The organism is Pseudomonas indica NBRC 103045 (assembly GCF_002091635.1).
Taxonomy (GTDB): Bacteria; Pseudomonadota; Gammaproteobacteria; order Pseudomonadales; family Pseudomonadaceae; genus Pseudomonas_M; species Pseudomonas_M indica.
Map to the genome: position 1 here is coordinate 1 of NZ_BDAC01000002.1, position 230686 is coordinate 230686.

Sequence of the window (230686 nt, forward strand, 5' to 3'; positions counted from 1 at the left end):
TTCGCGCTGGATCAGCTCCACCAGATAACCGCTGTCCTGATGCCCGCCGGGGCGAGCCAGCACCAGGCAGGCGCCGGTGATCAGCGGCCAGAAGAATTCCCATACCGACACGTCGAAGCCGTAGGGGGTCTTTTGCAGCACACGGTCGCCAGCACCGATGGGGAAAGCCGCCTGCATCCAGTGCAGACGGTTCATCAGTGCACCGTGCTCGTTCAATACACCTTTGGGTTGGCCGGTGGAACCGGAGGTGTAGAGCACGTAGAGCAGGTCGCCGGGCTGGTTAGCCACAAGACGAACCTCGCCGAGCGTATCGGGCAACGGCTGGTCCAAACACCAGCTCGGCCGCGTCTCGGGCAGGCGCTCGCGCCATTGGCTATGGGTCAGTACCAGCGGGCAGGCGGCATCTTCCAGCAGGAAGGCCAGGCGCGCCGGCGGCAGGTGCGGATCGAGCGGCAGATAAGCGGCACCGGCCTTGACGATGCCCAGCAGGGCCACCACCAGCTCGACGCTGCGCTCCAGGCACACCGCGACCACCTGTTCGCGGCCAATGCCCTGGGCAGCCAGGGCCTGCGCCAGGCGGTCGGCGCGCCGATGCAGGTCGGCGTAGCTGAGGGTTTCGTTCTCGAACACCAGCGCCGGCGCTTCGGGGCTGTGCTGCGCCTGGAGGGCCAGGGCCTCGCCCAGGGTCGCCGGGCCGGGGTAATGCCGCTCGGTGGCGTTCCACTCCTGCACGGTGCGCTGCCACTCCTGCGCGTCGAGCAGGCGGTGCTCGCTCAGCGGTCGCTCGGGCGCGTCCAACATGGCCTCGAACAGTTGCACGAAACGCTGCAGCCAGCGCTCGGCGGTGGCCTGCTCGAACAGGTCGTGGGCGTACATCAGGTTGAGTTCGATGGGCCCCTGCGGCGGCGTGACGATATGGCATTCCAGATCGTATTGCGAATGGCTCAGCGGCGTGTCCAGCACCTCGAAGTCGAGGCCCGGGAAGCGCACGCGGCGCTCCATCGGTAGTTGCTGCGCGACCATCACCTGGAACAGTGGCGCGTGGCTGAGGCGGCGCGGCAGCGCCAGGTGGTCGACCAGTCGCTCGAAGGGCAGGTCCTGGTGGCGCTGGGCGTCGAGCAGCGTGTTGCTGACCTGGCGGGCCAGCTCGGCGAAGCTCGGCTGGCCGTGTAAACGCACGCGCACCGGCAGGTTGTTGAGCAGGATGCCGAGCAGCGCCTGGGTTTCCGCACGGTCGCGATTGGACACCGGGGTGCCGAGGATCAGATCGTCCTGGCCGCTCATGCGTTGCAGGAAACCGGCGAAGGCGGCGAACGCCAAGCTATAGGTGGACTGCTGCAGACTCGCTGCGAGGCTGCGGGCGCGCTCGCTGGCCTGCGGCGAAAGATGCGCGGCGAGCATGCCGGCGCGGTTCGACTGGGTGGCCGGGCGCGGGCGGTCGGTGGGCAGTTCCAGCAGGTAGTCGCTGTCGTCGCGGGCCAATTGCGTCTGCCAGTAGTCCAGATGCGGTTGCAACGCTGCCGGTTGCAGGCGCTGCTGCTGCCACAGGCTGTAGTCGGCGTACTGGATCGGCAGCGGCGCCAACTGCGGGGTCTGGCCAGCGTGCAGGGCGGCATAGAGCTGGGTCAGCTCGCGCAGGGCGAGGGTGGCCGACCAGGCATCGGAGACCAGATGATGCAGGGTGATGGCCAGCACATGCTGACGCGCGTCCAGGCGTAGCAGGCGCGCCCGCAGCAGCGGCGGGGTGGTCAGGTCGAAGGGGTGGGCGAACCAGTCTTGCAGCTCGGCCTGTACGGCATCGTCGCCGGTATCTTCGAGGTCGGTCAGCGGCAGCTCGAAGCTCAGCGCTTCGACGATGCACTGGTAGGGCTGGCCATGGTCGCTGGGGAAGGCGGTGCGCAGTACCTCGTGGCGCTCGAGCAGCCACTGGAAGCTGGCGCGCAGGGCCTCGACGTCCAGGTCGCCGCTCAGGCGCAGGGCGAAGGGGATGTTGAAATGGGCGCTGCCGGGGTTCAGCTGTTCGACGAACCACAGACGCTGCTGGGCGAACGACAGCGGCAGGCGCTCGGGGCGCGGCGGCGCGACGATGCGTTCGGCCTGCGCCTGTTCGCTGCCGGGGGCACTCAGCTGCCGGTCGATGGCCTGGGCCAACTGACGCACGCTGGGGCACTCGAACAGGGTCTTGAGCGGCAGCTCAACGGCGAAGGCGGCGCGAATGCGCGACAGCATCTGGGTGGCCAGCAGCGAATGGCCGCCGAGGGCGAAGAAGCTGTCGGTGACGCCGAAGCGCTCCAGCGCCAGGATGTCCTGCCAGATGCCATGCAGGGTTTGTTCGGTTTCGCTGGCCGGCGCAACGACCTCGCCGGCCGCCACGCTCCAGTCCAGTTCACGCTGGGCCAGGCGCTTGCGGTCGACCTTGCCGTTGGCGTTGAGCGGCAGGGCGTCGAGTTCGATCAGGTGCTGCGGCACCATGTAGGCCGGCAGTTGGCCGCCCAGGGCCAGCTTCAGTGCCGCCGCGTCGCTGGCGGCGGCCTCGCGGGCGACCCAGTAGCCCACCAGTTGCGCGTCGCCGCGGATGTCCCGATGCACCACCACCGCGGCGGCTTTCACGGCCGGGTGTTGCTGCAGCCTGGCCTCGATCTCGCCGAGTTCGATGCGGTGGCCGCGAATCTTCACCTGCTGGTCGCGGCGGCCAAGGAATTCGATCACCCCATCGGCGCGGTAACGGCCCAGGTCGCCGGTGCGGTAGAAACGCGCGCCGGGACGCAGGGGATGCTCGACGAAAGCCGCGCGAGTGCGTTCGGCGTCGTGCAAATAGCCGCGGCCGACGCCGACGCCGGCCACGCAGATTTCGCCGGGCACGCCCACCGGCAGCGGACGCAGGGCGTCGTCGAGCACGTACAGCTCGGTATTCGGCGTCGGCCGGCCGATGGGCATGGCCTGCGCCTGTTCGTCGGATGGCGCGGCGATGGCATGGAAGGCCACGTCATCGGCGCATTCCGCCGGGCCGTAGGCGTTCATCAGCGGTACGTGGGCGAAACGGGTGAACCAGTCGCGGCACAGGGCCGGCGGCAGCGCCTCGCCGGTCGGCAGCAGCCAGCGCAGGGCGCCGAGGTCGGTGGCCGGCGTACTGGCGGCCAGCACACCGCGGATCATCGCCGGCACCGCTTCCCACAGCGTCAGCCGCTCGTCCTGCAGAGCCTGCAGCAGGCGCTCGGGGTCCTGGCTGACGGTATCCGGCAGGATGTGCACGGTGGCGCCGACCAGCGGCGCGGCGAGCAACTGCCAGACCGAGATATCGAAGGCCACCGAAGCGGTCTGGGCGATGCGGTCGTGCTCGCCGAGGCCGAGGGTCGGCACCTTGCCGAAGATGTTGTTGAGCATGCCGCGCTGTTCCACCAGGGCGCCCTTGGGCGTGCCGGTGGAGCCGGAGGTGAAGATCACGTAGGCCAGGTCGTCGGCCGAGCCGCGCGGCGCGATGGCCGGCGCCGCGCCGTGCAGCCAGAGCGGTTCGATACCGACGCGTTGCGGCGCTGCGGCGCCGAGGCGGGCGCACAGCTCGCCGGCCAGCGCGCACTGGCTGTCGCCGATCAGCATCAGCGGCGCCTGGCTCAGTTCGAGGATTTCCGCCAGGCGCTGCGCCGGGTGCTTGACCTCCAGCGGCAGGTAGCAGGCGCCGGCCTTGAAGATGGCGATCAACGCGGTGAGGTGGGCCAGGCCGCGCTCGGCGAGCAGGGCCACGGTGCGGTCGGGCCCGGCGCCGGCTTCGATCAGCGTGGCGGCGAGGCGGCTGGCGCGGGCGTCCAGTTCGGCATAGCTGAGCGTCTCGCCCGCGCAGACCACGGCGGCCTTGTCAGGCTGGCGCGCCACCTGTTCGGCGAACAGGCTGGCGTAGGTGCGATCCAGAGGGAAGGGTTGCTGCGTGCGGTTCCAGTCCACCAGCAGCAGTTGGCGTTCCTGCTCGCTCAGCATCTGCAGCGAGGCGAGGCTGGCGTCGGGCTCGGCGAGGATGCCGACGACGATCTGGCGCAGGTGGCCGAGCAGGCGCTCGATGCTGTCGCGGGCGAAGCGCCGGCGGTCGTAGGAGATGCGCACGGCCAGGCGCTCGCCCGGCATGACCACCACGGTGAGGCCGTAGTGGGTGTGCACGCTGTGTTCCATGTCGTCGAGGTTGAAGCTCAGCTCGCCGCTGAACAGTTTGTCGTCGATGGGCGCGTTCTCGTAGACCAGGATGCTGTCGAACAGCTCCTCGCCGCGCGGGAAATCGCTCCAGCCCTGGATGTCCACCAGGGCGCTGTGCTCGAACTCACGCAGCGCCAGGTTGTGGCGCTGCAGCGCCTGCAGCCAGGACGTGCGGTCTTGCTGCTCGTCGATGCGCACGCGCAGCGGCAGGGTGTTGATGAACAGTCCGATCATCTCCTCGACGCCGGCCAGTTGCGGCGGGCGACCGGACACGGTGACGCCGAAGAGCACGTCGCGCAGGCCGCTGTAACGCGACAGCAGCAGGGCCCAGGCACCCTGGAACAGCGTATTGGGAGTGATCCGCCGGGTCTGGCAGAAGGCGGTCAGCTCGCGGGTCTGGCGCGCGTCGAAACGGATCTGGCTGTCGTCGACCAGCACCGCTTCGCGGTACTGGCTCTGCCGGGTGTGGCGCTCGATCACCAGTGGCGTCGGTGCGTCCAAGCCCTGCAGTTGCTCCTGCCAGAACGCCTGCGCCTCGGGCAGGCTTTGCTGCTGCAGCCAGGCGATGTAGTCGCGGTAGGGGCGCGGCTTGCGCATGCTCGGCGTACGGCCCTGGCGCAGGGCGGCGTAGGCGTCGATGAAGTCCACCATGATCAGCGAGATGCACCAGGCGTCCATCAGGATGTGGTGGAAGCTGCGGATCATCTCGTGCCGCCCTGCGCCCAGGCGCACCAGGCGCACGCGGATCAGCGGCGGCTTGGCCAGGTTGAAGCCGTTGCGTTGCTCCTGTTCCAGCAGCGCCTGGATATGCGCTTCCTGCTGCTCGGGAGCGAGGCCTTCCAGGTCGATGAATTCGACCGGATCGCCGACTTCACGATGCACCACTTGCAACGGCTGTTTCTGGGTCTTCCAGAGGAAACTGGTGCGCAGCGCCGGGTGGGCGGCGATCACCTGCCGCCAGGCCTCGAGGAACGCCTTCACCGACAGGTCGCCGCCGATGCGGTAGCGATCCTGCATCAGGTAGACCCCGGATTCCTGGTGCAGCAGGCTCTGGAACAGCATGCCCTGCTGCAACGGGGAAAGGGGGTAGACGTCTTCGAGGTGGTGTGCGGTCTTGTTCGTCATCCGGGTGACCTTTTTTATGAATGGGTGAGGGGGCGGCAAGGCAGGGCCCCGGTTCAGTCGGTCGCGTTGAGCTCCGCCAGCAGGTCGCCGAAGGCTTCGTCGTCGAGCGCGGCCAGGGGGAAGTCCGCAGCCGTGCGAGCCGTCCTGGCGTCCTCGGGGGCGGCGGCGCAGACCGCAGGCGCTTCGCTCGCGGGCACGCCACGGGTGGCGACCTGGGCCATGCGCTCGATGGTTTCGCTCTCGAAGATCTGCTTGGCGCTGAGGCGGATGCCTTGCTGGTTGGCGCGCGAGACGATCTGCAGGCTGAGGATCGAGTCGCCGCCGATCTGGAAGAAGTTGTCCTGCACACCGATGCGCTCGCGCTTGAGCACCTGCTGGCAGATGTCCGCCAGGGCTGCCTCCAGTTCGTTGCGCGGCGCGACGTAGGCGGCGCTGGCGGCGACCAGCCGATCCGGGTCGGGTAGGGCGTTGAGGTCGAGCTTGCCGTTGGGCGTGTGCGGCAGGGCCGCGAGGTGGACGAAGGCCGCCGGCACCATGTAGCTCGGTAGGCGGTCGTGGAGGAAGCTGCTCAACGCCTGGGCCTCGGGCACGTAGCCGTGGCGATCGGTGAAGTAGGCGATCAGGCGCGCGCTGCCTTCGTGCTGCTGGGCGACCACCACCGCCTCACGCACTTCGGAATGGCTCTGCAGCACGCGTTCGATCTCGCCGCGCTCGACGCGGTGACCACGGATCTTGATCTGCTGGTCGCGGCGGCCGAGGAAGTCCAGGCGGCCGTCGACGCGGCGCCGGGCGAGGTCGCCGGTGCGGTACAGGCGCTGGCCTTGAGCGATGTGCGGGTAATGCACGAAGGCGCTGGCGGTCTGCTCGGGCAGGTCCAGGTAGCCGCTGGCCAGGGTCGGCCCGCCGAGGTGGATCTCGCCGGGTTCGCCGATGGCGGCCGGCTGGCCGTGTTCGTTCAGTAGCCACAGGCCCATGCCGGGAATCGGCCGGCCGATGCTGATCGCGCGTTCGTCGGGCGCCGCGTCGCTGAGCACCTCGGCGGTAGCCCAGACGGTGGCTTCGGTCGGCCCGTATTCGTTGACCAATTGCGCCTGCGCTGCCTTGCCGCGGTGCTTGTCCAGCACGCGTGGCGTGCAGGGTTCGCCGGCCACGATCCAGGTGCGCAGGTGGGCCAGGGTGGCAGGGGGAGAGTAGTCCAGCAGCGTCTCGTACAGCGACGGCAGCGACAGGCCGTGACTGACCCGATGGCGCTCGATCAGGCCGCCCAGCACCTCCAGGTCGAGCTCTTCGCCGCTGGCCGGCAGCACCAGCAGGCCGCCCTGGCACAGCGTCCAGTAGATGCCGGCCACCGAGCTGTCGAAGGACAGCGACGAGAGCAGCAGGTAGGCCCGCACCGGCTCGCGGTAGAAGGCCATGCGTACCTGGGTCGAGCGGCTCAGGGCGGCGTGGCTGATCGGCACGCCCTTGGGCTGGCCGGAGGAGCCGGAGGTGTAGATCAGGTAGGCGGTCTGTTCGCCGGCCACGCTCGGCAGCGCCATGTTGGCGTCCGCGACTTCGCCAACGGCGTCCAGCAGCAGGGTCGGCACGTTGCTGGCGACGCTGTCTTGCAGCTCGGAGGTGCTGAGCAGCAGGCGCGCCGCGCTGTTGGCGAGCATGTAGCTCAGGCGTTCGTCCGGATAGGCCGGGTCGAGGGGTAGGTAAGCCGCGCCCACTTTCAATGCGGCCAGCATGGCGACGATGGCCTGGCGCTCGCGACGCATGAGGATGCCGACCACATCGCCGGCCTGTACGCCCTCGACGCGCAGGCGCCGGGCCAGGGCATCGACCTGTGCGAGCAGTTCGCCGTAGCCGGTCACGCCGCTGCCGTCGGCCAGCGCCGGGGCATCGGGATTGGCCAGGGCACGCTCCTCGATCAGCGCGAGCACGCCGACGTCGCGCACTTCTACCGGGGCGATGCCGGCCCGCAACTCCTGTTCCTGGCGCGGGCCGAGCAGGGGCAGAGCGCCGAGCGCCTGGCCGTCCGCGCACAGGCCCTGCAGCAACAGCGTCCATTGCTCCTCGAGGCAGGCGATGGCATTGGCATCGAAGCGCGCTTGGTCGTAGGCCAGGCGCAGTTCCAGCGTCGCGTCAATGATCGTGCGGCATTCCAGGCCGAGGGCGAACGGCGCGTTGAAGCCGCTGGCGGCGACCGCGGTGCCCAATTGCGCGGGCAGATCGAGTTCGCGCCAAGCGAAATAGAGGGCACAGGCTTGTGCACTGTCGTAGTGATCGCGCCAGCCCCTGGCCTGGCGCAGGGGGCCGAGGAGCGCCGTGGCCTGGGGCGCCAGCGGCGCCTGCAGGTCGACCTCGGCCTGTACCGGCAGAAATTGTTCGAACAACCCCAGGGCCTGTTCCAGCCCTTCGCCACGGCCGCTGTCGTGCCAGCCAAGCTGGATGCGCTGTTGGCCGCTGAGCCGCGCCAGCAGCACGCACCAGGCGGCGAACAGCAATTCGTCCAGCCTCAGCCCGGCCTGCGTGGCCACCCGTTGCAGTTCGGAGCGTGGCGGTACGCCACCCAGCTCGCGCAGGGCGGGCTGGCAATTCGCGGCGCTGGCCGCCTGCAGCCCGTGCAGCTCGAGGGGGGCGTTTTCCGTGCGCGCCTGCTGCCAGAAACGCACGGCCTGGCTGTCGGCTTCGTCTTCCAGCAAGCCGTTCTTCCACTCCGCGTAATCGACGTATTGCAGGCGCTCCTCGACAGGCGCGCCAAGCAGCTCGGCGGCAATCAACGCCAGGCTGGCGAGGTCCAGGGCGTTGGCCGCGCCCTCCAGGCACAGCAGCCAGCGCTCCTCGGCGATCCGGACGTCGCGTACCGAGAGCACGCTGCCCGGCGCCAATGTGGCTTCGGCCAGACGAGCATCGCGCTGAGCCACATCGAAGCCGCGCCAGTCTTCGGCGGCGAAGGTAACGCGCGGCTGGTCCTCGATCACCTGGATCGGCAGGGCCATGCCGGGCACGGCGTGTAGCGCGGTGCGCAGGATTTCCTCGCGCTGGGCCAGGTCGCTCAGGCGCGCCTCGATCTCGGCGGTCGAGGGGGCCCGGGCTACATCGATGACCAGCCGGCTGCCGGCGTGGCTTGGCGCCCCGTGTTGGGCGTCGCGCCAGGCCCGGGCCTGTTGTGGAGAGATGCGAAATCCTGTCAGAGCCGACATGGCGTTTCCTCGTGAACGAAGGTGAAAAGGAAGAGGCGTATCAGAGCTGTACGTCGCTGCCGGCGGTGGCTTCGGCCATGCCGGTGTAGATCTTGCGCGGGCCGCCGTAGGGCTCGCGGCCATGCACCGCGAGCATGTTGTCGAGCAGCAGCACATCGCCGCGTTGCCAGCGGAACTTCACCAGAGAATCCAGGTAGGCGGCACGCAGCGTTTCCAGGACGTCCTGCTCGATGGGGCTACCGTCGCCGTAGAAGGTGTTGGTCGGCAGGTCCATTGGCGAGAAACCGGCGCCGAGCGAGTCGCGGATGGCGGCGGGCAGGGTGCTGACGTGGAAGAAGGTGCCGTGGTTGAACCAGACCTCCTCGCCGGTACGCGGATGGCGGGCCAGTGCGGCGCCGACCTGGCGGGTGCGCAGGCGGTTGTCGTCCTTCCACTCCACCTCGATCCCCACGGAGGCGCAGTAGGCCGCCACCTCGGCGCGGTCGTCGGTCTGGAACACCGACGGCCAGGGCAGGCCGAAGCCGTCGCCGTAGTTGCGCACGTAGAGAATTTTCTTGCGCCGAAAGGTCTCGACGATCTCCGCCGGAATCAGCGACTTGACCCGGCGCACCGAGCCGATGGGCGTCTCGCCGCCGGTTTCCGACGGCTGATGGCAATAGAAGAACAGCCGCAGCGGGAAGCGCGGCGAGTAGGAGTGCTCGTTGTGCGGGAAGATCACCTGGTCGGCCGGATAATCCGTCGAGGTATAGATGTTGCCGCCCACCCGGGTACGCGGCGAGGCGCGGAACATGTACTCCAGCGCACCAGACGACAGCGAACCGATGACGGCGTTGAAATGCTCGACCGATCGCACGTCGAAGCCACGGAACAGAATGGCGCCATGCTGCAGCAGCTTCTGCTCCAGCGCGTCGCGGTTCTGCGCGGCCCATTGCACCAGATCGACGCCGGCCAGGTTCGGTTCGACCAGCCAGGGCAGGTCCCAGGCCGAGTCCAGCAGGCGCTCGCTGACGATGCTCTGCTGCGAGAGCACGATGGGTTTGCGGCGGGCTGCGCCGGCGACGGGGCGGTTGCCGGACGGAGGAATGGCGGTCATGCGGGCTCCTTGTCGCTACAGGCTGACGGCACGGCGCGGGGTGGTACCCAGGCGTGCGCGTCCTTGATCGTTGAGGGCGTGCTGTTGCCGCTGCAGGTGGGTCTGGTCCCAGCTCTGCAGCCGCTCGCGCAGGGTGCTGAGCGGCAGATCGAGCAGATCGTCGAGCTGGCGCAGCAGGTCCTGCCAGAGACTGGCGAAGCGCGCGATCTCATCGGGGCTGAACAGCCGGCGGTCGTATTCCAGGGTGGCTTCGATGCTGGCGTGGCGGTGCATCAGGTCGAGCACCAGGTCGAAGCCGGCCAGGTCCTGGATCACTTGGGTGCTGACGAGGCGGGCCGCGCCGAGCGCATCGATGCTGAAGCGGTCGCGCTGGTAGTTGAACTTGGCCTGGAACAGCGGCGAGCGGTCGGCCTTGCGCTGTGGCGCCAACTGGGACACCAGCAGGTCGAAGGGCAACTGGCGGTGGGCATGAGCCAGGCGGATGGCCTGGCGGGTGCGCGCCAGCAGTTCGCCAAGGCTCAGGTCGTCCTCCAGCTCGCACTTGAGGGTGAGCTGGTTGACGAAGAAGCCGAAGATGTCCTGCAGTTCCGGCAGGTCGCGGCCGTGCACATCGGTACCGATGAGGAAGCGGCGCTGCCCGCTGAGATAGTGCAGCCACAACTGGAACAGCCCGGTCAGCGTCACGAACAGCGGCAGACGCAGGCGTCGCGACGCCCGCTTGAGGTGCTCGACCTGCTGCTCGGGGATGATGAAATGATGCCGGCCGCCCTGCGCCGGCCCCTCGCGGCGCACCCGCCGGGCGAACTCCAGTTGCAGCGGCATACCGGCCAGGTGGTCGCGCCAGAACGCGGTCTCGCTCTCGATCAACTCGGCGGTCACGTAGCCGGGCTCCCAGGCCGCGAAGTCGGCGTACTGCAGGCGGCCGGGCAGCGGGGCGCCGGGTTCCTGGGTGGCGTAGTAGTGAGCGAGGTCTTGCAGGAGGATTTCGCCTGAACGGCCGTCGAAGGCGATGTGGTGGAGGGTGACGACCAGTTCTTGTTCGCTGCCGCCGAGGTCGAGCAGGGCGGCGCGCATCACCGGGCCGGCCTCCAGATCGAACGGGGTGATCTGTTCGTCGTGCAGCAGGCGGTCGCGGGCGCGGCGGCGCTCATCCGCAGGCAGGCCGCGCAGGTCCAGGGGCTTCACCTCGATGGATTGCCGCTCGGCGAGCCATTGCTCGGGGCCTGTCGCCGTGGTGCGGTAGCAGGCACGCAGGACCGAATGGCGCAGGCATAGCGCATCCAGCGCGTGCTTGAGCCGATCCGCCTGCACGCGGGGCCCTTCGAGCGCCATGCAGATCAGGATGTTGTGCTGGGCGCGCCCGGGCTCCAACTGGTGGAGGAACCACAGGCGGCTCTGGGCGAAGGACTGGCGAACGCGGCGGGCGGCCGCCTCGCCCAACGGCAGCAGGGGCGAAAAAGGCTTTTCCATGTCCGCTCCTAGGCCATCGCCACGATGACCTTGCGGTCGCCGCTGAACGGGTTGCGGCCATGGGCGACCAGCAGGTTGTCGAGCATCAGCACGTCGCCGGCCTGCCAGGGGAAAGCCACGCAGGTGTCGGCGTAGACCGCGCGAATGGCATCCAGCGTGGCATCCGGGATCGGCGTGCCGTCGCCGAAGTAGACATTGCGCGGCAGCTGCGCCTCGCCGACCGCTGCGAGCAGGGCCTGGCGCAGGTCCTGCGCCATGGCGGAGATATGGAACAGGTGCGCCTGGTTGAACCACACCCATTCCTGAGTGGCCGGATGCCGGACGGCCGCCTGGCATAGCTGGCGGGTGCTCAGCTCGCCATCGACGGACCAGCTCCAGTCGATGCCCTGGGCCCGGCAGTACTGCTCGACCTTGCTCCGCTCGTCGGTGTTGAACACCTGCTGCCAGGGCACGTCGAGCGCGCTGCTGTAGTTGCGCACGTAGAGCAACCCCTTGGCGATGAATTCCTCGCGAATGGCCGGATCGATCGCCCGATACACCAGGCGGCTGTCGGCGATGGGGGTTTCTCCGCCGGTCTGACTCGCCGTCATGCAGTGGAACCAGATGCGCGACGGCCATTGGCGCGTGTAGGACTGTTCGTTGTGCAGGGGGATGCTCTGGTGCGCGGGGTATTCGGTGGAACTGTAGACGCCGGCGAACACCTTGCTGCGCGGTGTCGAGCCGAACTCGTAGGTGCCCAGCGGCATGCCGAAGCTAGCGGCGAAGCGCTTGAAGTCCAGCGGCGTCGGCACTTTGAAATTGCGGAACAGGACGCCGCCGGTCGTACCCAGCGCATCCAGGGCAATCGCCCGGACCTCGTCGCTCAGCGTATGAATCGACTGCCGCTGCTGGCTATCGATGAGGAGGGGGAGAGGCTGGCCGTCCAGCAAGGGGGCGATAACGCAGCCGTCTTGCTCTACGGGCAAAAGGCGGGTGGCAGCCGTGCTCACTTCGGCAGCTTGATTCATGTTCGGGGTTTCCTTGCGACGGAGCGGGGTGGGGCGATCGGCCGGGAATGCAGGGGAAGGGGAGTGGAAACGCAGGAGGGTGTAGCTGTGCTTGTCCGGTTTTGAACAACCACAGCAGTGCGTTCGGCGACCCGAGCCGTAGTTGTCGTGCGTCCGTAAAAACGTTGAGCCATGGCCATTCCCTCCAGCCAAGAGATCTGCATCAGACGTCATGCCTGCTGGCTAATTGCCGCAGGCAAGACCGCTCTGCATGAGCTGAAACCAAATGATAATCACTCTCGGAAAGATTGCAAATTATCTTGTAATCAATAATATTTCGCAGCTGTGAGCTTCTGGTCTCTTTGCCGAAGCTCGGGGGAGGGCGTGAGCGATCGATTCGTTCCGAGTGAAGACAAATGGCGTAGGAGCCGAGGGGTAGATGAATAATTTCAAGAAGAACACGCTGGCGTTGGCAGTTGCGTCCGGCCTGATGGCCGCGACTGCCGCGCTGGCAGCCGAGGAAGCCAAGAAAGAGGAAGCGCTGCAGCTCAAAGAGGCGGTCGTCACGGGCGAGAAGATTCAGCGCAGTGAAGATAGAACGCTGTCCAGCGTCGCAGTGGTAACCAGCGAGGACATCCGCATTCACGGCGACCAGGACCTGCAGGGCGTGCTGGATCGCACTCCCGGCGTATACGCCCAGTCGGGTAACGAGAACTGGGGTATCCGCGGCATTCCGGTAAGTGGCTTCGACGACCAAGGGCCCGCTGCCATGAACGGCGCCGTATCCGTCTATGTAGACGATGCGTTGCAGGTCAACCGTCTACTGACCCTCAATCCGCTGCCGCTCTGGGATATGGAGCAGGTGGAAATCTACCGCGGTGCCCAATCGACCACTCAGGGGCGTAACTCCCTGGCCGGCGCCATCATCATGCGCACCAAGAATCCGACTTTCGATCCGGAATTCTCCGTCCGCAGCAATGTCGGCAAGTATGGCGAGCGGGGCGCGTCGGCGGTGGCCAACGGCTCGCTGGTCGACGGCGTGATGGCCGCCAGGCTGGCCGTCGATTACCAGACCGCCGATGGCTACATCGAGAACGAGACGCTGGACATGGACGCCAACCAGCTGCGTTCGTCCAACGTCCGCGGCAAGCTCCTCATCCTGCCGTCCGACGACCTGGATGTTCTGCTCACCTTCGCCCGCACCAAGCAACGCAGCGGGGTCAACGCCGTGGCCGCGACCAACGGCAGACCGGACTACTACAGCGTCTTCGAGAACACCGAGACCCACAATACCCTGGACCAGGACACGGCGACCGCCAAGCTGGACTATCGCCTGGACGATTTCTGGACGCTGACCAGCGTGACCTCTGGAACCTGGTCCGAATATCACTCGATCCTCGATTTCGACCGCCTTCCAAATAGAACCCAGACTGCTCCCCGCCACCATGAGCAGACCCTGGCCAGCCAGGAGCTGCGCCTGGGATATTCGTCTGATCGGGTAACCGGCGTCATGGGTGTTTACCTGGGGCATTTCACCGGCGATATCGACGATCAACTGGTCAACAATGGCACCGTGCTGTTGGATCAGCAGGGAGATACCGAGATCAATAGCCAGGCGGTGTTTGGTGAGCTCAATTGGGAGTTCGTTGATGGCTGGCAACTGATCACGGGCTTGCGCTGGGATCATGAGAAGAACACCACCAAGATCGAGTACCCCACCGACGTGCTGGGCATCGCTACCGATCCTTCGGCGGACGAAGACATCAGCTCCAGCGTACTGCTGCCGAAGATCGGTATCAGCTATGACCTGACCGATAATCAGGTGCTTGGCCTGACCTGGCAGCGTGGCTATCGCAGTGGTGGGGTAAACGTCCGGACTCGCGCACGACACGAGACCTATGATCCGGAATTCACCAGCACCTACGAGCTGGCTTGGCGCGGCAATTGGCTGGACAAGCGCCTGCGGACCAGCGCCAACCTGTACCACACCACTTGGAAAGACCAGCAGGTGTCCTTCCTCAATCTCAGCGACAACACCGTGCAGGTGGCCAATGCCGCCGAAAGCCGCATGATCGGCCTGGAGTTCTCAGCCGAGTACCTGGTGACCTCGCAGCTGCTGGTGAACGCCGGCTTCGCCTACAACGACACCAAGTACGAAGACTTCGTGCGTGATGGTGTCGACCTCAGCGGCCGCGAGTTCGTTTTCGCGCCGAAGAAAATGGCCAATGTCGGCGTCAACTACACCTTCGATAGCGGCTTGATGATTGGTGGCGACGTTGTTTACCAAGGCAACAGCATCTCCAACTTCGACACGAACTCCGCACGTGAGGTGACCGGCGAGCGGCGCAACGACAGCGTCACGCTGGTGAACCTGAATGCCGAGTACCCCATCGGCAACCTGACCCTCAGCGGCTACGTGCGCAACCTGTTCGACGAGGAATACATCACCAACAACCAGAGCGACAGCCTGGTGGACGTCGGCGCGCCGATGACCCTTGGCGTGGCCGCTCGCTACGACTTCTGAGGAAGACTGGCGGCGGCATGGCGATGCTGCCGCCAGGAATTGAACACGGTTCGTTGTCTTGTCCCGCCGGTCCTGGGCGGGTGCTGTCAGAGAACGCGCTATTGGGTAATGCGAGGATGCAATCATGAGTGTGATCAACCCGACAACGAACACCAAAATCGATTTTCAGCGCCGACATACGGGACTCAGCGAGAGTTACTGCCTGGACACCACGCCCGTTCTTCAGCGCCAGATGGCGCAAGAGTCGAATGCCCGCAGTTACCCACGGCGCATTCCCTTGGAGCTCAAGCGTGCCCGGGGAGTCTACGTCGAAGACTCGCGAGGGCAGGTGTACATAGACTGCCTGGCGGGAGCCGGCACCTTGGCGCTGGGGCACAACCACCCGGTGGTAATAGAAGCGATCCAACGAGCCCTTAGCTCGGAGGTTCCTCTACATACGCTCGATTTGAGTACACCGATCAAGGACGCCTTCGTCCAAACGCTATTCGATTTGTTGCCAGGCGACTTCGCCAGAAATGCCCGGATCCAATTCTGCGGACCCAGTGGCGCGGACGCGGTCGAGGCGGCAATCAAATTATCCCGCACGGCGACGGGCCAGCAGACCGTCCTGGCGTTTCATGGTGCCTACCATGGGATGACCCTCGGCACGCTCTCGCTCAGCGGCAACCTCGGTCCGAAGAAATCGCTGGGCGGGTTACTGGCGGGTGTCCAATTCCTGCCTTATCCGTATGGCTACCGTTGCCCCTTTGGCCTGTCCGGGGAACAGTCGATCGACGCCAGCCTCCATTACATCCGCCATATGCTGAGCGATCCCGAAAGCGGCATCACCCAGCCTGCGGCCATGATTCTCGAAACGGTCCAGGGGGAGGGTGGGGTGATTCCTGCCCCAGACCGTTGGCTACAGGGTCTCCGCAGCATCACGAAGGAACATGGCATTCCCCTGATCCTCGATGAGATTCAATGTGGCATCGGCCGTACGGGGGATATCTTCGCGTTTGAAAGCAGTGGGATCACACCCGATGTCCTGACGCTGTCCAAGGCTATCGGCGGTGGTTTGCCGCTTTCCGTGGTGGTCTACCAAGGAGAGCTGGATCAGTGGCAGCCCGGCGCGCATGCCGGCACGTTCCGAGGCAACCAATTGGCTATGGCGGCAGGGAACGCCACGCTACGGTTCATCCAGCAGGAGCAGTTGACGAACCATGTGCGCAGCGTAGGCAGCCAACTGCATCGCTCGCTGCTGGGGCTGCAGGCCGAGTTCGACTGGATCGGTGATGTCCGTGGTCGGGGCTTGATGCTGGGTATGGAAATCGTGAACCCGACGAGTTTCGATTCCCTGGGGCGTCCTGCAGCAGACGGCGACAGAGCACGCAAGCTCCAACGTGCCTGCCTGGAACGCGGGCTGATTGTGGAGCTGGGAGGACGACATGGCGCAACCGTGAGATTCCTGCCACCACTGATCATCAGTGAAGCGGAAGTCGAGCATGTCGGGCAGATTCTTTATGAAGCAGCTCAAGCTGTTAATGGGCTCTCCAACTGATGACGAGAGCGGATGCGCTCTGACTCAGTTGCAGTGATTTGCATATGGTTGCAGCAGGTTGGGCTGCCACCTGGTTCGAGCACTGCAGATTCTAAAGGGGACATGCGACTCCGATTGGAATCTGCAGTGCTCGTTTGAATCTCTGGTTCAGATCACTGACTGCTCAGGTGGGGAGGACTATGGGGTATATCATGGGATATGCAATTTAACATAATATACATTATGCGAACCTTAATGGGTTGAGACGGTGACAGTCAACCGGCACTTCAAACCCAGCATCTTTAAGCTGCTTCGGTTGTTTCGGCTTCAATGCCAGCCGCCGTACCGCTCTCGTAGGAGCCAGCTCTGCTGGCGAAGCTCTGTTTCATGTGGGCGAATAAATTCGCCCCTACATGCATAGTTCGAGAAAACGTCTTTCCTTCCCCACCAATTTCCTTCCACAAAGCAAATCGCCCCTGTGCAGCAACAGATTGCTGACACAGAGGCGATTTATCGCGGGCTATTGGCGATTGCAGATCAGCCGCGGCAATCCTTGATCAGCGCCTTGACCAGCCCAATCATGAGCAACAGCATCAAGCCCATGAACGGTAGGCCCATGGCGATGGTCCCCGCCTGGATACCCTTGAGCGCGGTATCACCGCCAACCACGAAAAGCGTGATCGTTACCAGGCCGATCATCACCAGCCAGAGCACGCGCTGAGGGGGCAAGGTTTCGGTATCGCCGCCGGCGGACAGGTTGTCGACTACCAGGGCACCGGAATCCACTGACGTGACCATGAAGATCACCAGCAGTACCACGACCAGCAGCGAGGCAATGCCGCCCATCGGCAATACATCGAGGAATTGGAAGATGGCCATGCTGACATCGGTCAAACCTGCCGCCAGCGGGCTGCTCCCTCCTGTGATCTGGGCAATGGCGCCGCCACCGAATGCGGCAAACCAGAGCACGGTGACGATGGTCGGCGCCAGCATCACCATCAGGACCATCTGCCGCAGGGTACGCCCGCGCGATACACGCGCCACGAATATCCCTACCAGCGGCCCCCAGGTGCACCACCAGGCCCAATAGAACACCGTCCAGCCCTGAAGCCAGTCCTGGTCCGGACGATCGATCCAGTTGCTCAGCGGCAGGAAGAATTGCACGTAGTCGGACGCTGCATTGAAAGCGCCGAAGAAGAACTGCAGCAGGCCAATACCGACGACGACCAGCAGGAACAAGCCCAAGGCCAAGGCCATATTGATGTTGCTCAGCAACTTGACCCCGGCATCCAGGCCCCGCCACAAGGAGAACGCCGCTATTCCGGTCACTGCGACAATGAACAGCAACTGGAAGGCAAAGGTGTTCGGAATACCCAGGACATGACTGATGCCGGCGGTCGCCTGCATGGCACCGAGACCGAGGGATGCGGACAGGCCGAAGACGGTCAGGACCACGGTGAACACATCGACCAATTGTCCGGGCAGACCTTTATGAGCATCGCCGATCAAGGGTTTCAGACCGGAACTCAGGGAAAGCGGCAGGCCTTTATTGTAGGAAAAGTAACCGACGACCAAGGCACTGGTCAGATAGATTGCCCAAGGGTGAAAGCCCCAGTGGAAGACGGTTGCTCCCAGCGCCATATCCGCGGCTTGCGGTGTATTGGGTAATACGGCAAGGGGTGTTTTCCACCAGCCGGTATATTGCGCGACGGGCTCGGCGACGCCCCAATACAGGAGCCCTACTCCCATACCGGCCGCAAACATCATGGAAAACCAGGAAAGCGTGCTGAATTCGGGTTTGGCATTCTCTCCGCCTAAACGAATCTTGCCCAGTGGCGAAAAAGCCACCCCTGCGCAGAACAGAACGGCCATGTTCCCCATGATCATGATGAACCAGTCGAAGTTCGTCAGGACCCAGCCTTTCACACCTTCCAGCGCCTGGCCGAAAAAGGCCGGATTACTCAGTGCCAATAGAACCAGGGCAAAGATGGAGAAGAACGAAACCGGAAATATGACGCGATGAAAATTCAAACCCATTATTCGGATATTGAATTCCTGGCCGATAGAGCTTTCTGCGGCTACAGGCTTCATGCAGGGCACCTCGTTTTTTTTGTAATGTATTTAAATCCACAGATCTTTGACGCGCCGGATGGCTGAAAACATCCGGCTTTAAAAATTGCGGACATCCCGATAGTCCAATTGGGTCCTTTTCCCGGAGAACCCTTTGGTTTCAGGATTCATGACTTTTTCGTCTTTTCTAGACATGACTGATAAAGCCCCTCCTCCACTTGAATAATGAGGTCATGGTCATACGGTTCTTTCGCACCCCTCCGAGATCGATGGATCGTGCGGGAATGGCGGCGAGCAGGACGGCGCGGTAGCCGTTGGCTCGATTACCGTCGCCAGATTGGCGCAGGCCAGACCGTTGGGTGTGGCTTGGTGATGCAGCGGCGCACCCGGTTGGTTATGCGCTCCGCTGACACACTTTTGGCTGACTGACGCCGCCAGCACGGCGGCGATGGCTGCAAAGAAGTAGTACAGGCTGGCGGCACCGAACCACTCCATCAAGGCACCGGCCAGCAGCGGGCCGATACAGGCACCGACACCGAAGGTCGCCAGCAACAGGCCCGCCAGCGATACCCGCAGTTGCGCTTCGATATTGTCGTTGGCCAGGGCCACGCCGAGGGGATACAGGCAGAACTGCAGGAAACCTATGCAGGCGCTGAACAGCAACAAGGCATCGAACGGCAATCCCTGAAAGATACCCAGTGGCAGGCTGGCCAGGACAAGCAGCACGGCCATCCCGCGAATCAGGCTGGCACGGGGCAAACGGTCGGAGAGCCAGCCCAGGGGGAGCTGGGCGAGCAGGCCCGCGGCGATGGCCAGGGCCATGAACTGCCCTACTTCGCGTGTACCCAGTCCTTGCCGGCTGGCATAGATCGAGGCCAGCCCATAGAAGCAGCCGGTGGTCATTCCCGATACCAGCACGGTCATCAGCGACTGCGGAATCCGCCGCACGAACAACCGGATATCGATCGGCTCAGGGCGCAACGCAGCAGGATGTGCGCTGCGTGTGAGTGCTACGGGCACCTGGCTCAGGGCGAAGGCAATGGCTACGCCGAGCAACGCATGGATACCGAGATCGGCGTCGATGCTCAGGGCCAACTGGCCCAACGTCATGCCGATATAGACAGCGACCATGTAGATACCCAACACCCTCCCCCGTTGATCGCTCTGCGCTCGATCGTTGAGCCAGCTCTCCACCACCATCATCTGACACATCATCGCCAACCCCACCAGCGCCCGCAGCAACAGCCAGAGCGGCAGCGCGTCGCTGAAGGCATGGAGCAACACAGCCGCACAGATCATCCCGGAGCTGGCGACGTAGGTACGGATATGCCCGACTCGCTCGATCAGCAACTGACCGATCCTGCCGCCCAGCACCATGCCCGAGGCATGGGCCGCCATCAGTGCGCCGGCCCAGAATTCGGCGACGCCATTGGCCGTCAGGCGCAATGCGAGATAGGTCATCAACAAGGTCGAGCCAAGCTGTGTCAGCAGGCTGGCCATGTAGAGAGCGCCAAAGGCACGGGTCAATCCGAACAACGGACCACCTCCCGGCCACCCACCGCGCCCGCTTGCAGAGCGGCAATCACGCTCATGCGACCACGCCAGGCCATGCCGTTGCCTCCGGTCACCTGGGTGGCCACTGTTCCGGTTCTCCGTTGGCCTGCACGTCGAAGCAGCCCTGGATGACGAAGCTCACCTCGTCGTAAAGCAGCGTCCAAGACACTTCGGCGCCCTCCCAACGGGCGAATCCAATACCGATGCTCGGCGATGCCCATCACTGTCGCCCGAGCCACGAAGGCAGTTCCGGAGGGCTGCCGCGAGGTGTGAAATCCAGGTCATGGTGATTGATCAGCAACGCCGGTCCTTTGCTGGAAACGACCTGGGTCATATCTCACTCCGACTGTTCCAGGTCGCCCAGGCGAATCTGCGACACACGCCAGATGGAGAAAAGGATCGGTGTCCACTGCCAGCCGCCGTTGTCGCCGGAAGGCACGACGCATAGATCAGAGGGAGGTGCTTTTCCCGTATGCCGCTTTCGCGGGTCACGAACCTGCCGTGACCGTTTCGCGCTGGCGTTGTGTTCAGCCGGGGGCGTGCGAACGGAATTGCCGGGGAGTGATACCGAACAGGCTGCGGAAGCGTCGGTAAAAGTGGGACGCCGTGACGAATCCGCTCGCGACGGACACCTCGGCGATAGGCTTGTTGGTGTGTTGCAGCAACTGGCGCGCGTAGGTCAGGCGCAGCTCCAGGTAGTATCGCGTCGGTGTCGCGTTCACGTGATGGCAGAACTGGCGTTCGAGCTGCCGGCGGGAAATACCCACGTACCGGGCAATCTCGCTCACCTCGATGGGCTCTTCGATATTGCTGTGCATGAGTTCCAGCGCCGCCTTGAGCGTCGACGGCAGGGTTGGGTCGAGATCGATGGACACGACGGAAACATCGACGATGTCGCGCATCTTGTCGCAGTTCAGGACCTCTTCCACCGCATTGACCAACTCCTGACCTGCAATCGCACGAACCACTTCCAGCATCATGCCCAGCGAACTGTTCGCCCCCGCACAACTGATGCGGGTACGGTCGAGCACATAAGAACGACGCGTAATATTCACGCCCGGGAACAGCTCGGACATCATCGCCCGCCCATCCGGGTGGAACGCGCAGTCATAGCCATCCAGCAGCCCCGCCTCGGCGAGGAAGTAGCTTCCGTTCCAGAGGCCGCCGAGAATGGCTCCCGCCGCATCCGCCGAGCGCAACTTCGAGCGCAGCACCGGATCGCCTTCGAGACGCACGCGAAAGCCGCCGCACACCACGATGATGTCCTGCTCCTTTTCCTTGAGTTCGGCGAGGGAACAGTCGGTGGAAATGGCGATACCCAGGTCGCTGACAACCAGATTATCCCTGCCCCCGACGACCCGAATCTCGAATAGCGGAGCGGAGCTCATGAGATTGGCCGTGACGAGCGCATCCACCGCCCCCGTGAAGGCCATCATCGAGAAGTTTTCCCGCAGGACGAACGCAACCCGGCGCACCGACACCGTGAGACCGGCTCGCCGGGCTTTTTCCAGATGAGCCAGGTTCTTCAGCTTCAACACACTTTCGAAAGACGATTCCATCTCGTTGCTCATTGGTCAGCGTGGTCCCTTCAGCATGGCAGAGGCGGTTCGGCGGTGCGTCCCCCTCGACGACCCGGCAGCCTCATCAACTGCCAAGCATGCCGCTGCTCTCGATAGCCAGCGGTATGCGGGAGCAGCGAATCGCAGCGTACCCCATAACAGGCCAAGCCCACCCGCCAATACGTAAGCGGAGTCGATCAGCACGCAAAAAACAGCCGGAACAGCGGCTCGCAACTGCGAGTACCGGGCAGTTCGGCGATCGCTTGCTCGATGGCAAGCTTCCCGCCCGCCAGCATGCGATCGATACCGCTCGGCGGATCGACTGGCTGCGACTACCTTCCTGACTCAAGCTGAATTTCTACGCGCCGATACTGTGGTTTAGAGGCGGCGCCCCCTCGATATCCCCCAAAACGCAACACCGCCCTCCTGTGGAGAGCTCATGAACATAAAACAAAAACTGACCTGGGCCTTTGCGACAATCGCCTGTATTCCCGTGATCCTGGTTTCGGCCATCGTCATATACAGCCTGCGAACGCAGGCCGAAGAGCAGTTCCTGGATGGCAGCGGGCGGGAAATCCGCCAGATCGAAAACGCCATGCGGATGTTCTTCGACGCCATCAGCGAGAACGTCGAGTACCTGTCCAAACTCCCGGAAATCGTGGCGGCTCCCGCCCTGAAGAACTACACGTCCGCCGACGCGGCGGCGACACCGCTTCCCGAGAGCAACCAGGCGATGCTGGCCCTCTTCACCCGGTATGCCAGTGCGCACCCCACGACGGCCTACCTTTCCTATGGCCGGGTGGATGGCGGCTACGCCATCTGGCCGGACGACCCGAAGCTGAACAGCTATGACCCCCGCGTTCGCCCCTGGTACAAGACGGCCATTGCCGCGCCTGGCCAGACGGTTCGCAGCGGCGCTTATTACTGGCCGGCGGACGATGCCGTACTGATCGGCACCGTCCGCACCGTGAACGATGTCCAAGGCAACCTGGCCGGAGTCGTCGGCGTCGACGTCTCGCTCAAGCAACTGACCGACCTGATCAAGCAGATCAAACTGGGCGAGAGTGGCTACATCATGCTGGTGGAAAATGGCGGCAACGTGCTCGTGGACCCCAGCAACACGGAGCACAACTTCAAGTCCATCGCGGATCTCGGCCCCGGCTACGACCGGCTGGCAAACGCGGAAGGACGGGTGGACGTCGAACTGGACGGCAAGCGCTACATGGCCAACGTCTGGCCATCGGCAGCCCTGGGGTGGCGCTTCATCGGACTCATCGAGCGCGACGAAGTCATGGCCAAGGCGAACGGCCTGACCTGGCAGATCGGCCTCGTCACCCTGCTGCTCGCAATCTGCTTCGCGGCGGTCGGTGCGGTCTTCGCCCGCATCATCGTCGGGCCGATCCGCAGCGTGGCGAACGGACTGGAAAATGTCGCGCAGGGCGAAGGCGATCTGACCCGCAGCCTGGAGGTGCGCGGCAACGATGAAACCTCCCTGCTCGCCAAATGGTTCAACCAGTTCCAGGGCGCCATCCGCCAACTGGTGCAACGCATCGTCGAGGCATCGGCCGCGCTACGGCAGACCTCGGATACCACCGCCCGCGTCGCCGAAGACATGAGCGGCACGGCGGAACGCCAGCGGGAAGCCGTCGAGATGGTCTCGACCGCCTTCAACGAGATGGTCGCCACCGCCAACGAAGTGGCCCGCTCCTGCAGCGAAGCCGCCGCATCGGCGGATGCGGGCCAGCGTCAGGCACACACCGGCCAGACCCAGATCGAAGAGGCTACCGGCAGCGTCTCCCGGCTCAGCGAAAACCTCTTGCAGTCCACCCAGGCCATGCAAGTGCTGGAACAGGACAGCCAGAACATCAACGCCATCCTCGACACCATTCGTTCGATTGCCGAGCAGACGAACCTGCTGGCGCTGAACGCTGCGATCGAGGCAGCCCGCGCCGGCGAACAGGGCCGCGGGTTCGCGGTGGTGGCCGATGAAGTACGGGCCCTGGCCAAACGCACCGCCGACTCGACGGGCGAGATCGACGGCCTGTTGGGTGGGCTCGCGAGACGCACCCAGGACGTGACCCGGCAAATGCAAAACAGCCTGGAAATGTCGCAGGCGTGTGTGGACCGGATTCGCATGGCGAGCGAGAGCTTCGAACAGATTCGCCTGTCGGTCGACCACATCCGCGACCAGAACACGCAGATCGCCGCCGCGGCGGAGGAACAGCACCAGGTCGCCGAGGACATCAACCGGCATATCGCGCAGATCCAGGACAACGCGCTGCTGGTCGAACAGCTCGCCCAATCGGCGCACCGCGACTCCCAGCACCTCTCCAGCCTTTCCAGCGAACTGCACGGTCTGGTCGGACGCTTCCGGACCTGACCCAGAAGCGCTCAGCGTACACCGCCGCAGGTCATGAGCCGCGGCGGTGTCTGTTCAGGCATACGCTCCACGATTGGCTGGACGCCGAGACGCAAGAGACCGGCTAAGAGCGCGAGCCCCGCTTGGGCATAGGTGGCGCGACGTTGGATTCGATGCCACCGCTGAACGACTCCGACGCATCGCCCAGCGGTTGTTGCCGCTCGGCCTGCAATTGCTCACGAGCCTGCGCCCAGAAGCGTTCGGCCGAACCCTCGGGGCGGCCCTGTTTTTCCCAAAGTGCATAGGCACGTTGGCGGATTTCGCTGTCATCGACCATGGTGCTCCTCCTCGGAAATTTGACCTGCAGGTTCTAAGACGACCACTCGCCTCCGCGGTAGTTGAGCCATCCCGCCCCTGCTTCGACGAAAGGCGTGCAGGGCTTTCACCGGCAAACCTCACCCCTGCCCCGCAGCCGCCTCTGCTACGGAAAGCTGCTACCCTTTCGACCCGGGAAGGCTGAGGACAATGCCGATGACGCAAGGAACGACTCCATCGCAGCGCCTGGGCGAACTGGTCAGGTTGCGCCGCGCGCGGGATCGCATCGACCGCGACTACGCCCAGCCGCTCGACGTCGAAGCGCTGGCCCGCGGCGCGCACATGTCCGCCGGGCATTTCAGCCGCCAGTTCCGCCTGGCCTATGGCGAATCGCCCTACTCCTACCTGATGACCCGCCGAATCGAGCGTGCCATGACGCTGCTGCGCCGGGGCGACCTCAGCGTGACCGACGTATGTTTCGAAGTGGGCTGCTCGTCGCTGGGCACCTTCAGCACCCGTTTCACGGAGTTGGTGGGTGTGTCGCCGAGCGTCTACCGCAGCCAGTCCGCACTCGCCACCGAAGGCATGCCGCCTTGCGTGGCCAGGCAAGTCACCAGACCGATCAGGAATCGAGAAGCGCCGGCACACAAACGCAGCCAAGCTGTCGCCTCCCCCTAACCGCTCAAGGACTCTGGCTATGAACCTCTCCATCCACTCGACCTTCCTTCCCCACGACGACCCGGAAGCGTCGCTGGCGTTCTACCGCGACCTCCTCGGCTTCGAGGTGCGTAACGATGTGGCCTATGGCCCGATGCGCTGGATCACGCTTGGCCCTGCCGGCCAACCCGGCACCTCCCTCGTCCTGGCTCCGCCAGCCGCCACGCCGGGCATCACCGACGAAGAGCGCCGCACCATCGCGGAAATGATGGCCAAGGGCACCTACGCCATGATCATCTTCGCCACCCCGGACCTGGATGGCACCTTCGACCGCCTGCAGGCCCGCGATGTCGATATCGTCCAGGAGCCGATGGACCAGCCTTACGGCGTTCGCGACTGCGCAGTGCGCGACCCGGCCGGCAACCTGATACGGATTCAGCAAGTGCGCTGACGCCGAATCCAAAGCACGTGCCCCGCCACCGGGGCACGCTCCCGACCACCAACCGACTCCACGCCATGAAAGCCCACGAACGAGACGAACTGCTCACCCTGTTGAAAGCCCGCTTCGAACAGAACATGCAGCGCCACCCAGGCATCGCCTGGGCCGACGTCCAGGCCCGACTCGAAAACAATCCCGGCGCCCTGAAATCGCTCCAGGCCATGGAAGCCACCGGCGGCGAACCGGACGTGATCGGCCACGACACGGAAACCGGACGATTCACCTTCTGCGATTGCGCCCCGGAAAGCCCGACAGGCCGCCGAAGCCTCTGCTACGACAACGCCGCCCTGGAAGCACGAAAGGAACACAAACCACAAAACAGCGCCGTCGGCATGGCCAACGAAATGGGTATCGAACTGCTGACCGAAGACCAATACCGCACGCTACAAACCCTGGGCGAGTTCGACCAGAAGACCTCCACCTGGCTCGACACCCCATCCGACGTCCGCTCCCTCGGCGGCGCCCTCTTCGGCGACCGTCGCTATGGGCGGGTGTTCGTGTACCACAACGGGGTGCAGTCGTATTACGCGGCGAGAGGGTTTCGGGGAGTGGTTGGGGTGTGAGTGTTGATACGGCATGAGCGTTTCTGCTGAGCGTAACTGCCGGCAAAAATCGTCCACTTGCGGCCACTCAATGGGCCACTCAGGGCCTGAAATCCCGAGGCCGATCAGAGACCGGCATGCTCTCGAAGCCTCCCTAATTCCACCGGCTCCCCGCTCAGCAACTCTCCGAGTTGAGTTGCCTGGCCTCATGGGGCGACCTTCCGCTCCACTCCTTGAAGGCGCGAGTGAAGGCGCTGTGCTCCGAATAGCCCAGCAGCATGGCGATATCCACGATTTGCAGGCGTGGATCACGCAGGTACGACAGCGCCAGTTCGTGGCGGACCAGGTTCAGCTCATGGCGAAAGCTGGTGCCGGCCTCTTTCAGACGGCGCTGTAGCGTGCGTGACGAGATGCGCAGCTGGGGGCTTATCCGCTCGATGCTCGGCTCACCTTCGTGCAAGGCATGGCTGATGGCCTTGCGTAGCTGTTCCACGAACTCATCCTGCTGTGGCAACTGGGCCAGCAGGCGATCCGCATGTTGTTCCAACAGGGAGACCAGCGCCGGGTCGGGGCTCTTGAGGGGCAGTTCGAGCAGTTGCGCGGAGAAACGCAGGACCGCCTCGGCCTGGCCGAAGCGTACCGGACAGCCGAAGAAGGCTTCGTACGGGCTGGTGTCGAGGGGGCCGGAATGATTGAAATCGACCCGCAACGGGTTGGCCGTGCCGCGCACGAGGGCGCGGCAGAACTGCACTATGGCAACCATACCGGTTTCGTTCACCAATGGCCCTGGCTGGTACTGGCTGACATCCCAGACCAGTTCGAACCAGCCGTCGCCGTCGCGGCGAGTCATGGGGATGACGTCGTACACCAGGCGAATGTAGCGCTCCAGGCGTTGCAGAGCCGTACCGAGATTGCCACAGGCCAGCAGCACCGAGCCGAGCACACCGATATGCCGGGCGCTGATGGTTTGACCGACGTGTAGGCCCAGCAGCGGATCGTCCAGTGCCTGCGCCGCTGTCACCAGCAGGCGATCCCAGCACTCCACGTCAACGCCGCCGATCCCCTCCTGGGCAGGTGTGGGCCAGGGCTGGCCAAGCACCGACTCGGGCTCATGGCCATGCGCCTCCAGGTACTCATAGAGCAGTTGCACGTAGGTCTCGGGCACCACGCGCCTATACAAGGGCTGGCTCATCGGGCCTCTTTGGGTGGGTTGGCCTTTTGTTGTTTGGCGCAAAGTGTCAAGCGGGGCGTCGGATACCGTCAAGCCTTCCCTACCGGCAGCGGCCGAGAATGACGGCACTCCAGCCATTCCAGCGGATGCCGTTCATGAACACGTTCACCGACCATCTGGCACCAGCGACAATCCAGTTCGTCTCCAACGGCTCGCGTTGCGTTGCCGACTTTTACCGCCCACTGGGCGCCGGACCTTTCCCGGTGGTGGTGATGGCGCATGGGCTTGGCGGGACGCGCAAGATGCGCTTGCCGGCCTTCGCCGAGCGCTTCGCCGACGCCGGCTACGCCTGCCTGGTGTTCGACTACCGCCACTTCGGCGACAGCGAGGGCGAGCCGCGCCAACTGCTGGATATCGACCGCCAGCTCGACGACTGGAAAGCCGCGATAGCTCACGCCCGCAGCCTCGCGGATGTGGACCCGCAGCGGGTGGTTATCTGGGGCACCTCGTTCGGTGGCGGCCATGTGCTGGCCACCGCCGCCGACGATGCCGAGGTGGCCGCCGTCATCTCCCAATGTCCCTTCACCGACGGCCTGAGCTCCATTCTGGCCACCGAACCCCTGGTGTCACTTCGCCTCACCGTGCTGGCCCTGGCCGACCGTATCGGCTCATGGTTCGGCGCCAAACCCATTCTGGTACCGCTCGCCGGTCAACCTGGCGATACGGCATTCATGACTTCGCCGGACGCCTGGAGTGGCTATAACGGGCTGATCCCGTCAGGTGCGCATATCCGCAAAGAGGCCGCTGCGCGCTTTGCCCTGGACATCATTCGCTACTACCCCGGGCGCAGTACACCTCGTATCCAGGCCCCGGTGCTGTTTTGCGTGTGCGATCCCGACAGCGTGGCACCGGCGAAGCAGACGCTGCGTCACGCCCGGCGCACGCCACGTCATGAGATCAAGCGCTATGCCCATGGGCACTTCGATATCTATGTGGGCGAAGCCTTCGAGCAGGTGGTGGATGATCAACTCGACTTCCTCCAGCGCAACGTGCCAAGCATCCCAACGAAGAGATAAGAATATGTACGACCTTCAAGGCAAAGTGGTGCTGATCACCGGTGCGGCTGGCGGTATCGGCGCCGCCAGTGCCCGCGAACTCTATGCGCAGGGCGCCAGCCTGGTGCTGACCGATACCTCGCAGGAGGCGGTGGACACGCTGGCCCAGGAGTTCAACAGCCAACGCGTGTTGCCGCTGGCGTTCGACGTCACCGACGCCGAGGCGGCGAAGGCGGTGGTGCGGCAGGCGGTCGAGCGCTTCGGCCGTCTCGATGTGGCCTTCGCCAATGCCGGCATCTCCTGGCGGGGCGTACCGGCGACCCTACGCACCTGCGACGAAGCGGAGTTCCGCCGCATCATCGAGGTGGATCTGTTTGGGGTGTGGCATACCATGCGCGCCGCACTGCCGGAGGTCGTACGCAACCGGGGCCAGGTGCTGGTCACGTCGTCTGCCTATGCCTACTTGAACGGCATGGCCAACGCGCCCTATGCCGCGAGCAAGGCGGCGGTGGAGTCGCTGACCCGTTCGCTGCGCGCCGAGTTGAGTGCGACCGGGGCCAGCGCCAGCGTGCTCTATCCCGGCTGGACGGCGACCGCCATCGCCAAGGTCGCCTTCGGTGGCAACGCCATCGCCACCCAGATGAACGAGACCCTGTTGCCGGCCTTCCTGCACCGAGCGATTGCGCCGGAACAGGTGGCACGTGGCGTGGCGCGCGGGCTGCAAAAGCGCCAGCCGCGCATCGTTGTACCGGCTCGCTGGGCGCCCATCTCCCTGATGCGCGGCCTGTTCAACGTTCTCACCGACTGGCATCTGGCACGCCATGCCCGCCTGCACCGGCTACTCCACCAGTTGGAAGAAGAAACCGTTCGCAGCCAGACCCCAGGTTGATGCCCACTTGCTTAAGGTTCACCCATGAAAAGCTACTCGCTGAACGACCGCGTCATCGCCATCACCGGGGCCACCGGGGGCCTCGGCAGGGCCGCCGCGCAGGCTCTGCGCGACAAAGGCGCGAAGCTGGTCTTGCTGGACCTCGATCTGGATAGCCTGAGCGCCATGGCAGCCACCCTGGGCGGGCCTGATGTCGCTGCCGGTTGGGTGGCCAACGTGCGTTCGATTGAGAGTCTGGAAACGGCGCTGAGGGAGGCCGCGCAGCACTTCGGCGGAATCGATGTGGTGGTCGCCGGTGCTGGCGTCAGCTCGGTGGTCGCCCTGGAGTACATCGACCCCGCCACGTTCGACCGGGTCATCGATATCAACCTCAACGGCGTGGCGCGCACCTTCCGCGCCGCGCTGCCCCACGTGAAGGCGCGCCGGGGCTATCTTCTGGCCATCTCGTCCATGGCGGCTTTCGTCCATTCGCCATTGAACACGGCCTACACCGCCAGCAAGGCCGGAGTCTGGGCCCTGTGTAACAGCTTGCGGCTGGAGCTTCGTCAGCACGGCGTGGGCGTCGGCTCGTTGCACCCGACCTTCTTCCAGACGCCGATGATGGAGGCGGTCATCGATGGACCGTCTTCCACCCTGGTCTGGAACAACCATCAGGGGATCTGGCAGTTCGTCGCGCTGGAGCAGGTGGTGGTCGCCCTGGTGGACTGCATCGAGCAGCGGCATGACCTGGTGACCGTGCCACGCAGCCAAGGGCTGGTGGCGCAAGCGCCAGGCTTGCTGCGCCGGCTTATCGAGTGGATCGGTTTCGACGCTGGAAAAGTCGCCGAAGCGGTAAGGCTCAGCGGTGAAGGCAAGTCGGGGTGACAGCCTGAGCGAATGACGCCTCTGGCCGATTGCTGCCGGTTCCCACCGGCAGCTTCGGGTCGTGTGTATGGCTACGTTGCTTCTGCTGAGCCCCTGCCCTACACCACCCTCTCCAACCCATCCATCGCCTGATTCAGCTTGTCCTGAAACGGTTGCAGCAGACAGTGCAGCAGGCAGCCTCGAAACTTGTGGTCGTCTGAGCAGAACAGGAGTTCGAGCAGTACGCTCAGAGCGCCGCCGAGGTCGTTGAGGATTTGTTGGGTGTCTTGGAGTTTTTGGATTTCGCCGATGAGGGCGGCGAGTTCGTTGAGGTGGGTGTCGAAGTGGTTGGCTTTGAGGAGTGCGCTGTCGGCGCCGCGAAGTGTATTGAGGGAGGTATGCAGGGATTCGAGGCGTGAAAGGAAAGTGCGTTGCATGGCGTTGTCCTGATGCTCAAGCTCCGTCGCCACGGTCCCATCACAGGGGCAACCACGGCACGGCATAAAAAACCGCTCCGAAGCGCGGTTTCGTTTGCCTGTACATCGAGACGCCAATCCCGAACTGCCGATTTTGCGACAGCCCGGCAAGCCTATCTCCATCTGCCGTACCAGGCAACCTGGAGTTCGGTGCCTGTGATGCAGTGGGGGTTCATCGCGAGCAGAGCTCGCTCCTACGTAGAGCAGAAGCCGGACCTCGGGGTGGGAGCGAATTCATTCGCGATGACGAAGCTGAGTGTGTACCGGTTCGCGAATGAATTCGCTCCCACGGGTTCGGTGGCATGTTCACCCGCTTTTGTAGGAGCCAGCTCTGCTGGCGAAGCACCCTCAGCACTCCCTTTTCATAACATGCGATTCGGACGGCGCGAACGATTTGATCTAGCGGAAGCGAGTTTCAGTCAGAGGGTTCGAATTCAGGCAGGCAAGTAAAGAAAAAATGAGCACACTCGCTGAATCTAAAGATTTTCCTTGGCGAGTGAAAAAATCTTACCCATCAGGGGCAGGTACCCGAGTCGGCAAGTGCTCGAAGCCCAGCGAGCCGAAGCGAAGTGATTAGGGCAACACCCCCAACAACGCCCACACTCTGCGCGATTCCGAATCCGCGGTGATCAGTTCGCCGAGCAGTTCGCTGAGGGGTTTGTTGCCCCACTCCACGGCGCGTTTGATCAGGTAGGGCACGGGGCTGTGGGGCTCGGTCTTGGCCAGGTAGTCGGCGATCAGCATCAACTGGCGATAGGCGTCTTCGCGGCTGCTGGGGGTGGCCAGGACCATCGGGGCGGCGGGTATTACCACCCCGCTTTGCTGCGTACCGGCTTCCGTGTTTTCCGGTTGTTCGGTGACGACGGGCAGGATCGACGGTTGCGGGTGCATGGCGATGAACTCCTCCATGAGCGCGGTCAACTGGACGATGACGTCGCGCAAGGGGCTGCAGGTGGGCGAGCTGTCGCCCAGATGGGTGTCGCTCCACGCTTCGAGACGTTGCAGCGAGTGGGTGGCGGACTCCAGGTTGGCCCGGCAGCGCTGGAAGTACGCCAACGGAGCAGCGCGCACCCGTTCGTCGAGTTTCTGCTGGGCGTGCCGGGCGGCTTCGGCGTCAGCCTTGGCGGCCTTGTTGTCGCCGCTGAGGACCTGCCGGTGCTGGAGCTGTTGCCAGTCGTTGAGGGTGTAGCTGCCGAATTCGTCGCTGGTGATCTCGAACAGTCGCAGGCGCGTATGGAGGATTTCCGCATAGCGGCGGTACAGCCAGTCGAGCGGCGTGGCCCGCCACGATTGGTCGCCCTCCTCCGCCTGGGGATGCAGGTCGTCCGGGTACCGCTCACACAGCCCGACCAGCAGCAGCAGCGCCTGCTCCAACCCTTCCAGCCCGCGTCGGTGCAGCCAGGCTTCGCCCAGCCAGGCGGCGATCATCAGGTCCTTGCTGCGCTTGAGCAGGAGGTCGCTGGCCAGTTGCTCCACCAGCGGCCAGTCTCCGCGCTTGATTTCCGCTTGCCAGACGCCGGTCGGCAGGCTGGCGTCGTCTTCGCGGCGGGCTTCGCGCAGGCGGTCGTAGTCCGCGTCATAGCGCGGGTTGGTGCCGCAGGGTGCGGCGTCCGACAGCGGTTGCAGCAGGTCGTCGAGCGACGGCTGCGGCGGGTGCATGGGCAGACTCATGGCATCACCTCGGAACGGGCCAATGGGGCCGACAGGGTGGAGTCGACGAAGGGCGAACGCGGCGCACGCACCGGTAGCGGCTGCACGGAGAGCGGCGCCTTGCCGCCCTGGGCCATCAGCGAGACGCGCATGAACATCTGCGCATAGGTGTCGGTGCTGTACGGGGCGTAGACCGGCAATTGCAGGGTCAGGGGGAAGTCGGTGTAGTCGACGCTCGGCTGGCGCTGTACCGAGATGTGCGACCGCACCAGCCGCAACAGCGCCCAGTGGCCGGTGTATTCCCAGCCGGCCTCCAGATCGGCAACCGCCAGGTTCGGTTGCAGCGGGTCGTTCGCCGGGCGCTGCGAGCCATTCTTCGCCCAGCGCAGGACCAGCTTGACTGGCTCGCCGATGGCCCAGCGCAGGCGCTGGTTGTCGTCGCGCGGGTAGACGATGGCCTGGCTGCCGGATTGCAGCTCCCAGGCGATCACCTGGTCGGCGCCCCGCTCTTCGGCACGGTCGGTGCGCCAGCGGGCTTCCATGTCGAAGCCGAGCATGCCTTCCTGATCGCGCATCAGCAGCGGCGCCAGCCAGTCGCGGGCTTGTTTCAGGCGGGCGAGAAAGTCCTGCGCCGCCAGCACGTCCATCGACTGGCTGAGGCGCAACCCCTCCTCCGCCGGGGTCAAATTTTCGTCGATCAGCCGCAGCAGGTAGCGCACCCGCTCGGGGTCGGCGTCGGCCGCTTCGGTGCTGTAGGAGAACGGGAAGCGCCCGGCCAGGTACTGGTCGAAATAGTCCGCCAGCCGGTTCCAGGCCAGGGCCGCGCGTTGGCGCTGAAGAATTCCGCAGCGCTGCATGGCCTGTCCATGGAGGTCCTGGCCGAGCCGGGACAGGTCGTCGACGCCGGGGATCAGGTTGGCCCCCCGGAGCACGGTGGCGCAGGAGCCGGCATCCATCTCGACCAGATCGCGGCTGGCCAGTTGCTCCAGGGCCGCGGGTGAGCTGGCCGGGTTCTGTGCCTTGTACTTGACCATTTCCTCGCTGAGGGCGACGAGCCGGGAGACCACCTCGTAGTCCGCCAGGGATAACGACTGCCGCTGCATTTTCAGCCAGTCCAGCGCGGCCGCGTGGTCCTGGGTGGTCTTCTGCATGACGGCGAACTGTTGCGCCAGGCTCTGTTTGAGGTCCTGCGGATCACTGGCGCGGAACAGTTGCAGGCCGAGGTTCTTCGTGCCGTCCCAGGCGCTCAGGTCGAAGCGCTGGCGCAGGACCGGCTGCGCCTCGATTTCGTTCTGGGCACGACGCAGGTCGGCCAGGGCGCGCTGGTTGAGGTTGCGCAGCAGCGCATCCGACAGGTCCGGGCGCCGCAGTTCGGCGAACGCCTTCTGCAGTTGCAGCGCCTTGTCTGCCGGGACGTCGAAGGTCTGCTCGTAGCCGGAGCGGGCGACCGTCGGCGTGGCGGGTTCGAGGCGGCTCCACATGGCTATGGCTGCAGCATTCTTGGCGGCGTCGAGCAAGGCGTTGCGGTAGTCCGGCGGTATCTGCGGCAGCTCCTGGTCGACATAGTCCTTGTAGCTGTCGAAATAGCGCAGCGCGGCGCCCATGCCGTCGCCATCGATGGTCAAACCGTAGCGCGCACCTTCCTCACGCTCCTTGCGCAGCGCGCTGGCCACGAAGTCGCGGCGGAACAGCCCTTCGATGGCCTTGTCCAGCCCCTTGATCCCGTCTTCCAGGTCCACCGTGCCGTTGCCTTGCTGGACCAGCAGGTTGTCGTCCATGCCGGCCTGGGCGACCCATTGGTCGCGGAAGCTCTTTTGCAGGTGGGCGGCTTCCTGGTTGATCGCCTGTTCCACCTGCGGACCGAGCAGGACGCTCTGCCGGACACTGTCCAGCATCGCCCGGTAGCCGGGCACCAGATCGCCCCCGGAGCCCCGGCTCCAGGTCGAGTTGGTCACGGCGATCAGGCTGTGCAGGTTGTCGATCAGGCTGTTGATCTCTTCCAGCTCTTCCAGCGAATTGCCGGAGCCGGCTTGCAGGTTGCGGGTGTACTGGCGCAGGTAGCCGGCCGGACGGCTGAAGTTGTCGGCGACGAAGTAGCGGGTCAGCCAGAGCCGCATGAGCTGCTCGAAATGCTCGGTGATGTCGCCGCGCTTGGCCTGGAGGTTCAGCGGCGTCATGCCGGCGGGAGGCGCTTCGCTCAGCAGGCGGTTGTAGAAGGCTTCCTTCGGCAGCGTACGGGCATCGAGGTCCAGGCTCAGGGCGCTGTTGGACAGTTGGGCGAGGTCGTCCAGCGGGTTCTTGCGGTTGCCCAAGGCCAGGGCGAGCCATTTGTTCTGCTGCTCGATCTGCAAGGCGCCTTGCAGCAGGGCGTTGGCCTTGACGTAGGTTTCCCAGCTCTCGGGATCGTCGCCGTCGATGTTGGAGCGTCGTCCGCTGTTGCGGATCTGCACCAACGCGCGCAGATCGGCGACCAGCACATCGCGCAACGGCTGGTAGAGATGATGGCGGGCGGCACTTTTCAGCACGTCGTCCAGGCGCCCGTCCAGGCCGGAGAACCAGGAGGTGGGATAGGCCAGCGAGCGGTAGTGCCAGCGTGGCGCCCGTTGCAGGAGGTTCCAGAAGGTCTGGACGTTGTGCCGGGTCATGGCCTCGCGGTTGGCATCGCCTTCGATGGCCAGGTAGCCGTTCTGCGTCTGCTCCAGCAGATCGGCCAGGGCGTCGGCATCCCGCGAGGCGTCGTGCCAGACCCAGAGCATGGCAACCAGCCAGAGCACTCCGAACAGCGCCGCACTGGCGCCCGCGACGCGGTGCCAGCGCTGCCGCAGCCGGAGAATCCGCGGGACGGCCTGGGCCAATCCCTGTTCGGCGAGAATCCGATGGCGCCAGAGCGGCCGGGCGAAGCGGGCCTGCCCCGGATGGACAACCGTATCGGGGCCAATCGGTGCCGCTGGATCGTCGTCGGCCGGCGACAGGCTGGCTGTGAAATACAGACCGCGCAGACGCGGCGATTCGCCCAGGGCGTTGCCCTGGAACACCGGGTCGAGCAGTGCCTGGAGGTTCCCGCGCATCGCCTCGAACTGCTGCGGCAGGTCATACAGGTCTTCGCTCACCTGCCCGGACAACGCGCCAATCTCGATCACCGCCTCGGACAGCGAGCGGCTCACCGCATCCACCGCCATGTCGCTCCAGTGCGATTGCCAGACGGCGTCCAGGGCGAAGGGCGACGACCAGCCGAGCATCCGTTCCGCCGCATCCTTGGGCAGGGCCGCGAGCAGCTCCTGGAAACCGGCGACCTCTTCCATATCGGTCACCACTACGTAGACCGGCAGGCTCAGCCCGAGCCGCTGCAACAGGTCGATGAACTTGCGCCGGGCCACCAGCCCCTGGGCCGATGCTTGCTCACCGCTGTGCAACAGCGTGGCGGGAACGCACCAGATCACCCCATCCAGCGGACGCCGCGCACGCAGTCGCAGCAACAGGCCGAGCAGGCGCCACCAAGCTGTCGCCTGCCCCGCCAGCCCTTCGCCGGGCATGAACAACGCATCCGGCACCACTAGCACGGAGCCGTCGCTGTCCGCCCACCAGCGGCCGAACCAGCCGGCCTTGCCGGTCGGGCTCAGGTGCCAGCCGGCGCACAGCTCCGCGCCTTGGCGCTCGTCGCCGAGCATCAGCAGCCAGGGATTCTGGTAACGGTCATGCAGGCCCTGATCGTGCTCCATGCTACGTACCGCACTGTAGAAGCTGCGAGTAGCGGAGCCCGCCTGAGTACGCAACCACCAGACCAGCGCGCCCAGTGCGATCAGCAGCAGGAGCACGCCGACCACCAGCATGACGATCGCCGGCAGGCTCATGCGCTTTTCTCCGCCATCAGGGTGTCGGCCAGATGCAGCACGGGTTCCAGTTCGCCGGCGATGTCACGCCAGAACAAATGGCCGACCAGGGTCAGCACCACCACCAGCCCCAGGATGCCGAGCCCCAGGCGAAAGCCGTCCGGCAATGAGCGGCGCACCGGCAGGCGTTTCGGCTCCACCGCCACTGGCCGTTCCAGCAGGTCGGAGACATCGGCGAAAGCCGGGTCGCGCTGCCAGGCGAAGGCGAACAGCGCATGCCGCCATTTCTCGTGCAGCGCCTGGCCGCGCTCGCCACGCAAGCGGCCATGGAAACCGAGGATCAGGCATTGCAGGTAAACGTTGGCGAGATCGCGGGTGGCCGGTGCGCGCTCGTCGAGGATCTTCTTGATGGCGACCGGCAGCCGCTCGCCGGCGTTACGGCTGCGGTACAGGCGCGCTTCCAGCGGCTTTTCCTGCCAACCCGCCTGCCCGGCCCAGGGGGTGAAGACCAGCGTTTCATCGAGCAGCGCAACGAACGCGTAGACCATCGCTTTCACCTGCTCGCCCGCGGAGTCGCCCACCTTAGCAAAGGCGCTGCGCCACAGACGACGGGTCGCCCGGGTCGCCTGCTCGGCGGTGCGTGCTACCAATTGCCCGTCGCTGTCGTCGTCCTTCTCCAGCTCGTGCCAGACCTCGCGCCACTCGCGCCAGGCCTGCCTGAAGGCCGCACTCAACGAGGACTCATCGAGCCCCCCCATGCTCTGGCCAATCTTCCCTCCCGTCATACTGCATCCTTTTCTCTAGACGGTATCGTCCGCCGCCATGAACAGCACCACCTGCCAAGGCCCGATGCCCCCGCCGCTGCCCGGTTGGACGATGCGCAGTTTCTGCTGCGGATCGAACCACTCCCCTGCCGCCTGCACGACGAACAGCCGGGTGTCTTCGCCGACGCTGTAGGCCACTTGCTCCTGACGGCTCATGGCCTGTTGCGGCAGGCCGCTCATGCGCTGCCGCGCGAGGGTGGCGATATGCGCTTCGGAAGCGATGATCGCCCGCCCCAGCCATTCCGCGGCGACATGGTCGCTGGCTCCCGCCGGCATCCTCAGGCCGATCACCAAGCGCTGGCGCGGCTGGTCTCGGTCCGGCAGTTGGAGGTGGAAGCCCTGGCCGTCCTGTTCGAACGGGATGCTGCGATAACCGGCCCGGACCCGTTCCAGCGTCCCCCCGAGCCAGTTCAGGACCTCCGTGTAGCCGCGCTGCAACTCCAGGAAGTCCAGCGGGGCGAATGCGGGCACCCCGGCAATCGGATCGAGCGCAGACCAGGAACCGGCCATGCCGGCCAGCAGCGCATGCAGGCTAGCCGGTGTGGCGACCCGGCTGTTCAGTGCCGCCTCCACTTCGGGCAGGCGCGCCCAGAGCGCGGCCAGTTGGTGGCGGATTTCGTCGGCATCGTCGCGGTTGCCGGCTTGCTGCGCATTCCGTAGGCGGCCGGAGAGGAACAGGCATTTTTCCCGTGCGCGCCCGCACAGCGCGGCGACCTGCTGGCCGAGCGGGGACTCAGGCAGGATGCGCGGGGTCGGCGGAACGTAGGAAAGCTGCACGTAACCGCCGCCCTGCTTGCCGACCTTGAGCAGCGGCAGGCAGATCGAATCGGCCTTGTTGGCATCGGTGGTCAGGCGCGCATTCGGGCGCCAGACGACGATCGGTTCGGGGTGTTCGCCGCTGGCCAGGTCGGGCACCGCATCGCCCACCGCCGAGGTGAGGCGCCCGTTCAGCGGAAGCAATTGCCCGCCCCGCCACAACGGGCTGACGGATAGATACACGGTGACCGAGGGTTGGCCGGAGGCGGCGATCGCGTCGGCCACATCCAGCTCCAGCGCACCGTCGCTGGCGAGGTTCAGGCGGACCGGCAAACCATCGGGCAAGATCGCATCGACGGCGGTCACCCGGACCTTGCCGGCGCAGAGCGCGGAGGGATCGATCTCGAACTGCTCGACACCCCAGAACCAGGGGTTGCAGGCCTTGGCGAAGTGAGCTGCGAGCGCCTCGGCGCGCAGTCCTTGCAACTGGAAGTGCTGGGGCAGCAACTGCATGCCTTCGTGCCAACACACCACGTCCGGTAACGCGCTCATACGACTCCCTTCACATCACGACGGCGACGCCGTGGAGACCTGCAGCCGCTCTGTGTCAGCGTTCTTCGCCGCTCAGCAGCCGCATGTCCCTGCTCTCGAACTTCAACCAGACCATGCGCTGGTCATCCAGACGCAGTCGGTGGACCCCGGGTGTGTTATAGCCGGCAAAGACCAAAAGTCCAGCCGATGGTTCGCCGGCCAGCGGAAAGTCGTTGGATTCCATGAATTGGCCCGGCACCAGCTCCAGGCTCCAGACCGAGAGCTGCGTGCGGTAATCGCGCCGGAACTGTTCGCGCTCGGCGAACCACTGCCGGGCGGGGATGCCGGACAGCTGCTTGAGCAGCTCGGCATCGCGCACCGCGATGAAGTCCACGGCGATCGGCGTGTTGTCGTTGGCACGCGCCGCCACGTCCAGCCGCAGCGTGTCCAACTCCACCTTGGGGTCGAACAGAGAACAGCCGGACAGTGCCAGAAACGCAGCCAGAACCGGAAGAACACATACGAAAAACGAACTTCCCTGCCTCATTCGGACTTCCATCGAAAAAATTCAACTTGCGTTTTTATAGACCTGTCCTAGCGTCTTGGATAGTTCGTCGTGCGACGAATCGGAGGGATCGCCAGCGACAGCGACGGGAAAGCCCCACCCTGTCGAGTCTGTGGTCCAGCAAGGGAGTGCGATGGCCAAGGGAAACCGATGCGTTGCGCTCTCGCTCATTGCATTGGAGACAAGCCGCCATGGCCGAAAGTACTCAGCACAAGCTCGACAGGGTCCGCCCGCCCCGCGTGCAAATCACCTACGACGTCGAGATCGGTGATGCCATCGAGAAGAAGGAGCTGCCGCTGGTGGTCGGTATCCTCGCCGACCTCTCCGGCAAGCCGGAGGTGCCGCTGCCCAAGCTCGGCGAGCGCCGCTTCGTCGAGATCGATCGCGACAACTTCAACCAGGTCCTCGCCTCGGTCGCGCCCCGCGCCGCCATCCAGGTCGACAACACCCTCAGCAACGACGGCAGCAAGCTGAACGTCGCGCTGCAGTTCGACCACATCGACGCCTTCGACCCGGTCAACATCGTCAAGCAGGTCACCCCGCTGCGCCGCCTGTTCGAGGCCCGCCAGCGCCTGCGCGACCTGCTGACCAAGCTGGACGGCAACGACGACCTCGACAAGCTGCTCCAAGAAGTCGTGGCCAATACCGAAGGGCTTCAGGAAATCAAATCGGCCCGTCCGGATGCCGAGCCCGCGGCCACCGACGCCGCGCCGGCCGACGGCGAAGCACCCGCCGAACCCCAAGCCTGATCGCCAGCCCTATTCCACGGAGGAGTCGCCATGGCCACCGCCAGCGAACAAACCAGCGAGAGCACGACCCAGACGTTATCCCTGCTCGACCGAATCATCGCCGAGGGCCGTATGGCTCACGATGACAGCCAGCAGGACTATGCCCGCGATATGCTCGCGGAATTCGCCACCCAGGTCCTCGACGAAGGCATGGCCATCGACAAGGACACCGTGGCCATGATCAACGATCGCATCGGCCAGATCGACGAACTGATCAGTGCCCAGCTCAACCAAATCCTGCATCACCCCGACATGCAGAAGCTGGAAGCCACCTGGCGCGGGCTGCACATGCTGGTGCAAAACACCGAGACCAGTACCCGTCTCAAGCTGCGCCTGCTCAACGTGACGCAGAAGGAGCTGCAGACCGACCTGGAAAAGGCCGTCGAATTCGACCAGAGCGCGCTGTTCAAGAAAATCTACGAGGAAGAATACGGCACCTTCGGCGGCCATCCCTTCAGCCTGCTGGTGGGTGACTATGCCTTCGGCCGGCACCCGCAGGACATTGGCCTGCTGGAGAAGCTCTCCAACGTCGCCGCTGCCGCCCATGCCCCCTTCATTGCCGCCGCCAGTCCGCGCCTGTTCGACATGGACAGCTTCACCGAACTGGCCGTGCCGCGTGACTTGGCGAAGATTTTCGAGAGCCTGGAGCTGATCAAGTGGCGCTCGTTCCGCGAGAGCGAGGATTCGCGCTACGTCTCCCTGGTGCTGCCGCGCTTTCTGCTGCGCCTGCCCTACGGACCGGATACCTGTCCGGTGGAAGGCATGAACTACGTCGAGGACGTCACCGGCACCGACCACAGCAAGTACCTCTGGGGCAACGCCGCCTGGGCGCTCGCCCAGCGCATCACCGAAGCCTTCGCCCGCTACGGCTGGTGTGCCGCGATCCGCGGCGCGGAAGGCGGCGGCGCGGTGGAGGGGCTGCCGGCGCATACGTTCCGTACCAGTTCCGGCGACCTGTCGCTGAAGTGCCCGACGGAAGTGGCGATCACCGACCGCCGCGAGAAAGAGCTGAACGACCTGGGCTTCATCTCCCTGTGCCACAAGAAGAACACCGACATGGCCGTGTTCTTCGGCGGGCAGACCGCCAACAAGGCCAAGGTCTACAACACCAACGAGGCGAACGCCAACGCGCGGATTTCGGCGATGCTGCCCTACGTGCTCGCGGCGTCGCGCTTCGCGCACTACCTCAAGGTGATCATGCGCGACAAGATCGGCAGCTTCATGACCCGCGACAATGTGCAGAGTTACCTGAACAACTGGATCGCCGACTACGTGCTGATCAACGACAACGCCCCGCAGGAGATCAAGGCGCAGTACCCGCTGCGCGAGGCGCGGGTCGACGTCACTGAGGTGGCCGGCAAGCCGGGCTGCTACCGCGCCACGGTGTTCCTGCGCCCGCACTTCCAACTGGAGGAGCTGACGGCGTCGATCCGCCTGGTCGCCACCCTGCCGCCGCCGGTCGCGGCCTGACCGATTCTCCGCCGGCACGTCCGGCGGGGATGTTTTCTCTCATAGCGCGCCCACAATTCGGAGTTTCAAGCGATGGATGCAATCATTCTCGACCTCGGCGGCGACATCAAAGGCGACTGTCTGCTGGAAGGCTACCAGGACAAGATCGAGCTGATGTCCTACAGCCACAACGTGGCCATGCAGGTCACCAACGATGTCAGCAACTCGGAACGGACCTCGGGCAAGCCGCATATCGGCGAGTTCACCGTCACCAAGTTCGTCGACAGTTCCACCCCTTCCCTCAACGAATACTGCTGCGCCGGCAAACCCCTGCCGGAGGTGAAAATCCTCGTCGGGCGCAATGCCGCCGAGGGCGACGGCAAGGTGCTGCCGTTCATCATCTACACGCTCAACAACGTGGTGTTCTCCAACGTCAGCGTCAGTGGCGGCGCGGGCGGCAAGCCGGTGGAAACGCTCTCCATGAACTTCACCAAGATCAAGTGGGAGCTGACCGCACAGAAAGACGACGGCACCAAGGAAGGCACCGCCGCCTCCACCTGGGACTTGGCCGCCAACAAGCTCGTCAAGTAAGCCGACAACACCATGGCCGTATACGGGGCAGGAAGTCAGCCGCCGCTGTTCGAGCGGCTGGCCTCGGAAGACGAAGAGGACCACGCGTCGCCGGTCTATGACCGGCACGCGCTGGCGGAATCGGTGCGCAACGAGTTGCAGCGCCTGCTCAACACCCGTCGCGCCAGCCGGCGGCGTCTGCCGCAGTTGAGCATCATCGACTACGGCATTCCCGACTGGAGCGCCCTGCATGGCGAGCGCGGCGACGACCGCCGTCTGCTCGCCCGCGAGATACGCGACGCCATCGCTCGCTTCGAGCCGCGCCTGTCGCTCGACACGGTGGAGGCGATCCCCCTGCCCAACCAGCTCCAGACGCTGAGCATCAAACTGACCGGCAGCCTGCGCGAAGGCGATCGGCGCTGGCCGGTGGCCTTCGTGATCGATACGGCGACGGATGGGCTCGAGGTACGCCATGAGCGACTCGATTGACCAGGAGCTGCTGGACTATTACCAGCGCGAGCTGACCTGGCTGCGGCATGCCGGCGCCCGTTTCGCCGAGCGCTACCCCAAGGTCGCCCGGCGCCTGGAGCTGGCCCCCGGCGAATGCCCGGATCCGCATGTGGAGCGGCTGCTGGAAGGCTTTTCGCTGCTCGCCGCACGCCTGCAACGTCGCCTCGACGATGACTACGCCGAGTTCAGCGACGCCCTGCTGGAACAGCTTTACCCACTGGCCCTGCGGCCGCTGCCGTCCGCTGCCATCGTCCAGTTCGAGCCGGACCCGACCAAGGGCAACCTCGCCGAAGGCTATGCGCTGCCACGGGATACGCCGCTGTTCATCACCACCCGCAGCGGCGAGAGCATCCATTTCCGCACCACCGCCGACGTTACCCTCTGGCCGCTGGAAATCAGCGACGCCGTGCTGCTCTGCGCGGAAGAAGCCCAGGCCCTGACTGGCGTGCCACAGGCCCGCTCGGCGCTGCGCCTGACCCTGCGCAGCCTCGGCGAAACGCCTTGTGCCGAACTGCCCATCCGGCAGCTGCGGCTGCACCTGGCCGCCTCGCCAGTGGTCAACGCGACACTGTACGACCTGATCGGCGCCCACACCGTGCAGCTTCTTCGCGGCCCTGCCGGGACACCGCCGAAGCGTCAGGCAGGTTCGCCCGCACCGGTCGGATTCGCTGCCGACGAGGCCCTGTTGCCCGACGAGGATGGCCTGCATCCCGGATTGCGCCTGCTGGCGGAATACTTCGCCTACCCGGACAAGTTCGTCTTCTTCGACGTGCCCCTGGACATGCCGGAGGATGCGAACGAGGCGCTGGACCTCTATCTGGTTTTCGACCGTGCCCCGGCGGCGCGCCTCAATCTGCAACGCACCGACCTCGCCCTCGGCTGCGCCCCGGCGATCAACCTGTTTCCCCGTACCTCCGAGCCGCTGCGCCCGGATGGCACCCGCAGCGAGTACCGGCTGGTCGCCGACAGCCACCGGGAAAACTCGGTGGAGATCCACAGCATCCGAGCCCTGCGCGCCAGCTCGACGCGCGGCGTACAGAAGGTGCCGGCCTATTACGGCTACCAGCACGGCATGGGCGACAGCCCGCTGTATTGGCATGCGCGGCGCATCAACGGGCTGACGCCCAACCGGCTCGGCTCCGACCTGCTGCTGAGCCTGGTGGACACCGCCTTCGACCCGCTCCGCGACGCCCCCGAATACAGCCTGACCGCCGAGTTGCTGTGCACCAACCGGCATCTGGCGGAAAGCCTCGGCGCGGGCACCCGGCTGGCTTTCGAACGCCCCGGCCCGGTAGCGCGCGCCAGCCTGCGCAACATGCCCAGCCCACAGAGCCTGCCCCGCCTGGGCGGCGAATCGCGCTGGAAGCTGGTCTCGCAGTTGACGCTCAATCACCTCTCCCTGGTGGAGGGCGAGCAGGCCCTGGGCGCGCTCAAGGAAATGCTCCACCTGCACAACCTGCGCGAGGAGAGCAGCGCCCGCAGGCAGATCGACGGACTGGTCCGGCTCGACTGCGAACGGGTTGTCGCCCGTGTCGGCACCGATGCCTGGCGCGGTTGGCGCAACGGGTTGGAAGTGCGTATCGCGGTCGATCCGCAGCATTTCGTCGGCACCAGTGCCGTGCTGTTTTCCGGGGTGATGGCGCAGTTCTTCTCGCTCTACGCCAACGCCAACCGCTTCGTCCGCACGGTGCTGGTCCAGGCCGACAAGGAGATCAAGACGTGGGAGCCACAGGCCGGAATGCCCCTCTCGCTCTGAGCGCGCGCCTGCGCCGCCAGCCGCAGGCGTTCGAACTGATGCAGGCGTTGCTGCTGCTCGAACGCGAGCGACCGGATGCAATGCCACTGGGCAGCAGTACCGTCCCGAGCGGCGAGGCCGTGCGCCTGCGCGGCCCGTTGACGCCGCTGTTCGCCTCCAGCCAGGTGGAGCGACTGGTGGAAGATGGTGAGCCCGTGCCGGTGCTGACCACGCCGGTGTTCGGCCTCGGCGGCCCGGACGGCCCCCTGCCCTACGCCTATCAGGAATGGCTGCAACAACGCGCCCGCCGCAAGGACCACGCTCCGGCGGAATTCCTCGACCTGTTCCAGCACCGCCTGCTCAGCCTGCTCTACCGCGTGCTGCGCAAGCACCGTGTCGCCCTGGGCTTCACCGCACCGGCGGACAGCCCCGTGCAGGCGCAATTGCGCGCCCTGACCGGGCTGCTGCCGCGTCACGTGCGCCAGCGCCAGGCGGTACCCGACGAAGCCTTCCTGGCGCGCGCCGCACTGTTCGCCGGGCAGCGCCGTTCGCTGGCCGGGTTCGCCAGCATCGTCCGCTGCCACTTCGGCGTGGCGGCCCGCCTGTCCGCCTACGAAGGCGCCTGGCGCAGCATTCCGTCCGCCTCGCGCAGCCGTTTGGGCCGCTCGGGGCGCAACCTGCAACTGGGTCGCAACGCCGTGGTCGGTACCCACGTCTGGGACGAGCATGCCGGCATCCGCTTGACCCTTGGCCCGTTGTCGCCTCGGCAGGCATCGTCATTCCTGCCCAACGGTGCCCATCACCGGCAACTCGCCAGCCTGGCCGCGATGTACTTCGGTCCCGATCTCGACGTGTCGCTCACCCTCTTGGTGGATAGCGCCGGGCCCATGGTCCTGGATCGTCAGTCGCCGCCGCTGCTGGGCTGGAACGGTGGCCTGCAACGCCAGGCCAACCCCGCGCAGCAGCGCATCGATATCCGCTTGCAGCAGCCGGAGGTGGCCTGACATGGAACTCGGCACCCTGATCGGCCGGCTCAACGCCGATTGCCGCCGCGCCCTGGAACGGGCCGCCCAGCGCTGTATGCAGCGCACCCACCACTACGTCGAAATCGAACATCTGCTGCTGGAACTGCTGGACATCGAAGGCGGGGACTTCGCCTGCCTGCTGCCACGCTTCGGCCTGGAGCGCGACGCGGTGGAGACGGAGATCAACCAGGCGCTCGAGCTGTTCAAGGCCGGCAGCACGCGCACACCGGCCCTCTCCACCCAGACCATCGGACTGCTGGAAGACGCCGTGGTCCAGGCCAGCGTGCTCGGCCAGGGCAGCATCCGTTCCGGCTTGCTGCTGCTCGCCCTGCTCGACCGCGAGGAACGCCGCACCCTGCTGCTGAATAGCGCCTCCTCGCTGCTGCGGATATCCCGAGAAGCGCTGCGCGCCAACCTGCTGGAATGGACCGAGCCCTCCCGCGAAGCACCGGCCGGGGCGCGCAAAGTGCCGGCGGGCAAACGCACGGAGGCGCCGGCCGAAGACTCGGTGCTCGACCAGTACACCCAGGACCTCACCGAAGACGCCCGCAATGGCCGCATCGATCCCATCGTCGGCCGCGACAACGAGATTCGCCAGACCATCGACATTCTCCTGCGGCGCCGACAGAACAACCCGATCCTGGTGGGCGCCCCCGGCGTGGGCAAGACCGCGGTAGTCGAGGGCCTGGCCCTGCGCATCGCCGCCGGCGACGTGCCGCCGCCGTTGAAGGAGGTCAGCGTGCGGGTGCTCGACCTCGGCCTGCTGCAAGCCGGCGCCGGGGTGAAAGGCGAATTCGAACAGCGGCTGAAAGGTGTGATCGATGCGGTACGCAACGCGGAAAAACCCATCATCCTGTTCATCGACGAAGCCCACACCCTGATCGGCGCCGGCGCCGCCGAGGGCCAGAGCGACGCCGCCAACCTGCTCAAACCCGCTCTGGCACGGGGCGAGCTGCGCACCATCGCCGCCACCACCTGGCTGGAATACAAGAAGTATTTCGAGAAGGACCCGGCCCTGGCCCGGCGCTTCCAACTGGTGCAGGTGGAGGAGCCGGACGAAGCCACGGCGGTGGAGATGCTGCGCGGCGTCGCCGCCAAGCTGGAACAGCACCACGGCGTGCAGGTGCTGGACGCAGCCATCCATGACGCAGTGAAGCTGTCGCACCGCTACATCTCCGGGCGGCAACTGCCGGACAAGGCCATCAGCGTGCTGGACACCGCCTGCGCACGGGTCTCCCTCGGCCAGCACGACGTCCCGCCACCGCTGGAAAGCCTGCGCCACCGCCAGCAAGCCCTGAAGGAAGAACTGGAGCGCCTGCGCCGCGAGCAGACCACCGGCCAGGACCACCGCGAACGCATCACCGCGCTGGAAACCGAGTCAGCCGGCAACCTCACCGCCATCCGCGAGTTGGAAATCCGCTGGGCGGAAGAGCGCGAAGCCGTCCGCGAGTTGCTGGAGGCCCGCCGCGAACTGCTCGCCCTCAGTGAAACCGCCGACGCCGACAAGCCCGACGAAGAACTCGACGGTCGTATCGACCACCTGGCCGCCGAACTTCTGCGTCTGGAAGCCGGCCTCGACGCCATCCGCCAGGACGAACCGTTGGTCCCGGAACAGGTGGACTCCAAGACCGTCGCCGCCGTGATCGCCGGCTGGACCGGCATCCCGGTGGGCAAGATGCTCGCCGACGAAGCCCACGCCGTGCGCACCCTCGGCCAGCGCCTCGGGCAACGGGTGATGGGCCAGGACAACGCGCTGAATACCATCGCCCAGCGCCTCCAGGCCTACCGCGCCGGTCTCACCGACCCGGCCAAGCCGGTGGGCGTGTTCCTCCTGCCCGGCCCCACCGGGGTCGGCAAGACGGAAACCGCCTACGCCTTGGCCGACGCGCTGTATGGCGGCGAGCGCAACCTCATCGCCATCAACCTCTCGGAATACCAGGAAGCCCACACCGTCAGCCAACTCAAGGGCGCCCCGCCCGGCTATGTCGGATACGGTTCTGGCGGTGTACTCACCGAAGCCGTGCGCCGTCGCCCCTACTCCGTGGTGCTGCTGGACGAAATCGAAAAAGCCCACCCCGACGTACTGGAAGCCTTCTACAACGTCTTCGACAAAGGGGTGATGGAAGACGGCACCGGCCTGGTGGTGGACTTCAAGAACACCGTGATGCTCGCCACCAGCAACGTCGGCGCCGAGCTCATCCTCGATACCCCACTCGAGCAACTGGGCAGCGACGCCTTCAACCAGCGCCTGCACCAGACCCTGCTCAAAGCCTTCCGCCCCGCCTTCCTCGCCCGCATGACCATCGTGCCCTACCGCCCGCTGGACGAAGCGACGCTGGAAGGCATCGTCCTGACCAAGCTGGAAAAACTCCAGACGCGCTACAAGGCGGCGACGGGCAAGCACTTCGACTTCGACCCCGGCATCGTCAAGGCGGTGTTGGCCAAGTGCAGCTCGGCGGGCGCGCGGGATATCGAGAATGTGCTGATGGCGGAAGTGACGGGGAAGTTGGCGGAGTGGGTGTTGGAGTAACGAATATGAAAATAGGCAGCTTTAACGTTGAGAAGAACGGGCTTTCCTCCACCGATATCAAGCAGAGCCAGGTCGACACGTTTATCGACAACTGCTGCTCCAATAAATGTTGGGACGCGGACCTCGTCTTTATTTGCGAAGTGCACTCGGGGCAGCTTGAAAATTATCGGTCGAACTTGAGTGATAGATATCCAACCTACAACGTTTCAGCCTTTGCGGGAGGTTACTCGAATGGCTACATCGTGATGACAAAGGCTTTCAAACAGATTGAGGTCGTTGCCCAAGGAAACCTGAAGGGCCTCAATAGAGAACTCATCGCGGTGTATGCAACCGGGGTCGATGGGTATACCGGCTATGTATTTCTCGCACATTTCAAATCCGGGCAGACCACCCTGACCAAAAGTCAATTGATGAACTGCACGGCCTTGGATGGGAATTGGGTCGTCACCGGTGATTTGAATTACGAGTATGCCAATCTCAAGAAGCTCAACCCGCCGGGTATTGGCTACGAGTGCTGGAATGGTCAAGCCACTCAAGCAAAGGGAGGCATCCTCGATTGGGTTCTCGCCTCACCCAACGTCCAGGTGAAACCTGTCGACATAACCGGTATGGGCAATGAATTCGACATGAGCGGACCAGATCACCGCCCCATTCTTTTCGAGGTCAAATCCTGAACATGGCCGCACTGACAAAAATCCTGCTCCCATACGGATAGCCGAGACTCTGGATGCCCCGCCCCACCGACACCACCACCAGCCTGTCCCTCACCGCCTCGGCGCTGGCCGACCTGTACCCGGAAACGCTTTCCGGCAGCGAATCGCTGAACACCCTCGCTGGCCTGGCATTGGGCGGTTACAGCGCCACGGCACTCACCCTGGCAGATGCCATCGCCACCCATGCCACGGCCACCCTCCACAACGACGCCAACCAACGTCCCCTCGACGCCCTGGTCGCCGAAATCCACCAGCTCCCCGCCGATGCCACCGCCGACCGCTACCAGTTGGTCCTGCGTCCCTGGCTCTGGTGGCTGACGCTCGCCAGTAACAATCGGGTGTTCCAGAACAAGACCACCAGCGAGATCGTCACCGCCGTGTTCGATGTCCATGGTTTCAGCGATTACGAATTGAAGCTGACCGGCAGCTACAGCCCGCGTGAATACTGCGTGCAGTACGGCGAGACGGACTTTGCCTTCGTCTCGCGGCTGCTGGAGGAGGAAGGCATTTTCTGGTTCTTCACCCACGAGGCGGGCAAGCACACGCTGGTGCTGGGCGATAGCAACGACGCCTTCCCGCCCTGCCCCAATGCCACCACGGTGAACTACGTCGGTCAGCGGCCGGGGGAGCGCGAGCTGCATGGCATCCGCTCCGGGCAGGTGTGTTTGCAGGCGGTGGCCGGCGGGTATCGGGCGACAGATTATGAATTCACTACGCCGACCACTTCGCTGTACGGCCAGGCCGAGGCGGTAGCCGGAAGTTTTTCTGTCTACGAACACCCTGGTGGCTACTCCGCGAAGGCGCGGGGCGATGCCTTGGGCAAGCTGCGGATCGATGCGCTGCGTACCCAGGAAAAGCGCTTCATCGGGGAAAGCGATTGCCGCTGGCTGGTGCCGGGCCATTGGTTCACCCTCGCCGGGCATGACGATGCGACGCTGAACATCGACTGGGTGGTGACTTCGGTGACTCACGACGCCAGCCACCAGCACTACCGCAACCGCTTCGAGGCCATCCCCAAGGCCACCGCCTACCGTCCGCCGCGCACCACACCCAAACCACGCATGCACACCCAGACCGCCATCGTGGTGGGCAAGGCCGGGGAGGAAATCTGGACCGACGAACACGGCCGCATCAAGATTCAGTTCCCCTGGGATCGCGACGGCCAGAATGACGAGACCGCCTCCTGTTGGGTGCGCGTTGTGCTGCCTTGGAGCGGCAAGGGCTTCGGCATGCAGTTCATCCCGCGCATCGGCCAGGAGGTGATCGTCACCTTCATCGACGGCGACCCGGACCGGCCGCTGGTGACCGGCTGCGTCTACAACGGCGACAACGCCCTGCCCTATGCCCTGCCGGCGAACCAGACCCAGTCCGGCATCAAAACCAACTCGAGCAAGGGTGGCGGCGGCTTCAACGAGCTGCGCTTCGAGGACAAGAAGGACAGCGAGGAAGTCTTCCTCCAGGCGCAGAAGGACTTCAAGATCAACGTGCTCAACGACAGCACCGCCACCATCGGCCACGACGAGACCCAGACCGTGCAGAACGCCCGCACCCGCACGGTGAAGGAAGGCGACGAAACCATCACCCTGGAAAAAGGCAAGCGCACCGTCACCCTCCAGACCGGCAGCGACACCCTGGACGTGAAGGACACCCGCACCGTCAAGGTGGGCGGCGACCAGACCCACAGCACCGGCGGCAACTACAGCCACACGGTGACCGGCGACTACAGTCTGACGGTGGACGGCAACCTGACCATCAAGGTGACCGGCACCCTCACCCTGCAGAGCGGCGGCGACCTCACCGCCAAGAGCGATGCCAACCTCACCACCCAGGCCGGCATGGCGCTGACCGACAAGGCCGGGACATCCCTCACCAACCAGGCGGGGACCTCGCTGGACAACAAGGCCGGCACCACGCTGACCAACGACGCCGGCGTCAGCCTGACCAACAAGGGCGGCGCCGAGCAGACGGTGGACGGCGGCGGCATGCTGACCATCAAGGGCGGTCTGATCAAGGTGAACTGAGATGCACGACGGCAAACCCTCCGGAAATGTCACCCTGCGCCGGGGCGACGCGCAGTTGAACGGCATGCTCATGGACGGCGCGCTGGACGGCCCGGTGCGCATCGACGACAGCGGCCGGCCGCTGGCGACCCTCAGCTACCGCCTGGGCAGCCTGCACGGCCCGCTGGTGATGCTGCACCCCAACGGCAAACCCTCGGCGCGCCTGAACTACGCCAACGACCGCCTGCACGGCCCGGCCAGCTTCTACGCCGAACAGGGCTGGCTGCTGCGCCAGGCCAACTACCGCGACGGGCTGCTCCACGGCGAAGTGAAGACCTACTTCAGCGACGGCACCCTGGCCGAGCTGGAGCACTATCACGCCGGGCAGTTGCACGGGCTTTACCAGCGCTTCCACGCCAACGGCCGCACGGCATTGCGCTGCACCTATCGGCAAGGCGTGCTGGCCGAGCCGAAACAAGGTTTCGCCGAAGACGGCCGCCCGCTGGACGACGACGGCAAGCCGATGTCCCGCCTCACCTGGTGGTGGCGGCGTTGGAGCGAGGCGTCCGAGGTGTAGGAGTTTCCCGTTTTTTGTAGGAGCCAGCTCTGCTGGCGAGGCTTTTGCGTGATCCCATTCGCGAGCAGAGCTCGCTCCTACGAAGCGAAGCCCGACGCCGTGTAGGGGCGAATTCATTCGCCCAACCCAACCCTCGCCGGGCGAATGAATTCGCCCCTACACGTGGTGTTCCGTAGCCCGAATAAGCGTCAGCGCAATCCGGGAAGCGCTTCCTGCATCGAGGTTCGACTGGCTCCAAAAAACGCAGGCGCACGGCGCTCCTGCTTGTTCTTCCTTGCGTCCCGACCTATCCTGCGCCGGCCACGGTCAATCCCGTGGCCGGGTTTGACAGCCTGATGCAAAGGCGCGATCAGCGCTATGGCGCATGCAAAAACGGCGTATGTTTTTGCAGGCTCCCGCACGCCATCAATTTGGTGGTGCTTTATGGCAGATCGCGTGGGGAGACCCTTGTGGTCTGCCGGCTCCTTTGCCCGGTCTGTCAACCCTGCGCGGTCTGCCACCCTTCGATTGACAGCGACAGGTGGCGGCTCCTTAACCAGCAAAGGAATCCCACCATGCATGACGCTCTCACTCCTCACACTTTCCTTCGCTACAACCGCCCCCTGCGCGGCGTGATGATCGACAACCAACCTTGGTTCGACGCTCAAGACTTCTGCCGGCTCATCGGCCATCGCCATCCCCAGCGAATTACCCGGATGATGGAGGACGACCAGATTCGTACCGTGCGTTTCCTCCACGCCAGCGGCGGCGAAGAAGACGCACAGGTCATCAACGAATCCGGTATCTATCGGGCTCTCGGTCGATACCCCCACCCGGAAAACCGCAGCCTGCGTCGCTGGCTCAATGTCGAGGTGATCCCGGCGCTGCGCGATGCCTTCTCGACCGAGACACAACAGCCTCGCCGCACCCAGATGACCTGGGCTTCTCAGCGGGTGAGCCTGCTGGAATGGCAAGGCAAACTGTGGGTGCCGCTGGACAGCCTGCCGTGGTTTGGAACGCGGCCCATGGAGGAGGCTGGAGGCGGTTTGTTGAAGCGCTGGTTGCGCTGACGAAGGGTGAGTGAATTCACCCCTACAAGGAACGGCACTCTGGCCGAGCTGGAGCGCTAACCACGCCGGCCAGTTGCACGAGCTTTACCAGCATCGAACCGAAACAGGATTTCACGGAAGCTGGGAATCTCTATTCCTGGATGCATCATCCCAGGCCAGTGTCGGGAAATGCTGACGCATCGAGGAAGCGCGATGCTCAGGAGAACCTGAGCGCAGGGCTTACGGGGTGGACTCGAACGAGTAGCTCATCTCGCCGATGAATTTCCGGTTGGGGCCAAGAGGAAGGAGCAGTGCCGTCTCCCTGATGACTTTCTCGCCATCGACGATGAGCACCAACTTGTACGCGGCAAAGACGTAGAAGGTAGAGACGACGTGATGGATGCGCTCGAGCTCGACCACTGTTCCGGCGCTTGGCAAATTCCACGCCGCCCGCAGTTCCTCCTTGGTTTCCGCAACGAAGCGGCTGCGCCGGTTGCCGGTCAGGTCGGTGACACGCGCACTGCTGCGGGTCTGGACGTCTTCGATCAAGGCCAGTCGTGCTTCGACATCTCCTGATCGCCATGCCTCTTCGTAAGCGATCAGCTTGTTGGTCAGCTCCACGGGCGCTTCGACGTCGAAGGGTTGTGCCCATGTCGGCTCGGCCCAGAAGAAATGGCCGGCAACGCCGTCAGGCCATGTCGTGAAGAGGAACACGCCCCGTTGCGTAAGCGTGGGGCCATCCGGCAAGACGAATTGGTTGTAGCGCGAATCGATGAGGTCATACCACGTGCCCGAAAGCTCACTGAGGCGCTGTTCACCGCCCGGGTTGGAGACCCGGGTGTAATTGGCGGAAAAGAACTGCCAGATATCTTCCAAACTGAAGAGCGTTTTGAAGAAATCGATCTCCCCGTTCGCATTCGACTTCATGAATACGAAGTTTTGATCCCAGGAACTGGTCGTCGAGACCATGGCATCAGCATTGTTGGTGAGCGCCGCAAGGGCTTGGGCGGTCACTACCTCGACGGTTGTCGATGCCGTATGCGGAAATTCCAAGCCACGCGAACAACCACCCTGTCCGGACTTCGCGTCGGAGCTGTCCACAGTACTCAGAGATGAGGCCATGACTGCCGAGCTACCTACTACCGCCGCCGATGCACCAAGTGCACCGATTACGCCAAGTACCTCTCTGCGGGTTACCTCTTTTCCTTCTTTCATTTTTCATCCCTCTTGCGATTCATGTTTGGTGAAGCGCTTTGAAGGTATGCCAGGGCTCCGTGCGTTCGGCGGAAGACGCATCACAGTTGCCATCCTCAGTGCGTCACAATTGCGGCAATCCCTAACGAGCCGGGCATTGGTGGCCGAGGTGGCTTCGAGCCAGTCGGTGACCGGAATTCGCCTATTGTCCAGATGATGCTCATCTACACCGTTTTTGTAGGAGCCAGCTCTGCTGGCGAAGCTTTTGTGCAAGGAAATTCGCGAGCAGAGCTCGCTCCTACAAAGCGAAGCCCGACTCCGTGTAGGGGCGAATGAATTCGCCCCTACGGGAGTAGCCCGGATAAGCGCCAGCGCAATCCGGGTCTAGGGAATCAGCATCTGCACCTGCCCGGGGTAGACGACCTTGATTACCCCGGCCCAGGTACACATCAGCGTGCAGTTGGCATCCAGCGCCGGCATGTTGCCGAGCAGCAGGGTCGGCACCCCCGGAATCCAGGGCGTGGCGGTAGCGGGAATGCAAGGCATGGGGGTCAACGCGCCCATGGCTGCGGCGGTCGCCGAGGCGACGGTGGGATTGGCGAGGCTCTGGCACATGCCGAAGGTGGTGATATTGACCAGCGGGATGTAGTCCATGATGTTCGCCGCCGGCATGCCTCCGATCAGCGTCCGGTTCACGGGCAGCACGTTGAGCGTCGCGGGCGCGGCGCCGAAGCTGCATTGCAGCGTGGCGCCGGAACACACGTGCGGGCATCCCATCCTGTGCACCTCCTTGCCGGGTTCGATGGTGAACGCCGCAAGCATAGCTGCTTTTCTGGCGAGGCTTTTGCGCAAGCGATTCGCGAGCAGAGCTCGCTTCCCAAAAGCTCTTCGAGTAGAGGCGAATTTATTCGCCTGCCTTGGCTACGTTGGGCGAATAAATTCGCCCCTACAGAACTGCAGCGAACCTTGAATCATTCGTCCATTGGCATCTCATGCAAATTGAAAATCCCTGGGAACCCCATTCTAGAGCGCCCCACTCAGGTCAGGCAGCGAATTGCAAGGCTGCCATTTCATCTGTAGGAAGGAGCATCAAATGGGAAACTGTATCGGCGGAATTCGCACAACGGATCACATTCGGTCCCATGAGACCCACGAGGACGGTGGGGCTCATGCCCGCCAAGCAGAGGCAAGTCAGATTCAAGGTCAACTCGCTCAGTTGCAGCGCGAAGGGTTGAGCCAGCGGCAGCTTAATCAGCTCCGTACTCAGCCGGAGCTGCAGACGCGTTACGAGCGGTTAATGAGAGCCACGAGAACCGTTCAGGAGCTGGCGCACCTGCACGCCCATGGTTTGACAAACGACAGCACTCTCGATCTGACCGAGCAAAACACACATGGTATGCGGGTTGCCATGCAGTCCTTGACCGAGAGCTGGAGTGCCCTGCGTGAAGCCATCAATGGCTCGATGCAGCGTAACGCCGGACTAGAGCGCACGGCGACACAACGCTTCGATGACCGTTACCGACAAGTCATCACGGTCATCAATCCGGGTCAAAACACGCCCAGTTTCATCGCCACGCCCTACCGTTGACGGTTCGCATTGGCCGCCTCACTCGTTGGAAATCCTCAACTGCTGGCGCATCCGCTGGTTTTCCCGCTGCAGCTCGCGCAGGTGGAAGGCGTCGCGCAGTTGGTGGCGCAGGTCGTCCGGTTCCCAGGGTTTGCTGATGAAACGGTGGATGACGCCGGAGTTGATGGCCTTGAGGATGCTCGGCACTTCGCTGCTGTTGCTCAGGGCCATGCGCACGATGTCGGGGTAGATGACACGTACCCGACGCAGCAGGTCGACGCCGTTGGTGTCGGTCAGGCGCAGGTCGGTCAGGATCACGTCGACCGGGTTGGTGGCCAGCAGGCGGAAGGCCTCCATGCCACTGCCGGCGATGAGCAACTGGTAGCTTTCCAGGCCCAGCTCGCGTTGCAGGATCGATAGGTTGTTAGCCTCGTTGCCGACGATCAGCAGGTAGTGCTCGGTGCTGTCGAGGATGCGCTCCGGAAGCGAGAGCAGGCCGCCGTTCTGCAGGAATTGCAGGCAGGCCTGGGCCGGCAACGGCGGTGAGTAGAAGTAGCCTTGCAGCTCGTCGCAGCCGGCACGACGCAGGAAGCTGAGCTGCTCGGCGTTCTCCACCCCCTCGGCGATCACCCGGATACCGAAGTTGTGGCCGATGGAGATCATCGAGCGGGTCAGCGAGGCGCTGTCCGGCTCGGTCAGCACGTCGGCGACGAAGCTGCGATCGATCTTCAACTGGGCGAAGGGGAAGCGCTTGAGGTAACCCAGCGAGGAGTAGCCGGTCCCGAAGTCGTCGATGGAGAAGCGGATGCCCAGGGCGCTGAGTTGCTGCATCTTGAGCAGTACGTCCTCGGCGTTGTTCATCAGGATGCTTTCGGTCATCTCGATCTTGATCAGGCGCGGCGAGGTGCCGGTCCGGGTGAGGATTTCCGCTACCCGGGCGACGTAGTTGGCTTCCATGAAGCTGATCGCCGAGAAGTTCACCGCGATGGCGAGGTCACGCGGCAGATCGCTACGCCACTGATGCAACTGATGGCACACCGCTTCGAGCACGTAGAAGTCGATGGCGACGATCCAGCCGGTTTCCTCCGCCAACGGGATGAAGTCCATTGGCGGCACGGTCTTTCCCTTGCGGCTCCAGCGCACCAGGGCCTCGAAACCGCACAGGCGGCCGTTGTGCAGGTCGAGCTGGGGCTGGTAAACGACCAGGTATTCGCTGTGCTGGAGGGCGTAGCGGACATCCCGCTCCAGCTCGAGGCGCTTCTGCACCTGGGCGTTCATCTCCGGCATGAAGGCGCAGATGCGGTTCCGCCCCTGGTGCTTGGCCTGGTACATGGCGGTGTCGGCGTTGCGCAGCAGTGTGCCGGCGTCCCGCCCGTCGCTGGGGAAGCAGCAGAAGCCGATGCTGCAACTCACCACCAGTTCCTGGCCTTCCAGCTCCATGGGCTCGGCGATGCGCTCCTTGAGGTGTTCGAGCCAGGCGATTTGCTTGTCGAGCTGGTCGGTATGGGCCAGCAGGATGATGAACTCGTCGCCGCCCAGGCGCGCGACGGTATCCACCTCGCCGACGTTTTCCAGCAGGCGGGCGGCGACCATGCGCAGCAGTTGATCGCCGGCGTTATGGCCCATGCCGTCGTTGATCAGCTTGAAATGGTCGATGTCGAGGAAGGCCAGGGTGAAGGAAGTGCCGTCGCGGCTGGCGAAGGCGATGGCCTGGCGGATGCGGTCGTGCAGCAGGTTGCGGTTGGGCAGCCCGGTGAGGCTGTCGTGGTTGGCTTGGTGTTCCAATTCTTCCTGGTAGCGCTTGCCGGCGGTGACGTCGTCGAGGATGCCGACGAAATGGCTGACCTTGCCCCGGTCGTTGACCACCGGCGCCACCTTGAGGTCGTTCCAGAATTCGGAGCCGTCCTTGCGGTAGTTGCGCAACAGGCTGCCGCCCTCCTCCTCGGCGCGCAGCGCCCGGCGGATGCTTTCCAGTTCCGGCTGCTGCCGGTTCTCGCCCTGCAGGAAGCGGCAGTTGCGCCCCACTACTTCTTCGGCGCTGTAGCCGGTGATGCGTTCGAACGCCGGGTTGACGTAGACGATCGGCTGGTCCGGCTGCTCGTTGTCGGTGATGACGATGGCATTGACGCTGGCTTCGATGGCGCGGGTGCGGATGCGGATGTCCAGGTCGCGCTGGCGCTGGGCGGTGATGTCCTGGATGACGACGATGGCACCCTGGATCACGCCGCCGCTGTCGAGGAAGGGTACCGCCGAGTTGAGGATGGTCTTGTGCTCGCCGTTGAAGGTTTCGATGTCGATGACTTCGTTGCGCGAGACTTCGCCGTTGTGCACGGCGCGGACCATGGCCCAGTCGTCGCGGGACAGCGGTTCACCGGTTTCGGCCCAGCGGCCCTTGTATTGTCCATAGCCTTCCAGCCCGGCCGGGAGGTTGCCGCCCCAGATCAGGCTGCTCTCCGGGTTGCTCATGATCAGCCGGCCTTCCTTGTCGGCGACGAAGACGCCCACCGGCAGGCTGTCGAGAATCTTGCGCAGCAGCGTCTCGCTCTGTTGCAGGGCCAGGGTGCGCTGCTCGACCAGTTGCTCCATGCTCTCGAATAACCGCGCCCGCCCCAATGCCATGGCCAGTTGGCGACCGATCGAGGCCAGGGCGTTCAGCGCATCCTGCGGCCATTCCTGGGCCCCGCTGTGGACCACGTTGAGCATGCCGATGGTCTCGCTGCCGAGCACCAGCGGGATGCTGGCATGGTACCCATCGCCCACCCGCTCCAGCGCCGGGCAGCCGAGGATGTTGCTCGGCGTGTTGAGCCGGTCGCTGAACCAGGCGTGCCGGCAGGGGCAGTTGGCGGCGCAGCGCGCCAGGTTTTCGAGCGAGTAGTCGCGCCCCTTGCCGTAGGCTCCGCCGACCCGCACGGTTTCGCGTGGGTCCTTGGGGTCGCAGAGCAGCAGCCAGGCGCCCTTGGCATCCGGGAAGCTGAGAATGCGCTTGAGCGCGGCCTCGATGACGCTCTGCTCGCTCTGCGCGTCGGTCAGGCCGGTGGTGAAGTGGAACAGGCTGTTGAGCACCGAGTTGGTCTTCGCCAGTTCGTCGTGCTTGGCCTGCAGTTCATGATTCAGCCGCACGCCCTGCTCATAGGTGGAAATCAGCAGGTCGAGAATCTGCTGCCGGCTCGCGGTGATGAAGTGACGCTCGCCCTCCAGCACCACCTCGACACCCATCTGTACCCGTTCGTGGTTGCGCAGTTCGAGGTTGACCAGGAAATAGCGGATGCGCGACATCAGGTACTTCTCGTCGAAGGGCTTGACGATGAAGTTGTCGGCGCCCGAGGCCAGCCCGTGCACGACATCACGGGCATCCGCCAGCGAGGTCACCAGGATCACCGGGATGAACTGGGTTTCGGGCTGGCTCTTGAGGCGGCGGCAGAGTTCGTAGCCGTCCATTTCCGGCATCACGATGTCGCTGATGACGATGGTCGGGCGGCGTTCGGCGATGCTGGCCAGGGCTTCGACGCCGTTATGCGCGACCCTCACCGTGCAGCCGGCGGACTCCAGCAGGTACTGAAGCTCCGTCGCCTGGGTTGGGCTGTCCTCGACGACGAGGATTTCCGCGTTGCTGTACATGGCTTACTCCTTGTTGCCCTGGACAACCGGACTTGTCTGCGCCGCGAGCCGGTTCAACCTCTCGGCGATTTCCTTGGGGGGAAGCACGTGCCGCGCGACTGCCAGCGCCGCCCGGGGCATGGAGTCGATCACCGCGCTGGAAGGTTCCTGAACCAGGGTCAGGGCCCCGGCCCGGAACAATTCCGCCAACCCATCCGCACCGTCCCGTCCCATTCCCGACAGTTGGATGGCAATCGTGTGCCGGCCGAAATGCCGGGCCAACGAACGGAAAAGATAGTTCGCCGAAGGCCGGATGTAATCCTCGGGGGGCGCATCGTCCAGGAATACGCGACGATTCGCGTTGAAACCGAGATGGAAACCGTCGGGCACCAGGTACACCTGGTTCGGCGCCAGCGCCTGGTCCTGCTCGGCGAGGCTGACCGGTATCGGCGTGAAGCCCGCCAGCCAGTCGCGGAAGCTGGGCATGAAGCCCGCGGCGATGTGCTGGACGATCACCACGGGCCAGGGCCACGGCGGCTGTACGGCCTGCAGCAGGGACTTGAGCGCCACCGGCCCGCCGGCGGAAGCGGCGATGGCGACGATCAGCGCCGGGACCATGGCCACCTCGTCGCCCTTCTCCGACGCCGGCTTTCTGCGGACCTTGCCGGCGAGCCGCGAGCGGCGAACGATCTTGACCTTGGACATGCTACGCAGGGTACGCAGCAGTTCGTCGACGCGTTCTTGGAAGCCCTCGACGCTGGGGCCGCCGGGTTTTTCCAACACGGCCAGGGCCCCCGCCTCCAGGGCGCGGATGGCGGTTTCCGAGTCCTTGGGATTGGCGCTGGCGGTGATGACCACCACCGGCAAGGCATAGCGTTCGAGTATCTGCGCCGTGGTTTCGTAGCCGTCCATGCCCGGCATGTGCACATCCATGGTGACGATGTCGGGCGTGAAACGCGCCAGCACCGCCAGGGCCTGCTCGCCATCGGCCGCCTCCATCACCTCGCAGCCTTCGCTTTCGAGAATGGCCCGCAACAGTTGGCGCAACACCGGTGAATCGTCCACGATCAGCACACGCATGCGCTCGTCCCTCAGTCAGATCAACCGGCGAATGGCATCGAGCAAGGTTTCCTGCTCGAAACCACTCTTCACCAGGTAGGCGTTGGCGCCCGCTTCGAGCCCGCGGGCTCGGTCTTCGGCGGAATGCAGGGCGGTCACCAGGACCACCGGCAGCTCGGACAGCTCGCGGTCGGCACGAATCCGGGCGGTCAGGCTGAAGCCGTCCATGCGGGGCATTTCGACATCCGAGACCAGCAGGTCGAACTGGCCCTGCTTGAGGGCGTTCCAGGCTTCCAGGCCGTCGTTGGCCGTCGCGACCTGATAGCCGGCCGCCTCCAGGATGGTTTTCAGCAGGCCCCGGGAGGTGAAGGAGTCTTCGGCGATCAGGAGGCGCTGGACCTTTTTCTCCGCAGCTTCCCGCGAGGCCAGGGCCGGACCGCTGCTGATCGTGCCCAGGGCACTCTGGTAGAGGTCTTGGGGATGCAGGATGGGCACCAGCCGGCCGTCGCCCAGCACCGTGGCGCCCAGCAGGTTGGGGACGCGGATCAGTTGCCGTCCGAGGTTCTTGACGCTGATTTCCTGATCTCCCAGCAATTCGTCGATCAACAGCGTGAAGCGATCTCCGCGCACTTTGAGCAACAGGGCCAGCAGTTCGCTGCCATTGATCGGTGTCGGCTCCAGGCCCAGCACTTCGGCGAGGGTCCAGACCGGCAGTACCTGTTCGCCAACCACCAGCGAAGGCCGGTTCTCCAGGCGCTTCATCGCCGTGTCCGGCAGCCGCAGACAGCGCTCCACAGCCAGGGCCGGGACGGCAAATACACGCTCGGCCACGCGCACGATCACCGCACGGAAAATCGACAGGCTGATCGGCAGGTGCAGGCGGAAGCAGGTCCCCTGCCCCGGTCTGGACTCCGTCTCGACATGCCCGCCGATCCGTTCGACCGCCTGTTCCACGATGGCCATGCCCAGACCGCGCCCGGACAGGTCGGTAATGATCGTGCTGCTCGACAGGCCCGAGGCGAACACCAGCGCCTGTGCCTCCCCGGTAGACAACTCGGCCGCCTGTTCGTCGCTCATCAGGCCGAGCTCCACGGCACGCTTCTTCAGCCGCTCGACGTCGATGCCCTGGCCGTCGTCGCGTATCCGCAGTTCGAAGCGGTCGGCGGCCTCCTGGAGCAGCTCGATCTCGATCCGCCCCACTGCCGGTTTGCCCTGCGCGGTACGCACGTCGGGTGGCTCGATCCCATGGTCGACGGCGTTGCGCAGCAGGTGGGTGACGACCGGTCGCAGCTCATCGAGGATGCGCTTGTCGATCTGTAGAGTCTCGCCGCGCATGTGCAGTTCCAGACGCTTTCCGGCCTGGACGGCAAGGTCCTGGGCCATGGCCGGCAGGCTTTCCAGCAGGCTGCGGCCGGACAGCAGCAGGACGTCCTCCAGCCCTTCGCGCAAGTTCTCCGAGAGCTGTGCCAGTCCCAGAGCCAGATGCTGCCCCGCCTTGACCAGGCGGACGGCCTCGAAATGCTGGCGATCGAGCTGCGCCAGGCTCCAGTCCACGTAGTCGAGCAGGTTCTTCAGGGCATCGCGCAGGCTGGGGGCCAGCTCGTCCAGGCCGGCACGCAGGGGCTTAAGGGTCTCCTGGCCGAGCAGTTGCCTCGCCCGTTGTGGCTGGAAGCTGTCGGCAAGCGCCTTCAGGGCCCGCGCATGGGCCTGCGCCTCGAGCTTGTGCTGGAGCAGGGTTTCGCTCTGGAACAGCAAGGCGTCCAAGCGCGGGGCGGAGACCCGCACGGTCGCCGGATCGGCTGGCATGGCGGTGCTCTGCACGGGCGGCACGTTTTCCGGCAGGACCACCGCCTCGCCTTCCGCAGCCGCCTCCAGGCTTTCGATCAACTGGGTTTGATCGTCTTCGTCCAGTTCCTGGCCGGCCTGAAGTCCCTGCACGGCATGCAGGGCATACCGGCACAGCTCGACGTGTTCCGGGGTCAGCGTCAGTTGGCCATGCCGGGCCGCGCTGAGCAGGCTTTCCCAGGCATGGCAGAGACGCTCGATGGCGCCCAATCCGGCAGCTCTGGCGGCGCCCTTGAGGCTGTGCACTTCACGGAACAGGGATTCGATGGACTCGGCGGTGGCGCTCGCCTCGCGCCAGTTGGCCAGCCCGACGGCCAGGACGCCGAGACGCTCCTCCGCCTCGACCCGGAAGCTGGCCAGTAGGCGTTGCCGCAATGCCTCGCGATCAAGGGGCATGATGGGCTCACAGTTTGAACTTGGCGGCCAGGCCTTTCAGCTTCAGGCCCAGTTGGTGGAGGTTCTTCGCCGCCAGGTCGACCTGGCGGGCACCGCCGACGTTGTCCTGGCTGGCCTGGCGAATGCTTTCGACGGCGCTGACCACCTGGTCCATGCCGATCATCTGCTGCTGGCTGGTGGCGGCGATCTGCATCGCGACTTCGCTGGAATCCTCGATGTTCCGGCTCAGGGCGCGGATCGCCTCGCCCGCTGCCTGGGCGCGCTGGTAGCCGCTTTCCACCGCCTTGCTGCCTTGCTCGGCGAGCAGCACGGCCTTGGTCATGGCCTTCTGGATGTCGCCGAGAATGCCCCGGACCTGGGCAGTCGCCTGCTTGGATTGGTCGGCCAGCGCCTTGACCTCCTGGGCGACCACGGAGAACCCCTTGCCGGCCTCGCCGGCCTTCACCGCCTCGATGGAGGCGTTGACCCCCAGCAGGTTGGACTGTTCGGCCAGATCGCCCACCGACGCGACGATCTCGCCGATCATCTGGCTCTGCTCGCCGAGACGCATGATGCTTTCCGCCACCGCCTGCATCTGCTCGCGGATCTGGCTCATGCCCTGCAACGTTTCCTCCACCGACTGGCGCCCATCCTGGGCCACCTGGCGGGTGCGCTCGGTGTTCTCCGCCACCATCTGCGACTTGTTGCCGGACAACACGGCGGTCTGTTTGACCTCTTCGACGGTGGTGGCGATCTCGCTGATGGCGGTCGCGGTTTCCTGGGCGCCTGCGGCCGTCTGCGCCGTGGCCGCGAGAATTTCCTCGCTGGACGAGGCCAGCACGGAGGTGCTTTCGTTCAACTCGGTCACCAATTCCCGCAGGTACTGGCTCATGTTGACGAAGGCCTGGCCGAGCCGCCCGACTTCGTCCTGGCGGGCGCTGTCGGGGATTTCCCGGGGGATTTCGCCACGGGCGATCTGCTCGGCCCAGCCGGTCAGGCGCGACAAGGGACGGGCGATGTGCTGGCTGAGCAGCCAGGCGAACAACGCGCCGCTCACCAGCAGCGCCAGGCCGAGAATCAGCACGCGCTCGCGCTGCGCCTCGAGGATGGCTCCCGAACGTTCCAGCGACTGGGCGACACGTTGGTCGGTCAGCGCGGTCAGCTTCAGGCCGAGGGCATGGATCTTGTTCATCCGCTCCAGTTGGATACCCATGATCAACGCCCGCGCCTCCTCGATACGGCCTTCGCGAATCAGCGGAATGATCTGGTTATCGCGCGTACTGGCGTTCAGCGCGCGGGTTTCTTCGATCTGCTCGAGGAGTTCGCGACCCTCCTGGTCATCCTTCAGGCCGGCGCGTAGGCGCTCCACCACCCGGTTGTTCTCTGCGGTAATGCGGCGGATTTCCGCTTCGTATTCGGCACTCTGCGGACCAGTTTCCTGACTGATGGCCATCAGCAGTTCGGCACGCTGGGCATTGATGTTGATGCGCAGTTCCTGCACCGCCGAGATGCGCTCGAAGCTGCGCTTGAATTGCTCCTCCTCCGTCTCTTGTAACCCGACGAAGCGCTCGAGGGTGCTGTACATCAAGGTGCCGAAGCCGAGAATCAGCACACCGAAAGCGAAAACCAGCTTGCTGCCGATGCGCAGATTCATCAGGTAATCGAGCATGTTCATGTCTCCTTGCGCCCTATCCATCGATTTCCACGCGCAGGCTGGCATCGCCCAGCAAGCGCGCACCATCCAATACCGTCCATTGCGTCGGTGTCACCCCGAGCAGATAGCTGGCCCGGACGCCGGTCAGGCTGGCCATGCCGCTCTGCAAGGTGGCTTTCTCCAAGGACTGGATGCCCAGTACCCGGTCGACCAGCAGACCGAATTCCATCGACTCGTCCTGCAGTACGACGAGGAAGTTCTTGTCGGCCAGCCCGCTGACCGGCAATTCGAAGAGGATGCGCAGGTCCAGCACCGAGACGATGCGGCCGCGCACGTTGACGATACCCAGCACGTAGGCGGGCGTTCCGGGTAACGGGGTGTACTGGGCGAGCGGCAGGACCTCCGCCACGTGCCGGCTCTCCACGGCATAGGTCTCGCCGCCGAGGCTGAACGCCAGGACTTCCAGGAACGCATCCGGTACTTCCTGCTCCGGGCGCCGGGCCCATTCCCGGGTTCGTTCCAGCAGACGTTGCTCGCGTTCCTCGGCACTGAGGGCGAAGCCACTTTCGATGCGCCGCTCCAGCTCGTCCAGGCTTTGGCGGATGCGCGTCCAGGCCGCCGCATCACGGTTATCGGGGTTGGCCACGGCCCTGTTCCTCCCTGAGTTGTTCGCAGAGGCGCCGCAACTGGCCGCCGCTCATGCCATCGCCATGGGGAACCGGGGCGTCCTCCGGCAGCCGGACGAGCAGTTCCAGACACACCCGCAAGGCCTTGTCGGCAGCGGCCGGGTTGCCTGCTTCACGCATCAGGCGGGCCTGCAGGAAATGCCCGAGGATGAAGTCCGGGTCCAGGTAGAGGGCTTTCTGCAGGGCCTGTCGGGCGGCCTTGGTGGAGCCGTTCTGGTGTGCGAGCAAGGCCAGCAGCCAATAGCAGGTCGCCGAGTCCGGCTCCAGGCTCAGGGCACGTTGCAGCCAGTTCTCGGCCTCGACCGCCTGTTGCTGGTCGGCCCAGCAACGCGCCATCAGTTGGCAGGCGCGGCTTTTCTCGGCCACGCCGAGGGATGGTAGCGACAGGTAGTCGAGCAGGTGTTGCCGGGCCTGGTCGTAATGGCCGCCGGCATAGGCCGCGCAGGCTTGTTCCCAATGACGCTCCGATTGCGCCGGCGCCGCCAGGGGCTGTCGCTCCGGCTCGCTCCGAGGCACCGGAATGTGTGGGGCGATTGGAGCGCGACGTCGAGGCGTGGGGGCGTCGTACGTCGCCTCTGCACGCGGGCTGCTCGCTTGCTGCCGTACCAAAGCGTAGTTGCTGGCCGCCCAGCGCCCGCGCAGTCCGGCCTGGGTGGCGATGCCCGCCTCCACCGCGCTGAGCAACAGCAGACCGTCGTCGCTCAGGCAACGGAGCAAGCCTTCCAGCGCCTTCGTGGCCTGTTCCGGGGAGAAATACATCAGCACGTTGCGGCAGAGAATCAGGTCCAGGCCGGCGAAGCCCTGGCTCGGGTTGGGCAAGGCGCCGCTGGCCAGGTTGTAGCGGACGAAACGGATGCGTCCGCGCCAGGCCGGCTTGACCCGCCAGCCACGCCCTTCGGCCTGGAAGAAGCGCGTGGTGAACAGCTCGTCGTTATGACGCAGGGCATTGCGGCCGTAACGGCCCTGCTCCGCCACGTTCAGGAAGCTGGCATTGATGTCACTGGCGATCAGCTCGAGGTTCCAGCGTGTGCGCTCGGCACCGAGCAGATCGTCGAGAAGGAACAGCAGGCTGTAGGCCTCTTCGCCGGTACAGCAGCCCGCGCTCCAGACCCGCAGGTGGCGCGAACCCTCCTGGCGGCGACGCATCAGCAGCGGTGCCAGGAACTCGTAGGCCAGCCAGTCGAAGACGTCCGGGTCGCGGAGGAAATAGGTTTCGCCGACGGTCAGCGCCGGCGTCAGGCTTTGAATCCGGCCGTCGTCCCACTCGCTGGCAGCCAGCTCGGCCAGCCAGCCGGCCGGGTTGTCGATGTCCTGTTCCAGCGCCAGGAGACGCAGGCGCTTGAGCAGTTCGTCCGGCCGTGCGCCATAGTCGCTCCCCAGGTGCCGGTGAACCTTGCGCACCAGGGCATCGAGCACGATGCCGGAACCCTGCGACTCAGGGCGAATCATCGGCGGACTCCCGATTCTGCAAGGCGCTGTCCAGCAAGGCTTCGTCGCTCTCGGAGAGCAGGCGCTCGACATCCTGGATCAACAGCAGCCCTTCGGCGGTCCGCACGACGCCGCTCAGCAATTCGCTGGGAACACTGGGGTGCGGGGCAGGTTGGAAGTCTTCGGCGACGCAGACAGTGACCGTCTCCACCGCGTCCACCGGCACCACCAGTTGACGCCGCTGGGTCTGCAGCCATAGATAGGGTTGCCAGAGCGCGGCCGGAGGCGAATCCCAATCGAAACGCCGTGCCAGATCGATCACCGGCAGGATGCTGCCGCGCACGTTGACCAATCCGCTGACCGTCGCCGGCGCGCCGGGCAGCGGCGTACCGACCAGCGCCGGCAGGACTCTGACCACTGTTTCCAGGGTAACCGCAAGGCGATGTCCAGACAGCCAGAACGGCAACACCTGTGCATGCATGAAGGCTTCCTTGTCGCGATATCTACCCCTTCACCCTAGCTCAAGGTCTGTAGGCGTCCAGCCGGCCAGTGGAACGTATCAGTGCGCCAAAAGCAGGTTTCTGCGCTACCCGGTCGCATCCATGTGGACGGCCACACGTGCTAAGGTTGCGCCGGTTCTCAACCACGGACTTCAAGGAGCGCAGGCAAGATGCGATTTCGTCTATTGGCTACCACGGTGCTGGCACTGTTCTGCGGCGTTGCCCCGGCCCATGAATTCGAAGTGGGCTCACTGGAAATCGATCATCCCTGGTCACGCGCGCTGCCGCCCAATGCACCGGCGGGCGCCGCTTATTTCACCATCGTCAACAAGGGCGAAGAAAACGACCGGCTGGTTGGCGTGCAGACGCCCAAGGCGGGCAGCGCCATGCTGCACACCACGGTCCAGATCGGTGAAATGATGAAGATGCAGCATCTGGATTCCATCGCCATCCCGGCGGGCGGCAAAGTGGAATTCAAGCCCAACGGCAATCACGTGATGCTGATGGGGCTGAAAGAGCCGCTGGTGGACGGCGAGCGCTTCCCCCTCACCCTGGAATTCGAAAAAGCCGGCAAGGTCGAGGTGGAAGTGGTGGTCGGCCCGGCTGCGGAAGAACAGTCGCCCCACCACCACTGAAATGAGTCAGCCGTTCGCCTCCGGGTAACGGCTGACCTCGATCAGGTTGCCATCGGGGTCGCGGAAATACACCGACTCGATGGGGCCCAATGCGCCGGTCCGTGCGACCGGCCCCTCCTCCACGTCGATCTTCTGCTCCTTCAGGTGCGCCAGCACCCTGTCCAGCGGCCAACACGTGATCAGGCAGAGATCGATCGCTCCGGCCGTGGGGCGGGCGGCCTTCGGCTCGAACTCGCGACCGACCTGATGCAGATTGAATTTTTGCTGGCCGAAGACCAGGGCACTGCGTCCCTGGCCGAAGGTTTCGTGGCGCATCCCCAGCACCCGCTCGTAGAACGCAACGGTACGTGGAATGTCGGCGACAGTGAGAACCAGATGGTCGAGACGTTCGATCATGTGTATCGGTCCAGAAGGTGGAAACGGGGTAACGACAGGTGCCAGCGGATCGCCGCCAGGCGGGTGAACAGCACCACCAGCATGGCGATGCCGGTGTCCAGCCAGTGCGGCGTCCCCAGTTCACGCAGGGTGATGAACACCAGGGAGCCAAGGATGCAGGCCGTGGCGTAGATTTCCTTGTGGAAGATCAGCGGAATCTCGTTGCAGATCACATCGCGCATTACGCCACCGGCCACGCCAGTCATGACGCCCATGATCACCGCCGTGCTGAGCGGCACCTGATGCTGCAGGGCCACTTCGGTACCGATGACGGTGAACACGGCCAGGCCAAAGGCGTCGGCCACCAGCAGGCCGGTCTCGTGGATCGGTCGGGTCAGGCGCACCCACACCACTGTCCCGACCGCCGCCAGGGAGGCGACCAGAATGTAGGTGTCGTCGCGGATCCAACTGACCGGGTGATTGTCGAGGATCAGGTCGCGCAAAGTGCCGCCGCCCAGGGCGGTGACGATGGCGATCACCAGCACGCCGAACAGGTCCATGGACTTGCGCCCGGCCATCAGCGCCCCCGTGATGGCGAAGACGGCGACACCGAACAGGTCGGAGAAATAGAACAGGTTCTCCATGTCCTCAGATCGCCGTCGGGATGCGCATGGTGACGAACTCTTCGGCCGCCGTGGGGTGGATGCCGATGGTGTCGTCGAATACCCGCTTGGTGGCGCCGGCCTTCAGCGCCACGGCCAGCCCCTGGATGATCTCGCCGGCTTCCGGGCCGACCATGTGGCAGCCCAGCACGCGGTCGCTCTCGGCATCCACCACCAGCTTCATCAGAGTGCGTTCGAGGCTGTCGGTGAGGGTCAGCTTCATCGGTCGGAAGCGGCTCTCGTAGACCGTCACCTTATGCCCCGCCTCCCGTGCCTGCTCCTCGGTCATCCCGACGGTGGCGATGTTCGGTAGGCTGAAGACCGCGGTGGGAATCGTCTGGTAATCCACCGGGCGGTATTCCTCGGGCTTGAACAAGTGCCGCGCGACCGCCATGCCTTCGGCCAGCGCGACGGGGGTCAGTTGCACCCGGCCGATCACGTCGCCGATGGCGAACACCGAAGGCTCGCTGGTGCGGTACGCCTCGTCCACCTGGATGAAGCCGCGCTCGTCGAGGCGGATGTCGAGATTTTCCAGGCCGAGGTTGTCCAGCATCGGGCGGCGGCCGGTGGCGTAGAACACGCAGTCGGTTTCCAGCACCCGGCCGTCCTTGAGGGTCGCGGCCAGGCTGCCGTCGGGCCGTTTGTCGATGCGGGCGATGTCGGCATTGAATTGCAGGTCCATGCCTTTCTTCAGCAACTCGTCGCGCAGGTGGACACGCACGGCCTTGTCGAAGCCGCGCAGGAACAGGTCGCGGCGGTACAGCAGCGAAGTGCTGGCGCCCAATCCGTTGAAGATGGAAGCGAACTCCACCGCGATATATCCCCCGCCCACCACCAGCACACGCTTCGGCAATTCGGGTAGGTAGAAGGCATCGTTGGAGTCGATGGCGTGCTCGCGTCCGGGAATGTCGGGAATCTGCGGCCAGCCACCGGTGGCGATCAGGATGTTGGCAGCGCTGTAGCGTTGCCCGTCGACTTCGACGGTGTGGGCATCGCACAGATGGGCGTGGCCTTCCAGCAGGGTGACGCCGTTATCCAACAGCAGGTTACGGTAGATGCCGTTGAGGCGTTGGATTTCACGGTTCTTGTTGGCGATCAGGCTCGGCCAGTCGAACACCGGCTCCCCCGTGCTCCAACCGTAGCCGCGCGCCTGTTCGAAGTCTTCCGCGTAGTGGGCGCCGTAGACCAGCAGTTTCTTCGGCACGCAGCCGACGTTGACGCAGGTGCCGCCCAGGTAGCGACTCTCGGCCACCGCCACGCGGGCGCCGAAGCCGGCCGAGAAACGCGCCGCCCGCACACCGCCGGAGCCGGCGCCGATCACGAATAGGTCGAAGTCAAAAGCCATCGCTGTTCTCCTTTTCAGGCCGCCAGCATAGCGCAAGAGAACCCTGGCACCGCACTTCGACCTAAGCTTCAGGTTGTCTTGCCGGAGGAGAAAGAGCCATGCGTCCCACCCTCACCCATCTAGCCTTGCATGTGCCGGACCTGGACGCCTGTATCCGTTTCTATGAAGAGTTCTGCGGCATGCGGGTGTTCCACGAGCGCGCCGGCAAGGGTTCGCGCATCGTGTGGATGGCCGAACCGGGCAAGGAGCACAGCTTCATCTTCGTGATTATGCCGGGAGGACAAGACCGCCATCTGGCCGCAGACGACTACAGTCATTTCGGTTTCGCGCTGGACAGCCGCGAAGCGGTGGATGCCATCGCGCAGAAGGCGGATGCTGCCGGTTGCCTGATCTGGCCGCCACGCGACGAGCCCTATCCGGTGGGGTATTACTGCGGCCTGCGCGACCCGGCGGGCAATTACGTCGAGTTCAGCTACGGGCAGCCGCTCGGACCTGGCTCGGAAGCCATGCCGATCCCCTAGGCTTCCCTAGAACGACAAAGGGAGCGAATCCTTCGCTCCCCCTGGTCGCCAACCGGTCAGGCTTAAAACGCCTTGCCCGGCTTGTAGAAGTGCTCGAAACAGAAGTTGGTGGCTTCGATGTAGCCTTCCGCGCTACCGCAGTCGAAACGCTGGCCCTTGAACTTGTAGGCCAGCACGCAGCCATCCTGGGCCTGCTTCATCAGGGCGTCGGTGATCTGGATTTCACCGCCCTTGCCCGGCTCGGTCTGCTCGATCAGCTCGAAGATATCCGGGGTCAGGATGTAGCGGCCGATGATCGCCAGGTTGGACGGGGCGTCTTCCGGCTTGGGCTTCTCCACCATGGTGTTCACCCGGTAGATGTCGTCGCGGATCATTTCGCCGGCAATCACGCCGTACTTGTTGGTCTCTTCCGGCGGCACTTCCTCGATGGCGACGATGGAGCAGCGGAACTGGTTGTACAGCTTGACCATCTGGCTGAGAACGCCGTCGCCGTGCAGGTTGAAGCAGAGGTCGTCGGCCAGGACCACGGCGAACGGCTCATCGCCGATCAGCGGACGGCCGCTGAGGATGGCATGGCCGAGGCCCTTCATTTCGATCTGGCGGGTATAGGAGAAGGTGCACTCGTCGATCAGGCGACGAATCCCGACCAGGTACTTTTCCTTGTCGGTGTTGCGAATCTGGTGTTCCAGCTCATAGCTGATGTCGAAGTGGTCTTCCAGCGAGCGCTTGCCGCGCCCGGTGACCATGGCGATCTGCGACAAACCTGCCTGCAAGGCTTCTTCGACCCCGTACTGGATCAGTGGCTTGTTCACCACTGGGAGCATTTCCTTGGGCATGGCCTTGGTGGCAGGTAGGAAGCGAGTGCCATAACCGGCAGCGGGAAACAGGCATTTCTTGATCATGAGAGTCCTTAGGACGGCGGAGTATCCGGTGATAAAACAACGCCGCCCGTATCTCAGGCGGCGCTTGCCTTGCGCTGTCCGGCCCGTGGGCGTCCTATACCCTGGTAGATGAATCCCAGTTCCGCCATCTGGGCCGGATCGTACAGGTTACGACCGTCGAACAACGCCGGGGTTCGCATCGCTGCACGGACCTGAAGAAAGTCGGGCTGGCGGAACTGTTTCCACTCCGTCAGCAGGACCAGCGCATCGGCGCCTTCGGTCGCTGCATAGGGTGACTCGCCGAAGCGCAACTGTCCATTCTCCGTTGCGAGGGGATAGCGCGCGGCGACCCCGGCGTTGGCCACCGGATCGTAGGCCTGGACCCTCGCCCCGGCCTTGAGCAGGGCCTCCAGCAGGACAAGGCTGGGCGCTTCGCGCAGGTCGTCCGTCCCCGGCTTGAACGACAGCCCCCACAAGGCCACCACCCGGCCCTGCAAACGCCCGCCAAAATGCGCGTGCAAGGCCTGGAACAGCAAGGTCTTCTGCAGCGCATTGCGCGCTTCCACGGCGCGCAGGATTTCCGGCTCGAAGCCTTCCTGTTCGGCCGTGCGAATCAGCGCCCGTACGTCCTTGGGAAAGCACGACCCGCCATAACCGCAGCCGGCGTAGATGAAATGGGTACCGATCCGCCGGTCGCTGCCGATGCCCCGGCGCACATCCTCGATGTCCACGCCAAGCCGGGCACAGATGCCGGCCATTTCGTTCATGAAGGAAATCTTGGTGGCGAGAAAGGCGTTGGCTGCGTACTTGCTGAATTCCGCCGCCCGTACGCTCATGCACAGCACCCGCTCGTGGTTGCGCAGGAAAGGGGCGTAAAGCCGTTTCAGCAACTCGGCGGTGCCCGTCTCGTCGCAGCCGAGAATGACTCGGTCCGGGCGCATGAAGTCTTCGACGGCCGAGCCCTCCTTGAGGAACTCCGGGTTGCTCGCCACCGGTACCCGGAACCGCTGGCGCCGCGCCGACAAGCGCGCCTGGATACGCTGCGAGACCTGCTCGGCGGTCCCCACGGGAACCGTGGACTTGTCCACCACCACGCAGGGAGCGGTCAGGCAGTCGCCGAGTTCGTCGGCCACCGCGAGCACGTGAGAGAGATCCGCAGAGCCGTCCTCCCCGCTCGGCGTACCGACAGCGATGAAAACCACCTCGGCCTGGTGCACGCCTTCGTCGAGCCGCTGCGTGAAGCTCAGGCGGCCGCTGGCGAGCTGGCTTTTCAGAATGCCGTCCAACCCCGGCTCGTAGATGGGCACCTCGCCCCGGGTGAGCCGGGAAAGACGGAAGGGATCGCGCTCGACACACACCACACGATTGCCCATCTCGGCGAAACAGGCCGCCGTCACCAGCCCCACATAGCCCGCACCGATCACGCTCAGTCGCATTGCGGCACCCTCTCTCGATGAGTTTCCGCAATTGCAACCAACGACAATGGCAGCGATGTGACGAAGACAAGACAACCTGGTGACGATACCGGCCAGGATCAGGAAAGGTTCAACGCGGTCCGCAGGGCCGATTCCAGGTCGGACAGCATGTAGGGCTTGCTCAGGACCGGGCGGTCCTGCCAGCGCTCGGGCAAGCCGCTGGCACCGTAGCCGGTGGAGAAGACGAAGGGAATCCGGCGCTCGGCCAGCCGTTCCGCGACCGGATAGACCTGAACACCGGCGACGTTGATATCCAGGATCGCAATGTCCGCCTCGACGCTATCGGCCAGTCTCAGCCCCTCGTCCACGGACGCCGCCAGACCGACCAGCGTACAGCCGAGTTCCAGCAGAATATCTTCAAGAAGAAAGGCCACAAGGGTTTCGTCTTCGATGAGCAACACCCGACAGCCATCAATCTCCGTCCCCGTCATATCAGTTCCGGAACCTCCACTGCATTGGCTTCCTCGAGGGGGAAGCGGAGGCGGCAACGAAGCCCCTCGCGGCAATAGGTGAAGTGAACATCGCCGTTCAGCTCATGCACGATGCTGCGCTCCACCAAACGGGTGCCGAAGCCCTGCCGGCTTGGCGGTATGACCTCGGGACCATCCTGTTCACACCATTCGAGTGCGAGCATTTCCCCCTGGCTGCCGTCTTCCATGCGCCAGGAAACCTCCAGCTTCCCTTCCGGGGAAGAAAGCGCGCCATATTTCGCCGCATTGGTGGTCAGCTCATGGAAGGCCATCGCCAGGGTCAGCGCGGCACGCGGCCCCAGGCCGATGTCCTCGCCCTCCAGGCGGATGCGCGGCGTTCCGATCGTCCAGTACGGGGCGAATTCCTGCATCATGACCGAGCGCAGGCTCGCGCCTTCCCAATGGCTGTGGGTAAGCAGGTCATGGGCCTTGCTCAGGGCGATCAGACGAGAGGAGAAACTGGCGCTGAACTCCCTGACCGATTTCGCATTACGAAGGCTCTGCGTGGCGATGGATTGGACCGTCGCCAAGGTGTTCTTCACCCGATGGTTGAGTTCATGGATCAGCAACGACTGGCGCGCCTCGGCCCGCTTGTGCTGGCTGATGTCGACCAGCATGTTCACCGCACCGATCAACTCGCCGTCGCTGTTGCGCAGTGGCATGGGATACGCCGCGAACGGGACCTGGGTACCGTCGGGGCGCTCGGCGATCGCTTCGCCCTGGACGGCCCGTCCCTGCTTGAGCGTGGTCGCCATCGGGCATTCGTCATGTGCCATCGGCGAACCGTCCGGCCAACGCAGCAGCCAGGAGCCGCACCACTCGGCCTCTCCCAACGGCGGCCGGTATCCCCAAAGCCGGGCCGCCGCCTCGTTGAAGTAATTGATCCGTCCGCAGGCGTCGGTGGTATAGATCGCCGCCGACAGGCCGTCGAGCAGATTGCGCATGTGCTGCTCGCTCTGGCGCAAAGCCTTTTCGTCCTGCCTGCGCCGTGTGATGTCCCGCGTCACGGCAAGCTGGGCCTGGCTGCCGTCCGGCATGCGCAGCGGTACGGCATGGGTCTCCATGTGCCGACGCGTTCCTTTCAGGCCGACCTGGTCGTACTCCCAGGTCCGCTGCAAACCCTGGCAGACCTGGTCATGGTGCTGCTGCCAATGTTCGCGGTGTTCGGCAGCGATCCAGGTGCACATCGGCCGCCCGATGACTTCGTTGAGGTCATCCGCCTCGAGCAAGGCCAGCCCCGCCGAGTTGATCTGCAACAGCGCGCCCTCGGACGAGACGATCTTCACACATTCCGGATTCGCCTCGACCACCGAGCGAAGGAAGCCCTGGCTGTCACGCAACGCCTGCTCGGCCCGCTTCCGTGCGCTGATGTCCTGGAAGCAATTGACCGCACCGTTCAACCGGCCATTTTCGGTGAACAGCGGGTTGATATTGACCAGCACCCAGACCCTTTTCCCGTCGGGCTGCTCGATCTGGACTTCGAGATCGCAGGCGGGAATGCCGTTGCGCAAGGTCGCCGCCATGGGGGTTTCCGCATGGGGCAGCGGGCGTCCGTCCGGCCAGAACAAGCGGTGGGCCCCACAGAAACGCTCGTCCTTGTCGCCCAGGCGTGGCGTCCGGCCCCAGAGTTCGCAAGCCTTGCGGTTATAGCGGACGATGAATCCCTCGGCATCGCAGACATAGATGGCAACCGGCAGGAGATCCAGGAAACGATCGTCGGCGACGAACACCTGCGGCGCCCCGCCATGCCTGCCATTCGGAGGGAACCCGAGGGCAACGGAATTTTCCTGCATCACTGGGCTCCTTCGTTACCGTTGCATCTCGGAAAGTAGAGTCTGACCAACGTGCCGCGCCCAAGCTCGCTGTCGATCCGGACATGCCCTCTCACCTGGCGTACGAAGCCATAGATCATCGACAGCCCCAACCCCACATCGCCACTGGCCGGCTTGGTGGTGAAGAACGGATCGAACACCCGCTCCAGAACGGCCTGGGGCATACCGATGCCATTGTCTTTCAGGGTGACTTGGACGTAATCGCCCGATTCGAGACCGATGCAGCCCTCTGTCGCCGCCGCGTCCAGGTGCACGTTACCTGTGCTCAAGGTGACGCAGCCCCCCTCCGGCATCGCCTCACGCGCATTGGTCATCAGTTGGATGAGCGTGTTTTCCAGATGCAGGCGATCGCTCGATGCCAGCCAGAGGCCGTCCATCGTGTCCACGCTCAGACGGTTCTGCGTACCCAGGCTTTGCTCCAATTCGGGCAGAAGCTGGCTGATCAGTTGATTGACATCGACAGGCCGGATATCCAACGGCTGTTTGCGGGCGAACGCGAGCAACTGTTGCGTCCTGTCCGTGGCCCGCTGTGCGGACGTCAATGCCACCTCGATGAGCTGGTCGAGTTCCTGGACACGCCCGGACGCCAGCCGGCGATTCAGCAGGTCCAGGCCGAATACGATGCTGGTGAGCAGGTTATTGATGTCATGGGAAACCCTCCCGGCCAACTGACCGAGGGCTTCCATCTTCTGTGCCTGATACAGCGCGCCCTGGACAGAATGCTTCGCGGCAGCAGCCTCCTTTTCCCAGGTGACATCGCGCCCGACGAGATAAAGACAGTCGCCCTTGTGCGTCGCCGACCAGGAGATCCAGCGATAACCACCTGCCTTGTGCCGCAGGCGTAGCTCGAAGCCCTGCATGGGAAGCCCCCTGCCCAGGTTCTCGAGCTGGCCAACCAGGGTTTCCTCTTGTTCAGGATGGGCGAGGGTCTGCAGGGAATTCCTGGTCGCCTCTTTCTCGGTCCACCCGAGGATGTCGCTGAATGCCGGATTCACGCGACGAAAACATCCCTCGTGCGAGGCAATGGCCAGAATGTCCGGTACCAAGGTCCAGACGCGGTCATGCTCCGACAGAGCCGTGTCGCCCTCTTTGACGAACGGTTGTACGTCCTCCGTCAGCATGTCTCAGGCGCTCCCTGAGCGTTCCGTTTCATACGCCTACCACACTAACCACTGATTCCGATTCAAGTCGCCCGCTCCGTCCGAATGGTCCGTTTTGTCATTGGAATCCAGACCTATCCCAACGAACAGGATCGCCGGCAGAATGACTCCGCATGCCATGATAGGTCCACAAGCGAGAGCGTCAGTTCCCTGAAAACGCCGACAAAGTGACAAATTGCACAGAGGGCATCGCCGAACGTCGCTAGGGCCCGTTCGTTCGATAAGGAAGGAGAAGGAAGTACCGAGAAAGGACGGCGGAGGCGCCAGGTTCCGCAATGGTAGCAAGACGATGGTGCCCGGAGCCGGGGTCGAACCGGCACGGGGTTGCCCCCGAGGGATTTTAAGTCCCTTGCGTCTACCGATTTCGCCATCCGGGCGGTAGCGCTGTGAAGCATGGAGACGGCGTAGGTGGCGCCGAAACGAGGGCAGGAATATATACAGCCACCCTCTCCGAAGCAAGCATACGGCGACTTTTCCGATTGCCGATTCGCAAAGAAAAAGCCCCGTAGATCAATGATCTACGGGGCTTTCCTATAGTGGAGGCCGAGGTCGGAATCGAACCGGCGTACACGGATTTGCAATCCGCTGCATGACCACTCTGCCACCCGGCCTCAAACGAAGACGCCGCATACTGCGGCGTCAACGTCGAACGATTTTGGAGCGGGAAACGAGACTCGAACTCGCGACCCCGACCTTGGCAAGGTCGTGCTCTACCAACTGAGCTATTCCCGCGTCGTGGTGACGGGCGCCATTCTATAGATTCGAATCGCGCCGTCAAGCCTTTGATTCAAAAATAGTTATTTCTTTTCCGGCGTGGTGCTGAGATGTGGCCAGGCGGCCATCAGGTAATTCAGCATGGACCACAGCGTGAGCCCCGCTGCAACCAGCAGAAGCACGTAGCCAAGCCCCACCCAGAACGTCAGAACCGGCGGATTGCCCAACAGGATGATCAAGGCAGCCATTTGCGCCGCGGTTTTCCATTTACCCAGATTGGAAACCGCCACCTGCGCACGGGCTCCCAGCTCCGCCATCCATTCCCGCAGCGCAGAAACCACAATCTCACGGCCGATGATGATCGCGGCCGGCAACGTCAGCCAAAGATTGGCGTGCTCCTCTACCAGCAGAACCAATGCGACTGCCACCATCAGCTTATCCGCTACCGGATCGAGGAAGGCGCCGAACGGTGTGCTCTGCTCCAACCGCCGCGCCAAGTAGCCGTCTAGCCAGTCCGTCACACTGGCAAGGGCGAACACGGCGCTCGCCGCCCAGTAGCTCCAGGAAAACGGCAGGTAAAAGAACAGAATGAAGACTGGAATCAGTAGGACGCGCAGTACGGTGAGCAGATTGGGGATATTCATCGATGCGACTGAGCAGAGATCCGGGGAAGGTTTGCCAGCACGGCGGGCCGCACTGCTCGAAGGGAAAGCGTTGTCGTGTAGCAGGATTTCGTCATTCGTCTCTCTACTGGGATGGGCAAACGCCTCTCCTTGTTCCTCAGACCTTGGTGGCTCACTCAGGTCAGCCCGTCGCGTGCCACGGAAACCATGCCGGTGCGATTCTACTCGCTGTGCAAGGCGGCATAAATCGACTCCGCCAGTTTTTTGCTGATACCCGGAGCCTTGGCGATCTCGTCGACACTGGCCCTTGCCAGTTCCTGCAGCCCGCCAAAATGTTTGAGCAACTCGCGCCGGCGCTTGGGCCCCACCCCAGCCACATCTTCCAAGGTCGACGTACGCCGCGCCTTGCCGCGTCGCGCCCGGTGTCCGGTGATCGCGAAACGGTGCGCCTCGTCACGAACCTGCTGAATAAGATGCAAGGCGGGCGAGTCGGCCGGCAAGGTGAACTCATGGGCCGCATCGTTCAGGTACAGCGTTTCGAAACCAGGCTTTCGCGTGACGCCCTTGGCGACCCCGAGCAGGATCAGGTCGGGAACGGCCAGCTCCTGCAGCACGTCCTGAGCCATCGCCAACTGCCCCTTGCCGCCGTCCACCAGAAGGATATCGGGCAGCTTGCCCTCCCCCTCCTTCAACTTGCTGAAACGACGGGTCAGGGCCTGGTGCATGGCCGCGTAATCGTCCCCCGCCGTCACGCCTTCGATGTTGTAGCGTCGGTAATCGGACTTCAGCGGACCCTCCGGCCCGAACACCACACAGGAGGCGACCGTCGCCTCACCGCTGGAGTGGCTGATGTCGAAGCATTCGAGGCGCGCGGGCGGTTCGTCCAGGTCCAGGGCTTCGGCCAGTGCATCGAAACGCGCGGCCAGATGCTGACGGTTGGCCAGGCGGGCTCCCAATGCCTGCTCGGCGTTGGTGACGGCGAGTTGTTGCCAGCGCGAACGCGTACCGCGAACACGGTGACTGATCGCCGGAGCCCGGCCCCGAAGCTCGCTGATCGCCGCAGCCAGGGTGGCGAAATCTTCATGCACGGTGTTGACGATCAGCTCCGACGGCAGGTCGCGTTCCTGGCTTCCCAGGTAATACTGGGCCAGGAAAGCTAGCAGCACCTCGTTCGTCTCTTCCTCGATGCCGACCTGGGGGAAGAAGTTTTTGCTACCCAGCACGCGTCCGCCCCGAACGCTGATTAGGTGTACGCAGGCACCGCCCGGCGTGACGATGGCAGCGACCACGTCCACATCACCGCTCCCGCCTTCCATGCTTTGCTGATCCTGGACACGGCGCAGCAGCGCCACCTGGTCGCGCAGTTGAGCGGCCCGTTCGAAATCGAGGCGCATCGCAGCCTGCTCCATCTCGGCGGAAAGCTCTTCGGCCAGTGCGTTGCTGCGTCCCTCGAGGAACATGATCGAGTGCCGGACATCCTCGGCATATTCCTCCGGCGTCACCAACCCGACGCAGGGTCCCTTGCAACGTTTGATCTGGTACTGGAGGCAAGGCCGGGTGCGGTTCTTGAAGTAGCTGTCTTCGCACTGGCGCACCAGGAAGCCTTTCTGCAACAGAGCCAGGCTTTCGCGGATAGCCCCGGCGCTGGGATAAGGACCGAAGTAGCGCCCTTTCGCCTTTTTCGCCCCACGGTGAATGCTCAACCGGGGGAAATCGCTATCGGAAAGATAGACATAGGGATAGGACTTATCGTCCCGCAACAGAATGTTGTACGGCGGTCGCCATTCCTTGATGAGGGTCTGCTCGAGCAGCAGCGCCTCTGTCTCGTTGGCCGTGATAGTGGTTTCGACCTGGGCGATCCGACCTACCAGCGCAGCGGTCTTCGGGGCCAATCCATTCTTGCGAAAATAACTCGACAGACGCTTCTTGAGGTTCTTGGCCTTACCGACATAGAGCAACTTGCCGTCCGCATCTAGCATGCGGTAGACACCGGGGCGGCCGCTACAAGTGGCCAAGAAGGCGCTGGCATCGAACGGCAGGGACATCTCAGTTGCTGGCGTCGATCACACCGTGACGCACGGCGAGCAAGGCCAGCTCGACGTCGCTGTCGATCGAGAGTTTCTCGAAAATACGGTAGCGGTAAGTGTTCACCGTTTTCGGCGAAAGATTGAGCTTGTCGGAAATGATCTGCACTTTCTGGCAGTTGGCGATCATCAAAGCGATCTGGATTTCCCGTTCGGACAACAGATCGAACGGCGAACCGTTATTTCGCGGTTCGAAGGATTTGAGCACGAGTTGCTGGGCTATTTGCGGACTAATATAACGCTGGCCGGCGAACGCCATGCGAATGGCCTGAACCATCTCCTCCAGCGCCGCGCCCTTGGTCAGGTAGCCGGCAGCCCCCGCCTGCATCAAACGGGTCGGAAATGGGTCATCTTCGCATACGGTCACAGCCACCACTTTTATATCGGGGTGACTGCGTTGCAGTTTACGGGTTGCCTCAAGGCCGCCGATGCCGGGCATCTTGACGTCCATCAGGATGACGTCGGGCTTGAGTTCGCGGGCTTTCTTCAGGGCTGCCTCACCGGAATCGGCCTGTCCAACCACCTGCAGGCCATCGATATCGGCCAGCATGCGCGTGATGCCTGTTCGAACCAGATCGTGGTCGTCGACCACCAGCACCCTAATCAAGCGACACCTCGTTGTGCGTCAAGAGCCGCCCCTGTAGCGGTCTTATTGGAGTGCAGGCCACCATAGCAAAAAAGGGGCAGGTAGACCTAGCTTGGCGCACGCGCGTCAAATAGCAAGCGTCAAAAATACTCGAGCCGCCGATTTGAGAATTGGATGGCGGAGGCGGTGAGATTCGAACTCACGGAAGAGTCTCCCCTTCGGCGGTTTTCAAGACCGCTGCCTTAAACCACTCGGCCACACCTCCGCATAAGCGCGGGCGGCAATAGTACCGAATCGCAACACACTGTCAAACTCTCCGAGTTGGCAGTCATGACACCTCTGTTATGATCGATGCGACTCAAGTCACGGACCACTCAACTCAGGAGCGTTGCCATGCACGAACACGATTACGCACTCAGTCATGCTCAGACGGGACAGCTGGAAGTCAGCCGCGTCCTGCGCAATACCTATGGCCTGCTGGCCATGACCCTCGCCTTCAGCGGTCTGGTCGCGTATATGGCGCAACAGATGAACGCCCCGCGCCCCGGCTTCCTTGTGGTGCTCATCGGCTTCTATGGGTTGTTCTTCCTGACCGCCAAACTGCGCGACTCGGTGTGGGGCCTGGTTTCCACCTTCGCCCTGACCGGCTTCATGGGTTATACCCTGGGTCCGATCCTCAACCTCTACCTGAGCATGCCTAACGGTGGCGAGGTGGTCAGCTCTGCCCTGGCCATGACCGCCCTGGTGTTCTTCGGACTGTCGGCCTATGTGCTCACTACCCGCAAGGACATGAGCTTCCTGGCCGGTTTTATCACCGCAGGCTTCTTCGTACTGCTCGGTGCCGTTCTGGTCAGTCTGTTCTTCCAGGTCAGCGGCCTGCAATTGGCAATCAGCGCAGGCTTCGTGCTGTTCTCCTCGGCATGCATCCTGTTCCAGACCAGCGCCATCATTCATGGCGGCGAACGCAACTACATCATGGCGACCATCAGCCTGTACGTTTCGATCTACAATCTGTTCGTCAGCCTGCTGCAGCTTCTGGGCGTTTTCAGCGACGACTGAAGTTCCGCTTATTGACCGAAAAGGCCCGCTCTGGCGTAATGCTGTTCACTTAAGCATTTGAGCCCAGGCGGGGCTTCCTCGAAAATTCGATGCCAGGTCACTGGCATCGGATTTTTTATGTCTCTGCTGCAACAGCAACTGCTCGACTTAGGCGAACTGTTCAACTTCTCCGATCTGAGCGCCTTCACCCAAAACATCCCGATCGAGTGGGTGGCATCCGCGCTGGACCTGTCCGCCCAGGCCACCATACGGAGGCGGCGCTTGCCCAGCGACCAGGTACTCTGGCTGGTACTGGGCATGGCCTTGTTCCGCGACGAGCCGGTTCATGAGGTCGCACGACGCCTGAACATCTGCGCTCAGGGCCTGGCCTCTCTCGACCTGCTGGCCAGGAGCGGTGTCACCGAGGCGCGCAAACGGCTGGGTGCCGATCCGGTTGAGTGGCTGTTCCGCCAGACGGGTAACCAATGGGACTGCGAGCGCTATGACGGTGATACCTGGCAAGGGCTGCAGGTTTTGGCCGTGGATGGTGCGCTCCTGAGCACCCCGGATACTGCCGAACTCCGAGAGCATTTCGGCTCCGGCAATACCGCCACCGACCGTCAGACGCCCTTTCCCATGCTGAGGCTGGTGGCCTTGATGAACGTGCGCTCGCATCTGATTCTCGATGCCCAACTGAGTCCCTATCGACGCAGTGAAATGCGCCTGGCCAATGAGTTTTTGCAGCAGATTCCCAGCCGTTCGGTGACGCTATTCGATAAGGGCTTCTGGAGTGCCGGTTTACTGCTGAGCCTGGCCACGTCAGAGGAAGATCGGCACTGGCTGATTCCGGCCCGCAAGGCGCTGGTCAGCGAAGAAGTCGCTCGCTACGGCAAGGGCGACCGCCTGCTGCGTATGAAGGTGTCGGCTCAGGCCAGAAAGCGTAACCCCAACCTGCCAACGCACTGGGACGTGCGCGAGGTTAGCTACGAGGTAAAGGGCAAGATCAAAACCGTACTCACCTCGCTGCCTGTGGGCACTTACAGCGCCAAGGCCATCGCCACGTTGTATCGGGAGCGCTGGGAGATCGAACTGGGCTTCAGGGATATCAAGAGTTCTCTGCAGCAAAATGCAATGACCCTACGTAGCAAGGTAAAGGAACTGGTTTACCAGGAGGTCTGGGGCTTGTTGCTGGCCTACAACATTATCCGCCGGGAAGCCAGCCAGGCTGCCGTCGCCTTTGGCCGCTCTCCATGTGAGATCCGCTTCAAACCCGTAGCCCACTACATCGCCGTGCAGCTGATCGTAATGGCGGCGGCCAACCCGATTTCAGCAACCGGAAGACGTTTGTCGGAGTTAAGGGCGGGAATCGGCGGGCTGTTTCTGGATCACCGCCCCAGGCCATCACGACCAAGGACGGTGAAGATTTCAAAGACCCGCTATCCCGTGGATCGAAAGGCCGCTCCGCTTAAGTGAACAGCATTACGGCGCCAGGCCGGGCTTTTCTGTTTTCACCTCCGACTCAACCGAGGTTGACCAGCACCCGGCCCACCAGCTTGCCGGCCAGTATCCGCTCGATCGCCTGGGGCAGATCGTCCAGACCGACCTCATGGACGAGCCGCTCCAGGTCGTTCAGCTTCCACTGCACGGACAAGCGATCCCACATGGAAGCCTTGACCACCAGTGGCAGCTCCACCGAATCGACGCCCAGCAGATTCACACCCCGCAGGATGAACGGCAGCACGCTGGCCTGGAAATTCGCGCCGGCGGTCAGGCCACAGCAGGCGGCACTCGCGCCGCGCTGCAACGATTTGACCACGTTGAACAAAATTTCCCCGCCCACCGTATCCACCGCACCGGCCCATTGCTCCTTGAGCAGGGGCTTCTCCGTTCCCTCCTGCAGTGCGCTGCGCGACACGACCTGGCGGGCGCCCAGTTCGCGGAGGAAATCACCCTGCTCTTCCTTGCCGGTCGATGCGGCCACGTCGTAGCCCAGGCTGGCCAACAACGACACCGCGATGCTACCGACGCCCCCGGTCGCCCCGGTGACCAGCACCGGACCGGCCGCTGCGTTGAGGCCCGCCTGCTCCAGCTTGTCGACACAGAGCGCGGCGGTGAGGCCGGCGGTCCCCAGCAGCATGGATTCACGCAGGCTGAGTCCTTTCGGACGTTTGATCACCCAGCCCGCCGGGACGCGGATGTATTGGCCGAATCCACCGGCGGTGTTCATGCCCAGGTCATAGCCGGTAACGATGACCTCATCGCCGGCGGCGAACTCGCCGACACTGGACTCGGCCACCACCCCGGCCGCATCGATGCCCGGCGTATGTGGGTAGCGCCGGGTCACCGCGCGGCTGCCGCTGGCGGACAGGGCGTCCTTGTAATTCAACGAGGAATACTGAACACGGATCAGCACGTCGCCGGCCGGCAGGTCGGTGGTGTCGCGCTCGACCACGCGCTGCTCGAAGGTACCATCCGCGCCTTCGCTGACCAGCAGTGCCTTGAACTTGCTCATCGCCACCTCCTATTGCCAGAAACGTTGTTGGTTGAGTCGGCTCCACCAAGTCAGAACGACCCGGTCCAGCACGACGCTCGCGGCCAGCCCGACACGCTCCTGCAGGCTCTTCTTCTCTACGAAGTGAAGCTGGAACAACTCGGCATCGCGCGCCCGCTCGGCTAGGTATTCGTCGCTGGTCTTCAATTCGTCGACCAGTTGCTTGCCCAGTGCCGCTTGGCCCAGCCAGATCTCGCCGGTAGCGATTTCATCGATGGCCAGTTGTGGGCGGTAGCGAGCCACGAAGTTCTTGAACAGCTCGTGGGTGGTTTCCAGGTCTTCCTGGAACTTCTCCCGCCCCTTCTCGGTGTTCTCGCCGAAGACGGTCAGGGTGCGCTTGTATTCGCCCGCCGTCAGCACTTCGAAATCGATATCGTGCTTCTTCAACAAGCGGTGCACGTTCGGCAACTGGGCCACCACACCGATGGACCCCAGGATGGCAAAGGGGGCGCTGAGAATCTTTTCGCCGATGCAGGCCATCATGTAGCCGCCGCTGGCCGCCACCTTGTCGACGCAGACCGTGAGAGGCACGCCGGCCTGGCGGATACGCACCAGTTGCGACGCAGCCAATCCGTAGCCGTGGACCATTCCGCCGCCGCTTTCCAGACGTAGCACCACTTCATCCTGGGGAGTGGCCATGGTCAGCAAGGCCGTGACCTCATGGCGCAGGTTTTCCACCGCCGAGGCACGCAGGTCGCCGTCGAAATCCAGTACGAAAACCCGTGGCTTGTGCTCGCCGGACTTCTTCGCCTGTTTGGCCGCCTTGGCTTCGGCCTTGCGCGCCGCTTTGAGGCGGTCCTTGTCCAGCACACTCTGCTCGAGGCGCTCGCGCAAGCCTTTGTAGAAATCGTTCAGCTTGCTCACGTCCAGGTGGCCGGCACCTTTGCTGCGGTGCCTGCTGCGCAAGGCAGCGAACGCCGCCAGGATCACCAGGATGGCGACCACCAGGGTCACCGTCCTGGCCAGAAAACCCGCATATTCGGAAAAGAACTCCACTGCATCCCCCTCGTTGCTCTGTCACGCCCCAGACGGGACGGGTCCGTATCCGGGCAAGCATACCGACGCCACCCGCACCCGACCAGCGAACGAAGCACGGCGGTTACCCCACCGTTCGACCGGGATTCAAACAAGCGTATGTTTTTTCGTTGACAGGCCCTGCCTATCCTCATACCCTCGCGAAACTTTCTCAGACCGGGACAGCAGCGAACGTGGGCAGCATCTACCTGATTCGACATGGCCAGGCCTCGTTCGGTGCCGACGACTATGACGTGCTGTCCCCCCTCGGCATCCGCCAGGCCGAAATACTCGGCCGCCACCTCGCCGAACTGGGTATCCGTTTCGATCGCTGCCTGAGCGGCGACCTGCGTCGCCAGCAGCACACCGGCCAGGGCGTGATCGGCCAGCTTCGCGAAGCCGGTCATTCCATCCCCGATATCGAAGTCGATTCCGCCTTCAACGAGTTCGAAGCCGACGAGGTGATCCGCGCCCATTTGCCCGACCTCCTGAGCCTGGAACCCGACGCCCTGCATATCCTGCAGAACGCGGCACATCACCGCGCCGAATTCCAGCGCCTGTTCTCCCTGATCATTAGCCGCTGGGTTTCCGGCGAGCACGAAAAGGACGGCCTGGAAAGCTGGCAGTCCTTCCGTGAGCGCGTGGAAGGCGGCCTGGCCCGGATTCTGGCGCAGGCGGAGAAGAAAGACCGGATCGCCATCTTCACCTCCGGCGGCACCATCACCGCCCTGCTCCAATCGATCATCGGCGTGCCCGCGATCAAGGCATTCGAGCTCAACTGGCAGATCGTCAACACCTCGCTGAGCCTGCTGAAGTTCCGCGGCCACGAGGTGACCCTGGCTTCCTTCAACAGTCATGTGCACCTGGAGCTGTTGAAGGCCCCGGAACTCATCACTTTCCGCTGAGTCCGGCCCCCGGCGGCCCGCAAAGCCGCGAGAAAAACCCGAAAACAAAGGAATAGAAAACCATGACCACCGTTGCTGACATCGTCCAAAACATGAAATCCAAGTTCAACGCCGGTGCCGCTGCTGGCTTGGACCTGGTATTCCAATTCAACATCGAAGACGGCGAGAACCACTACCTGGTGGTCAAGGACGGTACCTGCGACGTCCACCAGGGCGACGCTCCGAACCCGAACGTCACCCTGATCATGGACAGCGAGACCCTGAAAGGCATCACCAGCGGCGAAACCGACGGCATGCAAGCCTTCATGGCCGGCAAGCTGCGCGCCGAAGGCGACATGATGCTGGCGATGAAGCTCGGCGAGCTGTTCCCGGTCTAAGCTGGGTAAGCACCACCAAGAAAACCGGAGTCGATGACTCCGGTTTTTTTTTGACCATGTCAGCCATGCGAGTCTAATCAGGCCTCGTGATCGAACGGCAACACGGCCGCCTATAACAGCCCGGGCGGCTTGTGAGGCTCAAGGCCGGCGCATTAGATTAGCCAATAGTCTCGGGGCTCCATCATAAGTAGAAGGGATAAGAATGACGCTTGCAGATCAGACCACCCGTATCCGCGAAGGCGAAGAGCTCGACGCGAATGCCATTGATCGGTACCTCAAGGCCCATATCCCGGGCCTGGAAGGCACGCCCCGCATCAGCCAGTTCCCAGGTGGAGCCTCCAACCTGACCTACCTGCTGGAATACTCCGGCCGCGAACTGGTCCTGCGTCGCCCACCGTTCGGCCACAAGGCCAAGTCCGCCCATGACATGGGCCGCGAGTTCCGCATCCTCAACCAACTCAACGCCGGCTTCCCCTACTGCCCGAAAGCCTATGTGCACTGCACCGACGAATCGGTGATCGGGGCTGAGTTCTACGTGATGGAACGGGTCAACGGCATCATCCTGCGCGCCGACCTGCCGAAGGAACTCAACTTCGATGCCGACCAAACCCGCGCCCTGTGCAAGAGCTTCATCGACAAGTTCGTCGAGCTGCACAATGTCGATTACAACGCCTGCGGCCTGGGCGACCTGGGCAAGCCGGAAGGCTATGTGCAGCGCCAGATCGCCGGCTGGAGCGATCGCTACGAGAAGGCCATGACCCCTGATGCCCCCGCCTGGGAGCCGGTCAAGGCCTGGCTGAAGGAAAAGATGCCCGCCGATCACCACAAACCCGGCATCGTCCATAACGACTACCGCTTCGATAACGTCATCCTCGATCCGCACAACCCGATGCAGATCATCGGCGTGCTCGACTGGGAGATGACCACCATCGGCGATCCGCTGATGGACCTGGGCAACACCCTGGCCTACTGGATCGAGGCCGCCGACCCGGCCCCCGTGCAACTGATGCGGCGCCAGCCGAGCAATGCCCCCGGCATGCTGACTCGCCAGGAGTTCGTCGACTACTACGCCGAGCGCGCCGGTATCGAGATCAAGAGCTTCGACTTCTACTACACCTACGGCCTGTTCCGCCTGGCCGGCATCGTGCAGCAGATCTACTACCGCTACTTCCACGGCCAGACCCAGGACAAACGCTTCGCGCAGTTCGTTCACATGAACAAGCTGCTGGAAAGTATGTCGCTGCAGGTCATCGACAAATCGACGCTGTAATCCGGCTCATCACGGTTTCATAAGAAGGGGAACCCCATGTCCAAGACCCAACTGTTCGACCTCGACGGCAAGATCGCTTTCGTCTCCGGAGCCAGCCGCGGCATCGGCGAAGCCATCGCCAGGCTGCTGGCCCAGCAAGGCGCCCACGTGATCGTCTCCAGCCGCAAGATCGAAGGCTGCCAGGCTGTCGCCGACGCCATCGTTGCCGAGGGTGGCAAGGCCACCGCGGTGGCCTGCCACATCGGCGAGATGGAGCAGATCCAGCAGGTCTTCGCGCAGATTCGCGAGCAGTTCGGCCGCCTCGACATTCTGGTCAACAACGCCGCCACCAACCCGCAGTTCTGCAACGTGCTGGACACCGACCTGGGGGCTTTCCAGAAGACCGTGGACGTGAACATTCGCGGCTATTTCTTCATGTCCGTCGAGGCCGGCAAGCTGATGCGCGAGCACGGCGGCGGCAGCATCATCAACGTGGCCTCCATCAATGGCGTGTCGCCGGGCGAATTCCAGGGCATCTACTCGGTGACCAAAGCCGCAGTGATCAATATGACCAAAGTGTTCGCCAAGGAATGCGCGCAGTTCGGCATCCGCTGCAATGCCCTGCTGCCGGGCCTGACCGACACCAAGTTCGCCTCTGCCCTGGTGAAGAACGACAGCATCCGCAACATGGCGCTGCAGCGCATCCCGCTCAAGCGCGTAGCCGACCCGAGCGAAATGGCCGGCGCCGTGCTCTACCTCGCCAGCGAAGCCTCCAGCTACACCACCGGCGTCGCCCTGAACGTGGATGGCGGGTTCCTCTCGTAATCGCCGGGTACGGACGAAAAAAGGGAGCCTGGCTCCCTTTTTTCATTTCGGCGGACAGCTCACTGCCAGTCTTTCAGTGCCTGGGTGGCCGCCTGGTTCATCGGTTGAGCGAGCAAGCCGGTGGGCGACAGGCTCACGGTGAAGGCCGCACCGTCGGCCACCGGCAGGTAGGTCACCCGCTGCGCTTCGGGCTTGAACAGGAACAGGTCACGCTGATTCAGCCGCAGCCAGCGCCAGAGGTCGACGCCATACGGGCTCTGCGCCAACTCCACCTGGGTATGCTGCGCCAGCTCCTGCTGCTCGATGGCCAGGAAACGCCCAGAGAGCCGCTCCAGCCGATAACCGGGCTGCAACCCGATCAGATCGGCGAGCCCGATCCAGCGCAGCAAGCGGACATCCAGTTGCCAGAGATCGCCCTCCAGCGTGACCTGCCGCTCTTCGCCGCTTTCCAGCAAGGTCACCCGATAACGTTGCTCGGATTCCGCCTTGAAGCTGATCGTCACCACCGGCTTGCCGTCCGGCAGCGGCGAATAGGCCGTCAGGTCCTTGGCCACCAGGCCGAGGAGCACCGCCAGGCCGAGAAAAGCCAACCCGCAGGTACCGCGCAGCCAGCCGAGGAACCAATGACGATTGAACAGAATGCGGGCGGCGACCAGTGTCACCAGCAGCGCCAGCAGCGCTGTCGCCCAAGCCAGACCGTCATACTGCATGGAGCCATTCCTTCTGCATAAAAATGGCGGCATTATGCGCAGCTGCTCTGCTTCCGGCCAGCCGGAACGCCACACAATCGGACACAAGTCGACTTTTTATGCCCTTCCCCTTCGAACTCGCCGTCGAACCCGGCACTTTGGCCATCCTCGCTTTCGTCGCTTTCCTCGCCGGCTTCATCGATGCCATCGCCGGAGGCGGTGGCCTGCTGACCATTCCTGCGCTGCTCACCGCGGGGTTGCCGCCCCATCTCGTCCTGGGCACCAACAAACTCAGCGCGACGTTCGGCTCCGCCACCGCCAGCTACACCTTCTACCGACGCAAGCTGTTCTCTCCCGGACAATGGCGCAACGCACTCATCGCTACTGCCGTCGGCGCGCTCTCGGGCGCGGTGATCGCCCATTGGCTGCCGGCCTCCTGGCTGAACCAGATGCTGCCGGCGGTGGTGTTCGGCTGCGGGCTCTACCTGTTGTTCGGCCGCACACCGGACGCACCGTTGAACGCCGAAGCACCGATCCCACGCGGACGCCAATGGCCCCAGGGCCTGGGGCTGGGCTTCTACGATGGTATCGCCGGCCCGGGCACCGGTGCCTTCTGGACCGTCAGCAGCCTGCTGCTCTATCCACTCGACTTGGTTAGGGCCAGTGGCGTGGCGCGCAGCATGAACTTCGTCAGCAATGCCGCGGCTCTGGTGGTGTTCATGCTGTCCGGGCAGGTCGCCTGGTTGCTGGGCATCAGCATGGGGCTGTCACTGATGGTCGGCGCGTTTCTCGGCGCACGCACGGCGATCCGGGGCGGCTCGCGCTTCATCCGCCCGGTGTTCATTCTGGTGGTGTTGGCGCTGACGGCGCGCCTAGCCTGGCAACACTGGTTCGGGGCGGCCTGAGCGCCGGGCCAGGTACAGCTCGATCAGGTAGCGCGCGATGGAGCGCGAGGCTGGCAATGGCGGCAGGTCATCGAGGCCGAACCAGCGCGCATCCTCGATTTCACCGGGCTGAGGCACGATATCTCCGCCCGCGTATTCGGCATGGAAACCAAGCATCAGCGAATGCGGAAACGGCCAGGCCTGGCTGCCGATGTATTGAAGGTTACGCACCTCCAACCCCACCTCTTCCCGTACTTCGCGAGCGACACATTCCTCCACCGACTCGCCCGGTTCGACGAAACCAGCCAGGGTGCTGTAGACGCCCGGAACGAAGCGTGGCGAACGCGCCAGCAGGATTTCATTGCCGCGCGTCACCAGCACGATCATGCTCGGAGAGAGACGCGGGTAATGGTGGACTTCGCACTGCGGACAGTGCATGGCGCGCTCGCCGGTCACCTGCAGCATAGGCGTGCCACAGCTTCCGCAAAAGCGATGCTGACGCGCCCAGGTTCCGATCTGAGTGGCATAACCGAGCATGCGGAAGGTATCCGCATCCGCCTGCAGCATGAACTGACGCAGCCCTTGCCAATTGCAATCCGCTAGATGGATCGGCTGCTCCACTTCAAGAACATGAATGGGATCGCCATCGAAATGGCCGATACCGTGCTCACAAAGAACCGGCAGGTCCTGGCGCTTCAACCACTCGCGCGGAAACAGCAGGCCGTTGCTGTCGCAGAGGAATTGCTGGCGGCAATGCGCCAACGCCCAACCGCCGGCTGGCGCACCGTCGATCAGGCCGGGCTGCCAGCGCGAATCGCTCATGCCGCCACCGGCAGCCCCAAGGCACGCACGCTCTCGGCCGCGAGGTCGAGCACGCTCGATTCGCTGTCACGCCGCAACATGGCTCCGCCCTCGAGGAAATATTCGAGACTGGTCAGCGCATCCGCCAGGGTTTCCAGCATCTGTTCGGATGGCATCTGCTGACTTTCCAGCATCTGCGTTTGGATATAGTCGGCACAGGACCCGACCAGTAGTGCGGCACGCTCCTGACCGAGGAACCACAAGCCGCCGCGCACCGCCTGAAGGCTGAAAGGCACGTTAGCCAGGTGCATCTTGTCGCCGTTCGACTCCAGGTAAGCCGTGATGGCCCGCTTGGCGAGCGCCAGGCCCGCCTTGGCCTCATCGATGACCACGATACGCGCCTCGGTGAGCTGGTGACTGGCAAAGGATTCCGCCTCCTGCCCAGGCTGGGCCTGCGGCCGTGGCTCATGACGCCCGCCACGCTCGAGGCTCGCCACCATGCCTTCCACGTACAGCACCGCATCCGCCAGCTTGTTGAGGGCGTCGCCATCGGCGGAAGCCCCTTCGCTCCAGGAAGCGACGATCGGCAATTGGACTTGCAATGCATTGCCTGCCGAGCTGAGGCCAACCATGCCCAGCGTCTTGGCCAGCTTGCCCAGTTGCGCATGCAGGGTGACGAGGCTTTCCGGCTGCGCCGTACCCCGGCCGAGCAGGTCGAGGGAGTCCTTCACGCTGGCCAGCTCTTCGCGGATGGCGGTGGACAGCGAGCGCATCACGGCCTGGCCGGGACCGGACAGGCGCTGGTATTCGTCCTCCAGCATCTGGTCGGTGAACGGCAGCGGCGTCAGGCCGAACACGTTGCGAACTTCGCTGGCCAACGACCCGCGGCTGTCGGCCAGAGCGACCAGATAGAGCAGTTCCTTGAGCAGGCTGCGCGGGACTTCGTATTGAGGATTGGCGAGAAGCTGCTTGAGCTCGCGGTCGACCCGGGAGAACAACTGCTTGCGGGACTTGCGCGCCAACAGCTGCCCTTCCACCTGGGCTTCCAGGGCTGCCGCCGCGACCCAGCAAAGCCGTCCGCGCGGATCGTTGGCGAACAGGCTGTCCAGGCGGGCCACGGCCCGCGCCATCAGCTTCAGGCTGGCCTGGATGCTCTGCTCGCGGATGAAGCCGAGCAGCCCGACTTGGTACATGTGGCGTAACCGCCGGCCCTCTTCGACGCGGGCGGCGGAATCCAGCGTGGACGCGGCAATACGAGGACGCGGCTGATCCAGGCGGGCACTGAAGAAGAAGCTTTCCGGCAACGGCGGCTGGGCGCCGGCCTGTCGTAGGTCGTTGATCGCCGGGAGCAGCAGTTCGGGCATTTCCTGGCGGCTCGCCTCGACGTTCTCCAGGTAGCGGCGCAACACATGCAGCGCGTTGCTGAGCGCCGATAACTGACCGTCGCGCTCGGCCCCCGCCCCGGCTGGAATGTCGGTGGCCTGTTGCAGGATTTCCTGGGCCAGCAGCTCGGCACCGGCCAGTTCGATCAGGTTGAGCGTACCGCGCACCTGGTGAAGGCTTTCCACGGCCTGCTGCAGCAGGCTGCCGTTGTTCCGTTCGGCGATGAAATGCTCGAGGCTCTGTTCAGCCTCTTCCATGGTGACGAACAACTCGTCGCGCACCATGCTGAGGGACGTGGCTCCGGTGACCATAGGTCTATTGCGCCTCCCGCGCGTAGTTCTCGGACAGCATCAGTCGGCGAATTCCGGTTTCTGCTTGCTCATGTGGGCTGCCATGGCGACCCGCAGATCGGCGGATTGAAGCATGGCGGCATTCCAGGTGGCGATGTAGTTCAGGCCATCGTCGACGCGATGGTCGCGCATGTAGCGAATCATTTCCTTGGTACCGCGAATGGCGATGGGGGACTTCGCGGCGATCTCGCGGGCGATGCCGAACACGCCATCGAGCAGCTCGGTTTGATCGGTATAGGTGCGGTTGACCAGCCCGATGCGGAGCGCTTCTTCACCATCGACAGTGCGGCCGGTATAAGCCAGCTCGCGCATCATGCCATCGCCAATGATCCGCGGCAGACGCTGCAGGGTGCCGACATCGGCAGCCATACCCATGTCGATTTCCTTGATCGAGAACTGCGCATCCACGGTGGAATAGCGCATGTCGCAGGCGGAAATCAGGTCGATTGCACCACCGAGACAGTAACCCTGGATCGCCGCCAGAACCGGCTTGCGGCAGTTGTCCACCGCATTGAAAGAAGCCTGCAGCTCGAGGATGGTACGGCGCAAGGCCTCGGCATTGCGCCCGGTGTCCTTGCCGAGCTGGCTGCCCGCCTGGGCCAGGAGCATCAGATCGATGCCCGAAGAGAAATGCTTGCCGGCACCGGACAGGACGACGACACGCACTTCATCGGTCTCGTCGACCCAGCGGAAGACATCGATGATCTCGGTCCAGAAGTCCGCGTTCATCGCATTGACCTTTTCCGGACGATTGATCTGGACATGGGCGATCTTGTCTGCCAGTTCGATACGAAAAGCCTTGTAATCAGTCACGGCAGCGATCCTCGGCAACATCAGGCGAGTCGAAAAAGGATGAAATATAAAACCGGCCAACTATAACAAGCGCACCACAAAAGTCGATGCCGGGCTTGTGAACCAGGGCACGCCATCCGACTTAAGGGATCGTTGTGGATATGACGACTAAGCGCTTGATCTTTTTAAGGGTATCGACGGATTGTTCAGGTAATTTCCAGAAATGCCGTTACCGCTATCAACCCAGCGGGACGAGAGTGCCCGCCCCTGCCCACATATCCGCTTCATTCGCGGATGCAATCCACGGTGTAGCAACGCCCATCAGCACTGTCCTGATGCTGAAGACCGTGTACATCCGCATCGAACCCCGGAAAACTCCGATCGAAATTCCGTGCGAACAGCAGGTAATCAATGATCGCCTGCGTCGCCGGCGTGAAGCGCTCGCCCGGCATGATCAATGGAATGCCGGGCGGATAAGGCACCAGCATCACGGCGGCGATGCGCCCTTGCAGTTGGTCGATAGGCACCGCCTCGACCTCACCGCGCACCAGGCTGTCGTAGGCATCCGCCGGTTTCTGGGCGATTTCCGGCAACGTCGTGTACATGCGTTTGAGGGCTTTCGCCGTGGCGTTTTCCCGATAGCAGGTATGCAACTGGTCACACAAATCACGCAGCCCCATACCCTGATAACGCAGGCAGTCCGCCTGCGCCACCGAAGGCAGGACGTCATTCAAGGGGGCATTGGCATCGTAGTGCCGCTTGAACTCCAGCAGCTCGGTGAGCAGCGTGCTCCACTTGCCCTTGGTGATGCCCATGGAAAACAGCACGAGAAACGAATACAGGCCGGTCTTCTCCACCACCAGCCCGCGCTCCCAGAGGAACCTGCCGACCACCGCCGCCGGGATTCCCCGCTCGTCCAGCCGGCCGCCGGCCGTCAGGCCCGGTGTCGTCAAGGTTACCTTGATCGGATCGAGCAGCACGTAGTCGGCCGCCAGATCGCCGAAACCATGCCAGTCGGCGCCCGGCTCCAGCAGCCAGTCGTTCACGACCACCGCATCGGCCCCTTCCGCCTTCGGCGGCTGCCAGATACTGAACCACCAATCGTCCGCCGCCAGATTCTGCCGCAGATTGGCCAAGGCCCGGCGAAAGCTCAGCGCCTCGTCGAAGGTTTCCTGGATCAACGAACGACCGGCCGGTCCCTCCATCATGGCCGAGGCCACGTCCAGTGAGGCGATGATGCCGTACTGTGGCGAGGTGGAGATGTGCATCATGAACGCTTCGTTGAAACGGTCGCGATCCAATGGGCGAGTACCGCCATCCTGGACATGGATCATCGAGGCCTGACTGAAGGCGGCCAGCAACTTGTGCGTCGAATGGGTGCTGAATACCAGCGGACTGCGGGCGTCACGACGGATACCCATGCCATAGCGGCCGGCATAGAACTCGTGAAAGGCCGCGTAGGCGTACCAGGCTTCGTCGAAATGCAGCACGTCCACGCTGTCGCCCAGCGTCTGCTTGATCAGCTCCGCGTTGTAGCAAAGCCCGTCATAGGTGGAGTTGGTGACGACTGCCAGCTTCACCCTGGGCGCCCGCCCGGCGGCCAGTGGGTTGGCGGCGATCTTTTCCCGAATCGACTCGGCACTGAATTCGCTCAGCGGAATCGGCCCGATGATGCCCAGCTCGTTGCGCTCCGGGCTCAGATAGAGCGGAATAGCGCCGGTCATGATGATCGCGTGCAGCACCGACTTGTGGCAGTTGCGATCGACCAGCACCAGGTCGTCGCGGCCGACCATGGAATGCCAGACGATCTTGTTCGCCGTCGAGGTGCCGTTGATCACGAAGAAGGTGTGGTCAGCGCCGAAGTTGCGCGCCGCACGGGCTTCGGCTTCGGCCAGCGGCCCGGTGTGATCGAGCAGCGACCCCAGCTCGGGCACCGAGACCGAAAGATCGGAGCGCAAGGTGTTCTCGCCGAAGAACTGATGGAACGCCTGCCCCACCGGGCTCTTCCGGTAAGCGACACCCCCGCCGTGCCCAGGCGTATGCCAGGAATAATTGGATTGTGCGGTGTGCTCTACCAGCGCCCGGAAAAATGGCGGCAGCAACCCGGAGAGATAGTTGCGCGCCGCACGGGCGACTTGGCGGGCGAGGAAAGGTACGGTGTCCTCGAACAGGTAGAGCAGCCCGCGCAATTGATTGAGATCGGCCATGGCCTCGGCGGGTGCATTCTCGATAGTCACCTGTTCTCCAAGGGCGAAGATCGGTAACTGTGGCGCCCGAATCCGGGCCACGCGAATCAGCTCGACCACATCCTGGAGCAGCCGCTGATTCTCCCCCGCACCTTCCGCCGCGACCAGCACACAAGCCAGCCCATGGTGGGTGGAGGCAACGATTCGTCCCTCGGCGGAACTGGCGGTGGAGAGGATATTGAACCCTTCCTGCTCCAGCTCCCGGGCGATGGCCCGGACACGCTCACCCGCCACCGTGTCCGCCTTGATGTCACGATGGACGATGAGTACGGGAAATTTCAGGTCTTTGTACATGAGGCCTCCCGGAGAGACCGGGCCGAAGCCCGGTCATATCCTCAGGGTAGACCGCCCGTTGCGGGATTCGCTTCCCGCAGAATTTCAGGCCTCGGCGGCAGGCTGTTCCAACTGCACCCAGAGCGGCGCGGAGCCGGCCGACTTCTCGATGGCCGCCAGACGCGCCGCATGGGCAGCCAAGTCCGCCTCGCTGGCGCGAATCACCCGAGTCTGAGTGCGCTCTGCAGGCAGACGGCGGATCGGGCTGGCCTGGGGACGACCGCTGGCGTTGCCGTCACTGCCCTCGCCCGCCAGCGACAGGTGGGTCTGGCCACCGGTCATGGTCAGGTAGACGTCAGCGAGAATCTCGGCGTCGAGCAAGGCGCCGTGCAGGTCGCGACCGGAGTTGTCGACACCATAGCGCTTGCACAGGGCATCGAGGCTGTTGCGCTGGCCTGGATGGCGCTCGCGCGCCATCAGCAAGGTGTCGAGAATCGAACAGTGCTCGCTGATATCGGCCCGGTCATGCTGGCCGAGCCGGGCGAATTCGGCGTTGATGAAGCCCACGTCGAACGCCGCGTTGTGGATGATCAGTTGGGCGCCCTTGATGAACTCGAAGAACTCTTCGGCCACCTCCTTGAAGCGGGGCTTGTCAGCCAGGAATTCGTTGGTGATGCCGTGGACCGCAATGGCGCCTTCGTCCACTTCACGGTCGGGCTGGAGATAGACATGGAAGTGCCGCCCGGTGAGCCGGCGCCCCATCACTTCGACGCAACCGATCTCGATGATGCGATGGCCATCGGTCACCGGCATGCCGGTGGTTTCAGTATCCAGTACGACGCTGCGCATAGTGTTCCCTGCTGTTAAACGATGTGTTGACGTTTCGCTTCGACGACGCCGCGGTTGGCCAGCAGATCGGCGCGCTCATTGCCAGGATGGCCGGTATGGCCGCGCACCCATTCCCAGGTGACCTGGTGGCGATTGACCTGCTCGTCGAGCTGTTGCCAGAGATCGGCATTCTTCACCGGTTGCTTGGCCGCGGTTTTCCAACCCCGCTTCTTCCAGTTCGGCAACCATTCCTGCATGCCACGCATGACGTACTCGGAATCGGTGACCAGACGCACCGCGCAGGGCCGCTTCAGCTCGGCCAGCGCACGAATTGCCGCGGTGAGCTCCATCCGGTTGTTAGTGGTTTCCGCCTCTCCGCCCCAGAGTTCGCGCTCGACGCCCTTGAAAACGAGCAATGCGCCCCAGCCACCGGGACCGGGATTACCTTTGCAGGCGCCGTCGGTGTATATCTCGACAATGTCACTCATGCGGAGCTTGTTCTCTTTACGGCTCGGAATTGCGCCGGCTCACCTTGGCCACCGGCAATGGCACCAGCTTGCCCATCGGTTCTCGACGGACTTGGCGCAGCGGCCGAAGGCCGACCACCAGCTTGCGTGCCACTAATAAATAGAAGCCTGCCCCGGGGGGCTGCCAGGTACCTCCCCAGGTTTCCAGACGCGCCAGACGCGCCTGCCAAGCATCGGAAGCAAGCGGCGGACGATAGCATCCGAAGCGGCGTTTCTCCAGCGCGAATCCCAGCAGGTTGAGCCAATCGCCGACCCGCGTCGGGGCGAAGCAGCGCGCTTGGCGTAGCCCGTCGCCGGCGAAGTAGTGGCGCAAGCCCCAAGCGCTCCACGGGTTGATTCCGACGATCAGCAGGTGTCCGCCGGGTCGCACGCTCCGCGCCGCCTCACGCAGTAAGCCATGGGGCGACAGGCTGAAATCCAGCCCATGCTGCAGTAATACCAAGTCCGCCGCGTGCTCGACGAGCGGCCAGGATTGCTCTTCGCAAACGATCTCCACATCGGGCGGTGCGCCCAGGCGCACACTGCAATGGATCTGCGGCGCTTTCGGCAATTGCGAGGCAGGCGGCCCGTAGTGAACCAGGTAACCGCCGAAGAAACGCGCCAGCTCCTCTTCCAGGACTCGGCGTTCCTCTTCCAATAACTGGCGACCGAGGGGGCCGGCGAACCATTCACGAGCGACGCCGATCAGCGCCAGCCAGTCCGGGTCGGCCTGAGCGAAAGCCTGGTCAGTCATAGGGAACTCCTGCATGGCAGCGGGTAGTCTTCAGGCCTAAGATGCGCTTTTTTACGTTCAGCTGCGATAGGCCTCACCCATGATACAGATCGACGCCCTGCCCGCTTTCACCGACAACTACCTCTGGTTGTTGCAAGATGCTGCCACGCGCCGCTGTGCGGTGGTCGATCCCGGCGATGCCGGCCCGGTCCTCGACTGGCTTGCTGCCCATCCGGACTGGCAACTCAGCGATATCATCGTCACTCATCACCATCCCGACCATATCGGCGGCGTGGCCAAGCTCAAGTCTGCGACCGGTGCTCGCGTACTCGGTCCGGCCAAGGAGCGGATTCCCGAGCGGGACCTGGCCTTGGGCGAAGGCGACAAGGTGGACGTGCTGGGACTCAGGTTCGAAGTGATGGAGGTACCCGGACACACCCTGGGCCATATCGCCTATTACCATGCCTCGCCTCGGAATCCGCTGCTGTTCTGTGGCGACACCCTGTTCGCCGCAGGGTGCGGCCGACTGTTCGAAGGGACCCCGGAGCAGATGTACCACTCGCTCAGCCGCTTGGCCGCGCTGCCGGACGACACACAGGTCTACTGCACCCACGAATACACCCTGAGCAACCTGCGTTTCGCCCATGCCGTCGAGCCGGACAACCCGGCCATCGCCCAACGGCTTGCCGAAGTCGGCGCCTGGCGCGATGCAGGCAGGATCAGCCTGCCGTCCACCCTGTCCATCGAGCGGGAAACCAACCCCTTCCTGCGCTGTGACCAACCATCCGTCCGAAAAAAAATCGACGAACGGAACGGCATCGCTCAACGCTCCGCAAGCGCGGTTTTTGCTGGCCTGCGCAGTTGGAAGGATCACTTCTAGAAGCGCGGGCAACCGGCTGAAATCTGGCGAAAACTTGACCACCCCCGGCCTCGTTCCTAGAATCGCCCGATCTTTTTGCCCGGAACAGCCACCCCGCCAATGACGTCCAAGCCGCGCAGGACCCTCGATCTAGACGCATTGGCACGATCCTCTCGGGTGCTGGTAGCGGTGTGTGCCGCGGCCCTGGCAGGCTGCCAGAGCCTGGGGCCCTCGCATGACCAGCCCGGCCGGGACACCGACAGGGCTGTCGGCCTCGAGCAGCAACCGGAGTGGCTGACCGAAACCCCGACGCCCGAAGCACCGCAAGATATCTGGGAGCGCATGCGCAGCGGCTTCAAGCTGCAGGACCAGATCGATGTGAACCCGCGGATCGAGCGCCAGCGCTTGTGGTTCGTCAGCAACCCGTCCTTCCTCGAGAATGCCTGCGAACGCGGTGCCCTCTATATCCATTACGTGGTGGAACGACTCGAAGAGCGCGACATGCCGCTGGAACTGGCACTGCTGCCGGTCATCGAGAGTGCCTACAACCCCCTGGCCTACTCCCGCGCCCATGCGGTCGGCATCTGGCAGTTCATCCCGTCGACCGGACGCCATTTCAATCTGCGCCAAACCAGTTGGTACGACGGCCGCCGCGACATCACCGCCTCGACCAATGCTGCGATGAACTATCTCTCGCGCCTGCATGAGATGTTCAACGGCGACTGGCTGCTGGCACTGGCCGCCTATAACGCTGGCGAAGGCACAGTCAGCCGGGCCATCGAACGCAACCAGAAACTGGGGCTGCCAACCGACTACTGGAACCTGCCGCTACCGCAGGAAACCCAGGACTACGTTCCCAAGCTGCTTGCGCTTTCCCAGGTGGTGATGGCCCCAGAGGCCTACGGCGTGACGCTCAATCCCATCGCCAACGAACCGTACTTCGAGGTGGTGGAGGTCAAGCAGCGCCTGGATCTGTCGCGCGTCGCCGCCATGGCGGAAATCGACGAAGACGAGCTGTACATGCTCAACCCCGCCTACAAGAAGCGCATCACCATGGACGGTCCGCAACATCTGCTGGTGCCGACCGAGAAAGCCGAACTGTTCGCCGCCAACCTGTCGCTGATGCAACCGCAGGAACTGGTGGACTGGCAGGAATATCGCGTACGCGCCGGCGACAGCCTTCACGCCATCGCCAACCGCTACCACTTGACGGTCAATACGCTCAAGGAGATCAACCAGCTCAAAGGTAACGATCTGCGTATCGGGCAAACCCTGAGCATTCCGGTCCAACCGGGTCTCAAGCCCTCTCAGCCGTTGTTCCAGGAGCGACTGGCCGCCACCGAGCAGCCCAAGGCACTGCGCAGTTACCGGGTGAAGAGTGGCGACAATCTCTGGCAGATCGCCAAGGCGCACAACGTCAAGGTCGAGGACCTGAAGCGTTGGAACCGACTCTCCGGCAACAGCCTGAAGACCGGCCAGGTGCTCACCCTGCAAAGCAGCGCCGCTCCCGTCACCATCGCCACGCGGAACGATCGCCAGTCGGTAACCTATTACCGCGTGCAGAAAGGCGACTCGCTTTACCTGATCGCCAAGCGCTTCAAGGTGGACCTGCAGAACCTTCAGCGCTGGAATCCCCGCAGCGGTCACGCCCTCACTCCTGGGCAAACGCTTACGCTCTATCTCCCCCGCTGATCAGCGTCCCTTGCTGAGAGCCTCCAGGCATCGTCCGGTCAACTGGGTGAAACGCTGGAAGGCAACGAACTGCTCATGCTTCAGCGCCCGACCGGACAACCGGTTGTCCGCATACAGCACGCCGATCTCGCGAGTACCTGCCATCAGCGGCGCAATGAAGAACATGCCCTGCCCGAGCCACTGCCGCATCGGCCCGGTGACCAGCTCGCTCAGGTTGTAGCTTGCCGGGACCCCCATCCAGATCGCCTCCTTGTGGCGCAGGACATAGCTGAAGATATGCGGCTGTTCCGGCTGCTCGGCAGGAAGCACGAAATCGCTCAGCCAGCTTTGCGTTCCCTCGCCCGCCACGCGCTTGACCCGGAAGCGAGTCTGCCCATCCGCCAGCACCGCGAGCATGATCCGTTCCAGTCCGGCCCCCTGGTGCAGCCCCTTGAACAGCGTATCGAGGATCAGGCCGACATCCCCGCGGGCGGAGACCATCAGACCAAGGTCCTGCAATGCCTGCTGCATCACCAGGAGATTAGGTTGCAGTAAACGCGCCCGACGCTGCTCCTGCTGTAGGCGAATCTGCTCCGGATCGGTATTGGGAATGAGATTGCACAGCTTGCCGGCACCGAAGGTCACCGCGACCTTGACGGCCTCATCGGCACTGGCCAGCACCTGCTGCATCGCATCTTCCGGCGTCACGCCGGTGAAGCGGGCCAGTTGCTCGACCAGCTTCTCGATGGCCGGCGAATCCCAGCCCTCCAAGGCGGCCTCGCTGATCCGAACACCAAGGGTCACCGCCTGTACCGCCGGATCGTTCTGGCTGGTCCCCTGTGCCAGGCTGGCGATTTCGCTCAGGTTCCAGCTTTTCACCAGCCCCAGGGTCAATTGACGGAAGCTGGTGCCGAGCACGGAGCGCACCGCTTCCTCGGCGATCACGCCAGGCTGGGCCAGGGCGGTGTCCAGCTCATCGGCCTGTACACCACCGCAGCCCCAGAACGCCAACTCGCCAAGGTTGTAGAGCAAGGCGGCGATGAACACCTCCTCCTCATGCCTGGAAAGCACATAGCCGGCGATATTCCGCGCCTGGACCGCGGCATGGAAGGATCGTGCGAGCAGCTCCTGCAACTGCTCGCGCGGGGCTCGCGTCAGCAATCCGTCGATCAAACTGACGGAAAGACCGATCAGACGCACATTGTCGAAACCGATCAGGACGATGGCCCGGGAGATGGTACGGATAGGCTCCTGCGAGGGGTTGTAATAGGCACTGTTGGCAACGCGCAGGACCTTGGAGGTCAGGGAAGCATCACGTAGCAGCACATCGGCCAACTGTTGCACCGAGGCTTTTTCTTCCCCGGCCAGACGATGCAAGTCCTGCACGACAGCGGCAAGGGCCGGTAACTCAGCTTGGTTCAGGCGATCGATCCATGACTGCAAACCATGGCAGCGTTCTTCCAATATGTGAGCCTCTACTTGTTTTAGCGCAGTGTAGCGAAATGATGGCACTCTCCGAAGGGGGAAGCGCTCTTTTTACGTCGGATACAAGCTGTTACTGTACCGCCCAGAAGCCCAAAAGCCGCCATGGACCGGATTTTCCGCCTGATGCGTCATATCCTCCTGTTGTTCCTAAGTCTGGCCCCGAGCTTTCCCCTCTGTGCGGCCATCATCGAAAGCCACGGTTACGCCCAATTCGGCGCCCTCAAATATCCCGCCAGCTTCACCCACTTCGACTGGGTCAATCCGGAGGCACCCAAGGGCGGTACGTTGCGAGTAATGGCTTTCGGCACCTTCGACACGCTCAATCCCTATACATTCAAGGGCACCAGCCCCGTTTCCACGGCGAACTTCCTGCAGTATGGCGTCACCGAACTGAACGAGCCACTGATGGTGGGCACCGGGCAATACGACCCTTCCGGCGATGAGCCGGCATCCAGTTACGGGCTGATCGCCCGCTCCGTCGAATACAGCGAAGACCGCAGCTGGGTGGTGTTCAACCTGCGCGAGGAAGCCCGCTTCCATGACGGACATCCCATCACCGCTTACGACGTGGCCTTTTCCTACCGTCTGCTGATCAAGGATGGCCACCCGCAATACCGGACCTACCTGCAGGAAGTCAAACGTGTCGACATTCTCGGCCGGCACCGCATTCGCTTCGTGCTCAAGCGCGCCGGCAATCCGCTCCTGATCCTGCGGCTCGGCGAATTGCCGGTGTTGCCGCAACACTATTGGAAAGACCGCGACTTCAAGAGCACCACTTTCGAACCGCCGCTGGGCAGCGGGCCCTATCGGATCACCCAGGTACTGCCGGGCCGCCAACTGGTATTCGAGCACGTGAAAGACTGGTGGGGCGAGAAACTGCCGGTCAACCGCGGCAAGTACAACTTCGACCGTGTCGAGGTGGAGTTCTACCGCGACAGCAACGTGGCCTTCGAAGCGTTCAAGGCCGGGGAATTCGATTTCTATATCGAGCATCAGGCGAAGAACTGGGCGAATGGCTACCGCTTTCCCGCCGTGGCCCGCGGCGATGTGATCCGCGCCGAGATTCCACACAAGATCCCCACCCAGACCCAGGCGTTGTTCATGAACACCCGCCGAAGCGTTTTCGCGGACCGCAAAGTACGCGAAGCCATGGGCCTGATGTTCGACTTCGAATGGACCAATCGCACGCTGTTCAATAACGCCTACGTACGTGCCAAGAGCTATTACCCCAATAGCGAGTTCTCCGCGTTCGGCAAGCCGGAAGGCCAGGAATGGCTACTGCTGTCCCCCTACCGCAAGCAGTTGCCCGCACGCCTGTTCAACGAACCGTTCAGCGTGCCGGAAACCGATGGGCGCGGCATCCCGCGCGAAACGCTACGCCGGGCTCTGGGCCTGTTGGCCGAAGCCGGCTGGAAACCCTCTGGGGAGCGGCTGCTGAATAGTAAGGGACAACCTTTCCGGTTCGAAATCCTGCTGGTCAACCCCAGCCTCGAGCGCATCCTCCAGCCCTACAGCGAGAATCTGGCGAGCATCGGAATCGACGTGAGCCTGCGTACGGTCGACCGCGCCCAATACAAGCAGCGCCTCGATCATTTCGACTTCGACATGATCATGCTGACATTGCCGCAAACCTTGAGCCCCGGCCTGGAGCAATGGCTGTACTTCCATTCCAGCCAGGCCAAGGTGAAGGGCGGCAAGAATTACGCGGGTGTTGCCCATCCCGTGGTCGACACGCTGCTGGATAGCCTGCTCGCCGCCCGCACCCGGGACGAGCAGGTTGCCGCTACCCGTGCGCTGGACCGGGTCTTGCTCTGGCAGCACTACAGCATTCCCAACTGGTACCTGGACTATCACCGCCTGGCGTATCGCAACCGCTTCGCGTTCGTTACGACGCCGCCCTACACCCTCGGGCTGCGCGCCTGGTGGTTGAAGCCTAAGGAGAACATCCAATGACGCGCCCTCTGCGCTCCCTCTTCCTGTTCGGCGGCAGCGCCCTTCTCCTGGGCCTGGCCAGCCTCGCCCAGGCGGCACCGAAGCATGCGCTGACCCTGTATGACGAGCCGCCGAAATACCCGGCCAATTACAAGTACTTCGACTATGTGAACCCCGATGCCCCGAAGGGTGGCGTGTTCCGCCAAGCGGGGTTCGGCGGTTTCGACAGCCTGAATCCGTTCATTAACAAAGGGGTGTCGGCCGACGATATCGGCCTGATCTACGACACGCTGACGCGCCACAGCCTGGACGAGCCGTTCACCGAGTACGGCTTGCTCGCGGAGAAGATCGAGAAAGCACCGGATAACAGCTGGGTACGCTTCTACCTGCGCCCCGAGGCCCGTTTCCATGACGGGCATCCGGTCACCGCGGAAGACGTGGTGTTCACCTTCGAAACCCTGATGAAAGACGGCGCCCCGCTCTACAAGGCTTATTACGCCGATGTCGCCGAAGTCATCGCGGAAGATGCCCGGAAGGTCCGCTTCGTCTTCAAACATCCCGGCAACCGGGAGCTACCGCTGATCCTCGGCCAGTTGGCCGTCCTGCCCAAGCACTGGTGGGCAGAGCGAAACTTCAAGAAGGGAAATCTCGAAATTCCCCTGGGCAGCGGCCCGTACCGCATCGCTGACGTCAAGGCCGGACGCTCGATCCGCTACGAGCGCGTCAAGGATTGGTGGGGCAAGGACCTGCCGGTCAACCGGGGGTTCTACAACTTCGACACGATGGTCACTGACTATTACCGCGACAATACCGTCGCCCTCGAAGCCCTGAAGGCCGGCCAATTCGACTACTGGCTGGAAACCAGCGCGAAGAACTGGGCAACTGCCTATGACGTTCCCGCCGTGCAAAACGGCCAGTTGATCAAGGAAGAGATCGCCAATCGCAACCCCACCGGAATGCAGGGTTTCATCTTCAATATCCGCCGCCCGCTGTTCCAGGATCGTCGCGTACGCGAAGCGCTGGGATTGCTGTTCGATTTCGAATGGACCAACAAGCAACTGTTCAACGGCGCCTACACTCGAACCCACAGCTATTTCGACAACTCGGAGCTGGCCTCCAGCGGCCTGCCCGACGAAGCCGAACTGAAGATTCTCGAACCGCTGCGCGCCCAGATTCCACCCCAGGTGTTCACCGATGAGTACCGCGTACCGGTCACCGACGGCAGCGGCATCATCCGTGAACAACAACGCCGCGCCTACCAGTTGCTGCAAGAAGCCGGCTGGCGAATCGAAGGCGACCGCATGGTGGACGGCAAGGGCCAGCCCGTCAGCATCGAGTTCCTGCTGGCCCAGACCGAATTCGAGCGCATCCTGCTGCCATACAAGCGCAACCTGTCCGATCTGGGCATCGACCTGGTGATTCGCCGGGTCGATGTCTCCCAATACATCAACCGTCTACGCTCGCGGGACTTCGACATGATCGTGGGCGGCTTCGGTCAGTCCAACTCCCCAGGCAACGAGCAGCGTGAATACTGGCATTCCAGTAGTGCCGACAACCCGGGAAGCCGGAACTTCATTGGCCTGAAAGATCCGGCCATCGACAGCCTTGTCGACAGCCTGATCAACGCGGACTCGCGAAAAAGCCTGGTCGCACATACCCGTGCCCTGGACCGTGTACTGCTATGGGGCAACTATGTGGTTCCCAACTGGCACATCAAGACCTGGCGGGTCGCCTACTGGAACCGCTTCGAGCATCCGAAGGTCACGCCGCTCTACGATATCGGCCTGACTACCTGGTGGGTCAAACCGGGCGCATCGGCACAACCGGAGCCGGCTTCCACCCCAGCAGAAACCCCAGCAGCAGCGGAGCAATGACATGCTGGCCTATCTCGTCCGCCGCCTGCTGCTCATCGTCCCTACCCTGTTCGGCATTCTGCTGATCAACTTTCTCATCATCCAGGCGGCACCAGGTGGCCCCGTCGAACAGATGATCGCCAAGCTGGAAGGTTTCGAAGGAGCCACCAGCCGTATCGCCGGGGGCGGTGCCGAGGTTTCCGTGGCAGGCTCCAACTACCGGGGCGCTCAGGGTCTCGATCCCGACCTGGTCGCCGAAATCGAGCGTATGTATGGCTTCGACAAGCCCGCTCCCGAGCGCTTCTGGATCATGCTCACCAACTATGTCCATCTGAACTTCGGTGAAAGCTTTTTCCGCGATGCCAAGGTCATCGACCTGATTGCCGAGAAAATGCCGGTCTCCATCTCGCTGGGGTTGTGGAGTACCCTGATCATGTATCTGGTCTCCATTCCCCTGGGAATCGCCAAGGCCGTGCGCCACGGCAGCGCCTTCGACGTCTGGACCAGCTCCGCGATCATCATCGGCTACGCCATCCCGGCTTTCCTCTTCGCCATCCTGCTGATCGTTGTGTTCGCCGGCGGCAGCTATTTCGACTGGTTTCCCCTCCGTGGCCTGACCTCCAACAACTTCGACGAACTCAGCCTGGGCGGGAAGATCATCGACTACTTCTGGCACCTGGCCCTACCGATCACTGCCCTGGTCATCGGTAACTTCGCGACGTTGACCTTGCTGACCAAGAACAGCTTTCTGGATGAGATCAACAAGCAATACGTGGTTACCGCCCGCGCCAAAGGGCTCTCCAAGAACCGCGTGCTATACGGCCACGTCTTTCGTAACGCCATGCTGATCATCATCGCCGGGTTCCCCTCGGCATTCATCGGGCTGTTCTTCACCGGATCCCTACTGATCGAGGTGATCTTTTCCCTCGATGGCCTGGGCCTCATGAGTTTCGAAGCGGCGATCAACCGGGATTACCCGGTCGTATTCGGCACGCTTTTCATCTTCACTTTGCTGGGACTTGTCGTGAAATTGATCGGCGACCTCACCTATACCCTGGTCGATCCCCGTATCGACTTCGAAAGCCGGGAGGGTTGAGATGAAGCTCTCTCCTCTCAATCGACGACGCTTCGAACGGTTCAAGGCGCACAAACGCGGCTGGTGGTCGCTCTGGATCTTTCTGGGTCTGTTCGTGCTCAGCCTCGGCGCAGAACTGATCGCCAACGACAAGCCCCTGGTCGTGCGCTATGACGGCGAATGGTATTTCCCGGTATTCAAGCGCTATCCCGAAACCACCTTCGGCGGCGAATTCCCGCTACAGGCCAACTACAAAAGCCCCTATATCCGGGAACTGATCGCACAGAAGGACGGCTGGATGCTCTGGCCGCCCATCCCCTACAGCTACTCCAGCATCAACTACGAATTGAAGGTTCCCGCCCCCGCACCACCGTCCACCGAGAACTGGCTGGGCACCGATGACCAAGGCCGCGACGTGCTGGCACGGGTCATCTACGGATTCCGGATTTCCGTGCTGTTTGCTCTGGTCCTGACCTTGCTCAGTTCGGTCATTGGCGTCTTCGCCGGTGCCCTGCAAGGCTTCTACGGAGGCTGGGTGGACCTGCTGGGCCAGCGCTTCCTGGAAATCTGGTCGGGCCTGCCAGTGCTTTATCTGCTGATCATCCTGGCCAGCTTCGTCCAGCCGAACTTCTGGTGGCTGCTCGGTATCATGCTGCTGTTCTCCTGGATGAGCCTGGTGGATGTGGTGCGCGCCGAATTCCTTCGTGGGCGCAACCTGGAATACGTGCGGGCCGCTCGTGCCCTGGGCATGCAGAACGGCGCCATCATGTTCCGCCACATCATGCCCAACGCCATGGTTTCGACCATGACCTTCATGCCGTTCATTCTGACCGGCGCCATCGGCACCCTCACCGCTTTGGACTTCCTCGGTTTCGGCCTGCCACCGGGCGCGCCCTCGTTGGGCGAATTGGTTGCCCAGGGCAAGGCCAACCTGCAAGCACCGTGGCTGGGTATCAGCGCTTTCATGGTGTTGGCACTGATGCTCAGCCTGCTGGTTTTCATCGGCGAAGCCGCCCGCGATGCTTTCGATCCGAGGAAGTGAGATGAGCGAGAACCTGATAGAAGTACGTGACCTCGCCGTCGAGTTCGTGACCGGCGATCAGGCACAACGTGTCGTCGAAGGCGTCAGCTTCGATATCCGCAAAGGTGAAACCCTGGCGCTGGTTGGCGAAAGCGGCTCCGGCAAGTCGGTTACCGCTCACTCGATCCTGCGGCTACTGCCCTACCCGCTGGCCCGGCACCCCAGCGGCAGCATCCACTACGCTGGCCAGGACCTGCTCAAGCTCGATGAGAAAAAACTGCGCGGTATCCGTGGCAACCGCATCGCCATGGTGTTCCAGGAACCGATGACCTCTCTCAATCCCTTGCACAGCGTGGAAAAGCAGATCAACGAAGTGCTTGCGCTGCACAAGGGGCTCCGTGGCAAGGCTGCCACGGCAAGAACGCTGGAGTTGCTCGAACTCGTCGGCATCCCTGAGCCGCGCAAGCGGCTGAAAGCCTTCCCTCATGAACTCTCTGGCGGCCAGCGCCAACGCGTCATGATCGCCATGGCACTGGCGAACGAGCCCGAACTGCTGATCGCCGACGAACCGACCACGGCCCTGGACGTCACCGTCCAACTGAAAATCCTGCAATTACTCAAGGAATTGCAGGCCCGCCTGGGCATGTCGCTGCTGCTGATCACTCATGACCTCAACTTGGTCCGGAGAATTGCACACCGCGTATGTGTCATGCAGCGCGGAAAGATCGTCGAACAGGCGTCGTGTGATGAATTGTTCCACGCACCGAAGCATTCCTACACCCAGGAACTGCTCGGTGCGGAGCCCAGCGGCGACCCCGCGGCCACTGTTGCCGGGGAGCCGTTGCTGGAAGTGAAAGACTTGCGCGTGTGGTTCCCGATCAAGAAAGGGGTATTGCGCCATACCGTCGACTACGTGAAGGCGGTAGATGGAATCAATTTCAGCCTGCCTCAGGGGCATACCCTGGGGATCGTAGGTGAAAGCGGTTCCGGCAAATCCACGTTGGGAATGGCGATCCTCAGGCTTTTGAGCAGTCAAGGAGCCATTCGCTTCCAGGGACAGGTCTTGAATGGCCTGACACAACGGCAGGTCCGCCCTTTACGGCGGCAGATGCAGGTGGTCTTTCAGGACCCCTTCGGCAGCCTGAGCCCACGCATGTCGGTCGGGCAGATCGTTGGCGAAGGATTACGAATCCATCGCATCGGTACGCCGGATGAGCAGGAGCAGGCCATCATCGACGCGCTCCTGGAGGTAGGACTGGATCCGGAAACCCGGCACCGCTACCCCCACGAGTTTTCCGGCGGGCAACGGCAGCGGATCGCCATTGCCCGGGCATTGGTGCTGAAACCGGCGCTGATCCTGCTGGACGAGCCCACTTCGGCGCTCGACCGCACGGTCCAGCGTCAAGTAGTGGAGCTCCTGCGCGGGTTGCAGGCCAAGTACAACCTGACTTACCTGTTCATCAGCCATGACCTGGCGGTGGTTCGGGCGCTCAGCCACCAATTGATGGTGGTAAAGCAGGGCCAGGTGGTGGAACAAGGCCCGGCGGAGGCCGTCTTCGCCGCGCCGCAGCACATTTATACACGGCAATTGCTGGAGGCCGCCTTCATGGCTCCAGGAACTGTCGATTAACCAGAAGAGGAACAAGTACATGGGATTTCTCGCCGGTAAGCGCGCGCTGATCGTCGGCGTCGCCAGCAAACTGTCCATCGCCTCCGGTATCGCCGCAGCGATGCACCGCGAAGGCGCCGAACTGGCCTTCACCTACCAGAACGAAAAGCTCAAGGGACGTGTAGAAGAGTTCGCCACCGGCTGGGGCTCCAGCCCCGAAATGTGCTTCCCCTGCGATGTCGCCAATGACGAAGAAATCGCCGCCGTGTTCGAAGCACTCAGCAAGAAGTGGGATGGCCTGGATATCATCGTCCACTCCGTTGGCTATGCGCCGGGCGATCAACTCGACGGCGATTTCACCGCTGTCACCACCCGCGAAGGCTTCCGCATCGCGCACGACATCAGTGCCTACAGCTTCGTGGCACTTGCCAAGGCAGGTCGCGAGATGATGCAAGGCCGCAACGGCAGCCTGCTTACCCTCTCTTACCTGGGTGCCGAGCGGACCATGCCCAACTACAACGTGATGGGCATGGCCAAGGCAAGCCTGGAAGCCGGCGTCCGCTATCTCGCCGGCAGCCTCGGCCCGGAAGGTACTCGTGTCAACGCCGTTTCCGCCGGCCCTATCCGCACACTGGCCGCCTCGGGCATCAAGAGCTTCCGCAAGATGCTCGCCGCAAACGAGAAGCAGACCCCCTTGCGCCGCAACGTGACCATCGAGGAAGTCGGTAACGCTGGCGCGTTTCTGTGCTCAGACCTCGCCTCGGGCATCAGCGGCGAGATCCTGTACGTCGACGGCGGCTTCAACACCACCGCAATGGGTGTCCTGGAAGACGATTGATCGCACTCCACATGCGATAAGAAAAGGCCGCTTGCGGCCTTTTCTTTTGCCAACGATTTCTGCTGCCGGCCCCTTTTCGAGGCACAACAAAAAAGGCCGCTTTCCAGCGGCCTTTTTGTATTTTCAGCAATTAGAAACGCTCGATATCTGCCTTGGCTTCCAACTGACGGCGATAGGCTGCGAAGTCCTGCTGGCCGCTGCGAGACGCGAGGAAGCGTCGATACATGGCTTTCTCCTCATCCGACAACGTTCCTTCCGGCTCGCTCACACCGTTCAAGCGAATCAGCACATAGTCGCCGTTTCTCAGCGTGACCGATGCGAAGCTCGGCTTATCGCCAGACTCCGGCTTGGGCATGCGGAACAGGGTCTGCAGAACCTGAGGATCGACACCTTCCTGCGAGCGAGTTGCGGCTTCAGTGACTTTCCACTCCTGCCCCGCCTCATTGGCCGAAGTCTTACCTTCGCGTAGATCGGCCAACAATGCCTCACCCTTCTGCTTGGCCGCTTCGCTGGCATGCTGCTGCAACAGATGTTCGCGAACAGTGCCAGCCACCTGATCGAGCGGAAGCTGCTCCGGCTGCTTGTGCTCCTTGGCACGAACCACGACGACCGTATCCGGGTCCAGTTCGATTGCCGCACTGTTGGCGGCCTCTTCCAGGACTTCCGGACTGAAAGCCGCCTGCAAGACTTGGCGATTGGCAGCGATGCCCTCTCCCCCTTCGCGGCCGAACGGCGCGGTGGTCTTAACCTCCAGGCCAAGCTCCTGGGCCGGCTGAGCCAGATCGGACGCCTCGAATGCGGCGTCTTCGAGCCCTTTGGTCGCTTCGACGAAACGCTGCTCGACCAACTGAGCCTTGACCTCGCGCTCCAACTTATCCTTCAGGCTATCGAAGCTCGGCACTTCCGGAGCCTGGACATCCAGCAGCTTGATCAAATGCCAACCGAACTCACTGCGAACCGGTTCCGAGACCTGATCCTTCTGCAGCGCATACAGCGCTTCCTCGAATGCCGGGTCGTAAACGCCAGGGCCGGCATAGCCGAGATCGCCGCCCTCGGTAGCGGAACCCGAGTCATCGGAGAATTCCTTCGCCAATGTCGCGAAATCTTCACCGGCATCCAGGCGCTTCTTGATTTCCGAAATCTTCGCCTTGGCCTGATCGTCATTCATCTGGTCATTCACCTCGACCAGAATATGTGCCGCACGACGCTGCTCGGCCAAATTGGCGATTTCCTTCTTGTACAGCTCTTGCAGGTCAGCATCCTTCGCTTCGACCTGATCGAAGAAAGCATCTTTCTTCAGCTCAACGTACTCGAGAACCACCTGCTCTGGACTCATGAATTCACTGGCATGCTCATCGTAATAAGCCTTGATCTCATCATCGCCGACCTGGGCGGAGGCGGCATCCGCCTTGATCGTGAGCATGGCGAAGTCACGCGTCTGCTTTTCGAGCCGGGCGAAAGCCTGGGCCTCTTCATCGGTCACGAAGCCACTACCCGCAAGCCCTGCCCGCAGCTGGCTGATCAGCATTTCCTCTTCGAGCATCCGACGGAACTGCAAGCGACCGTATCCCATTTGGCGGATGACCTGATCGAAGCGATCGGCACTGAACTTGCCATCCACTTGGAATTCCGGAGTCTGCAGAATGAGCTGGTCGAGAGCCGCCTGGGAGAAGGCGAAATCCGCGTCCTTGGCCCCCTGGAGTAGCAGCCTGCGCTCGATCAAACCTTTCAACGCGGCCTCCCGCAGCAGATTATCGTTGAGCTGCGAGGCATCGAAGTCTTTGCCGAGCTGTTGCAACAGCTGACGGCGTTGCATATCTACTGCCTGGCTCAGCTCATTGATGGTGATTTTTTCACCATTCACGTCGGCGGCGTTCTGGCGGTTGCTCGTGGCATTGAAAATCGCGTCGAAGCCTGTCAGCGCCAACAATACGACGATGACACCGATGATGGTCTTGGCAATCCAGCCCTGTGAATTGTCCCTGATGTTCTGCAGCATGCGTCCCCCAGAATCGACTGTAGAAAATACAGCCGCGCAGCATGGGTAGATTCCGGATAGAAGAAAGGCGCATCCGTGGATGCGCCTCCTCGTAACTGGCGGAGCGGACGGGACTCGAACCCGCGACCCCCGGCGTGACAGGCCGGTATTCTAACCGACTGAACTACCGCTCCGCTGCCAGGCCGGAATCAAGTCCGGCCTGGAAGGGCAATGCCCGAAGACGCTTAGTTGACAGCGTCTTTCAGTGCTTTACCTGCTTTGAAGCCAGGGATCTTGGCCGCTTCGATTTTGATCGGCTTGCCGGTCTGCGGGTTACGGCCGGTACGAGCAGCGCGCTCTTTGACGGCGAAAGTGCCGAAACCAACCAGCACAACGGAATCACCAGCCTTCAGAGCGCCAGTGACGGACTCGATCACTGCGTCCAGCGCGCGGCCGGCAACAGCTTTAGGAATATCAGCAGATGCGGCGATACGATCAACCAGTTCCGACTTGTTCACTCTAAGTCCCCTTATTTCTGTTGAGTATGTTTCTTAATTTTTGGTGTAAGCAAAGCGGGTGCTGGATGGCCTGCCGACACACAAAGAGCCGCTTTATATCAAGGGCTCGAAAATTGTGTCAAGGAAGCCCCCCGGCTAATGCGTGCTAATTCGCTCCTTGGAATCAGACTCGCGCGCGTCATCCTTTGCAACCATCTCCGGAGCCGCATCGGGCAAGGGCTCCGGGGCGTATTGCAGCGCAATTTGCAGGACCTCGTCAATCCATTTAACCGGTTTAATCTGCAGGTCTTGCTTAATATTTTCCGGAATTTCCTTCAAATCACGAACGTTTTCTTCCGGAATGATCACAGTCTTGATTCCGCCACGATGTGCGGCGAGCAATTTCTCTTTTAAACCGCCGATGGCCAAAACTTGGCCACGCAAAGTGATTTCTCCAGTCATCGCGACATCCGCTTTCACTGGAATCTGAGTCAACGCGGATACCAACGCTGTGCACATACCGACACCGGCACTAGGGCCATCCTTGGGCGTTGCCCCTTCCGGCATGTGGATGTGAACGTCTCGTTTTTCGTGGAAATCCAGCGGAATTCCCAAACTTTTTGCACGACTACGAACCACAGTCAGCGCTGCCGTAATGGATTCGACCATTACGTCACCCAGCGAACCGGTCTTGGTCAATTGTCCTTTACCAGGAACGACAGCCGCCTCAATGGTCAGCAACTCACCCCCTACCTGAGTCCAGGCCAAGCCGGTGACCTGACCGATCTGGTCCTGCTGCCCAGCCAGCCCGTAACGGTATTTGCGCACCCCGAGGAAATGCTCAAGGTCGTCGGCGGTCACCAACACCTTGAAACGCTTTTCCTGGGCGTGTTCTTTAACGGCCTTCCGACACACCTTGGCGATCTGCCGTTCGAGGCTACGCACGCCAGCTTCACGCGTGTAATAACGAATGATGTCGCGAATAGCCGCTTCTTCGAACTCCAACTCGCCCTTCTTCAACCCGTTTGCCTGGGTCTGCTTGGGAGCCAGGTATTTCACCGCGATATTGACCTTTTCGTCCTCGGTGTACCCCGGTAGGCGTATGACCTCCATTCGATCCAGCAAGGGTGCCGGAATGTTCATCGAGTTGGCGGTGCAGAGGAACATCACATCGGAGAGGTCGTAATCCACCTCTAGGTAATGATCGTTGAAATTGTGATTCTGCTCGGGATCGAGCACTTCCAGCAGTGCAGACGCCGGATCACCGCGCATGTCGCTGCCCATCTTGTCGATTTCGTCGAGCAGGAACAGCGGGTTGCGCACCGCGACCTTGGTCATTTTTTGAATCAAACGCCCCGGCATGGAGCCGATGTAGGTCCGACGGTGGCCACGAATCTCCGCCTCATCACGCACACCGCCCAACGCCATTCGAACGAACTTGCGATTGGTTGCACGAGCGATGGATTCCGCAAGAGACGTCTTACCGACCCCAGGTGGCCCGACCAGGCAGAGCACAGGCCCTTTCAGCTTCTTCACGCGCTTCTGTACGGCAAGATATTCGAGGATGCGCTCCTTGACCTCTTCGAGGCCGTAGTGATCCGCATCGAGGATATCCTCAGCCTTGGCCAGGTCCAGACGCACCTTGCTTTCCGCCTTCCAGGGCACGTTGACCAGCCAGTCGATGTAAGAGCGCACCACTGTCGCCTCGGCAGACATCGGCGACATCTGCTTCAACTTGTTCAGCTCAGCCTGGGCCTTGGAATAGGCTTCTTTAGTGAGGCCTGCATTCTCGATGCGCTTCTTCAACTCATCGATTTCGTTATGACCTTCATCGATGTCGCCCAGCTCTTTCTGAATGGCCTTCATCTGCTCATTCAGGTAGTACTCACGCTGGCTTCGCTCCATCTGCTTCTTCACACGCCCGCGGATGCGTTTCTCGACCTGCAGAAGATCGATTTCGGCATCCAACAAGGCCAGCACATGCTCGACACGCGCCGACAGATCCGTGATCTCCAGGATTTCCTGTTTCTGCTCGATCTTCAGCGCCATGTGTGCGGCCATGGTGTCGACCAGACGGCTCGGCTCATCGATGCTGTTTAGCGACGAGAGCACTTCGGCAGGAACCTTCTTGCCCAACTGAACGTATTGCTCGAACTGGCTGAGCAGGCTACGGGTGAATACTTCGGATTCGCGCTCGGCCGTGCTCGCCTCTTCGATCAATTTCACTTCGGCGCGGCAATGGCCATCCACCTCGATGAAGCGCTCGATCGCACCGCGCTGCTCCCCTTCCACCAACACCTTGACAGTGCCATCCGGAAGCTTGAGCAGCTGCAGCACGGTAGCGACCGTTCCCATCCGATAAAGCGCATCCTCACCGGGATCGTCATCCGCCGGATTCTTCTGGGCCAGCAGGAGAATCTGCTTGTCCCCGGTCATTGCAGCTTCCAAGGCCTCGATGGATTTTTCACGCCCAACGAAGAGCGGAATCACCATGTGCGGATACACCACGACATCGCGGAGCGGCAGGAGAGGCAATTCGATGGTTGTCTTCATGATATCGGCTCTACGGCGGCCATATGGCCGTAAACGGATGGGATTACCCTTGCAACCTAAGATGGGGGTAGGTTCGGGAAAAAACAAGCGCTGAGGCTGAAAATGCAAAGGGGCCCGCAGGCCCCTTGTCGATCGTGAAGCGCTTACGCCTCAGGCGCAGCCTTGGCTGGAGGCTCGCTGTTCTCATAGATGAGCAACGGCTTGGAAGTGCCTTCGATGACACTCTCGTCGATCACCACCTTGCTGACATCTGTCTGCGACGGAATCTCGTACATGGTGTCGAGCAGAATACCCTCGAGAATGGAACGCAAGCCGCGGGCCCCCGTCTTGCGCTCAAGCGCGCGATGAGCGACGGCACGAAGCGCATCCGGACGGAACTCCAGGTCCACTCCTTCCATTTCGAAGAGCTTGCCGTACTGCTTGGTCAGCGCATTCTTCGGTTCGGTGAGAATCTGCATAAGCGCCGCTTCGTCCAGCTCATCCAGCGTAGCGATGACAGGCAGGCGACCGACGAATTCGGGAATCAGGCCGAACTTGACCAGATCGTCCGGCTCCACTTCGCGCAAGGCTTCGCCGACACGCTTGCCAAGATCCTTGCTGCGCACCTCGGCATTGAACCCGATACCGCCCTTGGTAGAACGGTTCTGGATGACCTTTTCCAATCCAGAGAACGCACCGCCGCAGATGAAGAGAATGTTGCGCGTATCGACCTGGAGGAACTCCTGCTGCGGATGCTTGCGGCCGCCCTGCGGAGGAACCGAAGCGACAGTACCCTCGATCAGTTTCAGCAGGGCCTGCTGAACGCCCTCGCCCGACACGTCGCGAGTAATCGATGGATTGTCCGATTTACGCGAAATCTTATCGATTTCGTCGATATAGACGATGCCCATCTGGGCCTTTTCCACATCGTAATCGCACTTCTGCAACAACTTCTGAATGATGTTCTCGACGTCCTCGCCCACATAACCGGCCTCGGTCAGAGTCGTGGCATCGGCAATGGTGAACGGTACGTTGAGCAGGCGCGCCAGGGTCTCGGCAAGCAGCGTCTTGCCCGATCCGGTCGGCCCAATCAGCAGGATATTGCTCTTGCCCAGCTCGACATCGTCTTTCTTGTCGCGCTGGTTGAGGCGTTTGTAGTGGTTGTAGACCGCGACGGAAAGCACCTTCTTCGCACGCTCCTGACCGATCACGTACTGATCGAGGATGGTGCTGATTTCTTTCGGCGCCGGGAGCTTATGCGCGCTGCTCTCGGCCTGGGCCTCTTGCACCTCCTCTCGGATGATGTCATTGCACAGGTCGACGCACTCGTCGCAGATGAAAACCGAGGGCCCGGCAATCAACTTGCGCACTTCATGCTGGCTTTTGCCGCAGAAGGAGCAATAAAGCAGTTTGCCGTTGTCCTCACCGTTACGGGTGTCAGTCATTCGATCAATCCAATCCGGTAGGCTTGCAACACAAGATGAAGGCAAATGCGGGCATTTTCAAGTCCGCACGGCGGCCGGCTTTGACCGGCCGCGGTGGAGCGGAGGTGTTTAGCTGGCCATCTGACGCTGGCTAAGCACCTGATCGATAAGGCCATATTTGACGGCATCGTCGCCGCTCATGAAATTGTCACGATCAGTGTCGCGGGCAATGACATCGATCGGCTGACCTGTATGGTCGGCCAGGATTTTGTTCAGGCGCTCGCGAATGGTGAGAATTTCGCGGGCATGGATCTCGATGTCCGAGGCCTGCCCCTGGAACCCGCCCAGCGGCTGGTGAATCATCATCCGCGAATGCGGCAGGCAATAACGCTTGCCGGCAGCCCCACCCGCCAGCAGCAAGGCTCCCATGCTACAGGCCTGGCCGATACAGATGGTGGAAACATCCGGCTTGATGAACTGCATGGTGTCGTAGATCGACATGCCAGCCGTCACCGAACCGCCCGGAGAGTTGATGTAGAGGTGAATATCCTTGTCCGGATTCTCCGCCTCGAGGAACAAAAGCTGCGCCACGATCAGGTTGGCCATGTAGTCCTCGACCTGGCCGACCATGAAGATCACCCGCTCCTTCAACAGGCGCGAATAGATGTCATAGGCACGTTCGCCACGGGCGGACTGCTCGATAACCATCGGCACCAGGCCGCCAGCGGCTTGGATGTCAGGCATTTGCATAAAAGAATTGCGGGACATGTCCTGCGATCACTCCCTAGATGGTGGTCTTCAAAGACGCATAAGCCAGCACGAAGGCTGGCTTATGGTGTGCTCGAACGAGGGGAAGAATCAGGCGGCTTGCGGAGCTTCCGCCGGCTTGACAGCTTCTTCGTAGGAGACCGCTTTATCGGTCACTTTGGCCTTCTGCAGAACAGTATCTACAACTTGCTCTTCCAGCACAACCGAACGCACTTCGTTCATCTGCTGCTCATTCTTGTAGTACCAAGCCACGACCTGCTCAGGCTCCTGGTAGGCGGAAGCCATTTCCTGGATCAGTTCACGAACACGCACCTCGTCAGGCTTGATCTCGAACTGCTTGACCATTTCCGCCACGATCAAGCCCAGCACGACACGACGCTTGGCCTGCTCTTCGAACAGCTCGGCCGGCAGCTGATCCGGCTTGATGTTGCCGCCGAACTGCTGAACAGCCTGTACGCGCAGACGATCCACCTCATTGGACAGCAGCGCCTTCGGGACCTCGATCGGATTGGCGGCCAGCAGACCATCCATAACCTGGCTCTTGACCTTGGCCTTGATGGCTTGGCGCAGCTCACGCTCCATGTTCTTGCGAACTTCCGCACGGAAACCTTCGAGGCCACCTTCCTTGATACCGAACAGAGAGAAGAACTCGTCGTTCATTTCGGGCAGCTTGGGCTCGGAAACACTGTTCACAGCAACAGTGAACTCAGCAGTTTTGCCGGCCAGATCAAGATTCTGATAGTCCTCGGGGAAAGTCGGGTTGATCACTCGCTCCTCACCCGCCTTCACGCCCACCAGAGCCTCTTCGAAGCCAGGGATCATGCGGCCAGAACCCAGCACCAGGGAGGTGCCCTTGGCAGAGCCGCCAGCGAAGGCTTCGCCGTCGATCTTGCCGACGAAATCGATATTCAACTGGTCGCCGTTCTGCGCTTCGCGCTCGACCTTCTCGAAGCGAGTGTTCTGCTTGCGCAGGATTTCCAGCATGTTGTCGATGTCGGAGTCGGCAACGTCGGCCTGCAGACGCTCGACCTCGATATCCTCCAGACCGGAAACCTGGAACTCAGGGAAAACCTCGAAGGTGGCAATGTACTCGAGGTCCTTGCCTTTTTCGAACACCTTGGGCTCAACGGCAGGAGCGCCAGCCGGGTTCAGCTTCTGCTCGACGACAGCCTCATAGAAAGTTGCCTGGATCACATCGCCCAGCGCTTCCTGACGAGCGGCATCCTCATAACGCTGACGAATAACACTCATCGGCACCTTGCCAGGACGGAAGCCAGGGATCTTGGCACGACGGGCAGTCTGCTGCAGACGCTTGTTGACTTCGGTCTCGATGCGCTCGGCCGGGACACCGATAGTCATGCGGCGCTCAAGAGCGGAGGTGCTTTCAACAGAAACTTGCATGGATATTCCTCGTTGCACAGACATAAGCCGGCCGTTCCGGCCCCAGAATCAAGGGCATGCATTCTAGTGGCTCGAAATGAAGAAGTCACCCTATTGGGCGTAGGCAGGTAAGCGATAGCCAACGATCCATGAGAATGTCGGCAGCCGCAGCCCTCGCCCGCTCAATCTCCAAACGGGAACGAAAGAGCCCGTCGCTCCACTCAGAATGCAAAGATCGCCCACCGGCGTTCTTTTATGGGTTTCCTTATTAAGGACAAACCCGACAGCGAGCCCACCAATCGAAAAGCGAGGCAGAAAATGGCTAAGAAAATATCTGACCGCCGGCGCCATGCGCTGGCCCAACGCAGCACGGAAAGAGCAAAGAAGCTCCACCTGGATCTCGACGATAGCGAGCTGATCAACCATATCCGCGCGAAAGCAGCCAGCTATATCGCCAACAACCCGCAACCAACCGCCGTTTACTTATTGGGGTGAGCGCTCGCGAAAACTTCAGCCACTACCGCTTCTTCCGAATATGGCCTGAGCTTCAGGCCATATTCGGGTGGAGCCAGATTCTGCATGCGAAAGGAAAATAAAGGCTGGCACATACAACTATTTAGTTGAGCCGAAAAGCCTTTTAGAAAAGAGACCGGAATACCGAGAAGAGATGGTGCGGACGGAGAGACTCGAACTCTCACGCCTTGCGGCGCTGGAACCTAAATCCAGTGTGTCTACCAATTCCACCACGTCCGCGATAACGCTTAAATGAAAACGCCAGGCAATTAGCCTGGCGCTTTCTCGAATATGGGGTGGACGATGGGAATCGAACCCACGACACCAGGAGCCACAATCCTGTGCTCTACCAACTGAGCTACGCCCACCATATTGCGATGCTTGTGCCAAGCTGCCAAATGGCGCACCCGGCAGGACTCGAACCTGCGACCATCCGCTTAGAAGGCGGATGCTCTATCCAGCTGAGCTACGGGCGCTTATTTTTTGCATCCAGCATGGATGCAAAGATTAAAGCCTTGGCTGAGCGGATTGAACTTCGCTTCCGCCGCGCCTCTTACCCAGCAACCGGCTGTGCTCGACAAGCGGGGCGAATCTTATAGAGGCGATATCACCTCGTCAACAGTAAAAATTAAAAAAATCAGCGAGATAAAGGAGTTAGACGAATTTACTGACCAGCCGCCTTTGCCCGCCAGCCCCACCATGCGAGAATGCGCGTCCTTTTTCAATCATTTCCAATGGTTAACCAAGCGTCATGACCGCAAAACTGATCGACGGCAAAGCGATCGCCGCCAATCTCCGCCAGCAGATCGCCCAACGTGTCGCCGAGCGTCGCCAGCAAGGCCTCCGCGCCCCCGGTCTGGCAGTGATCCTGGTGGGGACCGATCCGGCCTCCCAGGTCTATGTCTCGCATAAACGCAAGGATTGCGAGGAAGTCGGTTTCGTTTCCCGCGCCTATGACCTTCCGGCCAGCACCACCCAAGCCGAGCTGCTTTCCCTGATCGACAGTCTCAATGACGACGCGACCATCGATGGCATTCTGGTTCAGTTGCCTTTGCCCGAGCACCTCGACGCCTCCCAATTGCTCGAGCGCATCCGCCCCGACAAGGACGTGGATGGCTTCCACCCCTATAACATTGGCCGCCTGGCCCAGCGCATGCCGTTGCTGCGCCCCTGCACCCCCAAAGGGATCATGACCCTGCTGCAAAGCACCGGTGTCGACCTCTATGGATTGCATGCGGTGGTCGTGGGTGCTTCCAACATCGTCGGTCGCCCGATGGCCCTGGAGTTGCTGCTCGCCGGCTGCACCGTCACCGTTACGCACCGTTTCACCAAGGATCTCGCCACCCATGTCGGCCTCGCCGATCTGGTGGTGGTCGCAGCCGGCAAACCCGGTCTGGTCAAGGGTGAATGGATCAAGGAAGGCGCTATCGTCATCGATGTCGGTATCAATCGCCAGGACGATGGCAAGCTGGTAGGCGATGTGGTTTATGAAACCGCCCTGCCCCGCGCCGGCTGGATCACTCCCGTTCCGGGTGGTGTCGGGCCGATGACACGTGCCTGCTTGCTGGAAAACACGCTGTACGCTGCCGAGCATCTACACATTTGAGGCAAGGCGAAAACGAAAACGGCACCCAGAGGGTGCCGTTTTTCATGGTGGAGAATACTGCTTATTTGTTGGCTTTCTGCCAGGATTTGACCAGTTCGTCGTAGCTCACGGTCTCGCCCTTGGGCTTTTCATTCTCCAGCTTCGGCTTCGGTGCACCCGGCTGGTTCAGCCAATACTCCGGATCGCGCGGCTCGTTCAGCTTGGGCCCACACTCACCCTGCACACCGGAACGCTCCAGACGAGCCATCATGGTGTCCTGAGCCGCCGCCAGCCCATCCAGCGCTTCCTGGGGAGTCTTGTCGCCACTGGCCGCTTCGGCGATGAACTGCCACCAGAGCTGTGCCAAACGCGGGTAGTCCGGGACGTTGGTGCCGGTCGGCGTCCATTGCACGCGGGCCGGGCTGCGATAGAACTCCACCAGGCCACCCAGCTTCGGTGCCGCCTCGGTCATTGCCTGGGAGTTGATGTCCGACTCGCGGATCGGCGTCAGCCCCACCAGCGTCTTCTTCAGCGATACGGTCTTCGACACGGTGAACTGCGCATACAGCCAGGCAGCCAGGCGACGCTTCTCGGGCGTGGACTTGAGGAAAGTCCAAGAGCCGGTGTCCTGGTAGCCCAGCTTCATCCCCTCTTCCCAGTACGGGCCTTTTGGCGAGGGGGCCATGCGCCACTTGGGCGTGCCATCGGCATTCACCACGGGCAGGCCGGGTTTGGTCATGTCCGCGGTGAACGCGGTGTACCAGAAGATTTGCTGGGCGATGTTGCCCTGCGCCGGCACCGGACCGGCTTCGGAGAACGTCATGCCCTGCGCTTCCGGCGGAGCGTACTGACGCAGCCAGTCGACGTACTTGGTGGTGGCGAAGACGGCCGCCGGGCCATTGGTATCGCCACCACGCTCCACACTGGAACCCACCGGACGGCAGCCTTCCACACGAATTCCCCACTCATCCACCGGCAGGCCATTGGGCAAGCCCTTGTCGCCCGCGCCCGCCATGGAGAACCAGGCGTCGGTGAAGCGCCAGCCCAACGACGGGTCCTTCTTACCGTAATCCATGTGGCCGTACACGCGCTGGCCGTCGATCTCCTTGACATGCTTGGAGAAGAACTCGGCGATGTCCTCATAGGCGGACCAGTTCACCGGTACGCCCAGCTCGTAACCGTAGATTTCCTTGAACTTCGCCTTCAGCTCCGGGCGCTCGAACCAGTCGGCACGAAACCAGTAGAGGTTGGCGAACTGCTGGTCGGGCAACTGATAGATCTTGCCGTCCGGGCCGGTGGTGAAGGAGATGCCGATGAAATCCTTGATATCCAGGGTCGGCAGCGTGTAGTCCTTGCCGTCGCCCGCCATCATGTCGCTGATGGGTACCACCTTGCCGTAGCGAAAGTGGGTGCCGATCAGGTCGGAGTCGTTGACGTAGCCGTCATAGATGTTCTTGTCGGACTGCATCTGAGTCTGCAGTTTTTCCACCACGTCGCCTTCCTGGATCAGGTCATGCTTGAGCTTGATCCCGGTGATCTCGCTGAACGCCTTGGCCAGAATCTTGGACTCGTATTCGTGGGTAGCGATGGTTTCCGATGCGACGTTAATCTCCATACCACGGAAGGGTTCGGCCGCCTTGATGAACCATTGCAACTCCTTGAGCTGCTCTTCCTTGGACAGGGTCGAAGGGTTGAACTCGGATTCGATCCACTTCTTCGCCGCGTCTTCATAAGCGTCGGCCCAGGCCGCGCCACTCAGACCGGACATCCCGAGCAGGGCCGCCAGTGCCATGCCATGTCGGGTCTTGTTGTTATTGTCGAACATAGACACCTCCTTCGTTTTAGGGGATGGGCAGGCCAATCGGCTAACCCCAGCGCATCACTGCAAACAACCACACCAGGGACAGCACGGAGGCGATCCAGGTGCTCCAGTCGGTCACGCCCACCACCAGCAGGTGGAAGTAGGCGCTACCGAGAAGGCCGATGAACAACCGATCGCCACGGGTCGTGCTGATCGGCAGAAATCCCTTGCGCTCCACACAGGGCGAACGCAACTCCCAAACAGTCATGCTCACCAACACCAGCGCAATACTCCCGAAGAACGCGGCAGTGGGCAGAGTCCAGGCCATCCAATCCATCTGTACCTCCTCAGACGCGGCCCAAGGCGAAGCCCTTGGCCACATGGTTACGTACGAACCAGATCACCAGCATGCCCGGCAGGATGGTCAACACCCCCGCGGCAGCCAGCACGCCCCAATCGATGCCGGATGCGGAAACGGTACGGGTCATCACCGCGACGATCGGCTTGGCGTTCACCGAGGTCAGGGTGCGTGCCAGCAACAGCTCGACCCAGCTGAACATGAAGCAGAAGAACGCGGTGACACCGATTCCCGAGCCAATCAAAGGAATAAAAATCTTCACGAAGAACTTCGGAAAGCTGTACCCGTCGATGTACGCCGTCTCGTCGATTTCCTTCGGCACGCCGGACATGAAACCTTCGAGAATCCACACCGCCAGCGGCACGTTGAACAGGCAGTGCGCCAGGGCGACCGCAATGTGGGTATCGAACAGGCCGATCGACGAATACAACTGGAAGAACGGCAGCAGGAACACCGCCGGCGGCGCCATGCGATTGGTCAGCAACCAGAAGAACAGGTGCTTGTCGCCGAGGAAACGATAGCGCGAGAACGCATAGGCCGCCGGCAACGCCACCGTCAGCGAGATCAACGTATTCAGGCAGACGTAATAGAGCGAGTTGAGATACCCCTCGTACCAGCTCGGGTCCGTGAAGATCACCCGGTAATTGCGCAGGGTGAACTCGTGCGGCCAGAGGCTCAGCCCGCCGAGGATTTCAGTGTTGCTCTTGAACGACATGTTCAGCAGCCAGTAGATCGGCACGAGCAGAAACACCACGTAGAGCACCAGCACGACAAGCTTGCGCAGATTCATGGTCGGTCCTCAGCGGTTCTTATCGGAGTGGGTCATGGCGGTGTAGAACACCCAGGACACCAGCAGGATGATGAGGAAATACACCAGCGAGAACGCCGCAGCCGGCCCCAGGTCGAACTGGCCCACCGCCATCTTGGTCAGCGTCTGGCTGAGGAAGGTCGTCGCGTTGCCCGGCCCGCCACCGGTGAGCACGAACGGCTCGGTATAGATCATGAAGCTGTCCATGAAGCGCAGCATCACGGCGATCAGCAGCACACTCTTCATCTTGGGCAGCTGGATGTAGCGGAACACCGCCCAGGACGATGCCCGGTCGATGCGCGCCGCCTGGTAATACACGTCGGGAATCGCCCGCAGCCCGGAATAGCAGAGCAGCGCCACCAGCGAGGTCCAGTGCCAGACGTCCATCACCAGCACCGTGACCCAGGCGTCCATGGTGTTCGAGGCGTAGTTGTAGCTCAGCCCCAGTTTGTTCAGCGTCCAGCCCAGCAGCCCGATGTCGGCGCGCCCGAAGATCTGCCAGATGGTGCCGACCACGTTCCACGGAATCAGCAACGGAATCGCCATGACGATCAGGCAGAACGACGCCCAGCGCCCCTTGGTCGGCATGGTCAGGGCGATGGCGATGCCCAATGGGATCTCGATCAGCAGCACGCAAGCCGAAAAAATGAACTGGCGCCCCAGGGAGTCGTGCAACCGGGGGTCGCGCAGTACCTGCTTGTACCAGTCGGTGCCGACGAAGAAGCGCGTCGATTGATCGAAGATGTCCTGTACCGAGTAATTCACAACGGTCATCATCGGCAGGATGGCGCTGAACGCCACCAGCAGGAATACCGGCAGGACCAGCCACCAAGCCTTGTTGTTGACGATCTTGTTCATGCGCCCGCCTCCACTAGGAATTCATCGGCATAGAGCATCAGCCACTGCGACGGGAAACTGATGTAGGCCTGCCCCTGCGGGACGGGACGATCCTCCTGCAGGCGTGCCTTGAGCGTCTGGCCTTCCAGGCGCAGGGTCAGAATCTTGTAGGTGCCGAGATCCTCGACGTGCATGACCTCGGCCTGCATCGCCTCGGCATAGGGCGCATCCCAGACGTGCACGAACTCCGGGCGGATGCCCACCTTGAGGCTTTCGTACTGCATGCCGTCCAGACGGCGCTGAAGCGCCTCCGGCAACGGCAGGTGAATGACACCGAAGCGAACGCCATCCGCCTCCCGCCGCACCTCGAACAGGTTCATTCCCGGGCTGCCGATGAAGAAGCCGACGAAGGTATGGGTGGGCCGCTCGAACAGCTCCCGCGGCGTACCGAACTGGACGATCTGGCCGCCATACATCACCGCGATCTTGTCGGCGAAGGTGGAAGCCTCCAACTGATCGTGGGTGACGTAGACCATGGTGATGTTGAATTGCTCGTGGATCTGCTTGAGCTTGCGCCGCAGCTTCCACTTCAGGTGCGGGTCGATCACCGTCAGCGGCTCGTCGAACAGGATCGCCGACACGTCATCACGAACCAGCCCGCGCCCCATGGAGACCTTCTGCTTTTCGTCCGCCGTCAGGTTGCGTGCCTTCCTTTTCAGCAAGGGATGAAGGTCGAGCACCTCGGCGATTTCATGCACCTTGCTCTGTATCCGCCCCTCGGGGAGCCCCTGGTTACGCAGCGGGAAGGCCAGGTTGTCGTACACCGTCATGGTGTCGTAGATCACCGGGAACTGGAAAACCTGGGCGATGTTGCGCTTCTCCGGAGTGAGGTGATTGACCTCCTTCCCATCGAACAGCACCTGCCCCTCGGACGGGCTGAGCAGGCCCGAAATGATGTTCAGCAATGTCGACTTGCCGCAGCCCGAGGGCCCCAGCAGCGCATAGGCACCGCCCTGCTCCCAGATGTGCGTCATCGCGCGGATCGCATAGTCTTCCGGGCCGGAAGGCCGGGCGCTGTAGCTGTGCGCCAGGTTCTGCAAACGGATCTCGGCCATTCAGATACCCCCCAGGACGCGGCGACTCGGCGCCTGTACCAGCCGGCCGGCCGGCTCGAAAACAAAGAGTTTGTGTGTCGGGATGTAGATACGGATCGGCGCGTCCACGTCGTATTCGTGGACGCCCTGCAGATGCAGGACCAGCGTGAAATGCTCGTTGCGCACGTGGAGAAAGGTTTCCGATCCGCTGATTTCGGCCAGCTCCACCGTGACCGCCAGTTCCAGATCGTCATCGTTGGATGGCACCAGGCCGATGTGGCTGGGCCTCAGGCCGAAGCGGTACTCCCCTTCGCCGATGCCTCGCAGATCCGGGTTCAACGGAAAGTGCAGGCAGTCCTCGAAACTGACTTCGTTGTCGGCGATGCGCCCGTGCATCAGGTTGATCGGCGGCTCGGAGAAAAGCTCCGCGGCCAGCATCTGCTGGGGCCGGTGATAGACATCGGCGGTCTTGCCGCTCTGGATCACCCGCCCCTCGTGGAGAATGGTCGTGGTCCCGCCCAGGGCCAGCGCTTCGTTGGGCTCGGTGGTGGCATACACTGCAATGGTTCGACGCGCCTTGAACAGCTCACGCATCTCCTGGCGAAGCTCTTCGCGCAGCTTGTAATCCAGATTGACCAGCGGCTCGTCGAAAAGAATCAGATCGGCATCCTTGACCAGCGCACGCGCCATCGCCGTGCGTTGCTGCTGTCCACCGGACAGCTCCAGCGGATAGCGGCCTAGGAAGGACTCGATATGCAGCATCTCGGCGGTTTCACGCACCTTGCGCTCGATCGTCACCTTGTCCATCCCCGCCTGGCGCAGCGGCGAAGCGATGTTCTCGAACACCGTCATGGTCGGGTAGTTGATGAACTGCTGGTAGACCATGGAGACGTTGCGGTGCCGTACCGGCACACCGGTAACATCCGCGCCGTTCATCAGGATGCGTCCGCTGGTGGGCTTGTCCAGTCCGGCCATGAGGCGCATCAGGGAAGTCTTGCCGGCCAGGGTGCGACCGACCAGCACATTGAAAGAGCCCGGCTCGAAGCTCAGGCAGGCATCCTCGATGTAGATCTGGTTATCGACGATGCGGCTGACATGCTCCAGCGTTAACGACATGGCCTGTCCTTATCATTGTTTAGCCTGCACAGCACTTGGGCTGTTCAACCGATAAGGCGACTTTCGTGCCAAGCCTTGTTCGTTTTCGAAAATCGAAAGTAAGCACCTGAATTAAAAAGAGTTAATGGACAGAGAAAGGCACTGGATACCGCGCTGATATAGCGAGAATGAACATTTTCGCGTGAACAACTGGACACTTTGATCATTGACATTGAACAGTCATGAACAACACTGTCTAACCCAGCGAGGTGCTCGAGCGCCCATAAAAACAAGAAACGCCGACGGGACTGACCCACATGGCCGAACCTGCCCAGCTGCTGCATGACACCATCATTCGCGAATCCTGGAACCGTTGTCGCGACTACGGCCTGACCCACCAGACGCCCCCGAGCTTCGGCCGCCCTCCCCAAGGGGAGGTATCGGCGCTGCTGGAAAGCCATCGCGCCCTGGTGCAGACCACCCACCAGGAAGTCCTGCCCTACTACGAAAACATCCTCGCCAACTCCAACTGCCTCATCCTCCTGGCCGATAACCAGGGGCAGCTACTGCAATCCTGGGGCGACCGGCGCTTCGTCGAGCCCGCCTACGCGCCCGGCTTCGATGCAGGCGCCGGCTGGCTGGAGCGCCAGACCGGCACCAACGCTATCGGCACAGCCCTGGCATGCGGACAGGCCGTGCACATCCAGCGTGACGAGCATTTCCTCAAGGCCAATCGGTTCATGACCGGCTCCGCCTCGCCGATCTTCGATGCGCAGCGCCAGATGATCGGCGTGCTCGATGTTTCCAGCGACAGCTACCTGCCGCCTACCCATACCCTGGGAATGGTCAAGATGATGAGCCAGTCGGTGGAGAACCGGCTGATCCTCAACCTGTTCCGGGACCAGTATTTCCAGCTCACCTTCAACACCAGTCACGACAACCTGGATAGCCAATGGTCCGGCCTGCTGATGTTCGATGAGGACGGCCTCGTGGTTTCCGCCAATCGCCGGGCGGACAGCCTGCTCGGTGTAGGGCTGGCACGCGTAAGGGTGGAAAGCCTGTTCGACATACCGCTACAGCAACTCCTCGACCAACCGGAAGGCCAGCCCTTCCCTCTGCGCGCCGCCGGCCGCTACCGGTTCCAGGGTCTGCTCAAACGCCCGCAGAAACCACGTATCCAGGCCCGCGACTTCCGCCCCCAGCCCGTTGCCACAAAGAAGCAGGAAGGCTTTACCCTCGACTCGATCAACCTCGGAGATTCGCGGGTGGACAAGGCCGTGCGGCAAGCCCAGCGAATTCTGGAAAAGGACATTCCCATCCTGATCCATGGCGAAACGGGGGTTGGCAAGGAGGTCTTCGTCAAGGCACTGCACCAGGCCAGCTCGCGGGCGGAGCAGCCCTTTATCGCGGTGAACTGCGCGGCCATTCCGGCGGAGCTGGTGGAGTCGGAGCTGTTCGGCTACGAAAAGGGGGCGTTCACGGGGGCCAATCAGAAAGGCAGCATCGGGCTGATCCGCAAGGCCGACAAAGGCACCTTGTTCCTCGACGAGATCGGCGATATGCCACTGAACGTACAGGCTCGGCTGCTGCGGGTCCTGCAGGAACGCAGCGTGCAGCCGCTGGGCGGCGGCGAGCCCTATCCGGTGAATATCCGCTTGATGTCCGCCACCAACCGTCTTCTCCGCCAGGACGTGGAGGCTGGACTGTTCCGCCAGGACCTCTATTACCGCGTCAGCGGTCTCAACCTCGAATTACCCCCCCTACGCGAACGCAGCGACAAGGCGGCGCTGTTCCAGCGGGTCTGGGACTACTATCGCGAACCCCAGCAATGGGCGGGTCTGAGCCGCGACGTGCTCGAACTGTTCCAACGCCACCCCTGGCCCGGCAACCTCCGCCAGTTGAGCAGCGTGATCCAGGTGGCGCTGGCCATGGCCGATGATCAACCGATCCGCCCCGAGCACTTGCCGGATGACTTCTTCGCCGACCTGGAAGCAAACCAGGTCACGTCAATGCCGACGCACGAATACCCCAGCTCGCCCGGCGCCGATCTGATCAGCCAATACCATGCCTGCGGCGGCAATGTTTCCCATCTGGCCCGCAGCCTTGGCGTGAGCCGCAACACGCTGTACAAGCGGCTGCGGGAGCAGGGACTGAAGGTCTGATCACCTTTACAACCCGGCCCGACCGGGCTTCGGCGAAAACCAGCCGGTGATTTTCCAGCCCTGCTGCATGCCGGCTACCGCCAGCAGGATGGCCGCCACACCCAGCCATTGCAGCAGGCTCAGGCGATGGCCGAAGGCCAACCAGTCGACGAAGATCGCCGCGATCGGATAGACGAACGACAGCGCGCCCGTCAGTGCCGTCGGCAGTTTCTGGATCGCGTCGTAGAGCAGCAGGTACATCACGCCGGTATGCAGAATGCCCAGCGTGATCAGGCTGGCCCAGGCGGCAGACTGCTGCGGCAGCTCGAAGCTGGCCAGCGGTGCCAGCATCAAGGTGCCAGTAACGAGCTGGATCAGTGCGATCAGGTGGGGCGGCGTGCCGCTCAGTTGCTTCACGATCAGCGCCGCAATGGCGTACAGGAATGCCGCGCCGAGCGCCAAGGCGATGCCCAGCAGATAATTACCGCCTCCCTCTGCCGAGCCACCATGGGCACTGACGATGGCCAACATTCCGAGAAAGGCCAGTCCCAGCCAGGCCAGCTTCGCGGATGTGATGCGCTCACCCAGGAAGAGCGCCGCCAACCCGACCAGCATGAATGGCTGGACGTTGTACACCGCCGTACTGATGGCAATCGATGCGCCGGAATAGGAAGCGAAGAGCAGCAACCAGTTGCCGACGATGGCCACCCCGCTGAGCACCGCAAGAGCCAGCACCCGACGCCCCAGCAGATCGGCACGCAACATACCGAGTGCTCGGCACACCACCAGCAGCATGGCGCCACCGATCAGGCAGCGCCAGAACACCACGTCCACCACCGCCTGCCCCGAGACCAGCACGAACCAGCCGATGGTTCCGGAGATCAGCATCGCTGCAACCATCTCCAGCGATCCGCGTTTGAGTGCTTTATCCATGGTTTCAGCTCCAATACAGGAGCCTTCATTATTCAGATGTGCGCATCCCCGCTTCCAGCGCTAATCTGAGGCAAAACAGGGAAAACGCCTTTATTACAGAGGCATTTTCAATCGACCACCTAACAGGCTCCATATGACCGACGAAATCGACCAAACCCTGATCGCCGCCCTGATGGAAGACTCCCGCCGCTCGCTCAAGGCACTGGCGCAGATCAGCGGCCTCTCCTCCCCCAGCGTCGCCGAACGCCTGCGCCGCCTGGAAGAGCGCGGCGTGCTCAAGGGCTACACCGTGGAGATCGACCCGCGTCACTTCGGCTACCAGCTGCAAGCCATCGTCCGGGTACGCCCGCTACCGGGCAGGCTGCACGAGGTTGAACGGCTGATCCAGGCCACCCCCGAATTCACCGAATGCGACAAGGTCACCGGCGAAGACTGCTTCATCGCCCGCCTGCACGTGCGCTCCATGGAACAACTGGACGAACTGCTCGACCGCATCAACGGCTACGCCGAGACCAACACCGCCATCGTCAAGAAGACTTCGGTAGCGCGGCGGTTGCCGCCGATGAACTGAGACGAGAGCATGCAACGAACCGCAACCCAACCAGCGAAGTCCAATCTCTTGAAGGGAGCGTCCAGGGCGTCAACTGCTAGCGCTGCTCTGGGCGATGTATCCCGCCTTCAGGAGACCGACCGATGGTTACTCATTACAAGGTCGCCGGACACTTGGCCTGCGGCCGACACGGCAATAACCTGCCATCCACATCGCAGTTGGCCAAGGTGAAATGCCGCAATTGCCGTAACACCGAGGCATTCAAAGAGGCCCGCCGGGCAGAGCGCAACGCCGCACGACGTGCCGCCCGCAAGGCAAGCAAGGAGCACGTCTCCAATGACTGGCGCACAGCCTGGGAAAACAGACTCGCCGCCCTCCCCGGCCCACAGCGTTTGCCACGCGGCTTTGCCGATCAGCGATTCGTCTGACGCCGACCGACAGACAAAGAAAAGGCCGCTACAAGCGGCCTTTTCTTTTCAGTGGAAGGATCACTCGGCCAGACGCCAAGTGGTACCGCCCTTACCGTCTTCCAGCACCACGCCCATGGCAGTGAGCTGGTCACGGATACGGTCGGATTCGGCCCAGTCCTTGGCGGCACGGGCATCAAGACGGGCCTGGATGAGGCGTTCGACTTCCGCCGCATCGACCTTGCCCTCCGCCCCGGCCCGCAGGAATGCATCGGGTTCCAGTTGCAGGACGCCGAGCAAACCGGCCAACGCTTTCAGCCGCGTGGCCAGAGCGGCGGCGGCCTGAGGATCGGCCTCACGCAGCCGGTTCACCTCGCGGACCATTTCGAACAACACGGCGCAGGCTTCCGGCGTATTGAAGTCATCGTCCATCGCCGCGGCAAAGCGCTCGACGAACGCATCGCCACCCGCCGGCTCGGTCCGGGGCAGCCCCTTGAGCGCATGGTAGAAACGCTCCAGAGCCCCCTTGGCTTCCTTGAGGCTGTCTTCGGAGTAGTTGATCGGGCTGCGGTAGTGACTGGAGACCAGCAGGTAGCGCACCACCTCGGGATGGTACTTCTCCAGCACCTCGCGGATCGTGAAGAAGTTGCCCAGCGATTTGGACATCTTCTCGCCGTCCACACGCACCGCGCCGGCGTGCATCCAGGCGTTGGCGTACAGCTTGCCGGTGGCCGCCTCGCTCTGGGCGATCTCGTTTTCATGGTGCGGGAACACCAGGTCCGGACCGCCGCCATGGATGTCGAAAGTCTCGCCGAGGCAGCAGGTGGACATCACCGAGCACTCGATATGCCAGCCCGGGCGCCCCTTGCCCCAAGGCGAATCCCAGCTCGGCTCGCCCGGCTTGGCGCCCTTCCAGAGCACAAAGTCCAGCGGGTCTTCCTTGATCTCGTCCACCTCGATGCGGGCGCCGATCTTCAGGTCTTCGATCTTCTTGCGCGACAGCTTGCCGTAGCCGGCGAACTTGCCGACCCGGTAGTACACGTCGCCGTTGCCGGGCGCGTAGGCGTAGCCCTTGTCGATCAGGGTCTGGATCATCTCGTGCATGCCGGCGATATGGGCCGTGGCACGTGGTTCGATGTCCGGCCGCAGCACGTTCAGACGGGCCTCGTCTTCGTGCATGGCGGCGATCATCCGCTCCACCAGCGCTTCGAACGGCTCGCCGTTCTCGTTGGCACGCTTGATGATCTTGTCGTCGATGTCGGTGATGTTGCGCACGTAGGTCAGGTCATAACCGCGATGGCGCAGCCAGCGGGCAACCACGTCGAAGGCCACCATGACCCGCGCATGGCCGATGTGGCAGAAGTCATAGACGGTCATGCCACAGACGTACATGCGCACCTGGTTGTCCACCAGCGGCTTGAAGGCATCCTTGGTCTTGCTGAGGGTGTTGTAGATACTCAGCGCCATCATTGCCCCCAGGAATCACGCAGGGTCACGGTGCGGTTGAACACCGGGGCCCCCGGCTTACTGTCTTTCAGATCGGCGACGAAGTAGCCCTCGCGCTCGAACTGGAAACGCTCTTCCGGCGCGGCATTGGCCAGCGATGGCTCGGCACGGCAGCCTTTCAGCACGACCAGGGATTCCGGATTGATGTTGTCGAGGAAGCTACCGCCCTCCTCGGCCTTTTCCGGGTTCGCCGAACGGAACAGGCGATCGTACAGACGCACTTCGCACTCGACGCTGCCTTCCGCCGGCACCCAGTGGATCACGCCCTTGACCTTGCGGCCTTCCGGGTTCTTGCCCAAGGTGTTTTCGTCGTAGGAGCAGCGCAGTTCGACGATGTTGCCGTCGGCGTCCTTGATCGCCTCGTCGGCGCGGATCACATAGCTGCCGCGCAGGCGCACTTCCCCACCCGGGATCAGCCGCTTGTAGCCGGCCGGCGGGACTTCCTCGAAGTCGCTGGCGTCGATGTAGATCTCACGGGCGAACGGCAGTACCCGTACGCCCATATCCTGCTTCGGATGGCGCGGCAGCTCGAGTTGCTCCACCTTGTCTTCCGGATAATTGGTGATCACCACCTTCAGTGGCTTGAGCACACACATGGCCCGCGCGGCGTTGGCGTCCAGGTCTTCCCGGATGGCGAACTCCAGCATGCCGATATCCACCACACCACCGGCACGGTTGACGCCGATCATCTCGCAGAAGGTGCGGATCGAGGCCGGGGTATAGCCGCGACGACGATAGCCGGACAGCGTCGACATGCGCGGGTCGTCCCAGCCGCTCACGTGGCCTTCATCCACCAGTTGCTTGAGCTTGCGCTTGCTGGTGATGGTGTAGTTCAGGTTCAGCCGGGCAAATTCGTATTGGCGCGGCTGCGCCGGCACCGGCAGGTTTTCCAGGAACCATTCGTAGAGCGGACGGTGATCCTCGAACTCCAGGGTGCAGATCGAGTGGGTAATGCCTTCGATCGCGTCCGACTGGCCGTGAGTGAAGTCATAGCTGGGATAGATGCACCACGTGTCGCCGGTCTGGTGATGGTGGGCGTGGCGAATACGGTAGAGGATCGGATCGCGCAGATTGATGTTCGGCGACGCCATGTCGATCTTCGCGCGCAGCGAACGGGCACCGTCCGGGAACTCACCGGCCTTCATGCGGGCGAACAGGTCGAGGTTCTCCTCCACGCTGCGGTCACGGAACGGGCTGTTCTTGCCCGGCTCGTGCAGACTGCCTCGGTATTCGCGCATCTGCTCGGCATTCAGGTCGCAGACGAAGGCCTTGCCGGCCTTGATCAGGTGGATGGCCCACTCATGCAACTGGTCGAAGTAGTCCGATGCATAGCGCTCCTCGCCGGCCCACTTGAAGCCCAGCCACTCCACATCGGCCTTGATGGCGTCGATGTATTCCTGGTCTTCCTTGGCCGGGTTGGTGTCGTCGAAACGCAGGTTGCACTCGCCACCGAACTCCTGGGCCAGACCGAAATTCAGACAGATCGACTTGGCGTGACCAATGTGCAGGTAGCCGTTCGGCTCCGGCGGGAAACGGGTGACGATCTTCTGGTGCTTGCCGGATTCCAGGTCGGCCTGGACGATCTGGCGAAGGAAATTCGAAGCGGCGGGAATCTCTGGCTTGCTGCTCATGGGGACCTTGATCAATGTGGGTGCGCGGCTCAGGGTAGGCCGGCCAAATCAAAGCGCTTATCATAGCCGAAGCTGTCAACCCCCTGACAGCCTTCGTTTTTTCCGACAGAGCGAATTCCCCATGATCAAGCTGCACACCAACCACGGCGTCATCACCCTGGAACTGTTCGAAGACAAGGCCCCCGAAACCGTGGCCAACTTCAAGGAATACGTGAAGTCCGGACACTACGACAACACCATTTTCCACCGCGTGATCGGCAACTTCATGATCCAGGGCGGCGGTTTCGAACCGGGCATGAAGCAGAAGTCGACTCGTGCACCGATCAAGAACGAAGCCAACAACGGCCTCTCCAACAAAGTCGGTACTATCGCCATGGCGCGCACCATGGAGCCGCACTCGGCCTCCGCGCAATTCTTCATCAACGTCGCCGACAACACCTTCCTCGACCATAGCGCACCGACCGTCCAAGGCTGGGGTTATGCCGTGTTCGGCCAGGTGACCGAAGGCATGGACGTGGTCAATGCCATCAAGGGTGTCGCCACCACCATGCGCTCCGGCCATCAGGATGTGCCGGTTGACGACGTGATCATCGAGAAGGCCGAGATCGTCGAGTGAGCGTCCTGCTTATTTCTGACCTTCATCTCGAAGAGGAGCGCCCGGACATTACCCGGGCGTTTCTGCTTTTCCTGAAGGAGCGCGCGCGCAAGGCCGAAGCGCTGTACATCCTCGGCGACTTCTTCGAGGCCTGGATCGGCGACGACGCCATGACTCCGTTCCAGCGCTCCATTGCCCAGGCCCTGCGAGAACTGAGCGACTCAGGCACCCGTATCCATCTGATGCATGGCAACCGTGACTTCATGATCGGCGCGGACTTCTGCCGGGAAGCAGGCTGCACTCTCCTGCCCGACCCTTGCGTGATCGATCTGGGCGGCGAGCCCGTGCTGCTGAGCCATGGCGATGCGCTCTGCACCCGCGACGTCGCCTACATGCGCCTGCGCCGCTGGCTGCGCAACCCGGTTTCACTGTGGATTCTCCGCCACCTCCCCCTGGCGACTCGCCACAAGCTGGCGCGCAAGCTGCGCAAGGAAAGCCATATGCAGACTCGCCAGAAGGCCGCCGAGATCATCGACGTCACCCCCGAAGAAGTACCTCGCCTCATGGCTGAGCATAAGGTCCGCACCTTGATCCATGGCCATACCCACCGCCCGGCCATCCATGAACTGCACGTCAGCGGACAGGCCGCCCGGCGCATCGTGCTGGGAGACTGGGATCGCCAGGGCTGGGCCTTGCAGGTGGACGAACAAGGCTACCGACTGGCCCCCTTCGCTCTTTCCTGAATTCCAGTGACCGCCCTCTCAAGCTGGCGATCTGCCACTTGACGAAAGACGATGTGGTTCTCAGCATCGCCGCTCCTTCAAGCCCGTCAAGGAGCGACCATGCCTTTCAGCAAGCTGCAAGTAGCCAAGTACCTTGGCCTTCCCGTCGTCATCGCCGCGCTCGGCTTCACCGCCTTCAACGGCATCTTCTTCTATAACGAGGCCGGTTTCTCCACCCATGTGCGGACGATCTTCGGCGAAGAAAAAGTAATCGATGACGTGGGCTACGCCACCAAATGGTTCGGTCGCGCCACGCCCTGGAAAAAGGCCCTCAGCGTGCAATCGGTACTCACCGAAGCGCTGGAAATCGACGATAACAGCGACAACGATTCCCTCGGCGCCACCATCGAAGCCTTCCCCATCGTTTTCCTCGGCAACGTCGACGCCAAAGTCGAGTCGTCGGCCCGCTTCCGCCTGCCCGGCGGCGATCAGTTCCTGAAGATCGCGCAGGAGTACCGCAACCCGGAAAACTTCATCAAGACCGCCCTGGTCCCGGCGATCAAGGAAACCCTGCAAGCCACCGCCTCGCTGATGAGTGCGGATGACTTCTATGCCGGCGCACGCAGTGAATTCGCCGCGGAATTCGAAAACCAACTGAACGACGGCCTTTATCTGATCAAGCGCAAGGAAGTGCGCGGTCCTCGCGGCCATGTCCCGCAGCAGACCGCCATCCTCCAGGCCGGCACCGAACAGGGCGCATTCGGCGATAACAGCGCCAGCCAGTTCATCACCGAGAAGGTGGTCGACAGCAAAGGCATCCCGGTACGCAAGCAACAGCAGTTCCGCAAATACGGCGTGGAAGTGGTGGAAGCCCGCATCACCAACGTCGACCCCAACCCGCAGTACAAGCAGCGGATGGTCAAGGTGCAGCAGGCCCTCGCCGAACTCGCCGTCGCTCGCCAGAACCGCCTGAAGGAAGAGGAAGAAAAGCTGCTGGTGACCGCCCGCGGTGAGAAAGAGGTCGAGGCGCGTCGCCAGGAAACCCTGCGCGACCAGATCGAACGCACCACCCAGGCGGAAACCGAGAAGCAACTCGCGGTGATCAACGCCGAGCGTGAGAAGCAACGCGCCCAGATCGAAAAACAAACCGCCGAACTGCTACGCGACAAGGCCGCAATCACCGCCGAAGCGACCAAGATCACCGCCGACGCCGAGGCCCATGCCCGCGAGGCCGTCATCAAGGCGGACGGCGCGCTGCAGACCAAACTGGACGCACTGATCGCCATCAACAAAGTCTGGGCCGAGGCTGCCGCACAGGCACCGGTCCCCAGCGTGATGCTGGGTGGTAGCGGGCAGAACGGTGCCAGCAGCCGCCAGGACGAGATCGGTCAGTTGATGAGCGTGCTCGCCACCAAGGCGGCGCGGGACCTGGCGCTGGACCTGAAGGTCAAGGAATAAACCGCCACCCGGCGGGCCGGAATTATCCGGCCCGCCTCTCCTCACGCCGCCGCACCGCTATGGAAGCGGAACTCGGTGTCCGGCATCAGAATGGCGTCACGCTCCACCTCGGCGAAGAACGCTACACGATCATCGATCGGTCCGCCCGCATACGCCCGGGCCATCTTCAGATAATCCTGGTAGTGCCGCGCCTCGGACTTGAGCAGCGAACGGTAGAACTGCGCCAGCTCTTCGTCCAGATGAGGTGCCAGGCGGAAGAAGCGCTCGCACGAACGCGCCTCGATGAATGCGCCGACGATCAGGGTATCCACCAGCTTTCCCGGCTCGCTGGAGCGCACATGGCCACGCAGGCGCTGCGCGTACAGCGCCGCGCTGACCGGCCGATAAGCGATCCCCCGCTTCGTCATCAACGCCGCGACCTGCTCGAAATGTCGAAGCTCCTCACGGGCCAATCGTGACAACTTGTATTGCAGATCGGCCTTTTCCACGTAGCGAAACAGCAGGTTAAGCGCCGTCGACGCGGCCTTTTTCTCGCAGTTCGCATGGTCGATCAGCAGGATGTCCTGATTCTGCAAGGCCTGGGCGATCCAGGCATCAGGCGTTGGGCACAGCAGGAAAGATTCTATTTCGGGCAACAATTGCATGGGGTCAACGCTGGCAGGCAGGGCATGGGCGGGCCATTATACGAATGACGGCGGGTACGGCCAGCCGTGCGCTTGATATATATCAAAGCCCTACCGCAGGCCGAAACTATAGTTGTGCTAGGCATAACCAGCACTCGCAGGGAGATTCGATCATGCAAGCGATACGCAGCATTCTGGTGGTAATGGAGCCCGGGCAGACCGAAGGACTCGCGCTCAAACGCGCCAAACTGATCGCTGGAGTGACCCAGTCGCAGCTGCATCTCCTGGTCTGCGACAAGAAGCACGATCACTCGGCCTTTCTCAACGATGTCGCGACCAGCCTGCAACAGGAAGGCTTCACCGTTTCCAGCCAGCAGGCCTGGCACGAGAACCTGCATCAGACGATCATCGCCGTACAGCAGGCCGAAGGTTGTGGTCTGGTGGTCAAGCAACACTTCCCCGACAATCCGTTGAAGAAAGCCCTCCTCACCCCCGACGACTGGAAACTACTGCGTTACTGCCCCGGGCCGGTGCTCATGGTGAAAACCGAGAAACCCTGGCGCGGCGGTACCATTCTGGCGGCGGTGGATGTCGGCAACAGCGACGGCGAACACCGTACCCTGCATGCCAGCATCATCAGCCACGGTTATGACATCGCCGGCCTGGCCGAAGGCGAATTGCACGTCATCAGCGCCCATCCCGCGCCGATGCTGTCGGCTGCAGATCCGACCTTCCAGCTCAAGGAAACCATCGAGGCGCGCTACCGCGAGCAATGCCGGGCATTCCAGGCCGAATACGACATTTCCGACTCGCGCCTGCATATCGTCGAAGGACCTGCCGACGTGCTGATCCCGCAGATTGCCCATCAGTTGCAAGCGGCGGTGACGGTCATCGGTACCGTGGCGCGGACAGGGTTGTCCGGTGCGCTGATCGGCAACACCGCCGAAGTGGTGCTGGATACGCTGGAAAGCGATGTCCTGGTGCTGAAGCCGGACGAAATCATCGCCCACCTGGAGGAGCTGGTCGCGCAACAGCACGCGTGATCGCCAAGGGTTGTACTACCGGGGCGCCAAAGCGCCCCGGTTTGCTTTTCAGCGGGACTAGACGCGAATCTCCATGCCCTCGCGCAGAAATTTCGGGGCGATATAGCGCTCGTAATGCGCCTCGGACAGGATGAAAAATTCGCGATCGATGGCATCGCGCAGGTCCGGTAGCGGCCACTCACGGAACTCCGGCATCAGTGCGACCCCGTATGCCTCCAATTGGGTGATCATCCGCGCGCCGCGGGCGATCAGCTGATAGGCCCAGCAATACGGCGACTGCTCGGGCACGAAACGCACCTGGCGCTGCTCCAGTTGCTGGCGCAGCCGCAGGCTGTCGAAGACTTCCAGCTTGGCCTGCATTACCTGGACCAGCAGGCTTTCCAACCGCAGCCAGACGGCGCGCTTCTCTTCGTCGTTATAAAGGTTCCAGTTCACCACCTCATGGTGGAAGCGCTTGCACCCACGGCACACCAGGTCGCCGTATACGGTGGAGCACAGGCCGACGCAGGGCGTCTTGATGCGTTGCTGGGACATGGGAAAAGAATGGCTTGGGGTGAAACAGGCCGGCATCTTAGCCCTTTGTCTAAAATGGGTCACCCGCCCGCGGCTTAACTTTGCCAGCACATTCCAGTAGAATCGGCCCGCCGTTTACGGCGCCAATGTCCGTTTGAAGCTGTTTTCAAAGCGTCACGAGCACAGTTTATCCGGCAGGAAAGCATTGGCGCAGGATTCCGTCGATCCCTCTCGATACCTGCGCCAGCCCTCATCTTTCCGTCCCAGCCGGCGTAAAACTTTGAAAACAGCTTCTGGATGGAAACTACCGAAACCTCGGCCAATCCGCCCATGAAGCGGAAAAGCGCGTGCGTTCGGCGGTTTCCAGGATGAGCGTCCCGGACAACCCTTTGGGACCACTGATGAGGGTAATACTGTGCTTGAAGCCTATCGCAAACACGTAGAAGAGCGTGCCGCCCAGGGCGTCGTGCCCCAGCCGCTGAACGCCGAACAAACCGCAGGCCTGGTCGAGTTGCTGAAAAACCCGCCGGCCGGCGAAGAAGCCTTCCTGGTCGATCTGATCACCAACCGCGTCCCGCCGGGAGTCGACGAAGCCGCCTACGTCAAGGCCGGCTTCCTGTCCGCCATCGCCAAGGGCGAAGCCACCTCCCCGCTGATCAGCAAGCAACGCGCCGTCGAACTGCTGGGCACCATGCAGGGCGGCTACAACATCTCCACCCTGGTGGAACTGCTGGACGACGCCGAGCTGGCCACTGCCGCCGCCGAGCAGCTCAAGCACACCCTGCTGATGTTCGATGCCTTCCACGATGTCGCCGAGCGCGCCAAGAAAGGCAATGCCGCCGCCAAGGCCGTGATGCAGTCCTGGGCCGATGGCGAGTGGTTCGTCAACCGTCCCGCCGTTCCGGAAAAGATCACCCTGACCGTGTTCAAGGTGCCGGGCGAAACCAACACCGACGACCTGTCCCCGGCTCCGGACGCCTGGTCCCGTCCGGACATCCCGCTGCACGCCCTGGCCATGCTGAAAATGGCCCGCGACGGCATCGAGCCGGTCCAGCCGGGCTCCGTCGGCCCGCTGAAGCAGATCGAAGCGGTCAAGGCCAAGGGTTACCCGGTCGCCTACGTCGGCGACGTGGTCGGCACCGGTTCCTCCCGCAAGTCCGCCACCAACTCGGTACTGTGGTTCTTCGGTGACGACATCCCCTACGTGCCGAACAAGCGCGCCGGTGGTTTCTGCTTCGGCACCAAGATCGCCCCGATCTTCTACAACACCATGGAAGACGCCGGCGCCCTGCCGATCGAGTTCGACTGCACCAACCTGGCCATGGGCGACGTGATCGACGTCTACCCGATGAAGGGCGAAGTCCGCCGTCATGGCAGCGACGAGCTGGTCACCACCTTCCAGCTGAAGACCGACGTGCTGCTCGACGAAGTGCGTGCCGGTGGCCGTATTCCGCTGATCGTCGGCCGCGGCCTGACCGAAAAAGCCCGCACCGAACTGGGCCTGGCTCCGTCCACTCTGTTCAAGAAGCCGGAAGCGCCGGTCGACAGCGGCAAGGGCTTCACCCTCGCGCAGAAGATGGTCGGCCGTGCCTGCGGTCTGCCGGAAGGCCAGGGCGTGCGTCCGGGTACCTACTGCGAGCCGAAGATGACCACCGTCGGTTCCCAGGACACCACTGGCCCGATGACCCGCGACGAGCTGAAGGACCTGGCCTGCCTGGGCTTCTCCGCCGATCTGGTAATGCAGTCTTTCTGCCACACCGCTGCCTATCCGAAGCCCATCGACGTCACCACCCACCACACCCTGCCGGATTTCATCCGCACCCGTGGCGGCGTGTCCCTGCGTCCGGGCGACGGCATCATCCACAGCTGGCTGAACCGCATGCTGCTGCCGGACACCGTCGGCACCGGCGGTGACTCGCACACCCGCTTCCCGATCGGTATTTCCTTCCCGGCCGGTTCCGGCCTGGTGGCCTTCGCCGCCGCCACCGGCGTGATGCCGCTGGACATGCCGGAATCCGTGCTGGTGCGCTTCAAGGGCAAGATGCAGCCCGGTATCACCCTGCGTGACCTGGTGCATGCCATCCCCTACTACGCCATCCAGCAGGGCCTGCTGACCGTCGAGAAGAAAGGCAAGAAGAACATCTTCTCCGGCCGCATCCTCGAGATCGAAGGCCTCAATGACCTGACCGTGGAGCAGGCGTTCGAACTGTCCGACGCCTCCGCCGAGCGTTCGGCCGCCGGTTGCACCATCAAGCTGCCGGAAGAGTCCATCGCCGAGTACCTGAACTCCAACATCACCCTGCTGCGCTGGATGATCGGCGAAGGCTATGGCGATGCCCGCACCCTGGAGCGTCGTGCCCAGGCGATGGAAGCCTGGCTGGCCAATCCGAAGCTGCTGGAAGCGGACAAGGACGCCGAGTACGCCGCCGTCATCGAGATCGACCTGGCCGACGTGAAGGAGCCGGTACTCTGCGCTCCGAACGACCCGGACGATGCCCGCCTGCTCTCCAGCGTGGCCGGCGACAAGATCGACGAGGTGTTCATCGGTTCCTGCATGACCAACATTGGTCACTTCCGCGCCGCCGGCAAACTGCTGGACAAGGTCAAGGGCGGAATCCCGACCCGTCTGTGGCTGGCTCCGCCGACCAAGATGGACGCCCACCAGCTGACCGAAGAAGGCTACTACGGCATCTACGGCAAAGCTGGCGCGCGCATGGAAATGCCGGGTTGCTCGCTGTGCATGGGTAACCAGGCGCGCGTGCAGACCGGTTCCACCGTGGTCTCCACCTCCACCCGCAACTTCCCGAACCGTCTGGGCGATGCGACCAACGTGTACCTGGCCTCCGCCGAACTGGCGGCAGTCGCCTCGATCCTCGGCAAACTGCCGACCGTCGAAGAGTACATGCAGTACGCCAAGGACATCGACAGCATGGCTGCCGACGTCTACCGCTACCTGAGCTTCGACCAGATCGCCGAGTATAAGGAAGCGGCCGCCAACGCGAAGATTCCGGTCGTCCAGGCCTGATTCTTCCACTGACAAGAAGGAGCCCCGCCCCGTGCGGGGCTTTTTCTTTTCCCGTCCTTGCGGGTGCAGTGGAAGCGGCTATGTTCCAGAAAGACGGCTGCATGTCGTGGCCGTATCGACGGCAGGAGCCCCTTCCCATGAAGCACTGGATCATCGCCCTCCTCTGCGTGTTCGGCCTCGCCGGCTGCGCCAACGACTACATCATCGCCACCGTCGATGGCCAGATGCTTACCAGCGATGGCAAGCCGGAACTGGATGAGGACACGGGCATGCTGGAATTCGAAGACAGCGAAGGACGCAAACAGCAGATCCCGCAGTCCCAAGTGAAACAGATCATCGAGCGCTGAGCACCAACAACCCGCTTCGAAATACCATGCCAGAGCGCCTCATCGCAGGGCACTGGCATATGGCTTGCTTGTTCCGTCTCAACAGAGCGCTTTCCAACGGCGGAAAGCGTCCATAGACAATGGCGTCGTTTTCGGCTGCGACTTTCGGGATGCAGCCGGAACGGCGTCTTTTTGTTCACTGACGGAACAAAACAATGATGGATGACCAAGCAGCACCCCGTAGCGACAGCCTGGCCTGGGTCGGCGGCAGCGACGCCCCGGAAAAAAGCGCGATCAACCTGGGCTTCATGGCCCTCACCGACTCGGCCTCATTGATCGTCGCGGCCACCCAAGGCTTCGCCCAACCCTATGGCCTGACGCTCAACCTGAAACGCCAAGCCTCCTGGGCCACCCTGCGTGACAAGCTGATCAGCGGTGAACTGGATGCCGCCCAGGGCCTCTACGGGCTGATTTACGCCGTCCATCTCGGCATTGGCGGCACTCCACCGGTCGATATGGCGGTGCTCATGGGACTGGCCCAGAACGGGCAAAGCATCAGCCTGTCCCATCGCCTGCAGGCTGCCGGCGTGATCACTCCCGAAGCGCTCGCCAAACGCGCGCACCAAGACGGTGCAAAGCTGACCCTGGCTCAGACCTTCCCCACCGGCACCCATGCCCTCTGGCTCTACTACTGGCTGGCCAGCCAGGGCATCCATCCGCTGAACGACGTGAACACCGTCGTGGTTCCGCCTTCGCAAATGGTCGCCCACCTAAAGGCCGGGCGTATCGATGGCTTCTGCGCCGGAGAGCCTTGGGGTGCCCAGGCGATCGCCGAAGGCATGGGCTTCACCCTGGCCACCACGCAATCGATCTGGCCGGATCATCCGGAAAAGGTGCTCGGCTGCACCCGTGCCTTTGTCGAAACCTACCCGAACACCGCGCGGGCACTGATCCTCGCCATCCTGGAAGCCAGCCGATTCATCGATTCGAGCGAAGAGAACAAGCGCAGTACGGCCCAGTTGCTCAGTGGCAGCGACTACGTCGACGCGCCCCTGCAGGCCATCCAGCCGCGCTTCCTCGGCCAGTACGAGGATGGCGTCGGCCACGCCTGGCTGGACCGGCACGCCCTTCGTTTCTTCGGCAATGGCACAGTCAACATGCCTTATCTCTCGGACGGCCTCTGGTTCATGACGCAATTTCGCCGCTGGGGCCTGCTCCGGGATGATCCCGACTACCTGGCCATTGCCCATCAGGTTCAACGACTCGATCTTTACCGCGAAGCGGCCGATATTCTTGGTATGGAAGTGCCCACTTCGCCCATGCGCAGCGCCACGCTGCTCGACGGCAAGGTCTGGGACGGTACCGACCCGGCCGGCTATGCACGCAGCTTCGAACTGCATGCGCTGACCGAAACCACTCGACCACTCGCACTCTGATTGGGGACGACCGCTGCCATGTTGCGAATCCTCCTGATCAACGACACACCCAAGAAGGTCGGGCGCCTGAAGGCCGCGCTGATCGAGGCCGGTTTCGATGTCATCAACGAGTCCGGGCTGACCATCGACCTGCCCGAACGCGTCGAAGCCATCCGCCCTGACGTGATCCTGATCGACACCGAATCCCCGGGACGGGATGTCATGGAACAGGTCTGCCTGGTCTCCCGCGATCAGCCAAGGCCGATCGTCATGTTCACCGACAACGACGATCCGGACGTCATGCGCCAGGCCATCCAGTCCGGGGTCAGTGCCTATATCGTCGAAGGCATCCAGGCGCAGCGCCTGAAGCCCATCCTCGACGTGGCCATGGTCCGCTTCGAAAGCGACCAGGCTCTGCGCGCCCAGTTGCACGCCCGAGACCAGCAACTGGCCGAACGCAAACGTATCGAACTGGCCAAGGGCATGCTCATGCGCATGAAGAACTGCAGCGAAGAAGAGGCCTATACGCTGATGCGGCGCCAGGCCATGAGCCGCCAGCAGAAGTTGATCCAGGTGGCCGAACAGATCATCGCCATGAACGACATGCTCGGCCAATAAACACCTCTCGCCACTGCCTGCCAGATGAACGCGGGTAGTGGCTGCCCTCCGTGATCGCCCTCACAACGACAGGATCCGCTCAATCGATATCGCCTGAAGGTGGCCGAACGGTACGAACCAAACCCGTTTCCGGCGGTCCCTGTCTTGGCAGTGAAGTATGCACCCCTCGCATCGCCAGGATCGTCGATGCCGCAAGACTGCCCTCCCCCAAAGCGTTAACTGGATTGCATTGCTGGGCTTCGATGGCGCAAGAACCGACCTTGCCGCCCCGTACCCAAGCTCCGCCTCAACCCGGGATCAAGGATTAAACGCAATGTCGCATACTCTCGAAATCATCCCCACCCAGCGCCCCATGCGGATCGGCCTGATCGCCAAGTCGGCGTTACTGGGCAGTCTGCTATGCACGGACGCTTACGCCGAGCTTCACCCCAACACCCCGCCTGGCGGCAACTTTGCGCTGGAAAACTGGAACATCACCATTCCCGTCGACTCGACCGGTGGGGTCACCGGGAAACCCCTGACCATCTACCCCGCCAAACTGAGCGGACCCAATGGCTACAGCAATCGCCCCTACTTCTATACGGAAGCCGACGGCGCGATGACCATGTGGGCGCCATTGAACGGCGCCACCACCGGCGGCTCCGCACACCCGCGCTCGGAACTGCGCGAGATGATCGATCCAAGCACCAACGCAGTGAACTGGGACAGCTTCGGCACTGCCATCCTGGATGCCCAATTGAAGGTCATGCAGGTACCCCAGAAGGACGGCACCGTCATCGTCGGCCAGGTTCACGGACACGGCTCCGCTCCCTTGGTGTTGGTCTATTACAAGTACGACTTCGCCACCCAGACAGGAAAGGTCTTCACCAAGCTGCAAGGAACACCGGTCCAAGGTCCACCCTACTGGCACTACACCATTCTCTCGGGCGTCAAGCTCGGCCAGACCTTCACCTATCAGATCAAGGTCTCGCGCAACGGAAGCGACCCGGCGGTAGTCGCCGTTTCGGCCAACAACGGTACCCCGGCCACCATGGTCATGGACTCGTCGTGGGACACGGAGACCTTCTACTTCAAAGCTGGCTCGTACCTGCATACCTACGGCGACAGCAGCACGGATGGCGCCCTGGTGAAGTTCTATCGCCTGGCGACCAGCCACCCGGCCGATGGCCTGTACATCACCACCAATGCCGCACTGCCGAACGCCAAGGCCAACACGCCCTACAGCACCCAGCTTTCCTTCCGTGGTGGCATGGGGGGCGGGACCTGGTCCCTAGTCAGCGGGCATCCGCCGGCAGGGCTGACACTGAACCGCGACGGCAGTATCACCGGCACACCGGCCACCAGCGCCATCTCGTCGCAACCGAATGACTTCATGGTCAGGGTCACCGACGCCAACGGCGCCACCTATTCGAAGAAGTTTTCCATCATCGTCGGCTCCTGACGCCGCTCCATGGGCGCGGGTCGAGTCATCATCGATGTCCCGACCCGCCTCTCGACAGATTCCGTCGCTGCGCTTATCTTCCTGCCAGGTCGCACACGCGGCCGACGTCGCTCGGACGGTTCCGGGCGCTTACGTATCAGAGGACAGCATGGCTGAACAACGTTCAGCGCGCCGTTTCGCGCGCATCGATCGACTTCCCCCCTACGTTTTCAACATTACCGCCGAGCTGAAGATGGCCGCCCGCCGCCGTGGCGAAGACATCATCGACCTCAGCATGGGCAACCCGGACGGCGCCACCCCGCCGCATATCGTCGAGAAACTCTGCACCGTCGCCCAGCGCGAAGATACTCATGGCTATTCCACCTCGCGCGGCATTCCCCGCCTGCGGCGCGCCATTTCGCACTGGTACCGGGACCGCTATGCGGTGGACATCGATCCGGAAAGCGAAGCCATCGTCACCATCGGCTCCAAGGAGGGCCTGGCCCACCTGATGCTGGCCACCCTGGATCATGGCGACACCGTGCTGGTGCCCAACCCCAGCTACCCGATCCACATCTATGGCGCGGTGATTGCCGGCGCGCAAGTTCGCTCCGTGCCCCTGGTACCCGGCGTAGACTTCTTCGCCGAGCTGGAACGCGCCATTCGCGAAAGCATTCCCAAGCCGAAGATGATGATCCTCGGCTTTCCCTCCAACCCCACCGCGCAGTGCGTGGAGCTGGACTTCTTCGAGCGCGTGGTGGCGCTGGCCAAGCAATACGACGTCCTGGTCGTGCATGACCTGGCCTATGCCGACATCGTCTACGACGGCTGGAAAGCCCCTTCCATCATGCAGGTGCCAGGAGCCAAGGATATCGCCGTGGAGTTCTTCACCCTGTCGAAGAGCTACAACATGGCCGGCTGGCGTATCGGTTTCATGGTCGGTAACCGAGAACTCGTCGGGGCGTTGGCACGGATCAAGAGCTACCACGACTACGGCACCTTCACCCCGCTCCAGGTAGCGGCGATTGCTGCGCTGGAAGGGGACCAGCAATGCGTGCGGGACATTGCCGAGCAGTACCGCCAGCGGCGCAACCTGCTGGTCAAGGGGCTGCACGAAATCGGCTGGATGGTGGAGAAGCCCAAGGCCTCGATGTACGTTTGGGCCAAGATTCCCGAACCCTATGCCCACCTCGGCTCCCTGGAGTTCGCCAAGAAGCTGCTGGCCGAAGCGAAGGTCTGTGTTTCCCCGGGCCTGGGATTCGGCGACTACGGCGACGATCATGTGCGCTTCGCCCTGATCGAGAACCAGGACCGCATCCGCCAGGCGCTCCGGGGCATCAAGGGCATGTTCCGTGCCGATGGATTGCTTCCCCCGTCGCCGGCCAAACCGCGCAAGACGGAAGCCCGCTGACCTGACTGCGGCGGGCTGATCAACCTCGCCGCGCTACGACCGCTCCGCCCGGAGCGGTCCTTCAGATCGAATAATCCAACGCAGCCCAGGTCCGCCCCAGTCCCTGCGCCAATACGCATTCGGGCGCTTCCAACCGCTGCCCGGCATAGAGCGACATCAGCCGGGTGCTTCCGTCATCGTTGTCCTGCCGTTCGGTCACCCATTGCAGGGTGCCGCAGTTCGCCGTCTCGATCACATAGCTGGCGGCCACCAGCGAATGCCGCCCCGGCAGACGGATCGCCTCCAGCACACGACCGCTTTCCTCGCTGCGCTTCCCGTCGGATACCAGCACCGCCCAAGCTCGCTCGCCATCGATCACCAGATAGGCGCCGTTGGCTTTCGGCTGATCCACCCGGGGCTGTACACAGCCTGCCAGCAGGACCAACAACATGATCGTCATGAATTTCTGGTGCATTGCTTTTGCTCCTCTGTCGTACGGCCGGGCGACGCCATTGCCTGGACGCTCATTAGGGGTTCGCCCGTGTGCGAGAAACCAATATGCCCGGATACTGTTTATTTGTACAGTATTTCGAGTTAACCTGATTTCGTTCGGCGCCGCCCTCCCGGCGTCGGCGCCAAGTCAATGCACCAAAGGGGAACGAGACGATGAAGGACGTACTGCAACGCAAGGACAATGTGAGGCGGATGCCGTTGGACAAAGTCCGGGCCACGGTCGAGGAACTGCATCTGGAAGGTATCGTCACCGAGGGGCGCACACCCTTCTCCCGGGTGCACTTCAATACCTGCTTCGCCGAAATCGAGGACCTGCTGCGGCGCGCCGGCTATCACCGCCAACTGGAAGTGGTCGGCTACGAGGGACGGGCCTATGCCCTGTTCGACCCGACCCGCTGGGAAGCGGTCAAGGTGCTCCATTGGCTGAAGGAATATGTGGAAGAAGCGCAGATCCGCTCGGCGGTGCGCTGACCCCGCGAACCAAAACGGCACAGAAAACCCGCTCCATGCTCGACCATGGCACAACGCCTTCTCTGCGGTGCCCCTGCCGCAGCGTGCCTGATGTTCTCCATGGAGCCTCCCAATCCATTGATTAACAAGACCTTTCGGCGCAGCCAAGATAGCTGGCAAGGCCCTTGCAAGTCCCTCCTCACACCCGTCTTCGGATCGCCAACGGCGGTGATCGAGACGAATGACAAAGGCGTCAACGGTGAACGGCTCCCTGGGAGTTGCTCGCCCGCGACGCCTTTTTTCTTTTCGTTTTCGAATAGAGAGGGACCACCATGTCTTTCCACCGCCGTCATTTCCTGCGCCGGGCCCTGACCGGGCTCGGCTGTATTACCGCCCTGCTGCTCACCCCGTTGTCCGCCACCTTCGCCGCTGAACCGGAGAAGGAAGAACTCAAGCTCGGCTTCATCAAGCTGACCGATATGGCGCCCCTGGCCATCGCCTACGAAAAAGGTTTCTTCGAAGACGAAGGACTGTTCGTCACCCTGGAGGCCCAGGCCAACTGGAAAGTCCTTCTCGACCGGGTGATCGACGGCGAACTGGACGGCGCCCACATGCTCGCCGGCCAGCCGCTGGGCGCCACCATCGGCTTCGGCACCAAGGCCGAGGTGATCACCGCCTTCTCCATGGACCTCAACGGCAACGGCATCACCGTTTCCAACGAAGTCTGGGAGGAAATGAAGAAGCACCTGCCGATGGAGAACGGCAAACCCGTGCATCCGATCAAGGCCGACGCCCTGAGACCCGTGATCGACAAATACAAAGCCGCGGGCAAGCCGTTCAACCTCGGCATGGTATTTCCCGTTTCCACGCACAACTACGAGCTGCGCTACTGGCTCGCGGCCGGCGGTATCAACCCCGGCCTCTATGCTCCGGACAAGGGCGACATCAGCGGGCAGATCGGCGCCGACGCGCTGCTTTCCGTGACCCCGCCGCCGCAGATGCCGGCGACGCTCGAAGCCGGCACCATTTCCGGCTATTGCGTGGGCGAGCCGTGGAACCAGCAAGCCGTGGTCAAGGGCATCGGTGTCCCGGTGATCACCGACTACGAAATCTGGAAGAACAACCCTGAGAAAGTCTTCGGCGTCTCCAAGGCCTGGGCCGAGAAATATCCGGAGACCCACAAGCGCTTGGTCAAGGCGCTGATCCGCGCCGCCATGTGGCTGGATGAAAACGGCAACGCCAACCGCCCCGAGGCCGTAGAAATCCTCTCCCGCCCGGAATACGTCGGCGCCGACGCCAAAGTCATCGCCAACTCCATGACCGGCACCTTCGAATACGAGAAAGGCGACAAGCGCGAAGTGCCGGACTTCAACGTGTTCTTCCGCTACCACGCCACCTATCCCTATTACTCGGATGCCATCTGGTACCTGACCCAAATGCGCCGCTGGGGGCAGATCGGTGAAGCCAAGCCGGACGCCTGGTACCTCGACGTGGCCAAGCAGGTCTATCGCCCGGATATCTACAAGACCGCCGCCGCCGAACTGGTCTCAGAGGGCAAGGCCAAGGCCGATGACTTCCCCGCTGCCGATGAAGAAGGCTTCCGCGCACCCAGCGGCGACTTCATCGATGGCGTCACCTATGACGGGCGCAAGCCCAACGCCTACCTGGCGTCGTTCAAGATCGGCCTGAAAGACACCCAATGACCAAGGTCCGGCACCGCCCAGGCGGTGCCGGCTCCAGGGCTGGCAGCCCCTCAACTTCAGAGGACAGGACGATGAGCAACCCGAGTATCGCCACCCCGATTTCCAACACCGTCAAAGCCGCCCGGACCCAGGCCCTGCTGAAGCGCTGGGCTCCGGCCGTCATCCTGCCGCTCGCCGGCATCTTTGCCTTCCTGATGCTGTGGCAACTGGTGGCCAACAACATCCAGACCAGCCTCGGCCAGTTCCCCGGGCCGGTTCAGGTCTATACCCAGTTCAACGCCCTGGTGGACAGCCATCTGGCCGAACGGGAAAAAGCCAACGCCTTCTACGAGCGCCAGGAAAAGCGCAATGCGGAACGCCTGGCGCGCGATCCGTCGGCAGAGGTGAAGATTCGCCCGTACACCGGCAAGCCGACCTTCTTCCAGCAGATCCTCACCAGCCTCTACACGGTGATGACCGGCTTCGCCATCGCCTCCCTGATCGCGGTACCGCTCGGCATCGTCTGCGGCCTGAGCAAACCGCTCTACAGCGCGATGAATCCGTTGATCCAGATCTTCAAGCCGGTCTCGCCGCTGGCCTGGCTGCCGCTGGTGACCATGCTGGTCAGCGCCCTTTATGTCAGCGACGACCCCATGCTCGCCAAATCCTTCCTCACTTCGGCACTGACCGTTGCCCTCTGCTGCCTGTGGCCCACGGTGATCAACACCACCGTCGGCGTGGCCAATCTGGACAAGGACCTGCAGAACGTCAGCCGGGTGCTCAATCTGTCGCCGCTCAGCCATGTGCGGCGCATCGTGCTGCCGGCGGCGGTGCCGATGATCTTCACCGGCCTGCGCCTGTCGCTGGCCACCGGCTGGATGGTGCTGATCGCCGCCGAGATGCTCGCGCAGAACCCGGGCCTCGGCAAATTCATCTGGGACGAGTTCCAGAACGGCAGCTCCAACTCTCTGGGTCGGATCATGGTCGCGGTGATCGTCATCGGCCTGATCGGCTTCGCCCTGGACCGCCTGATGCTGCTCTTGCAGCGCCACGCCAGTTGGGACAAGAACGCCGACCTGCGCTAGAACCCATTCGCTTCCGGAGAATTCCCATGAGCCATTCCAACTATCTCGAACTCACCGGTGTCGGCATCAGTTTCCCCACCGACAAAGGCCTCTTCTGCGCCTTGCAGAACGTCAATCTGCGCATCGCCAAGGGGGAATTCGTATCGCTGATCGGCCATTCCGGCTGCGGCAAGTCCACCGTGCTGAATATCGTGGCGGGCCTCCACCAGGCCACCACCGGCGGCGTGATCCTCGATGGCCGCGAAGTCGACCAGCCCGGCCCCGACCGTGCCGTGGTGTTCCAGAACCACAGCCTGCTGCCCTGGCTGAGCTGCTACGAAAACGTCGAACTGGCTGTCCGCCAGGTCTTCAAGGGACAGAAAAGCCGCCGCGAGATGCGCGACTGGATCGAACACAACCTGGCCCTGGTGCATATGACCCATGCCCGGGACAAGCGCCCCAGCGAGATTTCCGGGGGCATGAAACAGCGCATCGGCATCGCCCGTGCCCTGGCCATGCAGCCGAAGGTCCTGCTGATGGACGAACCTTTCGGCGCACTGGACGCGCTGACGCGGGCACACCTGCAGGATTCCTTGATGGAAATCCATGCCGACCTGGGCAACACGGTGATCATGATCACCCACGACGTGGACGAAGCCGTGCTGCTGTCCGACCGCATCGTGATGATGAGCAACGGCCCGGCCGCGACCATCGGTGAAATCCTGTCGGTCGACCTGCCCCGCCCGCGCGATCGCATGGCTTTGGCGCATGACGCGCACTATCACGACTACCGGGCGGCCGTGCTGGAATTCCTCTATCAGCGCCAGCAGCGGCCCGCGGCCTGATCCGTTATCGCGCGCCGGCATCGCTGGCGCGTTTTTTCTGGCGGTCATGGGTCCGATCATGGGCTCCGCCCCACTCTGCCTGATCGCCTTTTTGTTAAATACCTCTCATAAATAACTGATTGGAAAGGCAATCTGCCACCGCTCCGCTTGTCGCCCCAAGGGAACTTCCCGCGCATTCGCCAACCGAACGGGGGCTTTTTTCCTCCCCCTTGAACTGCGCAGGAGTACCCAGTGATCGATCTCACGCCTTGGAACCTGGCCGTCCCAACCCCCGGCGAACCCACCATCATTTCTACCGCACAACTGAGCAACGGCTACCGCAGCCGCTACTTCTACCCCAGCGATGACGGCGGCATCGTCTTCTGGGTTCCCGTCAACGGTTCTCATACGGAGGATGCCCGCTACCCCAGGACCGAACTGCGTCAAACCCAATCGGATGGCACCCTGAGCTTCTGGGGCTACCAGGGCGCCGATAACTACCTTCGCGCCATCCTGGCCGTCAACAAGGTGCCCAGCAAAGGCAAGATCGTCATCGGGCAGATTCACAGCGAAGACGTCTCGGGTAGCCAGAACGATCCCCTGCTCAAGCTGCAATACCACTACAAGGACGGTATCGGCCGGGTGGAAGCCCTGCTCCGCAAATACCCGGGCGACCGGGAAGTACAGAACATCCCGATCGCCACGAACGTGCAGCTCAAGGAGCGCTTCAAGTACACCATCAACTTGTCCCCGGACGGCATGCTCAGCATAAAAATCCATAGCGACGATGGCGACTACGGCCTGATTACCCGCCAGGTCAGCGCACGCTGGTCGGTGCAGAGCCTGTATTTCAAGGCAGGTGCCTATATCCAGGATAACTACGGCCCCTCGGACGAAGGCGGCAAGGTCACCTTCTACGATCTGGACCTGATCCAGCACTGACGCACACCTGCGGGCCAAGGGACGGCTCGCACACGCTCAACAAGTTCAACTCAGTCCCCCGGCAAAGAACGCCCCAGGACAGCGCACCACGAAGTGCCAGCCGCCCTCTTTTAGCCCACCAGTATCCTCAACCTCACGAACAACCCCTTATTAATCAACCATTTAATCAATTGGCTCAGCTCTTGCTATCGATCAGGCAATGGCAGCCAACGGTGGTTGCTCACTGAACGACAAAGGCGTCGCTTCACCTTTCGCTCCTGCGATCCGGTGATGCGGCGCCTTTTGCGTTTCACCCCAGCGTCCGGGGTTTATCTGGGGACGGACCGCGATCCGGCCGCTCCATTGGCAACTCTCTCAACCCAGCTGTGGCTACGGCCGCAGGGCGTTGCGCCAAAAGCGCAGCGCCTCCCCGGCGGGTCCGGCAGCGTGCCCACGATCACGCTGCCGCATCCGGCCGGGATTCTTCCTGCTGATGAGGTGTTCGATGAATACGAGTTTCTGGAAAGCCGGCCACGCACCCACCCTGTTCGCCGCCTTCCTCTATTTCGACCTGAGTTTCATGGTCTGGTACGTGCTCGGGCCGCTGGGCGTGCAGATCGCCGCCGACCTCGGCCTGACCACCCAGCAGCGCGCCATGATGGTAGCCACGCCGATCCTGGCGGGTGCCGTCCTGCGATTCCTGATGGGCCTGCTGGCCGACCGCACATCACCGAAGACCGCTGGTCTCATCGGCCAGGTGGTCGTCATCACGGCGCTGGCCGCCGCCTGGCAGCTCGGTGTCCACAGCTACGAACAAGCCTTGCTGCTCGGCCTGTTCCTCGGCTTCGCCGGCGCCTCCTTCGCCGTCGCGCTGCCCCTGGCGTCGCAATGGTATCCACCGCAACACCAGGGCAAGGCGATGGGCATCGCCGGCGCCGGCAACTCCGGTACCGTGCTGGCCGCGCTGTTCGCTCCCGGCCTGGCTGCCGCATTCGGCTGGAGCAACGTATTCGGCTTGGCGCTGATTCCGCTGGTGCTGACCCTGATCATCTTCGCCAGCGTGGCGAAGAACGCACCGGAGCGGCCCAAGCCGAAAGCCCTGGGCGATTACCTGAAAGCCCTGGGCGACCGCGACAGCTGGTGGTTCATGTTCTTCTACAGCGTGACCTTCGGCGGCTTCCTCGGCCTGGCCAGTACCCTGCCCGGTTATTTCCACGACCAGTACGCGTTCGACCCGGTCAAGGCCGGCTATTACACCGCCGCCTGCGTATTCGCCGGCAGCCTGCTGCGGCCGCTGGGCGGCGCGCTGGCCGACCGCATCGGGGGCATCCGCACCCTGCTGATGATGTACACCCTGGCTTCGCTGTGCATCTTCATGGTCGGCTTCAACCTGCCCAGTTCCACGGCGGCGCTAGGCCTGTTCGTCATCGCCATGCTCAGCCTGGGTGCCGGTAACGGCGCGGTCTTCCAACTGGTCCCCCAACGCTTCCGTCGCGAGATCGGCGTGATGACCGGCCTGATCGGCATGGCTGGCGGCATCGGCGGCTTCTGCCTGACCGCCGGCCTGGGCGCCATCAAGCAATCCACCGGCGATTACCAGCTCGGGCTGTGGCTGTTCGCCAGCCTCGGCGTCATGGCCTGGATCGGCCTGCATGGCGTCAAGCAGCGCTGGAGAACCACCTGGGGATCGGCCGCCATGACCGCCGCCCGAGTATGACCACGGCCAACCTGCCGATGAACGCCATCCAGCGGGAAATCACACCCCGCGGCCCGTCCGCCGCCCTGCAACTGACCTTCGGCGAAGCCAGCGCCACCGGGCCTCGTGAGGAAAACCAGGACGCCATCCGGGTGGTGACGCCCGCCCCGGCGCTGGCTGCCAGCAAAGGCTACCTGTTCGCCCTCGCCGACGGCGTCAGCCAGTGTGCCGACGGCGGACTGGCAGCCCGCGCCACGTTGCAGGCGCTGGCGCTGGACTACTACTCCACGCCGGAAACCTGGGCAGTGGCGCAATCCCTGGATCGCCTGCTGGTCGCCCATAATCGCTGGCTCCAGGCCAACGGCGGCGGCCAACCGCTGCTGACTACGCTCACCGCTCTGGTGCTGCGTGGCCGGCGCTTCACCATCGCCCATGTCGGCGATTGCCGGGCCTACCGCTTCCATGCGGGGCATCTCGAACGCTTGACCGAGGACCACGTCTGGGAACAGCCGGGCATGCAGCACGTGCTCAAGCGTGCGCTCGGCCTGGATCAACACCTGGTGGTGGACTACCTGGATGGCGAGCTGCACGAGGACGAAAGCTTCCTGATCGTCAGCGACGGCGTCTGGTCGGCGCTCGGCGACCCGGCCATCCGCAACATTCTGAAGGACGAAAGCGACCCCAAGGCCGCCGCCCAGGCTCTGGTCAACGCCGCCCACTTGGCGGGCAGCCGCGATAATGCCAGCGCCCTGCTGCTGAAGGTCGAGGAGCTGCCCGAAGGCGCCCTGGCCGACACTCTCGTCCAACTGGCCCACTGGCCGCTGCCACCGAAACTGCGCGAAGGTCAGACCTTCGAGGGCTGGCAGGTCGAACGCCTGCTCGGCGAATCCCGCCAATCCATGATTTATCGGGTCCGCGACAGCCAGGACCGCCGCTGGCTGCTGAAAACACTGCCGCCAAGCCGCCAGGACGAACCCAAAGCCGGGCAGTCCCTGCTGCTCGAGGAGTGGTTCCTGCGGCGCGTCGCCGGACGCTATTTCCCAGAGGTCCACCCGCTGCCGCAGCGCCAGCATCTTTATTACGTGCAGCGTGAGTACGCCGGGCAGACCCTGGCCGAACACCTGCGCCTGTCCGGCCCGCTGGCCCTGCCTGAATGGCTGGATGTGGCGCCCCGCCTGCTCCGCGCCGTCGGCATGCTGCATCGGCGCAACATCCTGCATCGCGATATCAAGCCGGAAAACCTGCTATGGGGGGACGACGGCGAGCTGCGCGTACTGGACTTCGGCCTAGCCTTCTGTCCCGGACTTTCCAGCGACGAAGCCCATGCGCTTCCAGGGACTCCCAGCTACATCGCCCCGGAAGCCTTCACCGGTACCGCGCCACATGCACAACAGGATCTCTACGCCGCCGGCGTGACGCTTTACCACCTGCTCACCGGCCACTATCCCTACGGCGAGATCGAGCCGTTCCAGCACCCGCGCTTCGGCGCCCCGGTGCCGGCCAGCCGCTATCGGCCCGACCTTCCCACGTGGATCGACGAAAGTCTCAGCCGTGCCCTGGCCACCGACCCGGCACAGCGTTTCGAGACCGCCGAAGAATGGCTGCTCAACCTGGAACAGGCCGAACGACAGGCGCTGAGCCAGCGTCCACGCCCCTTGCTGGAGCGTGAGCCGCTGAAGTTCTGGCGTGGCCTGGCTTGCGCTTCGCTGCTATTGCACCTGCTGATGCTCGTGCTCTGGCTGTACCGCCACTGATCTGTCGGCGGCCAGGCTGGCTATCGACGAACCGGGCTGGTTGCGGCAGCCCGCGAACATATCGAGACCGGTGCTATAGGCCTGGGTCTGCACGCCCAACAGGCCCAGCATGGTATGGAAGAGGTAGTCCTGGCTCAGCGTCGCATCGCGCTGCTCCGCCACGCATTGCGTATCGACTCCGGCAGTGCGCTGAAAACCTGGGGAGAACCAGGCGACACTGGCGATATGCTTCTGCTCGGCCGGCGCGAAGCTATAGGGCATGCCATGCAGGTACACGTTGTATTCGCCCAGGGATTCGCCATGGTCGGACAGGTACAGCATGGCGGTGTCGACCTTGCCCTGGTTGGCGCGCAGGGTATCGATCAGGCTGGCCAGGACGTGGTCGGTATAGCGGATCGTGTTGTCGTATCCGTTGATGATGCTCTCCCGGGAGCAATCGCTCAGCTCGTTGCTGACACACACCGGCGTGAAATGTTCGTAGGCCGCCGGGTAGCGCTTGTAGTAGGCCGGCCCATGGCTGCCCATCTGATGCAGCACCAGCACGGTGTCGCGCTCCAGATGGTCGATGAAGCCCTGCAAGTCCTGCAAGAGTATCTCGTCATGGCATTCGCCATCGCCACAGAGCGCGGGGTCCTTCAGCTTGGTCATGCTCTGGAAAACGATCCGGTTGCAGGTCTCCTTGCAGCCGGCCTGATTATCCCGCCACACGACGTCGTAGCCGGCTCGCTTGAGCACATCGAGCAGGTTTTCCTGGCTCTTGGCCACGCTATCGCTGTAATGCGCACGGGTCAGGTTGGAAAACATGCAAGGCACCGATACCGCCGTTTCGGTCCCGCAGGAATGCATATCGGTGAAGCTCACCACACCCTCTTCCCGTCGCAGCTCTGGCGTGGTGTCGCGCTCATACCCGTTCAGGCCGAAGTTCTCCGCGCGGGCGCTTTCCCCCACCACCAGCACCATGAGTGTCTTGCGCCCGCCGGCATCAGTCCGGGCCACTCGCACCGCATCCGTGCCGACCGGCCGCAGCGGCCCCTTGGCCGAGGCAGTGACGCCATGCACATAGCTGATCAGTGCGCCAACCGCGTTGCTCGGGGTGAGCTGCAGGTGAATCTCGTGATGGTTGCGGAACAGCGACGACAGGGTCTGGTAGTCGAGCATGGCGATCGCCAACATCACCGCCGCCGTCGCACCGCCGCTGGCCAGTTTGCTCAGCAGCTCGCGCGGCCAGGGCCGATAGCGAACCGGCGTTCGCCACAACAACCAGACCGGCAATACACCCAGCACGACAAGATAGACGCCCAGTTTCAAGGTGAGCAGATCGCCCACTTCGGAAGCATTGGTTTCCATCGTGTTGCGCAACATCTCGGTGTCGATCATCACACCGTACTGGTTCATGAAATACGCAACGCCAGCGGCACACAGCAGCAGCACAGTCAGCAGGGGCTTGAACGTCCAGCGGAACGCCACCGCCGTGAGCACCAGGTTGAAAGCGGCCGTGAACAGGATGCCGATTACCAACAGCGTGAACAAACCACTAGCCACGCCATGGGGCGCGACCACCTGATACAGGTGCTGCCAGAGCGGCACGTTGTAGAACAGCAGAAACGCGCCACTGACAATCAAGGTGAGCCACTCGGGGCGAACGGGACGAATATTCAGCATAACGGGACAGCCATCGGAAAAGGTGCCGCAAGTCTCTGCAAGCCGTCGTCAATATTGTGTGAAAAAAGCCTCGCAAAAATGTCAGGAGCTGTTCGAAGTCTAGCGTGCCAGAGCCCTGCAAGGCCTCGCTGCCCTATGGGAACAGGTCGGTCACTCAGACGATTACAACGCGCGGCAGACCTTGAGCACGCTATTGGCGCTCCCGAGTACGCACAGCAAGCGTGCACCGCGCTACAGCATGGTGCACTCGACGCGTCGCACACGCCTGCCGACAGACCGCATCCCCCCATCACCCGGGGCTTTCGCCATTCTGGCACGCCCCCTGCTTAGAGACCGGTACATCGAGCGCGACCTTCAATGGTGAACGGCGGCGCTCCCCCGGCAGCCCAAGGCTTATGACGGGAACGGACAAAGGCGTCCTCGCTAGTACTAGCGGGACGCCTTTTTTTGTTGCCTCGAAATTTCATGAACACCCTGCGCGGCAGGCTCGGTTCGCGGAGACACCCGATGGAAAAACTCAAACTCGTGATGATCGGCAATGGTATGGCCGGCGTGCGCACCCTGGAGGAGCTGCTCAAACTCACCCCCGATCTGTACGACATCACCGTATTCGGTGCCGAGCCCCATCCGAACTACAACCGCATCCTGCTTTCCCCGGTCCTGGCGGGCGAACAGACCTTCGAAGAGATCGTGCTCAACGACCTCAACTGGTACGCGGAGAACAACATCCGTCTGATGCTCAACCGCAAGGTGGTGGAGATCGACCGGGTCAAGCGCCGGGTCATCGCCGAAGACGGCACCGAGGCCGAGTACGACCGCCTGCTCATCGCCACCGGTTCCAACCCGTTCATCCTGCCGATCCCGGGCAACACGCTGCAGGGCGTGATCGGCTATCGCGACATCGCCGACACCCAGATGATGATGACTACCGCCGAGACCCATCGGCATGCGGTGGTCATCGGTGGCGGCCTGCTCGGCCTGGAAGCGGCCAACGGCCTCAAGCTGCGCGGCATGGACGTGACCGTCGTGCATATCGGCGACTGGCTGATGGAGCGCCAGCTCGACCCCACGGCTGGCAAGCTGTTGCAGACGGCCTTGGAGAATCGCGGCCTGAAATTCCTCCTGCCGAAGCAGACCGCCGAACTGATCGGCAACGACGAAGGCCGGGTCAAGGCCGTGCGCTTCGCCGACGGCGAAGTGATCCCGGCCGATCTGGTGGTGATGGCCGCCGGTATCCGCCCGAACAGCGAACTGGCGGAAAAGGCCGGCATTCCCTGCAACCGCGGCATCCTGGTCAACGACACCCTGCAAACCTACGACCCGCGTGTCTATGCCGTCGGCGAATGCGCCAATCACCGTGGCATCGCTTACGGCCTGGTCGCGCCACTGTTCGAACAGGCCAAGGTCTGCGCCAACCACCTGGCCATGCTCGGCTTTGCCCGTTACCAGGGCTCCGTGACGTCCACCAAACTGAAGGTCACCGGTATCGACCTATTCTCCGCCGGCGACTTCATGGGCAGCGAAGGCACCGAGACCATCACCCTCTCCGACCCCATCGGCGGGGTCTACAAGAAGCTGGTGATCAAAGACGACATCCTGGTCGGCGCCTGCCTCTACGGCGACACCGCGGACGGTGGCTGGTACTTCCGCCAGATCCGCGAAGACCACAACGTCAGCGAGATCCGCGATCACCTGATGTTCGGCGAAAACGCCCTCGGCGACACCGGCCACCAGGGCCAAAACAAAGCCATGTCGATGCCCGACGACATGGAAGTCTGCGGCTGCAACGGCGTGTGCAAGGGCACCATCGTCAAGGCGATCCAGGAACACGGCCTGTTCTCCGTCGACGAGGTGAAGAAGCACACCAAGGCCGCCAGCTCCTGCGGCTCCTGCGCGGGTCTGGTCGAACAGATTCTGATCAACACCGTCGGCGGCGCCGCGGATGTGAAGCCGAAGAGCGAGAAAGCCGTGTGCGGCTGCACCGACCTCAACCACGGCCAGGTGCGCAAGGCGATCCGCGAACATCACCTCACCAGCATCCCGGACGCCATGGCCTTCATGGACTGGAACACGCCGAACGGCTGCGCCACCTGCCGTCCGGCACTGAACTACTACTTGATCTCGACCTGGCCGGGCGAGGCCAAGGACGATCCGCAATCGCGCCTGATCAACGAGCGCGCCCACGCCAACATCCAGAAAGATGGAACCTACTCGGTGGTTCCGCGGATGTGGGGCGGCGTCACCAGCCCGTCCGAACTGCGCCGCATCGCCGACGTGGCCGACAAGTACGAGATTCCCATGGTCAAGGTGACCGGTGGTCAGCGCATCGACCTGCTGGGCGTGAAGAAGGAAGACCTGCCGAATGTCTGGAAAGACCTCGACATGCCCTCCGGCCACGCCTACGGCAAGTCCATCCGCACCGTGAAGACCTGCGTCGGCAGCGAGTTCTGCCGCTTCGGCACCCAGAACTCCACACAGATGGGTATTGATCTGGAGCACGCCCTGTTCGGCATGTGGTCGCCGCACAAGGTCAAGCTGGCGGTCTCCGGCTGCCCGCGCAACTGCGCCGAATCCGGCATCAAGGACGTCGGCATCATCGGCGTGGACTCCGGCTGGGAGATCTACATCGGTGGCAATGGCGGCATCAAGACCGAGGCCGGCGAGTTCTTCGTCAAGGTGAAGAGCGCCGAGGAAGTCATGGAATACAGTCTGGCCTTCCTCCAGCTCTACCGTGAAGAAGCGTTCTACCTGGAGCGCACCGTGCACTACATGCAGCGCGTCGGCCTGGAACACATCAAGAAAGCCGTGCTGGACGACGAGGAGCGGCGCAAGGCGCTGCACCAGCGCCTGCTGTTCTCCCTGAGCTTCGAGCAGGACCCGTGGAAAGAACAGGTCTCCAAGCCGCAACTGAAGAAAGAATTCGACCGCATCGCCGTGCGCGAACTGGAGGTGGAAGCATGAACTGGCTGGACATCTGCGCCCTGGACGAAATCAACGTGCTCGGCTCGCGCATCGTCGTGGGCCCGAAAGGCGACATCGCCATCTTCCGCACCTCCAACGACGAAGTCTTCGCCCTCGACGACCGCTGCCCACACAAGGGTGGCCCGCTGTCCCAGGGACTGATCTACGGCAAGCGCGTCGCCTGCCCGCTGCACAACTGGCAGATCGATCTGGAATCCGGCGAGGCCCTGGCGCCGGACGTCGGATGCACCCACAAGTATTCGGTGAAGGTGGAAAACGGCCGCGTCCTGCTCTCACTCGAGGAAGCCTCCCTGTGTGCCTGAATGCCATAGCGGCAACCGCCCGCCCCGGGCCATGCCGCGTTCAGCGTCGTATTGCGGGAGCCCTGCCATGCCTCTGAATGCCGCAACCCAAGTGACCGCTTCCACCTGCTGCTATTGCGGGGTCGGCTGCGGCGTGCTGATCGAACATGACGACACCCGAGTGCTGGGTGTGACCGGAGACCCGGCCCACCCGGCCAACTTCGGCAAGCTGTGCAGCAAAGGCTCCACCTTGCACCTGACCGGTGATCTGGCGGCACGCGGGCTTTACCCTGAGCTGCGCCTGGGCAAGGGCCTGGCCCGCTCGCGCACCGACTGGGACAGCGCCCTGGGCCATGCCGCCCATGTGTTTGCCGAAACCATCAGCGAACACGGCCCGGACAGCGTTGCGTTCTACATCTCCGGGCAATTGCTGACCGAGGATTACTATGCCTTCAACAAACTGGCCCGGGCCCTGGTCGGGACCAACAACATCGACAGCAATTCGCGCCTCTGCATGTCCTCCGCCGTGGTCGGCTACAAGCGCAGCCTGGGTGCCGATGCCCCGCCCTGCAGCTACGAAGACATCGAGCAGAGCGACTGCCTGCTGATCGCCGGCAGTAACATGGCCTACGCCCACCCGGTGCTGTTCCGTCGCCTCGAGGAAGCCAAGGCCAGGCGGCCGGACATGAAGATCATCGTGGTCGACCCCCGTCGCACCGACACCTGCGATCTGGCCGACCTGCACCTGGCGATCCAGCCGGGGACCGATGTCGCCCTGTTCCACGGCATCCTGCACATCCTGATGTGGGAAGGCTGGATCGACCGTCGTTTCATCGACGCCCACACCCAGGGCTTCGACGAATTGAAAAGCCTGGTACGCGACTACAGTCCGGCGATGGTTGCCGAGCTGTGCGGCATTTCACTGGACGACCTGCAAACCTGCGCCCGGATGATCGGCAGCGCGCCGAGCTTCCTCTCGCTCTGGTGCATGGGTCTCAACCAATCCAGCGCCGGCAGTGCGAAGAACAGCGCCCTGATCAACCTGCACCTGGCGACCGGACAGATCGGCCGCCCCGGCGCCGGCCCGTTCTCCCTCACCGGCCAGCCGAACGCCATGGGCGGTCGTGAAACCGGCAGCCTGTCCAACCTGCTGCCTGGGCATCGCGATGCCGCCAACCCCCAACATCGGGCCGAAGTGGCGGGCTACTGGGGTATCGATGCACTGCCCGACGCGCCGGGGCTGACCGCCATCGAACTCTTCGAAGCGGTTCGTGCCGGCAAGATCAAAGCCCTGTGGATCGCCTGTACCAACCCGGCGCAATCGCTGCCGGACCAGCAGAAGATTCACGAAGCCCTGGCCACCTGCCCCTTTGTCGTGGTGCAGGAAGCCTTTTTCACCACCGAAACCTGCCGCTACGCCGACCTGCTGCTGCCCGCTGCCAGCTGGGGCGAGAAGGAAGGTTCGGTCACCAACTCCGAACGGCGCATTTCCCATGTGCGCCGTGCCGTGCCAGCGCCCGCAGAGGCGCGGCCGGACTGGGCGATCACCTGCGATTTCGCCCGCCGCCTGGAACAGTATCTCCGCCCCGGCCTGCCCAGCCTCTTTGCCTTCGATAGCCCGCAAGCGCTGTTCGAGGAATACAAACAGCTTACCGCCCAGCGCGACCTGGACCTCTCCGGTATCAGCTACGCAATCCTGGACGACCAAGGTCCCCAGCAATGGCCGTTCCCGGCCGGCGCTCACAGCGGTACGCCGCGCCTCTACGGTAACGGTGTGTTCCCGACCGAGAACGGCCGCGCCCGTTTCGTCGCCGACGCCTACCGACCACCGAAGGAAACGCGCGAGGCTCGCTTCCCGCTGACCCTCAACACCGGCCGCCTGCGTGACCAATGGCACGGCATGAGCCGTACCGGCACAGCCGCCCGGCTGTTCGGCCATGTCGAGGAAGCCGTGCTCGGCCTGCATCCCGAGGAACTGCGCCGGCGGCACCTGCGCGACGGGCAGTTGGTCCGTGTCCGCAGCCGCCGCGGCAGTCTGGTACTGCCGGTCCAGAAGGACGAGAACGTGCGTCCGGGCCAGGCCTTTCTACCGATGCACTGGGGCGACCGATTCCTCAAGGGGCTGGGCAGCAACGTACTGACCCTGCCGGCGTTCGACCCGTTGTCCAAGCAGCCGGAGCTCAAGCATGCCGGCATCGAGGTGGAAAAGGTCGAGCTTCCCTGGCAACTGTTCGCCCTGGTGGAAGGGGATGTGCAAGCGCGCTTCGAGGCGCTGCGCCCGCTCTTCGAGGGCTTTGCCTATGCCAGCCTCGGCCTTGCCGGGCGCGAACGCCCCGCCCTGTTGATCCGGGCCGCCTGCCGCGAAGCCCCCTCTGGCGAGCTGCTTGCCCGAATCGACCATCTACTCGGCCTCGATCAGGGTCCTGTACTGGCCTATGACGACCCGCGTCGCGCAGTCGGCAAGCGCGTACGCATCGAGGATGGCCGCATCGTCTCGCTGCGGCTCGCCGGCGAAACCGCCGCCCGCGACTGGCTAAAGAGTCTCTGGCTGGATGGCCAGGCCGACGCCGACCTGCGCCGCTGGCTACTGGCTCCGATCAGCACACCGCCCGGCGCGGCCGCTGCGAAAAAAGCCGGCAAGGTCCTGTGCAACTGCATGAACGTCAGCGAAGACGCGGTTTGTGCCGGCATCAACCGTGGCCTGGACCTCGGCGGGCTGAAACAGGAGCTGGGTTGCGGAACCCAGTGCGGCTCCTGCGTCCCGGAAATCAAGCGGCGGCTGGCTCAACAGCCGCAGTTGGCAAGTGCATGACTGTAAGGCGAATCCATTCGCCAATGCACGCCGGCGCAACATTCGTCCGGCACAGAGGAGATAAAGATGAGCGGTAAAGTCTGGCTGGTCGGCGCGGGTCCTGGCGACCCGGAACTCCTGACCCTCAAGGCGGTGCGGGCCCTCGGCGAGGCCGATGTGGTGCTCATCGACGACCTGGTCAATCCGGCGGTACTGGAATATTCCAGCCCGGAGGCCCGGATCATTCCGGTTGGCAAGCGCGGCGGCTGCCGCTCCACCCCACAAGCCTTCATTCACCGGCTGATGCTGCGCTACGCCCGCCAGGGCAAGTGCGTGGTTCGCCTTAAAGGCGGTGACCCCTGCATTTTCGGTCGTGGCGGCGAAGAAGCCGAGTGGCTGGCCGAACGGGGAATCCAAGTCGAAATCGTCAACGGAATCACAGCCGGGCTGGCCGGCGCGACCACCTGCGGTATCCCTTTGACGCTGCGCGGCATCAGCCGTGGCGTGACATTGGTCACCGCACACACCCAGGACGACAGCAGCCTCAACTGGAAAGCCCTGGCCCAGAGCGGCACCACCCTGGTGATCTACATGGGCGTGGCCAAGCTTGGCGAGATCCGGGAATGCCTGCTCGAAGCCGGCATGCCGGCCCATATGCCCGTCGCCATGATCGAAAACGCCTCCCTGCCCCAGCAGCGCGAGTGCCGTAGCACCTTGGAAGACATGCAGGAAAGTGCTGCGGCCTTCCAATTGAAGAGTCCGGCCATTCTGGTCATCGGCGAAGTCGCCGCGACCAAGCAAGCGCTCCCCCTGGCGCAGAGTGCCTGACCGCTTCGCTCCTGCGGAGCTGTTCGTTGCCCGGCCATATGGCCGGGCTTTTTTATTGCTTGCTCAGGCGAATTCATTTTGCCCGGCGCGATGAACTGGGCGATTAAATTCGTCACTACAGGATCGGAGTGAGCCTCGCCAGCAGAGCTGGCACCTACACGTGCACGCCTTCATGACGTGTCTTTCGGGCGCCGTTCGGTTTTTTCCAGGCAAAGAAAAACCCGGCCTGGGCCGGGTTTTTCTGAAGCGCGAGCCGAATTACTTGGCTTCGGCTTCCACTTCTGCTTCCACGCGACGGTTCACGGCACGGCCGGAATCGGTAGCGTTGTCGGCAACCGGGCGGGACTCGCCGTAGCCGACAGCGTTCACGCGGCTGCCTTCCACGCCGTACTGGTTGACCAGCACGTCACGCACGGCATTGGCGCGGCGCTCGGACAGACCCTGGTTGTAGGCGTCGGTGCCGACGGAGTCGGTGTGGCCTTCAACGGTGGTGGTGGTCTGCGGGTACTGCTTCATGAAGTCAGCCAGGTTCTTGATGTCGCCATAGCTTTCTTCCTTGACCACGGACTTGTCGAAGTCGAACTTCACGTCCAGCTCGACGCGAACCACTTCGGCAACGGCCGGGCAGCCATTGGCGTCGACGGTGACGTTGGCCGGGGTATCCGGGCACTTGTCGACGTTGTCGCAAACGCCGTCGTTGTCGCTGTCGGCGCAGACTTCAGCCACCGGCTCCGGAGCCGGCTCAGCTGCTGGCTTGGAGGAGCTGCCGCCGAAGTTCATGCCAACACCCACGCCAGCCATCCACTCGGCTTCCTGGGCGTCCAGGTTGTACATGCCGTCCAGGCTCGCCTTGGCGAAGAAGTTTTCGGTGAAGTAGTACTTCAGGCCGGTGCCGACGTTGGCGAAGGTGCTGTGGTCACGACCGGTGCGCGGCGGAATGTTGCTGATGTTCTGGTGCGCGAAGCCGGCGGACACGTACGGACGCAGGCCAACGCCCGGCTGACCGAAGTGGTAAACGGCGTCCAGGGAAGCCAGGTTACCTTTGATGTCCTTGTGGCCATCCGGCGGGAAGGAGTCATTGGAGGTCATGTCGTGGTATTCGCCATACGACAGAGCCAGGGAGACGTCGTCGGTCAGGAAATAACCGATGGAGCCGCCATACAGATTGCCGTTTTCGATATCGCGAGAGCTATCAGTGAAATAGCGCTTGCCGAAAGCCTCCACCTCGACCGCGCCTTGGCCTTGGGCCAGCGCGCCCATCGAAGATGCGGCAACCAGAGAGCCAATGACAACGCCTAAGGTGTTTTTCAGTTTCATCCGTAAATCCCCATCATGGTGGTAATTCAGTTGTCGAACAATCGGGACAACTTGGTCAGCGATTTTACCAGACCTCGCCCGAGCATAAGAGAGGTAAATCCCAACTAAGTTTCAATTGTCCCGGAAAATTTCTCGCGCAATCGATCCAAAGCTCGCTTGTATCGCATTTTTGTTGCACTCAATCCCATATGCATGATGTCTGCGATTTCCTGGAATTCGAGTTCTGCGACAAAACGAAGCACCAGAATTTCCCGATCGATTGGATTGACATGCACCAGCCAGCGATCCAGTCCGCCCCGCTCCTCTACCTTCGGTGCCTTTTCATCGGAGGCTTCTTCCAGCGGATCGAGACTCAAGGCATCCATCAAGCGGCGTTTTCTCCGCTCTTTACGGTACTGTGTGATGCACTCGTTATAAGTGATGCTATATAGCCACGTTTTGAACTTGGACTTGCCTTCGAAGTTCTTCAGTCCATAAAGAACTTTAAGCATCACTTCCTGACAGACATCGTCGGCGTCGCGCTCGTTCCCCAAATAACGGGCACATACGTTGAACAAGGTACGCTGATAACGGCGCATCAGCTCCTCATAAGCCCGGGTGATGTGGAACAGCTCGACGTGCGCACGCTGCACCAGCTCTTCATCGGTGAGCTCGCGGGGGTCGTAACGCGTGGAGAGCGAATGGGTTTTGTTCAAAACGAGTCGGGCCGAAGTCAGGTCAATAGCCGCCATGCCCGGTGATCCCCCGGGCTCAGATGGCGGCATACATTAGCAGGAATAGCGCGTCAGCGGCTGCTCACCCGTTGCTCGAGGAGGCTGCGATTGGCCACAGAAACCAGTTCGCCCTCATCCGTCAGCAGGATGGTCTTGACGGTGCCGATCTCTTCGATCTGCCCTTCCAACTCGCCCACCTTGACCTGTTGGCCGACTTCGTAGAGTTCACGCACATAAATGCCGGCGATGATCTGCCCGGCAATTTCCCGGCTACCCAACCCCATCGCCAACGCGACGGCCAAGCCGATGGAAATCAGTACGATGGCGATGACGTTGTTGAGCAGGTCGGTCTTGACCTCCAACTGACCGATCGCCACGGAGAGGCTGATGATGATCACCAGCCCCTGGGCGATACGCCCCAGCCCGTTGGCATAATCCAGACCCACGCCCTCTGCGGCGCTGCGTACCAGACCGTTGGCCAACTGCGCCAGCAATACGCCGGCGAGCAGCACCAGGGCAGCCCCGAAGACTTTCGGCAGGTACAGGGCAAACACATCGAGGGTCGCGGAAACCCGCTGCAACCCCAGCGATTCGGCGGCGGAAACGAGGAAGATCAGCAGGACGAACCAGTAGACAATCTTGCCGATCAGCGTCGAGACCGGCACCTGGATGCCTGCCCGGCCGAGCAGCTTGGTCAACCCCGTGCCGGCCATCAGCCGATCCAGGCCAACCTTGGCCAGCACCTTGGACAGCAGCGTATCCAGCAGCTTGGCCACGACGAAGCCCAGCAGCACCAGAATCAGCGCGACGAACAGGTTGGGAATGAAGTTGGCAACCTTGGTCCAGAGTGCCGTCATCGCAGTCACCAGGCTTTGGGTCCAGAGATCGAGTTCCATGTTCAATCGGCCTTGTCAGCGGAGCGTTCGGAAGAGTGGCGGGATACCGGTGCGACATGTGCCGAACCGTTGTTCAGGGCAATCATCAACGCCTCGAGGCAATGGCCCATCAGGCTGAACAGATCGCCGACGCCGACCTGGCGGTTGGCGGTCTTGAGTACGCGATCCAGGCAGGCGTCATCGTCATGGACGGACGGCGACGACTTGAGCAGATCACGCAGGGATTCTTCAAACGGATCGTGCATACGCACCTCGCGGGATGTGTCGGCTAGACGAGGGAACCTTCGCCCGGGTCACATCCAGCGCCCGGCGCGGCGCAAAAAAGGACGCGGATATTAACGCTTGAACAGCACGGAAGCACCTGTTGCATCGAAGTGCGCGACATTGATCCTGAACCAGGGCGACGGTTGCCCATCGGCACTGAAGGCCGATCCCGGCACCAGGACGATGCCCTTCTCCACGCCCTCCTGAACGAACGCCTCGGGATTCGTCACCTGCGGATGGCGTACCCAGACGAACATGCCGCCCTGCGGCTCGCAGAACGCCTCCCAGCCCCACTGCCGGAAGGCTTCCAGGGCCATCGCCTGGTGGGTGCGCAGTTTGTGCTGCACGCTGACCAGATGCCGCTGGTAAGTGCCGTCGCCCAGGATGATGCTGACGAAGCGTTCGCAGAAGCCCGGCACCGCCACCATGGTCAGCAGTTTCAGGTCGGCCAGCCTGGCGATCAGTCGAGCCGGCCCCACTACATAACCGACCCGCAACGAAGCCGATAGCGTTTTGGAAAAACTGCCGACATAGATCACCCGTTCCAGACCATCCAGCATGGCCAGGCGGTTGGAGTGGCCATTGCCGAAGTCGGCATACACATCGTCTTCGACGATAGTCAGGTCATGCAGATGGGCCAGCCGCAATAACTGGAAGGCATTGCTGGCGCTGATCGAAGAACCGGTCGGGTTGTGCAGCATCGAGTTGATGAAGAAGGCCTTGACCGGCCACTTCGCCAGGGTCTCGGCAAAGAAGGCCAGGTCCGGCCCGTCTATCCGCCTGGGAATACCGATGACCTGCGCACCACGCAACTTCAACAGTTGCACCAGATTGCTGTTGCAAGGGTCATCCACCAATACGTGATCGCCGGGCGCGACGAGCAAACGGATCAGCAGGTCCAGCGCATGGGTCGCGCCCAAGGTGGTCAACACCTGCTGCGGCTCCAGAATCAGCGACAGCTTCCGTTGCAGGTGCAGGCACAGTTGCTGGCGCAGCGGCAGATAACCGAGCGGATCGCCGTATTCCACCAGGGCACTTTTCGAGAAGTTCGCCGTACGCCGTATCACTCGGGCCAGGGCCTGGGTGTCGCGCCAGGCCGGAGGCAGCCAGCCGCAGCCGAGCTTCATCAGTTCCGGCGAGCCATGGAACAGCCGCCAGAAGCTGCCCAGCGGACTGTTCTCCGACTCCGATGCGACACTCGACATACCCGGCTGACGCGGTTGCGCGTGGCTGTCGATGAAGAATCCACGGCCCTGTTGGGCACTGATACGGCCACTAGCCACCAGCTGTTCGTAGGCGGTGACCGCCGTGTGATAGCTGATGCCGTGATGGGCCGCGAGTTTGCGTATCGAGGGCAGGCGCTGCCCCGGCCGCAGCTTTCCCGCATCGATGAGCTGTTCTATCCGGCTCACGATCTGAGCCGTCAAGGGCACCGCTCCCTGTCGATCAAGGTGCAACTCCATGAACATCCCTTTTGCGATACCGCACTGTTAGAGCGTTTTTTCTAACAGTTATGCAGACGGGACGTCCACTGTTTCTCCGCAGCCGTGCCGTTTCAGCAGAAGCTGCCCCGCAAATGCCGCTCCCACTGCAAGGAGAGAACCGTGAGCGAAGCTTTGCCGGAACTGATACACCCCAGCGCCTTGGTCAGCGACACCTCGAAGCTGATCCCCAGCATCAACGAGGGATGGTCGGACTGGAAATGGCAGCAGCGCAATGCGGTCACCAGTATCGACGATCTGCTGGACTATTTCCCCGGCCTGAAGGATGGCGCTCTGCTGGAGCGCATCCGTTGCAACCTGAACGACCGCAAACTGGCCATCACCCCCTACACGATGCATCTGATCGAACGGGACGAGCAGGGCCTGCCGAAGGCCAACGACCCCATCTGGCGCCAGGTCGTGCCGGTCTGGGATGAGGAAAGAGGTCCGCAGACACTCTCCTACGACGGTGAATCGGAGAACTGGGAACTGCCCGGCGAGATGGTCACGCCAATCTGCCAGCACAAGTACGACAACCGCGTCATCCTGCGCCTCGCCAACGTCTGCCACGCCTACTGCCAGTTCTGCTACGAAGCCCTGCGCACACTGGAGAAACAGACACAGAAGAGTTCGCTGCGCAAGGACGAATGGTCCGCGACGCTGGATTACGTCCGCTCGCACCCGGAATTGGATGAGGTCATCCTCAGTGGCGGCGAGCCACTGATGCACAGCGACAAGCATCTCGACGGCTTCCTTAGCGATCTGCGTGCCATCCGCTCGAACCTGATCATCCGCCTGCACACCCGCGCCCTGTCGTTCAACCCGTACCGGGTCACCGACGAGCTGGTGCAAATCCTCGCACGGCACCAGGTCACCGCCGTCGGCCTGCATGTCGGACACCCCAACGAAATCACGCCCGACTTCCTCGCCGCCGCGCGGAAGCTGCGCTCCGCCTGCCCGATCCTGTTCGCCAACATGCCTTTCCTGGGCGGGATCAACGACCGCTACGAGACACTGGCGACACTCTGCCTGACGCTCTACCGCCATGGCATACAACCTCACTACCTGTACCACTTCATGCCGTTCTCGCCGGGCAGCCAGGCGTTCCGCGCCAGCATCAGCGACGCCCTGGCCATCGTCGGACGGATGAAGCGCCGCCTGTCCAACATCGCCGTGCCCGAATACGTGCTGCCGCACAAGACCGGCAAATACACCGTGCCGCTCGACCTGCTGAAAGACCGCCCGCGGCTGGAACATCACCCGGACGGCGAGTACCTGTACTTCCGCAACTGGCAAGGCCAGGCCTGCGTATTCCCGGAATGAGCCGTAACAAGGAACCTACATGCGCAGCCGTTTTGCCGCACACCTCATCGAACAGGACAACCCGAACCCCTTCCCCGGCATTCCCGCCCTGGAGCGCAGGACGGGAATCTCCATAACCACCCGTCTCGGCTCGAACGAATGCCTGGATGCGCCGATGCAGGCGCTTCAGGATCGTTTCGGCATGCAATTCTGTGAGCTGGCGCGCCTCTATGGCGATCCAGAATGCCACGCCTTGCGCGAAACGCTGGCCGTGATGAACCACGTCGATCTCGACGAGATCGTCGTCGATGGCGGTGCCGATGCGCTGATCTCCCTCTGCCTTCGAGCCTTCTGCGATCCCGGCGACAAGGTCGTCTGCAGCGCCGGGACCTACCCGAGCTTCGGCTATTTCGCCCGCGCCGCGGGCTGTGTCATCGAGGAAGTCGCCTACCATGACGATGGCCACGCCCTGCAGGTCGATCTCCAAGCCTTGCTGGATGCCGTTGTGCGCAACGAAGCGAAAGTCGTCTACATCGCCAACCCGGACAACCCCACTGGGAGCTGGCAGGGGATTGGCGACATCGCCGAGTTCGTTACGCGCCTGCCCGAGACCTGCACCCTGGTGCTGGACGAAGCCTATATCGACTTCTGCGAAGCCTTGCAGCCGGCCTTCGGCGGCACGCTGCCGGGCTGCGTGAGGCTCCGCTCGCTGTCGAAAGCCTATGCCCTCGCCGGACTCCGGGTGGGCTACGCCCTCGCCGCCCCGGATATCCTCGAACAACTGCACAAAGTTCGTATCCATTACGCCGTCGGCGGTCTGGCGCAATACGCCGCCCAGGTGGCTCTGGACGACCCGCGAACCCTCGCCACCCTCACCGAAGCCAGTTTCATCCGGGACGCGCTGACAGCCCATCTGTCCAACCTGGGTTTCCGGGTGCTGCCCTCGGGCACCAACTTCGTCAGCCTCCTGCTGCCTTCCGCACAGCTCGCCCAGAGCCTGGTCGAATACCTGCTGGAACAGCGCATCTCGGTCCACCGACCACGCCATCCCGCTCTCGACCGGCTGGTGCGGATCACCCTGTGTGCCGCGGCGCTGGACGAGCCCTTCCTGTCCATCCTGCAGGAGACGTCGCCATGAAAGAGCAATTGCGCCTGCGGGACGCGGTCGTCGACGCCGCCCCCATCATGGTGAGCGGTTTCTTCTTCGGCCTGGTGTTCGGTGTGCTGGCCAGTAAATCGGGGATCACGCCGCTCGCCGCTACACTGATGAGCGCCCTGGTGTTCGCCGGCGCCTCACAGTTCGTCGCGGTAGAACAATGGCGGCATCCCAATCTGCCCTGGCTGTCCATTGTCCTGACCACCCTGCTGATCAATCTGCGCCATCTGCTGATGAGCGCCTCCCTGCAACGCTCCTTTCAAAAACTCCCGAAAGGCCGCGTGGCCGCCTCCTTCGCCCTGCTGCTGATCGACGAAACCTGGGCGCTGGCCGAGCACCGCTTCCGCAAGGCCGCGCCCTCGCTGCGCTACTTCGTCACCGCCGGGCTGGTGATCTATGTGGGTTGGGTGGGTGGCACCTTCATCGGGACGCAAGTCGGATCGAATATTCCCGAACCGCGGATCTATGGCCTCGACTTCACCTTCGTGGCCATGTTCCTGTCGCTGATGGTCCTGCTCTGGCAGCGCCAATTGGACTTCCTCACCTGGCTGACGGCGGGGCTGCTGTCTTTCCTCATCTCGCAGCTGCCCGGCCTCGGAGCGGCCGGCGTGGTGATCGCCGCTGTGGTGGCCAGCGCCGTGGTCGCTGCCCTTCCGGCAGCTCGGCAACCTGTCGCGGAGGCCGGACGATGAGCCCACTGGAACTCGCCGCCATTCTCGGCATGGCCCTGGCCACATACCTGACACGCATCGGCGGGCTCGCCCTGGCCAACGACCGCATCGAAGTCGGCGGCTTCACCGAGCGCTTCATGAAAAACCTGCCCCCGGCGATCCTGGCCGCCCTCATCAGCCCCAAACTGATGAACGGGGACGCTTCCATCTGGGGCGCGGCCGTGCTGACCGTCGGCATCGTCTGGTACACCAAGAACACCCTGTTCGGCGTAGCCGCCGGCACGCTCGGCTGCGCCGCCATTCGCTGGATGATCGGATAACACCATGAAAATCGGCATCATCGACTCCACCCGCAACTGCTACGTCAGCCAACCGGATATCGAACAGGCCTGCTTCGGCGATACGCCGGTCCGGCTGTTCCAGGTATCCGGCTCCGACCAACTGCCCGACGAGCTCGCCGAGTGCGACGGCTTGATCAGTTGGCACCTGGTTCCCGTCGACGCCGCGCTGATCGATCGCCTGGACAACTGCCGGGCCATCGTCCGCGCGGCGGTGGGCTATGACAACATCGATCTCGCCGCCGCCCACCGGCGCGGTATCGCAGTGGCCAACGTGCCGGATTACGGCACCGAGGAAGTCGCCGACCATACCCTGGCCATGGCACTCGGCCTGCTCCGTCACCTGCGCCAGGGGCATCGCGTGGTCAGCAACGGCAGTTGGGACTGGCGTGAAGTGGGCGAGCTGCCACGGCTGAGCATGCTGCGTGTCGGGCTTATCGGTTTCGGCCGGATCGGCATGGCCGCAGCCCTCCGCTTCAAAGCGTTCGGCTGTGACGTTGCCTTCTACGATCCGGAGCGTGACAGCGGCGCCGAGAAATCCCTCGGTGTACGCCGTTGCGAGTCCTTGCACGAACTGCTGGAAACCTCGGACCTGATCAGCATTCATGCGCCGCTCACCGAACGGACTCACCATCTGATCAGCCATCGCGAGCTGCAGTTGCTGGAGGGCAAGTACCTGGTCAACACCGCACGCGGCCCCATCATCGACAGCTCCGCCTTACTCCAGGCCTTGGCGCACCGCCGGCTGCGCGGATTGGCGCTGGATGTCTACGAGGACGAACGGCAACCGATTCCCGCGCTGTTCAATGAAGTCGACAACGTGATCCTTTCCCCCCATGTCGCCTTCTATTCGCAGGCCGCCCTGCCGGAGTTGCGCCACAAGGCCGCCAGCGTGCTGAAAAGCATCCTCGAGGAAGGCCACCATCGGAATGTCTTGCGCTGACCGCCTGCTGGCCGAGTATTACGACGCCTTCTCCCAGCGCTGGATCGACCCGCAGCCACTGGAGGACGCTCTGGCGGACGCCCGGCAGGTGCTCTGGCTGGGCAGCTACTACGGTCTGGCAAAGCCGGCCGCACATGCCGAATGGGTGATCGCCGACCTCAGCCCGACCATGCTGCGAATCGGCCTCGACCGGCTGGGCCCCTGCCTGGCCGTCGAAGCGGATATCCGCCGGCTACCTTTCAGCCAGCGTTTCGACAGCATCGTCGCACCCGGCTGCGTCACCGCCTACCTGCTGACCGAGCATGACCTCGAAGCGGCAGCGAAAAGCCTCGCCGCCGCCTTGCGCCGGCATCCCCACGCACGCCTGATGCTGGATGCCTATGACTGCGACAGTATCTTTCTCAAGGACTATTTCCAGGGAGACCGCTGGCTACGCCTCGACGGCAGGGACTGGTTACGACGGGCCAGTCTGGAACGGGCTCCAGGACAACCTGGCGTTTTCGATGTGACCCTCGACTTCATCGCACCGGACGGTATCGAGCGAAACAGACCCGTTCACTTTCGCCAGCGCGCGTTTCGTCCCGAAGAACTCGCCGCTCCCTTCCTGAACAAGGGCCTGGAGCTGTTGCATCAGGTCCGGGACAACGCCCACGGGCGCTTCTATCTGACCTTCGCCCCCACCTGACGCGGACTCAGAGCCAGCGCAACCAGCGAAATATCAGCCACTGACTGGCCGCGATGGCAGCCGAGAACAGGCAGGCCAAGGCGAACCCGAAAGCGTTATCCGCCCCCGGCATACCGCCCACGTTCATCCCCATCAAGCCAGTGAAAAAGCTCAGCGGCAAAAAGAATCCGGTGATGATGGTGAGCATGTACATGATCCGATTGGTGCGCTCGCTCAGGCGTCGCTGCTCCAGCGACTCCAGCAACGAGATTCGCTCGCGGATCATTTCCAGCTCTTCCAGGTTGCGGGTCAGGCTGTTGTGAAGCTCGTTCCAGTACACGGTGTCGTCGTCGACGAACCAGCTCAACTTATGTCGCGCCATCTGCGCAAAGATTTCCCGCTGCGGCGCCAGGTAGCGCTTCAGCCCCGCCGCGCGACGACGCAGGGTTTGCAGTAGATAGCGATCCGGCAATGCCCGTTCATCTTGCTCCACCGCCTCTTCCAGCTCGTCGAGCTGCTCGGACAGGAACACACTCAGATCATCGACCTTGTCGGTCAGGTAGTCCGCCAGGCTCAGGACGATCTCGGAGGAAGTCTTTGGCCCCTGCCCGCGCTCCAGTTCCTCGCGCACTTGGCTGACAGCCTTGGTCGGCCGTAGGCGCAGGCTGATCACCCGCTGGGCGTCGCTATAAACGCGCAGCGAGACCATATCCTCCGGCTCGGCGCCGGGGTTGAGATTCACCCCGCGCAAGAACAGCAGCAGTCCATCCCCTGACGAAGGGAGCAAGCGCGGCCGGGTCGCTTCGGCCAGCAACAGGTCGCAGTCGAACGGATTCAAGGCGGCCGATTCGCGCAGCCAGGCCTGGGCCTCTGGATGACCACGATCCCAATGCAGCCAGAGCGACTCGCCCGGGGCCAGATCGAGGATCGCCAAATCGTTGCGCGATACCTGTCGCCCGCCGCCACGACCGTTCAATACAAAACCAAAGACCAGACCGCGCTCGTCGGCATCGTTGTCAGTCATGCGGATTCCTTGCGCTGGACAGCCGACCGGACCGGCCGGCTACCTGGATATCGACCACCCTCTTCGCGAGAGCGGTCCATCACTCGGGCATCTGCAACGCCTTCGGTGACACGATGACGCCGTTGTTGTCGGCATACACATATTCGCCCGGACGGAACGTCACGCCGCCGAAGGTCACCGGCACGTTGAGGTCGCCGATCCCACGCTTGTCGGTTTTCATCGGGTGGCTGGCCAGGGCCTGTACACCGAGATCGGTCTGAGCGATCACATCGACATCACGGATGCAGCCATAGACCACGATGCCTTCCCAGCCATTGCGTGCCGCCTTTTCCGCCAGCATGTCGCCGAGCAGCGCCCGACGCAGCGAGCCGCCGCCATCGACGACCAGCACCTTGCCCTTGCCGTCCAGCTCGACCTGATCCTTGACCAGTGAATTGTCCTCGAAGCACTTGATGGTGACGATTTCGCCACCGAAGGAATCGCGACCACCGAAATTACTGAACATCGGCTCGACCACCTGGACAAGCTCCGGGTAGGCGTCGCACAGGTCGGGAGTGATGTAGTGCATGGCAAAGCTCCTGTGAGGAAAAATCGGGGGATCGGCATCGGCACGATCACGACCGTGCACCGATGTCGGTTGGGTCAGGGCACCACCATGGCACCGCGTGACCGGAATGCTTCAGGGCGTCACATCTTAGCCCTAAGCCTCGGGCGGAGGAACGCCCAGTCCGCCTCACCGTGGCAGCGCATTCTTGATTTCCCGGAAAAACAGCTTGTCCGGCCTGGGGCGTTATTCCGCCGCCGGAAAACCCGCAAGATGGGCCTGAACCGGATGCGGCGAACGCGGCGCATCCTGCACAGTCAATCGACACGACGTTTCCGTCCGAACAGGAGCCCCTCTCATGAACATCGATCTTTCCAACAGACGCGCCGTAGTCAGCGGGTCGACGGCCGGCATCGGCCTTGCAATCGCCAAGGGCTTGGCCCGTGCCGGTGCGGAGGTCGTCATCAATGGCCGTACCCAGGCCCGGGTGGACGAAGCCCTGACCAGCCTGCACGAGGCCATTCCGCAGGCCCGGCTCAGTGGTGTCGCCGCCGACCTGGGCAGTGCAGAGGGTATCGAGGCCTTCGTTGCCCAGATCCCCGAGACGGATATCCTGGTCAACAACCTGGGCATCTTCGAGCCCAAGCCCTTCTTCGATATTCCGGACGCGGACTGGTTGCGCTTCTTCGATGTCAACGTGATGAGCGGAGTTCGGCTGTCGCGTCACTATGCACAAGGTATGCGCGACCGGGGCTGGGGACGGGTACTGTTCCTGTCCAGCGAATCGGGGCTGCAGATTCCGCCGGAAATGGTCCACTACGGCGTGACCAAGACCGCCCAACTCGCGGTTTCCCGCGGCCTGGCGGAAACCCTGGCAGGCACTGGTGTGACGGTGAACGCCGTATTGCCGGGGCCGACCCGCTCGGAAGGCGTCGGTGAGTTCTTCGCCAAGATGGCTGCCGAGCAAGGCGTCTCCTTGGACGAGATGGAGCGGAACTTCATTGCCGAACACCGCCCCACTTCGCTGATCAAACGCTTAGCGACCGTCGACGAAGTGGCCAATCTGGTGATCTACCTAGCCTCGGAACAAGCCTCGGCCACCACGGGTGCGTCGCTGCGCGTGGACGGCGGAGTCACCCGATCCATCGCTTGAAGCGTTCCTGGCGAGTCCGACGCGGTTCGGACTCGTCAGGCCTGGGCCGGTTGACTGGCATCGGCCACGCCGGCCGGCAGCCTTAATTCGCGCAACCAGTGCTCAACCAATGGCCAGATCTCGCGCTGGGCGTTGCGGCTGATCAGCATTTCCACGTGTCCGTAGGCCTCGGCAAAACCGGCTTTCGGCCCTAGGCAAAGAAACTCACGGGTCGGAGAGGCGAACTGATCCAGCAGCTTGCGGCAAGCCCAGGCCGGGTCCTGCATATCACCCTCGGCGGATACCGCCAGCACTGGCACCTGCACCTCCGCCAGCCCTGCCCACCAATCGCGCTCCTTGTCACCGAAACGCCCGAACAGGCCATGCCAGCGCATGCTTTCCAAGGCCAGGCCGATCGGTTCGTCTTCCGGCCCGCGCTTCAGCCGTCGACCGGAGAGATGATGGAAGCGCTTTAGCAGGAGGCGGCCACTCCATTCCACCGGCGGCACCTTGAGCGGCCAATAGATCCGGCTGATCTGGCTGCCGAACAGGGCCGCCGAGACCACCTGGTCGTCGCCCAGGTAGTGACCGCCAAGCGCCGCGGCAAGGGTAATGCCGCCCAGGGAATGACCGAGCCAGTGAGCCCCCTGCCCGGTCTGCTCATGCACGAAAGCGGCGATGGCCGGCAGATCGTAGCGGGCGTAATCGGCGACCCGGTTATGTCGGTAACGCTGGTTGCGCGGCGACAGACCATGCCCGCGCATTTCCGGAATCCAGACATCGAAACCGGCACGCGCCAGATGTGCTCCCAGCCCGACACCCTTGGGCGAGAACCAGAAGCGTCGGTTGGAAAAACTGCCGTGGAGCAGCACTACGGGTATGCCACGGTGGGTCTCCTGGCCGCTCAGGCCCAGGCGCGTCACCGCCAGCTCGACACTGGGATCGGAGCTGTTGTTGGGCTTCAGGAGGTAGACATCCTCGGTGAGGTCGCCACGGATTTCGGCGCTCATCAAGGCGACGGGAAACAGGTCACTGCTGCTTTGCATCTTTTGCTTCTTGCACAAAAAAGGGCGGGATCGATCCCCGCCCTTTTTCAATGGTGGTTATCGCGGGATCAGGCCTGGCCTTCGGCCAGGAAGAACCAGGTGTCGAGTACCGAGTCGGGGTTCAGCGACACGCTCTCGATGCCCTGCTCCATCAACCATTTGGCCAGATCCGGATGGTCCGACGGGCCCTGGCCGCAGATACCGATGTACTTGCCGGCCTTGTTGCACGCCTGGATGGCATTGGCCAGCAGCTTCTTCACCGCCGGGTTACGCTCGTCGAACAGATGGGCGATGATGCCGGAGTCGCGGTCCAGGCCCAGGGTCAGCTGGGTCAGGTCGTTGGAGCCGATAGAGAAGCCATCGAAGAACTCGAGGAACTCTTCGGCCAGCAGCGCGTTGGACGGCAGCTCGCACATCATGATGACGCGCAGGCCATTCTCGCCACGCTTGAGACCGTTGCTCGCCAGCAGCTCGACCACCTGGCTGGCCTCGCCGAGGGTTCGCACGAAGGGCACCATGATCTCGACGTTGGTCAGCCCCATCTCGTTGCGCACCTTCTTCAGCGCACGGCATTCCAGCTCGAAGCAGTCGCGGAACGATTCGCTGATGTAACGGGAAGCGCCGCGGAAGCCGAGCATCGGGTTCTCTTCTTCCGGCTCGTAGAGCTTGCCGCCGATCAGGTTGGCGTATTCGTTGGACTTGAAGTCGGACAGGCGCACGATGACTTTCTTCGGCCAGAACGCCGCAGCCAGGGTGCTGATGCCTTCGACCAGCTTCTCGACGTAGAAGCCCACCGGATCGTCGTAACCGGCGATGCGCTTCTCCACGCTGTCCTTGATCTCGGCCGGCAGGCTGGCGAAGTTCAGCAGCGCCTTCGGATGCACCCCGATCATGCGGTTGATGATGAACTCGAGGCGGGCCAGGCCCACTCCCTCGTTGGGCAGTTGGGCGAAGTCGAACGCGCGGTCCGGGTTGCCGACGTTCATCATGATCTTGAACGGCAGTTCGGGCATGGCATCGACGGAGTTCTTGCGGATATCGAAGCCCAGCTGGCCTTCGAAGATGAAACCGGTATCGCCTTCTGCGCAGGACACGGTGACGCGCTGGCCATCCTGCAGCACCTGGGTGGCGTTACCGCAACCGACCACCGCCGGGATGCCCAGCTCGCGGGCGATGATCGCCGCGTGGCAGGTACGTCCGCCACGGTTGGTGACGATGGCGCTGGCGCGCTTCATGATCGGTTCCCAATCCGGGTCGGTCATGTCGGAGACCAGCACGTCGCCCGGCTGGACCTTGTCCATCTCGGCGATGTCGTGGATCACCTTCACCGGGCCGGCGCCGATGCGCTGGCCGATGGCACGGCCTTCCACCAGGACCTTGCCCTTTTCCTTCAGCAAGTAGCGCTCCATGACGGTGGCGCTGGCACGGCTCTTCACGGTTTCCGGGCGGGCCTGGACGACATACAGCTTGCCGTCGTCGCCGTCCTTGGCCCACTCGATGTCCATCGGGCGGCCATAGTGCTTCTCGATGATCAGGGCCTGCTTGGCCAACTCGGTGACTTCCTCGTCGGTGATGCAGAAACGCGCACGGTCGGCACGATCTACTTCGACGGTCTTGACCGACTTGCCGGCCTTGGCTTCTTCGCCATAGACCATCTTGATCGCCTTGCTGCCGAGGTTGCGGCGCAGGATCGCCGGGCGGCCGGCCTGGAGGGTCGGCTTGTGTACGTAGAATTCGTCGGGGTTCACCGCGCCCTGTACCACGGTCTCGCCGAGGCCGTAGGCACCGGTGATGAACACCACGTCGCGGAAGCCGGACTCGGTGTCGAGGGTGAACATCACACCGGCGGTGCCGGTTTCCGAACGCACCATGCGCTGCACGCCCGCGGACAGAGCGACCAGCTTGTGGTCGAAGCCCTGGTGAACGCGATAGGCAATGGCGCGGTCGTTGAAGAGAGAGGCGAAGACTTCCTTGGCGGCACGGATGACGTTGTCGACGCCGCGGATGTTCAGGAAGGTCTCCTGCTGGCCGGCAAAGGAGGCGTCCGGCAGGTCTTCGGCGGTGGCGGAAGAGCGAACGGCGACAGCCAGGTTGTCGTTGCCGGCGGACAGTTCGGCGAAGGCCTTGCGGATATCGGCATCGAGCTGGGCCGGGAACTCGGCGTCCATGACCCACTGGCGAATCTGTGCACCGGTCTTGGCCAGGGCATTGACGTCATCCACGTCCAGCGCATCGAGGGCGGCATGGATGCGGTCGTTCAGACCGCTCTGTTCCAGGAAGTCCCGGAAAGCCTGGGCCGTGGTGGCGAAACCACCGGGTACGGAAACACCGGCACCGGCGAGGTTACTGATCATCTCGCCCAGGGAGGCGTTCTTGCCCCCTACTCGCTCAACGTCGTGATTGCCGAGCTTATCGAGGGAAACTACGTACTCAACCAAGGTGATCTCTCCACTATGTGTTGGAAAAGCTCATGCGGAAAAGCTCCGCGTGATTGTGGCCCGCACCGCGAATGGGTAACAATGCCGATCGGCACAGCCCCTCGCAAAAAGCGGGCCTATGATAGCCAAGAATCGTTCCTACCTTAAGGCTTTCGGCGCAAATGAAACGAACCGCTTTCTTCATCTCCGACGGGACCGGTATCACTGCCGAAACCCTGGGCCAGAGCCTGTTGGCGCAATTCGAAACGATCAACTTCACGAAGTTGACGCGCCCATACGTCGACAGCGTCGAAAAAGCGCGCGCCATCGTACAGCAAATCAATAGCGCTGCCGAGAAAGACGGCGCCCGGCCGATCATCTTCGACACCATCGTGAACCAGGAAATCCGCGACACCCTGGCCGAATCCAATGGGTTCATGATCGACATCTTCTCCACCTTTCTCGCACCGCTGGAACACGAGCTCACCTCGCATTCCTCGTATTCCGTGGGCAAATCCCACTCCATCGGTCACAACTCCAACTACATGGAGCGTATCGAGGCGGTCAACTTCGCCCTCGACAACGACGACGGCGCCCGCACCCACTACTACGACAAGGCCGACCTGATCCTCGTCGGCGTGTCCCGCTGCGGCAAGACGCCCACCTGCCTCTACATGGCCATGCAGTACGGCATTCGTGCCGCGAACTACCCGCTGACCGAAGAAGACATGGAGCGCCTGCAACTGCCGACGGCGCTCAAGGCCTACAAGAACAAGCTGTTCGGCCTCACCATCGACCCCGACCGGCTCGCCGCCATTCGCCACGAACGCAAGCCGAACAGCCGCTACGCCAGCTTCGCCCAATGCGAGTTCGAGGTCCGCGAGGTGGAAAACCTGTTCCGCCGCGAGAACATCGCCCACATCAATTCCACACACTTCTCGGTGGAGGAAATCTCCGCCAAGATCCTCGTGGAAAAAGGTGTCGAGCGACGCCTCAAATAACCGCTTCGGTTGAGACAAGGAAAAACCCGCTTAGTGCGGGTTTTTTTATTGAACCCGATCATGTTTCGAGCGAGCGAACGGCGCTATCCCGCATGCCAGAGCGCGCGACGAAAAACAGGGCCAGGGCGGCCGAGACGATTGCCACGCCGATTCCGACCGATATCCCCAGCGTCGGGCGAGCACCGAGTCGCTCATGTGCCTCGGCGTAGGCCAGCGGTGCGATGGCCGAAAGAACATAGCTCGGCAGCAGCAGGCGCCCGACCCTTGCGCCATAACCCTGCGCACCGAACAACACTAGTGGCAGCCCCGCCCGGACGATGGCGGCCAGGCCGTTGGCCGCCCCGTAGCCGAACACGAAGAGCGCCGCGAGCCAGGCCTGCGCACCGCCCAGCCAGCCAATCGCCAGGCTGACGGGCAAGCAGGCGGCGGCCAGCAGACTGTGCAGGAGAACCGGCAGACGCGCCCCGTAAAGCATGTCGACGAAACGAGCGCAGAGCTGGCCGAAGCCCCAGAGTGCCGCCACCCCGACCGACCATCCACCGGCGCTGCCAAGTCCGTCCAGCAACCCGGGTAGATGGGCCGACAGGCCGGCCGAGAGGAAGCTGGTGAGCATCGTCATCAAGGTGAACAAGGGGCCCGCCAACCACACAGCATTCCGAGGTTCAGGGCCTCCGACTGGTCCATCTCGGGAAGAACGCTCGCCCGCACCCGGCACGCTGCGGAGCAAGGGCAGGCACGCCAGGGCGAACAGAGCGTAGACACACAAGGCACTGCGCCAGCCGAACACCTGCAAAAGCCCCTGCCCCAGCGGCCAGAACACTGTCGAGGCCAGCCCTCCCAAGAGCGTCACCCGCGCCATGGCCTCTCGAGCCTGCTCCCTGGCGCCCTGCGCCAGGCTCGTGGACAACGCGTCGTAGAGCGTCAGCCGCATGCCGACACCGAGCACCAGCCAGCCCAGGTAATACACCGGAATGTGGGTGCTGCCAGCGATGATCAGGCAGCCCAGCGCGTTGCAGCAGGCGCCGGCGCACATGACCCGGCGCCCACCGTATCGGTCGATCCATTCGCCGGCCAGCGGCGAGAGCAACGCCATGCAGCACAGGGCGGCGGAAAGCCCGCCGTAGACCTGCGACCGGCTCCAGCCCTGGGCGGAAACAATGGCCTCGCCCAAGGCGCCGGGCAGATAGAAGCTGATGCCCCAACCGATCAACTGGGCGAGACCGAGGCGGGCAACGGCTCCTCGCCCGAGCGGCGACGGGCCCGCCGTCATGCCCCGCCGCCTGGCAGCATCCGCGCGCCGTCGCCGAGGGCGCGCTGCATCAGCACCGTATCCACCCAGAGGCCATGCTTGAAACCGACCGACTCGAGAATCCCGACCAGACGAAAACCCAGGCGCTCATGCAACCTGAGCGATCCCGTGTTGGCGCTGTTGCCGACGATCGCCACCATTTGCCGGAAGCCCGCGGCCTCGCAGCGCTCGATCAGCTCGGCCAGCAAGCGACGGCCGACACCCCGCCCCTGCTGCCCCTCGGCCACATAGACCGAGTCCTCGACACAGTAGCGGTAGGCGGGACGCGGCCGGTACGGCGTGGCGTAGCAGTAGCCGACGACCGCTCCCCGGCATTCGGCGACCAGATAAGGCAGCCCGCTGGCCAGCACCGCTTCCCGGCGCTTCTGCATCTCCGCGACATCGGGTGGGACCAGCTCGAAGGTGGCGATGCCATGCAGCACCTGCTCCGCATAGATGGCCGCCACCGCAGCCATGTCGTCTTCCCGAGCATTCCGAACCCGTACTTCGTGCTCCAACTCGCTCACAGCCACCTCGTCATGCCCATGCATCGATGGAGACGATGATGCGGAGCCGGCTAGTATTAATGAAGCTTTGTCATCTTATATTTCGGATAAGAAATTCTTTGTCATGACACTCAATCTGGATCATCTGCGCAGCTTTGCCGAGGTCATCGACAGCGGCAGTTTCTCTGCGGCCGCGGAACGCCTGGGGCTGACCCAGCCCGCCGTGAGCCTGCAAATCCGCCAACTGGAACGCCGCCTCGGCGTGCGTCTGATCGAGCGTGTGGCCCGGCGGGCCACGCCGACGCCGGCGGGAACGGAACTGCTCGAACATGCCCGGCGCATCGAGGCGGCCGTCGAAGACGCCATGCATGCCATGGCCGGACACCATCAGGGAATCAGCGGGCGCGTCGGCATGGGTACCGGCGCCACCGCCTGCATCCACCTGCTGCCGCCGCTGCTGGGCGAACTGCACCGGGCATTTCCGGCACTGGAAGTACAGGTCAGCACCGGCAACACGGCCCAGTTCGTCAAGGCCGTGGAAGACAACCGGCTCGACCTGGCCCTGGTCACGCTCCCGGTTTCCTCGCGCAGCTTGCAGGTCACACCGGTGCTGGAGGACGAATTCGTCGCCATCTTCGCCGAGACCGATGCCAGCTCCGTTGCCGCAGCGCCGACGCCCGAAGCGCTGGCCGAACGGCCGATGGTGGTCTTCGAGGCCCACACCAACACGCGCCAACTGATCGATGACTGGTTTCTCCAAGTGGGGCTGCGCCCGAAGCCGACAATGGAGTTGGGCAGTATCGAAGCCATCAAGGAAATGGTCGCCGCCGGCCTCGGCTTCGGCATCGTGCCAGCCATGGCCGTCGCAGCTCGACGGCACCGTCGCGGGTTGCGCGTCCTGCCGCTGCAACCGGCACTTTCGCGTACCCTGGCCATCGTCATGCGCCAGGACAAACCGCTGAATCGCGGCCTGCAACAGGTCGTGCAGGCCCTGCGCTCGCTCACTCCGCCCGCAGTGGAGAGCCTCTGAGCGGATGACAGCCGGTCAGATCACGAACAGCGCCATGAAGCGATCCACCGGCATGCTCTCCAACCTCGCCCGATCCTGGCAAAGCGAGAAAATCTGCATGCAGCGCTGACTGGGGAAGCGGCTGGCCAGATTGGCCTTGAATTTCTCTTCCAGCAGGGGAACACCTTCGGCGCGGCGCCGGCGATGGCCGATGGGGTATTCCACTTCCACCTTCTCGGTGGCGCAGCCGTCCGTGAAAAACACCTGAACGGCATTGGCGATGGAGCGCTTGTCGGCTTCCAGGTATTCCCGGCTGTAGCGCTCATCCTCGACGATCACCATCTTGGCGCGCAGTTCGTCGATGATCGGATGGGCGGCGTGGAAGTCATCTTCGTAATGTTCGGCTACCAGATCGCCGAAAATCAGCGGCACGGCGGTCATGTATTGCAGGCAATGGTCGCGGTCCGCAGCATTGGCCAGGGGCCCCACCTTGGAAATGATGCGAATCGCCGATTCGTGGGTGGTGATGACGATCCGGTCGATCTCGTGCAGGCGGTCCTTCACCGAAGGGTGCCGCGCCCGTTAGGAGGTGTCCCGCACTTGCGCCCTCATACGCAGGTGCGGGAATGTTCTACGGCAGCGCTTATTGCCAACTCACCGCCAGCACCGGCGCCAGTTGCTCCTTCACCTCCTGCGGGATGCTCGTGCCCGCTGCGGGCACACCGAACGCCGCCATCGCCGAGACCAGGTTGTCCACTTGATTGTTCAGCAGTGCCGATGAGCCGGCTTCGATGCGATCCAGTTGGTTGCTGGCATCGGTGTACCACTTGCTGACGATCACCCGGTCGCGACTGCCCGTGACATTGATGTACAGGTCGTCGCCGCTGCGGCTGAACCAGAGCTGGTCATACGCGGCGTTCTCGAAGCGGGCGGTGTCGACGCTATTGGGATCGGTGTCGTAGTTGTTGATCAGATCCGAGCCATCTCCCGCGGCGAACAGATAGGTGTCGCTGCCAGCATCGCCTTTCAGGTAGTCGATATCGGCGCCGCCACGCAGGGTGTCGTTTCCGGCGCCACCGTACAGCACGTCACGGGCATCGCCGCCATTCAGCAGGTCGTTGCCATTACCGCCGTGCAGGGTGTCGGCGCCGCCCAAGCCGTCGATCCGATCATCGTCCGCGGTGCCGCGCAGCTCTTCGGCATTGTCGCTACCGGTCAGGATGTTGACGTTGGGGATTTCCACCGGGGTACCGCCGTTGTCTTCAGCCTGAGTATCAGTGCCATCGCTCCCGGTTTGGCTGCCGGTGTCCTCGGACTGGACATTCCAGGCTTCGGCCAATACCGGTTTCAAGGTCTCCTTCACATCCTGGGGGATGACCTTGCCGTTACCGGGAACACTGTACGCGGCCATGGCCGATACCAACGCCTCCACTTGCCCGTTCAGCAGTACCGCCGAGCCGGCTTCGATGCGGTCCAGTTGATTATTGACGTCGGCGTACCACTTGCTGACGATCACCCGGTCACTGGTACCGGCAACGGTGATATACAGATCGTCGCCGCTGCGGCTGAACCAGAGCTGGTCGAACGCGGCGTCTTCGAAGCGGGCGGTGTCGATGCTGTTGGGATCGGCGTCGTAGTTGTTGATCAGATCCGAACCGTCGCCCGCGGCGAACAGATAGGTGTCGCTGCCGGCATCGCCTCTCAGGTAGTCAATATCGGTGCCGCCGCGCAGGGTGTCGTTGCCGGCACCACCGTACAGCGCGTCACGAGCATCGCCGCCGCTGAGCAGGTCGTTGCCGTTACCGCCGTGCAGGGTATCGGCGCCGGCACCGCCATCGAGCAGGTCATTGCCATCTTCGCCACGCAGGACGTCGTTGCCGGCCAAGCCATCGATCCGATCATCGGCTGCGGAGCCGCGCAGCTCTTCGGCACTGTCCGTACCAGTCAGGGTGTTGAGGCTGGGGGTCCCAGTGTCATCGGCCGGGGGGCGTTCCGCCATCGTTTTGAGGGTGTCGGCCGTCCACGTGGTGCCATCGGCGAAGCGGACCTGGTCGATCTCATGATGACTGTCAACGAAGAAGCCACTCAGTGTCAGGCTACGGCCATTGCCTTGAACGTTGAGCAGGAGATCGTCGCCGACCCGACTCACCTTCACGGCGTCGACGGCGATACCGTCCATGAAGCGCAGGGTGTCGATGCTGCCGGCATCGCTGTCGTTGTTGTTGATGATGAGATCGCCATCGTTCGGGCCGAACAGGTAGGTGTCGTTGCCCTCCTGTCCGTCCAGTACGTCTCTTGGTCCGCCGCCGCCGCTCAGGGTATCGTCGCCCAGACCGCCGAACAGGTAGTCGATGCCTTCGCCGCCGTTCAGGTCGTCATTGCCTTCGTCGCCGTAGAGGCGATCGTTGCCCGCGCCGCCCAGCAACCGGTCATCACCGGTACCGCCCATGATGCGATCGTTTCCGGCGCCGCCATCCAGGGTGTCGTTACCGCCATCGCCGCGCAGGATGTCGTCGCCGCCCAGTCCCGCAATAGCGTCATCGGTCGTATAACCTGTCAGGTCATCGCCCCCCTCGCTGCCGCGTATCGCGAGCGCTTTGATCTCGTCCGTCGACCAGACGGTACCGTCGGCGAATTCGATGCGGTCCAGCTCGTATCGCGGCTTATAGAAGAAGTACTCGACGGTGATCACCTCGCCCGTGCTTCGCTCGGTGAGCAGCAGGTGAGCGCCGGAGCGTGTCACACGCACGCTATCGGGGGTGATGCCATCCATGAAGCGCAGGGTATCGATGCTCCCATCATCGCGGTGGTTATTGTCGATGGTCGTATGCCCATCGCCCAGGGCGAACAGGTAGGTGTCGTTGCCGTCGTCGCCGGACAGTCTGTCGTCCACGCCCGGTCCGCCACGCAGAGTGTCGTCCCCGGCGCCGCCGAAGAGGGTGTCGCTACCCCCGCCGCCGTCGAGCATGTCGTTGCCCACCTCTCCATTGAGTACGTCGTTCCCCTCTCCGCCGGAGAGCACATCATCCCCGGCATCTCCGAACAGGCGATCCTCCCCGGCATCGCCACTCAGGTTGTCATCACCGTCGCCACCCTGGAGGGTGTCGTTGCCGGCCCCACCGAATACGGTGTCGGCGCCCGCTTCGGCATGGATGAGATCGGCCCCGTCCAGGCCCTGGATGACCTCGTCACTGCCATAGCCATTGATTTCATCATCGCCGCTCGTGCCGGCGACGGCTTGTACCATCAGATCGGCATAGCTCCAGTTGATGCCATCGCTGAAACGAACCTCCTCGATGCTGGTTGGCATCACATCGGGGGCGCTGTAGTAATGCTGGCTCCGAATGGTGACGACATCGTCCGTGCCGGCAACGTAGAGCGTCAGGTCGCTGCCACTGCGACGAACCCGAACCTCTGTCGAGGCGATATCGGCAAACTCGATCCGGTCCGTGCCTGCGATATCGAAGATCAGGTCGCTGCCCATGCCTCGACGGAAACGATAAGTATCGTTGCCCTCTCCGCCTACCAGCTCATCCTGTCCCGTGCCGCCCTCAAGCTCATCGTTGCCTGCACCGCCATAGAGGGTATCGTTGCCTACCCCTCCAAAGACGGTATCGTCACCATCGCCGGCAAAGACCTGGTCGTTGCCTTCTCCAGCATCGATGACGTCAGCATCGGCATGGCCGTAGATGGCGTCGTCCTGCGCCGTACCTTCCAGCGCCTTCAGCTTGATCGCCTGGTAATCCCATTCCACGCCATTGGCGAAAACGAACCGTTCCAGTGCGGTGGCGCCCGCCACCCCGGCCTGGGAGGAGAACTGGCCTAGGATACGCAGTGCATCACCGGTTACTTGGTTGACGACCAGCAGGTCGGCACCATCCCGGCGCAGAAGAAGGTCCTCCGGCGCCACGTCGGCAAAATGAAGGCTGTCGCTGCCCGCACTGTCCAGAATGACGTCGCTTCCCCAGCCTGCGGCCAGACGATACCGATCGTCCCCGGCCCCACCCTCCAGCCGATCGTCTCCGGTCCCCCCTTCGAGCAGGTCGCTGCCACCACCCGCGAACAGCCGATCATTACCCTCGCCACCAAGCACAGTGTCATTGCCTTCGCCGGCATATACGGTGTCGTTGCCGTCACGCGCGTCGATGAGATCATCGCTGGCGTACCCCTGGATCACGTCGGCGAACGTCGTACCCTCCAGCGTCAACAAACACAGTTGGGAGGGGTCGATCAGGGTCTCCAAGCCTTCGCCGTATTGCAGGCGAATTCCGCTGATCGGCAGCTCGTTGCGGAAGAAGGCGCTCAGGCTCAATTGGTCGCCCGGGCTGTTGAGGAAGGTGACGACCAGGCTGGTTCCGTCACGCCGGAAGACCAGTTCGTCCAGAGGCAATCCAGACACGTAGATGGTCACGACATCGTCATATGCATCGACGATCACATCCTGGCCGTCGCCCTTGGCGAACAGGTATCGGTTGGTTCCAGTGCCCCCGTCGAGCCGATCATTTCCCTTGCCTCCGGCGAGAAAGTCATCACCGGCACCGCCCACGAGGATGTCATTGCCATCGCCTCCTTGCAGGGTATCGCGCCCGGCACCGCCGTCCAGATAGTCGTTACCAGCTCCCCCGGACAGGTGATCGTCACCACTGCCTCCATCCAGATGGTCATCGTCCGCGCCACCCTCCAGCACATCGTTGCCTTCCCCACCACGCAGCACGTCGTTGCCAGCGTCGCCGGACAGGCGGTCGTCCCCCGTGCCCCCATCCAGGGTGTCGTTACCTTCCCCGCCGGACAGCGTGTCGTTGCCGGCGTTACCGGACAATCGGTCGTCTCCGGCGAGGCCGGACAGCGAATCGTGAGTGGCATATCCCTCGATGACGTCGTCACCCACCCCGGTCTGCAGGACCATCGCCTTGACGTCATCGATGGTCCAGACGGTGCCGTCGTGGAACTCGATCCGGTCGACCGCCGTTCCGTCGGCTGCCTCGCCAGTGAAATAGCCGGTCACCCGGATGCTGTCCGTAGCGGACGTCATGATCAGCAGGTCATTATCCGACCGCTTGAGATTGACGGCGCTACGCTCGATGCCTTGTCCGAACAGGATACGATCCAGCTTGCCGCCACTTTCCGCTGCGTTATCGACGACGTCGATACCGTGGCCCAGGTCGAACAGATAGGTATCGCTGCCACGTCCCCCAATAAGCGAGTCGTTGCCGGTACCGCCATCCAGGGTGTCGTTGCCGTCGTCCCCCATCAGCACATCGTCGCCCGCATTACCGGACAATCGATCGTTACCACCCAACCCATGGATGTTGTCGTTGCCCGCCAAGGCATCGATGCTGTCGGCTTGGGTGGAGCCGAAGATCAGGTCATCGCCCGCCGTGATCGACGAAGCGGTGAGTATCGCGAGAATCTGCTGCTGGTTCAGGCTGCTGCCATCGGCGAAGCGAATCAGCTCCACCGCGCCAAAATCCAGCGTGCCATCGAAATCGAAGAAATTGTCGATGCGCAGTGAGCCAGCCTCACTGCCATCCACGTGCTTGACCTTGATCCACACCGACGTGGTGTTGCGGGAGAACGCCAGATCGGCTTGGCCGATACCTTGGCCAAACACCACCTGATCCAGGCCGCCACGGTCGAAGATGACGTCATTACCCTGGCCACGCGAGAAGTGATAGCTATCACCGCCGGCCTCCCCATAAAAGCGGTCGTCACCTTCCAGACCGTGGAAAATCGTTCCAGCGCTTACACCATAGAGGACGTCGTTATCCGTGGTACCGATTCGGGTCGAGAAATCGAAGTACGGAGCCAGGTCGCTATTGGATGCGGCGATGGCCTGGAAAGCGGCATCGCGCTTGGCTCGATAGCTGGGCGAGTAGGTCCCCAGGTCCGTCAGCACGGTGACGATGCCCTGAATACGCTCTGTCTGCCCTGAAGTGAACAATGCCTCCAGACGCCCCTGCAGAGCGTCCCAGTCAACGACGATCGACTGAGCATCCGAGCCGAAATGCGAGCGGATGATGTCCAGCTCGCTGGCATATTCGGTCTGCGCCAGAAGCTGTGCGGCAGTGAAGCGCTTGAACTCCAGGTACTCGGCAACCAGGATCGGCGCCGCCTGTCCATGCGGGTTCGGATCCCGCTCGCCCCAGCACCAGGTGCCCGAGTAAGGACGGCCAACCAGGTTTTCCAGGGTGACCAACTGGCGGGCATCCATGACGTGCCCATAGATTCTCTTCGGGTCGCGGCTGTACGGGTCCACATCGGCCGCACCGGCCCAGCGGTAGATCAGGTCGTCGAGCAAAGTGTCCCGGCTGGCGGAGTCGGTGGCCGCAAGATACTGGCTCAAGAGGTCTTTCAGCCCCGCGTCCAGCACCATCGCCTGATGCAGGTCATGCACCTTGCCGAAGCCTTTGGCGTTGGCCAGGAACACGACATCCGGCGTGAGCGCGATACTGCCGTTGTTCACCCGGTGCGCCGCATCCACCTTGAACCAGACATCCGCCGCAGTAGACGCGGTACCGTTGCCCAGCACCACCGTCGCCACTTGCCGATGCTCATGGCCATAAGCATCGACTTGGCTGGAATCGCTGTAAGCGGTACTGATCGAAACCACACCGGCGTCAGCCAGGCTCTGCAGCTCGCCAACCTCGCTGATGCCATTGCCGTTCAGGTCGCGCCAGACCTGCAGCGAGGCGTAGGAGGCATCCTGTGCGTCGACCACGCCGTCGCCGTTGTCGTCATATTCGGCCAGGGCCTGGAAGCCATTCTCAGCCCGCTCGCCATTGCGCAGAAGGCTGTTGTTGCCGAACAACTCCGCACCGTCGGTGATGCGGCCGTCTCCATTGCGGTCATGAACCAACAGGCCATCGTCCGGGCTCACCCAACCGCTGCGCTCGCTCAGCCCATCGTTGTCCAGGTCGAAATAGGCAGCACCCACCTTGAGCGTCTCGATGCCGTCGCCATCCAGGTCGATGACGATAGGGGAAGTGCGGCTTTCGGCGTCGTCGGTTTCTGGGGTTTCTTCTTCCTCTTCTTCTTCCTCTTCGTCGTCCAATTTCAAAAAGATGCCAAGCTTGCCATCTGTAAAATCATTAATGGTGAGCCCACCATTGATTACAAGGGTCGTACCATTGAGAACATAGGTATTACCGCCACCTTTATAGGTATTTTCCGGATCAGTTTCCTTTCTAACCCCACCCGTTAGCAGTTTGTTATGCAGCTGGACTCGACCGAACCCATTCGAATCGTCTTGAATTACATCGCTGTCATCTACCACATAAACATCGTAACCGGCGCCACCATAAAGGTAATCAACCCCTTCGCCTCCATCTAGATAGTCAGACTCATCACCGCCATGAAGGGTATCAGAACCACTTTCACCGAATAATTGATTCCTTCCTGACTCGCCATGAAGCTCATCGTTATCAGCTCCACCTTTTAATACATCTGCGCCTGCACCTCCATAGAGAATATCATTTCCCCCATCGCCATAAAGGGTGTCGTCATCACCATCTCCATAAAGGGTATCATTTCCGGCAAGACCGTATAGTACATCTCCCTTATCGCCCCCCTTTAATGTATTATCTGTACCATTGCCACGAATAAGATCTATGCCACTGGACGTCAACTCGGACGCATCCAAAGAACTTTCATCCTCGCTTAAAGCATAAGCGGCATCAAGCGACATCCCGCCAGCATAGGTTGCCGAAAGGTGATCCAGTGCTGGTCTTACAGACTGCTTAAAGTCTTCTCGCAAATCAGCAGGCAAATTTTGAACAGCAGAAAACACTTCGGTCTCTACTCCTGTTGAACTATACCTCTTTCCGCGAAAAAAATAATCTGCCGTTTTTAGCGCCTCATCAGTGTCACCACTAAAGGCGCCTGTAGGTGAATCAAACAACCCAAATGCATCAGATTCCCGATCTCGGCGGGTTCTATATTGGTTCGCGGAGAAATATCGTATTTCCAACCATATCTTGACACGGGTGTTTTCATCAGACTCATGCACAGTCCCATTGGCTAGGCCAATGAGAGTTGGAGATCCCGGCAATTGGTATAACGTGCTTAATATTGCAGCCCTTTCTTTCGATTCAGGGACAGCAGTCAAGGAAATTCTGTTCTCTAGGCTATTGGTCAGGTGATAAGTCAGCATTTCATTGGCATCGTCTATAGTGCCAAGAGCCAATTCAAGTTGATCGGCATAATGCCTCATCAGCACCCGAAATTTATCTGTCGCACTCATTCCCGTATCGAAAACGATCGTAGTGCCACCTGATCCATTTATTCCATTCGCCAATTGGCCACAATACTCATTCAGTAAAATTGTGTTTTCAGTATGAGGCGCGCCATCTAAGGTCTGAGGATGTTGATTAAGAAAGGTTCTCAGCGCCCTAGCAGAACTTAGTGTTTCCACATCTCCCGCACTGAGAACTGCAAGATCAGCCTGCGCCAAATACATGTTGATTTCTGCCGTATTGCGAACAAGCAAATCCAATCCATAACCAATAGCCAAACTATTGTTGCCATCAAAGTGAGGAGCCAAATCGGATGTTTCGATAGCGTTCCGAAGCTCTTTACGAAAAAGCGCAGCGTGCTCGCTAATCTTAATAAGCGAGTTTCTATAGGTTGGATAATCTACATAATCCCTATTGAACTCAGGCACTGCCTCACCTGAAACAACATAGCTTCCATATGTATTAAGCGCCATATATTCCCCCATTGATAAGTATAATTTAATACCACACAACGCCTCCTTTTACAGAGGGCTAAATCTGCGCCAAGCCTCGTTACCGAGAGGTCACCAGCAAGAGCTTTACACTAGCAGCTCCAAGCCTTATCTTTTTCATCTGAATACATGCTCCGCCTGGATTTTAGTTTTCCAGCTATTGCAAGCACGAGTCACAATCCAATTGAATTTTTTTGAGCTGCCTAATGCGCTCGTTATTTAATTCGGCTGCGCACGCTTTAAAAAAAAGCTGTCCTTGGGTCTCCGGCTCTCGAAAAGATCGAGCGCTTATAGACTGAACAACGCACTCACTATTCCTGAAGGCTAGCCATTTATTTTGAGCATCGTCGAATAGCCCAATATCGCGTTTCAATCTCTTCCGGATACTTATAGTGACGGAATCAAATTCTTCGATGGACTGGGTGTAGAAATACTCGACACACAAATCGATCTGAACAGCATCATCAAGATCAAAGCATTCATTTGCTGCTTGCGCCACTCTGCCAAACTCGTCGCTTACATACTCAGAGGCATAAGCACTAAGCGAAAAAACCAAAACTGCAAATACTTGACAAATCTTCATGCACCACCCTCCTATAAGCAAATAACGATGCAACTAAATGGAACAGATTTATTTACCAACCCCCAAATAAATCTGCCTCCTTTGCCATAGTTACCTGTTTGATAAATCAGCATAATTTTCATGAAGCCGTCCTAGACTTTCCACCGCCGTTGTCATTGCAAATCTCCGCGACTGTAAATTACCTGTGCCATGCCACAGGGGTTAATATGCATTGCAATTTGCCAGCCCCCTCCTTCTCAGGAGAAAAAATCAAAAGCTCAGGGTATGCAAAATCAACTGAAGGAGTAGCCACCGCAACTACACCAGATTCCAATTTATAGAAATTCCAGAGAGCTGAAGAGGCTGAGCCTATATTTCTATAGGCTCTATTCCCGCCATAAGGGAATATTAGCTCCCGAGAATTCTTATCACTCGCCACCACATATAATGCATCATGCCTAGTGAATCCCCACTCCTGCTCCAACCGGTGATTAGCCTTGGCAATTATTGCGTGTTGAAAATTACGACAGCTAACAAAACCATGACCGGTAGCGCAAAACTCTTAAAACAGACTACAGGCAACTTACTGCAACTCAATCTTGCATGCTCCATTTCATCCCCCTATAAAATCACTAAAATTCCACTTGCCTATCAAATCAACGCTCAAAACTGTGCAACACCTGACCTTTCCGGTACGGTGTTGCCCCTATGTCCTATTCCGAACTCAGCGCTGCAGAACGCACCACCATTCAAATCGGTCATATATTCAAGACTTAAGTCAGCATCGAATTGTCCGTCTGATCGAATGCATCCCATCGAATTGACCATCACTCGAGAGCTGCACCGCAATCGAGAAACCTGCGGCAGTTACTCGGCCCACACTGCCCAGCAGCAGGCGGCCGTCTTCGGCAAATTCGTGGGTGGGGTGAGCTGTTCGAGCGGAAACTGCGACGTTATGGAAACACGTGAGCATGGCCTGACAGGCCAAGCTGGTGTCGAGTTTGGGGAAAGCTGAGGGGAGCGCATCCTGCGTGTACATCCGTCGTCCTTCTTCAACGAGTGCCTCGTGCGGCAACGATGCGCATTGTCCTTGACGCCACGCGCCGCATGGCGTGCGATGGCTCACATGACGGAGGCGTATGTCGGAAGGCTTACACGAAAAAGGATAATCCGGGTTTTGCTGTCGATGGCCTACCGGACCCACGCTGGGCTCGTTCGACGCGTGATGGGCTCTCGGATAGAGCCATGACAAGGCTCGGCGAGCCTACGATACAGGCCGGGCTGCATAGGCAAGGAAGCGACCAGGCTGGCGATCCAGCCAGCCTCCGCAGCCCGATCTGCGCGGCCCGATCTGCTTTCAATGCAGCAGGACTGACACGCAGCAGATCGTGAACCGGCTCTAAGTCCAACAGATCCTAGAAGCTATCGCCCGGTACGCGCACCCAGCCCTCCATCAGCACGCGCGCGCTGCGGCTCATGATGGCCTTGGTCACGGTCCATTCGCCGTTCACCTGACGGGCCTCGGCGCCGACCCGCAGGGTGCCCGACGGATGTCCGAAACGCACCGCACTGCGCTCGCCGCCGCCGGCGGCAAGGTTGACCAAGGTGCCGGGAATCGCCGCGGCGGTGCCGATGGCCACCGCACAGGTACCCATCATGGCGTGGTGCAGTTTGCCCATGGACAGCGCGCGCACCAGCAGATCGACCTCGCCGGCCTCGATCTGCTTGCCGCTGGATGCCTTGTAGTCCTTGGGCGGCGACACAAAGGCGATTTTCGGCGTGTGCTGGCGGGTGGCGGCCTCCTCCGGGCTCTTGATGAGCCCCATGCGCAGCGCACCGGCGATACGGAGCTGCTCGAAGCGCGCCAGTTGCGCGGGATCGCCATTGATCGCTTCGCGCAGCTCGGTGCCCTGGTAGCCGATGTCTTCGGCGTTGACGAACACGGTTGGGATGCCCGCGCTGATCATGGTCGCCTTGAAGGTACCGACACCCGGCACTTCGAGGTCATCCACCAGGTTGCCGGTGGGAAACATCGAGCCTTCGCCGTCATCGGATGGATCGAGGAATTCCAGCACGATCTCCGCAGCCGGAAAGGTCACGCCATCCAGTTCGAAGTCGCCGGTTTCCTGTACCTGACCATCGGTGACCGGCACATGGGCAATGATGGTTTTCTGGATATTGGCCTGCCAGATACGCACCGTGCAGATGCCGTTCTGCGGGATACGCGCCGGATCTACCAGACCGGCATGAAGGGCGAAGGCACCGGCCGCGGTGGACAGGTTGCCGCAATTGCCGCTCCAGTCAACGAAGGCCTTGTCGATGGAGACCTGGCCGTAGAGATAGTCCACGTCGTGATCGGGCTGGCTGCTTTTCGACAGGATCACGCATTTGGAGGTCGACGAGGTGGCGCCGCCCATGCCGTCGATATGCGCGGCATACGGGTCGGGGCTGCCGATCACGCGCATGAACAGCCGGTCGCGCGCCTCGCCCGGCACTTGGCAGCGTTCTGGCAGGTCCTGCAGACGAAAGAACACACCCTTGCTGGTGCCACCGCGCATGTAAGTGGCGGGAATCTTGATCTGGGGTTGCTGAGCCATGATTTCGTCCTGGCTTATGAATGGATAACCGCGGGTGGATGGCTTTTTTCCATCCACCGCGAACCGCAACGGTGGACCGTGATGCGCAACCCACCCTACGGGTTCACACGACGGCGCCTTCGAGGAAGTCCTGGGCGAACCGCTGCAACACGCCACCCGCCTCGTAGATCGAGACTTCCTCGTCGCTGTCCAGACGACAGGTCACGGGGACCTCCAAGGTCTCGCCATTCCGGCGATGGATCACCAGGGTCAGGTCGGTACGCGGCTTGCGTGTCCCGACCACATCGAAGGTTTCGGTACCGTCGATGCCCAGCGTCTTGCGCGTGGTGCCCGGCTTGAATTCCAGCGGCAGCACGCCCATGCCGATCAGGTTGGTGCGATGGATGCGCTCGAAGCCTTCGGCGACGATGGCCTCGACGCCGGCCAGGCGTACGCCCTTGGCCGCCCAGTCGCGGGACGAACCCTGGCCGTAGTCGGCGCCAGCGACGATGATCAGCGGCTGCTTGCGCTCCATGTAGGTCTCGATGGCTTCCCACATGCGGGTGACTTTGCCCTCCGGCTCGATGCGCGCCAGCGAACCCTTCTTGACCTGGCCATCGACCACCGCCATCTCGTTGATCAGCTGCGGGTTGGCGAAGGTGGCGCGCTGGGCGGTCAGGTGGTCGCCGCGGTGGGTGGCATAGGAGTTGAAGTCCTCTTCCGGCAGGCCCATCTTCGCCAGGTACTCGCCCGCCGCGCTGTTCGCCAGGATCGCATTGGATGGCGACAGGTGGTCGGTGGTGATGTTGTCGCCGAGCACCGCCAGCGGGCGCATGCCGCGCAGCGTGCGCTCGCCGGCCAGGGCGCCTTCCCAGTATGGCGGACGGCGGATGTAGGTGCTCATCGGTCGCCAGTCGTACAACGGGCTGACCTGCGCGGAGGTCTCACGGCTGAGGTCGAACATCGGGATGTAGACCTGGCGGAACTGCTCGGGCTTCACCGCGGAACGGACCACGGCATCGATTTCTTCGTCCGACGGCCAGATGTCCTTCAGGCGAATTTCCTTGCCGTCGACCACGCCCAGCACATCCTTCTCGATGTCGAAGCGGATGGTGCCGGCGATGGCATAGGCCACGACCAGCGGCGGCGAAGCCAGGAATGCCTGCTTGGCGTAGGGATGGATACGCCCGTCGAAGTTGCGGTTGCCGGACAGCACGGCGGTGGCATACAGGTCGCGGTCGATGATTTCCTGCTGAATCTTTGGGTCCAGCGCGCCGGACATGCCATTGCAGGTGGTGCAGGCGAAGGCCACCACGCCGAAGCCCAGCTTCTCCAGCTCCTGCTCCAGACCGGCCTCTTGCAGGTAAAGCTTCACCGCCTTGGAACCGGGCGCCAGGGATGACTTCACCCAGGGCTTGCGAACCAGGCCGAGCCGGTTGGCATTGCGCGCGAGCAGGCCCGCCGCGATCACGTTGCGCGGGTTGCTGGTGTTGGTGCAACTGGTGATGGCAGCGATGATCACCGCGCCATCCGGCATCTGCCCCGGCACCTCTTCCCAATGGCCGGCGATGCCCTTGGCGGCGAGGTCGGTAGTCGCCACCCGCGCATGCGGGTTGGACGGCCCGGCCATGTTGCGCACTACGCTGGACAGATCGAACGTCAGCGAGCGCTCGTACTGGGCGCTCTTCAGGCTGTCGGCCCACAGCCCGGTTTCCCTGGCGTAGGTCTCGACCAGTTGCACCTGAGCGTCGTCGCGGCCGGTGAGCTTCAGGTAGTCGATGGTCTGCCGGTCGATGAAGAACATCGCGGCCGTGGCGCCGTATTCGGGAGCCATGTTGGAGATGGTCGCACGGTCGCCCAGGGTCAGGGCGGCGGCTCCCTCGCCGCGGAACTCCAGGTAGGCACCCACCACTTTTTCCTTGCGCAGGAATTCGGTCAGCGCCAGCACCACGTCGGTGGCAGTGATGCCCGGCTGCGGCTTGCCGGTCAGCTCGACGCCGACGATGTCGGGCAGGCGCATCCAGGACGCGCGACCCAGCATCACGTTCTCGGCCTCAAGACCGCCGACGCCGATAGCAATCACACCCAGCGCATCGACGTGGGGGGTGTGGCTGTCGGTGCCAACGCAGGTATCAGGGAAAGCCACGCCGTCGCGCACCTGGATCACTGGCGACATCTTCTCCAGGTTGATCTGGTGCATGATCCCGTTGCCCGGCGGGATTACATCGACGTTCTGGAACGCCCGCTTGGTCCACTCGATGAAATGGAAGCGGTCCTCGTTGCGCCGATCCTCGATGGCGCGGTTCTTGGCGAACGCATCGGGATCGAAGCCGCCGCACTCCACTGCCAGCGAGTGATCGACGATCAGTTGTACCGGCACCACCGGATTGACCTTGGCCGGATCGCCGCCCTGGTCGGCGATGGCATCGCGCAGACCGGCCAGGTCCACCAGCGCGGTCTGGCCGAGGATGTCGTGGCACACCACGCGGGCCGGGAACCAGGGGAAGTCCAGGTCGCGACGGCGCTCGATGAGTTGCTTCAGCGAGTCGGTGAGGGTCGCCGGGTCGCAGCGACGCACGAGGTTTTCCGCCAGTACGCGCGAAGTGTACGGCAAGGTGGCGTAGGCGCCGGGCTGGATCGCCTCGACCGCGGCACGCGTGTCGAAGTAGTCCAGCGAAGTGCCCGGCAAGGGTTTGCGGTATGCGGTGTTCATGATCTCGGACTCGGTCGGCTACTCATCGGGGGGCAAGTCCGGGGAGCGGCCACGGCCGCCGGCTCCCCGGGCTTTCACTCAGCGTTTTTCCACGGGCACGAACGGCCGCTGCTCGACGCCGGTGTATTCCGCACTGGGGCGGATGATGCGGTTGTTGGCACGCTGTTCGAACACGTGGGCAGTCCAGCCCGCCACCCGCGAACAGACGAAGATCGGGGTGAACAGCTTGGTCGGGATGCCCATGAAGTGATACGCCGAGGCGTGGTAGAAGTCGGCGTTGGGGAACAGTTTCTTCTGCTCCCACATGGTCTTGTCGATGGCTTCAGACACCGGATACAGCACGGTGTCGCCCACTTCGTCGGCGAGCTTCTTCGACCAACCCTTGATCACCTCGTTGCGCGGGTCGGACTCCTTGTAGATGGCATGGCCGAAGCCCATGATCTTGTCCTTGCGCTCGAGCATCTTGAGCAGTTCGGTCACCGCCTCTTCCGGCGACGCGAAGCGCTCGATCAATTCCATCGCCGCCTCGTTGGCACCGCCGTGCAGCGGGCCACGCAGCGAGCCGATGGCAGCGGTGACGCAGGAAAAAATATCGGACAGCGTCGAGGCACAGACCCGCGCGGTGAAGGTGGACGCGTTGAACTCATGCTCGGCATAGAGGATCAGCGAAACGTTCATCACCTTCACGTGCAGCTCGGACGGCTTCTTGCCGTGCAGCAGCGCGAGAAAATGGCCGCCGATGGATTCTTCGGCGGAGGTGCAGTCGATGCGCACGCCCTCATGGCTGAAGCGATACCAGTAGCACATGATCGCCGGGAAGATGCCCAGCAGACGGTCGGCCTTGTCGCGCTGCTGTTCGAAGCCGGTTTCCGGCTCCAGCGTACCCAGCACCGACGCGCCGGTGCGCATCACATCCATTGGATGGGCATCCTTCGGGATGCGCTCCAGCACTTCCTTCAGCGCCTGGGGCAGATCGCGCAGTCCCTGCAGCTTCTTGCGGTAGGCATCGAGTTGCGCCTGGTTCGGCAACTCGCCGTACAACAGCAGGTAGGCGACCTCCTCGAAGCAGGCCCCGGCGGCCAGCTCGCGCACGTCATAACCGCGGTAGGTCAGCCCGGCACCGGTCTTGCCCACGGTGCAGAGTTCGGTCTGGCCGGCTACCTGGCCACGCAGGCCGGCCCCGCTCAATACTTTTGCTTCAGCCATTGCTCTCTCCTTCTTGAACGTGTTCTGGATGCTGCAATTTCGACCGGCCCCACCGGCCGGCGGGTCAGCTCTTCTTCTGGGCGAACAGGGCGTCCAGTTTCTGCTCGAAGCTGTGGTAGTCGATGCGCTCGTACAGCTCCATGCGGGTCTGCATGGTGTCGATCACGTTGCGCTGGGTGCCGTCGCGGCGGATTGCGGTGTAGACATTCTCCGCCGCCTTGTTCATAGCGCGGAACGCCGACAGCGGATAGAGCACCAGGGATACATCGGCGCTGGCCAGCTCCTCGGTGGTGTACAGCGGCGTGGCACCGAACTCGGTGATGTTGGCCAGGATCGGCGCTTTCACCCGGTCGGCGAAGGTCTTGTACATGGCCAATTCGGTGATGGCCTCGGGGAAGATCATGTCCGCCCCCGCCTCGATGCAGGCTTCCGCGCGATCGAGGGCAGCGTTGAGTCCTTCCACGGCCAATGCGTCGGTGCGCGCCATGATCACGAAGCTGTCGTCGGTGCGTGCGTCCACCGCCGCCTTGATCCGGTCGACCATCTCCTGCTGGGTGACGATTTCCTTGTTCGGCCGGTGGCCGCAACGCTTGGCGCCGACCTGGTCCTCGATATGGATGGCGGCGGCGCCGAACTTGATCATCGAGCGGACGGTACGCGCCACGTTGAAGGCCGATGCGCCGAAGCCGGTGTCGACATCCACCAGCAGCGGCAGGTCGCAGACGTCGGTGATGCGGCGAACATCGGTCAGCACGTCGTCCAGGCCGGTGATGCCGAGGTCCGGCAGGCCCAGCGAGCCGGCCGCGACGCCGCCGCCGGACAGATAGATCGCCTTGAAGCCGGCGCGCTTGGCCAGCAGCGCATGGTTGGCATTGATCGCGCCGACCACTTGCAGCGGATGTTCGCTGGCGACGGCATCGCGAAAGCGCTGCCCGGCAGATGCTTGACTCATGACTCACCTCGTTTTGTGGCTGTCTTGTCCGAAGCGTCCTGGAAGTGACGCTCGATGTTGCGCTTGGACGCGCCGATATGGCGGCGCATCAGCAGTTCGGCCAATTCGCCGTCATGGTCGGCGATGGCATCGAGAATGCGGTGGTGTTCGGCGAAGGCCTGGCGTGGCCGGTTCGGCGTGGCGGAGAACTGGATGCGGTACATGCGCACCAGTTGATACAGCTCGTCGCACAGGAGCTTGGCCAGGGTACGGTTGCCGCTGCCCTGGATGATCCGGTAGTGGAAATCGAAATCGCCTTCCTGCTGGTAGTAGCCGACACCGGCCTGAAACGCCGCATCGCGCTCGTGGGTCTCCAGCACCCGGCGCAGCTCGTCGATCTCCGCCTGACTCATGCGCTCGGCCGCCAGCCGGCAGGCCATGCCCTCCAGGGACTCGCGGATTTCGTAGAGTTCGATCAGCTCGGCATGGCTGAGCGAAACCACCCGGGCGCCCACATGGGGCACTCGCACCAGCAGGCGTTGCCCTTCCAGCCGGTGGATCGCCTCGCGCAGGGGGCCCCGGCTGATGCCGTAGGTACGCGCCAGCTCGGGCTCGGAAATCTTGCTGCCCGGCGCGATCTCACCTTTCACGATCGCCGCCTGGATACGCCGGAAAACGTGTTCGGAAAGCGTGCCGGAGTCTTCCGGGACGACAGGGGTGGATTCAAGGACGTCTTGCATATTGTCGACAACCAGGCGCTCGTTTCGGCAAAAAACTACCTCCCAATGGGCGACCTGTCAAACAAACCTAGACTATTGTCGACAATCGCACTCATAACCAAAAAATCGCATCGCCTCGGCAATTACCCAAAAATGCCTATAAGTGCAGTGGCGACGGAAGGACCGCATGTTAGAATGCCGGCCGCATTGCGCCCGATCGGAGCCCGCTCGCCGGCTCGCGGGAGTCACCCGTGCCCAGCCGATCCACCGAACGACGATCGCGATACATCAAACAAGGATCTATGAGACTCAAGCCTTACGCCCTGCTGTCCTGCCTGCCTCTCGTGACCGGCCAGAGTCTCGCCGCCGAGAAGACCATCTATGGTCTGAACGAATATGCCCAACTGACCGACATCGACGTGGAAATCGCCGCGAAACTGGACACCGGCGCCAAGACCGCGTCCCTGAGCGCGCGCGATATCGAACGCTTCAAGCGCGATGGGGAGACCTGGGTACGTTTCTATCTCGGCGTCGACGATGCCCACGAGCATCCCATCGAGCGGCCGCTGGCCCGCATCAGCAAGATCAAGCGCCGCGCAGGCGACTATGATCCCGAGGAAGAAAAGACCTACACCGCACGCCCGGTGATCGAAATGGAAATCTGCATGGGCAGGACGCTACGCAGCATCGAAGTGAACTTGACCGACCGGAGCGCCTTCCAATACCCGCTTCTGATCGGCTCCGAGGCACTCAAGCGCTTTGGGGCGCTGGTCGACCCGAGCCTAAAATATGCAGCCGGCAAGCCCGGTTGTACTTCCGACGCAAACTCCGCTGAGTAATACACATGCGCTCTCTCAACCTGCATCTGAAAGTCCTGATCACCTTGCTGGTGACCCTTGGCGTTCTGATCACGGCCTATCAGATCTTCATCCTCGGTATCCCGGTGACGGAAGACGAAACCGACGATCTCTGGAATATCGACGCCAAGGTCGAATTCCAGGCCAACCCTCGTGAGCCGGTCAAGGTGCAGATGTTCGTCCCGCCGCTGAACCAGGACTACGTCAGCCTCAACGAGAGCTTCATCTCCAACAACTACGGTGTCAGCGTCAACCGGGTCGACGGCAACCGCCGGGTAACCTGGTCGGCCCGCCGCGCCAGCGGCAAGCAGACCCTTTACTACCGCCTGGTGCTGACCAAGCGCTACAGCGGCGAGCAGGCGAAGCCCAAGGGTCCGATCTTCCGTGACAGCATCCCCGTCGAAGGCGCGGAAAAGATCGCGGCGGAAGCATTGCTGGCGCCCATCCGCCAGCACTCGGCCGACGTGGAGACCTTCATCGGCGAAACCATCAAGCGGGTCAACAACGCCAACGACGACAACGTGAAGCTGCTGATGGCCGGCGATGCCTCGACGCCGAACAAGGCCCGCATCATCGAACTGCTGCTGTCCATCGCCCACGTGCCGATGGAGCGCGTCCACACCATTCGCCTGATCGGTGAGCAGCCGCAGAGCCCCGAGCTATGGCTGCGTAGCTTCAACGGCGACAAGTGGCTGTACTTCAACCCTGAAACCGGCGAGCAAGGCATGCCCGCGGACCGCCTGATGTGGTGGATCGGCGACGACCCGCTGGTGGCCGTCGAGGGCGGCAAGCAGGCCCAGGTCAGCTTCACCCTGAACAACAGTGAGATGAACGCCATCCGCCTGGCCAAGCTGACCGACGAAAACACCGACGTCGACTTCCTCGAGTACTCGCTGTACGGCCTGCCGCTCTCCACCCAGCAGACCTACCAGATCATGATCATGATCCCGATCGGCGTGCTGGTGATCCTGGTGCTGCGCAACCTGATCGGCATCCAGACCCTCGGCACCTTCACCCCGGTGCTGATCGCCCTCGCCTTCCGCGAGACCCAGCTCGGCTTCGGTATCGTGCTGTTCACCCTGATCACCGCCCTCGGCCTGTCGCTGCGCTCGTACCTCGAGCACCTGAAGCTGCAGATGCTGCCTCGACTTTCGGTGGTGCTGACCTTCGTGGTCGTGCTCATCGCCGTGATCAGCCTGCTCAGCCACAAGCTGGGCCTGGAGCGCGGCCTGTCCGTGGCGCTGTTCCCGATGGTGATCCTGACCATGACCATCGAACGCCTGTCGATCACCTGGGAAGAACGCGGCGGCGGCCATGCGATGAAGGTCGGCGTGGGCACCATCATCGCCGCCTCCCTGGCGCACGTGTTGATGAACGTGCCAGAGCTGACCTACTTCGTCTTCACCTTCCCGGCCGTGCTGCTGGTGCTGGTGGGCTTCATGCTGGCGATGGGGCGCTACCGCGGCTACCGCCTGACGGAGCTGTTCCGCTTCAAAGCCTTTCTCAAGGACTAAGCCATGTTCGGTCTGATCAAGACGTGGAAGGCCCTCGAAGCGAAAGGCATCATGGGCATCAACCGGCGCAATGCGGACTACGTGCTGAAGTACAACAAGCGCAGCCTGTATCCCATCGTCGACGACAAGATCATCACCAAGCAGCGTGCGATCGACGCGGGTATCCATGTGCCCGAGCTGTACGGGATCATCGAGACGGAAAAAGAGATCGACAAGCTCAACGAGATCATCGGCGAGCACAACGACTTCGTGATCAAGCCGGCGCAAGGCGCCGGCGGCGACGGCATCACGGTGATCGCCGACCGTTTCGAAGGCCGCTACAAGACGGTATCCGGCAAGATCGTCACCCACGAGGAGCTGGAGCATCAGATTTCCAGCATCCTCACCGGCCTTTACTCCCTCGGCGGCCACCGCGACCGCGCGCTGATCGAGTACCGGGTCACACCAGACCAGATCTTCAAGAGCATCAGCTACGAAGGCGTGCCGGACATCCGCATCATCGTGCTGATGGGCTATCCGGTGATGGCAATGCTGCGCCTGCCGACCCGGCAGTCCAATGGCAAGGCCAACCTGCACCAGGGCGCCATCGGCGTCGGTGTCGACCTGGCCACGGGCATCACCCTGCGCGGCACCTGGCTGAACAACAAGATCGTCAAGCATCCGGACACCAACAACGCGGTGGACGGCGTGCAACTGCCGAACTGGGACGGCTTCATGAAGCTGGCCGCCGGCTGCTACGAGCTGTGCGGCCTCGGCTACATCGGCGTGGACATGGTACTGGACCAGGACAAGGGGCCGCTGATCCTCGAACTCAACGCCCGTCCCGGCCTGAACATCCAGATCGCCAACGACTGCGGCCTGGTGCACCGCACCCATGCCGTGGAAGCGCGCCTGGAAGAGCTGAAGAAAAAAGGCGTCAAGGACAGTGTCGAGGAGCGCGTGCGCTTCTCTCAGCAACTGTTCGGCCACGTGCACCCGGCAGAAAGCTGAGTCGCACCACCAAGGATTCGCCCCCACGGTCCCGTAGGGGCGAATTCATTCGTCCCAGGTCGATCAGCGGCCTGCTTCAGGGCCATCATCCCCCTACCGCACGATCGCCAGCTCGAAGCCGCCCTCGTTGCCATGGGCGTGCACCTGCATCCCCATCTCGTTCACCGACAGCTCCTGCAAGGGGCGTTTGAACGGTTTGTTGTCCAGGGTCTGTAGAGTGCGGTCCTCGTCGGTAGTCAGCAGCAACACATAACGTTCCCCCTCCGCCGCCCGGACCGGAATCGTCCCTTCGATGAACGCATAGCGATACCAGGTCTCGCCGTGCAACTGGTAGACCGCATCGCTGACCAGACGGGTCGGGCGCTTCGCCTCGTCGAGGAACAGCAGCGACGGGTAGACCACCTGTTTGTTGGCGAAACTGCGTATCCGCAAACCGTAGACCCGGTGCGAGCGTGGTAGCCGGAGGGCCGCGTAGTAGCTACGCCCCATGGGGAAATCGAAGCTCGGCGAATAGCGATTCAGTTCCTCGTAACGCGGCTGATCCACCGACAGGTCGGTGAATGCGTCCTCCGACAGTTGGGTACAGCAGCGATCCACCAGGCTCTGATAAAGGCTCTGCTGCTGCTCTTTGCTGCCTTGCAGGAGCGCCTTCATCGCCTCCGTCGGCTGGCCATCCAACCCCGGCAGCGCCGGTGCGCGTCGCTCGAACGCAACCTCGCGCCCTTCGCTGTAACGGGCCTGCTGCGTCGGAGCCGCCTCGGCGACACGCTCTCTCGGCACAGGCGAGTTACGCATACGGCCCTGCTCGTCGACCCAGGTGTAGTAGGGACTGCCATACTCGCTACGGACGAATCCCCTCCCCTCCAAAACATCAGCGTCGATGTATTCGCCTGAACGCTGGCCATTGGGCAGCCGGATGTCCGGCCGGCCGTCCCTGGCCTGGGCGCCGGCGTAGAAGCTGTTCTGCAGGTTGCCGTTGGCATCCACCCAGGTGAAATACCGGCGCTTCTGCTCGCCGCTGCTCTGGCTTCCGGGCCAGCGGGTGCCCTGCTCGTCGCCCTGGCGCGCCTGGTCGCTGCGGGCGATCCGCTGCCGGGCCTGGCTCTGCTGCTCGGCATAACGCGAATCGACGAAGGTATTGTGCAGTCGCCCTTGATCATCGACCCAGGTCAGGTAACGCCCACCAGCGGCCTGGAGCGGCAGACTGAGAAGAAGTGCGAGACCGAAAGCAAGAACGCGCATGGAAAGCCTCAGAAAGCAGTCTGGTAGGTCAGTGCGAACACGTAGGCCTTGACCGTGGTTTCGATGTCCAGATCGGCGTACGGGTTGTAGACCATGCTGTCCAGGTTCGAACAGTTGACGTTGCAGCTCGAGCGGGCCGGGATGTCCTGCTTGCTGACCAGATAATTGAAGCCGACGTCGATCACCGTGTCCTTGTCCCAGCGATAGCCCGCGCCAAGACCGTACAACGTGGCCTCGCCGAGCGGCGCCAGGACATCGGCGGCGTTGCCCGGGATCGCCGAACGGCGTGGCTCGTAGCCGAAACGCAGGCTCAGGCGGTCGTTGACTTCGTACTGGACACCCAATGCCCAGCTCCATACCGACTCATAGTTGCGGTCGAGAATGATGCTGTGCGAGGTGGCGTTGTTCGGCGAAAACAGCTTGGCGATCCGCAGCACGTCCAGTTCGCGGTCGAACTCCAGCTCGAACTTGTCCCAGGCATCGTAATCGGTCCACTTGAGATCGAAGTTGATCTGCCATTTCGGATGCGGCTTGATCTTGATCCCCGTGGCAAAGTGCGCCGGGTAGGTCAGGTCCAGGGACACATTGCCTTCTTCTTCGTCGAATACGCCGTCCGGGGTGATGCTGCTGAAGATCACGCCGATCAGCGAACTGTCCAAGCCCCGCCAGAAGCCCTGCCAGTCCTGGGAATAATCGACCCGGTACTTGCCCTGCAGGTGCATCTTCGCCTCGCTTTGGTACACCGCACCCCAGGCGAACCAGTCGGTCGGCTCCCAGAGAAAGCCGATGTTCCAGGTCGGCGACAGGGTCTGCTGCATGTCGATGTCGATATTGGCGATGTCGGTGAACGGACCGAGGTCGCCGCCGCAGATGTTCAACAGCACCTCGAACGGGTTGCCGTCGACCGTACAGAGCGCGTCCTGGGCGGCCCCGGTCAGGCCGGTCAGGACGTTGGGTGCGCGGAAATCCTGGTTGATGGCCATGGCCTGGTGGGAAAAACCAATCGACAGCCCCACCGACAGCTCGTCGTTGACCTGGTAGCCGATCGACGGCGAGAAATAGGTCAGCCGTTGCAGCACCACTTCCCGGCCCTGGTAGCGAGCCGGGTCGTCTGAGTCGCGGGTGAACCCCAAGGCCTGGGGCGTATAGACATTGGTGGCGAAGGTGAATTTCGACCCCGGTGGATTGATCGACAGGCCCGCCAGGGGCGCGAACAGCAGCGGGACTTCCATCGCCCCGCCCAGGCCGGGCAGGTACATGGCCGCTGTGGTCGTCCGGCTGGAACTGTTGGCCACCGGGTCGTCCTTCAGGCCGAAGAAGCTGCTGCCGTAGTCCGGCGGCGCATCGAAGTCGGCACGGATATCCATCATCCCGGTGATGAACTTGACGACGGTCTGGCGCCCCTTGAGCTTGGTCAGGGCCGCCGGGTTGTAGTGCACGGCATCGATACCGCTGGAGTCGGCGGTGATCGCGTTGCCCAGGGCCATGGCCTTGGGGTTGCCGATGGTCAGGTTCTGCGCCAGTTGGGCATTGGCGGCACCGGCCCAGAGCAGAGCTATCCCGGAGATCGCCCGCGCGAGCGGCGAAATACGCATGATCATGCTGATCGCTCGCTGTCAGGGGGCCTTCAGGCCTTTGATGTCCAAGGGCATGGAAAGCCCCAGCAACACGTCGGGAGAGTCTTCCGTCATGCCGAAGCCGGCGTTGATGTTGACGATATGCTCCGGCGAGGTACGCAGGCCGAGGGAGAAGTTCATGACCGAACTGGTCTGCTCGCGCCCCTCCAGCGTGACGTCGGAAAACTTGAACTCCGGCGCCAGGGAATGCGCCATCTGATAGGAAGCCGCCAGCGAAACGTCGTAGGACAGCGCATAGGCGAAGCCCATGCTGAAGTTGAAGGTCGAGCCCGGATCGACCCCTTCCAGCAGGCGTCCGCCGCGGACTTGGTGGATACCGTGGATAGGCAGGTTATAGGTGTAGCCCAACGAACCGAACAGCACGACCGGATCGATCACATAGGACATGTTGGCGCCGAAGCCGAGGCTGTAGTAGCCGTTGCCGGTGGAGAGATCGGTATCGCTGTTGATGTCGTAGGGGCTCTCCCCGGTGGGCAGGCCGAGGGTCGCGTAGAGCGTGGTGACCGGACGGCCGCGCAGCGAAGCCCAGGGCTGCCAGCGCAGTGAGGCGGAAACGTCGCCGAGGCTGTAGACGTTGAGGTCGCGCTCGGTGTCGTACTTGGCCACAAACGGCAGGCGCACGCTGAAGGTCAGGTTGTCCCAGACGCCATAGTCGAAGGTGAACGAATTGGTGAAGGTGTGCTGGGCCTCGCTCTGGCCGATCACGCTGTAGACGTTATTGCCGGTACGGACCGTCTCGATCAGGGTGTCGCGGGTCAGGGAATAGTCGAAGCCGTAGGTCAGCGTGCGCTCACCCTTCTTCAGCAGGGTGTAGCTCTTCTCAGCTGCCTGGAAGACTTCCTCCAGGGCCTTGGTACTATCGGCATCGTCTTCTTTCTTGCTCAATGCCTCACGGGCATCATCGACGGAAGGCTCATCGGCCATCACCGGCCCGGCGGCCAGAAGCGTCAGCATGGCCAGCCATGCGCACCCCCTCACTCCCATGACGCTATCCCCATCTCGTTATTGTTGTCGGGCTTCGTGCAACAGACGTTTACTTGCGGCGGATGTACTGGATGTCGCCTCCGGAGCCCAGCTCGGTGGCCTGCTCCGAGGTGAACTTGGCGATTTCGGGAAACTCCCTGAAGGCCAGCAGGCTGACCGTACGATCGTCGACCAGGCGCAGGTCGCGCTCGGTCAGCTGCAAGGCGTTGCGCGGCGCCTGCCCGCCGGGAAAGATGGCGAACAGCACGTTCTGGTCCCAGATTTCCTCGAAGCGGGTCCGGGTGAAACTGATGTTGCCCAGCGCCGGATCGGCTACGAACACGTGGTCGTTGTAGACGTCCCGGACCACGACGAAGTGTTTGAACCCGGCGTACTCGATCGGCACGATGGCCGGATGTTCGAGGGCATCCAGGTCCGAGAAGTCGGCGCGAAACCCGCCGCTCTCATAGCCGAGGGCAGCCACGAAGCGCTTCATGTCCAACAGCGAAAAGCCCCGCCGCTCGACGATCTTTTCCGCCTCGCCGAAACGCAATAGCCCCTCCATCACCTGGCGTTCTTCGAGGTTGCGGCCCAGGTAGTAGTCGAGCAGGGTGGTCAATGCCGCCGAGCCGCAGCTGTAGTCGTAGGCCTGGCGGATCACATTGCGGAACTGCAGCTGGCTCATCGGCTCCAGCACCACCGACTCGCGCACCGGGACGGTCCCGTTCAGCGCCTGGGTAATGTTCACCGTGCCTTGCTGCTGCGGCTTGGTTTCCACCGCCTCGGTGAAACCGAACACGCCGATCAGGCTGCCCACGAGGATTTCGATCATGCCGTCCGCCCAGATCCCGCCCGCCGAGGAGAACCCCGCCGACCCGGCGGGGCTTTCCGGTCGGGCAACCGAACTCAGTGACCCCAGACCTTGACGGTACTGCCGGCCATGTTCAGGTCGTTGATGGCCAGGGAGCCCAGGCTGGCGGCGCTGCTGTTACCCACCTTGATGGCGCCGACTTCCAGCTGGCCGGTCATCTCCGGCAGGCTGATCTGCAGCTGCTGGGTACCGCTGCTGTTGGTGACCACATCGACCATCAGCGGGTTGTCGTCGGAAATGTCGAAGCCGTCGAAGGACACGGTTTCCATGCGCAGCGAACCGCCGTTGGTATCGCCGTCGGTGTAGACGATGCTGCCGATGGAGCCGTTGAAGCTACCGGAAATGCTGATTCCGTCCTGACCGGTTACGCCGGCCAGCGCGGCATCGTCCATCGCTTTCAGATCGGCCTGGGCCAGGAGCGGAGCGGTCAGCAGAGCAGCAAGCGCCAGTTGGTTGAGTCTTTTCATTCTTCTTATCTCCAAAAGATCACAGGTGGGTTACCCCGGGGTGCCGCCGCAGACTCCTGTCTCCGGCAGTGGGACCGGCTCGCGCCGATCTCCAGGCCCGACGCTGCTTCCCTAGTCGCGTCGGACATGGATTCGTGAAGCCCCTGGCTTCGCGTCCTGTGAACAAGCTACTGGCCACCCTCTCGCCTGCCAGCCCATCCAACGGATGGAGCGGAACGGCAGCGCTGCGGAGGCTTTACTTCAGGCCTCGCTGAGCAAGCCGAGACTTTTCCCCTTCAAGACCGCTTGCGTGCGGCTGCGTACTCCCAACTTGGCGAACAGGTTGTGCAGGTGCCACTTGATGGTGGCTTCCGAGAGATGCACCGCCTGGGCGATGTCGCGGTTCGACAACCCCGCCGCCACGAACCGCAGGATCTCCCGCTCACGATGGCTAACGTCTTGATTTTCTTCGAATGTATCCGGGTCGACGGCGAGCCGCCGGCACTGCTCGCGAAGCATCTCCGCGACACCCTGCCAGGTTCCCGCGCGCCTGGGTTCGGCAGCGCGCCAGGCATCCCAGAGCGGCAGCAGCCACAGCGCATCGTCCAGGAACAGGCGCCGATAGCCACTGGCCCAGGCCTCTTCCAATGTGGACCGGAACAGGGCGAAGGCTTTTTCGCTGTTACCGCGCCGCCAATACGCTACAGAGAGTAACAAGGACAGACGCAAACGCCGGTCGCGCTGCACTTCCGCCGCCTGTTTGCTCACGCAGGCCTCCAGCATGGCCTGCGCTTTGTCGGCGCGCCGCTCGCTCAAGGCCAACCGGGCTTCCGCCAGCACCTGCGCGGCATGCGCATCGGGATAGCGCCCTGCCGAAAGACCGGCGAGATGACGTTCCAGTTGCAGGCAAATGCGCTCGGCCTCGTTCGGTCGCCGCATCCAGAGCAGGAACTGCACTTTGCAACTCATGCCCAGGGCGAAGACCCGTTCGTAGCCGGGTCCTTGCAGGCTGGCCAGCCATTCGTCCAACTGGGCCAGGCCCTGCTCCGGTTCGCCGGCGAAGAAACGCGCCCGCGCCATGACCAGATGGCCCCGGCTGATCAACTCCACTGGGGTCGCTACGTCGCGCCAGGTGGTCGCCAAGGGCAACTCAGCGAGGATCGCGGCATGGCGATCCTGCTCGTAGAGCAGATCGGCATAGGCCAACGCCAAGGGGCCGCCGACCCGGCTGCGCCGGCCGAACACGCGCTCGACCCGGTTGCGCGCCAGTTCGGCGATGGAGCGTCCGCGCTCGAGATCGCCCCGCTCCTTGCAGATCAGCGCTTCGATCAGGCTGGTCATCGCGTGCAGGTATTCGCTGTCCACCTGGCGCAGGCAGTGGCGCGCAGTGGCGATGGCCTTCTCGGCGTCGCCGAAATCGCCGAGCAAGGCATGCGCCGCCGCCTGCACACAGGCCAGGCTGGCACGGAACACCGGCTGGTTGTCCGGCGCGATGCTCAGCCAGTGCCGGGCAACCTTGAGGCAGCTCTCCAGCTTGTCCTGATAGAGCAGCACCAGCGCCTTGAGCACCTGCACAGCCGCCAGCAACTCGGCAAGGCCGAAGTGGAGAACGGTGCCGCGCCCTTGCAGCAGCCGCGTGCTCACTTCCTCGATCAATGCCTCGGCCTCGGCGAACTTCTGCTCGAACGCCAGTTGCCAGGCATAGAAAATCTGGAACACCGGATGTTCCTGGATCACCTCGGCAGGCACGCCCTTGAGCATGGCGAGGATGCTGTACACCCGGTTGCCGGCGATCAGGTGAGCCCCCTGGCGCTCCAGCAGTTCGGCGGCAAACCGGTAATCGCGGGCACGCAACGAATAGCGGATCGCCCGTTCCGGCAGATCGCGGCTCTCGCACCAGCGCGCTGCGGCATGCAACAGCGCGCTGCTGTCGCCGCGGCGAGCCAGGCGCCCCTGGAGGAACTCGGCGAACAGGTGGTGGTAGCGGAACCACTCGCCCTGGTCATCCAGCGGGATCACGAACAATTGCTCGCCCTGCAGGCGCATCAGCATGTCCAGGCCATCGCGGCGACCGGTGAGTGCGTTGCATAGGTCGGCGCAAAACTCATCCAGTACCGAAGTCTGGTCGAGGAACTGCTGCAACGGCTCCGGCAGGCTGTCGAGCACATCTTCGGCAAGGTAGTCGGCAATGTTCCGCTCGGTACCGGACAGGCCGGCGAGAAACGCAGCCCGGTCCGGGTGCCGGGCCATGGCCAAGGAGGCGAGATGCAGCGCGGTGATCCAGCCCTCGGTGCGCGCCTGGAGCTGGTCCAGCTCGGACTCGCTCAACGGCAGTTGCTTGATGTCGCGGAAGTAGGCTTCGGTTTCCTCGCGGGTCAGGCGCAAGTCCTCGCCCTTCAGCCAGAAAGCCCAGGGTTCGTCGGCGAGAAAACGCGGCTGGTAGCGCGTGCTGGTGACCAGATGGACATTGGCCGGCAAATGCTCCACCAGGTAGCGCGTCGCCTGGCCGAGCGCCGGGTGGCGGATGCGGTGGAAGTCGTCGAACACCAGGTACAGCTCGCTCTCCAGCCGTTTGAGATCAGCCAGGAAGGAGTCGATCACTGCCTCCACCGGCCAGCTCACGTCACCCTGGAGCATGGCGCTGGTACTGCTGCCGAAGCCCGGAACCACCGCCTCGATGGCCGCCACCACGTATTGCAGCAAGCGCTGCGGCTCGCTGTCGCTCTCGTCGCAGGACAACCAGGCCACCTGCGCTCCCGCACCCTGCAAGCGCAAACGGAATTGGGCGAGCACCGTGCTCTTGCCGTAGCCGGCCGGCGCGCTCAACACCAGCAGGCGGCGGTCGCGTTCGTTGAACAATCGCTCGATCAGCGCGCCCCGGGGCAATAACGGACGCCCGCTGGCCTCCGCCGGGAAAAGCTTGGTGCGCAACAGGGGGACACGACGAAACGGAGCAGAAGACTGGACGCTCATTGCAGCAGACTCAGCTCGCGGGCACGCCGGATGGCTTGCGTCCGGTTACGCACCTTGAGCTTTTCGTAGATGTTATGCAGATGCCATTTGACCGTTCCCAACGCCAGCGCAAGCTGCTGGCCGATTTCCTCGTTGGAAAGGCCCTTGGCGGCCAGGCAGATGACTTCGCGCTCGCGGTCGGTCAGCCCCTCTTCGAGGACCTCCAGGGACTGCCGCGCCGCCTGGCCGGGCCAGACCGCCAGAAGACTGCGAATGAAGCCCAGCAGCGCCGGTTGCCGCTCCGACGCCTCGAGCTGCTGCAAGAGCAGGCGGATCGCCTCGCCCTCCTCGATGAACAGGCTGCGCACGCCTTCGCGTTCGGCACCGACCAGACATTGCACCAGTAGCGACTGCGCCCGCTCCAGATAGCCCAGACGCTGGTAGCTGAGGGCGGCCAGCAGGTCGAGGCGGAGCTGCTGCAAGCCGTGCCAGTTCGGCTGTAGCAGGCCGCGCAACTGAGCGATTTCATGCAGGGCTTCGCTGTAATGACCGCGCGCCTGTTGCAGGCGGACACGCACCAACCCCTGCATCCAGAGCACCGGATTGAAGGCGCGCTGGCTGTAATTGGCGCCCAGCTTGGCCCAGTCCACACTCTTCAGCCGCTGCTCGGCCCGCTTGACCCGATCGACCGCCGGCTCCTGGAGGATCAGGGCGATCTCATCGCCCACCGCCTGCACATAGAAGCGCCAGGACTGGTTGCGCGCCGCCAGGTTCTGCATGCCCACCAGGGTCGCCAATGCCTCCTTGGTGTTGCCGCGCATGCGTTGGATACGCGCCAGGCACAGCATGCCGCGGGCGTAGATGTCGATCGGGTTGATCACATCCACCCGGCTCAGCGCCCAGGCCAGGCGCTCTTCGAGCCCGTCCAGGCGGGTCTGGTGGTAAGCGATCAGCGACTCGGTGATAGCCGGCAGGGCCAGCGCCCGTGAGCGCTCGTCGAACCAGGGGATGACCTGGGCACGCAACTGGTCGAACAGCAATTGCGCCCGCTTCACCTCCCCCTGCTCCAGCGCCAGGAAGATCTCCACCTGGGCCAGCTGCATATCGAGGAAACGTCCTTCGAGGAAGTGATTGCGCTGCTGCGCCAACCCCAGCAGGCGCCGGGCCTGCTCCGGTTGCGCCAGCATCACCTGGGCCAGCGCGCCGATGATCAGCACGGCCACTTCGAGAAAGGCACTGTGCTGCCCCAACTGCCCCTCGACCCGGCGGGCCAAGCCAACGCAGAGTTCCAAGTCGTCCTTCTGCAAGGCAATCACGCCCTTTACGGTCAGGGCGGCCAGGTAATTGTCGTTCAAGGGGCTGTTGGCCCGGGCATCGCCCCAGCGCGTCAGCAACTCGTCGAGTATGCGGTTGGCTTCAGGCAGTGCCAGTTCGGACGCGCGCTGCCAGACATCGGCCAGTACCAGGATCGGAAAGCGCTCGGCGATGGCGTCCGGGACCTTCTGCCGCCACCGGTAGATGGCACCGAGCTGGCCACGGTTGACCAGTTCCAGGCCACAGCCATCCACCAGCGCCGCGAGCATTTCCGGATCTTCCGCCAGGCAGGCATGCTGGATCGCCAGGTTCTGCATGTGGTGGTTGGTGAACCAGAGACTGGCATTGAAATGCAGCTGCTGAAAACGCTCCGGATCGCGGTCCTTGAGCCGGGCACGGAGAAAGTCGGCGAACAGGTTATGGAAGCGATACCACTGCCGTTCCCGGTCCAGCGGCATCAGAAACAACTGCATGGCTTCCAGTTGTTCCAGCAATTGCTGGCCGTCATGCCGTCCGGTCAGGGCATTCGCCAGGTCGCCACTGAGCTGGCTGGCCACACCCAGGTTGAGCAGGGTTTCCTGCAGGTCGAGAGGAAGCTGCTCGAACACCCCGCGCAACAAATAATCGCCGACGGCAGCCTGGTTGCCGATCAGCTCCACCATCTGCCGGGAAGCCTGGGGCTGGTGACGCAGCCAGAGGCTGGCCAGGTGAACGCCTACCAGCCACCCCTCGGTGTGGCCATAGAGTGCCGCCAGCGATGCCTCGTCCAGCGTCAGACCGCAGCGATCCAGGTAGTCGCGGGTTTCCGCTTCGGTCAGTCGCAGCTCCTCGGGGCCGATTTCCAGAAGCAACCCCTTGGCGCGCCAGGTAGCCAGGTTCAGCGGCGGCTGGACGCGGCTACCCACGGCCAGGGTAAAACCCGCCGGCGCCAGCTTGACCAGCCGATTGAGAGCGCTGAACAGCTCGGCATCCTGGATCAGGTTCAGATCGTCGAGCACCAGCAGCAAGGGCACGTCATGCTGGGCAAGGTCCGCCAGCAGACTCTCCATCACGGCCGCCACCGGCACTCGCATGGTGTTTTGCAGATAGCGCCGGGCATCCTCGCCCAGTCCCGGAATCGCCCGTTCCAAGGCCTGGATCAGTTGGTGGAAAAACCGGGAAGGATCGTCATCGTCCGGCCCGAGCGATACCCAGGCCACCGCATCGCCGGCCGCCCGGCGCGATTCGGCCATGGCGGCGAGCGCCGTGGTCTTGCCGAAACCGGCGGGGGCTAGAAACAGCAGGAGCCTGGCGTGGGGATGGGCAGCCAGGGCGGCTTGCACCATAGGACGGGGCAGGTAGTCGGCGGCAACCTGTGGAGGTGTGAGTTTCGAGCGCAACAAGCTGCCCGCGGCTGGATCGGAAACTACGTCCACGGCCTGTATCCCTTCATCGTTATCGTTGTGGTACGGAGACGTGTCTCCGTGGGACCTGCTCATACTAATCAGCGCCCTATCCTCGCGTAAACCCAGGCCACGGCTCTAGGATGAACAGTCACGGCGATCTACAATCGCCTCCCGCGCACAGCCGACCTCCAGCATGCCGACCTGCTTCGTTCACCCACTGCCCTATCGAGCCGACCCCGCCGACTACTTCGCCGCCATCCGCCACGCGCCAGGCGCCGTGTTGCTGGATGCCGGGCGACCGCTGGCCGAGCGTGGACGCTATGACCTAATCAGTGCCTGGCCATTGGCTGAGCTGGCAGCCGCACCCGACGAATCGGCCAAGGATTTTTTCGACCGTCTACGCAGCGGCCTTGCCCTGCTCGGCCCGGCCGAGGCACCGGCGGAGTGCGAACTGCCGTTCACTGGCGGGCTGATCGGCTATCTGGCCTATGACTTTGGCCGCCGCCTGGAGCCCATGCCGCAGCAGGCGGTGGACGACCTCGCCCTGCCGGACGCCCGTTTCGGCGTCTATGCCTGGGCCTTGGTCAGCGACCACCAGCACCAGACCAGTCAACTGGTTTGCCATCCACAGCTCGCCGAGAGCGAACGCCAGCATCTGCTGACGCTTTTCGCCGAACCTAGGGAAGCGTCCGAGGCCAATGCATTCCACCTGTCGGCACCGTTCCAGGCGGATATCGACGAGCACCGCTACCGGCAAGCCATCGAGCGCATCCAGGCCTACATCCAGGCCGGTGACTGCTATCAGGTGAACTTCGCCCAGCGTTTCCGTGCGCCCTGCCAGGGCGATCCCTGGCTGGCCTACCGGGCGCTGCGGGCGGCCTGCCCTACGCCGTTCGCCGGCTACCAGGCCCTGGGCGACGGTGGCGCTATCCTCAGTTTGTCGCCGGAACGCTTCCTGCGGCTGAGCCAGGGGCACGTGGAAACCCGTCCGATCAAGGGCACCCGCCCGCGCGGGCGCAACGCCGAGGAAGACAAGGCGCAGGCCGAAGACCTGCTGGGCAGCCGCAAGGACCGTGCGGAGAACCTGATGATCGTCGACCTGCTGCGCAACGACCTGGGGCGCAGTTGCCGGATCGGCTCGGTCCGGGTGCCGGAACTGTTCGCCCTGGAGAGCTATCCCAATGTCCACCACCTGGTCAGCAGCGTCAGCGGCGAACTGGCGGGCGGCAAGGATGCGCTGGATCTGATCGCCGGCAGCTTCCCCGGCGGCTCCATCACCGGCGCCCCGAAGATCCGCGCCATGCAGATCATCGACGAACTGGAGCCGACCCGCCGTGCGATCTACTGCGGCTCTCTGCTCTATCTGGACGTACGGGGAGAAATGGACAGCTCCATCACCATCCGCACCTTGCTGGTGAAGGACGGACAGGTCTGCTGCTGGGGCGGAGGCGGCATCGTTGCCGATTCGGACTGGCGATCCGAGTATCAGGAATCGATCACCAAGGTGAAGGTATTGCTGGAGACGCTGGAAAGGCTCTAGCCACGAGCGCGCCAGGCGCTCGGGTTAGCCAGGGGTGCAGCCTCAGAGGCTGAGCTTGCGGTTCGATGCCTTGATGAATTCGCGCTTGAGGTCTTCGTAGGTGTGCACCGCCGGGAACTGCGGGAACTCGCGGATCACGTTCTCCGGCGCGTGGAACAGGATTCCCGCGTGAGCCTCGGAGAGCATGCTGGTGTCGTTGTAGGAGTCGCCGGCCGCAATCACACGGTAGTACAGGCTCTTGAAGGCAATTACCGACTGGCGCTTGGGGTCCTTCTGGCGCAACTGGTAATCCACCACCCGATTCGTGTCATCCACCACCAACTTGTGGCAAAGCAGCGTGGGGAAGCCCAACTGGCGCATCAGCGGTTGGGAGAACTCGTAGAAGGTGTCCGAGAGAATGACCACCTGGAAGCGCTCGCGCAGCCAGTCGACGAACTCCACCGCGCCATCCAGGGGCTTGAGGGTGGCGATCACGGCCTGGATGTCCGACAGCTTCAACCCATGCTCGTCGAGGATGCGCAGGCGTTGCTTCATCAGCACGTCGTAGTCGGGAATATCCCGGGTGGTGGCCTTGAGCGCATCGATGCCAGTTTTTTCCGCGAAGGCGATCCAGATTTCCGGCACCAACACGCCTTCCAGGTCGAGACAGGCGATTTCCACGGGACACTCCTCGAAAACAAAGGTTGAAGGAGGCGGCACTCTAGCGGCTCGCCTGGCGGCACGCAACGCAACTGCTTATAACCGGAACGAAGGAAAGCGAGCCGAGTCGTTATTTAGATGCATATCCCCTTTTTGCTACCATCCGCGCCTCAGAGCGCGTGCAGCGCCATACCGAGGAAGCCTGCCTGATGAGCCATCCCTTCGACGTCGCGGAACTCGCCGCGACTTACGCCAGCAAGTCCCCCCAAGACATCCTCAAGCTCGCCCTCGAACATTTCGGCGACGACCTGTGGATTTCCTTCAGCGGTGCCGAGGATGTGGTGCTGGTGGACATGGCCTGGAAACTGAACAAGAACGTCAAGGTGTTCAGCCTGGACACCGGCCGTCTGCACCCGGAAACCTACCGCTTCATCGACCAGGTCCGCGAGCATTACGGCATCGCCATCGAGGTGCTCTCCCCCGATCCGCGCCTGCTCGAACCCCTGGTCAAGGAAAAGGGTCTGTTCAGCTTCTACAAGGATGGCCACGGCGAATGCTGCGGCATCCGCAAGATCGAACCGCTCAAGCGCAAGCTCTCCACCGTGCGCGCCTGGGCCACCGGCCAGCGTCGAGACCAGAGCCCCGGCACCCGTAGCCAGGTGGCCGCACTGGAAATCGACACTGCTTTCTCCACCCCGGAAAAGCCGCTATACAAGTTCAACCCGCTCGCACAGATGACCAGCGAGGAAGTCTGGGCCTACATCCGCATGCTGGAGATTCCGTACAACCCGCTGCACGAGCGCGGATTCATCAGTATCGGCTGCGAGCCCTGCACCCGCCCGGTGCTGCCCAACCAGCACGAGCGCGAAGGCCGCTGGTGGTGGGAAGAAGCCACGCAGAAGGAATGCGGCCTGCACGCCGGCAATCTGATCGCGAAGAACTGATGCGCCTGCGGGAGCGGATTTCCTCCGCTCCCGCAGTACAGGGACAAGGCATCAATAGGTCGGCAGTTCGACGTCCTGGAACAGCTCGTCCATCTCGGCCTTGTTGTGGCATTGCACAGCCTTGGCCAGGACATCCCGCGTCAGGTGCGGGGCGAACTTCTCGATGAAGTCGCACATGAAGCCGCGCAGGAAAGTACCGCGACGGAAGCCGATCTTGGTCACGCTGGCCTCGAACAGCTCACTGGCATCCAGAACCACCAGGTCGGTATCCAGCTTCGGGTCCACCGCCATCCGGGCCACGATCCCCACGCCCAGCCCCAGCCTCACGTAGGTCTTGATCACGTCGGCATCGGCCGCGGTGAACACCACCTTGGGCGTCAGTCCGCGATGATTGAAGGCTTCGTCCAGCTTCGAGCGGCCGGTGAAACCGAACACGTAGGTGACGATCGGGTGCTCGGCCAGTGCCTCCAGGGTCAGCTTCGGCAACTTCGCCAGCGGATGCCCCTGGGGAACGATTACGCAACGGTTCCAGCGATAGCACGGCATCATCACCAGATCGCCGAACAACTCCAGTGCCTCGGTGGCAATGGCGAAGTCCACGGTGCCGTCGGCCGCCATCTCGGCGATCTGCATGGGCGTTCCCTGGTGCATGTGCAACGCCACATCCGGATATTGCTTGATGAAACCGCTGATTACCGGCGGCAAGGCGTAGCGTGCCTGGGTATGGGTGGTGGCGATGGACAGCGTGCCCTTCTTCTCGTTGGAGAATTCCTGGGCGATCTGCTTGATGCTCTCGACCTTGCGCAGGATTTCCCCGGCCGTCGTGATGATCCGCTCCCCGGCCGGCGTGACGCGGGTCAGGTGCTTGCCGCTGCGGGCGAACACTTCCACCCCCAGCTCATCCTCCAGCAGACGGATCTGCTTGCTGATGCCCGGCTGCGAGGTATAGAGACTTTGGGCGGTAGCCGAAACATTGAGGTCGTGATGCGCCACTTCCCAGATGTAGCGCAATTGCTGGAGCTTCATAGAAATCCCTCGAAAGCGGGTCGACGACGCCTCGATACGCGACGTTCTTTATAACCATATTCAATGGTTCAAAGCATAAACTAGACCTATATCCACAGTCTTGCATGTCGTTTCGTCCAATCCTTGCGAAGGACGGCAGCCGATGCGTCGATCAGGTCGCATGAGTCACACACGCACAGGCAAAAATGGACGTTTCTTTCCCCCCTCGGACGCACCCGCATCCAGCGCCTCGATCAGGCGGCTCGTCAGATAAGCGGATCTAGAGTTCGCCGCGGCCGCGATGCTGCAGCATCGGCACCAGATAGACCGGAACCTCCGACAACTGCACCAGCCGCGCCGCCGTACGCCCCAACGGCGTATCGAGCGCGGTGCCATGGCTGTGACTGCCTACGACCAGCAGATCGACGGCGAGTTTCTGCGCTTCGTCGAGAATCACCAACGGCGGGTCCCCCTGCACCACCCGCACCGCGCGGATCACGGGCAAGTCCTGCTGAGCCTCCCCCAGTTCGTCGCGGAACCCCTCCAGTACCCGCTGTTCGATGCTCGCCATCACGGTCCCGAGCCCTTGGGTACGCAGCTCCTTGAGGGTCTTTTCGTCCAGGTAGGTCTGCAGCACCGACTCGGCGAACAACCCCATGGGTTCGACGGCATGTATCACATACAGCTCTGCCTTGAATGCCTGGGCCAGAGCCAAGGCATGTTGCAGAACGTAAGGCGCGTAAAGACCAAGGTCGGTGGCGTATAGAATGGAACGGATCATGCGGCCTCCTCTACTGCCCATCCGGCGGGGCCTCGCTTGAGCTTAGCAGTGCCGGGGACGAAGAGGCGGCGGCTGCGACAATGGGGACGGCAGATTCGCCAACCGCATCTCCGAGCACCCGTGCGGGAAGACACAAGCGAGCCCTCGTGCAGGCTCGCTGGCCATGGAAGAACTTCGGGACCGCGGGCAGCGGCACCCGCTCAGCCGGATTGACGCATGTCGAGGAAGCGCAAGGCCCGATACAGCATCCGCATCCTGGGCAGCTCGCACTCGGCCTGGGCCGCGGCCGCCAAAGGGGCCGCATAGATGGCTTCCAGCTCCATCGGCCGCGCTTGAACGAAATCGTGGTACATGCTCGGCAGGTAGTCCGGCATACGGTCGGTCGCGGCCAGCAACTTGCCAGCGAACCCCTCCGGCAATACATGACCGCAGGCAGCGGCACCCTGCACCACCTCCTCCATCAACGCCTCGATCAAGGCCCGGCTGTCCGGGTTGCCCATCAGGGCGGTGGTACCCGCGTTCAGCAACACCGACAGCCCGTTGTAGGGTACGTTCCAGACCAGCTTCTGCCAGCGCGCCTGATCCAGCGACGCCATGGCCGACGAATCCAGCCCGGCGGCCCGGAACAGAGCAGCCCCTTCCTCGACGATTGCCTGACGCTGTGCCGAATCGGCGGCCGGACCGGAGTGATATCCCAGGTTGACCGCACCCAACGCCTGGTGCTCGATCACCCCGGGCGCCGAGCGATGAACGCAGATGAAACAGAGCCCGCCCAGAAGATGCAGCGAGTCCGGCAAAGCCGGCCGTAACGCATCTTCGACTGCCAGGCCATTCTGCATCAGCACCACTTTCGCCCCCGGTGCAGCGGCCTGGACGATGGCCGGCACCAGCGCGGCATTGCTGGTGGTCTTCGCGCCGACCAGGAGCCAATCGCAAGGCGGCATCTCGGCCGCATCGCGATAGGCCTGCACCGGATGCAGGGCCAGAGCGCCATGCACGGCGCTGTTGAGCTGAAGGCCGCGCTCAACCACCGGTGCGAACTCGCTGCGCAACAGAAAATGCACGTCGAAGCCGGCACGGGCCAGCATCACGCCATAAAAGCCGCCGATCGCACCGGTGCCGATGATACCGATGCGGGGACGCGGGACTTCAGACATCAAGGGAGCTCCTCTGCAGGACGATTCAAGGCCTCGGCCAGGGCGGTGGTGAGATCGATAGCGGTCAGGCGCGCATGCACCGCGCCGAAAAACCGACTATCACAGACGACGAACAAGGCCGGCAAATGGAAAACCTCATAGCGCTGCACCAGCCCGCCATTGCTGCCGGCATCCACCCAGCACACGCGATCGACCGGCAGGCTCATCCCCGGCAGCTCGCGACGCGCCCACCGGCAGCTGGAACAGCCTATGCTGGTAAAAATCAGCAAGGTAACTCCGGGGAACGCCAGGAGCGAGTGGTCGGCGTCGAAGTCCGTCAGTTCCAGTTCGGGAAGTCTGCTTCTCAGAGATGATGTCATTTCGATCCGATACGAGGTCCGTTCATGCGTCGTTTCTTGCGCCACCCATCCGAGATGCCGGTCGAACTCGTCCTGGGCGAGCAGACCCTCCTGCCGAGCCAGCGCCTGCACAATATCAGCCTTGGAGGCGTAGCCTGTAATTCCTCTTGCGATTTTCCGCCGGGCACGTCGATCGAATTGCGGATTCCCCTGCTCGGCGACGACGCCCACTACGCCGGCGTGGTCGCCTGGTGTCGCAAACAGGAGGCGGACTATCTGATCGGCATCGCCTTCGTCGACGAGGACAACCTGTTCCGCGCCCGGATGGTCGAGCAGATCTGCCACATCGAGCAATACCGGCGGCAACGGGAACAGGAGACAGGGCAAACCATTCCCATCGAGGCCTGTGCCCAGGAGTGGATTTCGCGCCATGCGGCGGATTTCGCTCCGGTATAGGACGATCCTTGGTTTTTTCCGCTGGTTATCCTGAAGGCCATTGTCGAGCCAGCCCCTAACGCGCTAAGGTTCCGCTTCCCCGCTGCGCCCATGAGAACGCTGTGCACCGCCGCACCGGGGCGCTGGCGGCCGGCACCCGTGACTGATGAGTAACACGATGGCTGATTTACCGATCGATGACCTTAACGTTGCCTCCAACGAGACCCTGATCACGCCGGAGCAGCTCAAGCGTGAAATCCCGCTCACCGAGGCAGCCCGCCGCACCGTGGCCCATGGCCGCGAGGTGATTCGCAACATTCTCGACGGCAAGGACCACCGCCTGTTCGTGGTGGTAGGCCCCTGCTCTATCCATGACATCAAGGCAGCGCACGAATACGCCGAGCGCCTCAAGGTCCTGGCCGCCGAAGTGTCCGATAGCCTGTTCCTGGTGATGCGCGTGTATTTCGAAAAGCCGCGGACCACCGTAGGCTGGAAAGGCCTGATCAACGACCCCTACCTGGACGACTCGTTCAAGATCCAGGACGGCCTGCACATCGGCCGCCAACTTCTGCGCGACTTGGCCGAAATGGGCCTGCCGACCGCCACCGAAGCCCTCGACCCGATCTCCCCGCAATACCTGCAGGACCTGATCAGCTGGTCGGCCATCGGCGCACGCACCACCGAATCCCAGACCCACCGCGAAATGGCGTCCGGTCTCTCCTCCGCCGTCGGCTTCAAGAATGGCACCGACGGCAGCCTGACCGTGGCGATCAACGCCCTGCAGTCGGTTTCCAGCCCGCACCGTTTCCTCGGCATCAACCAGGAAGGCGGCGTCTCCATCGTCACCACCAAGGGCAACCCCTATGGCCACGTGGTACTGCGCGGCGGCAACGGCAAGCCGAACTACGACTCGGTCAGTGTCGCAGTCTGCGAACAGGAGCTGACCAAGGCCGGTATTCGCCCGAACGTCATGGTCGACTGCAGCCACGCCAACTCCAACAAGGACCCGGCTCTGCAGCCGCTGGTCATGGACAACGTGGCCAACCAGATTCTCGAAGGCAATCAGTCCATCGTCGGCCTGATGGTGGAAAGCCACCTGGGCTGGGGCAATCAGCCGATTCCCAAGGATCTGTGCAACCTCAAGTACGGCGTGTCGATCACCGATGCCTGTATCGACTGGGATACCACCGAGAAGACCCTGCTTGGCATGCACGCCAAGCTCAAGGATGTCCTGCCCAAGCGCCATCGCAGCTAAGTTCGCTGAAACGAAAAACGCCGGGCAATGCCCGGCGTTTTCATTTCCAACCTCGTTTCAGCTCTTGGCCAGGTGACGCTGGCGCCGCTCGAGATAACGCTCCACATAGGAGCACGACGGAATCACGGTATACCCCATACGCTCCGCATACCCCAGCGCATGCTCGGTCAGGGCTGCGGCGATACCACGGCCACGCAAGGCGTTTGGCACGAACGTGCGATAAATGTCCAACGTCTGTTTCCCCAGATCCATATAGGCCAGGTACGCTCGGTGACCCTCGACAGTGGTCTCGAACTGATGACCGACCAGGTCATGGTGAATGGACAACGCCTCGCTCATTACTTCTCCTCAACGATGCTCAGAACAGCACCCGCACCTTATCTATCTTTTCCAGACGAAGAAACATCTCCGCCGATCCCGTGCCAAATTGGACACTGAGGAACGCCTTGCCGTTCTCCACCTTGTGCAACACACCTTGGTAGTAGGCACCATCATAGGTTATGAATTGCAATCGCTTCCCAGCATATTCCGGCAAACTGGCCACGCTGACAAATTCATATTGCGGCGTGCTCGGGCGAGACGCATCCGCCGGTCGATCGGCGACCACCAACTCATCGGCCCGTTGGGGCTTGCGCGCATGCGGGTCGACCCAGGCGAAACCGATCGGTTCGACCACCTGCTGATTGACCAGTAACGTCGGCCTCAACATGCTCAGCACATCCTTCGCCTCGAAGAACTGCAAGCCATCCCAGGTCATGCCCTCACTGGGATTCAGTTCCAGACGCAGCGACTGCGGATCCTTCAAATAACCGGCATAGGCGTCCAGGAGCGGCTGGTCCAGCCCGATACGCTGGCTGCGCAACACACGATCGAACTGCTCGACCGCCGTCTTGAGGTAGACCTCGCTACTCTGCCCCATCTTGCCTGCACAGTACTCCTGTACCTTGCGCTGATACTGGTTGTCGTTCAATTCGAACGTGACACTCGAAAGATGCGGCGGATTGACGCGCAGATCACCCGGCTTCTCGGACATGTTCGAGAGTCCCAGGCTCAGCCGCAGTTCGCCCATGTCGCGCATGTCAGCCGTCATATTGAATGTCAGCTTCTGTGCACCAGGCTGGAACAGGTAGGAAAACTCGGCGTCGGTCTCGAACGTCCGGTAGCCCATGTCGAGCAATTCGCCGGTACCGATGTAGCGAACCTTGCCGCAGGCTACCTCGCTCATGGCAGTGAATACACTGCGCTCGGGCGGCGTATCGTACAACTGCTGCATGAAAGGCCCATGGACCTCCAGCTCGATTCCCTTGAACTTGACGGCCATTTGCTCGGGAAACTTGCCTTCGCCCAGCCGCTCCTTGAAGCGAAGCAATTCACCCAGGCCGTTGAACTTCAACTCAGCATGAGCGACCCGCACGCTATCGCGGAGCGCAGGCACGTTGATCTCGATCTTTTCCAGCCCGACCCGCCCATCGAACGACGAGGTGATGCCGCCGTAGCGGATATCCATAAAAGGTGAGAGCTGCTGGACGGCATCATTCACGATGCTGCGAACCGACAACCACAACGACAACTTGATCAACAGGGCGACGGCAATAGCCATCACCAAGCCCCACTTGATGATCTTCGACATGCGAGCGTCCTTGAACTTGTAATGATTTATCCGGATGGGCTGAAGACGCCAGCTTATCAGGCTGGCACCTGGCCAGTCACCAGCGGCGAGATGAGAGACCGGAACGTCCCCAGACGGTAAAAAGCGCCTGGCTTACTTGCACTTCTCTACCGCCACGCGTGCCTCCGAACGGACTAAGAGTTCCCCTCGGCGCACACTTAATTGGATGTTTTTTATACAAAAGAGCGACAACTTCCTTACCTTTCCCCGCCAACCCTAAAAAAAGATGTCTCTCTTGCATGGAGTCAGTTTACTTACTACAAGTTATGAGTACTATGTAGGCCGGCTAATTTCCCAGGCTTGGGAAATTGCTTTATATGGAAGTCCACCTTAAGGGGAACACGATGAACAACGTTCTGAAATTCTCTGCTCTGGCCCTGGCCGCCGTTCTGGCCACTGGTTGCAGCAGCATGTCCAAAGAAACCGAAGCACGTCTGACCGCTACCGAAGACGCTGCTGCCCGCGCTCAAGCTCGTGCTGACGAAGCCTACCGCAAGGCCGACGAAGCTCTGGCCGCTGCTCAGAAGGCTCAGCAGACCGCTGACGAAGCCAATGAGCGCGCTCTGCGCATGCTGGAAAAAGCCAGCCGCAAGTAATAGCCCCCGGGCTGAAAAAGCCGACCTTCGGGTCGGCTTTTTTATTGCCTGTCGATTTACAACCGGCCATAAAAAACCCGCCGGGCGTTGCCGCGCGGCGGGTCTTTTGTTTCCTGTCGATCAGAGTTCGACGGAAGCACTGCTAGCGACCGACGAGACGGGCACCGCGATCTCCACCGGCAAGCCGTCCTCAGCCGCTACCACTTCCCGAACCACTTCCCAATCCAGGTTCAGGTTGTTGGCCAATTCCTCGCGTTTGAGCAGGGCATTGATCACCGCCGTGTGCTTGTCCACGACGGAGGGCTGCCCCTGATCGTCCAGCGGAGCATGCGCCTCGAGATAGACCTTGTTGTTACTGATCCCGAACTTGTAGGGCTCGTTGATGATGCGTACAGGCGTGCCCACCGGCACCATCCCGGCCAGTTGCAGCACATTGTTGTTGAGCATGCGGAAGCAACCGTGGCTGACGCGCATGCCGATACCGAATTTCTTGTTCGAGCCGTGAATCAGGTAACCGGAGACCCCGAGGGAGAACTTGAACGGCCCGAGCGGGTTGTCCGGGCCTGGCGGCACTACCGTCGGCAACGGATCGCCGTCCGCTGCGTGCTCCTCGCGAATGGACTTGGGCGGATACCAAGCCGGATTCGGGGTCTTGGCCGTGATCTTGGTGTTGGCGATCGGCGAACCCCAACCTTCCCGGCCAATGCCCAGCGGGTAGGTATAAACCACGTCCCTGCCTTTCGGGAAATAATACAGCCGGTACTCGGCCAGATTGATCACGATGCCTTCACGCGGGCCCGGCGGCAGGATGTAACGGGTCGGCAGGATGATTTCGGTGCCCTCGCCCGGCAGCCAGGGATCGACCCCCGGGTTGGCGGCGACCATCTCCAGATAGCCCAGGTCGTTAGCCTGGCCGATATCGGCGAAGGTATCTTCGTATTTCGCCTTGATGACCTGGATTTGACCGACGATGTCCTCGCCCGGCGGTGGCAACGGCAGCTCCAGGGCTGCGACGGGTCCCGTCGCGAACAATGCAGCGAGCGACAGAGAGCAGGCGAAGGAGGCACGCGACAACATCCAGATTTCCTTGGCAAGGCTGATTTGTGAAGGAATCGAAATTGTACACTGCCGCGAGACGTACCGGGAGCACTCCCACGTCGGACTACATCGGCGCCTCGCCACGACGCTGGGCCTCAAGAACCTGGCGGCAGGCCGGACACAGCCGGCGATCCTGCAGACTCGCCCTGTCCACCCCCAGCCAGCGTGGTTGCGCCGGTAACAATCCGCCACACAATGTCCGATCGGCGTAGCCGCCCAGTTCGAGCTGGCGCGCCACCAGATGCAGGCGCGCCTCTCGGCAGGCGAACAAGTCCAACTGTTCGTCCGGCTCGATCAATCGATAGGCGAATAAAGACCAGGCGGGACGCGGCATCGAGGGCTCCAGGGCGGGGGCGCCACCTTAGCGGAAAGGCTTTCGACGGAAAAGCCTCAGAGCAGCGGCTCCAGCGTCGGCCAGACATTTTCGAGCAGACGGGACTGGGCGGCGACCGAGGGGTGGATGCCATCGGGCTGCATCATGCCTTCGACGCCGCCAACCCCCTCCAGGAAGAACGGCACCAGAGGTATCTGCTTTTCCTCGGCCAGATCGACGTAGACCTGAGAAAAGACCTTCGTATAGCGTGCACCGTAGTTCGGTGGCAGGCGCATCCCCAACAGCACGGCCCGCGCGCCTGTCGCCTGCACCCGCTCGATCATCGCCGCAAGATTCTGTTGCAATTGCCCTGGTGGCATTCCGCGCAACCCATCGTTGCCGCCCAGTTCGATGATCACCAGCCCGGGTCGATGCTCCGCAAGCAGCGCCGGCAGCCGCGCCAAGCCACCTGCGCTGGTGTCGCCACTGACCGATGCATTGATCACCCGGTGCTCGAAACCGCGCTCCCGGAGCCGCTCGTCGAGCTTGCGGACCCAGCCCTGGCTGGTTTCCAGGCCCAAAGCGGCGCTGATACTATCGCCGACGACCAGCAGCGTGTCCGCGGCCGCCCCCAGGCTCCAGAGCGACAGCAGCAATGCACCTCTCACCCACCACGCACGCATCGGATTCTCCATGAACCAAAGCATTCTCAGTGCGCGGAACCTTAACAAAGTGGTTCCCAGCGCGGAAGGCGAGCTGACCATCCTCCATGACCTCTGCCTCGAGCTGAATCGCGGCGACAGCCTGGCCATCGTCGGCAGCTCCGGGTCGGGAAAATCGACCCTGCTCGGCCTGCTCGCCGGCCTCGATGTACCCAGCGGTGGCAGTGTTTCCCTGGCCGGCCGCGACCTCGGCAGCCTGGACGAGGACCAGCGTGCCCGCGTCCGTGCCGAGCATGTCGGTTTCGTTTTCCAGTCCTTTCAGTTGCTCGACAGCCTCAGCGCCCTGGAGAACGTCATGCTGCCGCTGGAACTGGACGGCCGCCCCGACGCCCGCGAGCGAGCCAGCGAACTGCTCCGCCGGGTCGGTCTCGAGCAGCGTCTGTCGCACTACCCGCGCCAGCTCTCCGGGGGCGAGCAGCAGCGCGTCGCCATCGCCCGCGCCTTCGCCGCCGAGCCGGATGTTCTGTTCGCCGACGAGCCCACTGGGAACCTGGACAGCCATACCGGCGAGCGCATCAGCGACCTGCTCTTCGAGCTGAACCACGAGCGCGGCACCACCCTCGTCCTGGTCACGCACGACGAGCGTCTCGCCCATCGCTGCCACCGTCTGATCCGCCTGGAAGGCGGCCATCTGGTCGATCACGTGGAGCCCTGATGAACGGCCTGCCACTGTCCCGCCTGTGCTTGCTCGCCGCGCGCCAGTTGATTCGCGATACCCGCGCTGGCGAAATGCGCGTGCTGTTCTTCGCCCTGTTGGTCGCAGTGGCAGCCAGCACCGCCATCGGCTATTTCAGCGCCCGCTTGAACGGCGCCATGCTGATGCGGGCAACCGAATTCCTCGGGGCCGACCTGCTGCTCAGCGGCAGCTCTCTGGCACGGCCCGAGCAGATAGAAGCGGGCCAGCGGCTCGGCCTGGACCACGCACAGGTCGTCGAGTTTTCCAGCGTGATCGCTACGGATGAGGGCATCCAGCTATCCAGTGTGAAGGCGGCGGATGACGCCTATCCCCTGCGAGGCCAATTGAAGAGCGCCCCCGAACCCTACCAGCCCGAGGAACCCGGCGAAGGACCACGCCCCGGCGAAGCCTGGGCCGAGGCCCGCCTGTTCGCGGCGCTGAACCTGAAGGTCGGCGACACCATCGAGATCGGCGAAAAGCCACTGCGTCTGAGCCGGGTCTTGACCTACGAGCCGGATCGCGCCGGCGATTTCTACAGCCTGACACCTCGTGTACTGATGCACCTGGACGACTTGGCGGCCACCGGCGTGGTCCAGCCGGGCAGCCGGGTCCGCTACAAGGAACTCTGGCGAGGCACTCCCGAAGCCCTGGCAGCCTATCGCGAAGCGGTGAAGCCCGGGCTGGCAGCCAACCAGCGCCTGGAGGACGCTCGCGACGGTAATCGCCAGATCGGCGGTGCCCTGGGACGGGCCGAGCGCTACCTGAATCTCGCCAGCCTGGCCGCGGTCCTGTTGGCCGGTGTCGCCGTAGCCCTCTCCGCCAGCCGCTTCGCCAGCCGGCGATTCGACGCCAGCGCCCTGCTCCGTTGCCTCGGCCTCTCGCGTCGAGAAGCACTTGGCCTCTATGGCCTGCAGTTGGCACTCATCGGGCTGATCGCAAGCGCCTGCGGAGCCCTGCTCGGCTGGCTGGCCCAGTACGGCCTGTTCTATCTGCTTCGCGACCTGCTACCCGCCGACGTACCGGCCGGCGGCCTGCTTCCCGCCGTCGTCGGAATCGCCACTGGACTGGTCGCCCTTGGCGGCTTCGCCTTGCCGCCCCTGGCCGCCCTGGGCCGGGTACCGCCGCTGCGTGTCCTGCGCCGCGACGTGCTGCCGGTGCCACCGAGCACTTGGCTGGTCTACGGTACCGCCCTGCTCGCCCTCGGCCTGATCATGTGGCGCCTGAGCCTGGACCTGCCGCTGACCTTCGCCCTGCTCGGCGGTGGCCTCGTCGCCACGCTGATTCTCGGCGGTGGTCTACTGTTCGGTCTGCAGAGTCTGCGGCGCCTGCTCAAGCGTGCCGCACTGCCATGGCGTCTCGGGCTCGGCCAGTTGTTGCGTCACCCACTGGCAGCGGCGGGGCAATCCCTGGCCTTCGGCCTGATCCTGCTGGCTATGTCGCTGATCGTCCTGCTACGCAGCGAATTGCTGGACACCTGGCAGGACCAGTTGCCGGAGAACGCACCCAACCACTTCGCGCTCAACGTGCTGCCGGCCGACAAGGATGCCTTCGCCGCGCGCCTGAGCGAGATGTCCCCCCACCCGGCACCGCTCTATCCCGTCGTGCCGGGACGCCTGATCGCAATCAACGGCGAACCCGTCAAGGACCTCGTCAGCAAGGACTCCCGAGGCGAACGGGCGATCCGTCGCGACCTCAGTCTGACCTGGGCGGCCGAGCTGCCCGGCGACAATCGCCTCAGCGCCGGTAGCTGGTGGAATACCGCCCATGCCAGCGAGCTGCCCGGCGTCTCCGTGGAAAGCGAGCTGGCCGAAAGCCTCAAGCTCGAGCTGGGCGACCGGCTCAGCTTCAGCGTCGGCGGCCTGACCCGCGACGCCCAGGTCACCAGCCTGCGCGATGTGGAGTGGGACAGCTTCCAGCCGAACTTCTACATGGTCTTCGAACCGGGAACCCTACAGGACCTGCCGGCGACCTACTTGACCAGCTTCTACCTGCCACCCCGCCACGAGCGCGAACTGGTCGAACTGGCCCGGGCTTTCCCGGCCGTCACCCTGTTGCAGGTGGATGCGCTGCTGGCGCAACTGCGCAGCATCCTCACCCAGGTGACGTTGGCGATCGAGTACGTGCTGCTGTTCGTGCTCGCCGCGGGACTGGCCGTGCTCTTCGCCGGCCTGCAAGCCACCCTGGATGAGCGCATCCGCCAAGGCGCCCTGCTGCGCGCCTTGGGCGCCGAGCGCGCCCTTCTGGTCAAGGCGCGCCGAGCCGAGTTCGCCCTGCTCGGCGCGGCCAGCGGTCTGCTGGCCGCGCTGGGCTGCGAATTGATCAGCGCCCTGCTCTATCGCTATGCCTTCGACCTGAACTGGCAGCCGCATCCCTGGCTGTTGCTGTTGCCCCTGGTAGGAGCCCTGCTGATCGGCGGCGCTGGCGTGCTCGGCACCCGTCGTGCCTTGAATGCCAGTCCACTGACGGTCCTGCGCGAAGGCTGATAAGCCTCTCGCGCCTGATAGTTCAAGATCGGGCCGGGTTTGGTTACCCTTCCTCTCCGATTTCCTTTCCGTCATTCGCAAGCCATGAGTCGCTATCGTCCCCCTCGCTCCGCCGGTACCCCGTTGATCACCCCCGAAGGCGAAGCACGCCTGCGTGCCGAGCTGCATGAACTCTGGCACGTGCGCCGCCCCAAGGTGACTCAGGCGGTCAGCGAAGCCGCTGCCCAGGGCGACCGCTCGGAGAATGCCGAATACACCTATGGCAAGAAGATGCTGCGCGAGATCGACAGCCGGGTCCGCTTTCTCAGCAAACGCCTTGAAAACCTCAAGGTGGTCAACGAACGGCCAGCCGATCCGAACAAGGTCTACTTCGGCGCCTGGGTCACCCTGGAAGACGAAGACGGTAACGAATCGCGCTACCGCATCGTCGGGCCGGACGAACTGGATTTGAAACAGAACCTCATCAGCATCGATTCCCCCCTGGCCCGTGCATTGCTCGGCAAGACCCTCGACGCCGAAGTGCGGGTGCAAACCCCCACTGGCGAGAAGACCTGGTACCTGGTGGCTATCGAATACCCGCTCAGCGGCGGGTGATCAGCCCCTGCCGGGCGACACGGGTCAGTTCCCGGATCGAAGCGTCCAGCCGTTCGCGGCTGGGCGCCTGGATCACCGCGAGATCGAAGCTATCGCTGGCGAAACGTCCGAGCGAATCGTCGTCATGGGCGAAGTGGATCAGGAAGGTGCGCGGCTTGCCCCAGCGCTTCGGCCATCCATCCAGATAGCGCAGCAAGGTGGGCTGGTGGGAGCCGCCAAGGAGAATCCGGGGATTGCGATGCGTCAGCCCCGATGTGATAGGGGCCAGGCGAACGAGAGGTTGGGTGTGGGTCATACTTGGGTCTCCGCCTCGTGGTTCCGCTGGGCAGCGGTGGGAGGCGACACCGAACCAGCGCTTTAGCGGTATTTCGGGAAATCCCGGCGCCCCGCAAGTAGCTGTTTAAATCGGCGCATGGAGCGGAATCCTAGAGAAGCCCGCGTAATACTGTCAAGGCAGCCTTTCGACGACAAGGAACTGCCATGACG

188 protein-coding genes, 8 tRNA genes and 3 pseudogenes (1 of these 199 cut by a window edge) are annotated in these 230686 nt (G+C 62.8%); 87 read left to right on the forward strand and 112 right to left on the reverse strand.

Going from position 1 to position 230686, the window contains the following annotated elements:
• From PIN01S_RS02620 to PIN01S_RS02640, 5 genes are all read right to left on the reverse strand, one after another.
• Positions 1 to 5307, reverse strand: a 5307-nt coding sequence (locus tag PIN01S_RS02620) for a non-ribosomal peptide synthetase (RefSeq protein WP_139809696.1), incomplete at its 3' end; no start/stop codon positions are given.
• A gap of 53 nt (positions 5308 to 5360) precedes the next feature.
• A complete protein-coding gene (locus PIN01S_RS02625; RefSeq protein ID WP_169715776.1) occupies positions 5361 to 8495 on the reverse strand; it encodes a non-ribosomal peptide synthetase in 3135 nt (1044 codons plus the stop codon).
• Between the two features lie 40 nt (positions 8496 to 8535).
• Positions 8536 to 9588, reverse strand: coding sequence for a TauD/TfdA family dioxygenase (locus PIN01S_RS02630; RefSeq protein WP_084333589.1), 1053 nt, complete (start codon positions 9586 to 9588; stop codon positions 8536 to 8538).
• Between the two features lie 15 nt (positions 9589 to 9603).
• Positions 9604 to 11058 (reverse strand): condensation domain-containing protein, encoded by a 1455-nt coding sequence (locus PIN01S_RS02635; RefSeq protein WP_084333590.1) that lies wholly within the window; start codon positions 11056 to 11058, stop codon positions 9604 to 9606.
• A gap of 8 nt (positions 11059 to 11066) precedes the next feature.
• Positions 11067 to 12065 (reverse strand): TauD/TfdA family dioxygenase, encoded by a 999-nt coding sequence (locus PIN01S_RS02640; protein WP_084333591.1) that lies wholly within the window; start codon positions 12063 to 12065, stop codon positions 11067 to 11069.
• 418 nt (positions 12066 to 12483) lie between these two features.
• On the opposite strand from PIN01S_RS02640, the gene PIN01S_RS02645 reads away from it, so the two are divergent.
• Positions 12484 to 14568: a TonB-dependent receptor gene (locus tag PIN01S_RS02645; RefSeq protein ID WP_084333592.1), complete on the forward strand. Its 2085-nt coding sequence runs from the start codon at positions 12484 to 12486 to the stop codon at positions 14566 to 14568.
• A 121-nt stretch (positions 14569 to 14689) separates the two neighbouring features.
• Positions 14690 to 16105, forward strand: a complete 1416-nt coding sequence (locus PIN01S_RS02650; protein WP_425287677.1) for a diaminobutyrate--2-oxoglutarate transaminase — start codon at positions 14690 to 14692, stop codon at positions 16103 to 16105.
• Positions 16106 to 16621: 516 nt separating this feature from the next.
• Here the strand turns inward: PIN01S_RS02650 and PIN01S_RS02655 are convergent.
• From PIN01S_RS02655 to PIN01S_RS02670, 4 genes and pseudogenes are all read right to left on the reverse strand, one after another.
• Positions 16622 to 18175 carry a BCCT family transporter gene (locus PIN01S_RS02655; RefSeq protein ID WP_084333594.1) on the reverse strand — a complete coding sequence of 518 codons (1554 nt, stop codon included), beginning with the start codon at positions 18173 to 18175 and terminating at the stop codon, positions 16622 to 16624.
• Between the two features lie 216 nt (positions 18176 to 18391).
• Positions 18392 to 19681, reverse strand: a complete 1290-nt coding sequence (locus tag PIN01S_RS02660; protein ID WP_084333960.1) for an MFS transporter — start codon at positions 19679 to 19681, stop codon at positions 18392 to 18394.
• A 121-nt stretch (positions 19682 to 19802) separates the two neighbouring features.
• Positions 19803 to 20042: pseudogene (locus PIN01S_RS27520) on the reverse strand (EutQ-related cupin domain-containing protein); the annotation flags it as partial.
• A gap of 193 nt (positions 20043 to 20235) precedes the next feature.
• Positions 20236 to 21267: a GlxA family transcriptional regulator gene (locus tag PIN01S_RS02670; RefSeq protein WP_084333595.1), complete on the reverse strand. Its 1032-nt coding sequence runs from the start codon at positions 21265 to 21267 to the stop codon at positions 20236 to 20238.
• Positions 21268 to 21706: 439 nt separating this feature from the next.
• Between PIN01S_RS02670 and PIN01S_RS27525 the strand changes: the two are divergent.
• Positions 21707 to 22792, forward strand: a pseudogene (locus PIN01S_RS27525) (cache domain-containing protein); the annotation flags it as partial.
• Between the two features lie 126 nt (positions 22793 to 22918).
• Positions 22919 to 23647, forward strand: coding sequence for a methyl-accepting chemotaxis protein (locus PIN01S_RS27530; protein ID WP_439958242.1), 729 nt, complete (start codon positions 22919 to 22921; stop codon positions 23645 to 23647).
• 103 nt (positions 23648 to 23750) lie between these two features.
• Here PIN01S_RS27530 and PIN01S_RS02680 read toward each other — a convergent pair whose 3' ends face one another.
• Positions 23751 to 23963 (reverse strand): DUF2934 domain-containing protein, encoded by a 213-nt coding sequence (locus PIN01S_RS02680; protein ID WP_084333597.1) that lies wholly within the window; start codon positions 23961 to 23963, stop codon positions 23751 to 23753.
• Between the two features lie 194 nt (positions 23964 to 24157).
• Here PIN01S_RS02680 and PIN01S_RS02685 point away from each other — a divergent pair, with 194 nt between their 5' ends.
• From PIN01S_RS02685 to PIN01S_RS02695, 3 genes are all read left to right on the forward strand, one after another.
• Positions 24158 to 24619 carry a helix-turn-helix transcriptional regulator gene (locus PIN01S_RS02685; RefSeq protein ID WP_084333598.1) on the forward strand — a complete coding sequence of 154 codons (462 nt, stop codon included), beginning with the start codon at positions 24158 to 24160 and terminating at the stop codon, positions 24617 to 24619.
• A 19-nt stretch (positions 24620 to 24638) separates the two neighbouring features.
• Positions 24639 to 25049 (forward strand): VOC family protein, encoded by a 411-nt coding sequence (locus tag PIN01S_RS02690; protein WP_084333599.1) that lies wholly within the window; start codon positions 24639 to 24641, stop codon positions 25047 to 25049.
• A gap of 65 nt (positions 25050 to 25114) precedes the next feature.
• A complete protein-coding gene (locus PIN01S_RS02695) occupies positions 25115 to 25660 on the forward strand; it encodes a DUF4256 domain-containing protein (protein WP_084333600.1) in 546 nt (181 codons plus the stop codon).
• Between the two features lie 154 nt (positions 25661 to 25814).
• On the opposite strand, the gene PIN01S_RS02700 is transcribed toward PIN01S_RS02695, so the two are convergent.
• A complete protein-coding gene (locus PIN01S_RS02700) occupies positions 25815 to 26831 on the reverse strand; it encodes an AraC family transcriptional regulator (protein WP_084333601.1) in 1017 nt (338 codons plus the stop codon).
• Between the two features lie 134 nt (positions 26832 to 26965).
• Between PIN01S_RS02700 and PIN01S_RS02705 the strand changes: the two genes are divergently transcribed.
• The 3 genes from PIN01S_RS02705 to PIN01S_RS02715 are packed head-to-tail and all read left to right on the forward strand — an operon-like array spanning position 26966 to position 29618.
• A complete protein-coding gene (locus PIN01S_RS02705) occupies positions 26966 to 27886 on the forward strand; it encodes an alpha/beta hydrolase (RefSeq protein ID WP_084333961.1) in 921 nt (306 codons plus the stop codon).
• 4 nt (positions 27887 to 27890) lie between these two features.
• Complete coding sequence (locus tag PIN01S_RS02710; protein WP_084333602.1) at positions 27891 to 28754, forward strand: SDR family NAD(P)-dependent oxidoreductase; 864 nt, start codon at positions 27891 to 27893, stop codon at positions 28752 to 28754.
• Between the two features lie 24 nt (positions 28755 to 28778).
• A complete protein-coding gene (locus PIN01S_RS02715; protein ID WP_084333603.1) occupies positions 28779 to 29618 on the forward strand; it encodes an SDR family NAD(P)-dependent oxidoreductase in 840 nt (279 codons plus the stop codon).
• A 98-nt stretch (positions 29619 to 29716) separates the two neighbouring features.
• Here PIN01S_RS02715 and PIN01S_RS02720 read toward each other — a convergent pair whose 3' ends face one another.
• The 6 genes from PIN01S_RS02720 to PIN01S_RS02745 all read right to left on the reverse strand — a co-directional run bounded on the left by PIN01S_RS02720 (position 29717) and on the right by PIN01S_RS02745 (position 38211).
• Entirely contained in the window at positions 29717 to 30034 is a 318-nt protein-coding gene (locus tag PIN01S_RS02720; RefSeq protein ID WP_084333604.1) for a DUF1484 family protein, read from the reverse strand.
• A gap of 612 nt (positions 30035 to 30646) precedes the next feature.
• Positions 30647 to 31744 carry a type VI secretion system protein TssA gene (tssA, locus tag PIN01S_RS02725; protein ID WP_084333605.1) on the reverse strand — a complete coding sequence of 366 codons (1098 nt, stop codon included), beginning with the start codon at positions 31742 to 31744 and terminating at the stop codon, positions 30647 to 30649.
• On the reverse strand, positions 31741 to 35574 hold the full coding sequence (locus tag PIN01S_RS02730) for a type VI secretion system protein (protein ID WP_084333606.1): 3834 nt from the start codon (positions 35572 to 35574) through the stop codon (positions 31741 to 31743). The genes tssA and PIN01S_RS02730 overlap by 4 nt, the downstream gene beginning before the upstream one ends.
• Complete coding sequence (locus tag PIN01S_RS02735; RefSeq protein ID WP_084333607.1) at positions 35571 to 36338, reverse strand: DotU family type IV/VI secretion system protein; 768 nt, start codon at positions 36336 to 36338, stop codon at positions 35571 to 35573. Before PIN01S_RS02735 ends, PIN01S_RS02730 begins: the two co-directional genes overlap by 4 nt.
• A 15-nt stretch (positions 36339 to 36353) precedes the next feature.
• Positions 36354 to 37685, reverse strand: coding sequence for a type VI secretion system baseplate subunit TssK (tssK, locus tag PIN01S_RS02740; protein WP_084333608.1), 1332 nt, complete (start codon positions 37683 to 37685; stop codon positions 36354 to 36356).
• A gap of 55 nt (positions 37686 to 37740) precedes the next feature.
• Positions 37741 to 38211, reverse strand: coding sequence for a type VI secretion protein (locus PIN01S_RS02745; protein WP_084333609.1), 471 nt, complete (start codon positions 38209 to 38211; stop codon positions 37741 to 37743).
• 209 nt (positions 38212 to 38420) lie between these two features.
• Between PIN01S_RS02745 and tssB the strand changes: the two genes are divergently transcribed.
• The 11 genes from tssB to PIN01S_RS02800 all read left to right on the forward strand — a co-directional run bounded on the left by tssB (position 38421) and on the right by PIN01S_RS02800 (position 51175).
• Positions 38421 to 38978: a type VI secretion system contractile sheath small subunit gene (gene tssB, locus PIN01S_RS02750; protein WP_084333610.1), complete on the forward strand. Its 558-nt coding sequence runs from the start codon at positions 38421 to 38423 to the stop codon at positions 38976 to 38978.
• Between the two features lie 30 nt (positions 38979 to 39008).
• Positions 39009 to 40487, forward strand: coding sequence for a type VI secretion system contractile sheath large subunit (tssC, locus tag PIN01S_RS02755; protein ID WP_084333611.1), 1479 nt, complete (start codon positions 39009 to 39011; stop codon positions 40485 to 40487).
• 72 nt (positions 40488 to 40559) lie between these two features.
• Positions 40560 to 41057: an Hcp family type VI secretion system effector gene (locus PIN01S_RS02760; protein ID WP_084333612.1), complete on the forward strand. Its 498-nt coding sequence runs from the start codon at positions 40560 to 40562 to the stop codon at positions 41055 to 41057.
• Positions 41058 to 41069: 12 nt separating this feature from the next.
• Positions 41070 to 41525: a type VI secretion system baseplate subunit TssE gene (gene tssE, locus PIN01S_RS02765; protein ID WP_084333613.1), complete on the forward strand. Its 456-nt coding sequence runs from the start codon at positions 41070 to 41072 to the stop codon at positions 41523 to 41525.
• Positions 41509 to 43302, forward strand: a complete 1794-nt coding sequence (tssF, locus tag PIN01S_RS02770) for a type VI secretion system baseplate subunit TssF (RefSeq protein ID WP_084333614.1) — start codon at positions 41509 to 41511, stop codon at positions 43300 to 43302. The genes tssE and tssF overlap by 17 nt, the downstream gene beginning before the upstream one ends.
• On the forward strand, positions 43266 to 44285 hold the full coding sequence (gene tssG, locus PIN01S_RS02775) for a type VI secretion system baseplate subunit TssG (protein WP_084333615.1): 1020 nt from the start codon (positions 43266 to 43268) through the stop codon (positions 44283 to 44285). The genes tssF and tssG overlap by 37 nt, the downstream gene beginning before the upstream one ends.
• Before the next feature lies 1 nt (position 44286).
• On the forward strand, positions 44287 to 46836 hold the full coding sequence (gene tssH, locus PIN01S_RS02780; protein ID WP_084333616.1) for a type VI secretion system ATPase TssH: 2550 nt from the start codon (positions 44287 to 44289) through the stop codon (positions 46834 to 46836).
• Between the two features lie 5 nt (positions 46837 to 46841).
• Complete coding sequence (locus PIN01S_RS02785; protein WP_084333617.1) at positions 46842 to 47510, forward strand: endonuclease/exonuclease/phosphatase family protein; 669 nt, start codon at positions 46842 to 46844, stop codon at positions 47508 to 47510.
• 53 nt (positions 47511 to 47563) lie between these two features.
• Complete coding sequence (locus PIN01S_RS02790) at positions 47564 to 49570, forward strand: type VI secretion system Vgr family protein (RefSeq protein ID WP_084333618.1); 2007 nt, start codon at positions 47564 to 47566, stop codon at positions 49568 to 49570.
• Between the two features lies 1 nt (position 49571).
• Positions 49572 to 50126, forward strand: a complete 555-nt coding sequence (locus PIN01S_RS02795; RefSeq protein WP_084333619.1) for a toxin-antitoxin system YwqK family antitoxin — start codon at positions 49572 to 49574, stop codon at positions 50124 to 50126.
• Positions 50127 to 50680: 554 nt separating this feature from the next.
• Positions 50681 to 51175, forward strand: coding sequence for a BRO-N domain-containing protein (locus PIN01S_RS02800; protein WP_084333620.1), 495 nt, complete (start codon positions 50681 to 50683; stop codon positions 51173 to 51175).
• Positions 51176 to 51394: 219 nt separating this feature from the next.
• Here PIN01S_RS02800 and PIN01S_RS02805 read toward each other — a convergent pair whose 3' ends face one another.
• The gene (locus PIN01S_RS02805) at positions 51395 to 52369 is read right to left on the reverse strand and encodes a hypothetical protein (RefSeq protein WP_139198548.1); all 975 of its coding nucleotides are present in this window, start codon (positions 52367 to 52369) and stop codon (positions 51395 to 51397) included.
• A 363-nt stretch (positions 52370 to 52732) separates the two neighbouring features.
• Positions 52733 to 53125: a DUF4280 domain-containing protein gene (locus tag PIN01S_RS02810; RefSeq protein ID WP_084333962.1), complete on the reverse strand. Its 393-nt coding sequence runs from the start codon at positions 53123 to 53125 to the stop codon at positions 52733 to 52735.
• 316 nt (positions 53126 to 53441) lie between these two features.
• Between PIN01S_RS02810 and PIN01S_RS02815 the strand changes: the two genes are divergently transcribed.
• The gene (locus PIN01S_RS02815) at positions 53442 to 53936 is read left to right on the forward strand and encodes a hypothetical protein (RefSeq protein WP_084333622.1); all 495 of its coding nucleotides are present in this window, start codon (positions 53442 to 53444) and stop codon (positions 53934 to 53936) included.
• An 18-nt stretch (positions 53937 to 53954) separates the two neighbouring features.
• Here the strand turns inward: PIN01S_RS02815 and PIN01S_RS02820 are convergent, their stop codons facing one another.
• Genes PIN01S_RS02820 through PIN01S_RS02850 form a run of 7 tightly spaced genes read right to left on the reverse strand, consistent with a single transcriptional unit; the run spans position 53955 to position 65040 of the window.
• The gene (locus tag PIN01S_RS02820; protein ID WP_084333623.1) at positions 53955 to 57533 is read right to left on the reverse strand and encodes an EAL domain-containing protein; all 3579 of its coding nucleotides are present in this window, start codon (positions 57531 to 57533) and stop codon (positions 53955 to 53957) included.
• Between the two features lie 3 nt (positions 57534 to 57536).
• Entirely contained in the window at positions 57537 to 58592 is a 1056-nt protein-coding gene (locus PIN01S_RS02825; protein ID WP_084333624.1) for a chemotaxis protein CheB, read from the reverse strand.
• Positions 58593 to 58607: 15 nt separating this feature from the next.
• Positions 58608 to 60812 carry a hybrid sensor histidine kinase/response regulator gene (locus PIN01S_RS02830; RefSeq protein WP_084333625.1) on the reverse strand — a complete coding sequence of 735 codons (2205 nt, stop codon included), beginning with the start codon at positions 60810 to 60812 and terminating at the stop codon, positions 58608 to 58610.
• A 7-nt stretch (positions 60813 to 60819) separates the two neighbouring features.
• Positions 60820 to 62460 carry a methyl-accepting chemotaxis protein gene (locus PIN01S_RS02835; RefSeq protein ID WP_084333626.1) on the reverse strand — a complete coding sequence of 547 codons (1641 nt, stop codon included), beginning with the start codon at positions 62458 to 62460 and terminating at the stop codon, positions 60820 to 60822.
• A 19-nt stretch (positions 62461 to 62479) separates the two neighbouring features.
• On the reverse strand, positions 62480 to 63091 hold the full coding sequence (locus tag PIN01S_RS02840) for a chemotaxis protein CheW (protein ID WP_084333627.1): 612 nt from the start codon (positions 63089 to 63091) through the stop codon (positions 62480 to 62482).
• Complete coding sequence (locus tag PIN01S_RS02845; protein WP_169715777.1) at positions 63075 to 64580, reverse strand: CheR family methyltransferase; 1506 nt, start codon at positions 64578 to 64580, stop codon at positions 63075 to 63077. The genes PIN01S_RS02840 and PIN01S_RS02845 overlap by 17 nt, the downstream gene beginning before the upstream one ends.
• Complete coding sequence (locus PIN01S_RS02850) at positions 64567 to 65040, reverse strand: chemotaxis protein CheW (protein WP_084333629.1); 474 nt, start codon at positions 65038 to 65040, stop codon at positions 64567 to 64569. The genes PIN01S_RS02845 and PIN01S_RS02850 overlap by 14 nt, the downstream gene beginning before the upstream one ends.
• 189 nt (positions 65041 to 65229) lie before the next feature.
• On the opposite strand from PIN01S_RS02850, the gene PIN01S_RS02855 reads away from it, so the two are divergent.
• A complete protein-coding gene (locus tag PIN01S_RS02855) occupies positions 65230 to 65694 on the forward strand; it encodes a copper chaperone PCu(A)C (RefSeq protein ID WP_084333630.1) in 465 nt (154 codons plus the stop codon).
• A gap of 6 nt (positions 65695 to 65700) precedes the next feature.
• On the opposite strand, the gene PIN01S_RS02860 is transcribed toward PIN01S_RS02855, so the two are convergent.
• The 3 genes from PIN01S_RS02860 to gorA are packed head-to-tail and all read right to left on the reverse strand — an operon-like array spanning position 65701 to position 68076.
• Complete coding sequence (locus PIN01S_RS02860; RefSeq protein ID WP_084333631.1) at positions 65701 to 66090, reverse strand: VOC family protein; 390 nt, start codon at positions 66088 to 66090, stop codon at positions 65701 to 65703.
• Positions 66087 to 66713 carry a trimeric intracellular cation channel family protein gene (locus PIN01S_RS02865; protein ID WP_084333632.1) on the reverse strand — a complete coding sequence of 209 codons (627 nt, stop codon included), beginning with the start codon at positions 66711 to 66713 and terminating at the stop codon, positions 66087 to 66089. The genes PIN01S_RS02860 and PIN01S_RS02865 overlap by 4 nt, the downstream gene beginning before the upstream one ends.
• A 4-nt stretch (positions 66714 to 66717) precedes the next feature.
• Complete coding sequence (gene gorA / locus PIN01S_RS02870) at positions 66718 to 68076, reverse strand: glutathione-disulfide reductase (RefSeq protein ID WP_084333633.1); 1359 nt, start codon at positions 68074 to 68076, stop codon at positions 66718 to 66720.
• 98 nt (positions 68077 to 68174) lie between these two features.
• Between gorA and PIN01S_RS02875 the strand changes: the two genes are divergently transcribed.
• The gene (locus PIN01S_RS02875) at positions 68175 to 68597 is read left to right on the forward strand and encodes a VOC family protein (protein WP_084333634.1); all 423 of its coding nucleotides are present in this window, start codon (positions 68175 to 68177) and stop codon (positions 68595 to 68597) included.
• 62 nt (positions 68598 to 68659) lie between these two features.
• Here the strand turns inward: PIN01S_RS02875 and galU are convergent, their stop codons facing one another.
• From galU to PIN01S_RS02935, 12 genes are all read right to left on the reverse strand, one after another.
• Complete coding sequence (gene galU, locus PIN01S_RS02880; RefSeq protein ID WP_084333635.1) at positions 68660 to 69499, reverse strand: UTP--glucose-1-phosphate uridylyltransferase GalU; 840 nt, start codon at positions 69497 to 69499, stop codon at positions 68660 to 68662.
• Between the two features lie 53 nt (positions 69500 to 69552).
• Complete coding sequence (locus PIN01S_RS02885; protein ID WP_084333636.1) at positions 69553 to 70914, reverse strand: UDP-glucose dehydrogenase family protein; 1362 nt, start codon at positions 70912 to 70914, stop codon at positions 69553 to 69555.
• 98 nt (positions 70915 to 71012) lie between these two features.
• On the reverse strand, positions 71013 to 71384 hold the full coding sequence (locus PIN01S_RS02890; RefSeq protein ID WP_084333637.1) for a response regulator: 372 nt from the start codon (positions 71382 to 71384) through the stop codon (positions 71013 to 71015).
• Positions 71381 to 73216 carry a sensor histidine kinase gene (locus tag PIN01S_RS02895; RefSeq protein WP_084333638.1) on the reverse strand — a complete coding sequence of 612 codons (1836 nt, stop codon included), beginning with the start codon at positions 73214 to 73216 and terminating at the stop codon, positions 71381 to 71383. Before PIN01S_RS02895 ends, PIN01S_RS02890 begins: the two co-directional genes overlap by 4 nt.
• Positions 73216 to 74376 (reverse strand): ATP-binding protein, encoded by a 1161-nt coding sequence (locus PIN01S_RS02900; RefSeq protein ID WP_084333639.1) that lies wholly within the window; start codon positions 74374 to 74376, stop codon positions 73216 to 73218. Before PIN01S_RS02900 ends, PIN01S_RS02895 begins: the two co-directional genes overlap by 1 nt.
• A 329-nt stretch (positions 74377 to 74705) precedes the next feature.
• Positions 74706 to 74792 (reverse strand) — tRNA-Leu (locus PIN01S_RS02905).
• Between the two features lie 160 nt (positions 74793 to 74952).
• Positions 74953 to 75026 (reverse strand) — tRNA-Cys (locus PIN01S_RS02910).
• A 45-nt stretch (positions 75027 to 75071) separates the two neighbouring features.
• A tRNA-Gly gene (locus PIN01S_RS02915) sits at positions 75072 to 75147 on the reverse strand.
• 65 nt (positions 75148 to 75212) lie between these two features.
• On the reverse strand, positions 75213 to 75773 hold the full coding sequence (gene pgsA, locus PIN01S_RS02920) for a CDP-diacylglycerol--glycerol-3-phosphate 3-phosphatidyltransferase (RefSeq protein ID WP_084333640.1): 561 nt from the start codon (positions 75771 to 75773) through the stop codon (positions 75213 to 75215).
• A gap of 200 nt (positions 75774 to 75973) precedes the next feature.
• Positions 75974 to 77797, reverse strand: a complete 1824-nt coding sequence (gene uvrC / locus PIN01S_RS02925; RefSeq protein WP_084333641.1) for an excinuclease ABC subunit UvrC — start codon at positions 77795 to 77797, stop codon at positions 75974 to 75976.
• 1 nt (position 77798) lies between these two features.
• The gene (gene gacA / locus PIN01S_RS02930) at positions 77799 to 78443 is read right to left on the reverse strand and encodes a response regulator transcription factor GacA (RefSeq protein WP_084333642.1); all 645 of its coding nucleotides are present in this window, start codon (positions 78441 to 78443) and stop codon (positions 77799 to 77801) included.
• 154 nt (positions 78444 to 78597) lie between these two features.
• Positions 78598 to 78687, reverse strand: a tRNA-Ser gene (locus PIN01S_RS02935).
• Between the two features lie 128 nt (positions 78688 to 78815).
• On the opposite strand from PIN01S_RS02935, the gene PIN01S_RS02940 reads away from it, so the two are divergent.
• Together PIN01S_RS02940 and PIN01S_RS02945 are read left to right on the forward strand one after the other, a co-directional pair.
• Positions 78816 to 79481: a Bax inhibitor-1/YccA family protein gene (locus tag PIN01S_RS02940; protein WP_084333643.1), complete on the forward strand. Its 666-nt coding sequence runs from the start codon at positions 78816 to 78818 to the stop codon at positions 79479 to 79481.
• A 117-nt stretch (positions 79482 to 79598) separates the two neighbouring features.
• Positions 79599 to 80933 (forward strand): IS4 family transposase, encoded by a 1335-nt coding sequence (locus PIN01S_RS02945; protein WP_169715778.1) that lies wholly within the window; start codon positions 79599 to 79601, stop codon positions 80931 to 80933.
• A gap of 46 nt (positions 80934 to 80979) precedes the next feature.
• Here the strand turns inward: PIN01S_RS02945 and PIN01S_RS02950 are convergent, their stop codons facing one another.
• Positions 80980 to 81972: a YhdH/YhfP family quinone oxidoreductase gene (locus tag PIN01S_RS02950; RefSeq protein ID WP_084333644.1), complete on the reverse strand. Its 993-nt coding sequence runs from the start codon at positions 81970 to 81972 to the stop codon at positions 80980 to 80982.
• Positions 81973 to 81981: 9 nt separating this feature from the next.
• Positions 81982 to 83007 carry a protease SohB gene (gene sohB, locus PIN01S_RS02955; RefSeq protein ID WP_084333645.1) on the reverse strand — a complete coding sequence of 342 codons (1026 nt, stop codon included), beginning with the start codon at positions 83005 to 83007 and terminating at the stop codon, positions 81982 to 81984.
• A gap of 212 nt (positions 83008 to 83219) precedes the next feature.
• Here sohB and PIN01S_RS02960 point away from each other — a divergent pair, with 212 nt between their 5' ends.
• The 4 genes from PIN01S_RS02960 (at position 83220) to PIN01S_RS02975 (ending at position 86381) form a co-directional block, all read left to right on the forward strand.
• On the forward strand, positions 83220 to 83930 hold the full coding sequence (locus PIN01S_RS02960) for a histidine phosphatase family protein (RefSeq protein ID WP_084333646.1): 711 nt from the start codon (positions 83220 to 83222) through the stop codon (positions 83928 to 83930).
• Positions 83931 to 83992: 62 nt separating this feature from the next.
• On the forward strand, positions 83993 to 84307 hold the full coding sequence (locus PIN01S_RS02965; protein WP_084333647.1) for an SCP2 sterol-binding domain-containing protein: 315 nt from the start codon (positions 83993 to 83995) through the stop codon (positions 84305 to 84307).
• A 202-nt stretch (positions 84308 to 84509) separates the two neighbouring features.
• Positions 84510 to 85577, forward strand: coding sequence for a phosphotransferase family protein (locus PIN01S_RS02970; RefSeq protein WP_084333648.1), 1068 nt, complete (start codon positions 84510 to 84512; stop codon positions 85575 to 85577).
• 36 nt (positions 85578 to 85613) lie between these two features.
• On the forward strand, positions 85614 to 86381 hold the full coding sequence (locus PIN01S_RS02975) for an SDR family oxidoreductase (RefSeq protein ID WP_084333649.1): 768 nt from the start codon (positions 85614 to 85616) through the stop codon (positions 86379 to 86381).
• A 59-nt stretch (positions 86382 to 86440) separates the two neighbouring features.
• Here the strand turns inward: PIN01S_RS02975 and PIN01S_RS02980 are convergent, their stop codons facing one another.
• Entirely contained in the window at positions 86441 to 87091 is a 651-nt protein-coding gene (locus PIN01S_RS02980) for a hypothetical protein (protein WP_084333650.1), read from the reverse strand.
• 98 nt (positions 87092 to 87189) lie between these two features.
• On the opposite strand from PIN01S_RS02980, the gene PIN01S_RS02985 reads away from it, so the two are divergent.
• The gene (locus PIN01S_RS02985; RefSeq protein WP_084333651.1) at positions 87190 to 87975 is read left to right on the forward strand and encodes a TSUP family transporter; all 786 of its coding nucleotides are present in this window, start codon (positions 87190 to 87192) and stop codon (positions 87973 to 87975) included.
• On the opposite strand, the gene nudC is transcribed toward PIN01S_RS02985, so the two are convergent.
• The 7 genes from nudC to PIN01S_RS03020 all read right to left on the reverse strand — a co-directional run bounded on the left by nudC (position 87943) and on the right by PIN01S_RS03020 (position 95887).
• Positions 87943 to 88776, reverse strand: a complete 834-nt coding sequence (gene nudC / locus PIN01S_RS02990) for an NAD(+) diphosphatase (protein WP_084333652.1) — start codon at positions 88774 to 88776, stop codon at positions 87943 to 87945. The genes PIN01S_RS02985 and nudC overlap by 33 nt on opposite strands.
• Positions 88773 to 90449 (reverse strand): FimL-related protein, encoded by a 1677-nt coding sequence (locus tag PIN01S_RS02995; RefSeq protein WP_084333653.1) that lies wholly within the window; start codon positions 90447 to 90449, stop codon positions 88773 to 88775. Before PIN01S_RS02995 ends, nudC begins: the two co-directional genes overlap by 4 nt.
• A gap of 39 nt (positions 90450 to 90488) precedes the next feature.
• Positions 90489 to 91301, reverse strand: a complete 813-nt coding sequence (locus tag PIN01S_RS03000) for a crotonase/enoyl-CoA hydratase family protein (protein ID WP_084333654.1) — start codon at positions 91299 to 91301, stop codon at positions 90489 to 90491.
• A 263-nt stretch (positions 91302 to 91564) separates the two neighbouring features.
• On the reverse strand, positions 91565 to 93820 hold the full coding sequence (locus PIN01S_RS03005) for an Orn/Lys/Arg family decarboxylase (protein WP_084333655.1): 2256 nt from the start codon (positions 93818 to 93820) through the stop codon (positions 91565 to 91567).
• An 84-nt stretch (positions 93821 to 93904) separates the two neighbouring features.
• Positions 93905 to 94648, reverse strand: a complete 744-nt coding sequence (gene dnaQ / locus PIN01S_RS03010) for a DNA polymerase III subunit epsilon (protein ID WP_084333656.1) — start codon at positions 94646 to 94648, stop codon at positions 93905 to 93907.
• 14 nt (positions 94649 to 94662) lie between these two features.
• Positions 94663 to 95115 carry a ribonuclease HI gene (rnhA, locus tag PIN01S_RS03015; RefSeq protein WP_084333657.1) on the reverse strand — a complete coding sequence of 151 codons (453 nt, stop codon included), beginning with the start codon at positions 95113 to 95115 and terminating at the stop codon, positions 94663 to 94665.
• Positions 95116 to 95131: 16 nt separating this feature from the next.
• Entirely contained in the window at positions 95132 to 95887 is a 756-nt protein-coding gene (locus PIN01S_RS03020) for a class I SAM-dependent methyltransferase (protein ID WP_084333658.1), read from the reverse strand.
• A 79-nt stretch (positions 95888 to 95966) separates the two neighbouring features.
• Here PIN01S_RS03020 and gloB point away from each other — a divergent pair, with 79 nt between their 5' ends.
• Together gloB and PIN01S_RS03030 are read left to right on the forward strand one after the other, a co-directional pair.
• Entirely contained in the window at positions 95967 to 96746 is a 780-nt protein-coding gene (gene gloB, locus PIN01S_RS03025; protein ID WP_084333659.1) for a hydroxyacylglutathione hydrolase, read from the forward strand.
• Between the two features lie 99 nt (positions 96747 to 96845).
• Positions 96846 to 98417 carry a LysM peptidoglycan-binding domain-containing protein gene (locus PIN01S_RS03030; protein WP_084333660.1) on the forward strand — a complete coding sequence of 524 codons (1572 nt, stop codon included), beginning with the start codon at positions 96846 to 96848 and terminating at the stop codon, positions 98415 to 98417.
• On the opposite strand, the gene PIN01S_RS03035 is transcribed toward PIN01S_RS03030, so the two are convergent.
• Positions 98418 to 99839, reverse strand: a complete 1422-nt coding sequence (locus PIN01S_RS03035; RefSeq protein WP_425287672.1) for an HDOD domain-containing protein — start codon at positions 99837 to 99839, stop codon at positions 98418 to 98420.
• Positions 99840 to 100004: 165 nt separating this feature from the next.
• Between PIN01S_RS03035 and PIN01S_RS03040 the strand changes: the two genes are divergently transcribed.
• Genes PIN01S_RS03040 through fabI form a run of 6 tightly spaced genes read left to right on the forward strand, consistent with a single transcriptional unit; the run spans position 100005 to position 108209 of the window.
• The gene (locus PIN01S_RS03040; protein WP_084333964.1) at positions 100005 to 101834 is read left to right on the forward strand and encodes an extracellular solute-binding protein; all 1830 of its coding nucleotides are present in this window, start codon (positions 100005 to 100007) and stop codon (positions 101832 to 101834) included.
• Positions 101831 to 103687, forward strand: coding sequence for an extracellular solute-binding protein (locus PIN01S_RS03045; protein ID WP_084333662.1), 1857 nt, complete (start codon positions 101831 to 101833; stop codon positions 103685 to 103687). Before PIN01S_RS03040 ends, PIN01S_RS03045 begins: the two co-directional genes overlap by 4 nt.
• A gap of 1 nt (position 103688) precedes the next feature.
• Complete coding sequence (locus PIN01S_RS03050) at positions 103689 to 104762, forward strand: microcin C ABC transporter permease YejB (RefSeq protein ID WP_084333663.1); 1074 nt, start codon at positions 103689 to 103691, stop codon at positions 104760 to 104762.
• Between the two features lies 1 nt (position 104763).
• Positions 104764 to 105783 (forward strand): ABC transporter permease, encoded by a 1020-nt coding sequence (locus PIN01S_RS03055; RefSeq protein WP_084333664.1) that lies wholly within the window; start codon positions 104764 to 104766, stop codon positions 105781 to 105783.
• 1 nt (position 105784) lies between these two features.
• On the forward strand, positions 105785 to 107392 hold the full coding sequence (locus PIN01S_RS03060; protein WP_084333665.1) for an ABC transporter ATP-binding protein: 1608 nt from the start codon (positions 105785 to 105787) through the stop codon (positions 107390 to 107392).
• Positions 107393 to 107411: 19 nt separating this feature from the next.
• A complete protein-coding gene (fabI, locus tag PIN01S_RS03065) occupies positions 107412 to 108209 on the forward strand; it encodes an enoyl-ACP reductase FabI (protein ID WP_084333666.1) in 798 nt (265 codons plus the stop codon).
• A gap of 130 nt (positions 108210 to 108339) precedes the next feature.
• On the opposite strand, the gene PIN01S_RS03070 is transcribed toward fabI, so the two are convergent.
• From PIN01S_RS03070 to tig, 7 genes are all read right to left on the reverse strand, one after another.
• Positions 108340 to 110208 carry a SurA N-terminal domain-containing protein gene (locus PIN01S_RS03070; RefSeq protein ID WP_084333667.1) on the reverse strand — a complete coding sequence of 623 codons (1869 nt, stop codon included), beginning with the start codon at positions 110206 to 110208 and terminating at the stop codon, positions 108340 to 108342.
• A gap of 96 nt (positions 110209 to 110304) precedes the next feature.
• Positions 110305 to 110381, reverse strand: a tRNA-Asp gene (locus PIN01S_RS03075).
• Positions 110382 to 110432: 51 nt separating this feature from the next.
• A complete protein-coding gene (hupB, locus tag PIN01S_RS03080) occupies positions 110433 to 110705 on the reverse strand; it encodes a nucleoid-associated protein HU-beta (RefSeq protein WP_084333668.1) in 273 nt (90 codons plus the stop codon).
• Positions 110706 to 110840: 135 nt separating this feature from the next.
• Positions 110841 to 113237, reverse strand: coding sequence for an endopeptidase La (lon, locus tag PIN01S_RS03085; protein WP_084333669.1), 2397 nt, complete (start codon positions 113235 to 113237; stop codon positions 110841 to 110843).
• Positions 113238 to 113380: 143 nt separating this feature from the next.
• Positions 113381 to 114661, reverse strand: a complete 1281-nt coding sequence (gene clpX / locus PIN01S_RS03090; RefSeq protein WP_084333670.1) for an ATP-dependent Clp protease ATP-binding subunit ClpX — start codon at positions 114659 to 114661, stop codon at positions 113381 to 113383.
• Positions 114662 to 114769: 108 nt separating this feature from the next.
• Positions 114770 to 115408, reverse strand: coding sequence for an ATP-dependent Clp endopeptidase proteolytic subunit ClpP (gene clpP, locus PIN01S_RS03095; protein ID WP_084333671.1), 639 nt, complete (start codon positions 115406 to 115408; stop codon positions 114770 to 114772).
• Positions 115409 to 115498: 90 nt separating this feature from the next.
• On the reverse strand, positions 115499 to 116809 hold the full coding sequence (gene tig, locus PIN01S_RS03100) for a trigger factor (protein ID WP_084333672.1): 1311 nt from the start codon (positions 116807 to 116809) through the stop codon (positions 115499 to 115501).
• Positions 116810 to 117106: 297 nt separating this feature from the next.
• Here tig and PIN01S_RS26635 point away from each other — a divergent pair, with 297 nt between their 5' ends.
• A complete protein-coding gene (locus tag PIN01S_RS26635) occupies positions 117107 to 117283 on the forward strand; it encodes a hypothetical protein (RefSeq protein WP_169715779.1) in 177 nt (58 codons plus the stop codon).
• Between the two features lie 173 nt (positions 117284 to 117456).
• Here the strand turns inward: PIN01S_RS26635 and PIN01S_RS03110 are convergent.
• The 3 genes from PIN01S_RS03110 to PIN01S_RS03120 all read right to left on the reverse strand — a co-directional run bounded on the left by PIN01S_RS03110 (position 117457) and on the right by PIN01S_RS03120 (position 117777).
• Positions 117457 to 117541 (reverse strand) — tRNA-Leu (locus tag PIN01S_RS03110).
• A gap of 52 nt (positions 117542 to 117593) precedes the next feature.
• Positions 117594 to 117669 (reverse strand) — tRNA-His (locus PIN01S_RS03115).
• 31 nt (positions 117670 to 117700) lie between these two features.
• Positions 117701 to 117777 (reverse strand) — tRNA-Arg (locus PIN01S_RS03120).
• A 275-nt stretch (positions 117778 to 118052) separates the two neighbouring features.
• Here PIN01S_RS03120 and folD point away from each other — a divergent pair.
• Positions 118053 to 118907, forward strand: a complete 855-nt coding sequence (folD, locus tag PIN01S_RS03125; RefSeq protein WP_084333674.1) for a bifunctional methylenetetrahydrofolate dehydrogenase/methenyltetrahydrofolate cyclohydrolase FolD — start codon at positions 118053 to 118055, stop codon at positions 118905 to 118907.
• Positions 118908 to 118968: 61 nt separating this feature from the next.
• On the opposite strand, the gene PIN01S_RS03130 is transcribed toward folD, so the two are convergent.
• From PIN01S_RS03130 to PIN01S_RS03155, 6 genes are read right to left on the reverse strand one after another with little or no spacing between them, the layout of a single operon-like run.
• On the reverse strand, positions 118969 to 120711 hold the full coding sequence (locus PIN01S_RS03130; RefSeq protein ID WP_084333675.1) for an ABC transporter substrate-binding protein: 1743 nt from the start codon (positions 120709 to 120711) through the stop codon (positions 118969 to 118971).
• Positions 120712 to 120751: 40 nt separating this feature from the next.
• On the reverse strand, positions 120752 to 121024 hold the full coding sequence (locus PIN01S_RS03135; protein WP_084333676.1) for a DUF2160 domain-containing protein: 273 nt from the start codon (positions 121022 to 121024) through the stop codon (positions 120752 to 120754).
• Positions 121025 to 121034: 10 nt separating this feature from the next.
• The gene (locus tag PIN01S_RS03140) at positions 121035 to 121835 is read right to left on the reverse strand and encodes a carbohydrate ABC transporter permease (protein ID WP_084333677.1); all 801 of its coding nucleotides are present in this window, start codon (positions 121833 to 121835) and stop codon (positions 121035 to 121037) included.
• Positions 121836 to 121844: 9 nt separating this feature from the next.
• Positions 121845 to 122711, reverse strand: a complete 867-nt coding sequence (locus tag PIN01S_RS03145) for a carbohydrate ABC transporter permease (RefSeq protein WP_084333678.1) — start codon at positions 122709 to 122711, stop codon at positions 121845 to 121847.
• Positions 122708 to 123805 (reverse strand): ABC transporter ATP-binding protein, encoded by a 1098-nt coding sequence (locus PIN01S_RS03150; RefSeq protein ID WP_084333679.1) that lies wholly within the window; start codon positions 123803 to 123805, stop codon positions 122708 to 122710. Before PIN01S_RS03150 ends, PIN01S_RS03145 begins: the two co-directional genes overlap by 4 nt.
• Positions 123806 to 124900, reverse strand: coding sequence for an ABC transporter ATP-binding protein (locus PIN01S_RS03155; RefSeq protein WP_084333680.1), 1095 nt, complete (start codon positions 124898 to 124900; stop codon positions 123806 to 123808). It lies immediately after the preceding gene.
• A 296-nt stretch (positions 124901 to 125196) separates the two neighbouring features.
• Between PIN01S_RS03155 and PIN01S_RS03160 the strand changes: the two genes are divergently transcribed.
• Positions 125197 to 127041, forward strand: a complete 1845-nt coding sequence (locus tag PIN01S_RS03160) for a sigma-54-dependent Fis family transcriptional regulator (RefSeq protein WP_084333681.1) — start codon at positions 125197 to 125199, stop codon at positions 127039 to 127041.
• Positions 127042 to 127047: 6 nt separating this feature from the next.
• On the opposite strand, the gene PIN01S_RS03165 is transcribed toward PIN01S_RS03160, so the two are convergent.
• Complete coding sequence (locus PIN01S_RS03165) at positions 127048 to 127953, reverse strand: DMT family transporter (protein WP_084333682.1); 906 nt, start codon at positions 127951 to 127953, stop codon at positions 127048 to 127050.
• Between the two features lie 133 nt (positions 127954 to 128086).
• On the opposite strand from PIN01S_RS03165, the gene PIN01S_RS03170 reads away from it, so the two are divergent.
• Positions 128087 to 128524: an Lrp/AsnC family transcriptional regulator gene (locus PIN01S_RS03170; protein WP_084333683.1), complete on the forward strand. Its 438-nt coding sequence runs from the start codon at positions 128087 to 128089 to the stop codon at positions 128522 to 128524.
• Between the two features lie 122 nt (positions 128525 to 128646).
• Positions 128647 to 128931 carry a hypothetical protein gene (locus PIN01S_RS03175; protein WP_084333684.1) on the forward strand — a complete coding sequence of 95 codons (285 nt, stop codon included), beginning with the start codon at positions 128647 to 128649 and terminating at the stop codon, positions 128929 to 128931.
• 60 nt (positions 128932 to 128991) lie between these two features.
• Here PIN01S_RS03175 and cysS read toward each other — a convergent pair whose 3' ends face one another.
• Together cysS and PIN01S_RS03185 are read right to left on the reverse strand one after the other, a co-directional pair.
• Positions 128992 to 130377, reverse strand: a complete 1386-nt coding sequence (cysS, locus tag PIN01S_RS03180) for a cysteine--tRNA ligase (protein ID WP_084333965.1) — start codon at positions 130375 to 130377, stop codon at positions 128992 to 128994.
• On the reverse strand, positions 130377 to 132047 hold the full coding sequence (locus tag PIN01S_RS03185) for a glutamine--tRNA ligase/YqeY domain fusion protein (protein WP_084333685.1): 1671 nt from the start codon (positions 132045 to 132047) through the stop codon (positions 130377 to 130379). The genes cysS and PIN01S_RS03185 overlap by 1 nt, the downstream gene beginning before the upstream one ends.
• Before the next feature lie 121 nt (positions 132048 to 132168).
• On the opposite strand from PIN01S_RS03185, the gene PIN01S_RS03190 reads away from it, so the two are divergent.
• From PIN01S_RS03190 to PIN01S_RS03200, 3 genes are all read left to right on the forward strand, one after another.
• Complete coding sequence (locus tag PIN01S_RS03190; protein ID WP_084333686.1) at positions 132169 to 132663, forward strand: peptidylprolyl isomerase; 495 nt, start codon at positions 132169 to 132171, stop codon at positions 132661 to 132663.
• The gene (lpxH, locus tag PIN01S_RS03195) at positions 132660 to 133385 is read left to right on the forward strand and encodes a UDP-2,3-diacylglucosamine diphosphatase (protein ID WP_084333687.1); all 726 of its coding nucleotides are present in this window, start codon (positions 132660 to 132662) and stop codon (positions 133383 to 133385) included. Before PIN01S_RS03190 ends, lpxH begins: the two co-directional genes overlap by 4 nt.
• A 99-nt stretch (positions 133386 to 133484) precedes the next feature.
• Positions 133485 to 134822: an SPFH domain-containing protein gene (locus PIN01S_RS03200; RefSeq protein WP_084333688.1), complete on the forward strand. Its 1338-nt coding sequence runs from the start codon at positions 133485 to 133487 to the stop codon at positions 134820 to 134822.
• 41 nt (positions 134823 to 134863) lie between these two features.
• On the opposite strand, the gene PIN01S_RS03205 is transcribed toward PIN01S_RS03200, so the two are convergent.
• Positions 134864 to 135466, reverse strand: a complete 603-nt coding sequence (locus tag PIN01S_RS03205; protein WP_084333689.1) for a MiaE family protein — start codon at positions 135464 to 135466, stop codon at positions 134864 to 134866.
• 152 nt (positions 135467 to 135618) lie between these two features.
• Here PIN01S_RS03205 and uspL point away from each other — a divergent pair, with 152 nt between their 5' ends.
• Entirely contained in the window at positions 135619 to 136488 is an 870-nt protein-coding gene (gene uspL / locus PIN01S_RS03210) for a universal stress protein UspL (protein ID WP_084333690.1), read from the forward strand.
• A 57-nt stretch (positions 136489 to 136545) separates the two neighbouring features.
• On the opposite strand, the gene PIN01S_RS03215 is transcribed toward uspL, so the two are convergent.
• Positions 136546 to 137022 carry a DUF1289 domain-containing protein gene (locus PIN01S_RS03215; protein WP_084333691.1) on the reverse strand — a complete coding sequence of 159 codons (477 nt, stop codon included), beginning with the start codon at positions 137020 to 137022 and terminating at the stop codon, positions 136546 to 136548.
• Positions 137023 to 137416: 394 nt separating this feature from the next.
• Between PIN01S_RS03215 and acnB the strand changes: the two genes are divergently transcribed.
• From acnB to alaC, 6 genes are all read left to right on the forward strand, one after another.
• The gene (gene acnB / locus PIN01S_RS03220) at positions 137417 to 140026 is read left to right on the forward strand and encodes a bifunctional aconitate hydratase 2/2-methylisocitrate dehydratase (protein WP_084333692.1); all 2610 of its coding nucleotides are present in this window, start codon (positions 137417 to 137419) and stop codon (positions 140024 to 140026) included.
• Between the two features lie 137 nt (positions 140027 to 140163).
• Positions 140164 to 140373, forward strand: a complete 210-nt coding sequence (locus PIN01S_RS03225; RefSeq protein ID WP_084333693.1) for a YgdI/YgdR family lipoprotein — start codon at positions 140164 to 140166, stop codon at positions 140371 to 140373.
• Between the two features lie 194 nt (positions 140374 to 140567).
• Positions 140568 to 141788, forward strand: a complete 1221-nt coding sequence (locus PIN01S_RS03230; RefSeq protein WP_084333694.1) for a CmpA/NrtA family ABC transporter substrate-binding protein — start codon at positions 140568 to 140570, stop codon at positions 141786 to 141788.
• An 18-nt stretch (positions 141789 to 141806) separates the two neighbouring features.
• On the forward strand, positions 141807 to 142385 hold the full coding sequence (locus PIN01S_RS03235; RefSeq protein ID WP_084333695.1) for an ANTAR domain-containing response regulator: 579 nt from the start codon (positions 141807 to 141809) through the stop codon (positions 142383 to 142385).
• A gap of 313 nt (positions 142386 to 142698) precedes the next feature.
• Entirely contained in the window at positions 142699 to 143826 is a 1128-nt protein-coding gene (locus tag PIN01S_RS03240; RefSeq protein ID WP_244505939.1) for a polysaccharide lyase family 7 protein, read from the forward strand.
• Between the two features lie 148 nt (positions 143827 to 143974).
• Positions 143975 to 145216 carry an alanine transaminase gene (gene alaC / locus PIN01S_RS03245; RefSeq protein ID WP_084333696.1) on the forward strand — a complete coding sequence of 414 codons (1242 nt, stop codon included), beginning with the start codon at positions 143975 to 143977 and terminating at the stop codon, positions 145214 to 145216.
• A 61-nt stretch (positions 145217 to 145277) separates the two neighbouring features.
• On the opposite strand, the gene PIN01S_RS03250 is transcribed toward alaC, so the two are convergent.
• Positions 145278 to 145670 carry a hypothetical protein gene (locus PIN01S_RS03250; RefSeq protein WP_084333697.1) on the reverse strand — a complete coding sequence of 131 codons (393 nt, stop codon included), beginning with the start codon at positions 145668 to 145670 and terminating at the stop codon, positions 145278 to 145280.
• Between the two features lie 191 nt (positions 145671 to 145861).
• On the opposite strand from PIN01S_RS03250, the gene PIN01S_RS03255 reads away from it, so the two are divergent.
• The 7 genes from PIN01S_RS03255 to PIN01S_RS03285 all read left to right on the forward strand — a co-directional run bounded on the left by PIN01S_RS03255 (position 145862) and on the right by PIN01S_RS03285 (position 154099).
• Positions 145862 to 146179: a transcriptional regulator gene (locus tag PIN01S_RS03255; protein ID WP_084333698.1), complete on the forward strand. Its 318-nt coding sequence runs from the start codon at positions 145862 to 145864 to the stop codon at positions 146177 to 146179.
• Positions 146180 to 146490: 311 nt separating this feature from the next.
• Entirely contained in the window at positions 146491 to 147861 is a 1371-nt protein-coding gene (locus tag PIN01S_RS03260) for a CmpA/NrtA family ABC transporter substrate-binding protein (RefSeq protein ID WP_084333699.1), read from the forward strand.
• A gap of 71 nt (positions 147862 to 147932) precedes the next feature.
• Positions 147933 to 148925 carry an ABC transporter permease gene (locus PIN01S_RS03265; RefSeq protein ID WP_084333700.1) on the forward strand — a complete coding sequence of 331 codons (993 nt, stop codon included), beginning with the start codon at positions 147933 to 147935 and terminating at the stop codon, positions 148923 to 148925.
• Positions 148926 to 148951: 26 nt separating this feature from the next.
• Positions 148952 to 149749 carry an ABC transporter ATP-binding protein gene (locus PIN01S_RS03270; protein ID WP_084333701.1) on the forward strand — a complete coding sequence of 266 codons (798 nt, stop codon included), beginning with the start codon at positions 148952 to 148954 and terminating at the stop codon, positions 149747 to 149749.
• A gap of 231 nt (positions 149750 to 149980) precedes the next feature.
• A complete protein-coding gene (locus PIN01S_RS03275; protein ID WP_084333702.1) occupies positions 149981 to 150670 on the forward strand; it encodes a polysaccharide lyase family 7 protein in 690 nt (229 codons plus the stop codon).
• A 484-nt stretch (positions 150671 to 151154) separates the two neighbouring features.
• Positions 151155 to 152366: an MFS transporter gene (locus tag PIN01S_RS03280; RefSeq protein ID WP_084333703.1), complete on the forward strand. Its 1212-nt coding sequence runs from the start codon at positions 151155 to 151157 to the stop codon at positions 152364 to 152366.
• Between the two features lie 17 nt (positions 152367 to 152383).
• Entirely contained in the window at positions 152384 to 154099 is a 1716-nt protein-coding gene (locus tag PIN01S_RS03285; protein ID WP_084333967.1) for a bifunctional protein-serine/threonine kinase/phosphatase, read from the forward strand.
• On the opposite strand, the gene PIN01S_RS03290 is transcribed toward PIN01S_RS03285, so the two are convergent.
• A complete protein-coding gene (locus PIN01S_RS03290) occupies positions 154055 to 155761 on the reverse strand; it encodes a phosphoethanolamine transferase (protein WP_084333704.1) in 1707 nt (568 codons plus the stop codon). The genes PIN01S_RS03285 and PIN01S_RS03290 overlap by 45 nt on opposite strands.
• A gap of 507 nt (positions 155762 to 156268) precedes the next feature.
• On the opposite strand from PIN01S_RS03290, the gene nirB reads away from it, so the two are divergent.
• The 4 genes from nirB (at position 156269) to cobA (ending at position 162643) form a co-directional block, all read left to right on the forward strand.
• The gene (gene nirB, locus PIN01S_RS03295) at positions 156269 to 158722 is read left to right on the forward strand and encodes a nitrite reductase large subunit NirB (protein ID WP_084333705.1); all 2454 of its coding nucleotides are present in this window, start codon (positions 156269 to 156271) and stop codon (positions 158720 to 158722) included.
• Complete coding sequence (nirD, locus tag PIN01S_RS03300) at positions 158719 to 159045, forward strand: nitrite reductase small subunit NirD (protein ID WP_084333706.1); 327 nt, start codon at positions 158719 to 158721, stop codon at positions 159043 to 159045. Before nirB ends, nirD begins: the two co-directional genes overlap by 4 nt.
• A 67-nt stretch (positions 159046 to 159112) precedes the next feature.
• Positions 159113 to 161836, forward strand: coding sequence for a nitrate reductase (locus PIN01S_RS03305; protein WP_084333707.1), 2724 nt, complete (start codon positions 159113 to 159115; stop codon positions 161834 to 161836).
• A gap of 66 nt (positions 161837 to 161902) precedes the next feature.
• Positions 161903 to 162643 (forward strand): uroporphyrinogen-III C-methyltransferase, encoded by a 741-nt coding sequence (gene cobA / locus PIN01S_RS03310; protein ID WP_084333708.1) that lies wholly within the window; start codon positions 161903 to 161905, stop codon positions 162641 to 162643.
• Positions 162644 to 162901: 258 nt separating this feature from the next.
• On the opposite strand, the gene PIN01S_RS03315 is transcribed toward cobA, so the two are convergent.
• From PIN01S_RS03315 to PIN01S_RS03335, 5 genes are all read right to left on the reverse strand, one after another.
• Positions 162902 to 163960: an OmpA family protein gene (locus PIN01S_RS03315; protein ID WP_084333709.1), complete on the reverse strand. Its 1059-nt coding sequence runs from the start codon at positions 163958 to 163960 to the stop codon at positions 162902 to 162904.
• Positions 163961 to 164064: 104 nt separating this feature from the next.
• On the reverse strand, positions 164065 to 164655 hold the full coding sequence (sigX, locus tag PIN01S_RS03320; RefSeq protein WP_084333968.1) for an RNA polymerase sigma factor SigX: 591 nt from the start codon (positions 164653 to 164655) through the stop codon (positions 164065 to 164067).
• Between the two features lie 89 nt (positions 164656 to 164744).
• Positions 164745 to 165569, reverse strand: coding sequence for a mechanosensitive ion channel family protein (locus PIN01S_RS03325; protein ID WP_084333710.1), 825 nt, complete (start codon positions 165567 to 165569; stop codon positions 164745 to 164747).
• Between the two features lie 2 nt (positions 165570 to 165571).
• Positions 165572 to 165820, reverse strand: a complete 249-nt coding sequence (locus PIN01S_RS03330; protein WP_423814511.1) for a CrfX protein — start codon at positions 165818 to 165820, stop codon at positions 165572 to 165574.
• Positions 165821 to 165904: 84 nt separating this feature from the next.
• Positions 165905 to 167296 (reverse strand): aminotransferase-like domain-containing protein, encoded by a 1392-nt coding sequence (locus tag PIN01S_RS03335; protein ID WP_084333969.1) that lies wholly within the window; start codon positions 167294 to 167296, stop codon positions 165905 to 165907.
• Between the two features lie 141 nt (positions 167297 to 167437).
• Between PIN01S_RS03335 and PIN01S_RS03340 the strand changes: the two genes are divergently transcribed.
• Genes PIN01S_RS03340 through PIN01S_RS03365 form a run of 6 tightly spaced genes read left to right on the forward strand, consistent with a single transcriptional unit; the run spans position 167438 to position 172409 of the window.
• Positions 167438 to 168637 carry a KamA family radical SAM protein gene (locus PIN01S_RS03340; RefSeq protein ID WP_090257132.1) on the forward strand — a complete coding sequence of 400 codons (1200 nt, stop codon included), beginning with the start codon at positions 167438 to 167440 and terminating at the stop codon, positions 168635 to 168637.
• A 19-nt stretch (positions 168638 to 168656) separates the two neighbouring features.
• Complete coding sequence (locus PIN01S_RS03345; protein ID WP_084333712.1) at positions 168657 to 169754, forward strand: pyridoxal phosphate-dependent aminotransferase; 1098 nt, start codon at positions 168657 to 168659, stop codon at positions 169752 to 169754.
• A complete protein-coding gene (locus PIN01S_RS03350) occupies positions 169751 to 170464 on the forward strand; it encodes an AzlC family ABC transporter permease (protein ID WP_084333713.1) in 714 nt (237 codons plus the stop codon). The genes PIN01S_RS03345 and PIN01S_RS03350 overlap by 4 nt, the downstream gene beginning before the upstream one ends.
• Positions 170461 to 170763 carry an AzlD family protein gene (locus PIN01S_RS03355; RefSeq protein WP_084333714.1) on the forward strand — a complete coding sequence of 101 codons (303 nt, stop codon included), beginning with the start codon at positions 170461 to 170463 and terminating at the stop codon, positions 170761 to 170763. Before PIN01S_RS03350 ends, PIN01S_RS03355 begins: the two co-directional genes overlap by 4 nt.
• A 4-nt stretch (positions 170764 to 170767) precedes the next feature.
• A complete protein-coding gene (locus tag PIN01S_RS03360; protein ID WP_084333715.1) occupies positions 170768 to 171724 on the forward strand; it encodes a C-terminal binding protein in 957 nt (318 codons plus the stop codon).
• Positions 171711 to 172409: a class I SAM-dependent methyltransferase gene (locus tag PIN01S_RS03365; RefSeq protein WP_084333716.1), complete on the forward strand. Its 699-nt coding sequence runs from the start codon at positions 171711 to 171713 to the stop codon at positions 172407 to 172409. The genes PIN01S_RS03360 and PIN01S_RS03365 overlap by 14 nt, the downstream gene beginning before the upstream one ends.
• Positions 172410 to 172416: 7 nt before the next feature.
• On the opposite strand, the gene cmaX is transcribed toward PIN01S_RS03365, so the two are convergent.
• Positions 172417 to 173412, reverse strand: coding sequence for a divalent cation transporter CmaX (gene cmaX / locus PIN01S_RS03370; protein ID WP_084333717.1), 996 nt, complete (start codon positions 173410 to 173412; stop codon positions 172417 to 172419).
• A 79-nt stretch (positions 173413 to 173491) separates the two neighbouring features.
• Positions 173492 to 173980, reverse strand: a complete 489-nt coding sequence (rraA, locus tag PIN01S_RS03375) for a ribonuclease E activity regulator RraA (protein ID WP_084333718.1) — start codon at positions 173978 to 173980, stop codon at positions 173492 to 173494.
• Positions 173981 to 174314: 334 nt separating this feature from the next.
• On the opposite strand from rraA, the gene PIN01S_RS03380 reads away from it, so the two are divergent.
• Positions 174315 to 175109: an SDR family NAD(P)-dependent oxidoreductase gene (locus PIN01S_RS03380; protein ID WP_084333719.1), complete on the forward strand. Its 795-nt coding sequence runs from the start codon at positions 174315 to 174317 to the stop codon at positions 175107 to 175109.
• A gap of 35 nt (positions 175110 to 175144) precedes the next feature.
• On the opposite strand, the gene PIN01S_RS03385 is transcribed toward PIN01S_RS03380, so the two are convergent.
• Both PIN01S_RS03385 and ppsA read right to left on the reverse strand, forming a co-directional pair.
• Positions 175145 to 176134, reverse strand: a complete 990-nt coding sequence (locus PIN01S_RS03385; protein WP_084333720.1) for an alpha/beta fold hydrolase — start codon at positions 176132 to 176134, stop codon at positions 175145 to 175147.
• Between the two features lie 68 nt (positions 176135 to 176202).
• Complete coding sequence (gene ppsA, locus PIN01S_RS03390) at positions 176203 to 178572, reverse strand: phosphoenolpyruvate synthase (RefSeq protein WP_084333721.1); 2370 nt, start codon at positions 178570 to 178572, stop codon at positions 176203 to 176205.
• Between the two features lie 161 nt (positions 178573 to 178733).
• Between ppsA and ppsR the strand changes: the two genes are divergently transcribed.
• Positions 178734 to 179552, forward strand: coding sequence for a posphoenolpyruvate synthetase regulatory kinase/phosphorylase PpsR (gene ppsR / locus PIN01S_RS03395; RefSeq protein WP_084333722.1), 819 nt, complete (start codon positions 178734 to 178736; stop codon positions 179550 to 179552).
• A gap of 58 nt (positions 179553 to 179610) precedes the next feature.
• Here the strand turns inward: ppsR and PIN01S_RS03400 are convergent, their stop codons facing one another.
• Positions 179611 to 180822 carry an MFS transporter gene (locus tag PIN01S_RS03400; protein ID WP_084333723.1) on the reverse strand — a complete coding sequence of 404 codons (1212 nt, stop codon included), beginning with the start codon at positions 180820 to 180822 and terminating at the stop codon, positions 179611 to 179613.
• On the reverse strand, positions 180819 to 181358 hold the full coding sequence (locus PIN01S_RS03405) for a GNAT family N-acetyltransferase (RefSeq protein WP_169715786.1): 540 nt from the start codon (positions 181356 to 181358) through the stop codon (positions 180819 to 180821). The genes PIN01S_RS03400 and PIN01S_RS03405 overlap by 4 nt, the downstream gene beginning before the upstream one ends.
• A 112-nt stretch (positions 181359 to 181470) precedes the next feature.
• On the opposite strand from PIN01S_RS03405, the gene PIN01S_RS03410 reads away from it, so the two are divergent.
• Entirely contained in the window at positions 181471 to 182376 is a 906-nt protein-coding gene (locus tag PIN01S_RS03410; protein WP_084333725.1) for a LysR family transcriptional regulator, read from the forward strand.
• Positions 182377 to 182391: 15 nt separating this feature from the next.
• Here PIN01S_RS03410 and PIN01S_RS03415 read toward each other — a convergent pair.
• The 3 genes and pseudogenes from PIN01S_RS03415 to PIN01S_RS03425 all read right to left on the reverse strand — a co-directional run.
• A pseudogene (locus PIN01S_RS03415) lies at positions 182392 to 182928 on the reverse strand (MmgE/PrpD family protein); the annotation flags it as partial.
• 70 nt (positions 182929 to 182998) lie between these two features.
• Positions 182999 to 191014 carry a calcium-binding protein gene (locus PIN01S_RS26905; RefSeq protein WP_244505940.1) on the reverse strand — a complete coding sequence of 2672 codons (8016 nt, stop codon included), beginning with the start codon at positions 191012 to 191014 and terminating at the stop codon, positions 182999 to 183001.
• 220 nt (positions 191015 to 191234) lie between these two features.
• Positions 191235 to 191660, reverse strand: coding sequence for a lysozyme inhibitor LprI family protein (locus PIN01S_RS03425; protein ID WP_084333727.1), 426 nt, complete (start codon positions 191658 to 191660; stop codon positions 191235 to 191237).
• Between the two features lie 433 nt (positions 191661 to 192093).
• Here PIN01S_RS03425 and PIN01S_RS27535 point away from each other — a divergent pair, with 433 nt between their 5' ends.
• On the forward strand, positions 192094 to 192654 hold the full coding sequence (locus PIN01S_RS27535; RefSeq protein ID WP_169715781.1) for a hypothetical protein: 561 nt from the start codon (positions 192094 to 192096) through the stop codon (positions 192652 to 192654).
• Between the two features lie 400 nt (positions 192655 to 193054).
• Here PIN01S_RS27535 and prpF read toward each other — a convergent pair whose 3' ends face one another.
• From prpF to PIN01S_RS03450, 5 genes are all read right to left on the reverse strand, one after another.
• Positions 193055 to 194236, reverse strand: a complete 1182-nt coding sequence (prpF, locus tag PIN01S_RS03430; RefSeq protein WP_084333728.1) for a 2-methylaconitate cis-trans isomerase PrpF — start codon at positions 194234 to 194236, stop codon at positions 193055 to 193057.
• A 103-nt stretch (positions 194237 to 194339) separates the two neighbouring features.
• Positions 194340 to 196928: a Fe/S-dependent 2-methylisocitrate dehydratase AcnD gene (acnD, locus tag PIN01S_RS03435; protein WP_169715782.1), complete on the reverse strand. Its 2589-nt coding sequence runs from the start codon at positions 196926 to 196928 to the stop codon at positions 194340 to 194342.
• Between the two features lie 78 nt (positions 196929 to 197006).
• Positions 197007 to 198134, reverse strand: coding sequence for a bifunctional 2-methylcitrate synthase/citrate synthase (prpC, locus tag PIN01S_RS03440; RefSeq protein ID WP_084333730.1), 1128 nt, complete (start codon positions 198132 to 198134; stop codon positions 197007 to 197009).
• A 64-nt stretch (positions 198135 to 198198) separates the two neighbouring features.
• Entirely contained in the window at positions 198199 to 199086 is an 888-nt protein-coding gene (gene prpB / locus PIN01S_RS03445) for a methylisocitrate lyase (protein WP_084333731.1), read from the reverse strand.
• Complete coding sequence (locus PIN01S_RS03450) at positions 199083 to 199805, reverse strand: GntR family transcriptional regulator (RefSeq protein WP_084333732.1); 723 nt, start codon at positions 199803 to 199805, stop codon at positions 199083 to 199085. The genes prpB and PIN01S_RS03450 overlap by 4 nt, the downstream gene beginning before the upstream one ends.
• A 281-nt stretch (positions 199806 to 200086) precedes the next feature.
• Between PIN01S_RS03450 and rloA the strand changes: the two genes are divergently transcribed.
• Genes rloA through PIN01S_RS03465 form a run of 3 tightly spaced genes read left to right on the forward strand, consistent with a single transcriptional unit; the run spans position 200087 to position 203145 of the window.
• The gene (gene rloA, locus PIN01S_RS03455; protein WP_084333733.1) at positions 200087 to 200623 is read left to right on the forward strand and encodes a retropepsin-like aspartic peptidase RloA; all 537 of its coding nucleotides are present in this window, start codon (positions 200087 to 200089) and stop codon (positions 200621 to 200623) included.
• Positions 200624 to 200628: 5 nt separating this feature from the next.
• The gene (rloB, locus tag PIN01S_RS03460) at positions 200629 to 202155 is read left to right on the forward strand and encodes an osmotic stress tolerance membrane protein RloB (RefSeq protein WP_084333734.1); all 1527 of its coding nucleotides are present in this window, start codon (positions 200629 to 200631) and stop codon (positions 202153 to 202155) included.
• A 3-nt stretch (positions 202156 to 202158) separates the two neighbouring features.
• A complete protein-coding gene (locus PIN01S_RS03465; RefSeq protein WP_084333735.1) occupies positions 202159 to 203145 on the forward strand; it encodes an alpha-L-glutamate ligase-like protein in 987 nt (328 codons plus the stop codon).
• Positions 203146 to 203238: 93 nt separating this feature from the next.
• Here PIN01S_RS03465 and PIN01S_RS03470 read toward each other — a convergent pair whose 3' ends face one another.
• From PIN01S_RS03470 to PIN01S_RS03500, 7 genes are all read right to left on the reverse strand, one after another.
• Positions 203239 to 204387 (reverse strand): MalM family protein, encoded by a 1149-nt coding sequence (locus tag PIN01S_RS03470; RefSeq protein ID WP_084333736.1) that lies wholly within the window; start codon positions 204385 to 204387, stop codon positions 203239 to 203241.
• Between the two features lie 8 nt (positions 204388 to 204395).
• Entirely contained in the window at positions 204396 to 205988 is a 1593-nt protein-coding gene (locus PIN01S_RS03475) for an outer membrane protein transport protein (protein ID WP_090257137.1), read from the reverse strand.
• Positions 205989 to 206003: 15 nt separating this feature from the next.
• The gene (locus tag PIN01S_RS03480) at positions 206004 to 207008 is read right to left on the reverse strand and encodes a transporter (protein ID WP_084333737.1); all 1005 of its coding nucleotides are present in this window, start codon (positions 207006 to 207008) and stop codon (positions 206004 to 206006) included.
• A 49-nt stretch (positions 207009 to 207057) separates the two neighbouring features.
• Positions 207058 to 207819, reverse strand: coding sequence for a C39 family peptidase (locus tag PIN01S_RS03485; RefSeq protein WP_084333738.1), 762 nt, complete (start codon positions 207817 to 207819; stop codon positions 207058 to 207060).
• Between the two features lie 74 nt (positions 207820 to 207893).
• The gene (locus PIN01S_RS03490; RefSeq protein ID WP_084333739.1) at positions 207894 to 208325 is read right to left on the reverse strand and encodes a DUF6160 family protein; all 432 of its coding nucleotides are present in this window, start codon (positions 208323 to 208325) and stop codon (positions 207894 to 207896) included.
• A 240-nt stretch (positions 208326 to 208565) separates the two neighbouring features.
• Positions 208566 to 211277 carry a helix-turn-helix transcriptional regulator gene (locus PIN01S_RS03495; protein WP_084333740.1) on the reverse strand — a complete coding sequence of 904 codons (2712 nt, stop codon included), beginning with the start codon at positions 211275 to 211277 and terminating at the stop codon, positions 208566 to 208568.
• Positions 211274 to 213985, reverse strand: coding sequence for a winged helix-turn-helix domain-containing protein (locus PIN01S_RS03500; RefSeq protein ID WP_244505942.1), 2712 nt, complete (start codon positions 213983 to 213985; stop codon positions 211274 to 211276). The genes PIN01S_RS03495 and PIN01S_RS03500 overlap by 4 nt, the downstream gene beginning before the upstream one ends.
• A 163-nt stretch (positions 213986 to 214148) precedes the next feature.
• Here PIN01S_RS03500 and pabB point away from each other — a divergent pair, with 163 nt between their 5' ends.
• Positions 214149 to 215495, forward strand: a complete 1347-nt coding sequence (pabB, locus tag PIN01S_RS03505) for an aminodeoxychorismate synthase component I (RefSeq protein ID WP_084333741.1) — start codon at positions 214149 to 214151, stop codon at positions 215493 to 215495.
• Positions 215496 to 215537: 42 nt separating this feature from the next.
• On the opposite strand, the gene thrH is transcribed toward pabB, so the two are convergent.
• Positions 215538 to 216155, reverse strand: coding sequence for a bifunctional phosphoserine phosphatase/homoserine phosphotransferase ThrH (thrH, locus tag PIN01S_RS03510; RefSeq protein ID WP_084333742.1), 618 nt, complete (start codon positions 216153 to 216155; stop codon positions 215538 to 215540).
• 188 nt (positions 216156 to 216343) lie between these two features.
• Here thrH and PIN01S_RS03515 point away from each other — a divergent pair, with 188 nt between their 5' ends.
• Positions 216344 to 217078, forward strand: a complete 735-nt coding sequence (locus tag PIN01S_RS03515) for a phosphoadenylyl-sulfate reductase (protein WP_084333743.1) — start codon at positions 216344 to 216346, stop codon at positions 217076 to 217078.
• A gap of 51 nt (positions 217079 to 217129) precedes the next feature.
• On the opposite strand, the gene cysB is transcribed toward PIN01S_RS03515, so the two are convergent.
• The 4 genes from cysB to PIN01S_RS03535 form a co-directional block, all read right to left on the reverse strand.
• The gene (gene cysB / locus PIN01S_RS03520) at positions 217130 to 218104 is read right to left on the reverse strand and encodes an HTH-type transcriptional regulator CysB (RefSeq protein ID WP_084333744.1); all 975 of its coding nucleotides are present in this window, start codon (positions 218102 to 218104) and stop codon (positions 217130 to 217132) included.
• A gap of 259 nt (positions 218105 to 218363) precedes the next feature.
• Positions 218364 to 218864, reverse strand: a complete 501-nt coding sequence (locus PIN01S_RS03525; RefSeq protein ID WP_084333745.1) for a universal stress protein — start codon at positions 218862 to 218864, stop codon at positions 218364 to 218366.
• Positions 218865 to 219064: 200 nt separating this feature from the next.
• Positions 219065 to 220021, reverse strand: coding sequence for a putative 2-dehydropantoate 2-reductase (locus PIN01S_RS03530; protein WP_084333746.1), 957 nt, complete (start codon positions 220019 to 220021; stop codon positions 219065 to 219067).
• On the reverse strand, positions 220021 to 220380 hold the full coding sequence (locus PIN01S_RS03535; RefSeq protein ID WP_084333747.1) for a thioredoxin domain-containing protein: 360 nt from the start codon (positions 220378 to 220380) through the stop codon (positions 220021 to 220023). The genes PIN01S_RS03530 and PIN01S_RS03535 overlap by 1 nt, the downstream gene beginning before the upstream one ends.
• Before the next feature lie 24 nt (positions 220381 to 220404).
• Here PIN01S_RS03535 and PIN01S_RS03540 point away from each other — a divergent pair, with 24 nt between their 5' ends.
• Positions 220405 to 220815: a PilZ domain-containing protein gene (locus tag PIN01S_RS03540; RefSeq protein ID WP_084333748.1), complete on the forward strand. Its 411-nt coding sequence runs from the start codon at positions 220405 to 220407 to the stop codon at positions 220813 to 220815.
• A gap of 157 nt (positions 220816 to 220972) precedes the next feature.
• Positions 220973 to 222049, forward strand: a complete 1077-nt coding sequence (locus PIN01S_RS03545) for a 3-deoxy-7-phosphoheptulonate synthase (RefSeq protein WP_084333749.1) — start codon at positions 220973 to 220975, stop codon at positions 222047 to 222049.
• Between the two features lie 57 nt (positions 222050 to 222106).
• Here the strand turns inward: PIN01S_RS03545 and PIN01S_RS03550 are convergent, their stop codons facing one another.
• Together PIN01S_RS03550 and PIN01S_RS03555 are read right to left on the reverse strand one after the other, a co-directional pair.
• Positions 222107 to 222388, reverse strand: a complete 282-nt coding sequence (locus PIN01S_RS03550; RefSeq protein WP_084333750.1) for a GNAT family N-acetyltransferase — start codon at positions 222386 to 222388, stop codon at positions 222107 to 222109.
• Positions 222389 to 222407: 19 nt separating this feature from the next.
• The gene (locus tag PIN01S_RS03555; protein ID WP_084333751.1) at positions 222408 to 223679 is read right to left on the reverse strand and encodes an aq_1923 C-terminal domain; all 1272 of its coding nucleotides are present in this window, start codon (positions 223677 to 223679) and stop codon (positions 222408 to 222410) included.
• Positions 223680 to 224062: 383 nt separating this feature from the next.
• Here PIN01S_RS03555 and oprI point away from each other — a divergent pair, with 383 nt between their 5' ends.
• A complete protein-coding gene (gene oprI, locus PIN01S_RS03560; protein WP_003239826.1) occupies positions 224063 to 224314 on the forward strand; it encodes an outer membrane lipoprotei OprI in 252 nt (83 codons plus the stop codon).
• Positions 224315 to 224434: 120 nt separating this feature from the next.
• Here the strand turns inward: oprI and PIN01S_RS03565 are convergent, their stop codons facing one another.
• From PIN01S_RS03565 to PIN01S_RS03575, 3 genes are all read right to left on the reverse strand, one after another.
• A complete protein-coding gene (locus tag PIN01S_RS03565) occupies positions 224435 to 225391 on the reverse strand; it encodes a L,D-transpeptidase family protein (RefSeq protein ID WP_084333752.1) in 957 nt (318 codons plus the stop codon).
• Between the two features lie 85 nt (positions 225392 to 225476).
• Positions 225477 to 225746 carry a hypothetical protein gene (locus tag PIN01S_RS03570; RefSeq protein ID WP_084333753.1) on the reverse strand — a complete coding sequence of 90 codons (270 nt, stop codon included), beginning with the start codon at positions 225744 to 225746 and terminating at the stop codon, positions 225477 to 225479.
• Positions 225747 to 225802: 56 nt separating this feature from the next.
• The gene (locus PIN01S_RS03575; RefSeq protein WP_090257140.1) at positions 225803 to 226408 is read right to left on the reverse strand and encodes an arylesterase; all 606 of its coding nucleotides are present in this window, start codon (positions 226406 to 226408) and stop codon (positions 225803 to 225805) included.
• A 10-nt stretch (positions 226409 to 226418) separates the two neighbouring features.
• Here PIN01S_RS03575 and PIN01S_RS03580 point away from each other — a divergent pair, with 10 nt between their 5' ends.
• From PIN01S_RS03580 to greB, 3 genes are all read left to right on the forward strand, one after another.
• Positions 226419 to 227102 (forward strand): ABC transporter ATP-binding protein, encoded by a 684-nt coding sequence (locus tag PIN01S_RS03580; RefSeq protein ID WP_084333754.1) that lies wholly within the window; start codon positions 226419 to 226421, stop codon positions 227100 to 227102.
• A complete protein-coding gene (locus tag PIN01S_RS03585) occupies positions 227102 to 229606 on the forward strand; it encodes an ABC transporter permease (RefSeq protein WP_084333755.1) in 2505 nt (834 codons plus the stop codon). Before PIN01S_RS03580 ends, PIN01S_RS03585 begins: the two co-directional genes overlap by 1 nt.
• An 84-nt stretch (positions 229607 to 229690) precedes the next feature.
• Positions 229691 to 230200, forward strand: coding sequence for a transcription elongation factor GreB (greB, locus tag PIN01S_RS03590; protein WP_084333756.1), 510 nt, complete (start codon positions 229691 to 229693; stop codon positions 230198 to 230200).
• Here the strand turns inward: greB and PIN01S_RS03595 are convergent.
• Positions 230187 to 230495 carry a hypothetical protein gene (locus tag PIN01S_RS03595; protein WP_084333757.1) on the reverse strand — a complete coding sequence of 103 codons (309 nt, stop codon included), beginning with the start codon at positions 230493 to 230495 and terminating at the stop codon, positions 230187 to 230189. The two genes, greB and PIN01S_RS03595, sit on opposite strands and share 14 nt — an antisense overlap.
• A gap of 185 nt (positions 230496 to 230680) precedes the next feature.
• Here PIN01S_RS03595 and thpR point away from each other — a divergent pair, with 185 nt between their 5' ends.
• A protein-coding gene (thpR, locus tag PIN01S_RS03600) for an RNA 2',3'-cyclic phosphodiesterase (RefSeq protein WP_084333758.1) crosses the window boundary here: on the forward strand, positions 230681 to 230686 show its 5' end (the start). 525 nt of this gene lie beyond the right edge of the window; 6 of the gene's 531 nt are visible here — the first part of the coding sequence; it begins with the start codon at positions 230681 to 230683; its stop codon lies beyond the right edge, outside the window.

Bases quoted from the DNA above. Each gene is read 5' to 3' on its own strand.
- dnaQ (WP_084333656.1), bottom strand. From the start codon at position 94,648: ATGCGCAGCGTCGTACTGGATACTGAAACCACCGGCATGCCGGTGACC.
- PIN01S_RS02855 (WP_084333630.1), top strand. From the start codon at position 65,230: ATGCGATTTCGTCTATTGGCTACCACGGTGCTGGCACTGTTCTGCGGC.
- PIN01S_RS02885 (WP_084333636.1), bottom strand. From the start codon at position 70,914: ATGCGACTGAGCGTGATCGGTGCGGGCTATGTGGGGCTGGTGACGGCG.
- PIN01S_RS03215 (WP_084333691.1), bottom strand. From the start codon at position 137,022: ATGTCCCAGCAACGCATCAAGACGCCCTGCGTCGGCCTGTGCTCCACC.
- PIN01S_RS02980 (WP_084333650.1), bottom strand. From the start codon at position 87,091: ATGCAGTATGACGGTCTGGCTTGGGCGACAGCGCTGCTGGCGCTGCTG.
- tssC (WP_084333611.1), top strand. From the start codon at position 39,009: ATGGCCACCGCCAGCGAACAAACCAGCGAGAGCACGACCCAGACGTTA.
- PIN01S_RS03270 (WP_084333701.1), top strand. From the start codon at position 148,952: ATGAGCCATTCCAACTATCTCGAACTCACCGGTGTCGGCATCAGTTTC.
- PIN01S_RS02950 (WP_084333644.1), bottom strand. From the start codon at position 81,972: ATGAGCAAGTTCAAGGCACTGCTGGTCAGCGAAGGCGCGGATGGTACC.
- PIN01S_RS03525 (WP_084333745.1), bottom strand. From the start codon at position 218,864: ATGATCCGTTCCATTCTATACGCCACCGACCTTGGTCTTTACGCGCCT.
- pgsA (WP_084333640.1), bottom strand. From the start codon at position 75,773: ATGAATATCCCCAATCTGCTCACCGTACTGCGCGTCCTACTGATTCCA.
- PIN01S_RS02895 (WP_084333638.1), bottom strand. From the start codon at position 73,216: ATGCAGGAAAATTCCGTTGCCCTCGGGTTCCCTCCGAATGGCAGGCAT.
- PIN01S_RS03050 (WP_084333663.1), top strand. From the start codon at position 103,689: ATGCTGGCCTATCTCGTCCGCCGCCTGCTGCTCATCGTCCCTACCCTG.
- tig (WP_084333672.1), bottom strand. From the start codon at position 116,809: ATGCAAGTTTCTGTTGAAAGCACCTCCGCTCTTGAGCGCCGCATGACT.
- PIN01S_RS02685 (WP_084333598.1), top strand. From the start codon at position 24,158: ATGACGCAAGGAACGACTCCATCGCAGCGCCTGGGCGAACTGGTCAGG.
- PIN01S_RS03325 (WP_084333710.1), bottom strand. From the start codon at position 165,569: ATGGAACTCGATCTCTGGACCCAAAGCCTGGTGACTGCGATGACGGCA.
- PIN01S_RS02625 (WP_169715776.1), bottom strand. From the start codon at position 8,495: ATGTCGGCTCTGACAGGATTTCGCATCTCTCCACAACAGGCCCGGGCC.
- PIN01S_RS03225 (WP_084333693.1), top strand. From the start codon at position 140,164: ATGAAGCACTGGATCATCGCCCTCCTCTGCGTGTTCGGCCTCGCCGGC.
- PIN01S_RS03005 (WP_084333655.1), bottom strand. From the start codon at position 93,820: ATGTACAAAGACCTGAAATTTCCCGTACTCATCGTCCATCGTGACATC.
- PIN01S_RS03365 (WP_084333716.1), top strand. From the start codon at position 171,711: ATGTCTTGCGCTGACCGCCTGCTGGCCGAGTATTACGACGCCTTCTCC.
- PIN01S_RS03070 (WP_084333667.1), bottom strand. From the start codon at position 110,208: ATGCTGCAGAACATCAGGGACAATTCACAGGGCTGGATTGCCAAGACC.
- PIN01S_RS03250 (WP_084333697.1), bottom strand. From the start codon at position 145,670: ATGCACCAGAAATTCATGACGATCATGTTGTTGGTCCTGCTGGCAGGC.
- nirD (WP_084333706.1), top strand. From the start codon at position 158,719: ATGAACTGGCTGGACATCTGCGCCCTGGACGAAATCAACGTGCTCGGC.
- PIN01S_RS02640 (WP_084333591.1), bottom strand. From the start codon at position 12,065: ATGAATCAAGCTGCCGAAGTGAGCACGGCTGCCACCCGCCTTTTGCCC.
- PIN01S_RS03475 (WP_090257137.1), bottom strand. From the start codon at position 205,988: ATGATCATGCGTATTTCGCCGCTCGCGCGGGCGATCTCCGGGATAGCT.
- PIN01S_RS03150 (WP_084333679.1), bottom strand. From the start codon at position 123,805: ATGGCCGAGATCCGTTTGCAGAACCTGGCGCACAGCTACAGCGCCCGG.
- PIN01S_RS03280 (WP_084333703.1), top strand. From the start codon at position 151,155: ATGAATACGAGTTTCTGGAAAGCCGGCCACGCACCCACCCTGTTCGCC.
- PIN01S_RS03470 (WP_084333736.1), bottom strand. From the start codon at position 204,387: ATGCGCGTTCTTGCTTTCGGTCTCGCACTTCTTCTCAGTCTGCCGCTC.
- PIN01S_RS03360 (WP_084333715.1), top strand. From the start codon at position 170,768: ATGAAAATCGGCATCATCGACTCCACCCGCAACTGCTACGTCAGCCAA.
- PIN01S_RS03530 (WP_084333746.1), bottom strand. From the start codon at position 220,021: ATGTCTGAAGTCCCGCGTCCCCGCATCGGTATCATCGGCACCGGTGCG.
- PIN01S_RS02835 (WP_084333626.1), bottom strand. From the start codon at position 62,460: ATGCTCGATTACCTGATGAATCTGCGCATCGGCAGCAAGCTGGTTTTC.
- PIN01S_RS03305 (WP_084333707.1), top strand. From the start codon at position 159,113: ATGCCTCTGAATGCCGCAACCCAAGTGACCGCTTCCACCTGCTGCTAT.
- PIN01S_RS03490 (WP_084333739.1), bottom strand. From the start codon at position 208,325: ATGAAAAGACTCAACCAACTGGCGCTTGCTGCTCTGCTGACCGCTCCG.
- tssB (WP_084333610.1), top strand. From the start codon at position 38,421: ATGGCCGAAAGTACTCAGCACAAGCTCGACAGGGTCCGCCCGCCCCGC.
- PIN01S_RS03185 (WP_084333685.1), bottom strand. From the start codon at position 132,047: ATGAGCAGCAAGCCAGAGATTCCCGCCGCTTCGAATTTCCTTCGCCAG.
- PIN01S_RS03155 (WP_084333680.1), bottom strand. From the start codon at position 124,900: ATGTCGTTAACGCTGGAGCATGTCAGCCGCATCGTCGATAACCAGATC.
- clpX (WP_084333670.1), bottom strand. From the start codon at position 114,661: ATGACTGACACCCGTAACGGTGAGGACAACGGCAAACTGCTTTATTGC.
- PIN01S_RS03140 (WP_084333677.1), bottom strand. From the start codon at position 121,835: ATGAATCTGCGCAAGCTTGTCGTGCTGGTGCTCTACGTGGTGTTTCTG.
- PIN01S_RS03335 (WP_084333969.1), bottom strand. From the start codon at position 167,296: ATGGAGTTGCACCTTGATCGACAGGGAGCGGTGCCCTTGACGGCTCAG.
- PIN01S_RS03130 (WP_084333675.1), bottom strand. From the start codon at position 120,711: ATGTTCGACAATAACAACAAGACCCGACATGGCATGGCACTGGCGGCC.
- prpC (WP_084333730.1), bottom strand. From the start codon at position 198,134: ATGGCTGAAGCAAAAGTATTGAGCGGGGCCGGCCTGCGTGGCCAGGTA.
- PIN01S_RS03290 (WP_084333704.1), bottom strand. From the start codon at position 155,761: ATGCTGAATATTCGTCCCGTTCGCCCCGAGTGGCTCACCTTGATTGTC.
- PIN01S_RS03175 (WP_084333684.1), top strand. From the start codon at position 128,647: ATGGTTACTCATTACAAGGTCGCCGGACACTTGGCCTGCGGCCGACAC.
- PIN01S_RS02630 (WP_084333589.1), bottom strand. From the start codon at position 9,588: ATGACCGCCATTCCTCCGTCCGGCAACCGCCCCGTCGCCGGCGCAGCC.
- PIN01S_RS03135 (WP_084333676.1), bottom strand. From the start codon at position 121,024: ATGGATTGGATGGCCTGGACTCTGCCCACTGCCGCGTTCTTCGGGAGT.
- tssF (WP_084333614.1), top strand. From the start codon at position 41,509: ATGAGCGACTCGATTGACCAGGAGCTGCTGGACTATTACCAGCGCGAG.
- PIN01S_RS02720 (WP_084333604.1), bottom strand. From the start codon at position 30,034: ATGCAACGCACTTTCCTTTCACGCCTCGAATCCCTGCATACCTCCCTC.
- PIN01S_RS02940 (WP_084333643.1), top strand. From the start codon at position 78,816: ATGCACGAACACGATTACGCACTCAGTCATGCTCAGACGGGACAGCTG.
- PIN01S_RS02945 (WP_169715778.1), top strand. From the start codon at position 79,599: ATGTCTCTGCTGCAACAGCAACTGCTCGACTTAGGCGAACTGTTCAAC.
- PIN01S_RS03515 (WP_084333743.1), top strand. From the start codon at position 216,344: ATGAGCCATCCCTTCGACGTCGCGGAACTCGCCGCGACTTACGCCAGC.
- PIN01S_RS03235 (WP_084333695.1), top strand. From the start codon at position 141,807: ATGTTGCGAATCCTCCTGATCAACGACACACCCAAGAAGGTCGGGCGC.
- PIN01S_RS03240 (WP_244505939.1), top strand. From the start codon at position 142,699: ATGTCGCATACTCTCGAAATCATCCCCACCCAGCGCCCCATGCGGATC.
- PIN01S_RS03230 (WP_084333694.1), top strand. From the start codon at position 140,568: ATGATGGATGACCAAGCAGCACCCCGTAGCGACAGCCTGGCCTGGGTC.
- PIN01S_RS02900 (WP_084333639.1), bottom strand. From the start codon at position 74,376: ATGCTGACGGAGGACGTACAACCGTTCGTCAAAGAGGGCGACACGGCT.
- PIN01S_RS03260 (WP_084333699.1), top strand. From the start codon at position 146,491: ATGTCTTTCCACCGCCGTCATTTCCTGCGCCGGGCCCTGACCGGGCTC.
- tssE (WP_084333613.1), top strand. From the start codon at position 41,070: ATGGCCGTATACGGGGCAGGAAGTCAGCCGCCGCTGTTCGAGCGGCTG.
- prpB (WP_084333731.1), bottom strand. From the start codon at position 199,086: ATGAGTCAAGCATCTGCCGGGCAGCGCTTTCGCGATGCCGTCGCCAGC.
- PIN01S_RS03535 (WP_084333747.1), bottom strand. From the start codon at position 220,380: ATGACATCATCTCTGAGAAGCAGACTTCCCGAACTGGAACTGACGGAC.
- acnD (WP_169715782.1), bottom strand. From the start codon at position 196,928: ATGAACACCGCATACCGCAAACCCTTGCCGGGCACTTCGCTGGACTAC.
- PIN01S_RS02810 (WP_084333962.1), bottom strand. From the start codon at position 53,125: ATGGGATGCCCGCACGTGTGTTCCGGCGCCACGCTGCAATGCAGCTTC.
- PIN01S_RS03465 (WP_084333735.1), top strand. From the start codon at position 202,159: ATGTTCGGTCTGATCAAGACGTGGAAGGCCCTCGAAGCGAAAGGCATC.
- nirB (WP_084333705.1), top strand. From the start codon at position 156,269: ATGGAAAAACTCAAACTCGTGATGATCGGCAATGGTATGGCCGGCGTG.
- PIN01S_RS03200 (WP_084333688.1), top strand. From the start codon at position 133,485: ATGCCTTTCAGCAAGCTGCAAGTAGCCAAGTACCTTGGCCTTCCCGTC.
- cmaX (WP_084333717.1), bottom strand. From the start codon at position 173,412: ATGACTGACAACGATGCCGACGAGCGCGGTCTGGTCTTTGGTTTTGTA.
- PIN01S_RS02695 (WP_084333600.1), top strand. From the start codon at position 25,115: ATGAAAGCCCACGAACGAGACGAACTGCTCACCCTGTTGAAAGCCCGC.
- PIN01S_RS03555 (WP_084333751.1), bottom strand. From the start codon at position 223,679: ATGTCGAAGATCATCAAGTGGGGCTTGGTGATGGCTATTGCCGTCGCC.
- PIN01S_RS03160 (WP_084333681.1), top strand. From the start codon at position 125,197: ATGGCCGAACCTGCCCAGCTGCTGCATGACACCATCATTCGCGAATCC.
- PIN01S_RS03575 (WP_090257140.1), bottom strand. From the start codon at position 226,408: ATGCGTGCGTGGTGGGTGAGAGGTGCATTGCTGCTGTCGCTCTGGAGC.
- PIN01S_RS03550 (WP_084333750.1), bottom strand. From the start codon at position 222,388: ATGAGCGAGGCGTTGTCCATTCACCATGACCTGGTCGGTCATCAGTTC.
- PIN01S_RS27535 (WP_169715781.1), top strand. From the start codon at position 192,094: ATGCCTAGTGAATCCCCACTCCTGCTCCAACCGGTGATTAGCCTTGGC.
- PIN01S_RS03380 (WP_084333719.1), top strand. From the start codon at position 174,315: ATGAACATCGATCTTTCCAACAGACGCGCCGTAGTCAGCGGGTCGACG.
- PIN01S_RS02700 (WP_084333601.1), bottom strand. From the start codon at position 26,831: ATGAGCCAGCCCTTGTATAGGCGCGTGGTGCCCGAGACCTACGTGCAA.
- PIN01S_RS26635 (WP_169715779.1), top strand. From the start codon at position 117,107: ATGGCTAAGAAAATATCTGACCGCCGGCGCCATGCGCTGGCCCAACGC.
- PIN01S_RS03350 (WP_084333713.1), top strand. From the start codon at position 169,751: ATGAAAGAGCAATTGCGCCTGCGGGACGCGGTCGTCGACGCCGCCCCC.
- PIN01S_RS03540 (WP_084333748.1), top strand. From the start codon at position 220,405: ATGCGTCGTTTCTTGCGCCACCCATCCGAGATGCCGGTCGAACTCGTC.
- PIN01S_RS02760 (WP_084333612.1), top strand. From the start codon at position 40,560: ATGGATGCAATCATTCTCGACCTCGGCGGCGACATCAAAGGCGACTGT.
- greB (WP_084333756.1), top strand. From the start codon at position 229,691: ATGAGTCGCTATCGTCCCCCTCGCTCCGCCGGTACCCCGTTGATCACC.
- PIN01S_RS02860 (WP_084333631.1), bottom strand. From the start codon at position 66,090: ATGATCGAACGTCTCGACCATCTGGTTCTCACTGTCGCCGACATTCCA.
- cobA (WP_084333708.1), top strand. From the start codon at position 161,903: ATGAGCGGTAAAGTCTGGCTGGTCGGCGCGGGTCCTGGCGACCCGGAA.
- PIN01S_RS02830 (WP_084333625.1), bottom strand. From the start codon at position 60,812: ATGCCCCTTGATCGCGAGGCATTGCGGCAACGCCTACTGGCCAGCTTC.
- PIN01S_RS03020 (WP_084333658.1), bottom strand. From the start codon at position 95,887: ATGACTGACCAGGCTTTCGCTCAGGCCGACCCGGACTGGCTGGCGCTG.
- prpF (WP_084333728.1), bottom strand. From the start codon at position 194,236: ATGGCTCAGCAACCCCAGATCAAGATTCCCGCCACTTACATGCGCGGT.
- tssA (WP_084333605.1), bottom strand. From the start codon at position 31,744: ATGAGTCTGCCCATGCACCCGCCGCAGCCGTCGCTCGACGACCTGCTG.
- PIN01S_RS02670 (WP_084333595.1), bottom strand. From the start codon at position 21,267: ATGGAATCGTCTTTCGAAAGTGTGTTGAAGCTGAAGAACCTGGCTCAT.
- PIN01S_RS03495 (WP_084333740.1), bottom strand. From the start codon at position 211,277: ATGAGCGTCCAGTCTTCTGCTCCGTTTCGTCGTGTCCCCCTGTTGCGC.
- PIN01S_RS02705 (WP_084333961.1), top strand. From the start codon at position 26,966: ATGAACACGTTCACCGACCATCTGGCACCAGCGACAATCCAGTTCGTC.
- PIN01S_RS03565 (WP_084333752.1), bottom strand. From the start codon at position 225,391: ATGTTGTCGCGTGCCTCCTTCGCCTGCTCTCTGTCGCTCGCTGCATTG.
- cysB (WP_084333744.1), bottom strand. From the start codon at position 218,104: ATGAAGCTCCAGCAATTGCGCTACATCTGGGAAGTGGCGCATCACGAC.
- PIN01S_RS02970 (WP_084333648.1), top strand. From the start codon at position 84,510: ATGACGCTTGCAGATCAGACCACCCGTATCCGCGAAGGCGAAGAGCTC.
- PIN01S_RS03485 (WP_084333738.1), bottom strand. From the start codon at position 207,819: ATGATCGAAATCCTCGTGGGCAGCCTGATCGGCGTGTTCGGTTTCACC.
- PIN01S_RS03045 (WP_084333662.1), top strand. From the start codon at position 101,831: ATGACGCGCCCTCTGCGCTCCCTCTTCCTGTTCGGCGGCAGCGCCCTT.
- PIN01S_RS03345 (WP_084333712.1), top strand. From the start codon at position 168,657: ATGCGCAGCCGTTTTGCCGCACACCTCATCGAACAGGACAACCCGAAC.
- PIN01S_RS03265 (WP_084333700.1), top strand. From the start codon at position 147,933: ATGAGCAACCCGAGTATCGCCACCCCGATTTCCAACACCGTCAAAGCC.
- PIN01S_RS02735 (WP_084333607.1), bottom strand. From the start codon at position 36,338: ATGACGGGAGGGAAGATTGGCCAGAGCATGGGGGGGCTCGATGAGTCC.
- rloB (WP_084333734.1), top strand. From the start codon at position 200,629: ATGCGCTCTCTCAACCTGCATCTGAAAGTCCTGATCACCTTGCTGGTG.
- PIN01S_RS02825 (WP_084333624.1), bottom strand. From the start codon at position 58,592: ATGCGTGTGCTGATCGTGGACGATTCACCGGTGTTGCGCCAACTGTTG.
- PIN01S_RS02815 (WP_084333622.1), top strand. From the start codon at position 53,442: ATGGGAAACTGTATCGGCGGAATTCGCACAACGGATCACATTCGGTCC.
- PIN01S_RS03315 (WP_084333709.1), bottom strand. From the start codon at position 163,960: ATGAAACTGAAAAACACCTTAGGCGTTGTCATTGGCTCTCTGGTTGCC.
- PIN01S_RS03355 (WP_084333714.1), top strand. From the start codon at position 170,461: ATGAGCCCACTGGAACTCGCCGCCATTCTCGGCATGGCCCTGGCCACA.
- PIN01S_RS03545 (WP_084333749.1), top strand. From the start codon at position 220,973: ATGGCTGATTTACCGATCGATGACCTTAACGTTGCCTCCAACGAGACC.
- PIN01S_RS03480 (WP_084333737.1), bottom strand. From the start codon at position 207,008: ATGGGAGTGAGGGGGTGCGCATGGCTGGCCATGCTGACGCTTCTGGCC.
- rraA (WP_084333718.1), bottom strand. From the start codon at position 173,980: ATGCACTACATCACTCCCGACCTGTGCGACGCCTACCCGGAGCTTGTC.
- gloB (WP_084333659.1), top strand. From the start codon at position 95,967: ATGATACAGATCGACGCCCTGCCCGCTTTCACCGACAACTACCTCTGG.
- PIN01S_RS02710 (WP_084333602.1), top strand. From the start codon at position 27,891: ATGTACGACCTTCAAGGCAAAGTGGTGCTGATCACCGGTGCGGCTGGC.
- gorA (WP_084333633.1), bottom strand. From the start codon at position 68,076: ATGGCTTTTGACTTCGACCTATTCGTGATCGGCGCCGGCTCCGGCGGT.
- PIN01S_RS03030 (WP_084333660.1), top strand. From the start codon at position 96,846: ATGACGTCCAAGCCGCGCAGGACCCTCGATCTAGACGCATTGGCACGA.
- PIN01S_RS03570 (WP_084333753.1), bottom strand. From the start codon at position 225,746: ATGCCGCGTCCCGCCTGGTCTTTATTCGCCTATCGATTGATCGAGCCG.
- PIN01S_RS02690 (WP_084333599.1), top strand. From the start codon at position 24,639: ATGAACCTCTCCATCCACTCGACCTTCCTTCCCCACGACGACCCGGAA.
- PIN01S_RS02820 (WP_084333623.1), bottom strand. From the start codon at position 57,533: ATGTACAGCAACGCGGAAATCCTCGTCGTCGAGGACAGCCCAACCCAG.
- PIN01S_RS03585 (WP_084333755.1), top strand. From the start codon at position 227,102: ATGAACGGCCTGCCACTGTCCCGCCTGTGCTTGCTCGCCGCGCGCCAG.
- alaC (WP_084333696.1), top strand. From the start codon at position 143,975: ATGGCTGAACAACGTTCAGCGCGCCGTTTCGCGCGCATCGATCGACTT.
- pabB (WP_084333741.1), top strand. From the start codon at position 214,149: ATGCCGACCTGCTTCGTTCACCCACTGCCCTATCGAGCCGACCCCGCC.
- PIN01S_RS03285 (WP_084333967.1), top strand. From the start codon at position 152,384: ATGAACGCCATCCAGCGGGAAATCACACCCCGCGGCCCGTCCGCCGCC.
- uspL (WP_084333690.1), top strand. From the start codon at position 135,619: ATGCAAGCGATACGCAGCATTCTGGTGGTAATGGAGCCCGGGCAGACC.
- PIN01S_RS03040 (WP_084333964.1), top strand. From the start codon at position 100,005: ATGCGTCATATCCTCCTGTTGTTCCTAAGTCTGGCCCCGAGCTTTCCC.
- PIN01S_RS03205 (WP_084333689.1), bottom strand. From the start codon at position 135,466: ATGCAATTGTTGCCCGAAATAGAATCTTTCCTGCTGTGCCCAACGCCT.
- PIN01S_RS02850 (WP_084333629.1), bottom strand. From the start codon at position 65,040: ATGCATGCACAGGTGTTGCCGTTCTGGCTGTCTGGACATCGCCTTGCG.
- PIN01S_RS03055 (WP_084333664.1), top strand. From the start codon at position 104,764: ATGAAGCTCTCTCCTCTCAATCGACGACGCTTCGAACGGTTCAAGGCG.
- PIN01S_RS03425 (WP_084333727.1), bottom strand. From the start codon at position 191,660: ATGAAGATTTGTCAAGTATTTGCAGTTTTGGTTTTTTCGCTTAGTGCT.
- PIN01S_RS03060 (WP_084333665.1), top strand. From the start codon at position 105,785: ATGAGCGAGAACCTGATAGAAGTACGTGACCTCGCCGTCGAGTTCGTG.
- PIN01S_RS03145 (WP_084333678.1), bottom strand. From the start codon at position 122,711: ATGAACAAGATCGTCAACAACAAGGCTTGGTGGCTGGTCCTGCCGGTA.
- PIN01S_RS02655 (WP_084333594.1), bottom strand. From the start codon at position 18,175: ATGAAGCCTGTAGCCGCAGAAAGCTCTATCGGCCAGGAATTCAATATC.
- ppsR (WP_084333722.1), top strand. From the start codon at position 178,734: ATGAAACGAACCGCTTTCTTCATCTCCGACGGGACCGGTATCACTGCC.
- PIN01S_RS02730 (WP_084333606.1), bottom strand. From the start codon at position 35,574: ATGAGCCTGCCGGCGATCGTCATGCTGGTGGTCGGCGTGCTCCTGCTG.
- PIN01S_RS02785 (WP_084333617.1), top strand. From the start codon at position 46,842: ATGAAAATAGGCAGCTTTAACGTTGAGAAGAACGGGCTTTCCTCCACC.
- uvrC (WP_084333641.1), bottom strand. From the start codon at position 77,797: ATGTCCCTGCCGTTCGATGCCAGCGCCTTCTTGGCCACTTGTAGCGGC.
- lon (WP_084333669.1), bottom strand. From the start codon at position 113,237: ATGAAGACAACCATCGAATTGCCTCTCCTGCCGCTCCGCGATGTCGTG.
- fabI (WP_084333666.1), top strand. From the start codon at position 107,412: ATGGGATTTCTCGCCGGTAAGCGCGCGCTGATCGTCGGCGTCGCCAGC.
- PIN01S_RS02715 (WP_084333603.1), top strand. From the start codon at position 28,779: ATGAAAAGCTACTCGCTGAACGACCGCGTCATCGCCATCACCGGGGCC.
- cysS (WP_084333965.1), bottom strand. From the start codon at position 130,377: ATGGCGCTGAGTATCTACAACACCCTCAGCAAGACCAAGGATGCCTTC.
- rnhA (WP_084333657.1), bottom strand. From the start codon at position 95,115: ATGAGTGACATTGTCGAGATATACACCGACGGCGCCTGCAAAGGTAAT.
- PIN01S_RS03385 (WP_084333720.1), bottom strand. From the start codon at position 176,134: ATGCAAAGCAGCAGTGACCTGTTTCCCGTCGCCTTGATGAGCGCCGAA.
- oprI (WP_003239826.1), top strand. From the start codon at position 224,063: ATGAACAACGTTCTGAAATTCTCTGCTCTGGCCCTGGCCGCCGTTCTG.
- PIN01S_RS03165 (WP_084333682.1), bottom strand. From the start codon at position 127,953: ATGGATAAAGCACTCAAACGCGGATCGCTGGAGATGGTTGCAGCGATG.
- PIN01S_RS03190 (WP_084333686.1), top strand. From the start codon at position 132,169: ATGATCAAGCTGCACACCAACCACGGCGTCATCACCCTGGAACTGTTC.
- PIN01S_RS03410 (WP_084333725.1), top strand. From the start codon at position 181,471: ATGACACTCAATCTGGATCATCTGCGCAGCTTTGCCGAGGTCATCGAC.
- PIN01S_RS02995 (WP_084333653.1), bottom strand. From the start codon at position 90,449: ATGGTCACCGGAGCCACGTCCCTCAGCATGGTGCGCGACGAGTTGTTC.
- PIN01S_RS02965 (WP_084333647.1), top strand. From the start codon at position 83,993: ATGACCACCGTTGCTGACATCGTCCAAAACATGAAATCCAAGTTCAAC.
- PIN01S_RS03400 (WP_084333723.1), bottom strand. From the start codon at position 180,822: ATGACGGCGGGCCCGTCGCCGCTCGGGCGAGGAGCCGTTGCCCGCCTC.
- PIN01S_RS02865 (WP_084333632.1), bottom strand. From the start codon at position 66,713: ATGGAGAACCTGTTCTATTTCTCCGACCTGTTCGGTGTCGCCGTCTTC.
- tssK (WP_084333608.1), bottom strand. From the start codon at position 37,685: ATGAGCGCGTTACCGGACGTGGTGTGTTGGCACGAAGGCATGCAGTTG.
- folD (WP_084333674.1), top strand. From the start codon at position 118,053: ATGACCGCAAAACTGATCGACGGCAAAGCGATCGCCGCCAATCTCCGC.
- nudC (WP_084333652.1), bottom strand. From the start codon at position 88,776: ATGAGCGATTCGCGCTGGCAGCCCGGCCTGATCGACGGTGCGCCAGCC.
- clpP (WP_084333671.1), bottom strand. From the start codon at position 115,408: ATGTCCCGCAATTCTTTTATGCAAATGCCTGACATCCAAGCCGCTGGC.
- PIN01S_RS02875 (WP_084333634.1), top strand. From the start codon at position 68,175: ATGCGTCCCACCCTCACCCATCTAGCCTTGCATGTGCCGGACCTGGAC.
- PIN01S_RS03580 (WP_084333754.1), top strand. From the start codon at position 226,419: ATGAACCAAAGCATTCTCAGTGCGCGGAACCTTAACAAAGTGGTTCCC.
- galU (WP_084333635.1), bottom strand. From the start codon at position 69,499: ATGATCAAGAAATGCCTGTTTCCCGCTGCCGGTTATGGCACTCGCTTC.
- PIN01S_RS02805 (WP_139198548.1), bottom strand. From the start codon at position 52,369: ATGAAAGAAGGAAAAGAGGTAACCCGCAGAGAGGTACTTGGCGTAATC.
- PIN01S_RS02790 (WP_084333618.1), top strand. From the start codon at position 47,564: ATGCCCCGCCCCACCGACACCACCACCAGCCTGTCCCTCACCGCCTCG.
- PIN01S_RS02795 (WP_084333619.1), top strand. From the start codon at position 49,572: ATGCACGACGGCAAACCCTCCGGAAATGTCACCCTGCGCCGGGGCGAC.
- PIN01S_RS02975 (WP_084333649.1), top strand. From the start codon at position 85,614: ATGTCCAAGACCCAACTGTTCGACCTCGACGGCAAGATCGCTTTCGTC.
- PIN01S_RS03170 (WP_084333683.1), top strand. From the start codon at position 128,087: ATGACCGACGAAATCGACCAAACCCTGATCGCCGCCCTGATGGAAGAC.
- PIN01S_RS02890 (WP_084333637.1), bottom strand. From the start codon at position 71,384: ATGACGGGGACGGAGATTGATGGCTGTCGGGTGTTGCTCATCGAAGAC.
- PIN01S_RS03450 (WP_084333732.1), bottom strand. From the start codon at position 199,805: ATGCAAGACGTCCTTGAATCCACCCCTGTCGTCCCGGAAGACTCCGGC.
- PIN01S_RS02845 (WP_169715777.1), bottom strand. From the start codon at position 64,580: ATGATTCGCCCTGAGTCGCAGGGTTCCGGCATCGTGCTCGATGCCCTG.
- tssH (WP_084333616.1), top strand. From the start codon at position 44,287: ATGGAACTCGGCACCCTGATCGGCCGGCTCAACGCCGATTGCCGCCGC.
- PIN01S_RS02680 (WP_084333597.1), bottom strand. From the start codon at position 23,963: ATGGTCGATGACAGCGAAATCCGCCAACGTGCCTATGCACTTTGGGAA.
- PIN01S_RS02800 (WP_084333620.1), top strand. From the start codon at position 50,681: ATGCATGACGCTCTCACTCCTCACACTTTCCTTCGCTACAACCGCCCC.
- PIN01S_RS02635 (WP_084333590.1), bottom strand. From the start codon at position 11,058: ATGGAAAAGCCTTTTTCGCCCCTGCTGCCGTTGGGCGAGGCGGCCGCC.
- PIN01S_RS03595 (WP_084333757.1), bottom strand. From the start codon at position 230,495: ATGACCCACACCCAACCTCTCGTTCGCCTGGCCCCTATCACATCGGGG.
- rloA (WP_084333733.1), top strand. From the start codon at position 200,087: ATGAGACTCAAGCCTTACGCCCTGCTGTCCTGCCTGCCTCTCGTGACC.
- PIN01S_RS27530 (WP_439958242.1), top strand. From the start codon at position 22,919: ATGGTCTCGACCGCCTTCAACGAGATGGTCGCCACCGCCAACGAAGTG.
- PIN01S_RS02645 (WP_084333592.1), top strand. From the start codon at position 12,484: ATGAATAATTTCAAGAAGAACACGCTGGCGTTGGCAGTTGCGTCCGGC.
- PIN01S_RS02985 (WP_084333651.1), top strand. From the start codon at position 87,190: ATGCCCTTCCCCTTCGAACTCGCCGTCGAACCCGGCACTTTGGCCATC.
- PIN01S_RS02745 (WP_084333609.1), bottom strand. From the start codon at position 38,211: ATGAGGCAGGGAAGTTCGTTTTTCGTATGTGTTCTTCCGGTTCTGGCT.
- PIN01S_RS03255 (WP_084333698.1), top strand. From the start codon at position 145,862: ATGAAGGACGTACTGCAACGCAAGGACAATGTGAGGCGGATGCCGTTG.